The organism is Nonomuraea dietziae, assembly GCF_014195505.1.
GTDB lineage: Bacteria > Actinomycetota > Actinomycetes > Streptosporangiales > Streptosporangiaceae > Nonomuraea > Nonomuraea roseola.
The window spans coordinates 6113061-6340662 of record NZ_JACIBV010000001.1; the positions used below are offsets into that span (position 1 = coordinate 6113061).

The window sequence follows — 227602 nt, forward strand, 5'->3', positions numbered from 1 at the left end:
TCGCCGGGTTCGCGCCCGCCGCCGGGGACGACCGGCCGTGGCAGGAGCAGCTGCACGACCTGACGCTCGGCCTGATCAGGGTGCTGCGCAGGTACCCGTGCGCGAAGAACCTGCTGGAGCAGGTCGACCAGACCGCCGTGCCGAGCTTCCTCGCGGTGTGGGACAGGGCGCTCGGCCTGGCCCACTCGGCGGGGTTCGGCTACGAGGAGTCCTGCCTGATCACCAAGTACCTGCTGCAGAGCGCGATCTCCATCGCCGACGCGCCGGTTCACTTCAGGCCGGGCCGTACGCCTGAGGAGATCGCCGAACTGCAGAGGGTGAAGCGCCTGTCGCTGCAGACCCTGCCGCCGGGCACCTATCCCCACCTCGTGGCGATGGCCGGCCCCATGGTCGAGGGCATGAGCGAGGAGTTCTACGACAGCTTCGGCGTCGAACTCGTGCTCGGAGGGATCACCGCGCTCGCCGCCCGCCGATAAAGTGCCCGGTATGACTTTTCAGCTGGTCTGCGAGATCGAACCGCCCACCAAGCCCGATCTCACGCACGTCCGGCACCAGATCGGCACGCTCGGCAAGCTCGCCCACTCCTTCCTCATCCCCGACAACCACATCGGCAGGGCGACCGTCTCCAGCGTCGCCGTCGCCCACGAGGTCCAGTCGATGGGCGGACGCAGCATCGCCTGCCTCAACTCCCGCGACCGCAACCTGCTGGGCCTGCGCCGCGACCTGCTGACGGCGGCCGCGTACGGCGTTGACCAGTTCCTGTTCGTGTACGGCGACAAGCCCACGGTCGGCAACAGGACCAGCGACCTCACCGTGCGCTCGATGATCGAGGAGGCGCGCGCGTTCTCGCCCTCCTTCCGCGTCGGCGCCGCGGCGGGGCTGCGGCCGCTCCCCGCGTGGAAGCGGGCGGCCGACTTCCTCTTCGTCCAGGTGAGCTTCTCCCTGGACGCGCTGCTGAGGTGGCGTGAGCAGAACCAGGTGGACGTGCCGGTCTACGCAGGGGTGATGGTCCTGGCCAGCCGGCAGCACGCCCAGCGCCTGGCCGCCGCCATCCCTGACATCGACATCCCGTCGGAGCTGGTGGAACGGCTGGGGGAAGATCGGATGGCGGGGGTGGAGGCAGCCTGCGAGCAGGTCCTGCGCCTCAGGGACTCGGGCGCCTTCGACGGGGTGCACCTGATCCCTGTGGCGAGGTACCGCGACGTCGAGTCCCGCCTGCACGACACCCTCTGACGATCAGCCGCCCCTCCGACCCGGCGTGCGTTACTTGTCGGGGCGGACGGACAGGATCGTGGTCACGTTGTCCCAGTCGGTCACCTGGACCCTGTCGGCCATGAGACGCAGGCGCTTGGAGATCTCTTCGTGGCCGTCCAGGTTGGCGTCGACGCCCTTGGCGATCTGGCCAGAGACGGCCTCATAGCCGGTCCCGCCGCCCTCGCCCTTGAAGAAGGTCGTCCCGGGCTGGCCTCCGCCCCAGAAGTTCCCGATGGCGTTCAGCTCGTCCATGGCGTCCTTGACGTACGAGGCAAGGTCGTTGCGTTCGAGGTCGAAGGCGCGAGCGACCGACCGGAGGTGCGCGGGATAGATCTCCATCGGCAGCTGGAGCCGCACCCCCTGGCGCAGCCGGTGCGGGTCGCCGATGACGTCGCGGTTGGCGGCGTAGATCCGCTCCCAGAGGGAGCCGTCCTCGAAGTACTTCTCCGCGATCTCCCAGAGGGACTCCTCCGGGCCGACCGTGATCGTCTCGGGCCGCACGGGCGGCTCGATGGGCTCGTCCGACATCGTCACCCCGCGGGTTTGTGGGCCATCGTGAAGTAGAGGAGCGCCCTGCCCAGGGTCTCCTTCCAGGTCGGGATGAGCTCCGAGCCCGTCTGGCCGTTCATCGCGTCGTAGGAGGGGCCGTAGCCGATCGAGCCGCCCGCCATCCGGTTGAGGAAGGCCTGCACGTCGGCGTTCTTGGTCACCGTCCTGGTCAGGGGCGCGGCGGCGTCGTACACGCCGTAGAAGACGACCGACGCGGCGAACTCCTTCAACGCCTGCTTGGCGTTGTCCTCGAAGGAGCCGGCGTCCGCGCCGCGCAGCGCCTTCACGCCCGCCACCACGGCCACGTCGCCGGCCGCGAAGAACACGCTGCCGATCGTGTACTCGGTCAGCTTGCTCATCAGGATGCGGGCGATGTTGTGCTCCAGCAGCTTCGCCAGGAGCCTGGCCTGCGCGCGCCGCATGAGGAACTGGGTGAGGTGGTAGGCGCCGGTCGCCTGCCAGGGGAAGGTGGTGAGGAAGACGAAGCTGGCGAAGTTGGCGATGGCCAGCGTCCGGTAGGCGTCCTGGGCCGTCTCGACGACCTCGGCGAACTCCTCGCAGGCCGCGCTGTTCTGCCTGCACCGCGCGGCGAGCTGGGCGGCGTGACCCAGGGCGGGAGGCAGCGGGTACAGCCCCTCGGTCACCGTCGACTTGTACGCCTCGACGCCCTCGCCCGCGTTGCGCCTCCACACGGCCGAGGCCGCGGGGTAGGTGCGGTTCGGGCTCTGCTCGATCCGCTCGGCGAGCCTCGCCCAGACGTCGCGGGCCTCGCGGGCCTTGACGGGGTCGCCGTCGGGATAGTCGACATTGAGCATCTGGAAGACGAACCCCGCGAGACCGAGGGTGCCGAAGGCGTAGATGCTGCCGCGGCTCGGGCTGATCCTCAACGGTCCACGTCCAGCCCGGTTCCTGCGATGAACGGATCGACGAGCTCGCCGATCCCTGCCTCCGCGTTCCTGGCCGCCTCGGCCGCCGCCTCGAGGACGGCCGCGGCGAGCTCGTCGGAGCCGAGCCGCATGGCGCGCGCGTCGATCGTGAGGCCGATCAGGGCTCCGGTCGGCGACGCCTCGGCGACCACCCGTCCCTGCGCCGCCTCGCCCCTGCCCCTCACCTCGGTGATCCGGTCACGAAGGTGTTCGAGCTGTGTGACGTCCTTCTGAAACTCCTCCAGGAGCCTGCCGATCTCCTGGTCCCCGGTTCCGTGTCGCATCTGGACCAGCATAGATCACATGTCGAGGAATCTGCATATTATCGATGGGAAAAGAGGGTTTAGCTGGTCTGGACGTCGTACCTCAGTCGCGAGGTCGCCACGTACTCGCGGTGCTCCTCCGCCCACCGGATGAGCGAGCTGACCTCCACCGACAGGGTCTCGCCCACCGGGGTCAGCGCGTAGTCCACGCGGGGCGGCGACGTGGGGGTGACCGTACGCTCCACCAGCCCGTCGCGCTCCAGGCTGCGCAGGGTCAGGGTGAGCATCCGCTGCGAGATCCCCTCGATGGAGCGCTGCAGCTCCGAGTAGCGCCTGGAGCCGCCGCCGAGCAGCGCCATGACCAGCACGCTCCACTTGTCGCCGACCCTGTCGAGGACGTCGCGCAGCTGGCAGGTCGCGTCGGCGGCGCCGATGGGGCGCACATCGGTGTTCGTTACGAGGGACAAAGTGCCTTCTTCCGTCACCAGGCCATGGTGGCCCAGACTCGACACGCGCACAAGAAGTAACCAACGCACAAACAGTAAGGAGAATCCCATGCGTGCTGTCGCCTTCACCGCGTTCGGTGCCGCCCCCGAGGTCACCGAGTTGCCGGTGCCGGAGCCTGCGCCAGGGGAGGTGCTCGTCCAGGTGCGAGCCTCGTCGGTCAACGGCTTCGACCTCGGCGTCCTGGGCGGCTTCCTGAAGGGTGTCTACGAGTACGAGTTCCCCGTGGTGATCGGCAAGGACTTCGCCGGAGTGGTCGCCGCGGTGGGAGAGGGCGTGAACGAGATGGCCGTCGGCGACGAGGTGTTCGGCGTCGTCATGCGTCCCACGCTGGGACAGGGCGGCTTCGCCGAGTACGTCGCCGTCCCGCAGGGCTACGGCATCGCCCGCCTGCCCGACGGGCTCGACCACGCCCGCGCCGGCGTGCTGGGCCTGGCCGGCACCGCCGCGCTGAACGCTCTCGACGCGGTCGCGCCAGAGGCGGGGGAGAGCGTCCTGATCTCGGGTGCGACCGGAGGCGTCGGCGCGCTGGCGATCCAGCTCGCCGCCTCCAGAGGCGCCACGGTGATCGCCACCGCGCGACCTGGCGCCGAGACCGAGTTCGTCACCGGCCTCGGGGCCGCGCACGCCGTGGACCACGCCGACCTGGCGGCGGGGGTGCGCGCCGTCGCCCCCGGCGGCGTGCACGCGGCCCTCCACCTCGCGGGCGACGGCGCGGCCGTCGCGGACCTGCTCGCGAACGGCGGGCGCTTCGCCTCGACCGTGCACTTCACCCCCGAGAACGCAGGGGAGCGCGACCTCAAGGCCACGACCGTGATGGCCGACCCGAACCCCGCCACGCTGGCGCTGCTCGCCGCCGAGGTGGTCCAGGGCCGGCTGCGGGTGCCCGTGGCCAGGGTCTACCCGCTGGAGGAGGCGCAGCGGGCCATCGCCGACTTCACCGGTGGAACCCTCGGCAAGCTAGCCGTCTCGATCTGAGGGCTGCCTGGCGAGCGCCGCCAGCAGGGCACCCGCGAGCGCCACCCCGAACAGCACGCCGTACGTGCGCTGGAAGCCCGACATCAGCTGCTCCACCGCCACCGGCGACAGCTTCGACAGCGTCCCGCCGTACACCTGGGCGCGCAGCGCGGGGGAGACCGCGCTGGTCAGGACGGTCAGTGACAGGCCCACGCTGATCACGACGCCCACGTTCATGACCATCAGCCTGAAGCCGTTGACCACCCCGAGGCTCCCCGCGGGCAGGGCGCTCATGACCTGGGTGGTGTTGCCGGTGAGGAAGGTGCCACTGCCGCATCCGGCCAGGAAGAGCCCCACCCCGATGATCCAGTACGGCGTGCCGGGCCGCGCGGTGAGCATGAGGGTCAGCAACCCCGCCGCGCTGAAGAGCGAGCCGCCGATCGACAGCGCGTACGGCGAGACGCGCCGTCCGAGCGCTCCCGCGATGGGAGAGGCCAGCGCCATCCCGACCGGCACGGGCAGCACGCTGAGCCCCGCGGTGAAGGCGTCGACGCCGCGGGCGGCCTGGAAGTAGAGCGCGACCACCAGGATCAGCGCCGCCCTGGCCAGCGCGTTGCAGAACGACGCCAGGTTGGCGCAGGCCAGCATGCGCCCGCCGAACAGCCGCAGATCGAGCACCGGATGCGAGGCCCGCCGCTCGACCACCAGGATCAGCGGCACCAGCACGGCGGTGACCGCGCCCCCGACGATCACCACCAGGCCGCCGTTGCCGATCTCCGACAATGCCAGCAGGAAGGCGGTCAGCGCGGCGAAGATGAGCAGGTTGCCGAGGGCGTCGACGGGCTCACGCGGCCCTCTCGGCACCTTGCGCAGCGTGAACGCGCCCCACACCAGCGCGATCACCCCCGCCGGCACGTTCACCCAGAAGATCCACTGCCAGCCGGCAGCCTCGGCGATCAGCCCGCCGACGGTCGGGCCCGCCAGCTGGGCGACGGAGAGGGTGCCGATGTAGACGCCCATGCCCTGACTGAGGCGGTCGGGAGGAAAGGCCGCGGTGATGATGACGGTTCCGTTGGCCAGGATCATCGCCGAGCCGATCGCCTGGACGACGCGCATCGCGACCAGGAACCAGACATCGGGCGAGAGGCCGGCGAGCAGCGAGGCGAGGGTGAACAGCGCGAAGCCCGCCAGGTAGACCTCCCGTCTGCCGAGCAGGTCGGCCACGCGGCCGAAGAAGACGAGACTGGCGGTGTTGACGAGGAGGAAGGCGAGCAGGATCCAGCTCGCCTCGAAGGGCGTGGCGTGGAAGTGGCGGACGACGGCAGGGAGCGCGACGTTGAGCGTGCTGCCCGCGATGCCGATCAGCACCAGGCCGAGGCTGGTCACCGAGCAGACACGCCACGCGTAGCGGAGTCGGAGGGTGTAGTCGGGGGAGGCGGCGACCATGCCCCCTACTATGACGTACGACGTACGTCCGTTTTATCCCTGGGTTAGCGGGCCCTTCTGCGTAACCCGTCGAGGTCGTGGACGACCACGCGCCGCCGCCCCGTCTCGATGAGCCCCCTGTCGCGCAGCGTCCGGAGCGCCTTGCTCACAGCCTCCCTGGAGGCTCCCGTCCACCCCGCCAGCTCATCCTGCGAGAGCGGGAGCGCCACCCGCAGCCCCGTGCTGGTCTGCTCGCCGTACCGTTCGGCCAGCTCCACCAGGCGCGTGGCCACCCTGCCCGTGGTGTCGAAGGCGCCGTACTCCACCCGCTTCCTGTCGGAGTCGCGCAGCCGGCCCGTGACCATCCGCAGCAGCACGACGGCGACGCGGCCGTGCGTGGCCAGGAAGCCGGGGAAGTCGTGGATCACCACCCCCGAGACCGGCTCCAGCGCCGTGACGGTCGCCGATCGGGCCGAGCCGTCGATCGCCGACATGTCGCCCAGCAGCCCGCCGGGACCCCGGACGGCCAACACCACCTCCGTGCCGCCGCTGGTGTGCGAGGACACCTTGACCCTCCCGTCGAGCAGCAGCAGCACCCAGTCGGACGTGTCGCCCTCCGACATCACCACCGCCCCGCGCTCCCAGCTCTTCGGGCGGCCCGCCGCCTTCAGCGCCGTGATCTCCTCGGGGGTCAGCTTGGTCAGGAACTCTCCGGCCTCTGCGGTCATGCCCTGATTATGCGGGTCAGGACGAAAGCTTCCACCTCCTGCTCCTTGCCCTTCAGGCGCAGCGGACCGAGCGGGCGCGCCTCCGCGGTGCTGGCCTGGGCCAGCGTGGTCGAGCCGATGACCACGGTTCCAGGTTCGGCCAGGCCCTGCAGCCTGGCGGCTACGTTCACCGCGTCGCCCATGGCGTTGAAGCCGCGCAGCTCGGGGCTGCCGATGTTGCCCACCAGGGCCATCCCCGTGTTGACGCCCACCCTGAAGGTCGGCCAGCCGTCGGCGGCGACCTTAGTGGCCGCCTCCTGCATGGCCAGCGCCGCCGTGCAGGCGGCCAGGGCGTGGTCGTCCTGGGCGGCCGGCGCGTTGAACAGCGCCAGCAGCGCGTCGCCGACGAACTGCACGATCGTCCCGCCGTTGTCCAGGATGCAGGGGACCGCGGCCGTGTGATAGCGGTTCAGCATCTCGACGATCTCTCCGGGCGCGACCCGCTCGGAGAACGTCGTGAACCCCTTCAGGTCGGCGAACAGCGCGGTCAGCTCCCGCAGCTCGCCGCCGAGCGCGGCCTGGCCGGGGTCGGCGAGCAGGCGGCTGGCGACGTCTGGCGACATGTACTGCCGGAAGAGAGTGTCCAGCTCGGCGTACAGGCGGGCGTTCTCCAGGGCGATCGACAGCTGGCTGGCCAGGGTGGCCGACAGCGCCTCGTCCTGGGTGGTACGGCCGACCGGCACCTCGAGCGCACCCGCGAGGTGACCCTTCACGGTGAGCGGATAGGTGATGAGGCCGTCGCGCCTGACGGGGGTGGTGCCGCTGAAGGTGTACTCGCGTGAGCCGATGCTCACCCTGCCTTCGGAGACCAGGCCGATGCGGACGTCGCCGTACACCTGCCGTACGCGCTCGAGCGCGCCGGTCAGCAGATCCGACTCGGCCAGCCGTACCTTGGTCTGGGTCCCGACGTCCACGAGCGCCGACAGGCGCTCGGACAGCTCCCGCTCGCTGGCCAGCGCCTCGCCGGCCCTGTCGAGCACCGCCGCCTGTCCCTCGGTGAGCTGGAAACGCCCCGCCAGCCGTACGGCAGGCAGCTTCGTGCCCCTGCGCACATGGTCGACCAGCTCCTCCAGCGCCTGCTCGTACTGCACCTGGATCTTCTCCACGGTCGCCGACAGCGCCACCGAGTCGAACAGCCCCGCGCTCGACCCCTCGCGCCTGAACTGCAGGTAGGCGCTGTAGGCGACGAAGACGAAGGCGAGGGTCAGCAGGATGTGCCACTCCCACCACGACAGGTGCCAGTTCAGCTGGGACATGCCCGCGACCATGGCCTCGGCCAGCAGCGCGTAGGCGGTGACCAGGCTGACCAGGATCGCCGAGCGCCTCATCCTGTGCAGGCGGAACATCATCAGGCCCGCCGCCACGAACAGCACCAGACCTGGCACCGAGAACCAGCCGAACCAGGGAATCGGCAGGACGGCCGGGGGCCTGCTGAGCGGGGTCAGCCCGGGGATCAGCGACGCGATGCCCCAGAGCACCATCAGCCCGACGACGGTCAGCCTGATCAGGTGCTGCGCCCTCATCACCGAGCGAGCCTGCGCCGCACCGAGAGGGAAGGCCGAGGCCAGCGCGAAGACCGCCGCCATCGTCAGCCCCACCTGCTGGCCGATGTCGAAGCCCAGGGTGGGACCGTCGAGCAGCACCTGCGGGGTGGACAGTCCGTGCAGGAAGAAGAAGCCCGCGCTGCTCAGGAACACCATGGAGACCAGGAACAGCCTGGCGTCGGCCCTCCTGCGCGCCGCCTCGCTGATCATCAGCCCGAGGATCACGTTGATGCCGGCCACGACGGCGATCATCCAGAAGTGGCTCGGATTGTGGTGCCACATGATGTTGACGCGGGGCTGGGCGAGCAGCAACCACAGCCCGAGCAGCGGCAGGACGAGGTGAATCGCCCACACCACCACTCGGACAGGCTGGGTGGCGGGCGGGAGGTAGGTGTCCACGCCCGATTATCACCACGGGCCCGCCGAAACGACTGTGTCCTTCTGCACACAGATTCGCGTCAGAAATGACCGCTCGTCAGTAGGGATGTCACCCTCCGTTTCGTGACTTGTACGTTATGTGGCCTCGTCATTCTTTGGAACGGTTGAAACGTGAACCTCATGAGCATCATGAGCAACCCCTGTTCTGGAAGGACATCCGTGGCGATCAAGATTCGTGGTGGGCGCACGCTCACCCTGGCCACCGTCGGAGCGCTTGCTCTCTCGCTCTTCACCATCGGTGGCGTCGCCACCGCCTCGTCGGCCGCCGGACAGGAGGTGCACGCGTGCGTCCACAAGAAGACGCGCTACGCCCGCATCGTCAACCCGTCGACGCAGTGCAGGAAGACGGAGGAGAGGGTGCTGATCGGCGGCTCGACGACCAGCGGCCTGTCCGGCACCCGCGAGAAGGGCGACACCGGGTCGCAGGGCCCGAAGGGCGACACGGGACCGCAGGGCCCCGCCGGGCCCGCGGGCAAGAACGGCGTCGACGGCAAGCCCGGCATCCAGGGCCCCAAGGGCGAGACGGGCCCCAAGGGCGAGACAGGCCCGAAGGGCGAGACAGGCCCGAAGGGCGAAACCGGTCCCCAGGGCCCGAAGGGCGCGGACGGCGAGGACGGCCTCGACGGCAAGAACGGTCTCAACGGCAAGGACGGCAAGGACGGCACCGACGGCAAGCCCGGCATCCAGGGGCCCAAGGGTGACACCGGCTCGCAGGGGCCCAAGGGTGACACCGGTCCGCAGGGGCCCAAGGGGGAGCCGGGTGGTTCGGTGAGCCTGGCGACCTACACCGTGCAGGACTCCTTCTCGGGGCTCGGTTCGGCGTCCGTCTCCTGCAAGAGCACCGACGTGGCGACCGGCGGCGGCTTCTCCTTCACCTCGTTCAAGAACGCCGTGCTGCTGGCCAGCGCCCCCACCGGCAACGGCAGGAGCTGGACCGTCCAGGTGGCCAAGGACGACAACGGCGGCGGCAACGACGGCCACGGCGCCGCGATCGCCGCGACCACGCCGCCCGCCAGCCCCGCCCCCAGCGCCGAGGCCAAGACCTACGGCGGCAACCACGGGACCAGCGTGAGCGGCACCGTCTACGTCGTGTGCCTGAAGAAGTCCTGACGAACGCGACGAAGGGGGGCCGGACGAACCGGCCCCCCTTCGCAGGCGGCGTCTCAGCCGAACAGCGCGGGCAGCGTCTTCGTGTGGGTGTCGCGCAGCTCCGCGACGGAGATCGCCAGGACCCCCTCCACCACCAGCGCGTCGCCGCCCGTCTCGCCGAGGCCGTAGCACGGCACCTCGTGCGAGGCGCACAGCGCCGCGAACTCCTCGAACGCCTCAGGCCTGACCGCGACCAGCGCCCGAGCCGACGACTCGCTGAACAGGTCCACGAACGGGTCGCCGACCAGCGAGACCGTGGCGCCAACGCCCCTGGCCAGGCACGCCTCCGCCAGCGCGATCGCCAGCCCGCCGTCCGACAGGTCGTGCGAGCCCGCGACCAGCCCTCGGGCGGCCGCCTCGACCATGACCGACGCGAGCCCCTGCTCGGCCACCAGGTCCACCTCGGGGGGCAGCCCGCCGAGGTGCGAGTGGACGACGTGCGCCCACTCCGACCCGCCGAACTCCTCGCGCGTCTCGCCGAGCAGCGCGATGCGCAGCCCCGGCTCGAGGAATCCGGACCTCACGCGCTTGGCGACGTCGTCGATGACGCCGAGCACGCCGACCACGGGCGTCGGGTGGATGGCCGCGGTGCCCGTCTGGTTGTAGAAGGAGACGTTGCCGCCGGTCACGGGGACGCCGAGCGTCTTGCAGGCGTCGGCGAGCCCGCGTACGGCCTCGGCGAACTGCCACATGACCTCGGGGTCCTCGGGCGAGCCGAAGTTGAGGCAGTTGGTGACGGCCAGCGGCTTGGCGCCGGTGACCGCGACGTTGCGGTAGGCCTCGGCCAGCGCCAGCTGCGCGCCGGCGTAGGGGTCGAGCTTGGCGTAGCGGCCGTTGCCGTCGGTGGCCAGCGCGATGCCGCGGTTGGTCGGCGTGGCGCCGTCCATGACCTCGGAGATGCGCAGCATGCCCGCGTCGGCGGGCTGGGCCAGGACGGTGTTGGAGCGGACGTACCTGTCGTACTGGGAGGTCACCCACTCCTTGGAGGCCAGGTTCGGCGACCCGAGCAGCTGGAGCAGCGTGGCCCGCAGGTCCTCGGAGCGCGGCAGGTCGACGGCCTGGTTCAGGGCGGCCTGACCGGCGGGCTCGTGGAAGGGCCGCTCGTAGACGGGGCCCTCGTCGGCTGCGGTGCCCGGCGGGATGTCGACGATGACCGAACCGTCCCAGGTCATCACGAGCCTGCCGGTGTCGGTCACCTCGCCGATGACGACGGCGGGCACGTCCCACTTCTCGCAGATCGCCATGAAGGCGGGGATGTCGGAGGGGGAGACCACCGCCATCATCCGCTCCTGGGACTCGCTCATCAGGATCTCCTCGGGACGCAGCGAGGAGTCGCGGAGCGGTACCAGGTTGAGGTCGACGTGCATGCCGCCGGTGCCCTTGGCCGCCAGCTCGGTGGTGGCGCAGGAGACGCCCGCCGCGCCGAGGTCCTGGATGCCGACGACCACGTCGGCGGCGTAGAGCTCCAGGCAGCACTCGATGAGCAGCTTCTCCATGAACGGGTCGCCCACCTGGACGGCGGGCCGCTTGGCCTCGGACTCGTCCTCGAAGGTGGCGGAGGCGAGCACCGAGGCGCCGCCGATGCCGTCGGGGCCGGTGGAGGCGCCGAAGAGCACGACCTTGTTGCCGGGTCCCGGCGCGGTGGCCAGCTTGATCTGGTCCTTGCGCAGCAGGCCGACGCAGAGCGCGTTGACCAGCGGGTTGCCGATGTAACAGGGGTCGAAGACGACCTCGCCGCCGATGTTGGGCAGGCCCAGGCAGTTGCCGTAGGAGGAGATGCCCTCGACGACCCCGGGCAGCACGCGCCTGGTGTCGGCCTGGTCGGCGCCGCCGAAGCGCAGCGCGTCCATGACGGCGATCGGGCGGGCGCCCATCGACATGATGTCGCGGACGATGCCGCCGACGCCGGTGGCCGCGCCCTGGTGCGGCTCGACGTAGGAGGGGTGGTTGTGCGACTCGATCTTGAAGGTGGCCGCCCAGCCGTCGCCGATGTCGACGACGCCCGCGTTCTCACCCATGCCGACCAGCAGTGCCTCGGACTCGGGCGCCTTGGTGGCGAACTGCTTCAGATGCACCTTGGACGACTTGTACGAGCAGTGCTCGGACCACATGACCGAGTAGATGGCCAGCTCGGAGGAGGTGGGACGGCGGCCGAGGATCTCCTTGACCCTGTCGTACTCGTCCTGCTTCATCCCCAGTTCGGCGAACGGCATCGCCTCGTCGGGCGTCTCCGCAGCGCGCTTCACGGAGTCCGTGTTCATGGGTCGCTCACCACTCCTCATTCGCTCCGCGGCGTGCCTCGTTCCTCGGCCCGCCTCTCCGCTCACTGCGTCGGGTTCGCTCCCGCTCATACATTCACCAGCTTCTTGAGGATGGAGGTGAAGAAGCCGAGCCCGTCGGTGCTGGGCGCGCCGACGAGGTCCTCGACCGCGTGCTCGGGGTGCGGCATGAGGCCGACGATGGTGCCGGTCTCGTTGGAGATGCCCGCGATGTCGTTCAGCGAGCCGTTGGGGTTGCCGCCGACGTAGCGGAAGACCACCTGGCCGTTGGCCTCAAGCGCCTCGAGGGTGTCGGCGGAGGCGACGTAGCGGCCCTCGCCGTGCTTGATCGGCAGCACCAGCTCCTGGCCGGGCTCGAAGGCCGAGGTCCAGGTCGTGGTGGCGGACTCGACCTTGATCCGCTGGTCGCGGCAGACGTAGTGCAGGGAGGCGTTGCGGGTCAGCGCGCCTGGCAGCAGGTGCGCCTCGCACAGGATCTGGAACCCGTTGCACGTGCCCAGGACGGGGAGCCCGCTCTTCGCGGCCGGGATGAGCTCCTCCATCAACGGCGCGAAGCGGGAGATCGCCCCGCAGCGCAGGTAGTCGCCGTAGGAGAAACCACCGGGCAGGAAGACCGCGTCGACCCCCTTGAGGTCGTGATCGCCGTGCCAGAGCGACACCGCCTCCGCGCCCGCCAGCCGTACGGCACGGGCGGCGTCCTGGTCGTCGAGAGTTCCTGGAAACGTGACAACGCCCACACGGGCAGCGCTCATGACTTCGTCCCCTCCGGAGGAATGCGCACGCCACGCCACCGTCTCGTCAGGGTGGACGGTGGTCTGCGGCGGTTCCTCAAGGGTATCCGCTGTCGTCAGGTGACGTTTCGCGGGGCTCAGACCGCGGCTGGGGCTCAGACCGCGGCGAGCTCGCGCGGGCGCGCGCCTTCCTCGTCGTCCCAGGCCAGGCGCTTACGCAGGTGGACGGTGGTGCCCCGGCCCGGCGTGATGCCGAACGAGATCTCGTCGACCACCGAGCGCATGATGAGCAGGCCGCGCCCGTTCTCGGTCTCGGGCGGCGGGTAGTGCAGCGGCATCGATGGAAGCCCGGCTCCCGAGTCGGCCACCTTGACGTCGCAGCGGCCGTAGCCGATCGCCGCGCTCACTTCGTACCTGTTGGCGGGACCGCCGTGGCGAACCGCGTTGGAGCAGGCCTCTGAGACCGCGAGCAGCATGTCGGAGATGCAGGTCTCGCTCACGCTGAGTGATCGCATCGCGTCACCCAGCACTCGCCTGACCATCGGGATGCCGATCGCATCCCTGGGCAGCGCCAACGAGAACTCAATATCCACCGGACCCCTCCGGGTGCCAGAATCTCACCTGGAGTAGGTTTCCCCGTGAAATCAGGGCTAACCGCAAAATCACGTTGTTGTTATTTAGTGTTGGTAAGCCCGTGGGATTGTGGCACGACGAAACCTAGCTTTAAGCCGCTATGGCCAATTCCAGGTGTCAAATGTGCTGTTCTACCCCTCGACCCTCACCGTGTACTCCTCGATCACGGTGTTGGCCAGCAGGGTCTCGGCCATCTTTCGGACGTCCGCAAGGGCGGCCTCGTCAGCGGCGCCCTCGAGCTCGATCTCGAAACGCTTTCCCTGACGCACCTCGGAAACGCCGGAGAAGCCCAGGCGCGGCAGCGCGCGGGCGATCGCCTGACCCTGCGGGTCGAGGATTTCCGGCTTGAGCATGACGTCGACGACTACGCGCGCCACGGCGCTCCTCCTGAAAGGTGGGTACGGCTTGCGGCGTTCAGCCTAGTGCCCCCTCGGAGCTCACCCACCGTCACCCCCACACCGGTCGCCGTGGGGACACGGTGGAAGATCCCTCGCGAGAGGTTCACCGGCGACGCATCGGGAACGGGGAGGACATGGGGCTTGCGCGTAGGGATGTGACCTCTGCCACGATGTCCCCAAACGCGTACGAACCACCACCAGATGGGCCGTACGCCGGAAAGGCCGGACAAAGCATGGCAACCCCAGCGAACCGGCCCCGACCGCACAGGAGTGGCACGTGACCGTCGACGCCTCTCGTGGTGCTGACGCACCTCCGGAGCTCGTCCAGTTGCTCACCCCCGAAGGGGAGAGGGTCGAGCACCCCGACTACGACATCGACCTGACGCCCGAAGAAGTGAGGTCGCTCTACCGCGACCTCGTGCTCGTCCGCCGTGTCGACCTGGAGGCCGTCGCCCTTCAGCGCCAGGGCGAGCTGGGCATCTGGGCCTCGCTGCTCGGCCAGGAGGCCGCGCAGATCGGCTCGGGCCGCGCGCTCACCGACGCCGACATGGCCTTCCCCACCTACCGCGAGCACGGCGTCGCCTGGTGCCGCGACGTGGACCCGGTGAACCTGCTCGGGCTGTTCCGCGGCGTGAACCACGGCGGATGGGACCCGGCCGAGCACAACTTCCACCTCTACACGATCGTCATCGGCAGCCAGACCCTCCACGCGGTCGGCTACGCCATGGGCATCCAGCGTGACGGCGCCAACGCCGCCACCATCGCCTACTTCGGCGACGGCGCCACCTCCCAGGGCGACGTCAACGAGTCGTTCATCTGGGCCAGCGTGTTCAACGCCCCGATCGTCTTCTTCTGCCAGAACAACCAGTGGGCGATCTCCGAGCCGCTGGAGAAGCAGACCCGCATCCCGCTCTACCGCCGCGCCTCGGGCTTCGGCTTCCCCGGCATCCGCGTCGACGGCAACGACGTCTTCGCCTGCCTGGCCGTCACCCGCCAGGCGCTGAGGAACGCGCGAGAGGGGCAGGGCCCCACGCTGATCGAGGCCTTCACCTACCGCATGGGCGCGCACACCACGACCGACGACCCGACCCGCTACCGCGTGGCCAGCGAGCTCGAGGCGTGGAAGCTCAAGGACCCGATCGAGCGGCTCAAGGCGTACCTGTTCAAGAACGAGCTGGCCGACCAGGCCTTCCTCGACTCGGTGGAGGCCGAGGCCGAGGATCTCGGCGCCGACCTGCGCAGGCGCTGCCTGGAGATGCCCGACCCCGGGCCGCTCGACATCTTCGACCACGTCTACACGGGCTCTCACGCGCTCATCGCGGAGGAGCGCGCCCAGTACGCCGCCTACCTGGAGGGTTTCGAGTCATGAGCATTCTGACCCTCTCCAAGGCGATCAACGAGGGCCTGCGCAAGGCGATGGAGGACGACCCGAAGGTCCTCATCATGGGCGAGGACGTCGGCAAGCTCGGCGGCGTCTTCCGCGTCACCGACGGTCTGCAGAAGGACTTCGGCGAGGACCGCGTCATCGACACCCCGCTCGCCGAGTCGGGCATCGTCGGCACCGCGATCGGCCTGGCACTGCGGGGCTACCGGCCCATCTGCGAGATCCAGTTCGACGGGTTCGTCTTCCCCGCCGCCGACCAGATCATCACGCAGCTGGCCAAGATGCCGCTGCGCTCGCTCGGCGCGATCAAGCTGCCCGTCGTGGTCCGCATCCCCTGCGGAGGCGGCATCGGAGCCGTCGAGCACCACAGCGAGTCGCCCGAGGCGTACTTCACCCACACGGGCGGCCTGCGCGTCGTCGCCTGCAGCAACCCCGCCGACGCCTACTCGATGATCCAGCAGGCCGTCCGCAGCGACGACCCGGTGATCTTCTTCGAGCCCAAGCGCCGCTACTGGGAGAAGGCCGAGGTCGACACCGCCTCCACCGACTGGTGGACGCCCTTCGACGAGGCCTCCGTCGTCCGGCAGGGCACCGACGTCACGCTGCTCGCCTACGGCCCCATGGTCAAGACCTGCCTGGAGGCGGCCACCGCGGCCCAGGACGAGGGGCGTTCGCTCGAGGTGATCGACCTGCGCTCGCTCAACCCCCTCGACTTCCCCAAGGTCATGGAGTCGGCCCGCAAGACGGGCAGGGTCGTCGTGGTGCACGAGGCGCCCGTCTACAACGGCTTCGGCGCCGAGCTCGCGGCGCGGATCACCGAGTCGTGCTTCTACCACCTCGAGTCACCCGTGCTGAGGGTCGGCGGCTTCTCCACCCCCTACCCGCCCTCGAAGCTGGAGGACCACTACCTGCCAGACCTCGACAGGATCCTCGAGGCCGTCGACCGTACCTTCACCTACTGAGAGGGGGACCTCGAATGCGTCGCGAATTCAAGCTCCCCGACGTCGGAGAGGGCCTGACCGAGGCGGAGATCGTCCGTTGGCACGTCAAGCCGGGCGACTCCGTCAAGGTCAACCAGATCGTCGTGGAGATCGAGACCGCCAAGTCGATCGTCGAGCTGCCCTCCCCGTGGGCGGGCGTCGTCGCCGACCTACTGGCGGAGGAGGGTCAGACGGTCGACGTCGGGCTGCCCATCATCGCCGTCGACACCGGCGAAGCCGCCCCCTCGGGTCCGGCGGGCGCGCCGTCCGCCGCCTCGACCGAGGGCCCGGCGGACCGGCTCGAGGCGCTGGCCGACGACCTGGTGCCGCGCCCGCCCGCCGAGGGCGCCGTCGAGCCCGGCGCGCACGGCGGTCCCGCGCCCAAGGAGGAGCGCACGCCCGTCCTGGTGGGCTACGGCGTCAAGACAGGGGCCGTCAAGCGCCGCACGCGCAAGACCCCCGGCCAGGACACCGGCCAGCCCGGCCAGGCACAGCCGGGCCAGGCTCAGCCGGCTCAGGCACAGGCGGCTCAGGCACAGGCGGCTCAGAGCCAGGCGGGTCAGGTGGCCAACCCCGAGCGCGTCGCGCTCCCCGGCCACGTCGCTCCAGCCGAGGCGGGGCAGATTCCGGCGCCGCGCACGGGTCAGGAAAGAGTCCAGGTGCTCGCCAAGCCGCCGGTCCGCAAGCTGGCCAAGGACCTCGGTGTCGACCTGGCCACCCTGCGGGGCACGGGACCGCAGGGCTCCATCACCCGCGACGACATCCACGCCGCCGCCCAGGAGCCCGCTCAGGTCGCCCCCGCGGCTCAGGCGGCACGTCAGGGGGCGCCGGAGGTGGCCGAGGAGCGCGTGCCCATCAAGGGCGTGCGCAAGATGACCGCCCAGGCGATGGTGGCAAGCGCCTTCACCGCGCCGCACGTCACCGAGTTCCTGCAGGTGGACGTCACCGAGACGATGGCGGCCGTCCAGCGGCTCAAGGGGCTGCCCGACTTCGCCGAGGTCAGGATGTCGCCGCTGCTGCTGGTCGCCAAGGCCGTCCTGGTCGCCGCCCGCCGCTACCCGATGATCAACTCCGCGTGGGACGAGGCGGCGCAGGAGATCGTGGTCAAGCACTACGTCAACCTGGGCATCGCCGCCGCCACCCCCCGCGGCCTGGTCGTTCCCAACATCAAGTCGGCCCACGCCCTCGACCTGCCGTCGCTCGCGGCGGCGCTGGGCGAGCTGACCGAGACGGCGCGGGCGGGCCGTACCCAACCGGCCGACATGGCGGGCGGCACGATCACGATCACCAACGTGGGCGTGTTCGGCGTCGACACCGGCACCCCGATCCTCAACCCGGGAGAGGCGGCGATCCTGGCCTTCGGCATGGTCAGGGACGCGCCATGGGTGGTGGACGGGCAGCTGGCCGTCAGGAAGGTGACCACGCTCGCGCTGTCGTTCGATCACCGGATCATCGACGGCGAGCTCGGCTCGCTCTTCCTGCGCGACGTCGGCGCGATGCTGGAGGACCCGCTGCGCATGCTCGCCTGGAGCTGAAGGACGCGGGCGGGCGGCTCCGGCCTGCCCGCCCGCGCCTCAGGACACTAGGCTGGTCGCATGATCCGCCACATCGTGCTGCTGACCTGGACCGACGACGCGACCGACGAGCAGAAGGCCGCAGTCGCCAAGCACCTGGGCGAGCTGCCCGCCGTCATCCCGCAGCTGCGCCGCTACGACCTCGGCAGCGACCTCGGCCTGGCCGCCGCCGGCAACTCCGACTTCGCCATCGTCGCCGAGTTCGACTCGGTCGCCGACTACGAGGTCTACCGCGACCACCCGCAGCACCACGCCGTGATCAACGAGCACATCGTCCCGATCAAGGCGGGCCGCGCCGCGATCCAGTACGAGTTCTAGAGCCGCGCCGTACAGCGGACGCACTTGGCAGGCGGCACCGGCCGCACATCGCTCCAGCCCACCTTCCTGACGATCCCGGCGCGCCAGGCGGCGCCCTCGGGAGTCAGCCCTTGCCTCCCGAGGAACTGGCCGGTCCTACGGTCGATCACGAGCTGTCCTCCCTTGAATCGAAGGGCCAGCCCGTCGAGCCCGAACGTCCCTGGAACGCCGTCGACCACCTCGATCCCCGGCGCACGCGCCAGGAGAAGGTAGGCGGCCGCCCTGGTGCCAGGCGTCGCCGGTGAGTCGACGAGCCGCGAGGCGGCCTCCGCCAGCCACTCCTCACGCTCGCTGCCCACCTGAGCGTCGTGGCTTTCCAGCAACCGCGCCCTGAGCGCCGCCGGCTCCTCGGGGAGGCTCCGCAGCTCCGTCAGCGTCGGCTTCAGCCCATCGGCGAGCTCCAGCACCGAATCCAGGTCCGCGGAGGAGTATGCGGGCATGTTCTTGTCGCATCCCCGCGCGGGGCACAGCCTGGGGGAGCCGTCCCGTCGCCACGCTCTCAGGCCCTCGGCCGTGTACGGCTTCGACGATATCGGCTCGCGCCAGCCGTAGACCTCGCGGTCGGGCCCGAGGGCGAGAACCTCCATGGCCCGTTCCTCGACCCTGTAGGGGGAGCCGTTCTTCGTCCGCATGACGTCCTCGATGTCTCGTCGCCAGTAGCGGCCCTTCGCCTCCGGTGTCGCCGCCAGCCTGGCCGCCGCAGCTTCGAGTTTCTGCATGGGTGTGACCGCGACCGGCTCCACCGCAGGTCGAGGGAGAAGGGCCACCACCGCGCCGACCATGATCACGACGGCCGCCGCCGCGAGAGCCATCCCGGTCCACGCCCTCCGGCCTCTCCTGCTGCGGACAGCCGTCGTGGCGGTCGCGCTCCCCCCGAGCACGCGCTCCCTGGCCGCCAGAAAGCTCTCGGGAGAGGAGGGCGGCACGTCCGGCATCACCGAGTCGATGACATGGAACTCGTTCATCCCAACACCTCACGCAGCTTGGTCCTGGCCCTGCTCAACCGGGAGGCGACCGTCCCCATGGCGATCCCGAGCGCCTCGGCGACCTCGTCGTAGCCCAGCCCGCCGTAGGCGACGAGCAGCACCACGTCGCGTTCACCCTGTGACAGCCGTGCCAGCGCCCCCGCCAGCCGGTCGACCGTCACGTCAGCGGAGAGCCTGTCCACGATCCGCTGGTCGGGCGCCTCCTCGTCGGGTGGTGGGCCCGTCCTGGCCAGCGCCCGGTACCTGCGTACCTCGGCGCGTCTGTGCCTGCCGATGAGGTTGGTGGCGATGCCGTACAGCCATGGTCTGACCCCGCCCACGACCGCGTCGAAGCGGTCGCGCTGCCTGAAGGCGATGAGGAACGTCTCCGCAGCGAGATCCTCGGCCACCCCGAGGTCGAGCCTGCGCGCGATGTAGCGCCGGATCTCCTCGTAGTGGGCTTCGAAGACGGCCTCGAAGACGTCAGGAGCAGTGATCACACCCTTGATTGCCCGCAAGGGCGCGATTCTTCCAAGAAATCTCAGACTTCAGGCGGATTGTTCTCCCTGTGCATCAGCCGGCCTTCGGAGGTGCTCCCGCGCCGGGGCGCCAGCACGATGCTCAGCACCACGCCGACCCCGCCGACGATCATGAAGATCACGCCGATCCTGTCCATGTGGACCGCGTTGCCGAAAACGTCAGGCTCGATCGCGAAACGGAGGATGGCGCCGAGCGTGAGAAAGAAGATGCTGACGCCTACGCCCATGACGACCTCCGGGGGAAAAGACCGCGTACGCACACCGTCATACCCGCTCACCGGTGATCACACCATGAGTTCAGGCGTGACAGGTCAGCGGCCGCCCGCCGTTGAGCGTGATCATGTCGAGCACGGCCGCAGTCAGGTCCACCTCGCCGCCCGAGGCGTCGGCGTAGGCCCTGTGCAGGTTGCCGACGATGCGCTCGGGGTCGACCAGCCCGCCGTACTCGCCGAGATCGAGCTGCCTGGCCAGCTCCAGCGGGGAGAGGCCGGCCGCCATGCCCGCCTCCGCGCTCTCCTGGACGAAACGCAGGTAGCCGCGCACGGCGGCGATCGCCGATGGCCCGCAGACGTCGCCGTGGCCGGGGACGATCGTCTCAGCCCCGAGCGCCTCGAGCTGGTCGAGCGCGGACAGCGCGCCCTCCACCGAGCCCATCAGCACGAACGGCGTGCCGCCGTTGAACACCAGGTCGCCGGCGAACAGCACCCCGCGCGAGGGAATCCACACGAACGAGTCGTTGGTGGTGTGCGCGGCGAACCCCACGTGCCTGACCTCGCAGCGCAGGTCGTCGGAGTAGAGCGTCACCCCTTCGGTGTAGGTGAGGAAGGGCGGGGTGGGATCGAGCGTGCCCCACTCGACGTCGGACGACCACGCGCCCAGATAGGACGGCACGCCGTCGGCGATGATCTGCTCGCGGGTCCGCTCGTGCGCCACGATCGTCGCCTCGGGGAACAGGTGGTTGCCGAAGGTGTGGTCGCCGTGGTGGTGGGTGTTGACCAGCGTGGTGATCGGCCGGTCGGAGACCTTGGCGATCGCCTCGCGGTAGGCGCACGTGCGGCCCTCGGTCGAGCAGGCGTCGATGGAGATGACGCCCCTGCGCCCGGCCAGGAAGCCGGTGTTGTTGATCCACCAGCCGCCGTCGGGCTGGACGTAGGCGTAGACGCCTGCGGAGATCTCTTCCACGCGTGGGGTCATGACGCGAACCTAACCCGCCCGGCCGGGACCTGACGAAAGTAAGGGTCGGGACCAGGCTGACGGCAGAGGTGGGCGGATGGCCCCGAAAGCCACAGTGAAGGCATGCGAAAGACATCGACCGCCCTGCTCGCCATCGCCGCCCTCCTGACCGCCCCGGCCGTGGCCCATGCCGACCCCGCCCCCAAGGCGACCTTCGAGCTCCCCGCGCCCACGGGGCCGCACAGCCTGGGGGTGCGCGAGGTGCACCTGACCGACCAGGAGCGCGACAGGGAGCTGATGATCAGCGTGTGGTACCCGGCGATGCAGGGGAGCGAGCCGCGCGCGCCGTACATGCGCCCGAAGACGGCGGACTACTTCGACGGCGCCGCCGCCGCCATGGGGCTGAAGCCAGGGCAGGTCGACTGGGCGGCCGTCAGCACCCACGCCCGCACGGGGGCGCGGCCGAAGGGGCGGTGGCCGGTGGTGCTCTACTCCCCGGGCTGGGGATCGCTGCGCACGCTGGGCACCTCGACGGTGGAGGACCTGGCCAGCAAGGGGTACGTGGTGGTGACGGTGGACCACACCCACGAGGCGCCCATGGTGGAGTTCCCCGGCGGCAGGCTGGAGACGGCCAAGCCCGCCCAGGGCGACGACTACCTGAAGGCCGGGATGGAGACCAGACGACAGGACATGCGGTTCGTGCTGGACCGGCTGTCCTCGCTGGACGGGCTCGGCCGGGCCATGGACCTGTCGCGGGTGGGCATGTTCGGCCACTCCTTCGGCGGGGACACCGCTGCCGAGGTGATGGCCACCGACCGGCGGGTCGACGCGGGAGCCGACCTGGACGGCTGGCTGGCCTACGACGTCGACGGCCGCCGGCCCACGCGGGCCGCCACCGAGGGCACCGCCAGGCCGTTCCTGCTGATGGGCTCGTCCGGCAGCACCCGCGACGGGCGGCCGAGGAGCCACCTGACCTCACCCGCGTGGAAGTCGTTCTGGGAGCACAGCTCCGGCTTCAAGCGCGACCTGCTGATGCCCGAGGCGATGCACTACAGCTTCACCGACCTCCAGGCCTTCCTGCCGCAGCTCGACGAGCAGCTCGAGGTCGAGCCCGAGGTCAGGGCGAAGCGCATCGGGACCGTCGATCCTGGGCGCAGCGTCGCCTCCCAGCGCGCGTACCTGTCCGCCTTCTTCGACCAGACGCTCAAGCACCGGCCCCAGCGGCTGCTGCGCGGGGAGTCGGCGGAGCACCCGGACGTGACGTTCGTTCGCTGAAAGGCCGGGAAAACGCTCGCAGGGCCACCGGACGGTGACCCTGCGAGCGGGAGAGAGCCCTAGAAGGCCGCTTCAGGCAGGTCCATCAGGTCGAGGCCGGTGCTCTCCAGCACCCTGCGCTCGGCGGTGAGCCTGGGCAGCACGGTCGAGGCGAAGAACGAGGCGCCCGCGACCTTGCCCTGGTAGAAGGGGTCCTCGCCATCGGCAAGACGGCCCAGCGCGATCTCCGCCTGGCGCAGCAGCAGCCAGCCGATGATCAGGTCGCCCAGCGCCAGCAGGAAGCGGGTGGTGTTGAGCCCGACCTTGTAGACCTCGCGCGGAGCCTCCAGCGACCCGAGCGCCCATCCGGCCATCGTGTCGCCCATGGCCTTGACCTCGGCCGCGGCCTCGGCAAGCAGCTTGCGCTCCTGCTTCAGCCTGCCGTTGCCCGCCTCCGAGGAGGCGAAGGCGTTGATCTCGGCCATCAGCGAGCCGATCGCCGCGCCCTGGTTGCGCAGGATCTTGCGGAAGAACAGGTCGAGACCCTGGATCGCGGTCGTGCCCTCGTAGAGGGAGTCGATCTTGGCGTCGCGGATGTACTGCTCGATCGGGTACTCCTGCAGGTAACCCGAGCCGCCCAGGGTCTGCAGCGAGCGCGACAACATCTCATAGGAGCGCTCGGAGCCGACACCCTTGACGACGGGCAGCAGCAGGTCGTTCATGGCCTCGGCGTGCTTGTCGCCGGGGTTGACCAGAAGCGTGTCCTGGAAGGTCGCCGTGTAGAGGACCAGCGCCCGCATGCCCTCGGCGTACGTCTTCTGCAGCATCAGCTCGCGGCGCACGTCGGGGTGGTGGGTGATGGTCACGCGCGGCGCGCTCTTGTCGGCCATCTGGGTCAGGTCGGCGCCCTGAGCGCGCGACTTGGCGTACTCCAGGGCGTTCAGGTAGCCGGTGGACAGCGTGGCGATGGCCTTGGTGCCCACCATCATGCGGGCGTGCTCGATCACCATGAACATCTGCTTGATGCCCTCGTGCACGTCGCCGACCAGGGTGCCGATCGCCGGGTGCTTGTCGCCGAAGGTGAGCTCGCAGGTCGTGGAGACCTTGAGTCCCATCTTCTTCTCGACGTTGGTGACGTAGGCGCCGTTGCGCTCGCCCAGGCTGCCGTCCTCCAGGTTCACGTGGTACTTGGGTACCAGGAACATCGACAGGCCCTTGGTGCCGGGACCGTGTCCCTCGGGCCTGGCCAGCACGAGGTGGAAGATGTTGTCGGACATGTCGTGCTCGGCGCTGGTGATGAAGCGCTTGACGCCCTCGATGTGCCAGGTGCCGTCGGGCTGCTGGATCGCGCGGGCGCGGCCCGCGCCGACGTCCGAGCCCGCGTCGGGCTCGGTCAGCACCATGGTGGCGCCCCAGTTGTTCTCGATCGCCAGCTCGGCGAAGCGCTTCTGCTCGGGGGTGCCGAGCTTCCACAGGGTGTAGGCGAAGTTGGGGCCCGCGGCGTACATGTAGAGCGCGGGGTTGGCGCCGAGCACCATCTCCGCGGCCGACCAGGCCAGCGTGCGGGGGATGCCGGGGCCGCCGAGGTCCTGGGGCAGGTCCAGGTGCGCCCAGCCGCCCTCCATGAGCGCCTTGAAGGACTTCTTCACCCCGTCGGAGACCGTGACCGTCGACGTGGCGGGGTCGAAGACCGGAGGCGTGCGGTCGCCCTCCTCGAAGGAATCGGCGAGCACGCCGGTCGCCAGTCGGTTGACCTCGTCCAGGATGCTGCGGGCGACGTCTTCGTCCACTTCGGAGAAGGGGCCCGTACCGAGGATGTCGCCGCGTCCGAAGACCTCGAAGAGGTTGAACTCCAGGTCGCGCACGTTGCTCTTGTAGTGGCCCATGGCTGCTCTCTCTCCTTGAACCGAGGGGTGTTTGTACTGGCGAGTAACCTTACTCTCAATGCTACCCATGGGTAACCTCTCCTATGCACATACTCTCGACCCATGGATGCCGAAGCGCTGAACGAACGGTGGCGACAGCACCTGGCGTCGTGGGCCATCCCGCCGGAGATCCTCGCGGTGGCGCCCTCCGACCCCTGGGGGCACTCTCCCGCCCGATTCGCCGCGAGAACCGACCGCGCGGTGGCGGAGGCGGAGGGGCCGACGCTGGCAAGAGTGGAGGAGGCGCTGCCTGACGGCGGCACGCTGCTCGACGTCGGCGCGGGCGCGGGTGCGGCCTCCCTGCCGCTGGCCGGGCGGATCGGCAGGCTGATCGCCGTCGACACCTCCCCGGCGATGCTCGCCGAGCTCGGGCTCAGGGCGGAGAAGGCGGGCCTCGAGGCCACGATCGTCGAGGGCAGCTGGCCGGAGGTCGCCGATCGCGCGGGCACCGCCGACGTGGCGGTCGCCGCGCACGTCGTCTACAACGTGCCCGACCTGGCCGCCTTCTTCGTGGCCCTCGACGACCACGTCACCGGCAGGGTGGTCGTCGAGCTGCCCGACCGCCACCCGATGAGCTGGATGAACCTGCTCTGGGAGCACCTTCACGGAGTGCGGCGCCCGGTCAGGCCCATCGCGGAGGACGCGGTCGCGCTGGCCGCGGCGCTCGGCTTCGACGTGCGGGTGGAGGAGCGGGAGTCGCCGATCGAACGGTTCGACACGATCGAGGAGCTGGCCACGAGCGTGTGCCGCCGCGCCTGTCTCGACCCCTCACGCGAGGAGGAGGTGGCGCGCACCGCCATGGAGCTCGGTATGTGGCCGGTGCCGCGCGACCGGTGGGTGACGCTCTGGTGGAATCACCGCGGGCGTTGAGCCGTTGTCAGGAGTGAGCGACCAGCTCCCGGACGAGACGCGCCGTACCCGGAACGCCAAGACGACGCACCCCTTCGACAACAAGGAGTGCACATGGCCTGGGTCATTCTCATCGCCGCTGGCCTGCTCGAGGGCGTCATGGCCTACTCGCTGAAGATGAGCGAGGGCTTCTCCCACCTGTGGTGGGCGGTCAGCTTCCTGGTCTTCGCCGTCCTCAGCTTCGGCGCGCTGTCCTTCGCGCTCAGGAGCCTGGAGGTCGGCACCGCCTACGCCGTGTGGACGGGCATCGGAGCCGTCGGCACCGCCGCGCTCGGCATGCTGCTGATGGGCGACGACGTCTCGGCCGTCAAGCTGGGCTCGATCGCCTTCATCATCATCGGCGTCGTCGGCCTCAACCTCTCCGGCGCGGCCCACTGACGTCGTGTGGAGAAGGACGCCTGCGGGCGTCCTTCTCCCTGGTCCCGCGCTCTCTCGAGGACGGACTAGCGCGCCCTCCCCTTCATGGTGAGGGTGAGGATGCCCGCGATGAGGTAGACCAGCGCGCCGCGCCAGACGGAGTCCCACGCGGCACCGAAGATGCCCTCGCCGTCGATGACGAGCTGGACGGGGTAGGTCAGGACCGCGGTGATGCCCGCGGGCAGGAGCGCGAACTTCCACGGGTGCTGGAGCGACCAGGTGCGCGCCTGCCTGGTGACCCTGTCGCCCTCCTGAGGCTTGGCCACCGCGCCGATGGCGGCGATGAGGGCGAACAGGCTGATGCCGAGGCCGAGGGCCCACGGCAGGTCGGCGGATCCCGGCAGGATCACGCCCATGCCGTAGCTGGCCGCGGCGACCACGCCGCCGCCCACGGCGGCGGCCTTCCAAGGGGCGCCACGCAACGCGGCGCCGGACAACGACAGTTCTTCGCGTCGAGAGAGCTCGTTCATAACCCCAGGGTGCCTTTTCGCGCCCCTTGTCCGCATCGGGGATCGACCCTGATAGTTCCCCGAGGATGCGTCATGATTCGGACATGCAGGAATTCACCATCGAACGGCTCGGACCGGGTGACGAGGACCGGTTGCGCGAGATCAGGCTCCACGCGCTGGCCGACGCGCCGACCGCCTTCGCCTCCACCCACGACAAGGAAGTCGCCTACCCCCGCGACAAGTGGGCCGAGCGCCTGGCCGACCCCGACTCGGCCTGGTTCGTGGCCGCCGACGCCGGCCTGGTCTGCGCCAGGCAGGAGCACGAGGGGGAGGTCCACCTGCTGTCGATGTGGGTGGCGCCTCGGGCCAGGGGGACCGGCCTGGCCGGTCGCCTGGTGGACGAGGTCGTCGCCTGGTCCAAGGCGCGAGAGGCCCACGAGATCGGCCTGTGGGCCGTCGACGACAACCTCGACGCCCGCGCGCTCTACGCGCGCAAGGGCTTCCTGCCCAGCGGCGAGGTCATGGCGCTGCCGTCCCATCCGGAGCTGATGGAGTCGCGCTACGTGCTCTCCCTGGTCTTCCGTACGGCCCGCGCCGACGACCTGCCCGCCATCGTCGCGCTCATCACCGACGACGCGATCGCCGCGGGCCCGCACCGGCGCGTACGGCGAGGAGCACCTGGCCGCCTTCGAGGACATCGAGGCCGACCCCAACAACGAGCTCATCGTCGCCGAGCTGAAGGGCGAGGTCGTCGGCACGATGCAGCTCACCTACATCCCCGGCATCTCCAGGCTCGGCGCCACACGCCTGCAGGTGGAGGCGGTCAGGATCGCCGGGCACCTGCGAGGGCAGGGCTGGGGCCGCAGGATGATGGAGTGGGCGCACGCCAAGGGCAGGGCGCGCGGCTGCGCGATGGTCCAGCTCACCTCCGACAAGCGGCGTGAGGACGCGCACCGCTTCTACCGCTCGCTCGGCTACGCCCAGTCACACGAGGGGTTCAAGCTCCAGCTCGACTAGGTTGTCGTGGTAGACGGCGCCCTTGCCCATGTCGGCGTCGCGCTCGTCGACCACGGCGTTCGGGTTGGCCCCACCGGTCGTGAGCTTCGGCCACCTGCCCTTCGGGCTGGCCACCACGCCCTTGGCCACCCTGTCGCTGACCTCCACGTCGGCCAGGAAGTAGCCGTTGTGGTTGACCACGCGCACCCGCCGGCCCGTCGACAGGCCGCGCGCCGCCGCGTCGGCGGGGTTGACCAGGACGACGGGCTCCTTGGCGCGGCGCAGCAGCTCGGGGTTGTTGGCGAAGGTCGAGTTGAGGAAGGTGTGGGCCGCGGGGGTGATGAGCGTGAGCCTGTCGCCCACCGTGCGGGAGGAGAGAGAGGGGACGAAGGCCTTCCCTCTCCTGGGGAAGCGGAGCCTGCCTGAGGGGGTGGGGAAGCCGTCGGCGAAGGGGGCGAAAGGCTGCGGGTAGCTCATCCGCATCCAGCCCTCCTTGCGCAGGCGGTCGAGGGTGATGCCCTCGAGGGAAGGGTGGCCGCTCGACAGCAGGTCGGCGGCGAGCTCCAGGTCCGAGTCGTACAGCGAGGGCTCGGTGAGCCCCATGTGGGCGGCCAGGCGGCGGAAGGTCTCGGTGGTCGACAGCGCCTCGCCGGCGGGGGCGACGGCGGGCTCGTTCCACAGCAGGTACATGTGGCCGTACCCGGCGTGCAGGTCCATGTGCTCGGTCTGCATGGTCGCGGGCAGCACGATGTCGGCGTAGTCGACGGTGTCGGTGGGGAACTGCTCCATGACGACCGTGAAGAGGTCTTCGCGGGCCAGCCCCTTCCTGATCCTGTTGCTGTCGGAGGTGGAGGCCAGCGGGTTGGCGGCGTAGACCCAGAGGCACTTGACGTCGTCGAGCTCGGAGGCCAGCCGCGTCATGTACCTGGTGCGCACCGGCGCGGCCAGGAGGTCGTTGCGCTTGTCGATCTTCAGGTGGACGTGGCCGCTGGTGGAGTAGGCCACGCCGCCGCCCGGATGGCGCCAGTCGCCCGTCACGCCCGGGATCGAGGCGATCGTCCGCATGGCCGCGCCGCCGCCCTCGTGCCGCTGGATGCCCATCGTGGCGCGGATGGCGGTGGGACGGGTGTGGGCGAGCTTCGTCCCCAGCCTGTGGATGGCCTCGGCGGGGATGCCCGTGACCTCGGCGGCCCGCTCGACGGGCCAGTCCATGATCTCCTCGCGGAAGTCCTCCCAGCCCTCGGTGTGCTGGGCCAGGTACTCCTCGTCCTGCGCGTTCTCGGCCAGCACCACGTGGAGCAGCCCGAGCGCGAGCGCCGCGTCGGTGCCGGGCCTGATGGCCAGGTGCTCGTCGGCCTGGTCGGCCGTCCTGGTGCGGATCGGGTCGATCGCCACGACGTGGGCGCCGGCGGCGCGGCCGTCCTGGATGAACTTCCACAGGTGGTGGCCGCTGGTGAGCGTGTTGGTGCCCCACAGGAGGATGAGCTTGGCCTGGGCGAAGTTCTCGGGGTCCATGCCGCCCGCGGTGCCCTGGGCGCGCGCCAGACCGAGGCTGCCGGCCACCGAGCAGATGTTCAGCGAGTGCTTGGAGGCGCCGAGCATGTTCCAGAACCTGCGCCCCGCCACACCCTCGCAGCCCTGCAGGTAGCCGAGGGAGCCGGTGCCGAGATAGGGCCAGATCGCCTCGCCGCCGTGCTCGTCCACGATGCCGCGCAGCCTGGTGGCGATCTCGTCGAGCGCCTCCTCCCAGCTGATGCGCTCGAACTGCCCCGAACCCTTGGGCCCCGTACGGCGCAGCGGATGCAGGATCCTGTCCTGCGCCTGCGTGTGCTCGAGATAGCGGTTGACCTTCACGCACAACGCGCCCCGCGTGTACGGCTGGTCGGGGTTGCCGCGCATCTTCACGGCCTTGCCGTCCTCGACGGTCACGACCCAGGAGCACGTGTCGGGGCAGTCAAGCGGACATGCCCCCAGAACTCGCAGTTCACCCGACATGGCATCGAGTGTAGGCGCAGCGCCCCAGAGGGACGCTGCGCCGGTCCGTCGTCAGCTCTGCGAGGAAGGCGCCTCGTCGACGAGCTTGGCCCTGACCCCCACGCCGGGGGAGTGCGGGCCGTTGATCTTCGAGGGGTCGAAGGCGTAGGTGCCCACGAGCGTGGCGATCGCGTCGGCGTTGACGTCGAGCGCGGTGTCGTTGATGTTCCTGATGTCGTCGCACGCCTGGTGGTAGCAGCGGTCGTAGCGCTCGCCCGCCGTGCCGCCCCACTTGGCGACCTCCTCGGGCGTCTTGCGCTTCTCCGCCCCCGTGAACAGGCCGCCGGCGGGGATGCCGACCGCGATGAAGGGGCCGTAGTCGGAACGGCCGTCGAAGTCGGTGCCCTTGGAGGCCAGACCGCGCGAGGCGTAGAACTCCTCGAAGTACTTCTCGATCTGCGCCGAGCCCTCAGGGCCAGGACCCGCGCCGACGCCGTCGGAGTCGTCGCCGTCGTAGACGTGGTAGACGTAGTTCGGCGAGGCGACCATGTCGAAGTTCAGGTAGAGGGCGATGTTCGCCCGCTCCTGCTCGGTCAGGTTCGCCACGTAGTGCTCGGCGCCGAGCAGACCGAACTCCTCGCCGCCCCAGAAGGCGAAGCGGACCTTGTTCTCCGGCCTCGACTTGGCCATCTGCAGCGCCACCTCGAGGATCGCGCCGACACCTGAGCCGTTGTCGTTGATGCCGGGGCCGTCCTCGACCGAGTCGAGGTGACCGCCGACCATCACCACGTTGTCGTCACGCCCGTGCCGCGTCTCGGCGAGCACGTTGTAGGTGGTGTAGGACTTCGTCACCGTCTCCCACGAGAAGGTGAACCCGACCTCCGCGCCCGGCGTGGCCGCCAGGTCCCTGCCCGTCCAGTAGCTGGCGAACAGCACGGGCAGGTCGGAGGGGCCACCGAGGTCGGGGTTGACGTCCGCCTCCGTACGTCCCTCCTGGCCCTCGTTGAACAGCACGACCCCGGAGGCGCCCGCGGCCTTGGCGTTGGCGACCTTGACGGAGAAACCGCAGGTGCCGCGCTGGATCAGCGCGAAGTTACCCGGCGTGAACCCGGCGAAGTCGGCCGCCTCGCACCCCGAGGTCGAGGAGTTGGGCGCGGGCCCCGGCGGGATCATCACGTCGACGGCCTGGACCTTGCCGGAGAACGTGCCCTCGGCGGTGTGCCCCGACGGCGTCCAGTCCAGCCCCAGCGCGAAGACCTGAGGGCTGGGCGACCTGCGCTCGAAGACCGGCTTGGTCTTGAACTCGAGGTTCTCGAAGGTGAACTTCTGCGTCGAGACCTTGTATCCGGCCAGGCGCAGCAGCCCGGCGACGTAGTCGCGCGACAACTCGTAACCGCGGGTGCCGTCCACGCGGGTGTTGCCGTTGGCCTTGGCGATCAGGTCGAGGACCTTGAGGTGCCGTTTGACGTTCTTGCCGTTGACGGCCTTGACGAGCTTGCGGACCGAGTTGTTGTTCGGGTCGGCGTGCGCGGCCGTGCCCGTGATGGCGAGAGGTGCGATGAGAACGGCCGTGACCAGCGCGGCTCTGAGCTTCATGAGACTCCTCGATGACGAACGGTCCCCCGAGAGCGCGAGCCCTGCGGCCCGCGCGGGTGCGCGGGCCGCAGGTCGGATCTAGCTGAGCTCGACCTTGTCGTGGTCGTGGACGACCGCGGCGCGGGTGGCGGCGGCCTTGTGCGCCTTGCCCGGCGCGTGGATGCCGTTGACGGCCTCGGTGTCGAAGGCGTAGGTGCCCATCAGCATCGCGATCGCGTCGGAGTTGACGTCGAGCGCGGTGTCGTCGATGTTCTTGATCGTGTCGCACGGCGCGTGGTAGCAGGGGTCGTACTCGATCCCGGCCGTGCCGCCCCAGATCGCGGCCTCCTCGGCGGTCTTGACCTTCTCCGCGCCCGTGAACAGGCCGCCGCCGGGGATGCCGGCGTCGATGAAGGCCTTGTAGTCGGAGCGGCCGTCGAACTCGCTGGCCTTGGACTGCAGGCCGCGCGAGGCGTAGAAGGACTGGAAGTCCTTCTCGATCTGCGCCGAGCCCTCGGGGCCCGGAACGCCGAACACGTCGCCGTCGCCGTCGTACACCTGGTAGACGAAGTTCGGCGAGGCGATCATGTCGAAGTTCAGGTAGAGGGCGATGTTGGCCTTGTCCTGCTCGCTCAGGTGGTCGACGTAGTACTGCGAGCCGAGCAGGCCGAACTCCTCGCCGCCCCAGAAGCCGAAGCGGACCTTGTTGCCGGTCTTGTGCTTGGCCATCTGCAGCGCCACTTCCAGCACGCCGCCGACGCCCGAGCCGTTGTCGTTGATGCCGGGGCCCTCCTGCACCGAGTCGAGGTGCGCGCCCGCCACCACGACGTTGTCCCCGCGGCCCCAGCGGGACTCGGCGATGACGTTGGAGGTGGTCCTGGTCTCGACCAGCTTGTCGAAGGACAGGCTGACCGTGGTGCCCGGCTTGGAGGCCAGCTCGTCGCCGACGGCGAAGCTGGTGAAGAACACCGGAACGGAAACGTTCTCCCCGATGCCGGGATTGACCCGTGCGGTGGTGCGGCCTGGCTGGCCCTCGTTGAAGAGGATCACCGCGGAGGCGCCTGCCGCCACGGCGTTGGCCACCTTCAGCGCGAAGTCGCAGGTGCCGCGCTGGACGAGCGCGATGTTGCCCGCGGTGAAGCCGGCGAAGTCGCTCGCCTCGCAGCCGGAGGTCGAGCCGGGCGTGGCCGGCGGCGGCAGCACGACGTCGACCGCCTGCACCGGCGCGGTGACGGTGCCCGCGGAGCTCGCGCCCACTTCGTGGAACTCCGTCACATGGGCGAAGGCCTTGGGCTCAGGTGCGGTGCGCTTGAGTACTGGCGGGGTCTTGTAGCCCTCGAACTCGAACTCGAAGGGCTGGATGGTCACCTTGTACCCCGCCAGGCGCAGCACCGAGGCCACGTAGTCGCGGGAGAGCGCGTAGCCGCGTGTCCCGTCGACGCGAGTATTGCCGTTCGCCTTACCGATCAGGTCAAGCACTTTCAGATGACGCTTGACGTTTTCACCCTTGACCGCGCTCACCAGCTTGCGGGCCGAATTGCTCGGCGAGTCGGCATGGGCCGTGCCCGCCATAGTCAGCGGCGCGATGAGAACGGCGGCCAGCAGGCCCTTACCCAGGCGAGAACGTCCTAAAGATCCACTAAAAGCTAAGCGCATGCACGGAAAGGTATATTGGCGAACCTTTACGGAGAAGATGCCGACTGCATTTCGTTACCAATCCCGGCGAATGTGGTTATCACGGTCGCCACGGCGTCGGCCGAAACATCCAGGGCATAGGCGTTGACGTTCCTCAGGTTGTCGCACTCCCTGTGGTAGCAGCTGTCGAACGGGACGCCTGCCGTCCCACCGAAGGCGTTGGCCTGGTCCTGCGTCTTGAGGCCCTCCGCGCCGGTGAACAGTCCGCCCGCGGGGATGCCCGCCTCGATGAAGGGGCCGTAGTCGGAGCGCCCGGAGAAGTCGGTTCCCGTGTACGGCAGGTGCCGCGAGACGAAGAAGTCCTCGAAGGCCCGCTCGATCCGCGCCGACCCCGCGGGGCCAGGACCCTCCCCCACCCGGTCGGAGTCGTCGCCGTCATAGATGCCGAAGATGTGGTTGGGCGAGGCGGCCATGTCCAGGTTGAGATACATGTCGATCTTGGCGCGCTCGGCGGCGGGGAGGGTGTTCACGTAGTACGAGGACCCGATCAACCCCAGCTCCTCCGCGCCCCACCAGGCGAAACGCACCGCCCGGTCGGGGTACCGTGCCGCCATCCTGATCGCGATCTCGAGGATGGCCGCGCTTCCCGAGCCGTTGTCGTTGAGGCCGGGGCCCGCCTCGACCGAGTCGAGGTGCGCGCCCACCATCACCACGTCGTGGGTCGCCCCCGTCCTGGTCTGGGCGATCACGTTGTGCGAGGTCATCCTGCGGATCTCGGTCCTGGTGGCCACGGTCACCAGCCGCGCGTTCGCCACCGCCGCGCCCTGCGTGGCGTCGACGCCGACGATCGGGATCTTCTGGGGAGCGCCCGTGTTGCCGTCGAAGGCGCCGCCCTGGTTGACCACGACCAGCGCCTTGGCCCCCGCGGCTGAGGCCCTCGCCGCCTTGGTCCCGAACGTGCACAGCCCCCTGTCGACCACCGCCACCGCGCCGGGCTCGAATCCCGCGAAGTCCGTGTCGTCGCAGCCCATGCCCACTCTGTCAGGCTTCGCCGTCACCTCCCCCGCGCCCGAATGGGCCAGGGTGGAGACGTTGCCGAGGTCCTTGCCGTCCGCCGCGAGAGCCCCTGGGGTCAGCTGCCTGTAGACGTCGAAATGGAAGGGCTGGAGCTCGACCTTGTAGCCTGCCTCCAGCAGCCGTGCCGCGACGTAGTCGGTGGAGGCGTCATATCCGGACGTGCCCGCCGCCCTGCTGCCTCCATGGGCGTCGGCGATGGCCTGGAAGGCCTGCAGATGCGCGAGCACATTGCCGATCTTCACATCGTCGGCGAGTGTCGCGTCCGGCGCGGCGACGGCCAGCGCGACGAGCAAATGGGTGATCATGCGGGCCAGCGTGGCAAGCTTTCTCACCGGGGTATGGCAAGGCACGTCGAGCTGGCAGAGACGTTACCCGGTGGAGTGACCACAGTGGCGATTGTGGACACTTGAGGCCAATGATCGCACGGTCCAGTCGGAAAGAGGCAGAATCGCTGTCGGTGGCAGACATTACGGAAAGCGAGAAAACGACCGACCCCTCGGAGGGGGGTCCGGCCGTGTCTGAGGCGCGCGACGAAACAGTCGTCTTCGTCGTCGAACCGCTCCTCCCGCAGCGGCTGCGGCGGCCGTCCGACGCCCTGCGCTTCCTCGCCACGCTCCTGGTGCTGAGCGCGGTCATCCTGCTCATGCTGGTGGCCCAGCAGACCCTCATCGGGCTCGAACAGGACGTCACCGAGGGCACCGACCGCGCCCCCGCCCTGCTGGCGGGCATCGCGACCTTCCTCAGTGGCGCCGCCGTGCTCGTCGTGCCCACCGCCTTCGCGGTCGAGCGGGTCTTCCACCGCGACGGGCTGCGCGTGGCCGAGGGGTTGATAGCCGCCATCCTCGGCATGGCGGGCTCCTACCTGATCGGCCAGTGGCTGGTCACGGCGGGCCCCGACGACCTGGCCACGCTGCTCACCGGCGCCCGCGACCTCGAACCGCTCAACGCGCTGCTCAGCTCGGTCATCGCCTACGCCACCGCCGTCCGCATCTCGCGCAGGCCCACCTGGCGCGCGCTGATGTGGACGGTCACCGCCCTGTCGATCTTCTCGCTGTTCACCGGCAAGCAGATCACGCTGCCGAGCGCCATCGTCACCCTCCTGTTCGGCATGGCCGTCGGCTACGGCACCCTGTACGGCGTCGGCAGCCCGAACACGCGCCCACCCGGCAACGCCGTCATCGCGGCGCTGCGCAAGCTGTCCTTCTCGCCGATCTCCGCCAGGCGCATCGACGACGACCACCAGGGCAGCCGCCGCTACGCCATCGGCCTGTCCGACGGCTCCAGCCTCGACGTCACCGTGCTCGACCGCGACAGGCAGGTGGCGGGACTGCCGTACCGGCTGTGGCGCAGGATCAGACTCCACTCCGAGACCAGACGGCGGGCCATCCGCTCGCTGCGCGCGGAGCTGGAGCGTGAGGCGCTCATGGCCTACGCCACCCAGGCGGCGGGCGCCAACACCCCGCGCCTGCTCGGCACCAGCGAGATCGGCACCGAGGCCGCGCTCCTGGCCTACGAGCACCTCGAGACGCGCGCCCTCGACCAGCTCGACGACAGCGAGATCACCGACGACCTGCTCGCCCAGATCTGGGAGCAGGTGCTGCTGCTGCAGATGCAGCGCCTGGCCCACAGGCGGCTGACCGGCGACAGCATCCACCTCGACCGCGAAGGGCGCGTCGTCCTCACCGACCCGCGCAGCGGCGAGGTGGCGGCCGGCGACCTGCTGCTGCGCATCGACATCGCCCAGCTGCTCACCTACCTCGCGCTGCGGGTCGGCGCCGAGCGCTCGGTCAGGGCGGCGGCGGGCGTGCTCGGCCCCGACGCCCTCGGCGGCGCGCTGCCCCTGCTCCAGCGCATCGCGCTGACCAGGGAGACCAGGGCGGCGCTGTCGAAGAACAAGGAGCTGCTCCCGGGCGTCCGCGAGCAGATCGAGGCGCTGACCCCGCAGGCCGAGGTCGAGGAGGTACGGCTCGAGCGGTTCAAGCCGCGCACCCTCGTCACCATCATCGCCAGCACGCTGGCCGCCTACTTCCTGCTCTCCCAGCTCAGCAGGGTCAACCTGCTCCAGGTCATCACCACGGCCGAATGGGGCTGGGGCGTGCTCGCGCTGGCCGCGTCGGGCGTGAGCTTCGTCGCCGCCGCGCTCATGATCAGAGGGTTCGTGCCGGAGCCGCTGCCGCTCGGCCGTACGGTGCTCGTGCAGTTCGCCTCGTCGTTCGTGAAGCTGGTGACCCCTCCCGCGGTGGGCGGCGTCGCCATCAACACCCGCTACCTGCAAAAGCGCGGCGTGCCACCCGCGCTGGCCGTCGCCAGCATCGGCGCCTCCCAGGTCATCGGACTGGCCAGCCACATCCTGCTGCTGCTGCTGTTCGCCTACATCACGGGCTCGAACACGACCACGTCGTTCGCCCCCTCCCGAGGGCTGCTCGTCGCGGTGCTCGCCGTGGCGGTGCTCATCGTGATCCTGCTCGGCGTGCCGCCGGTGCGCCGCATGGTCACCAGACGGCTGAAGTCGCTCTTCTCCAACGTCGTGCCGCGCCTGCTCGACGTCCTCCAGTCGCCGCGCAAGATCGCCGAAGGCTTCGGCGGGATTCTCTGCCTCTCGCTGACCTTCGTGGTCTGCCTCTACGCGTGCGTGCGCGCCTTCGGCGGCGACACGAGCTTCACCACGGTGGCGGTCGTCTACCTGACGGCCAACGCGATCGGCTCGGCCGCGCCCACACCTGGCGGTCTGGGCGCGGTCGAGGCGTCACTGGCCCTCGGCCTCACGGTGGCGGGGGTGCCCGCGGAGTTCGCGACCTCCTCGGTGCTCCTCTACCGGCTGCTCACCTTCTGGCTGCCGGTGCTGCCTGGCTGGGCCTCCTTCACCTACCTCCAGCGGCACGAAGCCCTGTGAGGAAGGCGCAGCGCTCACGCGGGCGACGAAGCCGGCCTCGTGAGCTTGTCGATCCGCTCGAGTTCGTCCTCGGTGAAGGCGGGTCCTTCCACCGCGGCCAGGTTGACCTCCAGCTGCTCGACGCTGCTCGCGCCGATCAGCACGCTGGTCACCCTCGGATCCTTCAGCACCCACGACAGCGCCATCTGAGCCAGCTTCTGCCCGCGTGACGACGCGATCTCGTCGAGGTCGCGGGCCAGCTCCGTGTCGATCCTCTCGGCCGGCAGGAACCTGCTCGTCGCCGCCCGCGAGTCGGCGGGCACGCCGCCGAGGTAGCGATCGGTCAGCAGCCCCTGGGCGAGGGGGGAGTAGACGATGCAGCCGATGCCCTCCTCCTCCAGCGTGTCCAGCAGCCCGTCCTCGACCCACCTGTTGATCATCGAGTAGGACGGCTGGTGGATGAGGAGCGGCGTGCCGAGCTCGCGCATGATCCTGGCCGCCTGCGTGGTCTGCTCGGCCGAGTAGTTCGAGACGCCCGCGTACAGCGCCTTGCCCGAGCGCACCGCCCGGTCCAGCGCGCCCATCGTCTCCTCCAGCGGCGTCTCAGGATCGGGACGGTGGCTGTAGAAGACGTCGACGTAGTCGAGGCCCATGCGCTGGAGCGACTGGTCGAGGCTGGCCAGCACGTACTTCCTCGAGCCCCACTCCCCGTACGGCCCCGGCCACATGTCGTACCCGGCCTTGGTGGAGATGATCAGCTCGTCGCGGTAGGGCAGGAAGTCCTGCGCGAAGACGGCGCCGAAGTTCCGCTCCGCCGAGCCGTACGGCACGCCGTAGTTGTTGGCCAGGTCGAAGTGCGTGACGCCGCGGTCGAAGGCGGCGCGCAGGATCTTCCTCGAGTTCTCGATCGGCCGGTCGTCGCCGAAGTTGTGCCACAGGCCGAGGGAGACCTGCGGGAGCTTGAGCCCGCTCCTCCCACTGCGCACGTACGGCATCTTCTCGTAGCGGTCCTGCGCCGCGATGTAGCTCACTTCGTCCCCCTTTCGATGATCCAGGACAGCGCGAACGCCTCTTCCTTCCACGCGTCGTAACGGCCGCTGCGCCCGCCGTGCCCCGCGCCCATCTCCGTCTTGAGCAGGAAGGGGCCGCCCTGGGCGGTGGCCCGAAGCCGCGCCACCCACTTGGCAGGCTCGTGGTAGAGCACCCTCGTGTCGTTCAGGCTGGTGATCGCCAGGATCGGCGGGTACGTCTTGGCCTCGACGTTCTCGTAGGGGGAGTACCCCTTCATGTAGGCGTAGACGTCCGCGTTGTGCAGCGGGTCGCCCCACTCGTCCCACTCGATCACGGTCAGCGGGAGCGTCGGATCGAGGATGGTGTTGAGCGCGTCGACGAACGGCACCTCGGCCACCACACCCGCGAACTCCTCGGGTGCGAGGTTGGCGACCGCGCCCATCAGCAGGCCGCCCGCCGATCCGCCCCTCGCGATGATCCTGTCGCTCCAGCCGGTCGCCTTGAGGTGCCTGGCGGCGGCGACGAAGTCGGTGAAGGTGTTCTTCTTCCTGGTGAGCTTGCCCTCCTCGTACCACCTGCGGCCCATCTCGCCGCCGCCCCTCACGTGCGCGACGGCGAAGGCGAAGCCGCGGTCGAGCAGGCTGAGCCTGGCCACGGAGAAGCTCGGGTCGATGGAGGTCTCGTAGCTGCCGTAGCCGTACAGGAGGGTGGGGGCAGGCCTGCCCGCGTCCTTCCTCTTCACGATCGAGATCGGCACCTTGGTGCCGTCCTCGGCCGTCGCCCACTCGCGGAACTGCTCGTACTCGCCGGGGTCGTAGCCACCGAGCACGGGGCGCTGCTTCAGCAGGATCAGCCGCCTGGTCTCGAGGTCGTAGTCGTAGACGCTGGGCGGGGTGACCATGCTGGTGTAGCCCAGCCGCAGGCGCTCGGTCGTGAACTCGGGGTTGCCCGCGGGGCCGACGTCGTAGAGCGGCTCGGGGAACTCGATCTCGTACGCGTCGCGGTCCTGCAGCGGGTAGGGGAGGATGCGGATCCCGGTCAGGCCGTCGCGGCGGAAGTGGACGACCGCGTGGGAGGCGAACGCGTCGACCTCCAGCAGCCGGGTGTCCTCCCGGTGGGCGATGAGCGGTGTCCAGACACCGGGGTCGTCGAGAGGCGCGGTGGCGAGCTCGAAGTTCTCCGCGTTCTCGTTGTGCAGGACGAAGAAGTGGTCGCCCGCGTGCTCGATGCCGTACTCCACACCGGTGACGCGCGGGCGCACGACCTTGAACTCGCCCGTCGGGTCGTCGGCGTCGAGGATGCGGACCTCGCTGGTGATCTTGCTGCCCGCGCCGAGGACGAGGTACTTCTCGCTGCGGGTCAGGCCGATGCCGACCCAGAACCGCTCGTCGCTCTCCTCGTAGACGAGCACGTCGTTGTCGGCGCTGTCGCCGAGGGTGTGCCGGTAGACCTGGTAGGGACGCCAGGCGTCGTCGATCCTGGTGTAGAAGAACGTGGTGCCGTCGGCCGACCAGGTGCCGCCGTAGAAGACGCCGCTGATCTCGTCGGCGAGCTTCTCTCCCGTCTGCAGGTCCTTGAAGGACAGCGTGAAGCGCTCGTCGCCCTTGTAGTCGGTGGAGTAGGCCAGGAGCTTGCCGTCGGGCGTGACGGCGCTGGTGCCGATCGAGAAGAAGTCGCTGTCGCCGGCCAGCTCGTTGCCGTCCAGGAGCACCTGCTCGCCAGGGAGCGTGCCGTCGGTGGTGACCACCGGCGGCGTGTCCCCCTCGGCGGGGACCCGGCAGGAGATGCCGTACTGCTTGCCCTCCTGGGTGCGCGAGAAGTACCACCAGGCGCCCTTGCGGCTGGGGACGGACAGGTCGGTCTCCTGCGTACGGCCCTTGATCTCCTGGAAGACCTGCTCCTGGAGCTCCTCCAGGTGTCCGGTCTCCTGTTTGAGGAAGTCGTTCTCCTGTTGGAGATAGGCGATCGTGTCAGGGTCTTCCTTGTTGGTGAGCCACGCGTATTCGTCGATCACGGTGTCGCCGTGATGGGTGCGCTCGCTCGGTACCTTCTTCGCCAGAGGCGGGATGTGGCTGCTCACCTGGCCGAGTCTACGTTTAGCGTCCCGAGCGCTCGGGAGCGCTGCTAATCTTTAGAAGCCGACGCGGTGCGGCGCAACCATCTGGTGGCGGAACCGCAGGACGTCGGCACTCCCTTCTGGGGCAGCGGTTCTGAAGATCGGTTCGCGGATCGATTGAAGAGCTGGTAAGTTAGAGGGGTTGCCCCGGAAGCGGGGTGGTCGAAATTCTAGCGAGTCTGACCGGTTTGACATCAAATCGGACGAACTGCTAAGATGGAGACATAACGAAGCGAGTGCCACCGGGCAGGTGACGGTGAATGCGTCCGTTTCTTGAGAACTCAACAGTGTGTTAAAAGCCAGTGCATGATGCACAACCCCGTCCATTGGACGGATTCCTTTGGTTGGAACATTCATGTTTCAGCCGGGAGAAATTCTCGAACATTGTTTGGAGAGTTTGATCCTGGCTCAGGACGAACGCTGGCGGCGTGCTTAACACATGCAAGTCGAGCGGAAAGGCCCTTCGGGGTACTCGAGCGGCGAACGGGTGAGTAACACGTGAGCAACCTGCCCCTGACTCTGGGATAAGCCCGGGAAACTGGGTCTAATACCGGATACGACCGCCCCCGGCATCGGGTGGTGGTGGAAAGTTTTTTCGGTTGGGGATGGGCTCGCGGCCTATCAGCTTGTTGGTGGGGTAGTGGCCTACCAAGGCGACGACGGGTAGCCGGCCTGAGAGGGCGACCGGCCACACTGGGACTGAGACACGGCCCAGACTCCTACGGGAGGCAGCAGTGGGGAATATTGCGCAATGGGCGAAAGCCTGACGCAGCGACGCCGCGTGGGGGATGACGGCCTTCGGGTTGTAAACCTCTTTCAGCAGGGACGAAGTTGACGTGTACCTGCAGAAGAAGCGCCGGCTAACTACGTGCCAGCAGCCGCGGTAATACGTAGGGCGCAAGCGTTGTCCGGAATTATTGGGCGTAAAGAGCTCGTAGGTGGCTTGTCGCGTCTGCCGTGAAAGCTCGCAGCTTAACTGCGGGTCTGCGGTGGATACGGGCTGGCTAGAGGTAGGTAGGGGAGAACGGAATTCCTGGTGTAGCGGTGAAATGCGCAGATATCAGGAGGAACACCGGTGGCGAAGGCGGTTCTCTGGGCCTTACCTGACGCTGAGGAGCGAAAGCGTGGGGAGCGAACAGGATTAGATACCCTGGTAGTCCACGCTGTAAACGTTGGGCGCTAGGTGTGGGGATCTTCCACGATCTCCGTGCCGGAGCTAACGCATTAAGCGCCCCGCCTGGGGAGTACGGCCGCAAGGCTAAAACTCAAAGGAATTGACGGGGGCCCGCACAAGCGGCGGAGCATGTTGCTTAATTCGACGCAACGCGAAGAACCTTACCAAGGCTTGACATCGCCCGGAAAGCTGCAGAGATGTGGCCCTCTTCGGACTGGGTGACAGGTGGTGCATGGCTGTCGTCAGCTCGTGTCGTGAGATGTTGGGTTAAGTCCCGCAACGAGCGCAACCCTTGCTCCATGTTGCCAGCAGGCGCTTCGGCGTGCTGGGGACTCATGGGGGACTGCCGGGGTCAACTCGGAGGAAGGTGGGGATGACGTCAAGTCATCATGCCCCTTATGTCTTGGGCTGCAAACATGCTACAATGGCCGGTACAGAGGGTTGCGATACCGTGAGGTGGAGCGAATCCCTAAAAGCCGGTCTCAGTTCGGATTGGGGTCTGCAACTCGACCCCATGAAGTCGGAGTCGCTAGTAATCGCAGATCAGCAACGCTGCGGTGAATACGTTCCCGGGCCTTGTACACACCGCCCGTCACGTCACGAAAGTCGGCAACACCCGAAGCCCGTGGCCCAACCAGCTTGCTGGGGGGAGCGGTCGAAGGTGGGGCTGGCGATTGGGACGAAGTCGTAACAAGGTAGCCGTACCGGAAGGTGCGGCTGGATCACCTCCTTTCTAAGGAGCAGCGACCGGTCTTGATCGGTCTACGTCGAGGTCATCAGCGAACGTCTGATGCTCGGCAGCTCATTAGTGGAGCACTGGCTACTCGGTTCAGCGTGATCGCTGCCCGTCTGGTACCGCCCGGCTTGCCGGGAGTGGGAACGAGGGTGACAGGGGTTACGAGGTGCCGGACACACTGTTGGGTCCTGAGGAAACGGACCGGATCATGGGGCCACCCGCTGCGGGTTTCGCATGGTGGCCTGATCCTTCTGTTCCGCCTCATACAGGGCTAGCGAAGAACCATCTTGGTGTGGTTTGGAGCTGGTTGCTGTTTGTTGTTTGAGATTTGCATAGTGGACGCGAGCATCTTTGTGGCCAAGTTTTTTAGGGCACACGGTGGATGCCTTGGCATCAGGAGCCGATGAAGGACGTGGGAGGCTGCGTTAAGCCTCGGGGAGTCGCCAACCAGACGTTGATCCGGGGATGTCCGAATGGGGAAACCTAGCACCAGTCATGTGGTGTTGCCTCCGCCTGAATGTATAGGGCGGTTGGTGGTAACGCGGGGAAGTGAAACATCTCAGTACCCGTAGGAAGAGAAAACAACAGTGATTCCGTGAGTAGTGGTGAGCGAAAGCGGATGAGGCTAAACCGGGCATGTGTGATAGCCGGCAGGCGTTGCATGTTCGGGGTCGTGGGACCCTCTTGATCGATCTGCCGATCGGTCGAACAGTGAGAAATCGATGGGGTAGTTGAAAGCTCTGGGAAGGGCTGCCGTAGACCGTGAGAGCCGGGTAGGCGAAACCTTGTCGACTGTTTGAGGGGATCCCAAGTAGCACGGGGCCCGAGAAATCCTGTGTGAATCTGCCAGGACCACCTGGTAAGCCTAAATACTCCCTGATGACCGATAGTGCACTAGTACCGTGAGGGAAAGGTGAAAAGTGCCCCGGTGAGGGGTCGTGAAATAGTACCTGAAACCGTGTGCCTACAAGCCGTAGGAGCTTACATCAGCTTGCTGGTGTGTGATGTGACTGCGTGCCTTTTGAAGAATGAGCCTGCGAGTTATGGTGTGTGGCGAGGTTAACCCGTGTGGGGGAGCCGTAGCGAAAGCGAGTCTGAATAGGGCGTTTGAGTCGCATGCTGTAGACCCGAAGCGGAGTGATCTACGCATGGGCAGGTTGAAGCGAGGGTAAGACCTCGTGGAGGACCGAACCCACCAGGGTTGAAAACCTGGGGGATGACCTGTGTGTAGGGGTGAAAGGCCAATCAAACTCCGTGATAGCTGGTTCTCCCCGAAATGCATTTAGGTGCAGCGTCACGTGTTTCTTGCCGGAGGTAGAGCACTGGATGGCCGATGGGCCCGACAAGGTTACTGACGTCAGCCAAACTCCGAATGCCGGTAAGTGAGAGCGTGGCAGTGAGACTGCGGGGGATAAGCTCCGTAGTCGAGAGGGAAACAGCCCAGATCACCGACTAAGGCCCCTAAGCGTGTGCTAAGTGGGAAAGGATGTGGAGTCGCAGAGACAACCAGGAGGTTGGCTTAGAAGCAGCCACCCTTGAAAGAGTGCGTAATAGCTCACTGGTCAAGTGATTCCGCGCCGACAATGTAGCGGGGCTCAAGTACACCGCCGAAGTCGTGGCATTGATGAGAACGTGTTCTTGTTGATGGGTAGGGGAGCGTCGTGCAGCCGGCGAAGCAGCAGAGTGATCTAGTTGTGGAGGCTGTGCGAGTGAGAATGCAGGCATGAGTAGCGAATGCAGGGTGAGAAACCCTGCCGCCGAATGACCAAGGGTTCCTGGGCCAGGCTAATCCGCCCAGGGTAAGTCGGGACCTAAGGCGAGGCCGACAGGCGTAGTCGATGGACAACGGGTTGATATTCCCGTACCCGCTTTAACACGCCCATATCGAACCTCGTGATGCTAAGAGTCCTTAAGCCCCGCAGCGTCCTTCGGGACAAGTGGTGAGGCTGAACGCTCGATCCGATCGGGTAGTAGGTAAGCGATGGGGTGACGCAGGAAGGTAGTCCAACCCAGGCGATGGTTGTTCCTGGGGTAAGCATGTAGGGAGCAGGGTAGGCAAATCCGCCCTGTACGTATCCTGAGATGTGATGCCGAGCCGATTGTGGCGAAGTGGATGATCCTATGCTGCCGAGAAAAGCCTCTAGCGAGTGTTGTGGCGGCCCGTACCCTAAACCGACTCAGGTGGTCAGGTAGAGAATACCAAGGCGATCGGGTGAACTGTGGTTAAGGAACTCGGCAAATTGCCCCCGTAACTTCGGGAGAAGGGGGACCTCTGCTGGTGACGAAACTAGCTTTCTGAGCTGGTGGGGGTCGCAGTGGCCAGGGGGAAGCGACTGTTTACTAAAAACACAGGTCCGTGCGAAGTCGTAAGACGATGTATACGGACTGACGCCTGCCCGGTGCCGGAACGTTAAGGGGACCGCTTAGCTGTGGCAACACAGCGAAGGTGAGAACTTAAGCGCCGGTAAACGGCGGTGGTAACTATAACCATCCTAAGGTAGCGAAATTCCTTGTCGGGTAAGTTCCGACCTGCACGAATGGCGTAACGACTTCCCCGCTGTCTCAACCGCAGACCCGGCGAAATTGCACTACGAGTAAAGATGCTCGTTACGCGCAGCAGGACGGAAAGACCCCGGGACCTTCACTACAGCTTGACATTGGCGTTTGGAACGTCTTGTGTAGGATAGGTGGGAGACTGTGAAGCTCGGACGCTAGTTCGGGTGGAGTCATTGGTGAAATACCACTCTGGTCGTTTTGAACGTCTAACTCTGGTCCGTGATCCGGATCGGGGACAGTGTCTGGTGGGTAGTTTAACTGGGGCGGTTGCCTCCTAAAGAGTAACGGAGGCGCCCAAAGGTTCCCTCAGCCTGGTTGGCAATCAGGTGTCGAGTGTAAGTGCACAAGGGAGCTTGACTGTGAGACTGACGGGTCGAGCAGGAGCGAAAGCTGGGACTAGTGATCCGGCGGTGGCATGTGGAAGCGCCGTCGCTCAACGGCTAAAAGGTACCCCGGGGATAACAGGCTGATCTTCCCCAAGAGTCCATATCGACGGGATGGTTTGGCACCTCGATGTCGGCTCGTCGCATCCTGGGGCTGGAGTAGGTCCCAAGGGTTGGGCTGTTCGCCCATTAAAGCGGTACGCGAGCTGGGTTTAGAACGTCGCGAGACAGTTCGGTCCCTATCCGCTGCGCGCGCAGGAGACTTGAAAGGGGCTGTCCCTAGTACGAGAGGACCGGGACGGACGAACCTCTGGTGTGCCAGTTGTACCGCCAGGTGCACGGCTGGTTGGCTACGTTCGGAAGGGATAACCGCTGAAAGCATCTAAGCGGGAAGCTCGCCTTGAGATGAGGTCTCCCACCACGTGAGTGGGTAAGGCTCCCGGTAGACGACCGGGTTGATAGGCCGGAGGTGGAAGCACGGTAACGTGTGGAGCTGACCGGTACTAATAGGCCGAGGACTTGACCACAAAGCACGCTTTTCATTAAGCACTGTTGCTCGCGTCCACTAGGCAATTCTGAAACAACAAGCACGTCTGTGTTTGACAGTTTCATAGGGTTGCGGCGGTTATAGCGCAGAGGAAACACCCGGTTACATTCCGAACCCGGAAGTTAAGCTCTGCAGCGCCGATGGTACTGCACTCGGGAGGGTGTGGGAGAGTAGGTCGCCGCCGCGCAATCTTTGTATGAAAGGGTCTCGCCTTATGGCGGGACCCTTTCTGCATTTCCGGGGTCATCTATCACCGGACAGCCTCCCCTGACTGGCCCCGGGATCGGCTTCGTCCCCTGCTGCATCCCGTCCAACCCCTCGCCTGACGTTCACCGGATGCCCTGAATACGTCTCGGCCGACCTCGGCACCGCCTCTCCAGGACGACCTGGCGGCCGTTGTCGCTGAGTCAGTTCCGAAGGGCAAGGTGTCGGTGCCCCTCATAGCCATGACAGCGCCCGGCCCGTCCTCGGGCCGTGGCGCCCCACACCCGACGCCCCACACCCGACGCCCCACACCCGACGCCCCACACCCGACGCCCCACACCCGACGCCCCACACCCGACGCCCCACACCCGACGCCCCACACCCGACGCCCCACACAGGGTGATCGGCGGCCGGGGATCGACGCGGTAACGGAAGACAGGCCGGATTATGGGGACTCGCGTCCGCAGCCACGCCCTCTATGAGGCGCTGCTCGACGCAGGGGGCGCACTCCGTCGACTTCACGCCCTGATACCACGGGACCATTACGCCAACGCTTTTCACCGCTCGGCTACACCACATGCTCGATGGCGGGGATGGACGGCAAGCGAGCGGCGAACTGGGCGACGCGCTCTGTCGCATCGTCGCGCCGAGGGCAGGTGACGTCGATGTCGAGGTCGTGGGTGACCTAAAGGCCGAGCGCCACGCTGGCGATCGGTTCGGATGGGGCTCCGACGGTTGAGAGTCGCCTGGCTGACTAGTTCGGAGGAGAGGGCAGGTGACGTCGGTCGCGGGTGACGTCAGGCCGCCGCGCTGGCGATCGGTTTGGGCGGGCATCCGATGATTGAGCGTCTGGTGACCGATTAGTTCGGGGAACCGATGGTGACGAGCAGTTGCTCCAGTTGGAGAGCGCCGCTGACTGTGTGGTCTTCGATCTGTCACTAGTCCTGCTGGTGGAGAAGGGACATGATCTCAAGATTGTCAGAGGGCTCGGTTAGGTTGCCTGGCATGGATTCTCAAGATCTTCTCTCCCACCTGCATCGTGAGCTGATGGCGTTTCGAGCGTGTCTGGACGTCGATCTCGAGGCGCCGATCGAGCACTGCGGTGACTGGACGCTCCGCGATCTCGCCGAGCATCTGGGTGGGTCCAATCTGTGGGCGGCTGTGGCGGTCAGGGAGGGGCGGGGTGATTATGTGGCTCCGGCTGCTCCGAGAGATCGCGACGGGTTGCTTCGGTGGTTCGACCATGCGTCGGTGACCTTGCTTGAGGCACTGGACGGTGATCCGTCGGCTGAGGCGTGGACGTTCCATCCGCCCGGCACGGTGGGGTTCTGGCGGCGGCGCCGGTGTCTCGAGGCGCTTGTGCACCGGTGGGATGCCGAACACGCTCTGGGTACGGCCGGCATCCTCGATCCGGAATTGGCGAGCGAGGGGGTGGCTGAGGTGTTCGACACGATCGCACCACGACAGGTCGTCCGGGGACGGACGCGTCCGCCTGAGAACGCGGTGCGGCTCGACGCGACCGACACAGGGCCGTCGTGGACGTACGGGCCGGGGGCTCCCGTTGCCAAGGTGTCCGGTAAGGCGGCCCACCTCTTGCTGATGTTGTGGGGCCGGCTGCCGATGACCGATGAGCTGTTGGTGTGGGAAGGCGACAGGGACGCGGGTCTCGAGGTGCTGACCGGTCCGCTGACGGGCTAGTGATCGACGCTGGCATCGAGGGGCGACCGGCGAGGTGGGCCTGGGCCCTGGGGGTACGGCTGGTGCGCTGATGGGCGAGAGATCGCCCCCGCGTGGGAGGGCGATCGGGAGAGGTCTTGGGTGCCGGCCGGTCCGCTGACGGGGTTGGTGATTGCTTCCCGTGTGAGAGAGGCGACCGGCGCGCTGGGTCTGGGTCCCACGGTACGGCGGCCGGTGCGCTGATGGGCTGGAGGCCGCCGCCGAGTGGGAGGTCTTGGGTGCCAGCCGGTCCGCTGACGGGTTGGTAATTGCTGCCCGAGTGAGAGAGGCGACCGGTCAGGTGGGCCCGGTTCCCTCGGTACGGCGGCCGGTGCGCTGATGGGCTGGAGATCGCCCCCAAGTGGGCGGTGCGCCGGTGAGGCGGGTCTCGGGGTAGGGCAGGTGCGCTGATGGGCTGGAGGTCGTCGCCGAGTGGGAGGGCGATCGGGAGGAGGGCTTGGGTGTTGGCTGGTTTGCTGGCGAGATCTGAACAAAGCCGCGGGAGAGAGCGTCTCATAAAGAGTGATCGCACTGGATGGAGGTTTTCTACGCGAATCGTCGTTCGCGAGGAATGTGAGGTGTCTTTGCGGGCAGTGACCGACGGCGCGGGACGGAGATCCTTCCGCGTGAGCGGTCACCACCGCGCGGAGGGCGAGCGCTCTCGGGGCGGGTCGCTGAAGGTGTGGGTCGGAGGAGGCTCTCGTGAGGGAGCGTCGGAGGTGCGAGTGAAGTGGTCTTGTGGGAGCGATCGCCGAGACGCGGAGGGGCACTTTCCGCGCCTCCGCCCACGGCCCGAGGAACAGCGTGCCTGTGAGCTCACGCTCAAGGGACAACGGTCCCGTGGTGCTTTGTCTGAGGAACAGCGTGCTGGTGAGCTCACGCCCGGGGGACAGCGTGCCCGTGGCTCAGGGCTTGAGGAACAGCGTGCCGGCGAGGGCACATCCAGGGGGCTGCGTGCCGGTGGTGCTTGGTTTGAGGAACAGCGTGCTGGTGAGCTCACACCCAGGGGACAGCGTGCTGGCGAGTTCACGCCCGGGGGACAGCGTGCTGGCGAGTTCACGCCCGGGGGACAGCGTGCCTGTGGCTCAGGGCTTGAGGAACAGCGTGCCGGCGAGCTCATGTTCGTGGGGGAGCGTTCCCGTGGTTCTTGGCTTGGGGAACTGGGTGGCTGCGACCTCCTGCCTGAGAGACGGGGTGGCTGTTGTTCAGGGGTTGAGGAGCAGGGTGCCCTCCATCACCGTTACCGCGTGGCCGGCCAGGTCGACGCGGTCGCCTCGGAGGGTGGTGCGGACCAGGCCGCCTCTTGCCGACAGCTGGGCGCCGAGGAGGGAGTCGCGGCCGAGCCTGGCGGACCAGTACGGAGCGAGGGCGCAGTGGGCCGAGCCGGTGACCGGGTCCTCGGCCACGCCGACGCGTGGCGCGAAGAAGCGGGAGACGTAGTCCGCGGCGGTGGAGGAAGCGGCCTGGGCGGTGACGATCACGCCTCTGGCGTCCACGGATTCGAGAGCCGGAATGTCGGGCCTGAGGGAGCGCACGCTCTCCTCGGATTCGAGCTCCACCAGCAGGTCGAGCTGGCTGCGGCTCACGCTCACCACCGCAGCTCCAAGTGCCTTTTCGAGGCCGTCAGGAACTGTGGCAAGCGTCACTTCTTTGGTCGGGAAATCCATCGTGATCAGTCCGTCGTCGGATGGATTCACGGTGAGGATTCCACTCTTCGTCTCGAAATGGAGCGCTCCGGTGGCCGCGCCTGTGGAATAGAGCACATGAGCCGTGGCCAGCGTCGCGTGACCGCACAGCGATACTTCGACCGCCGGAGTGAACCAGCGCAGCGAATTACCGAGCAGGAACGCCGTCTCCGACAGGCCCATCTCGGTCGCCAGAGACTGCATCCAGGTGTCGGAAGCGCCTTCGTTGAGGAGGCAGACAGCGGCAGGATTACCGTGGAATGCTGTGTCGGTGAAGGCATCGACCGTGAACAGGCGCATGTGGTCGATGATATAGGCGGCGATATCCAGTCGAAACCGGGACGCTTGCCGTACAAAATGGAATATGTGTTGGGCGTGTCGCATGGCGAACGCCGAAGCGTCGGTTACCGTCCAATGTGTAGGGACGTGCCGATTACGGTGAGTTCCTGAGGAAAGGACAAGCCGATGGGGGCAGTGCGCAAGGTGGTGAGCTACCTTGGCCTGGGCGGGATCGATCAATACGACGACGGCTACGAAGACGAGCAGTACGAAGATGAGTACGTGCCGGCTTCGGAGCGTGCCGCGAAGCGGTGGCGTGCCACCGTCGAGTCGTCGCGGATCGTGATGGTCCAGCCGCTGAAATACAACGACGCACCAATGATCGGGCAGCACTTCCGTGAGGGGCAGACCGTCATCATGGACGTCACCGGCATGCCCATGCCGGAGGCGACCAGGATGGTCGACTTCGCGGCCGGGCTGGCCTACGGGTGCGAGGGTCGGATCGAGCGCATCGCGGACCGGGTGTTCCTGCTCGCGCCCGCGCACGTGGAGATCGAGAACACCTGAGTCAAGCGGCGGCCCGTGAGGGTCGCTCTGTGAGCGTACGCTGGGCCGGCTGGGGGGCTGGTCTGGTGTGTCCGCAGGCGCTGCCGCTTGCTCGGGTGGGCGCTTGCCGGGTCCTGTGGAGCGGCGGGCGACTCCACCGCGGGTGCGGTCCTGCTACGCAGAGGCCGGGCCGCATGACGAGGCCGGGCCGCATGACGAGGCCGGGCGCGCGAGGCGCGGGCTCTGTCCATGGGGCGACGAACCGGCCGCACCCCCCAGAGAACCGGCCGCACACCTCCAGATAGAACCGGCCGCACACCTCAGATAGCGGGAAGCGACACCGCGGGAAGAGCGGCTAGGCGGCGCGGGGGCCGCGGCGCAGGAGGCGGATGAGGCCGGCGGAGTCCTCGGCGGCCTGCTTGGCCCGATCGTCCGCCTCGCGGGCGTACGCGTGCAGTGCCCAGATCGCCCCGTCCGCGAGGTCCTTGAGCTCGGCGAGCCGTGTCTCCACGTAGGCCTCGTCGGAGCGGCGCGCCTGCTGGAGCTCCCACAGTCGCCAGGCGCCCAGGCCCGCGCTGGCCACCCCCAGGACGGCCAGCGGCCACCACGCCACGATCGCGCCCGCCACCAGGGCCACGCACAGCGCCATGAGCAGGTAGGCCAGCCACGGCGGCCGGCGCTCGGGGATCCCGTCGATGATGATCGCCCGTTCGGCGGCGGCCATCGACTCGGGGTCGGGCCCCTCCGGCAACAGCACCAGGCGGTGGCCGAGGACGGGGACGGTGATGGAGTCGGGCGGCGTGAGCTGGGTGTCGGCCTCCAGCTCCGCGGCGACCTCGCGCAGGATCGGCGCGGCGACATGGAGCGCGATCGCGGCCAGGTAGGGGTCGGAGCCGGGCCGGAGGTCGTCGAGCAGGTGCCCGATGAGCGAGCCCATCGGGCCCGAGGGGCCGGCGAGACCCGCCAGCGAGCGGAGCACGGCCAGGGGCTCCTCCTCCGCCCAAGCGGTGGCCGGAGTGGCGGCGGAGTTGGTGAGCGGCGTGCGGGAGTCGTGCTCGGCCTGCCTGGTCATGGTGATCTCGGCGCAGCGGGCGCGCAGCCTGGACAGGCGGGCGGCGGCCCTGGGCGGGCCTGGCCAGCTCGGGGATCTCGGCCAGCTCGGGGAAGTCGACGAGGGCGGCGGGCACCACGACCGAGGGCTCGCCGGGAGCGAGGGCCTGCAGCCACTGCGCGGTGTCGGCCTGCGTGGGGATGGCCAGGGCGTCGAGCTTGCGGAGGACGAAGATCTTGCCGGCCGGGCCGTACGCGCCTCTGGCGGCGGCCAGCCACAGCGCACGCTGGCCGTGGTTGACGGGGTGGTCCATCGACAGCTCGCCGAAGGCGGTGCCGAGCCAGGAGGCGTGGATGCGGTCGCCGTGCCCGGCGACGGCCAGGGCGAGGCAGAGGAACAGGGCGGTGTTGCGCTGGTCGCGGTTGGCGGCCGTGGTCAGCGGTTCGAGGGGGTCGTCGCCGGTGAGGATCGCGACGAGCGCCTGGACGGCAGGCGGCAGCCAGAAGCCGGGGATGTCCTGGAAGGCCGGGGTCATCGAGGGCGCGGTGCCGTTGGCCGCGAGGTTGGCGAGCAGAGCCTCTGTGTAGCGGTGGAGTTCAGTCGTGGCTGGCGGACTTGCGCTCAGTTCCGTTGCCAAGGTCGAGAACTCCCCCAATGTCGGCCTCACTTCATGACCGCGTAAAGCCTAGCCGGGGGGCGCGCCAACCATGGGGAGGCGCGCCCATCCCTTACATACGGTCCGGAACGGGGACTCCCAGGAGTTCCAGGCCGGTTTCCAGTACACGCAGGGTCAGCGCGCAGAGGGCGAGCCTGGAGGCCCGCGTCTCGGCGTCGACGCCCTCCTTGAGGACCGGGCACTCCTCGTAGAACGTGCTGAAGAGGCTGGCGGTCTCGAACAGGAAGGCGCTGAGCCTGTGCGGCTCGACCAGCGCCGCGACCTGGTCGACGACCGCGCCGAACCCGAGCAGGTGCAGCGCGAGCGCGCGCTCGGCCGGCACGCCGAGCACGATGGGGCCACGAGCCGACGCCGGCTCCACCCCGGCCTTGCGGAAGATGGAGCGGATCCGCGCCGTGGCGTACTGCATGTAGGGGCCGGTGTTGCCGGCGAAGTTGAGCATGCGGTCGAAGTCGAAGACGTACTCGCTGTCGTGGCTGATCGACAGGTCGGCGTACTTGACCGCGCCCATGCCCACCGCGTGGGCGATCTCGCCCTTGGTCTCCTCGTCGTAGCCTCGGTCGGCGATGATCACAGCGGCGCGGTCGACCGCCTCCTGGAGCAGCTCCATGAGCTTGACCGACTCGCCGGAGCGGGTCTTGAAGCGGCGGCCGTCCTTGCCCAGCATCATGCCGATCTGGACGTGCTCGGCGGAGACCGAGTCGGGCAGCCATCCGGCCTGCTCGGCGGCGGCGAAGACCATGCGGAAGTGGAGCGCCTGGTCGGCGCCGACGACGTAGAGGATGCGGTCGGCCTTGAGGTCGTCGACCCTGTAGTGGATCGCCGCCATGTCGGTGGAGGCGTAGCCGTAGCCGCCGTCGCTCTTGCGGATGATCAGCGGGAGCGGCTTGTCGTCCGAGCCGGTGAAGCCCGGAGGGAACAGGCACAGCGCGCCTTCGCTCATCACCGCGACGCCCATGGCCTCGAGGTCGTCGCAGGTCTTCTCGAGCATCGAGTTGTACATGCTCTCGCCCGCGATGTCGGCGTCGGTGAGCGTGACGCCGAGCATCTCGTAGACCTTGTTGAAGTAGCGGATGGTGGCTTCCATGAAGACGTGCCACAGCCGCATGGTCTCGGGGTCGCCCGACTGGAGCGTGGTGACCCGCTGGCGGGAGCGCGTCTTGAACGACTCGTCGCTGTCGAACTTGGCGCGGGCGGCCTGGTAGTACTCGGTGCCCTGGCCGGCCTCGAGCTGCGCGACCGCGGCCTCCTCGCCGATGTCGAGCAGGTGCTCGATGAGCATGCCGAACGGCGTGCCCCAGTCGCCGAGGTGGTTCTGGCGCACGACGGTGCTGCCGAGGTGCTCGTAGATGCGAGCCATGGCGTCGCCCACGATCGTGGTGCGCAGGTGGCCGACGTGCATCTCCTTGGCCGCGTTGGGCGCGGAGTAGTCGATCACGACGCGTTGCGGCGGGGTGGCCGTGCCGATGCCCGTGCGGGGGTCGGCGAGCATCTCGGTGGCCTCGGCCGTGATCCAGGCCGGGTCAAGGGTGATGTTGAGGAAGCCGGGGCCGCTGACCTCGACCGTGCCGGGGAAGTCGGCGAGCTGGTCGGCGATGGCCTGGGCGACCTCCCGCGGTGCTCGTCGCAGGCGCTTGCCCAGGCTCATCGCGACGTTCGCCTGGAAGTCGGCGAACTGGGAGGGCCTGATCAGCGGGTCTGCGTCGGCGTACTCGGAACCGAACGCGTTGGCCAGCGCCTGCTGGACGCGCTCGGTGAGCACTATCTGCGGGTCGGTCATGTTCTAAGGGTACCGGTGAGCTTGACTGCGGCGCTGATCGCAGCGGCGGCGACCGCGCCGATGGCGACGGCCGCCCAGCCGCCGGCTCCGAGGGCGAAGAACTGCCTGGTGAACGGGACGGCGAGGGCCAGCGCGAACAGCACGGCCATGACGCCGATCAGCAGGACCTTCCACGGCCTGAGCGGCCTGGCCACGAGCGCCAGGATCCACCAGGTGACGATGAAGAGCGTGACGACGGCCGAGGTGCGGTCGCCGCCGCCGGCCCAGAACGACAGCATGACCGCGGCGGCGGTGATCAACCCGGCCGGTACGGCGAAGCGCAGCACCCGCGGCACGAACCCTGATTCGGCCCGCTCGAGCGTCGGCGCGAGGGCGAGGAAGAGGGCGGGAGCGCCGATGGTCAGCGCGTTGACCAGGGTCGAGTGCCTGGGCGCGAAGGGGAACATGACGCCGAGCACGCCCACCACGAGTGACAGCGCGATCGCGTAGAAGGTCTTGGTGAGGAACAGGTTGGAGACCCGCTCGATGTTGGCGAGCACCCTGCGTCCCTCGGCCACGACCTCGGGCAGGCTGTCGAACCTGTCGTCGAGCAGCACCACCTGGGCCACCGCCTTGGTGGCGGGGCTGCCCGCGCCCATCGCGATGCCGAGGTCGGCGTCCTTCAGCGCGAGAACGTCGTTGACGCCGTCACCGGTCATCGCCACCGTGTGACCGCGCGACTGCAGGGCCGCCACGAACTGCCGCTTCTGCTGAGGGGTGACCCTGCCGAAGACGGTGTTGTCCTCGAGGATCTCGGCGAGCTTCTCCTGGTCGTCCGGAGGAAGGGTCCTGGCGTCCACGGCCCGCTCGCCGCCGGGGATCTCGAGCGCCGTGGCGATCGCGGCGACCGCGTCGGGGCTGTCCCCCGAGATGACCTTGACGGTGACGCCCTGGGCGGCGAAGTACTGGAGGGTCTCGTGGGCGTCGGGCCTGATCCGCTGCTTGAGCGTGATCAGCGCGACAGGCTCGTTCTCCTCCGTACGGCAGAGCGCGATCACGCGGGCGCCGGTCGCGGCCAGGGTGGCGGCGGTGCCGTACGCCTGGTGGTCGGGGGAGAGGAGCACGTCGGGTGCGCCGAGCGACCAGGAGCCGTGGCCGTCGAAGGTGGCGCCGCTCCACTTCCTCGCCGAGGAGAAGGGCACCAGCTCGGTGGCGGTCCAGCCAGGCGGTGAGGCGTAGCCGGCCTGGATGGCCTGGGCGGTGGCGTTGGGGTGGGAGTCGGCGTGGGCGAGGGCGCCGAGCGCGTCGTCGATCGGGGCGTCGTCGCGCAGCCTGATCACCTCGCCGAGCTCCATGCCGCCCGCGGTCAGGGTGCCCGTCTTGTCGAGGCAGAGCACGTCCACTCGGGCCAGGCCCTCGATCGCGGGCAGCTCCTGGACGAGGGCGTTGCGCTGGCCGAGCCGTACGACGCCGACGGCGAAGGCGATGCTCGTCATCAGCACCAGGCCCTCGGGGATCATGGTGACGATGCCGGCGACCGCCCCCGTGATGGCCGAGCCGAAGTCCTCGTCGTTGCGCACCTGGCTGTAGAGCAGTAGCGCGCCGATCGGGATGACCAGCCAGGTGATGTACTTGATGAACTTCGTGACACCGTCGCGCAGCTCGGAGTGGGCGAGGGAGAAGGCGCTGGCCTGCTCGGTCAGCTGGGCGGCGTAGGCGTCCTCGCCGACCCTCGTGGCGGTGAAGGCGCCCGAGCCCGCGACCGCGAAGCTGCCCGACAGCACCTGGTCTCCCGGCTGTTTGCGAACGGGGTCGGCCTCCCCTGTGAGCAGTGACTCGTCGATCTCCAGCCCCTGGGAGGCGACGACCTCGCCGTCGACGAGCAGCCTGTCGCCCGGGCCGAGCAGGATCAGATCGCCGAGCACGATGTGCCTGGAGTGGATCTGCTGGTCCCTGCCGTCCCTGCGGACGGTGACCGGCGCCTCGTTCACCACGGCGAGCCGGTCGAGCGTGCGCTTGGCTCTCAGCTCCTGGACGATGCCGATCATCGCGTTGGCCACGATGACCAGGCCGAACAGGCTGTCCTGCCACTCGCCGAAGATCAGGATGAGCGCCCACAGGACGCCGATGACGAGGTTGAACAGCGTGAGGACGTTGGCCCTGATGATCGCCGAGAGCGATCTGCTCGTCCGGCGCGGAACGTCGTTCGTCTTGGCGGCCGCTACCTGCGCGGACGTGAGGCCCTCCACACGATCCCCCCGAATGCCGTGGTGACGATCACCATAGCCGGTGGGGCCGAGGCGCCGTGGAGAGCCGTTCGCCGATCCTGGCGACGATGCCCTTGCGTGAGAGGGTGGCGGCCAGCTCGCACGCCGCGCTGACGGAGGCGGCCTTCGACGCCCCGTGGGCGACGACGACCGTGCCGTTGAGGCCGAGCAGGGCCGCGCCGCCGTACGCCTCGGAGTCGAGCCTTCTGGACAGGTCCTTGAGCCTGCCACGCTGCATGAGGGCGCCCATCCTGGCCATCGGGCTGGCGGTGATGGTCTCGCTGAGCTCGGTGAAGGCGTAGCGGACCGCGCCCTCCATCGTCTTGAGCGCGATGTTGCCGGTGAAGCCGTCGGTCACGATGACGTCGGCCGTGCCCGAGAGCAGGTCGTGGCCCTCGACGTTGCCGACGAAGTGGATGCCGGGGGTGGCTCTCAGCAACTCGTGGGCGCGCTTCACGAGCTTGTTGCCCTTCTCGGGCTCGGAGCCGATCGTGAGCAGGCCGACGCGGGGCGTCTCCAGGCCGTAGGCGGTCTCGGCGTAGGCGGAGCCCAGATGCGCGAACTGCACCAGCATTTCCGGCTTGACCTCGGCGTTCGCGCCCGCGTCGAGCAGGATGGTGGGCGTGGGCCTGGTGGGCAGGGCGACGGCGAGAGCGGGCCTGATCACCGACTGCTGGGTCTTGAGCCTGAGCTTGCCCGTGGCGACGACACCGCCGGTGGAGCCGGCCGAGACCACGGCGGAGGCGTCGCCGCGCCTCAGCAAATGGCAGGCCACGGCGATGCTGGAGCGGGGGCGGCGCAGGCTGGCCAGGGCGCCCTCGTCCATCGCCAGCGCCTCCTCGGCCCTGATGATCGGGATCTCGGAGGTGGCGTCGTGGTCGGCCAGTGACTCGTAGAGCACGCGGGGGGAGCCGACGAGGACGATCGGCAGGCCGCGCTCCCTGACCGCATGGACGGCGCCCGCCACGATCTCGTGCGGCGCATGGTCACCGCCCATGGCGTCGAGCGCTATCGGCGGTTCGGAGTCTGGCACAGTTCGAATCGTATGGTTGTTATGCGAGATTCCAGTCAGTGACCCCGCGGGCCACGACGACCTTTCCAAAGGTCACCCTTCCGACGACCCTGATCACCGGCCCGCCGCTGCCCGCTCCGCCGGAGACCTGACGCTTGGCGAACAGCGCGGCCACCTCGTCGATGACCTCGGCGTCGTCGGGGACGCGGATGATGAGCTTGGCGGCGTAGGCGTTGACCGTCAGGGTGATCTCCCTGCCGGGTAGGACGGCATCGGACAGGTCGACGATGAGGGCGCCGTAGGTCGCGCTCAGCGTGGTGTGGCGGGAGGCGACCCACCGTCCCTTCCTGATGACCTTGCTGAAGACCGCTCTGACGGTCTGCTGATCGACCAGGGCGGGCCGAGAAGTGGTCGAGATGTCCGGAAGGTCGTGGATGATGGGGGCGAGCTCGCCGACGGTCTTGGCCGAGTAGGCGGCATCCAGCCGGTCGGCGTGCTCGACGCTGGTCAGTCTGCCCGTGGCGAGGGCCTCCCCGAGCACGGCCGCCACGCGGTCGCGGTCGGAGTCGGCGGCTCGCAGAACTGCGTCGTCGGTCACAGTCCGCCAGTCTATGTCCAATCGAGATATGTCGCGAGTGGTTGAATCTCGACAGAAACTTGGGCCACGGCGGAACCAGAAGTGGCCTGTGCCGCGTCCGGGTATAAGGACCCGTAGACGCGCCACAGGGTCCACAGGTTTACATCCGATCGAACAAAAAAGATGGGAAAGGCCTAGTGATCTTGAACCAAGCGGGAACACGGCGCTTCAAGGCGTACACCTCCAAGCACCTCGAAGAGTTGCTGCAGCGTACGGAGCTGGACGAGGCGCAGCGGTTGAAGGTGAGGGCGGTGGCTACCGTGCTGCCCTTTCGGACCAACGCCTACGTCGTGGATGAACTCATCGACTGGTCGGCCGCACCCGACGATCCCATTTACCGCCTGGTCTTCCCGCAGGCGGACATGCTTCCCGCCCCTGACGTGGACAGGCTGGCCGACCTGCTGAAGGCCGAGGCGCCCAACGCGGAGATCCAGGCCGAGGCCAACAAGGTCAGGATGAAACTCAACCCGCATCCGGCGGGGCAACTCTCACTCAACGTGCCGCGCATCGACATGGAGCCTGTGCCCGGCATGCAGCACAAGTATCCCGAGACCGTGCTGTTCTTCCCCAAGCAGGGGCAGACGTGCCACGCCTACTGCACCTACTGCTTCAGGTGGGCGCAGTTCGTGGGCGACGCCGACCTGAAGTTCGCCTCCGACGACGTCGGGCAGCTCCTGTCCTACCTGCGCGCGCATCCCGAGGTCACCAGCGTGCTGCTGACCGGAGGCGACCCCATGATCATGGGTGAGTCCGTGCTCAGGCGCTACGTCGAGCCGCTGCTGGAGGTCGGGCAGCTGGAGTCCATCCGCATCGGCACCAAGTCGCTGGCCTACTGGCCGCAGCGCTTCACCACCGACCCCGACGCCGACGACACCCTGCGGCTGTTCGAGCAGGTGCAGGCGGCGGGCAAGAACCTGGCGTTCATGGCCCACTTCTCCCATCCGCGCGAGCTCGACTCACCGCTGGTGTCGCAGGCGGTCTCGCGCATCATCTCCTCGGGGGCGACCATCCGCACCCAGGCGCCGCTGATCAGGTCCATCAACGACGATCCCGAGGTGTGGTCGTCGATGTGGCGGCGCCAGCTCGGGATGGGGATGATCCCCTACTACATGTTCGTCGAGCGGGACACGGGGCCGCAGGACTACTTCGCGGTGCCGCTCGCCCAGGCGTACGAGGTCTTCAGGGACGCGTACGCGTCGGTGTCCGGGCTCTGCCGTACGGTGCGGGGGCCCTCCATGTCCGCGACGCCGGGCAAGGTCTGCGTGGACGGCGTCACCGAGATCGCCGGGCAGAAGGTCTTCGTGCTCCATCTCATCCAGGCGCGGGATCCCTCACTGGTCGGAAGGCCGTTCTTCGCTCATTACGACCCTCGGGCCGTGTGGCTGACCGACCTGCGACCCGCCTTCGCCGACCGATTCCCGTTCGAGACCGCCGTACAGGACGCTCTTCTGTCGGCCTGAGCGGTCAAGCGCATATCCCGCAACCGGAAAATCTGAACCCCCGGCCCGTGGCATTTGTTTTCCGAGCCGTTGTAACGGGCCGGTGGGGAGCGGTCGATCGTCTGGGAGACGTCGGCGGAATTTCGGAAATCCACCCTCTCTATGTCCGGACTTGTCACCCGCCTTCTTGATCCGATGCTGGGGTCCCAACCCTCGCTACCGCCGAGTTTTCCGATCCTCCGGGCTACTCGCAGTGGTGATACAACTGCGTCAGTAGCTCAGCCGGACGGCGCGCGCTCCCTGTGGCGCCCATAGCGCGCACGCCGGCTTTCGGGGACTTCGATTCGCGATTCGACTAACGAACCTCGTGAATCGAAAACGAGCCGGGAAGGCAATCATGAAGCGCATTATCAAGACGGCGGTAGCCGTCGCCGTTTGCGGGCTCGCCGCGGCTGTGGCCGTGCCCGCGCAGGCCGACAACTCCATCCGCGTCAGCGGGAGCGGCATCGTCGAATCCTTCGGCGTCACGGGCAAGACGGCAGGGGTGCACAACTTCGCGCCGATCACCGAGCGCGTCTCGGTGAGGAGCAAGATGCTGGGCACCGGCGACGCGGCCGGGAGCGGTGTCCTGCTCAACGGGCAGGACGTCCCGACGGCACCGCAGACCGGGGACATCGACATCGAAGGCCCCTCTGAGGAGGGGGTCTACCACTTCATCGAGCGGGCGCTGGGCCTCTCCCCGAAGGATCTGGGCATCTCCCCGTCGGAGCTGTACGAAGCCACGACGCGCAAGAACCCCGTCAAGCAGCCGGTCACCGACGTGGGGAATCTGCTCGACACCGTCAAGGACATCTACTCGGACTCCGACGATCGTGAGGAGATGAAGAGCCGCAAGGTCGCCGAGGACGACCACATGACGGATGCGCTCAGGCTGGCGCCCGTGGTCCGCAAGGCGGCGCCCGCCGAGGTCGCGCCGATCGCCGACTCGCTGCCCGGTGTCGTGAGCGCCGCCACGCTCGACGAGATCGCCCCGCTCGTCGATGCCACCACCGACGTCGTCGACAACAACACCCACAGGAGCGCCAACTCGGCCGGCGAACTGCAGGGCGCGGTGACCGAGTCGATCGCTCAGACGAACGACCTCGTCGCCCAGCACTGACCGCGGCGCGTCGTGGTGCCCTCCGCGCGATGCCTCCTCTGGCGGGGGTCGCACCCAGCACGCCTGACCGCGGACATGTCCTCCCGGTGCCGGTAGGGCAGGAACCGCGGGTCGCAGCCGGTGCCGGCGGGCGTGACACCGTACAGCAAGCCCGGCCGAGCGCCTGATCAGGTGTGTGGCCGGGGAGCGTCGCTCTCCGGAAGCGCCCCTTCCGCGCCGACACGGCGCCCGTGACACCATGAACCGTTCGACGAGATGGGACGGCACGTCGAACGGGCGGGGCGATCAGGGGCTGGAGAGAGAAACGGCGGCAGCCGGCACCGAACGGCTGGCGGGTGAGTGCCACGCGCTCACGGGACGGACCGCCAGCCGGTCGGCTCGCCGCTCTACCCTCCGCGACGCGATCGTCACGGTTGGCTCCACGAAACCGGTGGCCCGGATCGGGCCACCGGTTTCGCCATGTGCGCCGCGACTGGTCCGCGGGCCGCGCTCAGCCTGCGGGACGGTGGAAGGGCGACCGCGGGCCCGGCTCGGTCCGCGATGGACAGGTGAGCGCCTGGCTCACTCGCGGCGTGGACGACCACGTGGGCCGGCTCTGTCCGCGACGGAGAGGTGCGCCTGGCTCCCATCGCGCCGTGGACGACCACGTGGGCCGGCTCGGCCCCCGTGGTGGTGGACAGACGGCTGCGAGCCGGGCGGGGCCGACAGCGGCGGTGGAGGGACGGACGCGTCAGGTGATGCGGACGCCCGTGCGACGGGCGATCTGGGCCTGCAGCCTTGCCATCTGCCAGTGAAGCTCGATGAGTTGCTTGGCCAGCTCGGCCCTGGGAATCTCGGAAGGGTCCTCGATGGCCAAGTGGTCAATCGCGGTCGACAGCTCTCGCATCGCGCGCCCCCACTCCATCACGTTCCAGATCGAATTTACGTTCGAATCATAGCGGAACAGTGAGCGCGGCGTCAGTTGTTCGCCCCTCCAGACACTCAGACCTCGTACACAGGTGCGAGATAGCCTCTGGCGAGCGTGTTCGCGGTGATGTTGAAGCCGACCACCGCCGGCGGGGTGTCGGGGTCGAGCCCCAGCGAGTCGACGCCGAGCGCGTGCACCGCGAACAGATAGCGGTGCGGGAATCCGGGCGGAGGGGGCCGCGCCGCCGTACGCCTTGATGGAGTAGTCGTTGCGCGAGTGCGTGCCGATCTTGGTGTCGGCCGTGCCCGCGCCGGTGGGCAGCTCGGTGACGTCGGCGGGGATGTCGAACAGCAGCCAGTGCCAGAAGCCGCTGCCCGTGGGGGCGTCGGGGTCGTAGCAGGTGACCGCGTAGCTCCTGGTGCCCTCAGGGGCGCCGGACCAGCGCAGGTGCGGGGAGAGGTTCTGGCCCCGCATGCCCCAGTCGTCGAAGACGTGGGCCTCGGAGAGACGCTCTCCGTCGCGGATGTCGTCGCTCTCGACGGTCAGCGCGGGGACGTCGGGCAGGAAGTCGTAGGGGATAGGTGGCCTTGCGGACAAGATGCACCTCCGGTGGATTCGCGGGTTGTCCGCTTCCCATCTTCCACCCGGGAGCGCCGCGGCGGTGATCGCCGCAGGCGCGTGTCAGCCCTTGTTGTAGGCGGCGATGACCTCTTTGGGGTCACCGTCCATCTTGATCTTGCCCTTGTGCAGCCAGATGACCCTGTTGCAGGTCTCCTCGATCACCCTGAGGTCGTGCGCGACGAGGAAGACGGTGCCGGCCGACTCGCGGATCTGCTTGATCCGCTGCTCGCTCTTCTTGCGGAACTCCCTGTCGCCCGTGGCCAGCGCCTCGTCGATGAGAAGCACGTCGTGCGTCTTGGCCGAGGAGATGGCGAAGCGCAGGCGGGCGCCCATGCCGGAGGAGTAGGTGGACATGGGCAGCTGGACGAACTCGCCGATGCCGGAGAAGTCGACGATCTCGTCGTACTTCTCCTTGACCTGGGCGGGCGTCATGCCCATGGCGTAGCAGCCGAGGACGATGTTGCGCTCGCCCGTGAGCTCGCGCATGAGGGCCGCGTTGACGCCCAGCAGCGACGGCTGGCCGTCGGTGTAGACCGAGCCCGAGTGCGGCGGCAGCAGCCCCGCGATGGCCCGCAGGAGCGTGGACTTGCCCGAGCCGTTGCGGCCCACGATGCCGATGGCGTCGCCGTGGTAGGCCACGAAGGTCACGCCCTTGACCGCGTGGACCTCTTTCATCTGCGGGCGCCCCTGGCGCTTCAGCAGCCGCGTGAGGGCGTGTACGGCGTTGCCCTTCTCGTGGTCGCTGGTGGCGCCGTAGACGCGGTAGACGATGTGGAGGTCGTCGACGATGACGGTCGGTGTTCCCGTCGTGGGAGCCGGGGGCTCCGGGTTGGGGTGGACCCTGACGTCCTTGTTCGGGACGTTGGGCTCCTCAGCCTTCACTTGGGACAGCTCCTCGGTCAACTCAGCCACGGCCGTATCTCTCCTCGGCACGCCAGAAGTACCAGAAGCCGAAGGCGAGTGCGAACACCGCCCAGAATACGCAGCTCACCCAAGCCCACGTGGGAACAGGGTGCTCAGGGATCAGGATGTCCCGCATGAACTCGATGTAGGAGGCCGCGGGGTTCGCGTACATGATGTTCGCCACCCACTGCGGCATGTGCAGCGACTCGACCACCTTCTCCTGGATGGAGAAGAAGACACCCGAGGCGTAGAGCCAGGTGCGCATGATGAAGGGCAGCAACTGGTTCATGTCGCGCATCGAGGAGCCCATGCGGGCCATGGCGAGGCTGGCCCCGACGTTGAACATGGTCTGCAGCAGGAGCACGACGGGGATCATCAGCCAGAACCACGTGGGGAGCGCGCCTGTGGATACGACGACGAGCACCATGAGGATGCCCATGGAGATGGCCAGCTGCTGGAGCTCCTGGATCGCGTACGCGAGCGGGAGCGCGGCTCGTGGGAAGTGGAGCGCTCTGATCAGCGAGAGGTTGCCCGAGATCGACTTGGCGCCCGCCGTCACCGATCGCTGCGTGTAGGTGAAGACGAACATCCCCGTCAGCAGGAACGCGGGGTAGTGCTCGATGTTCCCCTGTCCGCCGAGGATGAGGCCGAACATCACGTAGTAGATGGCGGCGTTCAGGAGCGGGGTCAGGACCTGCCACAGCTGGCCGAGGGCCGAGCTGCTGTACTTCGAGACGTTACGCGAGGTGGCGTACGTCATGATGAAGTGCCGCCGCTCCCACAACTGGCGCAGGTAGGCGGGAAACCTCGGTCGCGCGATGGCGCGACGAAGCCCATATCGCTTGGCGAGCTTGCTCAGCGGCTCCTGCCCGCTGCGGCCGCCCGCCTGGGCGTCCGCGACAGCGGATTCCGGCTGGCTCATGGCATGGACTCTATTGGATCCAGATAGGTGAGATGCCTCGCGCGACGGTTTGCCGCAGACACTTGGACGTCGCCTTGGGCGGACGGGTTCCAGGCGTCTGCCAAGACTTGGTCAACGGTAGCCCAGGAGTGGTGGCTGTGTGGGGACGGCGTGAGCACTGTCTGGTGCGGTGTATTTTGACTCGACTGTTTGGCGCCGTACTTGTGCCGATTTGACCGGTTTGACCCCTCTCTATGGGCGCTGGGGCAACGCTGAGTACGGGTGTGACGCCAGGCATACACACGTGTGACCGAACTGCAATGTGCCAGAGACTCGCTGGTGGCAAGTAGTGAGGGATAGTCGCGATCGACTGGCAGGGCGTCAGCTGGTTTGACCATGTCAGCCAAACCCGGGGGTTAGACAAGAACCCTCCGTCAGGCTGCCTAGGACTTCGCAGCTCAGCGCTTACGCCCACCTGTAGAGGGAGGAAGATCTACTGATGCGTGTTACTAAGGGCGCACGGATCGTCGCCGGTACCGCGCTGCTGGCCGTCGCAGTCGCCGCGTGTGGTGGAGGCGGCGGTGGCACGGCCACCAACGATGGGGGCGGCAGCTCTGCCCAGCCGGTCCGGGTCGACATCGCCAAGCCCCAGCACGAGCTGAGCCCCACCAACACCAACGACACCAGCGGTGCTGAGGTCCTCAACGCGCTGTTCGTCGGCCTCGTCGACTACGACAAGGATAAGAATGTCATCCTTCGTGGCGCTGAGTCCATCGAACCTGACGCAGAGTCCAAAATGTGGACGATCAAGCTGAAGGACGGCTACAAGTTCCACAACGGTGAGGCCGTCACGGCCAAGAGCTACGTGGACGCGTGGAACGCCGCGGCTTACGGTCCGAACGTCCAGGAAGGCGGCCACTTCTTCTCCGCCGTCAAGGGCTACGAGGACGTCGCTCCCGTCGACCCCGACGGCGAGGAGGGCCCGCAGAAGGCTCCCGAGCCCAAGGCCAAGACGCTCTCCGGTCTCAAGGTCGTCGACGAGAAGACCTTCACGGTCGAGCTGGCGCACCCCTACTCCGGCTTCAAGACGATGCTCGGCTACACCACCTTCATGCCGATGCCGAGCGCCGCCTTCGACGGCAACGGCGGCATCAAGAGGGAGTTCGGCGAGAACCCGATCGGCAACGGTCCCTTCAAGATGGCCAAGCCGTTCAAGCTCGCGACGGACACGACCATTTCGATGGTCCGCTACGACGAGTTCGTCGAGGGCAAGGCGAAGATCGACGCGGTCGAGTTCAAGATCTCCAGCGACAAGGGCACCTCGTGGAACGAGCTGCGCGCCGGCAACCTGGACATCATGGACCAGCTGCCGCCCGAGGCCATCGCCACGGCCAAGCAGGAGCTGGGTGACCGCTACATCGAGCAGCCGTCCTCGGGTGTGGGCTACTTCGGCTTCAACGCCAGGAACGGCGAGGAGTGGGCGAAGAACCCCGAGCTCCGCAAGGCCGTCTCGATGGCGATCGACAGGAAGACCATCACCGAGCAGGTCTTCTCCGGCACCCGGGTCCCCGCTGACGACTTCGTCAGCCCCATCGTCGCCGGCTACCGCAAGGGCGCCTGCGTCGAGTGCGTCTACGACCCCGCCAAGGCCAAGGCGCTGTGGGACAAGAACGGCGGCGGCAAGGGCCCCGTCAGCCTCTCCTACAACGGTGACGGCGGCCACAAGGAGTGGATCGAGGCCGCGGCCAACAACCTGCGCCAGAACCTCGGCGTCGAGGTGAAGGTCGACGCTTTCGAGTCCTTCGCGGCCATCCTGGACGAGCTGGACAAGGGCAAGGTCACCGGCGGCTTCCGCATGGCGTGGATCATGGACTACCCGTCCATGGAGAACTACCTGCGCCCGATCTTCGGTACCGGAGGCAGCTCCAACCACGGTCGCTACTCCAACAAGGACTTCGACGAGCTGCTCGTCAAGGGCGACTCGGCGAAGAGCGACGAAGAGGGCGTGAAGTTCTACCAGCAGGCCGGCGACATGCTGGTGAAGGACATGCCGTACATCCCGGTGTACTTCTACCAGACCAACGCTGGTTACTCCCAGAGGGTGAAGAACGTGACCATCGACCCGTTCGAGCGGATCGACCTCGCCAAGGTCGAGCGGGTTTCCTGACCATGACCCGCGCTCTCGGGCCGGCTCCCACCAGGCGCCGGTCCGAGGGGCCCTGAACAACAGAGGGGCAGCCCGGAGGTTGCCGGGCTGCCCTTCGCAATGATCGGGAGACTTCATGGGCCGCTATGTGATCAGGCGCCTGCTCCAGGCGATTCCTGTTCTCTTGGGTTCCACCTTCCTCATCTTCTGCACCGTCTACGCTCTACCCGGCGATCCCGTGATGATCCTGGGCGGTGAACGCAGAATCGACCCCGTGCTCGCGGCGCAGCTGCGGGAGCAGTACGGTCTCAACGATCCGCTGATCGTGCAGTACTGGAACTACATCTCGGGCGTCTTCGTCGGCGACTTCGGCGAGACCTTCCAGGGCGTGCAGGTCGCCGACCTGTTCGCGGGCAAGTTCCAGGTCACCATCCAGCTCGCGGTGACCGCCCTGATCATCGAGGCGCTCGTCGGCCTGGGTCTCGGCCTGTACGCCGCGCTGCGTCGCGGCCGCTGGCAGGACCACGCCGTCCTCGCGCTCACGCTGCTTCTTGTCTCGGTGCCCACCCTCGTGAGCGGCTTCGTCCTCCAGCTCGTCCTGGGCGTCAAGCTCAAGACCGAGCTCGGCATCGACTTCTTCCCGATCTCGGGAACCGAGGCGGGGTGGCGCAGCTTCCTCGTGCCCGGCTTCGTGCTGGCGGGGACGTCGATCGCCTACCTGGTCAGGCTCACCAGGACCAGCCTGATGGAGACGCTCAGGGCCGACTACATCCGTACGGCCGTCGCCAAGGGCATGCCGCGCAGCAGGGTCCTCGGCAGGCACGCGTTGCGCAACTCGCTGATCCCGCTGGTCACCTATCTGGGCGCCGACCTCGGCACGCTGATGGGCGGCGCGGTGATCACCGAGGCGATCTTCAACCTGAACGGTATCGGCCAGCAGCTCTTCCAGTCGGTGGCACGGCGGGAGAACGCCGTCGTCGTCGGAGTGGTCACGGTTCTCGTCCTCGTCTACCTGCTCGCGAACCTCATCGTCGACCTGCTGTACGCCGTCCTAGACCCCAGGATCCGTTATGAGTGAGCTGAACACTGCGGTGCAGGAGCCGAAGGCTCACCCGCGCAGGAAGCAGAAGGAGAAGAAGCCGAACAGCCTGTGGTCGGACGCGTGGTACGACCTGCGCAGGAACAAGGTGTTCCTGGTCGGCACGGCCATCGCCATCCTCCTGATCCTCATGGCGATCATGCCGGGAGTGTTCGCGCCGCAGAACCCCTTGGCGTGCAACCTGGTCGACGCCAGGCAGGGCATCAGCTCCGAGCACTGGTTCGGCATCGACAACCAGGGTTGCGACACCTTCTCACGGGTCATCCACGGCGCCAGGATCTCGATCCTCGTCGGCCTGCTGACCTCGGTGGTGACCGGTCTGGTCGGTGGCGTCCTCGGGCTGATCGCCGGGTTCTACGGGCGCTGGGTCGACGTGATCCTCTCCAGGCTGGCCGAGATCTTCTTCGCCATCCCCTCGATCCTCGGCGCGCTGCTCCTGCTGTCGGCCGTCGGCAGGGACGCCGCGGGCGTGTGGACGGTCGTGCTCGCGCTGGCGATCCTGGCCTGGCCGATGGTCCTGCGCATCATGCGCGCGGCCGTCATCACCGCCAAGAGCCAGGACTACGTGACCGCGGCGCGCGCGCTGGGCGCGAGCCCGTTCAGGATCTCGGTGCGGCACATCCTGCCGAACGCCGTCGCCCCCGTCATCGTGGTCTGCACGATGAACCTGGGCGTGTTCATCGCGGGCGAGGCGGCGCTGTCGTTCCTCGGTGTCGGCATCCAGTCGCCCAACATCTCGTGGGGTCTGATGATCGCCGACGCGCGCAACCGGTTCCTCATGGCGCCGGAGCCGCTGATCTTCCCGGCGATCTTCCTGAGCATCACGGTGCTGAGCTTCGTCATGATCGGCGACGCCGTACGAGACGCACTCGACCCGAAGCTGCGATAGAGAGGGGGGAATCGCGATGAAGAAGAGGTCAGCAACGGACGTGCTGCCCGCCGAGGGAGGGCTGGGCAACGAGCCGCTGCTCACTGTCGACAACCTGCACGTGGAGTTCCACACCAGGGCGGGCATCGTCAGGGCGGTCAACGGCGTCAGCTACTCGCTGAGCGCCGGCGAGACGCTCGCCGTCCTCGGCGAGTCGGGCTCGGGCAAGTCCGTGACCGCTCAGGCGATCATGGGCATCCTCGACATGCCGCCCGCGGTGATCCCCAAGGGGGAGATCCGCTTCCACGGCACCAACCTGCTCACGCTCTCGGAGGAGGGCAGGACCCAGGTCCGCGGCGAGCGGATCGCGATGATCTTCCAGGACGCGCTCTCCGCGCTCAACCCGGTCTTCACCGTGGGCTGGCAGATCAGCGAGATGTTCAGGGTGCACAGGGGGATGAGCAAGCGCGACGGCATGAAGAAGGCCGTCGAGCTGATGGACAAGGTCCGCATCCCCGCGGCCCGGCAGCGCGTCAACGACTACCCGCACCAGTTCTCCGGCGGCATGCGCCAGCGCATCATGATCGCGATGTCGATCGCGCTGGACCCCGAGGTGCTGATCGCCGACGAGCCGACCACCGCGCTCGACGTGACCGTGCAGGCCCAGATCATGGAGCTCCTGGCGGAGCTCCAGCGCGAGAGCAACATGGGCCTGATCCTGATCACTCACGATCTCGGCGTGGTCGCCGACGTCGCCGACAAGATCTCGGTCATGTACGCGGGGCGCATCGTCGAGAACGCCCCGGTGCACGACATCTACAAGGCCCCCGCGCACCCGTACTCCAAGGGCCTGCTGGACTCGATCCCCAGGGTCGACCACAAGGGCCAGGAGCTCTACGCGATCAAGGGCCTGCCGCCCAACCTGCTCGACATGCCGACCGGCTGCGCCTTCCATCCCCGGTGTCCCTACCGGCAGGACAACTGCGTGACCGACGTCCCCCCGCTCTACGAGATCAGCGGCGTGCGCAGCAGCGCCTGCCACTACTGGAGGGAGGTCCTCGATGGCAGCCGCGGCTGACCGCATCCTCGAGGTCCGCGACCTGGTCAAGCACTTCCCCCTGACGAGTGGCGTCGTGCTCAAGCGGCAGATCGGCGCGATCAAGGCCGTCGACGGCGTCTCGTTCGACCTGAACAGGGGCGAGACCCTGGGCATCGTCGGCGAGTCCGGGTGCGGCAAGTCGACGCTGGCCAAGCTGCTGATGGCGCTGGAGCGGCCGACCTCGGGCTCGGTCAAGGTCAACGGGCGCGAGATCGCCAACGCCAGGGGCGGCGAGCTCAAGCGGATGCGCCGCAACATCCAGATGGTGATGCAGGATCCCTACACCTCGCTGAACCCCAGGATGACCGTCGGCGACATCGTCGGCGAGCCGTACGACATCCACACGGAGGTCGCGCCGAAGGGTGACCGTCGCAAGAAGGTGCAGGAGCTGCTGGAGGTGGTCGGCCTCAACCCCGACCACATCAACCGCTACCCGCACCAGTTCTCCGGCGGTCAGCGTCAGCGCATCGGCATCGCCAGGGGCCTGGCGCTCCAGCCCGAGGTCATCGTCTGCGACGAGCCCGTCTCGGCGCTGGACGTGTCGATCCAGGCGCAGGTCATCAACCTGCTGGAGCGGCTGCAGCGCGAGTTCAGCCTGGCCTACATCTTCATCGCCCACGACCTGTCGGTGGTGCGCCACATCTCCGACCGGGTGGGCGTGATGTACCTGGGCAAGTTCGTCGAGCTCGGCAAGGACGCCGAGATCTACGACAGGCCCGCCCATCCCTACACCCAGGCGCTGCTGTCGGCCGTGCCCGTGCCCGACCCCGAGGGGCGCGAGCAGCGTGAGCGGATCATCCTGCAGGGTGACCCGCCCTCGCCCGCCAACCCGCCGTCGGGCTGCCGCTTCCGCACCAGGTGCTGGAAGGCGCAGGAGATCTGCGCCGAGCAGGAGCCGCTGCTGCAGATCAGGCCGGGCACGGCGCACGCGAGCGCGTGCCACTTCGCCGAGACGCACGACGTGGTGCACGTCAACTGAGTGAGAAGGGTGAGCCCTCGGCGGCGAGGGCTCACCCCTTCAGCGGACGGCGACGATCCCTTTCAGCGCACGGCGACGATCCCTTTCAGCGCACGGCGACGATCGCCGAGCCGTGGCCGAACAGGCCCTGGTTGACCGCGATGGCGGCCAGGGCGCCCTCGACCTGGCGGGCGCCGGCCTCTCCGCGCAGCTGCCAGGTCAGCTCGCACACCTGGGCGATGGCCTGGGCGGGGATCGCCTCGCCGAAGGAGGCCAGACCGCCGGAGGGGTTCACCGGGATCCTGCCGCCGAGCGCGGTGTCGCCGGCCCTGAGCAGCTTGTCGGCCTCGCCCGTGGCGCACAGGCCGAGATCCTCCATCCAGTCCAGCTCCAGCGCCGTGGAAAGGTCGTACACCTCGGCGAAGGACAGCTCCTCGGGCCCCAGGCCCGCCTCCTCGTACGCCGCCAGCGCCAGGGCCGTGCGGAAGGGCACGCTCTCCCGCACGGGCGGGTCGGTGGCGAAGTCGGGCAGGTCGAGAACGGTCTTGGGATAGGTCGGGGTGACCGTGGAGATCGCGGCGAGCGTGACGGGGGAGCGGACGCCCAGCCTGCGCGCGTAGGCGGCGGAGGCCAGGACCACCGCCGCGCCGCCGTCGGAGGTGGCGCAGATGTCCATGAGCCTCAGCGGATCGGCGACCATCGGTGAGGCGAGCACCTGCTCGGCGGTGACGGGCGTGCGGTAGCGGGCGTTGGGGTTCAGCGCTCCCGCCAGCGCGTTCTTGACCTTGACGGCGGCGAAGTCGGCGGGTGTCGAGCCGTACAGGGCCATGCGCCTGCGGGCGTAGAGCGCGAAGTAGGCCGGGTTCGTGGCGCCGAGGAGGCGGAAGCGCAGCCAGTCGGGATCGTCCGGCCTGTCTCCTCCGACGGGGGTGAAGAAGCCCTTGGGGGTGGAGTCGGCGCCGACCACCAGGGCGACGTCGCACAGGCCTGCGAGGATCCTGGCGCGGGCCAGGTCCACGGCCTGGGCGCCGGAGGCGCACGCCGCGTAGCAGGAGGCGACGCGGGCGCCCGACCAGCCGAGCGCGCGGGCGTAGGTCGCGCCCGCGACGAAGCCGGGGTAGCCGTTCCTGATGGTGTCGGCGCCCACCACGAACTGCACGTCGGACCAGGCGACGCCGGCGTCGGCGAGCGCGGCCCTGGCGGCGGCCACGCCGTACTCCTGGAAGGGCCTGCCCTGCTTGCCCCACGGGTGCATGCCCGCGCCGATCACGACCACGCTCATCGCGGCGGCCCCCACATCCACACGCTCGGCCCGTCGGCGAGCGTGCCCTCTGTCAGTTCCAGCTCCATGCCGACCCGCAGGTCCTCGACGGCCAGGCCCTTGACCTGGCCGAGCACCACGATGCGCTCGCGTTCCAGCTCCACGGCCGCCAGCGTCACCGGCACGTACGGCTCGGCGGACACGAACGGCGCGGGCGGCGGATAGCAGGCGTTGGTGTAGGACCACACGGTGCCGCGTCTGGACAGCCGCTCCTCCACGAGCTCCTCGCCCTCGCAGCGCGGATCGCGGCAGAAGCCGTGGTGCGGAGGGAAAAAGACGGCCTGGCATGAGGTGCAGCGGGTGCCGAGCAGGTGGGTGCCGTCGAACCAGCCGGGGATCATAGAAGGCAGTATCACACAAGCGCTTGCTAGGTTCCTAGCGTCGTCCGCGCCCGCCGAGGACCACGACCCTGGCGGCCATCGCCGTCGCGAGCGCGAGCAGGGCGGTGATCACGACGGCCCTGGAGTCGGGGGCGGCCGCCGCAGGGCCGCCGCCGAAGTAGGGGGCCAGGCGCCGATTCTCGGCTGGTGAGCGGGTGGCCAGGCGTTCGGCGGCGTCGAGAGCCAGGGCCGCGTTCACCACCCCGTGCCCGTATGACCTGCTGTGCCCCTTCCTGCCCGCGCTGGCCTCGATCGCCCGCCGTACCTGTAAGGGGGTCAGGCCGGGCTGGGCGGACCTGATGAGCGCGGCGATGCCCGCCACCATCGCGGCGGCCGAGCTGGTGCCGTCGCCGATCACGTACGAGTCGGAGCCGTCGGCGCTGACGATCTGGCTGCCCGGCGCGACCACCGACAGGTACTCCCTGCGGTTGGAGAAGCCGGCCACCTTCAGCTTCCTGTCCACCGCGCCGACCGCGATCACGCCTGGGTAGGCGGCGGGGAAGTTCTTCTTGTTGGGTCCGTCGCCGTCGTTGCCCGCCGAGGCGACCAGGACCGCGCCGGCCGCCAGGGCGTACTGCACCGCCTCCTCCTCGTCCGCCGAGCCCTCCCACGTGCCGCTCCCGCCGCCGAGCGACATGCTGATCACCTTGGCGCCGTGGTCGACGGCGTAGCGGATCCCCCTGGCCAGGGAGTCGCGCCCGCGGGCCCTCGTGCGCTGCTGCTCGCGCCGCGGGTCGTCGTTCTCCAGCGTGACGCGCACCGACAGCACGGTGGACTCGGGGGCGATGCCGATGACCCCCTCCGCCCTGTCCTCGCCGTGCCCGCGACCGGCGATCAGGCTGGCCATCGCCGTGCCGTGGTGCCCCCAGCGGTCCCTGCCCGTCTGCCCCGTGAGGTCGGGGCCCTTGACGACGGCGCCGGCGAGGTCGGGGTGGCGGGCGTCGACGCCGGTGTCGAGCACCGCCACCGTCACGCCCCTGCCCTTGCTGACCCGCCACGCCTTGGCCATGTCGAGCGGCGCGAGCTGCCACTGCCGTTCGCGGGCGGTGGCGGCCACGTCGTCGGCCGCGGTGGGCGCGCTCGTGACGAGCAGCAGGACCGTCAGCAGCCCCGTGAACACCGCCCTCATCCGGTGAGCCGCCGATGGAGCGCCCTGGCGAGCTGCTCGGCCACGCCGCGTAGGCGTGGCGTGGCGGCCAGGCCCCTGGTGTACGGCCTGCCGTCGCTGTAGCCGGCGGCGGTGAGCACGACGTAGCGCTCTCGCCCGCTCTCCCTCGCGCCGGTGGTGTACTGGCGCTGCCCGAACAGCTCGGCGGGGCCGCCCTGGACGGGGTAGGGCCGCACGGTGGCGGGCCTCGCGTTCGGGCTCCGCCCGGCGGGCGGCGCGCTCGGCCCCGCGGGTGGCGGGCCGGTGAGGACGGCGATGCCCGCCGTGGCGACGAAGGTCTGGGTGCTCTCGGTGTAGGTGGCGCGCAGGGCGGTCACGCAGCCGGGCAGGCGGGCGCCGTCCTGGAAGGCGGCGGCGCACGGGGACTCGGGGGCGATGCCGACCAGAACGTAGGTGGTGCGGGCGCCTGAGGGGGTGGTGCCCGGCAGCTGGGCGGGGAAGATCTCGGTGGCGGGCCACAGGCGCCAGCGGTCGGATACGGCCGGCTCGGCCGGTGGCCAGAGCATGGTCATGATGGGGATCAGAGCGATGGACAGTCGGATCACGTCGACCTCGAAGGGAGGGGGAGAGGGACGCATTCGCGGTGCATTCTGGCACGCGACCGATGATTCAATCCGACGGTTCGGTAAACAGTCCGATACGCGGAGTAGTTGCCACTTTCACCCCTTCAACCACATGCACCCCGTTTGTCCCCTGGGTCACCGGAGGTCAGGGGAGGCGGACGTTGCTGGCAGCAGGCTTCGTCCCGCGCCCGCGCCCGAGGATCAGGGGAGGGCGGAGAGGCGGACCCGGGCGGCAGGCTTCGCCACGTCCGTGCAGGGTCAGGGGAGGGCGGAGAGGCGGACGTGGGCGCCGGGCGGCAGGCCGAGTCGCTGGGCGGCGTCGCCCGAGTTCACGGCCAGCGCGATGAGGCCGGCCGAGTCGGTGAAGGCCACCAGGTCGCCGGGAGGCACCGCGGAGAACGACTCGCGGAAGGGCAGGGCGAGCTGCCTGCGCCCGAGCCGCACTCCCACCGTGTCGCCCACGCGGACCCCGAGCGCGGCGAGGTCGCCGGCGGGGATGGACAGCTGGGTGTTGCCGTAGCGGTCCACCGAGACGACCTCGCCCTCCACCGCCCCCTCGCGCAGGTGCGAGGTGGGCGAGGGCAGGGAGACCAGGCGCTCCAGTGACATCTCGGGCCCGACCTCGGCCAGCTTGCGCCCCATGCACAGGTGCGCGGCCACGGGCGAGAACACGTCGCGGCCGTGGAAGGTCGGCGAGACGGGGCTGAGGAACAGCTCGGTGTTGGTGATCTCGTAGGCGGCCAAGGCGCCCCCGCTGGCCCCGATCGCCCAGGAGAGCAGGCCGTTGTCGGGCCCGATGAAGATCCGGTCGCCGGCCTCGACCGCCACCGCGCGGCGGGCGCCTCCCGTGCCAGGGTCCACGATCCCGACATGGACGCCCGCGGGCAGGTAGGGAATGGTCTGCGCGAGAATCGCCGCACCCCTGCGCACATCGCCCGACGGCACCAGATGGCACACGTCGATCACGCGGGCCTGTGGCGCGATCCTGGCCATCACTCCGTGACAGGCCGCCACGTATCCGTCTTCGAGGCCGTAATCGGTGAGAAGGGAGATGACAGGGCTCACACTTGGCGACTGTACGTCTCCGCAACCGTCGTGAACACCCGCACTTGGGAGATTACGATGGGCCACGGGCCGCGCTGACCGAGGAGGAGACCATGGACACTGCACCGGTAAGCGGTGACAGTGCTGCCCAGGAACCGCCGCGCAAGCCCCTGTCCGAGCGCGACCTCCAGCTCCTCGCCTTCGAGCGCCAGTGGTGGCGTCACGCGGGCGCCAAGGAGCACGCCATCCGCGAGACCTTCGGGTTCTCCGCCACCCGCTACTACCAGTTGCTGGGTGATCTCATCGACAGGCCGGAGGCGATGGAGCACGACCCGATGCTGGTCAAACGCCTGCGCAGGCTGCGGGCGAGCAGGCAGAAGGAACGCGCGGCCCGCAGACTGGGCATGCGCCCCTGACTGCCTGGGTACGGCAGGCGCGTGATGAACAATCCAGCAATTCACGCCATGGTGCGCGATCCTGGCGGCGCGGTGATCGGGCTCGACTTCGACGGCACGCTCGCGCCGATCGTGCCCGATCCCGACGACGCCAGGATCCACCCCGCCGCCCCCGGTGTGCTCGCCGAGCTGGGCAGCCTGGTGAAGGCCGTGGTCATCGTGACGGGCAGGCCCGCGGCCACGGCGATCAAGTACGGCCCAGGCCTGGAGAAGGTCCCTGGCCTGGTGGTGCTCGGCCATTACGGCTTCGAGCGGTGGGAGGGCGGGAGAGCGAGCGCGCCCCCGCCGCCCCCCGGCGTCCTGCACGCGGAGGCCGCGCTGCCGCTCCTGCTGCAGCGGCTCGGCGTGGAGGGCGTGACGATCGAGGACAAGCAGCGGGCCGTGGCGGTGCACACCAGGCGCGCCCCCGACCCCCAGGGAACCCTTGAACGGCTGCGCGAGCCACTGGCGAAGCTGGCGGCCGCGCACTCCCTGGTCGTGGAGCCGGGCAGGATGGTGCTCGAGCTGAGGCCGCCCGGCATGGACAAGGGCCACGCGCTCGACCTGTTCCTGGCCGAGCGCGCGGCTCGCTCGGTGATGTTCGTGGGTGACGACCTGGGCGACCTGCCGGCCTTCGCGGCGGTGCGGGCCTCGGGGCTGCCCGGTGTGGCCGTGTGCAGCGGCTCTGCGGAGGTGACCGAGCTGGCCGCGCGCGCCGACCTGGTCGTCGACGGGCCCGACGGGGTCGTCGCGCTGCTGGCCGAGCTGGCCGCGGCCATCAGCGATTCGTCTGCAAGCCGGGCGCGCTAGCCTCGCGCGCATGTTGATGACGCTGGCCGTCACGGCCTCGCTCGTGCTGTCAGGCACCCCCTCCGCCGCCGAGCCGGTCTCCTTCCGCGGCGCCACGATCCAGGTCCCCTCCTCGTGGAAGGTCAAGAAGACCGACTGGGGAGCCCTCCACGTGCTCACCGGGGGCTGCGGCCGCCGCGCCATGGAGTGCAGGGGGTTCTGGCTGCTCGGCCCCTCGGGCATCAAGCACGCCTCGGAGAACAACCCGTTCAGGGTCGACCAGCCGTACCACCCGAGCAGCGGTGTGATGCCGTGCACGCACGACAAGCGCTACTACTCCTCTCCCATGCCGGCCAAGCCGAGCGTCTCGGGGCTGCGGCAGGTCGGCAGCGGGCACAAGGCCTACTACCGGCAGTGGAAGGTCACCTGTCACACCGAGAGGGGCAGGCCGACGAAGATCTCCTATCCGCAGCGGATCTGGTACCTGCCGTCGTCGAAGATCCTCGTCGTCGACGAGTGGGACACCCCGGGCCTCGGGGCGATGCTCAGGCGCGCGTCCTGGCGCTGAGCACGCCGCCGACCGCCACCGCGACCAGCGCGGGGACGATGAGGAAGGCGGTGTGCGTGCCGAAGCCGTCGGCCAGCGCGCCGAGCGCGAACGGCCCCGCGCCCATCGCCATGCCCGCCCAGACGGGAGAGGCGGCCGCGGCGAGGTCGGGGCGGTCGCCCGACGCGGCGATCACCCCGGCCATCGCCAGGGGGAAGTGCATGGAGGCGCCGAGCCCGCAGATCACCAGCCCCGCGTAGGCCACGAGTGGCTGCGTGCTCAGCCAGAACAGCAGCCAGCCCGCCGCCGTCACCCCCAGCGCGCCCGCCAGCACTCTGGCGGGCGACACGCGCAGCGCCAGCCGCGCGCCCGCGAACCTGCCGATCGCGAGCCCGCCGATGAAGGCGGTCAGCCCGGTGGCCGCGGTCGCGGCGCTGAGCCCCGTACGGCCCGCCAGCAGTTCGGCGCCGAACAGGTTGAAGCAGAACTCGATCGCCACGCAGCACGACAGCACCACGCAGGCCACGTGGAAGCGCCAGTCCGGCCTGCCCGTGACCCTGGCGGGGACCGCGGGCCCTTCGCCCAGCCTGGTCCTGCCCACCGTGACGATCAGCAGTGCGGTGAGGGCGGGGGTGAACAGCAGGGCGGCCCGCCAGCCGAGCGCCGACTGGGCGGCGAGGCTGAGCAGGAAGGTGGAGGCCACGCCCACGACGACGGCGATCGCGTTGGCCTCGCTGATCGCGGCGGGGCCCGCGGGTCCGTGGTGGTCGCTGAGCGCGGCCATCGCGGTGTAGAGCATGACCGAGCCGAACCCTCCGGCCAGCGCGAAGCCCAGGAGCGTGAAGGGCAGCGAGGCGGACACCATGACGAGCGTGACGCCGGCGTTCATCCCCGCCAGGCCGATCCAGATGACCGGGCGCCTGCCGTACGCGCGGGTGAGGAAGGGGAGGGCCAGGCCCGCGACGATGGTGGCGGCGGCCATGGCGGTGCCGTGCAGGGCGCCGACGGCGGCCGAGACCCCCAGGTCGACGCGGAGCAGAGGGAGCGCGGCGCTGAGACCGTAGACGAAGGTCGCGAACACGCTCATCTGGAGGTAGACGAACCAGGTGACGGTGTCCCTGGATAACGTCCTAGATGCTGGCAAGCTGCTCGCCGAGCCATCGCTGCGGAGGCAGCGCGGTGGCGGCGGCCTTGAGCCTCGCGCCGCGCCTCATCCGCTCCTCTTCCGGCATCTCCAGGCCCGTGTGCAGGGCGCGCGCCGTCTCGCAGACGTCGTAGGGGTTGACCACGAGCGCGTCGGCGCCGAGTTCGGCGGCCGCGCCCGCCTCGCGTGAGAGGACCAGCGCGCAGCGCGGCGACAGGATCGGGCCCTCCTTGGCGACCAGGTTCATGCCGTCGCGGATGGGGTTGACCAGCAGCACGTCGGCCAGGCGGTAGGCGGCGAGCGAGCGCGGATAGTCGTCGTTGACGTTGAGGATCAGCGGGTCCCAGTCCTCGGTGGCGTACTCGTCCTCGATCTCCTTGGCGCAGCGCTGCACGGCCGCGGTGTACTCCCGGTACTCGGGCAGGTCGTGCCGCGAGGGGTAGGCGAAGGCCAGGTGCACCACGCGCCCGTGCCACTCGGGGTGCGCGGCGAGGAACTCCCTGTAGGCCAGCAGGCCGCGGACGATGTTCTTCGACAGCTCGGTGCGGTCGATGCGGACGATCAGCTTGCGGTCGCCCACCTGCTCCCTGAGCGCGGCCATGTGCGACTCGACGTCGGGTTCGCAGGCCCTCTTCCACAGCTTCTCGCCGTCGACCCCGAGCCCGTGGACGCCGATGCGCGTGATGCGCCCCTCGTGGGAGACCGTCCTGCCGGAGACCTTGGCGTTCAGCAGGCTCTCGCAGCAGTCCATGAACGCGCGGGCCCATCGCTCGGTCAGGAACCCGGCGTGGTCGGCGCCCAGGATGCCCTCGAGCACCTCTCTCGCGACCTCGTCGGGCAGCAGGGAGAAGTACTCGGGAGGCGCCCACGGGGTGTGGCTGAAGTGCGCGATGCGCAGGTCGGGACGCTCGGCACGGAGCATCGCGGGGGTGAGCGTCAGATGGTAGTCCTGCACCATCACCCTGGCGCCGTGGCCGGCCTCCTCCGCCAGCGCCAGGGCGAAAGCGCCGTTGTAGTCGCGGTAGGACTCCCACTCCTTCTCGAACCTGGAGCCGAAGTGGGGCGCGTTCGGGATGTCGTAGAGGAGGTGGTTGACGAACCAGAGCGTGGAGTTGGCCACCGCGTTGTAGGCGCGGTGGAAGGTGGCGGGCGGGATGTCCAGCATGCGCAACTTGCCGGTGTCGTAGCCGGCGTGGTCGAGGCGGCCACCGGGAGCCAGCCGTACGGCACTGCGGTCGCCGTCGGACAGCGCGGCGCAGACCCAGAGCACGCCTTCCTCTCTGGCCACCCCTGAGAGCCCTGAGACCAGGCCCTCCCCCGCCGCGTTTCATGGTCAGCTCGCCGCCGTCGGAGACAGTGAAGGAGACCGGACCCCTGTTGGAGGCCACCAGGACGCTGTTCATGTGAACAACCATGACGCCCGACCATAGGATCTCGCTATGGCCCTAGATGAGCTAACCGAGGAACTGGCCCGCTCCGCGGCGGGCGGCGACCATCGCGCGCTTGGCGAGCTCCTGAAGCGCATCGAGCCCGACGTGCTGCGCCACTGCGCGCGCATCCTCCCCTACCACCAGGACGCCGAGGAGGCGTGCCAGGACACCCTGCTCGCGGTGGCCCGCAACATCGGCCGCTTCGAGGGCAGGGCCAGGTTCAGCACCTGGCTGCACATCGTCACCGCCAACTGCGCGCGCACCACCTACCGGTCGCTGAAGCGCAGGGCCGCCGAGCAGACCTCGGAGGAGCTGCCCGTCCAGAAGCCCGACGTACGGCGGGTCAGCGTCATCGCCGGTTCGCGGCTCGACCTGCTCGACGCCATGGAGGCGCTGGAGGCCGACAAGCCCGACCTGGCCCAGGCGCTGGTGCTGCGCGACATCGTCCAGCTCGACTACAACGAGGTCGCCGAGCAGCTCGGCATCCCGCTCGGCACCGCCAAGTCGCGCATCCACCAGGCGCGCAAGTATGTCCAGGCCGCGCTCGGTGATACTTATCGTCTCAGCTAGCGAGACGGTAGCCCGTGTCGCGAGCCTGGCCGGGTATGGTGATTGCCATAACTGAATATTGCTCATCCAGAGGGGTGGAGGGACCGGCCCTGCGAAGCCCCGGCAACCCTCCCGGACTGAACTCGTGAAGTGACGAGGCCGGCCGGGACAGGTGCCAATTCCGGTCTGTGGCCAAGGTGGTCGCAGACGAAGATGAGGGAAGGCCTCGCTTCATGTCGCTTGATTTCGGTCCTGCCGTCGCTCTGTCCTGCCGCGAGTGCGGCACCCGCTACGACCTGGGCCCGAGCTTCGCCTGCCTGGAGTGTTTCGGGCCACTCGAAGTGGCCTACTCCTTCGGATCCGTCACCCGTGAGGACATCGCGGCGGGTCCCGCGAACATCTGGCGTTACCGCTCGCTGCTGCCCGTCCCCACGGACGTGACCTCCAAGCAGAACATGAACCCCGGCTGGACGAAGCTCGTCAAGGCCGACAACCTGGGCAAGGTCCTCGGCCTGCGCGACCTGCACGTCAAGGACGACTCGGGCAACCCCACCCACTCCTTCAAGGACAGGGTGGTGGCCATTGCCGTCGAGGCGGCGCGCAACTTCGGCTTCCACACCCTTTCATGCTCCTCCACCGGCAACCTGGCCGGAGCGGTGACCGCAGCGGCGGCCCGCGCGGGGCTCGACGCGTGCGTGTTCATCCCCGCCGACCTCGAGCAGGCGAAGATCGCCATGGCCAGGGTCTTCGGCGGCAAGCTGATCGGCATCGACGGCACCTACGACGAGGTCAACCGCTTCTGCTCCGAGCTCATCGGCGACCCGCTCGGCGACAAGTGGGGGTTCGTCAACGTCAACCTGCGGCCTTACTACGCCGAAGGGTCGAAGACGCTGGCCTACGAGATCGCCGAGCAGCTCGGCTGGGAGCTGCCCGACCAGATCATCATCCCGGTGGCCTCCGGCTCGCAGCTCACGAAGATCGACAAGGGCTTCAAGGAGCTGATCTCTCTTGGGCTCGTCGAGGACAAGCCCTACAAGATCTTCGCGGCGCAGGCGGCGGGGTGCTCGCCGGTCTCCACGGCCTTCAAGGCGGGGCACGACGTGGTCCAGCCGGTCAAGCCGAACACCATCGCCAAGTCGCTGGCCATCGGCAACCCCGCCGACGGGCCCTACGTGCTCGACATCGCCCGCCGTACGGGCGGGGCGGTGGAGGACGTCACCGACACAGAGGTGGTGTCGGCGATCAAGCTGCTCGCCTCGACCGAGGGCATCTTCGCGGAGACCGCGGGCGGGGTGACGGTCGGCGTGCTGAAGAAGCTCGTCGAGAGCGGGCTGCTCGACCCGTCGCTCACGACCGTGGTCCTCAACACCGGCGACGGGCTCAAGACGCTCGACGCCATCGCGGACGACGCCGCTCCCACGGCTGTGATCCGGCCGTCTCTCGACGCGTTCCGCGCGGCTGTCTGAAAGGAAAGGTACAAGTCATGAGCGTTTCGGTGCGGATTCCCACCATTCTGCGCACGTACACCGGCGGCAACGCGGAGGTGAGTGGCGAGGGCGACACTCTTCGTGAGGTGCTGCAGAAGCTCGATGCCGACTATCCCGGTATCGGTGCGCGAATTTTGGATGAATCGGGCAAGATTCGCCGTTTTGTCAACGTTTATGTGGGAGAAGAGGACGTCCGTTTTGTAGGCGGGCTCGACAGCGCCACTCCGGCGGGAGCGCAGATCTCCATCATCCCCGCCGTGGCCGGCGGCTGACGCTTTCCTTACCGACGACGCCCGTGGGGGGTTATGCCCCTCGCGGGCGTTTTTGGTGTTCAGGCCGTCACGAAAGTGGAATGTTTAACTACCCTTTTCGTGACGGGAAGAATGCCCGCTCGATTGACTCTGTTGTCCTACGGGTTTGCACAGGTATGGTCGAGGGCGATCGTCCGGCTGATTTCCCCATAAGTCATGCCGGTCGCGGATCTCGCGAGTGGAATGGGCGAGGTCCGGAGCCCAGTAAGAGGAGTCGGAAGTGGCGCAGGGCACCGTCAAGTGGTTCAACGCGGACAAGGGCTACGGCTTCATCGCGGTAGACGGTGGTAAAGATGTGTTCGTCCATTACTCAGCGATCATGATGGATGGCTACCGGTCGCTCGAACAGGGCCAGCGCGTCGAGTTCGAGATCACCCAGGGCCAGAAGGGTCCCCAGGCGGAGGCGGTCAGGGCGGTCTGACGCCCCACGTCGCCGGTATGCGCGGGCAGCTCACACGGCAACGCAGTCCGTGCGGATCTGCCACGTCCTGTACGTCGACTCAGCAGGGCCCGATCCGCGTCAGCCGGTCGGGCCTGTGGCCATAGTCTGGGTCATGACCTGGGCATGTGTGTCGCTGGCTTGCACTCGACAGGGTAGAGTGCTAAACAGTTCGTTGGCACTCTCGTTGTGAGAGTGCCAGACACGGGATCGAGACGATGGGGTCCGCCGAATGGAGTCGGACCCATGCCGTCGCGGGCGTCGGCTCGGTCCGCTGAAAGCCACCCTGCATCTGGGAGGTCTAGCCTTATGGCAGCCAAGATGATCGCGTTTGACGAGGACGCCCGGCGCGGTCTCGAGCGCGGTATGAACCAGCTCGCCGACGCCGTCAAGGTGACCCTCGGCCCCAAGGGCCGTAACGTCGTGCTGGAGAAGAAGTGGGGCGCTCCCACGATCACCAACGATGGTGTATCCATCGCCAAGGAGATCGAGCTCGAGGACCCGTGGGAGAAGATCGGCGCTGAGCTGGTCAAGGAAGTCGCCAAGAAGACGGACGACGTCGCGGGTGACGGCACCACCACCGCCACCGTGCTCGCCCAGGCGCTGGTCCGTGAGGGCCTCCGCAACGTCGCCGCCGGCGCCAACCCGATGTCCCTGAAGAAGGGCATCGAGGCGGCCGTCGAGCGCGTCAGCGAGGAGCTCTCCAAGCTGGCTAAGGACGTGGAGACCAAGGAGCAGATCGCTTCGACGGCCTCCATCTCCGCCGGTGACGTCGAGATCGGCAACCTCATCGCCGAGGCGATGGACAAGGTTGGCAAGGAAGGCGTCATCACCGTCGAGGAGAGCAACGCTTTCGGCCTCGAGCTCGAGCTCACCGAGGGCATGCGCTTCGACAAGGGTTACAACTCCGGTTACTTCGTGACCGACCCCGAGCGTATGGAAGCTGTCCTTGAGGACCCCTACATCCTCATCGTCAACTCCAAGGTCTCGGCCAACAAGGACCTGCTGCCCCTGCTCGACAAGGTCGTGCAGGCCGGCAAGCCGCTGCTGATCATCGCTGAGGACGTCGAGGGCGAGGCTCTGGCCACCCTGGTCGTCAACAAGATCCGCGGCCTGTTCCGCTCCGTGGCCGTCAAGGCTCCGGGCTTCGGCGACCGTCGCAAGGCCATGCTGGGTGACATCGCGACCCTGACCGGTGGTCAGGTCATCGCCGAGGAGGTCGGTCTCAAGCTCGAGTCCGCCACCCTCGACCTGCTGGGCCGCGCGCGCAAGGTCGTCGTCACCAAGGACGAGACCACCATCGTCGACGGCGCCGGTGACGCCGAGCAGATCGCGGGCCGGGTCAACGAGATCCGTGCCGAGATCGAGCGCACCGACTCCGACTACGACCGCGAGAAGCTCCAGGAGCGCCTGGCCAAGCTCGCCGGTGGCGTCGCCGTCATCAAGGCGGGTGCCGCGACCGAGGTCGAGCTCAAGGAGCGCAAGCACCGCATCGAGGACGCCGTTCGCAACGCGAAGGCGGCCGTCGAGGAGGGCATCGTCCCCGGCGGTGGCGTGGCGCTGCTGCAGGCCGGCACCAAGGCGTTCGACAAGCTCGAGCTGTCGGGCGACGAGGCCACCGGTGCGGCGATCGTGCGCAAGGCTCTTGAGGAGCCGCTGAAGCAGATCGCGATCAACGCCGGCCTCGAGGGCGGCGTCGTGGTGGAGAAGGTCCGCAACCTGACTCCGGGTGAGGGCCTCAACGCCGCGACCGGCGAGTACGTCAACATGTTCGAGTCGGGCATTCTCGACCCGGCCAAGGTGACGCGCTCCGCGCTGCAGAACGCCGCCTCCATCGCGGCGCTGTTCCTCACCACCGAGGCTGTCATCGCCGAGAAGCCGGAGAAGAACGCGGCTGCTCCCGCGGGCATGCCCGGCGGCGGAGACATGGACTTCTAAGTCCGCAACAAAGAGGGCGACCCTTCGGGGTCGCCCTTTTTCGTGCATACCGCAGTATGCTTCGTTCATGGCTGACACGACCCGCATCACGGTCACTCTCCCTGCCGAACAGGTGGCAGAGCTGAAGAAGCTCACCGACAACGTCTCCAGCTACGTGGCTGAGGCGGTCGCTCGTCAGCTCAGGCATCAGTTGCGCGGCGCCGAGTTGCAGCGGTACCAGGAGCAGCATGGCGAGTTCACCGACGAGGAGATGGCGGAGGCCACGGCGCGCATCTTCGGCGCCACGGCCTCCCGTGGTCCGGCGGATGCGTTGTGATCGGCCACATCGAAACGATCGTTCTCGACGCTGAGGGTTTGTCCGCATGGATGGCGCAGGATCGCAAGGTCATCGCCATGATGCGGGTGTTCCAGGAGATCGGCAGCGAGTTCGTCATCAGTGCGAACACCATCGTCGAGGTCAGCCATGCGCGAGTGAACCTGCAGCGACTGCAGTGGGCGCTGTCGCTGGTGAAGGTGGAGCCCGTCACGGAGGCCTCTGCGAAGGCGGCGGCGAAGCTTCTCAAGGCGGCCGGACTGCACGGCCACAAGTACGCCATCGACGCATCCGTCGCGGAGGCTGCTCTGCGTCAGCCGGGGCCTGTCGCCATGCTCACATCTGACCTGGATGACATGGCGCGGCTGTGCGACGGCAGAGTTCGACTCATCGGCTGCTAGGGGAGGGGCTTGACCCAGCGGCCCCACTGCGACTGCCTGGAGTAGCCCGCGGCGCTCCACGCGTGATGGGCAGGCACGTTGTCGTCCAGCACCATCGCGTCGGCTCTGAAGGCCCCGAAGGCCGCGAAGCGCTCCTCGGCGGCGGCGAGCAGGGTGGTCGCGATGCCCCTGCGCCGGTGCCCTGGATGCACGGCCAGGCGGTACAGATGCGCCCGCCAGCCGTCCCAGCCCGCGATCAGCGTGCCGACCAGGTGGCCGTCGTCCTCGGCGAGCAGCAGGGCCTCGGGGTCACGCTCCACCAGCGCCACGACCTTGTCCGCGGAGTCGTGGCGGTCGGTGCCCTCGGCGGCCTCCAGCCAGAACGCCAGGACGGCGGGGATGTCGTCCGCTCCACCGAACCGTACTTTCACCTCAGACCTGCTCATGTCCCGCGAAGCTACCAGAACAGGGTGGTGAGGGCCCCGGGGTGGGTCCCCGGGGCCGCGGACGTCCTATGCCAGCTGGGCGGGGAGCGGCTTGGCGTGCAGGACGGTCAGGGAGGAGACCGCGCGGGTCAGCACCACGTACAGGCGGGCCAGGCCGCGCGGCTCGGCCGCGACGATGTCGGAGGGCTCGACCACGATGACGTGGTCGTACTCGAGACCCTTGGCCAGGGTGGCGGGGATGACCAGCAGGCGGTGCTCCTCGGTGGAGTCGGGGCCGAGGACGGCGTGCGCAAGGCCGGCGAGCTCCTGGGACACCGTCTCGACGAGGGAGTCGGGAACGATGACGCCGATCGAGCCCTCCCTGGCGAGCGCCTCACGGACCGCTTCGAGGACCTGGCCGTCCTGCCGTACGTACAGGGAGCCGAGGCCGGGACGAAGGGAGCGAGGGGCGGCGAGGTCGGGGGCGATCGAGGGGAGCAACTGGGCGGCGTAGTCGAGCACCTCGCGGGGGACGCGGAAGCCCAGCGTGAGCTCGGTGACCTCGCCCGCCTCCTGGCCGAGGTGCCGGAGCACGCTCTTCCACGAGCGGGTGGACCACGGGGTGGTGCCCTGGGCGAGGTCGCCGAGGACGGTGGCCGAGCCGTTGCGGCAGCGCCGCCCTAGCGCCCGCAGCTGCATCTCCGACAGGTCCTGCGCCTCGTCCACGACCAGGTGGCCGAGGGAGGGGGTGCGCTCGATCAGGTCGGCCAGCTCGTCGAGCAGGGCGGCGTCGGCCGCCGACCACTTGGCGGACTTCCACGAGCGGTGGGGCTTGCTCCAGACCAGCAGCTCCTGCTCCTCCTGGGACAGGTCCGACCTGGCCGCCGCGGCCAGGAAGTCGGGGTCCGACAGCAGGCGGTGGAGCACCTGGGCGGGGGTCAGCTTGGGCCACACCGACTCGACCAGCTGCTTGACCGGCTTCGACCTGGCCACCGCGTCCTGCACCCTGTCGTCGGGGGAGTCGCCGCGCTGTTCCATCCGCACCAGCACCTGGTGGGCCAGGCGCTGGGCCAGGGCGGCGCGGCCGGGGCCGTACCTGGTGGTGCCGCGCAGCGAGGCGACCATCTCGCGCACCTCGTAGTCGGCCACCCTGAAGCGGTGGACGCCCTTGGTGTAGACGAGGCCCTCGGTGGGCTTCACGATGTGCAGCCAGAGCGCCCGCTCCAGCACCTTGGCCATACGGGCGTCGCCCTTGGCGGCCGCCACCTCGGGCCGCTCGGGCGCGTCGTAGGAGCCGAGCAGCTCGGCGACGGTGGTCTGGTCGACCTTGACCTCGCCGAGGGCGGGCAGGACGGAGGAGATGTAGGACAAAAACGCCTTGTTCGGCCCGACGATCATGACGCCGGCGCGGGCCAGCTTCTCGCGGTGGGTGAACAGCAGGTAGGCGGCTCGGTGCAGGCCCACGGCGGTCTTGCCGGTGCCGGGGGCGCCCTGGACGCAGACGGTCTGCGTCAGCGCCGAGCGGACGATCTCGTCCTGGTCGGGCTGGATGGTGGCGACGATGTCGCGCATCGGACCGGTACGGGGGCGCTCGATCTCCTGGGTGAGGATCTTCGAGGGGCCGAGCTCGCCCCCTTCGGCCAGGGGCTCGTCTTCGAACGCGGTGAGGTCGCCGCCCTGGTAGCCGAAGCGGCGCCGCCGTACGACGCCCATGGGGTCGGAGGGGCTGGCCTGGTAGAAGGCGCGGGAGACGGGGGCGCGCCAGTCGATGACCAGCGCGCGGCTGCCGCCGTCGTGGACGTGGCGGCGGCCGACGTAGATCGTGGCGGGCAGCTCGTCGCCGGCCTCGAGCCCTCCCTCGAGGTTGTCCTCGAGCTCTTCTTCGGTGGCGCGGTCGAGGCGGCCGAAGAACAGCGGGGTGTCGGGGTGGTCGGCGAGCGCGGCCACGCGCTGGTCGAGCAGCGACTGGAGGATCTGCTGCGAGACCCAGTCGCCCGCGGCGTCCGACGACAGCGACTGGGCGTGTTTGCGCATCGCTCTGAGCGCCGCGCGGGACTCGGAAAGATGGGCTCGCTCGGCGGCGAGCACATCGGTGGGTATGTCGGGGGCCAACTGGTGTCCGGGCATGCGAAAGCGCCTCCCTATTCGTCGACGGAGGTGGTAAACAAGGCAGCGAATCGACTAGCTTACCGGCGAGGTCGGAGGCTTCCCATTCATTAATGCAGGAGGCAGTGTGAGGATCTCCCCGGTCATCCCGACCGTCGCCAGCCTCCTGCTGGCCGCCCTGTGGGGGCTGTCGGTCTTCGCCGGCTGGGGGCTCGAGGCGTTCTGCACCGACCAGGAGAGCTCGGCCGCGTGCGCGAGGCGTCTCGACACCGTCTCCACCGTCTCGGGGCTGTTCGCGGTCCTGGCGGCCTGCCTCACCGTGGGAGCGTGGCTGTTTCCGCTCCGATTCTGGGCGCTGATGGGGGGCGCGGTGCTGTCATGGCTGGCCGCGGCGGGTGTCCTGTTCTTCGGCGGGATGCTCGCCCAGTGATCGGCCGGGCGGTGGGTACGATGATCGGCGGCGCATCGTCCCAGTAATCGCAGGCCAAAAAGCGAAAAATCGGGGCATGTCCCGTTGATTCGGCGGATCATGGGGGTATGTGGCATCGCGACAGGTGTCGCCGGTAGGGGGTGGTCCAATTGTCGAAGGCCCGCGGAGTTTCGTGGACTTAGTGGTACGGCTCGCGCGAGACCTTCGCGCGAGCCCTTTCATCGGTGGACGTCATCGGCGGTTCACCGGTGGACGTCGACGGCGCCTCACTGGTGGACGTCGTCGGCGTCGATGATCTGGTAGGCGTAGCCCTGCTCGGCGAGGAAGCGCTGGCGATGGGCGGCGAACTCCTGGTCGACCGTGTCGCGGCTGACCACCGTGTAGAAGCGCGCGCCTCCGCCGTCGGCCTTGGGCCGCAGCACGCGCCCCAGCCGCTGCGCCTCCTCCTGGCGGGAGCCGAACGTGCCCGACACCTGGATGGCGACGGCCGCCTCGGGCAGGTCGATGGAGAAGTTGGCGACCTTGGAGACCACCAGGACCTGCAGCTCCTTGTCGCGGAAGGCCTGGAAGAGCCGCTCCCGCTCCTTGATGCGGGTCTCGCCCTTGATCACGGGCGCGTTGAGGTGCTCGGCAAGCTCGTCGAGCTGGTCGATGTACTGGCCGATGACCAGCACCTGCTCGCCGAGGTGCCGCCTGACCAGCGCCTCTGTCACGCGCGTCTTGGACGGCGTGGTCGCGGCGAACCTGTAGCGCTCCTCGGACTCGGCCATCGCGTAGGCCAGGCGCTCCTCGTCGGAGAGAGTGACGCGCACCTCGACGCAGTCGGCGGGGGCGATCCAGCCCTGGTTCTCCATCTCCTTCCACGGCGCGTCGTAGCGCTTCGGGCCGATGAGGGAGAACACGTCGCCCTCCCTGCCGTCCTCGCGCACGAGCGTCGCGGTCAGCCCCACCCTGCGACGGGCCTGCAGGTCGGCGGTCATCCTGAAGATGGGCGCGGGCAGCAGGTGCACCTCGTCGTAGACGATCAGACCCCAGTCGCGCGCGTCGAACAGCTCCAGGTGGGCGTAGACGCCCTTCCGCTTGGTCGTCATCACCTGGTAGGTGGCGATGGTGACGGGACGGATCTCCTTCTTGGTGCCGGAGTACTCGCCGATCTCGTCCTCGGTCAGCGAGGTGCGCTTGAGCAGCTCCTGCTTCCACTGGTGGGCGCTCACCGTGTTGGTGACCAGGATCAGCGTGGTGGCCTCGGCCCTGGCCATCGCGGCCGCGCCGACGATGGTCTTGCCCGCGCCGCAGGGCAGCACGACCACGCCGGAGCCGCCGTGCCAGAAGGCGTCGGCGGCCTCCTGCTGGTAGGGGCGCAGGGCCCAGCCGTCCTGCTTGAGCTTGATGGCGTGGGCCTCGCCGTCGACGTAGCCCGCGAGGTCTTCGGCGGGCCAGCCCAGCTTGAGCAGCGCCTGCTTGATGTTGCCCCGCTCGCTCGGGTGGACCGCGACGGCGTCGGCGCCGATGCGCTCGCCCAGCATCGGCTGGATCTTCCTCGAGCGCAGGACCTCCTCGAGGACGGCGCGGTCGGTCGAGGCCAGGACCAGGCCGTGCGCGGGGTCCTTCTCCAGGCGCAGCCTGCCGTAGCGCGCCATCGTCTCGGCCACGTCGACCAGCAGCGCGTGCGGCACCGGATAGCGGCTGAACCCGATGAGCGCGTCGACGACCTGCTCGGCGTCATGGCCCGCGGCGCGCGCGTTCCACAGCGCGAGCGGCGTGACGCGATAGGTGTGGACGTGCTCGGGCGCGCGCTCCAGCTCGGCGAAGGGCGCGATCGCCTTGCGACACTCGTCGGCCCGCTCGTGGTCGACCTCGAGCAGCAAGGTCTTGTCGGATTGGACGATCAGCGGGCCGTCGTTCACAGGCTTCCCCCGGGGTTGGTACTGCTACCGCATATCCAACACCCGGCGACCGACAGTTAGTCCAGGTTCCCCGAGACTCCCAGCGCGATGATGACGCCGAAGCCCAGAACGACCAGCGCGACGTTGATGCCGATGCTGATCCAGGTCCACTTCAGCAGGTTGCGCGCCTTGTCCGGGTGCGTGTCGACCTGGCCGAGCGCGATGCCCGACATGATCGCTCCCGCGATGCCGCCAGGGGTGATGTAGCAGCTCAGCGCGAGCACGATGCTGATGACCAGCGCGACGATGGCATGCGTGCGCGGGCCCTGCTGGGGCGGCGGGTAGCCGTAGCCGTAGCCGGGCGGGGGCTGCTGGCCGTACGGGGGGCCGTAGGGCTGCTGCTCACCCGAACCGTGAGGGCCCTGGTTGTACGGCGAGCCGTACGGCATCTGCTGGCCGTAGGGGCTCTGGTCGCCGGAGTTCTCTGGGGTGTAACCGCTGCTCACTGAGTCACCTTTTCGTTTTCTGGCCCGTCAACAGATATCACGAAATGAGGTGACAGTTCGGCACTCCCTAGAGAAGGCGGGCGCGCAGCGCCTTCCTGTCCAGCTTGAGCACGCTGGTCACGGGGATGTGGTCGGTGAAGTGGATCTCCCTCGGATATTTCACTCTGCCGACCCGCTCCCGCGCCCAGGCGATCAGCTCCTCCTCGGTGGCCTGGCCGCCGGGACGCAGTTGGACGAAGGCGACGACCTCCTCGCCGTGCAGAGGGTCGGGGCGGCCGACCACTCCTGACATCACGACGTCGGGGTGGGCGTTCAGCGCGTCCTCCACATCGCGCGGGAAGACGTTGAAGCCGCCCCTGATGATCAGGTCCTTCTTCCTGTCCACGACGTAGAGGTAGCCGTCGTCGTCCATGCAGCCGATGTCGCCCGTGCGCAGCTCGCCGTCCACGATGGGGGAGTCGAGCCCGCCCCAGTACCCGAGCATCAGCGATCGGCCCGCCACGCAGATCTCGCCGATGTCGCCTGCCTCCACCTCCTCGCCCTCGTCGTCCCTGATCGTGATCGTGTAGCCGGGAAGGGGCAGGCCGACGCTGCCGGGCCTGCGCCTGCCAGGAGGGTTGAAGGTGGTGACGGCGCTGGTCTCGGTCAGGCCGTAGCCCTCGAGGATCTGCACGCCAGGCATCCGCCGTTCGAACTCCCTGAGCACGTCGCGGCCCAGCGGGGCCGCGCCGCAGGTGAGGTGGCGCAGGTCGGGCAGCGGGGTGTCCTCGAGCGGCTCGGCGAGCAGCATCTGGAGCATGGAGGGGACCACCGTGCCGTACTGCACGCGCTGCTCGGCGGCCAGCGACAGGAAGGCCTTCGGGTCGAACCAGCGCATCAGGACGGCCTGCTGCGGCTCGGGGGCGTGCATGCCCGCGATGGTGACGATCAGGCCATAGGCGTGGGAGAGCGGGACGGGGACGATCGCCCTGGTGACCCCTGGCTGGTAGGCCAGGTCGAAGGCGTCCTTGGCGACCTGCCAGAGACCGCCGTGGCTGAGCATGACGCCCTTCGCCCTGCCGGTGGTTCCGCCGGTGTACATCACCGCGGCCAGGTCGGAGGGGTCCCTGGGCAGCGGGCCGTGCTCGGCCTGCTCCAGCTCGTCGGTGTCCACGAAGACCCTGATCCCCTGGCCCGCGGCCTGGACGGTCTCCAGCAGCTCAGGCGAGGTGACGACCGCGGTGGCGCCGCTGTCGGACAGGATGTGGCGCAGCTCGTCGGCGCCGACCAGGAAGACTACGGGGACCACCACGGCGCCCGAGGCCCAGACGGCCTGGTAGACGACGCCGACGTCGGGGCTCGTGGCCATCATCACGACGACCCTGTCGCCGGGGCCGACGCCCGCCTCGATCAGGCCGCCTGTGACGCGTCTGGCGCGCTGGGCGAGGGTGTGGCTGCGGTGCCACTCCCCTTCGTAGAAGACCGACTCGTGGTCGTCGAACCGGCTCCACGACTCCTCGGCCAGACGGCCGAGCGTTTGTTCCTTCACGCCTCTCACGGTGATCCGCACGGGCCTCCGAGTCAACCGCCCAGAGTGATCATCCGTCCGTCACTCGGGGGATCGCGGCCTCCGGGAGACGCCGGTGGTCACCCCTCGGTCGTGTCTCCGAGAGCTCCTGGATCGTCGGGACGTGACAGAGGGATCAGGAGAGGTTCGAGACGCCGGTGATGCGGTGGAGGGCGAAGCGGTGGACGGCCGCGCGGGTCTCGTCGTAGGCCGTGAGGTAGCCGCCCTCCATCCGGGCCGGCTCTAGGATGCGGCTGGTGGCGTTGCCCTGGGAGTCGAGGTAGCCGATCCACACCCGCACCCCCTGCCTGATCGCCTCCTGCAGGGTGGAGATGGTGGCCGTGGCGGGACCGCGGGGCACCGCGCCGTCGGGCGCGTCCACAGGCCCGCGCCTGGCCTCGCCCGCCCGCATGGCCCGTACGGCCGCCGCCACCACGTCGGGGTCGAGCCCGTTGAACGACGACACCGTCCTGGCCACCGGCACGCCCTCGGTACGCCTTGTGTCGAGCTGGGTGATGATGACGTCCCCGTCGAGTGATTCGGCGACGGGCGCGAACCCCATCGCCCTCAGCGAGTCGACGAGCGAGGCCCTGGAGGCGCGCGAGGCGATGACCGTGGGAGCCAGGCGCCTGAGCCTCAGCGGGACCGCGCGGCGGTCGGCCATGAGCTGGTCGAGCATGGAGGGGTCGTCACTGCGGATGTAGGCGCTGGCCGTACCGACGCGCATCCTGCCGTGCCTGCGCGCCACGTCCGCCACCAGGTACGACAGCGGCTGCGGCACAGGGGTGGCCGAGTGGCGGGCGAGCATGGACAGCAGCTCGTCGGCCCCCTGCCCGGCGTCGAGCGCCCGCCTGATGGAGCCCTCGCCGAACCGGTAGACGGTCGCGCCTCCCGTGGACTCCACGTCGGCGGCGAGCGTCAGCCAGCGCGCCAGGTCGCTGGTGAGCGGTCCTGGCGCGACGGCGGTGAGGTCGGCCTGGAGCAGCACGTGGTCGACGGGCTCGGGAAGCAGGGGAGCGAGGACGGCGGCGGCCTCCTTCGAGCCCGACAGCAGCGCGCGGCCGTGCGCCGACAGCACGCCGAGCCCGGTGAAGCCCAGCTGCTCGGCCTCGCGCAGGGTGAAGTCGGTCAGCTGCTCGCGCAGCGCGCCACGCCGCCTGGGCTGCTCCCACGCCAGCCGCCGCAGCACGGACTCGCGGGACGGCGCGAGGCCGGGGGCGGTGGCGAGCACGCGCAGCGTCGCCTGCCGGACCTCGGGAGCGGAGGAGCGGCGCAGGTCGGGGTGGAGGGCGTTGAGCAGGCGGTCGCGCTCGTCGCGTTCGCCCACGATGCCGGGCACCCTGTCGGTGTGCAGCCAGGTGACGGCCAGCGTGACCCAGCGCTCCTCCGTGGCCCTGACCCGCCAGCTGTCGTAGCCCGCGGTGGGCAGCCACTCGCCGTCGACGTTGCCGCCCGCGGCGATCAGGCCCGCCGCGTGTGCCATCTCGATGACCAGGGCGGCGGCCCATTCGGGCAGGTCGAGCTGGGTGGCGGTGCGCTTGAGGTCGCGCACCCCGAGGCCGCCCGTGCGCAGCACGCCGGGAGCGTCGAGGCTCCACCTCTCGCACAGCTCCTCGACCGCCCGCGTGAACGTGAACGCCTGGCCCGCCGCCGTCCTGTCGGCGAGGGAGCCGGGACGCTCCGCGCCCTCGAGGGGCGGCGGCACGGGCGACAGGTCGCGGTGCACGCGGCCTTCGCGCAGGTAGAGGCCGACCTCGCGAGGCAGCGCCACGCTGTCTTCTCCGGTGGCCGCGAGCAGCCCCCTGGCGAGCAGCTCCTCGATCGGCGAGCGGGCGGTGGCCAGGCGGACGGCTCTGCGGGCGTTGGGCACGCGGCCGCTCGGCGGCCCCCACGCCAGCTCCTCCAGCGCCTTCCTGGCCGGAGGCGAGACCTCCTCGACCAGCTTGGCGGGCTCGGCGAGCGCGGCGCGCAATCGCTCCTTGCCGCCGCCCTCGGTGCCGGGGGCGATGTCGTCGGCGATCTCCTCCAGCTGCTCGGGCGGGTGATGCCTGAACACCTCGGTGACGGGAGGGCCGAGCCCCGCGGGGTCGTCGAGTACCTTGCGCACGCCCGGCGCGAGGGCCAGGGCGTCGTCGGGGCCGTAGACCAGGGCGAGGGCGCGCAGGCGCTCCAGCGTGTCGTCGAGGGGGAGGTCGTCCTCTTCTGTCGCCCTGGCGAGCAGGTCGCGGAGGGAGTCTCTGGTGAGCTCATCGGGGTGGACGGCGAGCGTCTCGACCACGGCCAGCGCGAACCTGTCGAGCCGGTCGAGGGCGCGGCCGATCGCCGAGGGGCTGCCTGCCCGCGCGGCCAGCCCTTCGAGGTGGGCGGGGACCGGCGTGATCAGCTCGGGGCGCGCGGACACGAGCGCGCCGAGCTGATCGTCGGTGCGCTCCCTGATCCACTGAGTGAACTCCATCATTGCAATGGTATGTTCCTGCGGATTCGGGCAGCATGGCATGCGTGATCGAACGGGCCGACCAGCTCGTCCTGGACTACGTCAGCAAGGCGGCCGACGCTGCTCACGGCGTGCTGCGCCAGGACCACAGGCTCGACTTCGTCCAGCGGCTGCGGGCCCGCATCGAATCGGAGCGGAGCGGCAGCGAGGACCCGAAGGTGGTGGCCAGGGTGCTGGCCAGGTTCGGCGATCCTGCGGCGCTCGTCGAGCGCGAGGCCCGCAGGCTCTCCTCCGGCGGCGAGGTGCCGAGGATCCAGGCCGAGCCCGAGGTGCGGCCCGCCGAGAGCGACACCGCCGTCTTCCCCCGCGTGGTCGACGACGTCCCGCCCGGTGTGGCGCGCGGCATGCGAGAGGCGCGGGAGAGGCTGACCGGCAGGACCGAGCGCGGCCTGCCGTTCGCGGGCCTGCGCAGGGCGGTGATGGCGGGCGCCAACCCCATGGCCACGGGCGGCAGGGACGCCAGGACCGTCGTGAAGGGGCATCCGCGCGAGGTGCTGGCGATCGGGCTGCTCCTGCTGGCCGCGCTGCTGGTGCCGATGAGCCTCCCGTCCGTGGCGATCTTCCAGGTGCCGGTGATCGTCTGGGCGGCGGGGGCGGCGACGGTCCTGACGAGCGACAGCTGGTCCTTCAGGGACAGGATGATCGGGATCGGCGCTCCCATGTTCGGCTACGGCGTGGGCGGGGTGGTGATCGGCGCGCTGCGGGTGGGGGGTGAGAGCGGCTTGTCCGCCTTCCTCGCCCAGTTCTACGCGGTCAGCGGGATCATGTTCATGATCTTCACCGGCCTGGGCGTGGTCTGGCTCGCCTATCGCCTGTGGGATCTCAGCTGACCGGCGCGTGCGCGGGAGCGGGCAGCAGGCCGACGGCCAGCCGTACCCACGCGGAGACGAACTGGTCCTTCTCGGCGTGACCCGGTGTCTCGCCGACCGTCTCCTGGAACAGCCGGTAGTGCACGACCGCGCCGCCGAGCACCGCGCCGATGCCCGTCCAGTCGAGGTCGGCCTCCGCGTACTCGGGCTGGGCGCGGAACCAGCCGGTGATCGCGTCGAACATCGGCTGCAGCAGGCCCTCGCGCACGACCGCGACCAGCTCGGGGAACTGGCTGAGATCGCGGAAGAACACCCTGGTCAGCTCGCTCTCCTCGCGCACCTTCGCCAGCCCGGCCCTGCACACCAGGGACAGGCGCTCCTCGAGGTCGGCGGAGCCCTCCATGCTGCTGAGCTCGGCCAGGCTGTCGGCCACCTGGATGCGGGTGCGCGCGGCGTGCTCGTGCATCGCCGCGGCGAGCACCTCGTACTTCGACTTGAAGTGCCGGTAGAGGCCTCCGGCCCCAGGGGAGAGCCCGGCGGCGGCCTCGATCTCGGCCACCGAGGTGGCGGAGTAGCCCCGCTCCGCGAACAGCCTCAGAGCCTCGTCGACGATCCGCTCGCGCGTGGATCTGGTCATGTCGTTCCTAGTACCTCCATCTCATGAGAGACGTGCTCATCAGACCGCCACCCCTACGTGCCAGTCAGGGCCCCGGCGGTGGTCCGATTGGCGCGTTTCTCATCAGTAAGGACCATAGTCGTTACGGTGACACGCGCCGGATCAGGCTCGCCACCGCCGAGCCGAGGACGAGCCACACCACGGCGGCCAGACCGTAGTTGACCAGGACCTGCCAGCGCGCGTCTGCCAGCCTGAACAGGTCGGACATGCCGAGTGACAGCGTGGTCGCCACGGACTCGACGAACTGGACGAGAGAGTTGGCCGGGTTGGTGGGGAAGATCCTGAAGGCGATGTAGAGGGCCAGGACGAGCGCGGCGGCCCTCGAGACGACCTTGACGGCCCACACGGCGATGTCGGCCGCGCGCTGACGGGCGGTCGGGGCCGGCCTGACGGCGGGCCGGTGCGGTCGGGTTTCAGCCATGGCCGCTCCCTCCGATAAGTAATTCCTTTCTGCCCACTTCAACGCTTCCATACCAGCGACCGTTACTCTTCACGGGTGGGGAAATCAGTGGGGTTTGACCTTGATATGACGCTGGCCGACACCAGGTCGGGTATCGCGGCCGTCTTTGACGAGCTCGCCGTACGGCTGGGCGTGGTCATCGACAGCGCGGTGGTGATCTCCAGGCTCGGCCCTCCGCTCGAACTGGAGCTGGCCAACTGGCTGCCCGAGGAGGACATCCCCGGCGCGGCGGCGCTGTTCAGGGAGCTCTATCCCGACGTCGCCCTTCCCGTGCACACCGCCATGAGCGGCGCCCACGAGGCGATCAAGGCGGTGCGGGAGGCCGGAGGCGGGGTGATCGTGGTGACGGGCAAGAACATCCACGACGCGAGAAGGACCGTCGACCTGCTCGGGTTCGACGTGGACGAGGTGGTCGGATCGGTGTTCGGCGCGGGCAAGGGCGGGGCGCTCGCGCGGTTCGGCGCGGACGCCTATGTCGGGGACCACGTCGCGGACATCGAGGCGGCGCGAGCGGGAGGCGCCGTCAGCGTGGCGGTCGCGACGGGTCCCTACACCGTGGGAGAGCTGCGTGATCACGGGGCTGATGTGGCGCTGTCGGATCTGACCGAGTTCGCCGCCTGGTTCGGCGACTGGAATTAGCGCGCATTTACCCGGTCGCTCTCCGGGCTCGGTGGGCATAACCTACTTCCATTCATCTTTCCCGACAGTACGAACGAGGTCCCCCCTGTGCCGAGTGGCAAGGTCAAGTGGTACGACGCCGACAAGGGTTTCGGCTTCCTCACCCGCGACGACGGCGGTGAGGTCTTCGTCCATTCCTCCGCGCTTCCCACTGGCGCGGAACCGTTGAAGCCCGGACAAAAGGTCGAGTTCGGTGTGGCCGAGGGCCGCAGGGGACAGCAGGCGCTGTCGGTGCGGATTCTCGAGCAGCCGCCGACCCTGGCCAAGACGGTCAAGCCGAAGGGCAAGCGGAAGAAGCCCGACGAGATGGTCGTGATCGTCGAGGACCTCATCAAGCTGCTCGACGTCATCTCCGAGTCCTACCAGCGGGGCAAGCAGCCCGACCCCGTGCACTCCAAGAAGATCGCCCAGGTGCTGCGAGCCGTGGCGGACGACCTCGACTGATCAACCGCTGTGCGGGTTGGTCAACGGCTTGGTGGTCGCCGTCGGATCCTTGGTGGCGGGCGCCTGCCTGGCCGCGGGCGGCGTCGACGCGCTCACCTTGGCCTCACGCGCCCTGACCCGCACTCTCCTGCGCACCACGAGCCAGCCGAGGGCCAGTGCCAGCACGACGGTGAGCCCGGTGAGCCCGCCGGGGCCCGTCGACCAGTCCGACACCAGCAGGCCGATCAGCCCGCCGAACACCCAGGCCAGCTGAAGGAGCGCCTCGACCACGCCGAACGTCGACGAGCGCACCTCCTCGCCGATCTCGCGCTGCACGATCGCGTCGAGCGCCAGCTTGCCGAGCTCCTGGGCGAAGGCGGCGACCAGCGCCACCGCGACGGCGGCCCACAGGCCGAACAGGAAGGCCGTCACGCCCGCCGTCACCGTGGTCACGGCCAGCGTGAGCAGCACGATGACCTGGGGCGAGTGGTTGCGCGCCCAGTTGGCCACGGCCGCGCCCGCCAGGCCGCCGAGCCCCGCGGCGCCGGCGAGGAGGGCGATGGTGGTGGTCGCGGGCAGGTCCTTGAGGTGCTCGTCCTGCACGAGGAAGAGCAGGTAGAACAGCAGGAAGCCGGAGAAGAGGCGGATGGCGGCGTTGGCCCTCATGGCCTCGGTGACGGCGGGGCCGACATTGAGCAGCGTCCGCCAGCGCGCCCTCTCGCCGCCCTCCTCCTCCTCGAGGTCGGGGGAGTCGACGTGGCGCGGCAGCCGTACCGCGAAGACGCCGAGCACGAGGAAGACCACCATCGCGATGCGCAGCACCCACGCCGCGCCGAGCCACGCCGTGAGGCCCGCCGCCGTGGGCACCGCGACGCCCGCGGCGACCAGGGAGAACAGCGCCACCCTCGCGTTGGCGCTGACCAGCGTGATGTCGGCGGGCAGCACGCTCGGCATGATCGCCGCGCGTGAGACGTTGTAGGCCTTCGACAGCACGAGCACGCCGAGGGCGCCCGCGAAGAGGGTGAGCACGTCGCCGGGGCCCACGGCCGCGGCCATGGCGAAGCACAGCAGTCCTCTGGCGAACAGCGTGCCCGCCATCACGTAGCGGCGGCCCGACCTGAACTTGTCGAGCACGGGCCCGACGAAGGGCGCGACCACCGCGAAAGGGATCATCGTGATCACCAGGTAGAGCGCCACCTGGCCGCGCGCCTCGTTGACCGGCAGGCCGAAGAAGATCGTGCCCGCCAGGGCGAGCGTGACCAGGGAGTCGCCCGCGCTGTTGGCGGCCGTCAGCTCGATCAGCCTGCCCAGACCGGTGCGGTCGGCGCCGTGCGCGTGCGTGAGCCTGCGCGTGGCGTGACCGACCCGCTGGGCGCCGCTCGCGGTGGCGAGCCCCATGCGCCTGGTGCCGCTCGCCGTCCTGCGGCCGGCGCGCATGGACGCCCGGCCCGCTTCGGCCAGCACGTGCCCCACCCGTCTCGCTAGCGTCCACACACGATCCACGCTAACCAGTCTTACCTGACATGGGTGCTCGCACGTCCCGTCATGGGTGAGAATGGAGTGTGAGCGAACAGCACCTTTCGGCGAGGGCGCGCCGATGACCAGGACCAGGACCCGCGTCGCCGCGCCCGACCAGGCCTGTGTCGCCGCCGTCGACCTCGCGAGAGAGACCGCGAGAGAGCTCGCCAAGCCAGGGGAGCCTGGAGAGCACCTCGGGTTCGAGGGCCAGGGCGACCGGATCGTCACCCACTACTTCGCCTGCCTCGACCGCGCCTACCGCGGCTGGCGCTGGGCCGTCACCGTGACCCGCGCCTCCCGCGCGAAGAACGTCACGGTCAGCGAGGCCGTGCTGCTGCCCGGCGCCGGGGCCCTGCTGGCCCCCGAGTGGCTGCCGTGGAGCGAGCGGCTGCTGCCTGGCGACCTGGGCGTCGGCGACCTCCTGCCGACCGCGGAAGACGACGACAGGCTCGTCCCCGGCTTCACGAGCGCCGACGACGAGATCGACCACCAGATGATTTTCGAGTACGGCCTGGGCAGGGCCAGGGTGCTGTCGGCCATCGGCAGGGACCGCGCCGCCAAGCGCTGGCACTCGGGCACGTCCGGGCCGCACACACCGATCGCGCACGCCGCTCCCGCGCAGTGCTCCACCTGCGGCTTCTTCTGGCCGCTCGCGGGTGGTCTGCGGGGCGAGTTCGGCGTGTGCGCCAATGAGTACGCCCCCGACGACGGCAAGGTGGTGGCCGCCGACCACGGCTGCGGCGCCCATTCCGAGGCCGCCGTCATGCCGCCGCCCGTCGAGCAGGCCACGCCGATCCTCGACGACCTGGGTTACGACCTGATGGAGGACGAGGCGGGCTCGGTCGACGAGTCGGCCTCGGAGGAGCTCGGCCACTCCTGATCGGCTCCTGATCCGGATTGTCGGCGAGGAGCGCTAGCCTTCGGGGGCCCGTCTCTCGATTAGGAGTTTGCCCCGTGGACACCTTTGGCACTGACCGGATGCGCGCCGCCGTACTCACGGCTTGGAAGGCCTCGCCAGCGCGCTTCCGTGAAGACGCCAACGCCGAGGAGGACTTCGCCCTCGGCGGCTACCGTGACCGTCTGATCGTCGAGCTGGCGCAGAACGCGGCCGACGCCGCCCTTCGGGCGGGCGTGCCCGGTGTGCTGCGCCTGGAGCTGCGCGACGGCGTGCTGACGGCGGCCAACACCGGCGCGCCGCTCGACGCGGCGGGGGTCGAGGGCCTGTCCACGTTGCGGGTGTCCGCCAAGCGCGACCACGTGGGCGCCGCCGGACGCTTCGGCGTGGGCTTCGCCGCCGTGGTCTCGGTCTGCGACGCCCCCTCCGTCGGCTCACGCTCCACCGGTGCGGTGCGCTGGTCGCGCGAGGAGACGACGGCGGTGGTGGCCGCCGAGCCGGTGCTCGCGGGCGAGCTGGCCAACCGCGAGGGGCACGTGCCGCTGCTGCGGCTGCCCTTCCCCGACTCCTTCGAGGTCCCCGAGGGGTTCGAGACGCTCGTACGGCTGCCGCTGCGCCCCTCCGCCGTCGAGACTGTGCGCCACATGCTGCAGGAGGCCTCGCCCGCGCTGCTGCTCGGCATGCCCGCGCTGACCGCCATCGAGATCGTGGTCGACGGCGTCACCCGCACGGTCGAGCCCTCGGGGTGGCACGTCGTCTCGGTCTCGGGGGAGTTCTCTCCCGACGAGGTCGCCGCCTACTTCGCCGACAGGCCGACGGAGGAGCGGGCCAGGCCCTACTGGTCGGTCCGTTGGGCGGTGCCCGAGCAGGAGGGGCCGCTGCCCGTCCCGCAGGTGGTGCACGCGCCCACGCCCTCCGACGAGCCGCTCGACCTGCCCGCGCTGCTCATCGCCTCGTTCCCGATGGCCACCGACAGGCGCCACGTCGCCAAGGGGCCGCTGACCGACTTCCTGATCGCGCGCGTCGCCGAGGCCTACGTGCTCCTGCTGGAGGAGCTGCCGCGCACGCCGAGGCTGCTCGAGCTGGTGCCCGCGCTGATGGGCAAGGGCGAGCTCGACGCCCGCATCCGCCGCGCGATCCTGCGCCTGCTGCCCGACGTCCCCCTGCTGCCCGCGCTGTCGGCGCCGCCGCCCGTGGTGCAGTCGCCCTCGTTCGAGGACGCGGCGCTCTACGACCCCGACGCCGCGTGGCAGGTCGAGCACCCCGTGCGCGAGCCCTCCGACGACGGCTGGGTGGTCTCGGGCAGGGAGGCCTCGGTCGTCAACGGCTCGGGAGAGCTGCTGGCGGTGCTGGCCTCGATCGTTCCTGGCCTGCTGCCCGCAGGGTGGCCTGCCAGGCACCCGGCGATGGCCTCGCTCGGGGTGCGCAGGGTGGAGCTGGCCGAGGTGGTCGACCAGCTGTCGGGCGAGGCCATCGAGGGGCGCGACCCCGCGTGGTGGCGATCGCTCTACGACGTGCTGCCCGCCGACGACCCCGAGGCGCTGGGGGCGCTGCCCGTGCCGCTGGCCGACGGCCGCCTGGTGCGCGGCCCGCGTGGCACGCTGATCCTGACCACGCCGCTCGACCTGGCCCCGCTCGGGCTGCGCATCGTCCATCCCGACGCTGCGCACCCGCTGCTGCTGCGCCTGGGCGCCTTCGAGGCCACGCCGCGCGCCGTCCTCGACGACCCGCACACCAAGAACGCGGTGGCGCAGTCGATGGACAGCGACGACCCCGACGCGGTGGCGAGGGCCGTGCTCTCCCTCGTCGACGCCGCGGGGCTGACAGCGGGCGAGGAGCCGTGGCTGTCCGAGCTGGCGCTGCGCGGCTCCGACGGCTCGCTCTACCCCGCGGGCGAGCTGCTGCTGCCCGAGGGCGCGCTGGCAGGGCTGCTCGCCGACGACGCGGGTTTCGGCACAGTCGACTCCTCCTACGACTCGCGCGTGCTGACGGCGGTCGGCGTGCTCGACGGGTTCGCCGTGGTCAACGACGCCGACGTGCTGCTCGACCTCGACTCCTGCGACCACGACCTCGACGAGGAGGACCTGTGGCTCGAGTCGCTGCCCCCCTTCGACCTGCCTCCCGTCGTGCCGGAGTTCACCGCGATCCGCGACCTCGAGCTGGTCGCCGACTGGCCGGCTGCCCTCGCCCTGATCACCAGGCCACCGTTGAGGGGCGCGCTGCTGCCGCTGCGCATCGACGGCCTCGAGGTTCCCTCCTACACCGCGTGGTGGCTGTCCACCCACCCGGTTCTCGGTGGGCGGCGCCCGCTGGAGCTGCGCCTGCCAGGCGCCGACCCGCTGCTGACCGGCCTGTACGACGAGGCGCCCGAGGGGCTCGACCACGGCGCGCTGGCCATGCTGGGCGTCCGCACCACGCTGACCGACCTGCTGGCCTCGCACGGTGGCCCTGAGGAGCTGCTGGAGCTACTGGCCGACCCGTCGGTCACCGTCGATCGCGCGCAGCTGCGGGCGCTGTGGATGGCGCTGGCCGCCGTCGATCCTTCGCGGGTGGCGCCGCCCTCCTCGGTGCGGGCGGTGCTCGGTGGCGACATCGTGGTCGCCTCCGCCGACGACGCCGTCGTGGTCGAGGCGCCCGACCTGCTGCAGTTGGTGACCGACAGGCCGCTGGTCCTGGCCCCGTTCGACCTGGCCGAGGCGCTCTCGGAGCTGCTCGATCTGCCGCTGGCGGGTGAGCTGGTGTCGGGCACGGTGACCTCCACGGGCACCGAGCGTCCCGTGCCGAAGGAGGTCAGGGAGCTGCTGCCCACGGCTCCCACCCGTTACGTGGAGCACGAGAAGCTGCTGGTGGACGGCGTGCCGTGCGCGTGGCGCTATTTCGACGGCATGGTCCACTGCGACGGGGCCGACGGGCTGGCGCGCGGTCTGGCCTGGGCGACGGGGCAGTGGAACGACCGCCTCGCGGTCGCGGCGCTCCTTCGCAATCCGGGCGATGTCCCCCTGCTGCTGGCCGAGGCCGACCTGTCCTAGCGGGTCAGGTCAGCAGGGAGCCGACCACGACGATCAGCAGGAGCAAGCCGAGCACGGCGGGGAGAAGCCAGAAGCGAGGACGGTCCACGCCGTGCAGCCTAGCCCCGCTCGGCGGGTGCGAGAGCCCAATGGCCGAGTGACTCATACCTCACCGTGGGGCCCGGGTGGCTGCGCATGAGGTGGATCGAGTCGGCCGACCACGGCGACCCCGCGAAGGACGACAGCGCCTCCACCAGGGGGCGCAGGTCGGTGGGCTGCCTGGCGCGGGCGAGCGTGAGGTGGGCGTGGAAGCGCTTCTCGTCGGTCTGTACGGCTCCCGCGCGACGCCCGGCGGCGGCGGCCGAGCCTGCCAGCCGTACGAGGGGGTCGCCGCTGACGCCGAGCCAGAAGACCCGCTTGGAGAAGGCGCCCGCCCCCTCGAAGGCCAGGCGCTTGGCGGGGTGGCGCGAGGCGGCGCGGGCCAGCCGTACCTCGAGGTCGGGGAGGGCGCGCTCGGGCACCTCGCCGTAGAAGGCGAGCGTGAGGTGCCAGGTGGCGCGATCGACCCAGCGCAGGCCCTCCACCACGTGGGTGCGGCCGGCCAGCGCGGCGGCCACCTCGTCGAGGATCTCGGGTGGCGGCAGGATCGCCGCGAACAGTCTCACGGGTCGATTGTGCCCCGCGCGAGGGGTGTGGCTCCGGCCCGCGGGGTGTGGAGGCGCGGGCCGGAGAGTCGTCAGGCGGTGGCGAGGGCCACGCGGGTGCGGCGGGCGCCGATCATGCGGGTGAGCAGGATGGCCAGGCCCGTGCCCACGAGCGTGAGCAGTCCGCCGATCATGACACCCACGCGGGGGCCGCCCAGGTCGGAGATCCAGCCGATCAGCGGCGCGCCGATCGGGGCGCCACCGGTGAAGACCAGCACGTAGATGCCCATGACCCTGCCGCGCATCTCTGGCGAGGTGGACATCTGGACCAGCGAGTTGGCGGCCGTGTTGACCGTGATCAACGCGATGCCGGTGGGGGCGAGCAGCAGGAGGTAGACCGGGTAGAAGGGGGCGAGGCCCACCACGACCTGGAACAGCCCGAAACCGATGGCGCCCGCGATGAGCAGCCTGCGCGTCGGCCTGACGCGACGGGCGGCCAGCAGGGCGCCGCCGAGCGCGCCGACGGCGAAGGCGCTGGAGGCCACGCCGAACGACGAGGCACCCTGGCCGAAGACCTCGCGGGCCATGAGCGCGATCGACATCGAGAACGACTGCGTGAACATCGCCATGAACGCGATCACCAGTATCGGGAGCAGGAGCTCCGAGCGCTCGATGACGTAGCGCAGGCCCTCGCGCAGCTGGCCCTTCGCCTTGGGGACGAGCTCGGCAGGGGTCAGCTCCGACGTGCGCATGAGGAGCAGGCTGGAGATGACGCCGCCGAAGGTCAGCGCGTTGAGCAGGAAGATCGGTCCGGTGCCGATGGCGTACATGAGCACGCCGGCGAGGGCCGGGCCCACCACGCGGGCCAGGTTGAAGATCGAGGCGTTCAGCGCGATGGCGTTGGGCAGGTCTTCACGGCCGACCATCTCGACCACGAACGCCTGCCTGGTCGGCACCTCCACGCAGGAGATGACGCCGAGCGCGAAGGCCATGGCGTAGACGTGCCACACCTCGGCCGAGCCGGTCACGGTCAGGACGCCCATGGTCACGGCCAGCATCGCCATGAGCGACTGCGCGATGATCAGGACGGGGCGCTTGGGGTAGCGGTCGGCGAGCACGCCGCCGAACAGGCCGAACATGAGCTGCGGGAGGAACTGCAGCGCGGTCGTGGTGCCGAGAGCCGCCGCGCTGCCGTGTGTGAGGTCGAGCACCAGCCAGTCCTGGGCGGTGCGCTGCATCCACGTGCCGAGGTTGGAGACGATGCCTCCAGCCGCGAACAGCCGGTAGTTGTGAACCCTGAGAGACCGGAACATCCCGGTCCTGGGTTCGTCAGGCTCTATATCTTGCTGAGCTTCTCCAGAATCGGCGCCGCCTGCCGGAGCACTGCCCGCTCCTCGGGTGTCAACTCCTTCAGCCGATGCGTCAACCAGGCTTCCTTCAGCCGGCGCTCCTCCTTCAGCAGCGCCTTGGCGGAGTCGGTCACCACCACGGTCACCTGTCGCCTGTCGGTCTGGTGCGGTGAGCGAGCGACCAACCCGCGCTCCTCGAGCGCGGCGATCACCCGCGTCATCGAGGGCGGTTGTACCTTCTCGAGCTCGGCCAATTCGCCGGGGGTTATCCCTGAATGCCGTTCCACGGCGGCGAGCGTCGCGAACTGGGTGGGCGTCAGGGTGTGCGCCGCCGCCTGTCGTCGTAGTCGTCTGGTCAGCCGCGCCAGCGACACGCGCAGGGCTGATGCCAGGCCTGCGTCGCTGCGCAGGTCCATCTTGGGAGGGGGATTCGTTAGCACGTCTCATTACCTTTGCTAACTATATGCCATGCCACGCTATTCCCTCCAACGGTTTGGATAGAGTCCACCATGCACTCCTTATTCTGGGCCGCCGCGGTGATCGTTTCGGCCTGGGAAGCCGCCACTGTTGGCTTGCCACTGGCCTTCATCGCGGCGAGCCTGCTTCCCACCGTCTTCCTCCTCGGCCTGGCCATTCTCGCCCGCGTCGCCGAGGGGCCCGCACACCGCCGGCTGGCGCTCGTCGGCATCGCGGGCATGCTGTCGCTTCCCGCGATCTCCGTTCTGGCTCACGAGTACGGCGGGGTCGTCGGCTCGCTCCTGTTCGACCACGTGGCCGGTCCCGTCGCCACGGTGGTGTGCGTCGTGCTCATCGCCGCCGCCGACCTGGTCGTCCAGCGTAGGTCGGCGCTGCCGTACCTTCTGCCAACGCTCGCGGTGGCGCTACCCTTCCTCGTCGCCGTCGCGGACCTGTGGACGGGCCATTTGGCGTGGTTCTCACTGCCCGACTGGCTCGCGATCGAGGTGCTGCTCGGATCGGGCGCGCTCGCGGTGCTGGTGCTGAGCGCCGTCGTCACGCGGCGGCTGTGGTTGCGCGTGGTCACGGTCTACACGCTGGTGCTGGCCGCGCTCGTGGGCGTCGCCGCCGCCCTGGTCCCCCTCTCGTACGGCTACGCGGCCCGCGACGAGGCCCTGCAGGCCGCCTGGGAGGCCGAGCCGGAGCGCATCGAGCCGATCGACGGCCCGCTGACCGACGATCCGCAGCACTTCAGAGTCGGCCTGGACACCTGGATGTCGTCGCCGCCTTCGCTGAAGGACGCCCGGCCTCCGACTGTGTCGCTGCCTCCTCTGGAGATGATCGAGGAGGAGCGCCGTCTGTCGACTCTCTGGTACACCGGCGCCTACCTGGCCGCCGCGCTGATCGTGTTCACCCGAAGGGCCGCCCCCCGGGAGGAGGACGGCCCCGAGGACGACCTCGCTATAGAAGCGCCTTGATCGGTCCGAGTGCGAAGTAGACGACGAACAGCCCCGCCACCGCCCACATCAGCGGATGGACGTCCCTGCTCCTGCCCTTGACCGCCTGGATCAGCACGTAGCTGACGAAGCCCGCGCCGATGCCGTTGGAGATGGAGTAGGTGAACGGCATGATCACAATCGTCAGGAACGCGGGGATGGCGATGTCGAAGTCGCTCCAGTCGATCTCGCGGACCGTCGTCATCATCATGAAGCCGACCACGACGAGGGCGGGCGCCGCCGCCTCGTACGGCACGACGGCGACGAGCGGCGCCACGAAGATCGCCAGCAGGAACATCAGGCCGGTGACCACGCTGGCCAGGCCGGTTCGGGCGCCCTCGGCCACACCCGCGGCCGACTCGATGTAGGTGGTGTTGGACGAGACGGAGCCCGCGCCGCCCGCCGCGGCGCCGATGGAGTCGACGAGCAGGATCTCCTTGGTGCGGGGGAGCTGACCCTCCTCGTCGAGCAGGTCGGCCTGGCGGCCGACGCCCACGATCGTGCCCATCGTGTCGAAGAAGTCGGTGACCAGCAGGGTGAAGATCAGCAGCACCGCGAGGATCACCGACACCTGGCTGAAGGCGCCGAACGGGTCGAACTCGGTGAACAGCGTCAGCGGGTTGTGGAAGCCGAAGATGCGCTCGGGCCAGGACGGCGTGACCAGCTGCCAGCCTGCGGGGTTCTTCGGCGTGGCCGCACCTGTCTTCGTCAGCGCCTCGACGATCATCGCGAGGACGGTGGTGCCGACGATGCCGATGAGGATCGCGCCCTTGACCTTGCGGGCCACCAGCACGGCGGTGACCAGCAGGCCGATGATGAAGACGAGCAGCGGCCACGAGGTCAGCGCGCCGGAGATGCCCATCTCCAGCGGCGGCCCCGCGGCGACGCGGCGCACGAAGCCCGCGTCCACGAAGCCGATCAGGGCGATGAACAGGCCGATGCCGACGCTGATCGCGGTCTTCAACTGGACGGGGATGGCGTTGAAGACGGCCACCCTGAACCCGGTCAGCACGAGGATGCCGATGATGACGCCCTCGAGGAAGACCAGGCCCATCGCCGCCTCCCACGACATCTGGGAGGCGATGCCGAACGTGACGAAGGCGTTCAGGCCGAGGCCCGCCGCCATCGCGAACGGCACCCTGCCGACGACGCCCATGAGGATGGAGAGCATGCCCGCGACGAACGCGGTGCCGGAGGCGACCAGCGGCACGTTGGCGACCAGGCCGTCCCCGATGAACTGGCCGTCGGCGTCCGTGGCCCTCGCGATGATGAGGGGGTTGAGGACGACGATGTAGGCCATCGTGAAGAAGGTGGCCAGGCCGCCGCGCACCTCGCGGGAGACGGTCGAGCCCCGCGCGGTGATCGAGAAGAATCGGTCAAGTCCGGATGGAGTAGTGGTGTGCGTGTCTTTCACGCGCGAAGAGTGGCAGGGGTTGCGACCTGCGAAAAGACCTCGCGACCTGATCGAGACGGATTTGCCGCCATATCGCGCGAAACAGCACGTCGACTAGGCTGGATCACGTGAAGCAGCCATGGCGTCCGGATCCGGAGCCGCTCGAGACCAACGACAGGGCCGCAGTGCTCGGCGGCACCGCCCTGTGGGCGCTCGCCCTGGTCGTGCTGCTCATCGTACGGCCAGCCCCCGAGAACGCATGGTGGATCTGGACCTGCGTGGCGGGCATCGTCTTCGGCGGTTTCGGATACTGGTTCGTCGGCCGGAAGCGCCGCAAGGACCTCCCGGCCGACGAGGCGCCCGTCGAGCCCGTCCTGGGGATGGGCCCCCCGGATCACCAGGCGTAGTCCTCCGGCGCGGTCCTGTGGCCGGGGAAGATCTCGTCGAGCCTGGCGAGGGCCTTGTCGTCGAGCTCGATCTCCAGCGTGCGCATGGTGCCGTCGAGCTGGTCGAGCGTGCGCGGGCCGATGATCGGGGCGGTCACGGCGGGGCGGGTCAGCAGCCAGGCCAGGCCGACGTGCGCGGGGTCCTCGCCGAGCTCGTCGCAGAACGCCTCGTACTGCTCGATCTTCTCGCGGTGCTTGTCGAGCTCCTTGACCATGTTCTCGGAGGCCGAGCGGCCCTTGTCGATCTTGCGTAGCACGCCGCCGAGCAGGCCGCCCGCCAGCGGGCTCCACGGGATCACGCCGAGCCCGTAGTCCTCGCACGCCGGCAGCACCTCGAGCTCGACCTTGCGGGTGAGCAGGTTGTAGTGGGACTGCTCGCTGACCAGGCCGAGCATGCCCTTCCTGGCGGCGCTCTCCTGGGCCTTGGCGATGTGCCAGCCCGCGTAGTTCGAGGAGCCGACGTAGATGATCTTCCCCTGCTGGCGCAGGATGTCCATCGCCTCCCAGAACTCCTCGAAGGGGGTCTCCCTGCCGATGTGGTGTGCCTGGAAGATGTCGATGTAGTCGGTCTGCAGCCGCTTGAGGGAGGCGTCGCAGGCCCTGCGGATGTGCAGCGCGGACTGCATGCCCTCGTTGGGCCACTCGCCCATCTTGCCGTGGAACTTGGTGGCGATGACGGTGCGCTCCCTGCGGCCCCCGCCCTGGGCGAACCACCGGCCGACGATGTTCTCCGTGACGCCCTCGCCCAGCTTCCAGCCGTACACGTTGGCCGTGTCGAAGAAGTTGATGCCGAGTTCCAGGGCCCTGTCCATGATGGCGAAGGAGTCTTCCTCCGTCGTCTGGGGACCGAAGTTCATCGTGCCGAGGCAGAGCGGGCTGACCTTGAGCCCGGTGCGTCCGAGGTTCACGTATTCCATGACACCTACACTAAGAACCTGGAGTGCACTCCAGGCCACCCCCCTCTCGATATGATGATCGCGAGTCCCGGGGTCGATCAGCCTCGGGACTGTGCGTTTCATGCATCGCACCATCGCGAGGGCCGCGCTTCCCCTGCTGCTGTCCTCCCTCACGTCGCTGGCCGGATCCCTGGTCGTCACCTCCGTGCTCGGCCGTCACGACACGGGGGCGCTGGCCGCCTTCGCCCTGACCATGGCGGTCCACAGCCCCGCCTCGATGGCCGTCATGGGCGGTCTGCGAGGGCTCGCGCCGTTCGTCGCCCCCTTCCGTGACGACCCCCTCGCCGCGATCCCGGTGCTGCGTGACGCCAGGTGGCTGGCGCTGCTCATCGGTACGGCCGGCGCGGTCGTGGTGGCCTGTGTCCCGCTCATCGCCTCTCTCGGCGGGTCGGGGGTCGAGGGGTTCGGCGTCCTGCCGTACGCGCTGGGGGCTTCGCTGCTGGTCAGCGCCTCCAACGGAGGCGCGAACACCGTGCCTCCTGACCCTCCAGACCACCGCCTTCCTGTCGGCCACGGCTGACGAGCGCCCGGCGGGGCGCAGGCGGTGATGGGGTGTGGGCTGGCGGGGCTCAGGCGGTCGACGTGGAGCTTGGGGGCCTTCTCGATCGGGTACGGCTTGCTCGCGGTCGTCGCGGCTCCCGTGGCGGCTTCGGGTGGATTGGGTACGTTGTGGGTGGCGGTGCTCGTGACCAACCTCGCGCTCGTCGTTCTGCAGGGCGGCGGGTTCTTCATGCAGAACGCACGCATGGGACGGTCGCCGCCGAGGCATGATCGCTGGATGGGGGATGTCCTGATTCGCACGCTTGCAGGGCTCGTGATGGCCCTTGCGCTCCCTGCCACGCCAGCCTTCGCGTGCTCCGGCCCCTCCGTGCCGGGTGGCCACGCCTTCACGGAGCCCGTCGTCCAGACGTCGGCCTTCCCGGAGATCACTCTTCCGGAGATCCCTCGCGCGGTTGGCGGGGGTGCCGGGCTCTCGGCATCGGACGTGCCCGTGGTCGCGGGTCCCGGTACCGCGGCGCCCGTGCCCCAGGGTTCCGAGACCGCGAAGGCTCGGGGGAGCGGCGAGGCCGATGACGAGGTCGCGTTCACGATCCCGGACCCGCGCATCACCGAGTCGAGTGGCCTCGCGCTGTCCCCCACGCACGACGGGGTCGTCTACACCCACAACGACAGCGACGCGGGCCCCACCTTCTTCGCGCTCGGTCCGAAGGGCGCGACCAGGGCGACCTTCACGCTGCGCGGCGCCCAGGCCCCGCGACTGGGAGGCCATGGCCGCCTCCAAGGACCCTGAGACCGGGAGGGGCGTGCTGTGGTTCGCCGACATCGGCGACAACTTCGACGGCGCGTGGCCCGACATCTCGATCTACAAGGTGATGGAGCCCGCGACGGTCAGGGACGCCGTCCTGCCCGCCGTCCGGTATCGCTTCAGGTACGAGGACGGCGGGCACAACGCCGAGGGCATCATGGTCAACCCGAAGACCGGACGCCTGTACGTGGTGACCAAGCAGTTCGCGGGGGCGATCTACGCGGCGCCGAGGCGGCTGAGCGCGAGCAGGACGAATGTCCTGCGCAAGGTCGGGTCCGCTCCGATCATGGCGACGGACGCCGCGTACGCGCCGGACGGGTCGAGCTTCGTGGTGCGCACCTACTTCTCGGCGACGGTGTACAAGGCGCTGGACAAGCCGCTGACGCGCGTGCCGATGCCCGCGCTCGACCAGGCCGAGTCGATCGCCTACACCGGCGACGGCAAGGCGCTGCTGGTCGGGAGCGAGGGCGCCAACAGCCCCGTCTACCGGGTGCCGCTGCCGGAGAGCGCGCTGCCCACGCCCACGCCCACCCCCACGCCGACGCCGTCAACGTCCGAGCCCCTGCTCGAGGCCGCGGACGGCGAGACGGTGGCCGCCGATTCGCCCGGAGGCATCACAGGGACGGACGTGCTGCTCTGGCTGGCGGTGGCGACGGGTGCGACCGGAGTGATCACGATCATCGCCAGGAAGTCCCGATGAGTCGTGGTGCCTAGTCGCTTCTGAGTACGACACCGCAAGCGATCATCAAGCCGGGTGCGGCATTGTTCTCGCCATGCGCGTGAACTGTCCCGATTGCGGCCTTTCTCTGGCCGGGCCCGCCGGCGTCTGCCCTCGATGCGGGCTGCCGCTGACCGGGCCCGTGGCGGTGGAGCTCTGGCAGGTCGACGGGGCGCTGGCGGGGCTCAGGGTGCAGGAGGCCGAGCTCAGAGGACGGCGGGAGCGCCTCCTCTCGCTCCTGCGCGCCGACCGCGCGAGGCTCGCCGGACGGGCGGCTTCCCAGGAAGCCCCGGAGACAGGTGGCGCGACTCCGCGAACCGGCGCCGGTGAACCGGCCTCGGCCCCGGGGACGCCGCAGGGCGCCGGGCTCCCGAGTGGCCCGCGGCACCTGGAAGCGCCGCGTGACCCGGGTGGGCCGCAGAACGTGGAAATGCCGCGTGACCCGGGTTCCCTGGGTGGCCCGCAACAGCCGGGGAGGCCGCATGGCCCAGATTTCCCCGGTGGGCCGCAGCAGCCGGGGATGCGGCGTGACCCGGGCTCCCCGGGCGGCCCGCACCCGGGGAGCCCGCGTGACCCGCGTTTCCCCGGAGGGCCGCCGTATCAGGGGATGCCGTATGGCGCCGGCTCTCCAGGAGGCCCGCAGGGCGAGGTGTCCAGGAAGACCGCGCAGAACCTGCTGCTGGTTCTCGGCGGGCTCCTGCTCGCCGTGGCGGCGATCGTGTTCACGGTCGTCAGCTGGGGTCGGTTGGGCATCGGCGGCAGGGCGGCGATCCTCACGGGCCTGACGGTCGTGACGCTGGCCGTCCCCGCGGTGCTGCTCAGACGGAAGCTGAACGCGACGGCGGAGACCGTCGGCGTCCTGGGGCTGGCGTTGATGCTGCTGGACGGCTACGCGGCCGCCGCGGCGGGGTTGGTCGGCTCCGTGGACATGTGGGACCACACCGCCGCGACGATCGCGGTGGTGGCTCTTGCGGCGGCGCTCTACGCCAGGCTGCTGCCGTTGAAGGTGCCGCTGCCGCTGGCGGTCGTGCTGGCGCAGGCTCCGCTGCCCATGCTGGCGACGGGGCAGGGACGCGGCTGGCCGACCGCCGCGCTCGCGGCCACGGTCGTGCTGAACGCCGCCGTCTGGTCCGTCGCGCGGACGCGGGGGCTTCGCGTGACGGCGGTGATCTGCCTGGCGTTCACGGGGTCGGTCGCGCTGCTGGGGACGTCGGTGGCGACGATGATGCCCGACCGGTTGCTGCACGCGCCCTCGCTGGTGGTGCTGGCCGCCACGGGGTTCTTCGTGGCCTTCCGCACCAAGGACGACGCCGGGCGCGTGTTCGCGGCCATCGGCTCGGCGACGGCGCTGGTCGCGGCGGCGGGGGCGCCGGGTATCGGGCTGCTGTCGGAGCACTGGCAGGTGGTGCCGTACGTCGTGGCGGCGCTGGTGGTGGCGGCCATGGCGCGGGCGCTTCCCGTAAGGCTGCGCACGCCCTACGCCCTCTCGGCGGCGGGGCTCGCGCTGCTCGGCGGCCTCGTGGTGACGCCCCAGACGCTGCTGGCGGTGCTCGACGCCCCTGTGACGACCTGGCGCGACCCGTTCATGGTCGTCGGGTTGCCCGCGGCGCCGGTCGTCTTCGCCCTGCTGGCGAGCCTTCCGCTGATCCTGGGGAGGGCGCGGTGGGCGGCGGTGGCGCCCGCGGTGGCGGCCGTGGTGGTCGCACCCGTGGTGTACGGCCTGCCGTACCTGGTGGTGGTCGGGGTGCAGCTGGCGGTGGCGCTGGGGTTCACCTTCGCCGCCGTGCGGTTCAGGGTCCCGGCGGCTCCGTGGGTGGCGGGGATCGTGGGGGCGATCGCGGTGCTGTGGTCGCTGGACCAGCGGCCGGTGGCGTACGCGGTGCTGGGGTCGCTCCTGGTGGTGTGGGGGCTGCTGTACCGCAGGCCGGCCGCGCTGGTGGGGGCGGCGCTCGCGGGGTCGGGGCTGGTGTGGGTGGCGCTCGAGGGGCTGGGCCTGCCCGTGCGGGACTCGGCGGCGGCGGGGCTGGCGGTGGGCGCGGGCCTGGCCCTGCTCGGCTGGTACGGCACCCGCACCCGCGCCCCCGGCGCCGGAGCTGGGCCGGGTAGGAGCGGCGGCGGGGCCACCGATGGCGGCGGGGGCGTCGGCGGCGGTGTGGCCGGTGGTGGGATCACCGGTGGTGTGGCCGGCGGTGTGATGGCCGGTGGCGGGGCGGCCGGTCGTGGGATGGGCGGCGGCGGTGTGGCCGGTAGCGGTGTGGCGGGCGGCGGTGTCGTCGGCAGGGTGACGGCGGTCGTGCTGGCGTCCCTGGCGCTGGTGGTCGTCGCGGATGTGCCGGCGGGGGCGTTCGGCGGCTACCTGCCTGTGCTCGATCCCTGGCGCGGTGGGCCGGACTTCACGGGGGGCCGCCCGCTGGGGCTGGCGGCGGTCGGGCTGGCGGGGGTGGTGCTCGCGCTGGCGGTACGGCCCGCTCTGGTGGTGCTGGCGGGGGTCGTCGTCGTGGCGGCTGCCCCGGTGGCGGTGCGCATGCCGTACGTCGTGGTGCTGGTCGGGATGGTCGTGGCGACGGCGGGGGCGGCGTGGACGGCGGCCGGCGGGCGGAGCGGCACGGGAACCGGCACGGCGGGCGGCATGGGAACCGGCACGGCGGGCGGCATGGCGGGCGGCATGGCGGGCGGCACGGTGCGCAGGTCGGCGGGCGGGACGGCAGGCAGGGTGGCGGGCACGGGAGGTGCGCTCTGGCTCGGGTCGCTGGCGCTGGGATGGGCGCTGGCGGACGAGACCGCGACGCTCGCCGTGCTTCCCGCCCTGGCCGCCATCGCCGCGGCCATCGGCCTCCTCTGGCGGCCCCTCCCCGAGACGGGAGCGCCTGAGACGGCGGCGAGACAATCCCAGACGGCGGCGACGACAACATCTGCGACGGCAGCTCCTGCGCCGGCGGTGAGTGTGGCGCGCCTGGAGCGGGGGGCCGGGTTCTGGTGGGTGGTGCTGGCGGGGGCGCTCGTGGCAGGCGAGGCGGTCGCCGTGGCGGCCTCCCTGGAGGTGCGGGCCGTCGAGGCGTACACCGTGCCGTTCGCCCTGCTCATGCTGCTCGTCGGCGCGTGGCGGGGCAGAGCGGCCTCGTCGTGGCTCGCCTACGGTCCCGGCCTCGCGCTGGCGTTCGGGCCGAGCCTGTTGCAGGAGGCCACCCCGCTGAGGGCGTTCGCGCTGGGCGCGGCGGCGCTGGCCGTGACGCTGGCGGGGGCGTGGCGGCGGTTGCAGGCGCCCGCGCTGATCGGAGGGGCGACCGTGGCGATCGTGACGGTGCGGGAGCTGACCCCGTGGATCGCCGACCTGATGGGCGCGGTGCCCCGCTGGGTGCCGATGGCGCTCGGCGGGCTGCTGCTCCTGGTGGTCGGCGCGACCTACGAGGCGCGCAAGCGCGACGTTCGCAGGCTCAGGGACGCCGTCGCAAGGTTGCGGTGAACCCCTCGCCCCTGAGCGCCCGCTCGACGGCCTCGATCGAGCGGGCAAGCTGGACCAGCCTCGGCCCCTCGCGGCGGTAGACCTCGAGCACCGCCTCGACCGCGTGGGGCGGCAGGTGTCCCTTCAGCTCGACCGCCGCGCCGCGGTACCCGGCGCGGGCGGCCTCGATCGACGCGCGGACATGGTGGCCCGCCATCCTGGCCAGGGCATAGGGGTGGCGGCGCAGCACCTCGTAGGCGCGGTAGTCGGGTGGGACGGCGTCGAGCAACCACGCGACCGCGGACGTCTCCCAGTCGGGGATGTCGGGCGTGCGGACCTCGGACGGCCATTCCGGAGGCACGTACACCCCTTCATCGTACGCGTGTTCGATTGAGGTGGGAAACGTCCAAGCGCTAGCTTCCAGGCCATGCGCGTGTTGGTGACCGGTGCGTCGGGCTTCGTTGGTTCGCATGCGGTCACCGCTTTGCGTCAGACGGGTCATGAATGCCTTCTCCTGGTGAGGAACCCGGAGAAGGCGCGGAAGATCTTCAAGGTGCCCGGTGTCCTCTACGAGGCCGACATCAGGGACGCCGACGCCGTACGCAAGGCGTTGGAGCAGTGTGACGCGGTCCTGCACACCGCCGCCGACATGGGCGTCACGGGACGTGACGTGGACCTGGGCGGCGCCAACGTGCGCGGGCTGAAGAACGTGCTGGCGCAGGCCGTGGATCTGGGCCTCGACCCGGTCGTGCACGTCTCCAGCGTCGCGGTGTTCGTGCCGCCGAGCGAGCCGGTGCTCACGGTGGACAGCCCGCTGGCCAGACCGCGCGGCGCCTACGGCCAGACCAAGCTGTACGGCGAGCGCTACGCCAGAGACCTCGACGGCGTGACGATCGTCTATCCCGGCGGCGTCATCGGCCCTGACCAGCCCACGCTCGACACCCTCAACGAGGGTTTCAGGGCGGGGCTGCGGCAGGGCTGGCCGATCGTGCCCGGCGGGGTGAGCGTGCTCGACGTGCGCGACCTGGCCATGGCGCTGGCCAGGTGCTTCAGGCCCGGCCAGGGCGCCCGCAGGTACATGCTCGGGGGGCATTACCTGACCTGGGAGCGGGTGGCGGCGGTCTGCGAGGAGGTCACGGGGCGCCGGGTCAGGCGGCTGAGGATGCCCGGTGGGCTGCTGAGGGCGGCGGGCTCGAGCCTCGACCTGCTGAAGCGCGTGGCCCCCATCGACCACCCGTTGACTCGCGACGCCGCCGACCTCATGCTCACCCTGGTGCCGACCGACGACACCCGCACGCTCCAGGAGCTGGGGCTGACACTCAGACCCGTGGAGGAGAGCGTGGCGGACACCGTGCGCTGGCTCGTCGCTGAAGGACACTTGACCTCATGACAGAGCGGATCGGCGTCATCGGAGCGGGCATCATCGGCCTGGCCGTCGCCAGGGAGCTCGCGCGCGGCAGGGGCGCCGAGGTGACCGTGTTCGAGGGCGAGAACAGGGTCGGGGCGCACCAGACGGGCCACAACAGCGGCGTCGTCCACGCCGGCATCTATTACCAGCCAGGCTCGCTCAAGGCGACGCTGTGCAGGGAGGGCGCGGCGCTGCTGAGGGCCTACTGCGCCGAGCACCGCCTGCCGTACGAGGAGGTGGGCAAGCTGGTGGTGGCCTCCACCGGCGCCGAGCGGCCCGCCCTTCGCGCGCTGGCCGAGCGGGCCAGGGCCAACGGCGTGCCGGACATCGCCGAGCTCGACGCGCTCGGCCTGCGCGAGATCGAGCCGCACGCGGTCGGCGTCGCCGCCGTCCACTCGCCGCACACCGCGATCACCGACTTCCCCGCCGTCGCCCGCAGGCTGGCGCAGGACGTCGCGGAGCTGGGCGGGTCGGTACGGCTCGGCCAGCGGGTCAGGGCGCTGCGCGAGAGCGCCACCCAGGTGGAGGTGCTGGCGGGGCGCAGGAAGTTCGCCTTCGACGCCGTCGTGGCCTGCGCGGGGCTCGGCACCGACGCGGTCGCGAAGATGGCGGGCCACCCGGGCCAGGTGCGGATCGTCCCCTTCAAGGGCGAGTACTACGCCCTCGCGGGGTCGGCCAAGGACCTGGTGCGCGGCCTGATCTACCCGGTGCCCGACCCCCGCTACCCGTTCCTCGGCATCCACCTCACCCGCAGGATCGACGGCGAGGTGTTGGTCGGACCCAACGCGGTGCTCGGTGACGTGCGCGCGTTACTCACCTGGCCCGGCACCCGCCGCCTGGCCGTCAAGCACTGGCGCACCGGGCTCGCCGAGCTGTACGGCTCGGCCGTCAAGGGCGCGTTCGTCCGCGCGGCCAGGCGCTACGTCCCCGCCATCGCAGGAAGCGACCTGGAGCGAACCGAAGGAGGGGTTCGCGCCCAGGCGGTCTCGCGCGACGGCGGCATGGTCGACGACTTCGTGGTCGACGTCCACGGGCGCGTCGCGCTCGTGCGCAACGCCCCCTCGCCCGCCGCCACCTCCAGCCTCGCGATCGCAAGGCATATCGCGGGGATTGTCCCAGCACTCGCCCGTTAAGGGCATTCTTAGATGTGATGGCCACTATGGACGCCGTGGAAGCACGCCTGCTGATCGTCGAGGACGAGCCGAACATCCTCGAGCTACTCGCCGCGAGCCTGAGGTTCGCGGGTTTCGACGTGTCGACCGCCAAGAACGGTCTCGATGCGGTCAGTGCCGTCCAGCGGCACAGGCCCGACCTCGTCGTGCTCGACGTGATGCTGCCCGACCTCGACGGGTTCGAGGTCGTGCGCAGGCTGCGCAGCAGCGGGCAGGGCACCCCCGTGGTGTTCCTCACCGCCCGTGACGAGACCGAGGACAAGATCAGAGGGCTGACGATCGGCGGCGACGACTACGTCACCAAGCCGTTCAGCCTGGAGGAGGTCGTGGCGCGGATCCGCGCGGTGCTCCGCCGTACCTCGGGCGATCCGCAGGCGCCGCCGCCGCGGCTCACCTTCGCCGACATCGAGCTCGACGAGGAGAGCCACGAGGTCTGGAGGGGCGGCAGGCCGGTCTCGCTGTCGCCGACCGAGTTCAAGCTGCTGCGCTACCTCATGGCCAACTCCGGCAGGGTGCTGTCCAAGCCGCAGATCCTCGACCACGTCTGGGACTACGACTTCAGGGGCGAGGTGGGCATCGTCGAGTCGTACGTGTCGGTGCTCCGCCGCAAGATCGACAACAGGGAACCGCGTCTCATCCACACCCTGCGCGGTGTGGGATACGTGCTGCGCAGCCCTCCCGAGTCATGACGCTCAGGATCAAGCTCATCGCCGCGACGCTGGCGCTGCTGGCGTTCGGTTTCACCTTCATCGGCGTGCTGAGCGTCTCGGTGCTGCACAACTACCTCATCGACAGGGTGGACACCCAGATCTCGGTGGTGGCCACCAGGGCGCTGATCCGCATCCAGCACAAGGGCTCGCCAGGCCTGAAGAATCTCGTCCTGGAGCCCGACGCGATCATCAGAGCCGGCGGGCCATGGCTCAGCGGGCTCGACGCCGACAACAGGCCCAGGCCTGTCGTGCCCGATCCGCCTCCCGCTGTCGCCACGACCGTCCCGGCCGTCTCCGGTGACGGCGAGTGGCGGGTCCAGCTGGTGCGCGGCCCGCAGAGCGGCAGCGTGCTGGTCGCCGTGGACCTCGACGAGGTCACCCAGATCACCCGCAGGCTGGCGCTCATCGAGCTGCTCGGCGGCGGCGGCATCCTGCTGATCCTCGCCGTCGTGGGCGTCTCCGCGGTGCGCGGCAGCATGCGCCCGCTCGCCGAGATCGAGCGTACGGCCGAGGCCATCGCGGGCGGCGAGCTGGGCAGAAGGGTGCCGGACGGCGACCCGCACACCGAGGTGGGACGCCTGGCCCGCGCGCTCAACGGCATGCTGGCCCAGATCGAGTCGGCCTTCGCCGCGAGGACCGCCTCGGAGAACGCCGCGAGCAGGTCGGAGGAGCGGATGCGGCGCTTCGTCGCCGACGCCGCCCACGAGCTGCGCACCCCGCTGACGACCATCAAGGGTTTCGCGGAGTACGCCAGGCAGAACCCCGACGCCGACCCCGCCGAGATGCTGCACCGCGTCGAGCGCGCCGCGGGCCGGATGAGCCTGCTGGTCGACGACCTGCTGCTGCTCGCGAGGGTCGACCAGCAGCGCCCGCTGCAGATGCGGCCCGTGGACATGCTGGCGCTGGCCGCCGACGCCGTCCACGACGCCCGCATCCTGGCCCCCGACAGGGGCATCTCGCTGGAGGTCGTCGGCGGCGCCGCCCTGATCGTCTCGGGCGACGAGGTACGGCTGCGCCAGGTCATCGGCAACCTCATGTCCAACGCGCTCACCCACACCCCGGGCGACACCCCCGTCACGATCAGGGTCGGAGCCTCGGGCGAGACCGCCTTCCTCGAAGTGGTCGACAAGGGGCCGGGGCTGACGCCCGAGCAGGCCGAGCGGGTCTTCGAGCGCTTCTACCGCGCCGACTCCGCCCGCGCCCGCCGCTCGGAGGACGACAGGGGCAGCGGCCTGGGCCTGGCCATCGTCGAGGCGCTGGTGCGGGCGCACGGCGGCAGCGTGGTCGTCGACAGCGTGCCCGGCGAGGGCAGCGTCTTCCGCGTCGAACTCCCACTCGCCCCTGAGTAAGCCTTCAGCTTTCTCTCAGCCTCCTCGGGCACCCTGGCAGGTGTGAACACACCTGAGGCGCTGATCCTGGTGGTGGACGACGAGCCGAGCATCCGCGACCTGCTCTCCGCCAGCCTGCGCTTCTCCGGCTTCGAGGTGCTGACCGCGGCCGACGGCCTGGAGGCCGTGGAGATCGCCGAGCGGGTCAAGCCCGATCTCGTGGTGCTCGACGTGATGCTGCCCGACCTGGACGGGTTCGAGGTGGCCAGGCGGCTGGACGCGCCCGTGCTGTTCCTGACCGCGCGCGACGCCGCCGACGACAAGCTGACGGGGCTCGGGCTCGGCTACGACTACGTGACCAAGCCGTTCAGCCTGGAGGAGGTGCTGGCCAGGGTGCAGGCGGTGCTTCGCCGTACGCGGGGGGAGTCGGGCGGCGGCGCCCGGCTGCAGGTGGCCGATCTCGTGCTGGACGAGGCCGAGCGCGAGGTGTGGCGCGGCGAGCGGCAGGTGCACCTGTCGCCGACGGAGTACAAGCTGCTGCACTACTTCATGGCCAACGCGGGACGGGTGCTGTCCAAGGCGCAGATCCTCGACCACGTCTGGAACTACGACTTCGGCGGCGACGCGGGCGTGGTCGAGTCGTACGTGTCGTACCTGCGTCGCAAGGTGGACGACGTGGAGCCGCGACTCATCCACACGCTCCGCAGCGTCGGCTACGTGCTCAGGGAGCCACCACCCGACTAGCGTGGAGGTTATGGACCTCCTCGAGGCATTGCGGTCACTGCGGCGCCTGCTCTCGGCCGATCTGTTCCCGTTGGCCATCGGTGATGTGGAGGCCGACAGGCGCGCGCTGACCGAGTTGACGGGGCAGCTGGACGACTACCTGCTACCACGGTTGCTGACGCTCGACGCCCCGCTGCTCGCGGTGGTGGGAGGATCGACGGGCGCGGGCAAGTCGACGCTGGTCAACTCCCTGGTCGGGGCCGACGTCTCCGAGCCGGGTGTGCTGCGGCCCACCACGCTGGCGCCGACGCTGGCGGTCAGCCCTGACGACACCGCGTGGTTCATGTCGCTCGAGGTGCTGCCCGGGCTGCCCCGCGTGACGGGGTCGTCGGGCGATCCCGGGACGCTGCGCGTGGTGCCCGTGCCCACGCTGGCTCCCGGGCTGGCGCTGCTGGACGCGCCCGACATCGACTCGGTCGTGACCGCCAACAGGACTCTCGCGACGCAGCTGCTGGCCGCCGCCGACCTGTGGCTGTTCGTCACCACCGCCGCCCGTTACGCCGACGAGGTGCCGTGGAGCTTCCTGCGCTCGGCCAGAGAGAGGAGCGCGGCGCTCGCGATCATCCTGGACAGGGTGCCGCCCGACGCCGTCGATCCGGTCTCCGCCGACCTCAGGCGGCTGCTCGAGGAGAACGGGCTGGCGGGCACGCCGCTGTTCACCGTGCCCGAGGCGGTGCTCCTGAGCGAGAACGGCAGGCTTCCCGAAGGCTCGGTGGAGCCGATCGTCTCCTGGCTGGCCGGTCTCGCCGCCTCCTCGCAGGCCCGCGCCGACGTCGTCAGGCAGACGCTCGCCGGGGCGCTCGACAGCCTGGCGACCAGGGTGCCCGCCCTGGCCACGGCCGTCGAACGGCAGCGGGAGGGCGCCGACAGGCTGGCCGAGATCGTCTCCTCCGCCTACTCGGGCGGGATGGCCACCTTCGACGAGGGCATGCGCGACGGGTCGCTGCTGCGCGGCGAGGTGATGGCCAGGTGGCAGGACTTCATCGGCACGGGCGACCTCATGCGGTCGCTGGAGTCGCGCGTCGGCTGGCTGCGCGACCGGGTCTCCGCGCTGTTCACCGGACGGCAGGCGCCCCAGGCCAGGCTGCGGGTCGCGCTTGAGAGCGGCGTCGCCTCGCTGATCAGAGGGGCGGCCGACGGAGCGGCGGAGCGGGCGCTCGAGGGCTGGAGCGCCGCGCCCGGCGGCCGCGACCTGCTGGAGCGGGCGGGGGCGGTGCGGGCCGCCAAGCTCGGCAGGGCCTCGTCGGGGCTCGACTACGACGACGTGGTGAGGGGCTGGCAGGCCTACGTCCTCGACCTGGTCAGGCAGGAGGGCGCGTCGCGGCGCACCACGGCTCGCGTGGCCTCCTTCGGGGTCAACGGGGCGGGGCTGCTGCTCATGCTGGCGGTCTTCGCCTCCACCGGAGGGCTGACGGGCATCGAGGTGGGCATCGCGGGCGGCACGTCGGTGCTGTCGCAGAAGGTGCTGGAGGCGATCTTCGGTGACCAGGCGGTGCGCACGCTGACCGCCATGGCCAGGGACGATCTGCGGGCCAGGGTGAAGGGGCTGCTCGACGAGGAGGCGGCCAGGTTCACCGAACTGCTGGAAGGGGTCTCGGTGTCGGCCGACACGGCTGCCGCGCTGCTGGCGGCGGAGCGGGCGGTGCGCGACCACCAGAGCGAGCTGCCGGGCGGCGAACGACCGGAGGCCGGCTCGCCCGAGCCACCCCGGAGAACCGAGGCCGGCTCGCCCGAGCCACCTCCGAGAACCGCTCCGGCGGAGTCGCCCCCTGGAACGGCTCCGGCGGAGCCGCCCCCGAGGGTCGCTCCTGCCGATGACGTCTCCGGCGTGAGGGAGGGCGAGTGAAGCTGCTGCGGCGCAAGGAAGGCCCCTCGCTGGACGACCGGCTGACGGCCCTGCTGGAAGCGGCCAGGCTGGCCGAGGGCAGGCTCCCTCAGGAGCTCGTGGCACAGGCGAGGGAGGTGTCCGAGCGGGCTGGCGAACGGCGCAGCCTCTCGGTCGACCACACGGTGGCCGCGCTCGCGGGCGCCACGGGCAGCGGCAAGTCGTCGCTGTTCAACGCCCTGGCAGGGCGCGACCTGGCCGCCGTGGGCGTCACCAGGCCGACCACCTCGACGGCCCAGGCCGCGCTGTGGGATGGCGAGGGCGCAGGGGCGCTGCTGACCTGGCTCGACGTGCCGCACCGCCACGAGGTGGAGGCGGAAGGCGACCTGCCGGGCCTCGTGCTGCTCGATCTGCCCGACCACGACTCGATCGAGCTGACCCACCGCCTGGAGGTGGACCGGCTGGTGGAGCTGGTCGACCTCCTGGTGTGGGTGGTGGACCCGCAGAAGTACGCCGATGCCGCGCTGCACGAGCGTTACCTGCGCCCGCTGTCGCGCCACAGCGAGGTGATGGTGGTGGTGCTGAACCAGATCGACCGCCTCTCCGCGACCCAGGCCGAACGCTGCCTGGCCGACCTGCGCCGCCTTCTTGAGGAGGACGGCCTTGCCGGAGTTCCCGTGCTGGGCGCCTCGGCGCGCACGGGCAAGGGCCTGCCAGAGCTGCGCGGCCTGCTGGAGGAGCGCGTCTCCCGGCGCAGGTCGTGGGCCGAACGCCTGTCGGCCGACGTCTCCACCGCCGCCGCTCGCCTCTCGACAGCCGGCGACGAGGCCGTCTCCGTCGGCACACCCGACGGCGGACGGCTCACGCGGGCGCTGTCCGAGGCCGCGGGCGTGCCGCTGGTGGTGGAAGCGGTCGCGAAGGCGCACACGCACAGGGCGGTGGCCGCGACCGGCTGGCCGATGACGAGGTGGATGCGCAAGTTCAGGCCCGATCCGCTGCGCAGGCTCGGCATCGGCTCGGGTGCGCGCGGCGAGATCGTGGGCAGGACCTCCGTGCCCCAGCCCTCCGCCGTGCAGAAGGCGCGGATGGAGACGGCGATCAGGGACGTCGGCGAGGCGGCCGCGCGCGACCTGCCGGAGCCGTGGGCGGCGGCCGTACGGCATGCGGCCCGCTCCCACGACGACGACCTGGCAGGGGCGCTCGACAGGGTGGTGGCCACGAAGTCGGCCGGCGCCGCGCGAAGGCCACGATGGTGGGCCGTGATCGGCGGGCTGCAGTGGATGGTGTTCGCGGCGACGGTGCTCGGCGCGGTCTGGCTCAGCGTGCTGTTCGTCCTGACCTACCTGCGGCTGCCCGATCCGCCGCTGCCCACGGTGGTGGAGGTGCCGTGGCCGACCGTGCTGCTGATCGGCGGGGCGGTCGCAGGGGTGCTGATCGCGCTGCTCTCGAGGATCGCCGCGTGGGCGGGCGGGCGCCGCAGGGCGAGGAAGGTGGCCAAGGCGTTGAGGGAGGGGGTCGGCGAGGTCGGCGGCCGGCTGGTGCTCGGGCCCGTGTCCGAGGAGCTCGACAGGTACCGGAGCTTCACCGAGGCGCTGGGTGTCGCCCGCTCATGAGGGGACCCACGGTGTCGCGCGCCTCGGTGATGACCTGGTCGAGACGTCACGCGAGCGCACCGGATCCCTGATCACGCGGTCGATGCGCTCACGCTCGACGAGCAGGTCTACAGCGACCATCCGGCCTTCCGCCTGACCGCCGAGCATCTCGGCCACGCCGCGGAGTGCGAGAGGTGACGCCCTGGGCGGCTCAGTCCAGGGGATGGCTCGCCGTCAGCGTGGTGAGCAGCGGGCGGAGCAGGGGATGCAGGTCGGCGCCCTTGCGGACGGCGGCGAAGACACGGCGCTCGGGCCCGGGGATCCGCTGGACGATCACGCCCGACAGGTCGAGGTCGCGCAGCGCGAGCCTGGGCACGAGCGCCACGCCCGCCCCCGCTCCGACCAGGGCGACGACCGCGCGGAAGTCGTCGGAGGAGTGGGCGAAGCCGGGCGTGAAGCCCTCTCTCTCGCAGGCGAAGGTGATCACGTCGTGGACCGGATTGCCGGGGTAGGGGCCGATCCAGTCGTCGCCCGCCAGCTCCGCCAGCGTCGAGGCAGGGGCGTGCTCGTGGGGCAGCAGCAGGTCGAACGGCTCGGCGTAGAGCGGGATGCGGGTGAGACGCTGGTCGTCGGGCGCACCCCTGTACTCCACCGCGATCGCCAGATCGGCCTGGTCGTCGAGCAGCATGGTGAGACCGCGGTCGCCCTCCGCGTCGAGCACCCTGATCTTCAGCGCGGGGGCGCTGAGCCGCAGCGCGCGCACGGCGGGCGCGAGCACCGCGCTGATCGCGGTGGCGAACGAGGCCACCGACACCTCACCCGCCGAGCCGGTGGTGTAGGCGGCCACCTCGGCCTCGGCGCGTTCGAGCTGGGCTAGGACCTCGTCGGCGTGCCCGAGCATGATGCGCCCTACCGCGGTGAGCCTGATGCCCCTGCCGTCGCGGGCGAACAGCCGGTGTCCGACCTCGTGCTCCAGCGCGCCGAGCTGCTGGGAGACGGCGGAAGGTGTCAGGTGCAGCGCGGCGGCCGCCGCGGTCACCGTGCCATGGTCGGCCACCGCGCGCAGGGTCCGCAGCCGGCGAGTGTCAATCACCCGCCCATTGTCACCTGCCTGGCGGCCGGTTCCTGTCGGTCGGCTCTGGCAGGATGCGGCCCATGGAGCCATCGAAGGTCGTTCAGGAGTTCTGGGACCGCATGCAGGCCCGCGACTGGGAAGGGCTCGGCGCCCTGCTCGCCGACGAGCTGGTGGTCGAGTGGCCGGTCAGCGGCGAGCGCATCGTGGGCCGCGACCACTTCGTCCGCGTCAACGCGGAGTATCCCGAAGGGTGGTCGATCAGGGTGCTGCGCGTCGTGGCCGACGGCGACTCGGTCGTCTCGGAGGTGGAGGTCCCGCACGAGACGATGGGCGTCCACCGCGTGGCGTCGTTCTGGACGATCGAGAAGGGCAGGATCGTCACCGGCCGTGAATACTGGACGGAGCTGGGATCCGACCCCTCGCCGGAGTGGCGGGCGGCCTACGTGCAGCGGATGTGAGCGAGCCCACCGGCCCGTGACCGGTGGGCTCTTCGGGTGCCGCGCCCTGTCAGGCGGACCTGGCGGCGATGAAGGCCTCGACGGCACGGTCGACGTCCTCGGCCGAGTGCGCGGCCGACAGCTGCACGCGGATGCGCGCCTGGCCGTGCGGCACCACAGGGTAGGAGAACCCGATCACGTAGATGCCCTGCTCGAGAAGGCGCTCGGCCATGGCGCCCGCCTCGGCGGCGTCGCCGATCATGACGGGTGCGATCGGGTGGTCGCCGGGCAGGACGTCGAAGCCCGCCTCGGTCATCTTCGTGCGGAAGCGCGTGGTGTTGGCGCGCAGCTGTTCGCGAGCCTCGCTGGAGGTCTCCAGCAGGTCGAGGATGCGCAGTGACGCCGAGGCGATCACCGGGGCGAGCGAATTGGAGAACAGGTAGGGGCGCGAGCGCTGGCGCAGCAGGTCGCAGATCTCCTTGCGGGCCGACACGTAGCCGCCGCTGGCCCCGCCGAGGGCCTTGCCCAGGGTGCCGGTGATGATGTCGACCCTGTCGGTCACCCCGTGCAGTTCGGGGGTGCCGCGACCGGTCGGGCCGACGAAGCCGACCGCGTGGGAGTCGTCCACCATGACCATCGCGCCGTACTGGTCGGCCAGGTCGCAGATCTCCCGCAGCGGCGCCACGTAGCCGTCCATGGAGAACACGCCGTCGGTCACGATCAGCGTGCGCCGAGCGTCGGACGCCTCCTTGAGCCTGGCCTCGAGCTCGGCCATGTCGCGGTTGGCGTAGCGCAGGCGGCGGGCCTTGGAGAGCCTGATGCCGTCGATGATGCTGGCGTGGTTGAGCGCGTCGGAGATCACCGCGTCCTGCGCGTCGAGCAGCGTCTCGAAGACGCCGCCGTTGGCGTCGAAGCACGAGCTGTAGAGGACGGTGTCCTCCATGCCGAGGAAGTCGGAAAGGCGTGACTCCAGCTCCTTGTGCACCTCCTGGGTGCCGCAGATGAACCGCACCGAGGCCATGCCGAAGCCCCAGCGGTCGAGCGCCTGCTTGGCGGCCTCGACGACCTCGGGATTGTCGGCGAGCCCGAGGTAGTTGTTGGCGCAGAAGTTCAGCACCTCGCGGCCCGCGACGCCGACCGTGGCGCTCTGCGGGGTGGTGATGACCCTTTCGGGCTTGAGCAGCCCGGCCGAGGTGATCTCGTCCAGCGTCGCCCGCAGGTCATCCCGCGTCTTTCCGAACATCACACGCTCCTATCTCTTCTGAGGGGGAGGTCGCACCCCGCGGTCCGCGCGGCACTTTCCCTGGTCGCAGGTGGGGCCTTCGGGATCGGCCCGATGGGGTCGTACCCCGCGGTCCGCGCGACCCTCTCCCCGGTCGCAGGTCGGGGCCTTCGGGGCCCCGTCCGAGGTCGCCACCGGTGGCCGCCGGGGCCCTTCGGTGGGTACGGCAAGCGGTCACGCGCGGGGCGCGGCGTCGCTCCAGTCGAGGATGACCTTGCCGGTACGGCCACTGGCCGCCGTGTCGAAGGCGGCGTCGAAGTCGCGGTAGGAGAACCTGTCGGTGATCACCGGAGAGAGGTCGAGCCCCTTCTCCAGCAGGACCGACATGTTGTACCAGGTCTCGTACATCTCGCGGCCGTAGATGCCCTTGATGGTGATCATCGAGGTGACGACCGTGGACCAGTCGATGGCGAACTCTTCGGAGGGCAGGCCCAGCATGGCGATCCTGCCGCCGTGGGTCATGTTCGCGATCATGTCGCGCATGGCCTGCGGGTGCCCTGACATCTCCAGGCCGACGTCGAAGCCCTCGCGCATGCCCAGCTGCTTCACGCCGTCGGCGATGGAGCTCTGGGCGACGTTGAGCGCGAGGCTGACGCCCAGCTTGCCCGCCAGGTCGAGGCGCTCGGGGCTCACGTCGGTGATCATGACGTTGCGCGCGCCCACGTGCGTGGCGACGGCGGCGGCCATCAGCCCGATGGGGCCCGCCCCGGTGACCAGGACGTCCTCGCCGACCATCGGGAAGGACAGCGCGGTGTGCACGGCGTTGCCGAAGGGGTCGAAGATCGCCGCGATGTCGGGATCGACGGGGATGCGGTGCACCCAGACGTTGGAGGCGGGAAGAGTTACGTACTCGGCGAACGCGCCGTCGCGGTTGACTCCCAGCCCGACCGTGTTGATGCACAGGTGCCTGCGGCCCGCCATGCAGTTGCGGCACTTCCCGCAGACGATGTGGCCCTCGCCGCTGACCAGGTCGCCGACCTGGATGTCCTCGACGCCCTCGGCGACCTCGACCACCTGGCCGGAGAACTCGTGCCCGACGATGAGCGGCAGCGTCAGCGTGCTCTTCGCCCAGTCGTCGTACTTCCTGATGTGGAGATCGGTGCCGCAGATGCCGGTGCGCAGCACGCGGATCTTCACCTCGCCAGGGCCGACGACGGGCTCGGGCACGTCGACGAGCCACAGGCCGGGCTCGGCCTTCTGCTTGACCAGCGCTTTCATGACGGTCGTTTCCCCCTCCTGACAACCTTACGCACTGTGCCGGTGATCACCTTCCGTGTCCATCGAGGTTTTCTTAACGTGCCCGTCAGGGAATCTTCACGGTTTTTCGAAGGAAACTTTTGAAATAGAATGGCCCATCATGAGACAGGTGAGCGGTGACGCGTCCCTCCTGAGGAGGCTCAACTCTGCCGCCATCCTGCGGATCATGCGGGCGTCCGAGGACGCCACCCTGACCGAGCTGGCCAGGGCCGCCCGGGTCTCCAGACCGACCGCGGAGGGCGTCGTCGACGACCTGCTGGCCGAGGGTTGGGCCGAGGAGTGCGTCGAGGAGCAGGGCGACCGCCAGCGCGGCAGGCCCGCCCGCCGCTTCAGGTTCCGCGCCTCCGCCGCGCACGTCGTGGGCGTCAGCATCGGCCATTCCGGCGTGCGGGCCACGGTCTCCGACCTCAACGGCGGGCTCGTGTCGGTGCGCAGGCGCAGGCTGGCGCCCGACACCGCCGCTCCCGACCGTCTCGCGGCCACCGTCGAGCAGGTGTGGCTGGCCGCCGCCGACGCCGAGATCGCCGTCGGCGACCTGGTCGCGGTCGGCGTGGGCACCACCGGCGTCGTCGACGGCGAGGGCAGGGTGGTCAAGAGCATCGCCCTTCCCGGCTGGACGGGTCTGCATCTGCAGGCCGAGCTCGGGGCCAGGCTCCCCGTCCCTGTGGTCGTCGAGAACGACATGCGGCTCGCGGTGCTCGCCGAGCACTGGCGCGGAGCGGCGCAGGGACGCAGCAACGTCGTCTACCTGTTCACCGGCAACAGGATCGGCATGGGCCTGCTCATCGGCGGCGTGCCGTACAGGGGGTCGCACGCGGCCTCAGGCGAGATCGGCAGGCAGCCCAACGACAACTGGGTGGCCTTCAGGCACGTGATGGACTACGCGATGTCGGCCGAGCCCGGCGAGCTGCGCTCCAGCAGGCAGAGTGCCGAGTTCGCGATCTCGCGGGCCAGGGACGGCGACGAGCGCGCCGGCCAGGCGGTCAGGGACTTCGCGCGAGGACTGGCCTCCGGGCTGATCCCCGTGGTGAACCCGCTCGACCCCGAGATGGTGGTGATCGGCGGCAGCCTCTCCTCCGCCGGCGACCTGCTCGTCGACCCCATCCAGGAGCTGCTCGACGAGTACTGCCTCTACCCGCCCAAGGTCACGGCGTCGGGTCTCGGGAGCGAGTGCATCATGCTCGGCGCCGTACGGCTGGCGCTCAACCACGCCGACCGCCTGCTCTTTACGCCGCCTGCTTGAAAAATCTTCCTCGAGCCCTCCAACTCGGGCTTCGAGGCATCTTCGCAGGTCAGCGAGATAACTCTTCCATCACGGGCCGATTGCCGGAGGGCATCGATTCGTCCAGGATGTCCGTACGAGCAAGATTTACTCTAGTTACTTGCATAAATGGGCGCTAGCCTCCAGGCGAACTCGTTCTGACTTGGAGGTGAGACGTGGTCGCATCCACGGCAGCCGCCCGGGCGGAGGTCCTGGTGGACACTCGCCCGCAGCGACGGACCATCAGAGACCGGTTGAAGCGCGACTGGACCCTGCTGGCGCTGTGCGTGCCCGGAGTCCTGTACTTCGTGGTCTTCTTCTACGTCCCGCTCCTCGGGAACGTGATCGCGTTCAAGGACTACGCGCCGTTCCTGGGCATCAACGGCAGCCCGTGGGTGGGCCTGGAGAACTTCGCCACCCTCCTGGAGGAGCCGGAGTTCTGGTCCGCGGTCAGCAACACGCTGCAGATCACCGCGCTGCAGCTGCTGCTGTACTTCCCCGCGCCGATCGCGCTCGCGCTGCTGCTGAACTCCCTGGTCGGCCACCGCGTCAAGCGGTTCATCCAGTCGGTGGTCTACCTGCCGCACTTCCTGTCATGGGTCGTGGTCGTCGCGATGTTCCAGCAGGTCATCGGTGGCGCCGGCACCGTGAGCGGCTTCCTGAACACGCACGGCATCACCATCGGCAACCTGATGTCCAACCCGGACACCTTCAAGCTGCTGGTCACGGCCCAGGTGATCTGGAAGGACTGCGGCTGGGGAACGATCATCTTCCTGGCCGCGATCACCGCCATCGACATGAGCCACTACGAGGCCGCCGCGATCGACGGCGCCGACTGGAAGCGCCGCCTGTGGCACGTGACGCTGCCCGGCATCCGCTCGGTGGTCCTCATGATGCTGATCCTGCGCCTCGGCGACATCCTCTCCGTCGGCTTCGAACAGATGGTCCTGCAGAGGGACGCGGTCGGCGCAGGAGCGGCCGAGGTGATCGACACCTACGTCTACTACCACGGCATCCGTGACGGCGACTGGGGCATGAGCACCGCGGCCGGCCTCATGAAGGGCCTCATCGGCGCGGCGCTGATCTACGCGGCGAACAAGCTCGCACACCGCTTCGGAGAGCAGGGGATCTACCGATGAGGCCACCGTGGATGGAGCGCCCGACCATCGCGGGCCGCACCCTGAAGTTCCTGGTCCTGACCGCGATCACCGTGGCCGTGCTGTACCCGTTCGGCCTGGCGCTCGGCACCAGCCTGATGGGCCGCGCGGAGAGCATCGCCAACGGCGGCGCCTACGTGCTCTTCCCCTCGAAGCCGACCTTCGAGGCCTACGCCGTGATCCTCTCAGGCGGCGCGGTCACCCGCTCGGTGCTGATCAGCATCGGCATCACGCTCGCCGGCACCGCCCTGAGCCTGGTCTGCACGGTCTTCCTCGGCTACGCGCTCTCGCGCAGGGGCATGCTCGGCGGCAAGCCGATCCTGCTGATGGTGCTGGCCACCTTCCTCTTCACCCCCGGGATGATCCCGAGCTACCTGATGGTCAAGGAGCTCGGCATGATCGACACCTACCAGGCGCTGATCGTGCCGGTGCTGGTCAACGCCTTCAACGTGGTCGTGGTCAGGGCGTTCTTCCAGAACCTGCCGGACGAGCTGTTCGAGGCGGCCAAGATGGACGGCTGCAGCGAGTGGCGGATGCTGTGGCGCATCGCGATCCCGCTGTCCAAGGCCGTCATCGCCGTGGTCGGCCTGTTCTACGCGGTCTCGTACTGGAACACCTTCTTCAACGCGATCCTCTACCTCAACGACCAGTCGATGCACCCCATCCAGGTCGTGCTGCGGCAGTTCATCTTCAGGGGTAACGCCGCCGCGGGCTCCGACGTCGCGATCGTGCGCGACCTGCCCGCCTCCTCGGTCCAGATGGCGGTGCTGGTCATCGCCCTCGTCCCGATCCTGCTCGTCTACCCCTTCCTCCAGAAGTACTTCACCAAGGGCGTCCTGACCGGCGCCATCAAGGGCTGAACACACCCCCAGGAGACATCCATGTCCTCAACCATGTCCCGTCGCGGTTTCCTCGGACTCGCCATCGCCGGCGTCACGGTCGCCGGTCTGTCCGCCTGCGGGGGCGAGGGCGGCGGCGCGGCCGGCGCCAAGAAGGGCGGCGCGGAGCTGTCGAAGAAGCTCGCGCTCCCCACCTTCACCGCCGCCAAGATCCCGACCCCCGACCTGCCCATCGACGCCGGTCAGGACCCCGCCTACCTGAAGTACCCGACCGAGCTGGTGAAGTCGGTGGCGACCCCGCCCGGCGACGGCAAGAAGGTCACCTCGCTCACCCAGACCTGGGACGTGGCCCCTCCCGCCCCCGGCCAGAGCGCCTACCTGCAGGAGCTCAACAAGGCCCTGGGCGCCGAGTGGGACATGAACATCGTGGTCGGCGACGGCTACCCCGACAAGTTCAACGCGATCATCGCCAGTGACGACCTGCCCGACCTGGTGTGGTTCCCGCCGAACCAGGGACTGCAGCGCGTGCCCGAGCTCCTGGCCGCCAAGTTCCACGACCTCACGTCCTACCTGAGCGGCGACGCGATCAAGAAGTACCCGAACCTGGCCAACCTCGGCGACGTGGCGTGGAAGTCGGCCGTCACCGACGGCAAGCTCTACGGCGTGGCCGTGGCCTACAGCAAGTTCGGCCAGGTCTTCCTCGTCAACCAGGACTACTGGCAGCCGGTCGGCGGCACGAACTTCACCAGCGCCGACGACTTCTTCGAGAAGACGAAGCAGCTGCTCGACGTCAAGAAGAACAAGTACCCGCTCGAGCCGTCGTACGTGAACCACGTGCACATGTTCAGCCACTGGTACGGCGCGCCGAACACGTGGAAGCTCGAAGGCGGCAAGCTGACCCACCAGTACGAGACCCAGGAGTACTTCGCCGCCCTCGAACTCGCGGTCAAGTGCTTCCAGGCCAACCTGTTCTGGCCCGACCCCGCCCTCGCCACCATCAAGGACAAGGTCGCCAACGGTCAGATCGGCGCCTACGTCGAGTCCTTCCCCGGCTTCCTCAACGACGCCAAGACCCAGAAGTACAACCTCGGCGCCATCGTGCCCTTCGCCGCCACCCCCTCCTCCAAGCCCGTCTACAACGCGGGTCTCGGCTCGGTCGGCTTCACCGCGATCAGCAACAAGGTCGACAAGGCGCGCATCGAGACGCTGCTCGGCGTGCTGAACTTCATGGCCGCGCCGTTCGGCACCGAGGAGTACCAGCTCGTCAACTTCGGCGTCGAGGGCACGCACTTCACCAAGAAGGACGGCGACCTCACCTTCACCGACAAGGGCAGGACCGAGGTTCCCACCACCCAGCAGCCGATCTCGTTCGTCATCGGCTCGCCCTCGGCGCTGTTCCTGCCGGGTCAGCCCGAGCGCACCAAGCTCATCCACGAGTTCGAGACCAAGGTCGCGCCGATGCTCCAGCAGCGCGTCACCACGGGTCACTTCTCCGACACCTTCACGCAGAAGAGCGGCGAGCTCAGCACGCTGGCGTCGGACTCGATCGTGGACTTCGTCACCGGCCGCAAGCCGCTGTCGGAGTGGAAGAGCTTCGTCAAGAAGTACATGGACAAGGGCGGCGCCGCGATGAAGGCCGAGTACGAGGCCTCCATCGCCAAGGGCTGACCCGGCCGTACGTCGAGGAAAGGACAGAAGTGGAAGACCTGCGCATCGGAGTCATCGGCCTCGGGCTGCGAACCAACCTGGCGCTGTCGGCGCACCGGCCGGGCAAGGGCTCGGTCGTGGCCGCGCTGTGCGACTCCGACCCGGCAGTGCTCAAGCGTCAGGCCGAGAAGTTCGAGGCGGACATCCTGACAGAGGACTACCGCGAACTGCTCGACAGGAAGGACATCGACGCCGTCATCGTGATGACGCCCGACGACACCCACGAGCGCATCGCGGTCGAGGCGCTCGAGGCGGGCAAGGCGGTCTACCTGGAGAAGCCGCTGCACATCACGGTCGAGGGCTGCGACAACATCCTGCGCACCGCCAAGCGCACAGGGACCCGTCTGTACGTGGGGCACAACATGCGCCACATGGGCGTGGTCCGCCTGATGCGCGACATCATCCAGAAGGGCGTCATCGGCGAGCCGAAGACCGTCTGGGTGCGCCACTTCGTCTCCTACGGCGGCGACTACTACTTCAAGGACTGGCACGCGGACCGCACCCGCACCACGGGCCTGCTCCTGCAGAAGGCCGCGCACGACCTCGACGTCATCCACTGGCTGGCGGGCGGCTACACCACGCGCGTCAACGCGCTCGGTGACCTGATGCTCTACGGCGACCTGCCGCGACGCGAGCCCGGCACGCCGCGGCCCGACGGGTGGCTGAGGGAGTTCGAGTGGCCCCCCACCGAGCGCAGGAACCTCAACCACGTCGTCGACGTCGAGGACGTGTCGGTGATGAACATGCGCCTCGACAACGGGGTCATCGCCGCCTACCAGCAGTGCCACTTCAGCCCCGACTACGTGCGCAACTACACGGTCATCGGGACGGAGGGCCGCCTGGAGAACTTCGGCGACGGCCCCGGCGACACGGTGAAGGTCTGGAACACCGGCCCCACCTCCTACCGCGACGACTGCGACATCGCCTACAAGGTGCCGGACGCGCAGGGCTCGCACGGCGGGGCGGACACCGGCATCATCGCTGAGTTCAACAGGTTCGTGCGCGAGGGAGGCGTCACCGACACCTCTCCCGTGGCGGCCAGGATGAGCGTCGCGGCGGGGTACATGGCCACGATGTCGCTGCGTGACGGCGGCATGCCGTACGACGTGCCGCCGCTGGACCTCGAGCTCATCGCCTACTTCGAGCGAGGCCAGGTGTGAGACCGGCGGTACGCCGGTGGAAGCCGGGCGCGGGCGTCCTGCGCCCGCGCCCCGGCTCGCTCACCCCGGAGGGTGCGCGGCTGGGCCTGCCCGCCCTGCCAGGCGACATCACGCTGCTCCTCGACCCCGAGCTGGTCGACGCGGAGGGCGGCGAGCGCTTCGCGCAGGAGGGCTTCCTGCTCTCGGTAGGCGAGGACGGCGCGACCGTCTCCGCGCCCACCCCGCGCGGCCTGCGCCACGGCGCCCGCACCCTGCTCCAGCACCTCGACAGGCACGGCGAGCTCCCCGCGGGCGAGGGCGCGGACTGGCCTGGCTACGAGGTGCGCGGCTTCATGCTCGACGTGGGCCGCCGCTTCTTCACGCCGGGCTTCGTCCGCGACCTCATCGTGCGGATGGGCGAGCTGAAGCTCAACGAGCTGCAGCTCCACCTCAACGACAACGGCTTCCGCAAGGACAGGACCGGCCCATGGGACGGCGTGCAGGCCGGCTTCCGGCTGGTCAGTGAGCGCTTCCCCGGCCTGGCCTCCGCCGACGGCGCCTACACCAGGGCCGAGTGGGACTCCTTCGAGGACCTGGCGGCCGAGCACGGCGTCACGCTCATCCCCGAGATCGACGGGCCCGCGCACTCCCTGGCCTTCACGCGCTACCGGCCGCAGTTGGGGACGGGCGACCATCTCGACCTGTCCAGGCCCGAGACGACGGCCTTCATGAAGGAGGTCTTCGACGAGTTCGTCCCGTGGTTCCGCGGACCCGAGCTGCACTTCGGGGCCGACGAGTACCTCTCCTCGCCCGAGCTCTTCCGCGACTACTTCAACGCCATGGCGGCGCACGTCAGGTCGCTCGGCAAGCACCCGAGGGCGTGGGGCAGCTTCACCAGGATGACCGGCGACGCCGAGGGCTACGACCGCGACGTCACCATCAACACCTGGAGCACCGCCTGGTACGACCCGCTCTCGGCGGTGCGCGACGGCTACCGCTTCGTCAACACCGACGACTGCCTGCTGTACATCGTGCCCTTCGCCGACTACTACCACCCCACGGGGCTGGACGCGGACTTCCTCGAACGGGAGTGGGAGCCGCACGTCTTCGCCGAGGGGATGACGGTCGAGCCGAAGCACCCGCTGCTGCGCGGCGCCATGTCGGCGGTGTGGAACGACCGGACAGAGGCCGACTACACCGAGCAGGAAGTGTGGCGGCTGGTGGAGCCGACCTTCGACATCCTCGCGGGGAAGATGTGGAACGCCTGACCCGACACCACCCTCGCTATCAGCTCAGCGGCTGACATCGAGCCCGGCCCCGGCAACCGTGGCCGGGATTCCTCATGCGGCGGGAACCCGCCTCCGTCCGCGGACAGTCCTAGGTGTGGACATGCCATTTCGTGCTCGGATACGTGACGGAGATCCCGAAGCCTTCGCGCAGCTCTTCGACGACTACGCGCGCTCCGTCTACAACCATGCCTTCCGCCTGCTCGGCGACTGGGCCGCCGCCGAGGACGCGCTGTCGCTGACCTTCCTCGAAGCCTGGCGGCTGCGCCGGAGGATCGACCCTGACGGCGGGTCGCTGCGCCCATGGCTGCTGGGTGTGGCCACCAACGTGGTGCGCAACATGCGGCGGGCCGTACGCAGACACCGGGACGCGATGGCGCACATGCCGAGGCCCGATCCGGTCCCCGACTTCGCCGACGAGGTGGCCGGACGGCTCGACGACACCGAGCGCCTGGCCGCGGTCCGGACGGCCTACGACGGCCTGCGCCGCCAGGAGCGGGAGGTCTTCGCGCTGTGCGTGTGGTCGGGGCTCGGCTACGCCGAGGCGGCCGAGGCGCTGGGCATCCCCGTCGGCACCGTGAAGTCCCGGTTGTCCAGGGCCAGAAGCAGGTTGGAACCGCCACCCCGGTCGCGACAGATAGATGGTGACCTGAGCCCGCTGAAGGAGATCCGATGAACGAGTTCACCCCGGTGGAGCGCGATCTTCCTGAGGGCCGTCACCGGCAACTCAAGGAGTTCGTCATGACCGAGATCCAGACCACACCCCGTCGGCGCCCCGTCCGCCTGCTCGCACCCGCGCTGGGACTGGCCGCCGCCGTGGCGGTCGCCGTACCCCTGGTGTTCGGTGGAGGCGCGCCCGCCTACGCGATCACCAGGAACGCCGACGGGACCATCCAGATCAGCATCAACGAAGCGAAGAACCCCAAGGCCCTGCAGGCGGACCTGGAGAAGATGGGGCTCAGGGTCGTCGTCGACTTCATCCCGAACGGCAAGCGCTGCAGCCCGCAGCCGCGCAGCGCGAGCTGGGTGCCGAGGGAGGAGGCGAAGCTGACCGTGTTCCCGCCGACGGAGGAGTCGGCCTTCACGATCGACCCGGCCGCGGTGAAGGAGGGGCAGACGGCGGTACTGGAGTTCGGGTTCAACCAGAACGACGGGTGGGCGGTCGCGGGCGTGTGGTCGGGCATCTCCAACGGCCCCGTCGCCGAGTGCACCCTGGTCGACAACCCCGGCGCCCCCCTGGGCCCGGACCCCGCCTAGGATTACTCTCATTGATGAAACTATCATTCATGTTAGTAACATCGATGAGAGTATGTGATGGTGGACTTCATCGGCCGACGGCACGAGCTCGCGCTCCTGCGCCAGCACTTTGAACGCGTGCGGGCGGGCGGTGCCCGTCCGGGCCAATGTCTGATCATGCGCGGACGCCGACGGATCGGGAAGTCCCGACTGGTGGAGGAGTTCACACAGAGCGCCGACGCGCCAGTCCTCTTCTACACGGCGACCGGTGCCCGCGTCGATCAGGAGCTGGAGCAGTTCCGCAGGGATGTGGCGGCTTCAGGGCTGCCCGGACGCGACCTCGTCGCCAAGACGCCGCTCGACAGCTGGGACTCCGCCTTCCACCTGCTCAGCCAGATCCTGCCCGATGACAGAACCGCCATCGTGGTGATCGACGAGGTGCCCTATCTCTCTCAGGGCGATCCCGGGTTCGAGGGAGTCCTCCAGCGAGCCTGGGATCGCTATCTCGAACGCAAGCCGGTGCTGCTGATTCTCATCGGCTCCGACCTGTCGGTGATGGAGACGCTCACCACCTACAACCGCCCCTTCTACCAGCGCGGCAGGGAGATGAAGGTCGGCCCCCTCACCCCGGGGGAGGTCGGGCAGATGACCGGGCTCCCTGCGGCGGAGGCCTTCGACGCCTGGCTGGTGACCGGCGGCCTGCCGTTGATCTGCGCCGCGTGGGAGCCGGGGGAGCAGCTGTGGACGTTCATGGAACGCCAGCTGGCCGACCCCACCTCCTCGCTGCTCGTCTCGGCCGAAAGATCGCTGACCGCCGAGTTTCCCAAGCAGGCCATCGCCAAGGACGTGCTCGGAATCATCGGAACCGGAGAACGGACCTTCACCAACATCGCCCGCGCCGCAGGAGGACTGTCGGCCGCGACCACCACCCGCTCGCTCGAACTGCTCACGAACAAGCGAGTGGTGGTGGCCGAGCTTCCGCTAGGCACGAGCCCGTCCAAGGAGAAGCGCTACCGACTGGCCGACCCCTACCTGCGGTTCTGGACGCGCTTCCTGGAGCCCGCCTTCCCTCTGCTCGAACGCGGCAGATCGGACGTGGTGCTGCGGCGGGTACGCGAGGGCTGGACCGCCTGGCGGGGGCGCGCGGTGGAGCCGGTGATCCGCGAGTCCCTGGCCAGGCTGCTGCCCGACGACCGCTTCCCCGACGTCATGGAGGTCGGCTCCTACTGGACGCGCTCCAACGATGTGGAGATCGACCTGGTCGGGGCGGACAGGGCGCCGGTCGCGAAGCGTTTGTCCTTCATCGGGTCCATCAAGTGGCTGGAGTCCCGGCCCTTCGACAACCACGATCTGGCCGCGCTGGCACGGGTCCAGGGAGCTGAGGTCCTGCCGATGGTGGCGGTCTCGCGGTCGGGGGTGACGACGGCAGGGGGACTGGCTACCCACTACGGCCCCGACGACCTGATCGGGGCGTGGGAGTAGCCTCGTCGCTCCGCGTGGAGGGGGCTACTCCCCACCGGTGAGGCCCATGCCGTCAGGCGGATGGTCGGGTCAGGCCTCCTGGCGGTTCTTCTCCAGGTCGGGGTACGGCGAGGGCTCGGGGACGGCCGAGGTGAGCTGGCGAGGGCCTGGGGTGGTTTCGGCCTCCCTGGCGTCGGCCACCGCCTCCGCCGCGGCCTCCGAAGCCCTGGCGATCTCCTCCTCCGCCTCCGAGACGTCCGAAGCGGACGAGTCCGACGAAGCCGGAAGCGTCGCGGCGGAGGGCGGGAGGGCCTCGGTGAAGGCCTTGGAGACGCCCTGCAGCGCGGACGTGACCTCGCTCGGGATCACCCAGAACGTGTTCCCCTGACCCTGGGCGAGCTGGGGAAGCACCTGGAGGTACTGGTAGGCCAGCAGCTTCGGGTCGGGGTCGTTGCGGTGGACGGCCTGGAAGACCTGGTCGATCGCGCGGGACTGGCCCTCGGCCTCGAGGATCTTGGCGGTTCGCTGGCCCTCGGCGCGCAGGATGGCGCCCTGCTTGTCGCCCTCGGCGGTCAGGATCTGCGACTGGCGCTGTCCTTCGGCGCTCAGGATGGCGGCGCGCTTGTCCCGCTCCGCGCGCATCTGCTTCTCCATGGCGTCCTTGATCGTCTTGGGCGGGTCGATCGCCTTGATCTCGACGCGGTTGACGCGCAGCCCCCACTTGCCTGTCGCCTCGTCGAGGACGCCACGCAGCTGGCTGTTGATGGTGTCGCGGGAGGTGAGGGTCTTCTCGAGGTCCATGGAGCCGACGACGTTGCGCAGCGTGGTGACGGTGAGCTGCTCGACCGCCTGGATGTAGTTGGCGATCTCGTACGCCGCCGCGCGCGGGTCGGTCACCTGGAAGTACAGGACGGTGTCGATCTCGACGACCAGGTTGTCCTCGGTGATGACGGGCTGCGGGCGGAAGGAGACGACCTGCTCGCGCAGGTCGATCATGGGATAGACGCGGTCGATGTAGGGGATCACGAAGTTCAGGCCGGGTTTGAGCGTGCGGTGGTAGCGGCCCAGTCGCTCGACGTTGCGCGCGCGGGCCTGCGGCACGATGCGTACGGCACGCAACACGGTGAACACGGCGAACAGTGCGACTACGAGTCCCGCTATGAGTAGCGCCATTTGATCACTCCCGGGGGTAGACGAGGGCGGTGGCGCCCTCGATCTCGATGACGTCGACGGTCGCCCCTTCCGGGATCACCACGGTCTCGTCGTAGGCCCGTGCCGACCACTCCTCGCCGCCGATGCGGACGAGGCCCTGGCGGCCGGTGACCTCCTTGACGACGTACGCGGACTTGCCCACCAGCGCGTCGACGCCGAAGCGCTGGAGTTGGGGCTGCCGGATGTTGCGCATCGCGAGCGGCCGGATGACGACCAGTCCCGCGACCGAGGTGAGGGTGAACACCAGGAGCTGTATGGGTATCGGCAACCCGATGGCCGCCACCATCGCGGTGAGCAGCGCCGAGACTCCCAGCAGACCCAGTGCGGCGGTGAGGGAGAAGATTTCGGCCACGCCGAGGACGACGGCGAGGATTATCCAGATGACCCAATCATCCATACTCCGGCCCTCCTGTAAGGGAAACGGGCCCATGTCCTCAAGTGGTTCCGTCTCTACGGTAATCCTCTGATTACCCACTTTGCAGTGCCAGCGGCCACCGGGATTGGAATCGATTCACGGCAGGGCGTGTGGAGGGGGCTTGGTGGCGACCCAGGCGTCCGACGGCCTGGGGTCGTACAGGGCGCTGCCCTGGACCCACTTGTCCCATGGCAGCTGCCAGTAGCCCCAGCCGTTGTTCCACTCGAGCACGCGGTCGGTGCCGACGATCGTGACAGGGTCGCCGCGCAGCGAGTTGTCGTAGAACCAGGCGGCCTGGTCGGGCCTGGCGTTGACGCAGCCGTGGCTGACGTTGACCCTGCCCTGCGCCCAGACGTTGTTCTTGGCGTGGACGTACTCGCCGCTGTTGGAGATGCGGACCGCGTGGTCGATCAGCAGGTCGTAGAAGCCGGGGTCGCCCTTGCGCCTGCCTGGCGAGATCATCCTGACCGGGTCGCCCTTCTCCATGGTCAGGTGGATGCCGCTGGTGGTGGTGTACTCGCGGGTGGTGGCCATGCCCGCGCTGATCGCCATGGTCTGCACGATCGCGCCGTCGCGGCGCACGACCATCTGGTGGGTGACGGTGTCGACGGAGCTGGTCTGCCTGCGGCCGATCGTGAAGGTGAGCGCGTGGTCGGCGGTGCCGTACACGCCTGGGGCGGCTCTGACGCCTGACAGGTGGGCGGTGAAGGAGACGTTCTGCCGCGCCGGCCAGTAGTGCCTGGTGCGGTAGACGGCCTCGGTGTCGCTGGTCCAGCGCCACGCGCCCTCGACCGGCTTGGTGGAGCGCACCTCCATGGCGCGTTCGACGGCCGCCTTGTGGCGGATGGGGTTGTCGAAGGTGACGATGATCGGGGTGCCGACGCCGACGGTCTCGCCCGGCAGCGGCGAGACCGTCGCCACCTTGAAGGTGCGCTGGGCGGCGCGGGTGCGGAAGCGGCCCATCGCCAGGGTGGTGGGGCCGCCCTGCGGGCCCGCGGCCGTGGCCGTCACGGTGTGCTCGACGCCGGGCGGCAGCGTCCAGCTCGAACGCCAGACCGTGCCGGTGGAGTCGTATCTGCCGGGGATGGCGACGGCGCCGGCGTAGGCGTCGACCTTGCCGAGCTTGCCGCCGCTGGCCTTGACGACCAGGCCGCGGTCGGGCCTGGCCTGGTCGGTGTCGAAGGCGGGGGAGACGGCGATCGTCGGAGGAGCGGGCGGCACGGGCCCCTCGGCCCTCACCAGACTGCAGCCACCGATCAGTGGCAGACCGCCGAGCAGCACAAGGGCGCGCCGCATCTCACTCCTTCACTCCGGGGGAAGGCCCCAGAGTTTAGCGGGGAGTGAGTGATCAAGCACCCCGAGTGATGGTTCCGGACACTTCCCCCAAAGCGATGGCCCCGGCGGTGGCGCGGATCGTGACGACGTCGCCGTCCTCCAGGAACGTGCGGATCTCCCCGTTGCCGAGCTTGAGCGGTTCCGTGCCGTTCCATGTCAGCTCGATCAGCGAGCCCCGGGTGTCGGCGGCGTCACCGGAGATCGTGCCGCTGGCGAACAGGTCTCCTGTCCTGAGGGTCGCGCCGTTCACGGTCATGTGCGCGAGCATCTGGTCGGGGGTCCAGTACATGGTCGCGTACGGCGGCCGCGAGACGATCTCGCCGTTCAGCTCGACCTCCAGCGCGATGTCCAGCCCCCAGTCGGCCTCCCGCGACAGGTACGGCAGCGGCGCGGGATCCTGGGCGCGTCCCTTGATCCTCGGCAGCGCCTCCAGCGGCGTGATCCACGGCGAGATCGAGGTCGCGAAGGACTTGCCGAGGAAGGGCCCGAGCGGCACGTACTCCCACGCCTGGATGTCGCGCGCGCTCCAGTCGTTGACCAGCGTCACGCCGAAGACGCGGTCCTCGAAGGCGGCGCCGTCCGGCGAGCCGACCACGAAGCCCAGCTCCGCCTCGATGTCCAGCTTGGCGGTCGGGCCGAACCTGCCGGGGCCGAGCTGGCCGCTGGGCCTGGCGACGTCGGTGCCCGACACCACGACGGTGCCCGCGCGGCCGTGGTAGCCGACGGGCAGGTGACGCCAGTTCGGCTTCAGCGGCTCCTCGTCGGGACGGAACATCCTGCCCAGGTTCGAGGCGTGCTCGATCGAGCAGTAGAAGTCGACGTAGTCGGCCACCTCGAACGGCAGGTGCAGGGTGACCTGGTCGAGCGGCACCAGGTGGGCCTCGGTGACGGACTGGTCGGTGGAGAGCTTGTTCTGGATCAGCGTGCGCGTGTCGTGCCAGGCGGTGCGCCCTCTGGCCATGAAGGCGTTCAGCGAGCCGGTGGCGAACACCTCGTCGTGCAGCGCGGCGGCCAGGTCGAGGACGGCGTCGCCGTAGCGCACGCCCACCCGAGGCGCCTGTCCGCGCCTGGAGAAGACGCCGTAGGGCAGGTTGTCGAGTCCCCAGCTCATCAGGTGTCCAATCCAAGGGTTCGCAGGTCGTCGATGGGCGCGCTGGTGCTGCACGAGCCGTAGCTGACCAGGAGCTGCCTGGCCCGCTTGGCGGTCTGCTCGGGGACGGCGCGCGCCAGCCGTACGAGCTCGCCCACGTCGGTGGTGCCCAGCACGTGCGCGGGGTCGCGCTCCTCGACGGCCTCGCAGACGGCGAGCACGAGGTTGAGGAAGCCGTGGCGGTCGACGGCGAGTGAGGGGTCGAAGTGGCGCACGGCGTGGTGCAGCCCGGCGGTGGCCTTGAACCTGATGTCGTGGGCGACGCAGAAGCCGATGAACGCGGCCAGCTGCGTGACGCTCGGGAAGGCGTCGGGGGTGGCGCCGCCGCAGCGCACCTTCAGCCCGACCCCCTGCGGCATGTTCGGCACGAGCTTGGTGGGAGGCACCTCGATGAAGAGGGCGGCGTTGGGCGGCAGGTGGCCCTGCAGCCGCTCGGCCATCGCGTTCACCGACTGCTCGGGCGGCAGCCGTACCTCGACGAGGTCGACGGGCAGGTCGTCGAAGGGTGGGATCTCGGAGGTGTCGACGATGAGGCCGATCCTCCTGGGCTGCTGGGGCTCCCTGCGCAGGGCGTCGATCCTGCTGGACGGGCACAGGAAGCGGTGGGTCAGCACGGGGCTGCCCGCGTCGAGGTCGCGCTGGTGGCGCGCGAGCGCCTCCGACATGTGCAGGGAGGTCGGAGGGAACAGCCCCGCGTCGTCGACCAGGGAGGAGAACAAGGTCGTCCGCGGCCCCTGGGTGCCGCACTCGAAGGAGGTCATCGTGCCCAGGTCCATGCGTAGCCGGGGTCCTCGCAGGCCAGTGCGCCCTCGCCGAGGTCGAGCGGTCTGAAGGTGTCGACCATGACGGCCATCTCGCTGGTGTGCGTGGCGCCCGCGGCGATCACCGCCTCGACCGCTCCGGGCTGCGGGCCGTGGGTGAAGCCGGCGGGGTGCAGCGAGATCGAGCCGACGTCGATGCCGGAGCCCGCCCGTGCGGAGTAGTCGCCGCCCACGTAGAACATGAACTCGTCGGAGTCGACGTTGTGGTGGTTGTAGGGGATCGGCACGGCCTCGGGGTGGAAGTCGAGCGGGCGCGGCATGAACGAGCACACCACGAAGCCCGGACCTTCGAAGGTCTGGTGGACGGGCGGCGGCGCGTGCGTCTTCTTCACCACGGGCTCGAAGTCCTCGATGTTGAAGGCGTAGGGGTAGAGGTAGCCGTCCCAGCCGACCACGTCGAAGGGGTGGTTGCGGTAGGTCAGCCTGGTGAGCCCGCCGCGCGTGCGCACCAGGACGGGGACCTCCTCGCCCTCGGTGATCAGCGGCTCCTGCGGCGTCCTGAGGTCGCGCTCGCAGTACGGCGCGTGCTCGAGGAACTGCCCGTACTGCGACAGGTAGCGCCTGGGCGGCCTGATGTGCCCCGAAGCCTCGATGACCAGGGCGTTCACGGTGCCCGAGGGGACCCAGCGGTGGATCGTGCCGGTCGGGATCACGACGTAGTCGCCCTCACCTGCCTCGATGACCCCGTAGGTCGACTCGAAGCGGACGCTGCCGCGCTGGATGTAGACGCACTCGTCGCCCTTGGAGTTGCGGTAGAGCTCGCTGGGCCTGTCGGTGGTGGCGTACGACAATCGGACGTCGCCGTTGGCCGACAACAGGATGCGCCCGGCGACCAGGTCGCCTGCGCTGGTGAGGTCCTGTGTGCGGAAGTGGCGCGGTGACAGCGGCAGGTTGGGCGCGGTGTTCACCGAGACGACGGGGTCGACGGCCTCGGCCTTGACGATCGCGGTCGGCAGATAGCGGTGGTACAGCAGCGAGGAGTCGGAGGAGAAGCCCTCCTCTCCCATCAGCTCCTCGGCGTACAGGCCGCCGTCCGGGCGCTTGAACTGCACGTGGCGCTTGCGGGGGATCTCTCCCACCTGGCGGTAGTACGGCATCACTGCTCCGTCCGTTTATCGGACATAGGTGTCCTCTATGCGTAAATACGCTCCTTCATTCGGCGGAGGATGTCAACCGGCGGCTCACCCGAGAGCCTCGGTCAGCTCGCGGGCGGCCTCCACCACGCGCGGTCCGACCTCCTGGCCCAGTGGGCCGAAGGTCACCACGCCCACCGACGCCTCCAGCCAGGGCAGCCCGGCGACCGGCGCGGCCACACCGCGTGCGCCCTCCTGCAGCTGTCCCTCCGTCACGAGATACCCCGTGTCGCCCGACCGCAACGCGAGGATGGCCTGACCTGCCGCTCCCTTGGTGAGCGGGTGCCGAGCGCCCTCCCGATAGGCGACGTGCATGGTGGTCCACGACGGTTCGACCACGGCGACGGCGAGCCCGTCGTCGCCCTCGGCCACCGTGAGGTGCGCGGTCGCGCCCACCTGCTCGGCCAGCCGCCGCAGCGTGGGCAGCGCCGCCGCGCGCAGCAGCGGCTGTACCGCCTGGGCCAGCACCAGCACGCCGTACCCCAGATGGACCCGTCCTTCGCGGTCCCGTCTGACGAACCCCTCGTTCTGCAGTGAGGTGAGCAGGCGGTAGACCACGGGGCGGCTCAGCGACAGCTGGGCCGCGAGCTCGGTGGGCGTGCGTCCGCCGTGACCGTCGGCGAGCAGCCTGAGCAGGTGGAGCCCGCGTTCGAGCGTCTGGGCGGATTCAGCCATGTCCTGATTATGTCCGTGTGCGTCTGGTGTGACGCTGAGCTGCGAAAGGGGTAGGTACCCCTGCATGCAGTGGAAGTGGCTGGCGCTCGTCGCTCTGTCCGCGCTGTGCGCGGTCATGCCACTGGTGCCCTCGATGGGGGTGAGGCCCGCGTCCATGATCCGCGACACCCCCGTGATGCACGAGGCGCAGAGCCCGAAGCTGCTGGTCGAGAACACCTTCCACGTCACGCAGGGGATCGGGGTCGACGAACGGCTGCTGCCCGTCGACGACAACGTCCACTTCGCACGCGCGGTGCTGGCGCCGGGGGTGAGCGTCGACGAGGCCGGCATCATGTACGGCACGCCGAAGCGGCCGGGCACCTACTCCACCACCATCACGGTCTGCAAGGACAAGATCTGCGCCGACGAGCGCATCACACTGGTCGTGCACAGGAAGGTGATCTGGTCTCCCGTTCAGCTGACCTTCCCCGCCAGGCTCGGCGTGCTTCTCGACAGCTCGATCGGGATCGAGGGCGCTCCCGAGGGCGTGCTGGCGACCTACACCGTCACCGACGCGGGCAAGCTGCCGCCCGGCGTCGCGATCGGTCCCGACGGGCACGTGGGCGGCGTCCCGACGAGGGCGGGCCGCTACGACGCCCCCGTGCGGATCTGCGTGGCGGGCGACTGCTCGGGCGTCGTGGTCCGCTTCATCGTCGCCTAGCGCTACTTGTCACGCCGGTAACAAGACTGAAAGCGGAATGTGCAGGCGTTTGGCAAGAATCGCACGCCTATCTGCCGTAATTTGCTAGGTCCCTGTTGGCGGACCGGGGAGTTTCGGCATGGACGTTCTGATCGGCCGGATCGCGCGGTGGGCGCGCGAGATCCCGGACGCGCCCGCCTACACCTTCGCCGACTACCTGGGTGACGGGCGCAAGCACACCCTGACCTGGAAGCAGATCGACCGCAGGGCGCGGGCGCTGGCCGTACGGCTGCGCGAGGTGTGCGAGCCGGGCGACAGGGCCGCGATCCTCGCCCCGCAGAGCCTGGAGTACGTGGTCGCGATGCTCGGCGCGATGTACGCGCGGGTCGTGGCGGTGCCGCTGTTCTCCCCAGGCCTGCCTGGCCACGCCGAGCGTCTGGCCCTCGCCTACGCCGACGCCGACCCCGTGGCCGTGCTGACGAGCGGCCCCGCCACGGGCGACCTGCCGCCCGCCAAGGCCGTCATCCCCGTCGACACCGTCTCCGACCTGCTCGCCGAGGAGTGGGAGGACGAGCCGATCGCGCCTGGCGACCTCGCCTACCTGCAGTACACCTCGGGCTCGACCAGGACGCCCGCGGGCGTGGAGATCTCGCACGGCAACTTCGGGGCCAACGCCGCCCAGCTCTGGGAGGCTTTCGACGCCAGGCCGCGCACCTCGGTGGCCGCGCTCTGGCTGCCGCTCTTCCACGACATGGGCCTGATCGCGACCATCGCCTGCCCGATCGTCGGCGGCAACCAGGCGGTGTTCATGGACCCCGTGGCCTTCGTCATGCAGCCGATGCGGTGGATGCGCCTGCTGTCGGAGTACGACGACGTCTACACCGGAGGACCCAACTTCGCCTTCGACTACACCGCCGCGCGGGCGGGCCGGCCGGAAGGGCTCGACCTGTCGGGAGTGCGGGCCATGCTCAACGGGGCCGAGCCGGTGCGCCCCTCGACCGTCTCGCGCTTCACCTCCGTCTTCCAGCCGTACGGCCTGCGCCCCGAAGCGCACACCCCCGGGTACGGGCTGGCCGAGGCCACGGTCTTCGTCGCCGCCGGCGCCATCGACGAGCCGCCCCGCGTGACGGACTTCGACAGGGACGCGCTGGCCGAGGGGCGGGTCGTGCCGTACAGGGGGGAGGGGGTCGCCAGCGCGCAGGTCTCCTGCGGGCGGCCGACCGGTCAGCGGGTGCGGATCGACGCCGAGGACGGCCACGTCGGCGAGATCCTCGTGCAGGGCCCGAACGTGGCGCGAGCCTACTGGCGCGACCCCGAGAAGAGCGCCGAGGTCTTCGAGGACGGCTGGCTGCGCACGGGGGACCTCGGGATGATCCACGAGGGCGAGCTGTACATCACGGGGCGGATCAAGGACCTGGTCATCGTGGACGGCCGCAACCACTACCCGCAGGACATCGAGGCGACCGCCCACGAGGCCTCGGAAGGGGTGCGCAGGGGCCACGTCGCGGCGTTCGCGGTGGCGGGCGAGGAGACCGAGCGGCTGGTCGTGGTGGCCGAGCGCTCGCGCGCGGCCATGGACGCCCAGACGGTGATCGGCGCGGTCCGCTCGGCGATCTCGAGGAACCACGATCTGGCCGCCGAGGTGGTGCTGGTCCAGGCGGGGGCCGTGCCGCGCACCTCCAGCGGCAAGATCGCCAGACGGGCCTGCAGGCAGGCCTATCTGGAGGGCGCGTTTGTTTGAGTCGCTCGGCAGGTTCGTCTACCGGGGCCGCTGGACGCTCCTCGTGCTGAGCGTGGCCGCCGCGGTGCTCGTCGCGCCCTACGGCCTCGAGCTGTTCGGGCGGATGACGGACGGCGGGTTCGAGGACCCGTCCGCGGAGTCGACGACGTCGGCCACCTGGAACGAGGAGTGGTACAGCGGGGCCTCGCCCGACGTGGTCGTGCTCTACACCCACCCGACGGTGAGCGTGCGCGACAAGCGCTACAAGAAGGCCGTCCACGACTCGCTGCGCCGGCTGCCCGCCTCCCACGTGCGGCAGCTGACGACGTACTGGACCGCGCGCTCGGCGAAGATGATCTCGCACGACTCGAGGTCCACCTACGCGCTGATCACGCTGAAGGGCGACAAGCAGGCCGCCTACGCCGCCGTCGAGCAGCGGCTGAGGACCGTCGAAGGGCTCACCGTCCAGATCGGCGGCGCCGTCCCGCTCCTTCGGGACCTGAACACGCAGACGGGTGCGGACCTGGCGAGGGCCGAGGCGATCTCGATGCCCGTCCTGCTGGTGCTGCTCGTCCTGGTCTTCGGCAGCCTGGTCGCGGCCGGCCTGCCGCTGCTGGTCGGGCTGCTCGCGGTGCTCGGGGCGCTGGTGCTGCTGCGGCTGCTGACCGAGGTCACGGATGTGTCGGTGTTCTCGCTGAACGTCGTGACCATGCTGGGGCTCGGCCTGGCGATCGACTACTCGCTGTTCGTGCTGAGCGCCTTCCGCGAAGAGATCAGACGGGGCACGTCGCGCGAGCGGGCGGTGGTGGCGACCATGGCCACCGCGGGCCGGACCGTGGCGTTCTCGGGGCTGACCGTGGCCACGGCGCTGCTGGGGCTGCTGCTGTTCCCGCAGATGTTCCTGCGCTCCATCGGGCTCGGCGCCGCGGCCGTCGTCCTGGTCGCGATGTTCTCGGCGCTGATCGTGCTGCCCGCCGTCCTCGGGATCCTGGGGCCGAGGGTGGACGCGCTCAGGATCACGCCCTCCTTCGGCGGCCCGCGAGGGGGCGGGGCCTGGCATGCCGTCGCCTCCAGCGTGATGCGCACGCCCGTGCTGTATCTCGTGGGGGTCACCGCGGTGCTGGTCTCGCTGGCGCTGCCGTTCGTCGACGTGAAGTTCGGCAACGTCGACCACAGGGTGCTGCCCTCCAGGATCGAGAGCCGTCAGGTCGCCGAGACCATCGACACCGACTTCGCCAGGAACTCGATGGCGCCGATCGACGTCCACGTGCTGGTCGAGCGCGACTTCGTGGACGCCGACCCGCTGCTGCCCGGCCCGCTCGGCCAGGGCCACACCGTGGTCAGCCCCGTGACGCCCGTGCTGCCCGCCGACGTCAAGCCCTTCGCCGACCGCCTGCGCCGCCTGGAGGGGGTCACCGGCGTGGACGTCACCGGCTTCTCCCAGGCCAACGGCTCGGTACGGCTGGCCGTGCGGTACGAGGGCGACCCGATGTCGTCCTCGGCCCGCTCCGTGGTGACCCTCATCAGGTCGATGACGCCTGAGCCGAACATCCGCGCCGTGGTGGTCGGCGGCTCCACCGCCGCGCAGATGGACCTGATGGACAGCTTGGCCGCGACGTTGCCGTGGATGGCGCTGGTGGTGTGCGGGGCCACCTTCGTGCTGCTCTTCGCCGCGTTCGGCTCGCTGCTGCTGCCGTTGAAGGCGCTGCTGATGAACGTGCTGTCGATCGGGGCCTCGTTCGGCGTGATCGTGTGGGCCTTCCAGTACGGCAACCTCGCCTCCTTCCTGGGGTTCACGCCCACGGGGACCATCGAGGCGACGGTCACGGTGCTGATCCTCGCGGTGGTCTTCGGGCTCTCCATGGACTACGAGCTGTTCCTGCTGTCGCGGGTGCGGGCCGAGTGGCTGAGAACGGGGGACAACAACGCGGCGGTGGCGGTCGGGCTGCAGAAGACCGGCGGGATCATCACCAGCGCCGCCCTGCTGCTGCTCGTCGTCATCGGGGCCTTCTCGACGGCGGGCATCACCATCGTGAAGCTGCTCGGGGTGGGGATGTTCGTCGCCATCGTGGTGGACGCCACGCTGGTGCGCGCGTTGCTGGTGCCGGCGACGATGCGGCTGATGGGGGAGGCCAACTGGTGGTTACCCGGGCCGCTGCGCGGCCTGCACCGGCGCATCGAGCTCCGCGAGCCCGAGGGTGAGCCGCCCGCACAGGCCGTGGCGTCGCCCGCCGTACCCAGGGTGGAGCCGCCCTCGCCCGCCGTGGCGTTGCCCGCCGTACCTCGGGTGGAGGCGCCTTCGCCCGCCGTGGCGTCGCCCGCCGTGCCTCGGGTGGAGGCGCCGCCGGGCGCGGCCGGCGGGCCCCGGGTGGACCCGCCGCGGCGGGTCGTCAGGCCCAACCTCGAAGGGCCTGGCTGGCAGTGGGCCGAGGACGACGCCCGGCCCTCACCTTCGCTGTCCGCCCCCGAGCCGGTCGCGACTCCGCTGTTCGGCATGGACACCGACCCCATCCCCTCGCCGATGCCGCTGCCCCCGATGCCGCCTCCCGTCGTCCCCGTCGTCCCCGTCGTCAGCGGGCCGGTCGGCACGGCCGCCGTGGTGCGCAAGCGGGGCATCAACCCCTACCCGGCCGCCGTCCAGGAGCCCGCGCCGCGGGAGGCGGCGTCCGGCGGGGAGGTCACGCACGAGGAGGAGAGCCCGAGCACGCCGGAGTGCGACGGCGAGCCGTTCGGGTGGGTGAAGGTGCGGCCCAGGACCCGGGTGGTCAGGGCGAGCACCGACGGCGCCGGCTGGACCTGGGCGGAGGTGGACTGATGGCCCAGAGCGTGCTCCAGCCCGCGAGCGGCGCCAGAGTGTGGCCGCTCTTCCTGGTCGTCGGCCTGGCGGGGTTCGTGACCACGCTCGACAACACGGTCGTGACCGTCGCGCTGCCGACCATCAGGGATGATCTGGGCGCGAGCCTGGCGGCGCTGGAATGGGTGGCGACGGGCTACATCATGACCTTCGCCGGTCTCATGCTCGCGGGCGGCAGGCTGGCCGACGTGTACGGGCGCAGGAAGGCGCTCGTCACAGGGTTGGCGACGTTCACGGCGGCGTCGCTGGCGGCGGGGCTGGCCACGACGATCCAGCTGCTCGTGGCGGCCAGGCTGGTCCAGGGGGTGGGCGCGGCGCTGATCCTTCCCGCGACGCTGGCCGTCCTCGCGGGAAAGGACGGCAGGCAGCGTTCGGCGGGGGTGGCGGTGTGGATGGCGTCGGGCGCCGCCGCGCTGGCCCTGGGCCCCGTCGTGGGCGGCTACCTGAGCCAGCACGCGCACTGGAGCTGGGTGTTCCTGATCAACGTGCCCGCCGGGCTGGCGGTGATCGCGCTGGCCCTGGCGGTGGTGCGGGAGAGCTGGGAGCCTTCGGCCGCGCGGGTGGACCTGCCCGGCGTGGTGACCTCCGCGGTGGTCCTGGCGGCGGGGACGTTCACGCTGATCCACGGCGCGGAGTACGGCTGGACCTCCCCGCTGATCGTCGCGACGGCGGCGGCCTGCGCGCTGGGCGCGGTGGCCTTCGTCATGGTGGAGCGGCGGGCGGCCGAACCGATGGTGGATCTGGCGCTGTTCGGCGCCAGGGCGTTCACGGGCGGGGTCGTGGCCCAGGTGCTCTGGGGGCTGGGGGTGAACGGGGTCTTCTTCTACACCGCGATCTTCCTGCAGGGCGTGCTCGGCTTCTCGCCTACGGCGTCCGGACTGGCGTTCGTGCCGCTGGCGCTGCTGGTCGTGGCCGTGACGCCGCTCGTCCCCTTCGTGGAGCGGCGGCTCGGGGCGGCGAGGACGGTGGCGGCGGGCCTGGTCATGGTGGCGGCGGGGATGGCCGCCGTCGCCTTCCTCGGGCCCGGCGACGGGTGGGGCGAGCTGCTTCCCGCGGTGTGCGCGATCGGCGTGGGCTCGGCGTTGACGATGCCGTTGGGCTCGGCCGTGCTGGGCGCCGTACCCGAGGGCAGGGCGGGCGTGGCGGGCGGCGTGTTCACGGTCGGCAGGGAGATCTCGGGCCTGTTCGGCATCGCCGCGATCGGCGTGATCGTGCAGGCGGCCGAGACGTTCGCGGGGGGCTACTCGGCAGGGCTGCTGGTGGCGGCGGTGCTGGTCCTGGCCGGAGCGCTGGTGAGCGTGGTGTCGCTGTCGTGAAGGTGGCCATCCTGGCGTTCGGGTCGAGGGGCGACACCCAGCCGTGCGTCGCGCTGGGCGAGGGGCTGAGGGAGCGAGGTCACGAGGTCACGGTCGTGGCCGCCGAGCGGTACGCCCCGCTCATGGGCGGGCTCACGATGGCGGCGCTGAGCGTGGACCCTGTGCGGATCATGGAGTCGGAGGAGGGGCAGGCGTGGCTGCGCAGCGGCCCTGTCGGCTTCGTCAGGGGCTTCGTGCGGATCGTCGAGCCGCTCGCGGAGAGGCTGGTCGCCGAGGTGGACGCGGCGGCCCGCGACGCCGACCTGGTCCTCGCGCCCGCGCTGGGCGGCATGGGCGGCCACCTGTCCGACCGGTACGGCATGCCGCACCGGATACTCCACTTCCAGCCCAGCCACCCCACCCGCGAGTTCCCCAACCCCCTCGTCCGGCTGAGAACGCTCGGGAGCTGGGGCAACAGGGCCAGCTACGCGCTGATCGAGAGGCTGAGCTGGCTGGTCCTCGGGCGGATGGTCAACCGCCTGAGGGCGACCGTGCTGGGCCTGGGCCCGCGGCGGGCCCGCCGTGACGACACACCCGTGCTGTGCGGCGTGAGCCCGCTGGTCGTGCCGCGTCCTCGCGACTGGCCCGGCCACGTCCACCTGACCGGCTACTGGCGGCGGCCGCCGCGCCCGCTGCCGGGCGAGCTCCTGGCCTTCGTCGAGGAGGGGCCGCCGCCCGTCTACGTCGGCTTCGGCAGCATGAGCGCGCCCGCGTGGCTGGGCGAGCGCGTGGTCGAGGCGCTGGAGCTGGCCGGCGTGCGGGCGGTGGTCCAGGGGCTGCCCGTGGAGCCGTCCTCGACGCTCTTCCTCCTCGGGGAGGCCGACCACGCGGCGCTCTTCCCGCTCACCGCCGCCGTCGTCCACCACGGCGGGGCGGGCACCACCGCGACGGGGCTGACGGCCGGCGTGCCCAACCTCGTCTGCCCGTTCTTCTCCGACCAGCACTTCTGGGGCGCTCGCGTGGCGGCGCTGGGAGCAGGACCTGACCCGCTGCCCGTCAGGCGGCTGACGTCGGCAGAGCTGGCGGCTAGGCTCGCGAGGGCCGTGCCGAACCGGCGGCTGTCGGCCCTGCTGCGGCAGGAAGACGGCGTACGGCAAGCGGTGGATCTCTTAGAAGTGTCCGGATAGTGTGCTACTTGCCCACCTTTGATCCCCCCGCGAAGTAGGCGACATGCGTTTCCGTAAGATCTTCGTCATCGGTCTGGCGCTCTCCCTGCTGGGAATCGGGGTGCCTGCCTGGTCGGACAACGATCCCAGGAGCTGCAACGACCTGATGTCCAGCGACACGCCCGCCTACGTCGTCTGCCGCTGGATGGCGACGCCTGACGAGGCCGCGGACATCGCCAGGTTCTGGCTCGACAACGACGGCGAGAACATGAGGAACGCGGGGCCGCCGGACAGCCCGTGGATCGACTGCACCGAGGAGGGCAACACCTGCCCCGAGGTGCCCGGCGACGGCGGGTCGAGCGACGGGGGCGACCCCAGCCCGGCTCCCGAGGAGAGCGGCCCGCCCGAGTGCGAGGGCGGCGGCAAGGACTGCTACGTCGATCCCTCGGAGGTCTCGGCGGCCGAGGTGAAGAGCGCGGCTGAGACCGCCGAGGGGCAGGCGGTCAAGACGGCGACGGCGGCGGGGCTGCGGGTCTGGATCGACACCGACCTGGCCGACGACTGGAAGGCGGGCAAGCTCGCCGAGGCCGTCAAGCGGGTGGGCGCGCTGGCGATGCAGGACGGCGTGGTGGGCCTCAGGTTCACCTCGCAGCTCGGCTACAACCAGACCCTCTCCTCGGCCGAGGAGATCGACACGTTCATGGCCGAGACCACCAAGGCGCTGCGTGCCGCGCTCCCCGGCAGGAAGCTGGCCGTGCACACGGTCGTGCCGGTGCTCGGCTGCGGGGCCGACGAGGCGTGCAAGACCGAGCTGGCCAAGAAGTACCCGCTGCTCGACCCCGAGCGCGTGGGCGCCTGGCTGTCCAAGGGCCTGGTGGACCAGCTCTCGCTCGACGACGGCCACCTGGCCACCGAGTACGCCACCTGGAAGATCGACGCCGTCACCGCCCAGCGCAACCAGTGGATCCAGGTGCGGGCCCGCGCGTGGGACGCCTACGGCACCATCGGCGCGGAGGACGCGGTCTTCACCGCCCCCGGCTCCTCGCAGCTGACCGCCGAGCAGGCGCTCAAGACGATCACGGAGCGGGTGGCGGCGCCGCTGCAGTCCGACGCGGCCGAGACGGTCACGCTGTGGACGCGCTGGCAGGACCCGAAGGGCACGGTCAACAGGGTCCTCGGCGAGAAGCTCGCGGGCAACGCCACCTGGGAGCAGCTGACCAGGCTGAGCGAGGTCAAGCCCCGCCTGGCCACGATCTACAACCCGGCCACGCCCGAGGTGGACGTGGCGACGGACCTGAAGAAGTACGCGGAGGCCTTCGGCCAGGTGTACCTGACCGTAGTGTGACACCAAACTTGGAGTAGACTCCATGAAGTGAGTCTGCGCGAACGCAAGAAGGCCGAGACCAAGCGCCACATCTCCGAGGTGGCGCTTGGTCTTTTCGTCGAGAGGGGCTTCGACCAGGTCACCATCGCCGAGGTGGCCCAGGCGGCCGACGTGGCGGCCAACACCGTCTACAACTACTTCAAGGTCAAGGAGGACCTCGTCCTCCCGCCCGTCTCGCGTGACAGGCTCGCCGCCATCGTGCGCGGGCGCGGGCCAGGGCAGTCGGCCGCCGACGCCGTCCTGGCCACGCTGCGCGACGAACTGCGCAGGCGCGACAGGAACCTCGGCCTCGCCGAAGGGTTCGGCCGCTTCCTCGAGATGATGCGCGCGGCCCCGACCCTGAGCGCGAGGCTGGTCACCCTGGCCGAGCAGATGGTCGACGACCTCGCCGCCGTCCTGGCGGAGGAGGCGGGGGCCGGGCCCGGCGATCCGATGCCCGCGCTCGTCGCCGAGCAACTCGGCTGGGTTCACGCGCACGTCCTTCGCGAGATCGGCAGACGCACGGCCGAGGGGCAGGACCCCTCCGCCATCGCCATCGCGACGCTGGAACGGCTCGACGTCATCGAGAGCCTGCTCGGCGAGCGCGTACGCACCTATGGGAGCAGAGCGTGAACACCTACCGAGTGATCATCCGCGGCCAGTTCGACGGCCTGAGCGACGAGCAGCGCGAGAGGCTGCTGGCCGGGGTCGACAACTGCAGGATCGCCTTCAGCGAGGAGGGCTCGCTGGCCTACGACCGGGCGCTGACGTGGTTCACCTTCCGCTTCCAGACCGTCGCCGAGGACGACACCGCCGCCCAGATCGCGGCGCTCGACGCCCTGGGCTACCCGTTCACCAAGCAGACCATCGGCGTCACCGACCTGACCGAGGTCAGTAGCCGCGCCCTGCGGCGCCGTGGCTGAGCAGGTCGAAGGCGATGTCGGCGGCCTCGACCGCCTCGGGGTAGACCTCGTCGGCGCTGCGTCCCGCCGAGATGGCGGCGACGTTGTCCCTGGCCAGCACCTGGCGCACGGCGATCACCTGCGCGGCGACCAGACCGGGGGCGGGGCCGCCCAGCGCCCGCGCGAGCGCTTCGGCGTCGGCGGTGCCGTACTCGACCAGGCGGGCGGCCAGGCTGGGTGTGTCGAACACCAGCCGCTGGAAGGCCAGCACCTCGGGCACGTCGCACAGGCCGGTGACAGGGTCGCGCTCGTCCAGGCCCCGTAGGAAGTGCCTGCGCAGGGCGCGCAGCGGGCTCTCGTCCTCGGCCCTGCCCTCGACGACGCGCGCGGGCTCGCCCTGGTGGTCGGCGAAGCGGTGCAGGACCAGATCCTCCTTGGCGGGGAAGTAGCGGAACAGCGTGGGCTTCGACACCTCCGCCGCCGCCGCGATGTCGGCGACCGCCACCCGGTCGAACCCCTCGGCGAGGAACATCTCTATCGCCGTGTCGGACAGGAGCCGCCGGGTTCGTTCCTTCTTGCGGTCGCGCAGGTTCATGGCTCCAGTGTCCAGCCTTTCACCCCCAGCGGGAGCGGGGCGGGCTGGACGGCGTCGGGCGGGGTGATCGGCGGCAGCGGCGTGTCGTACTCCCACTCGCGCTGGTCCCTCATCGTGGCCACGTCGGGCTCGCCGCCGCCCTTCAGCCCGAGGGCGCGCAGGGCCATGGGGAAGGAGTTCTTGAACTCCCTGTTCCAGTACGGCCAGGTGTGGGTGCCGTTGCCGTACATGTTCATGGTGTGCTTGATGCCGAGCGCGTCGAGCCGCCTGCTCAGGGCCTTGGCGGTGTAGGCGGAGATCGGCTCGCCCAGGTGCGCGGGGTGCCAGGGCGAGCCGGGCGGGTCGAGAGGGCCCGCGAAGCTGTTGGTGCCGCTCGACAGGAAGATGGCGGTGCCCTTGAGGTTCGGGGCCAGCACCAGGGGGTCGTTCGCGGCCCAGATCTTCTTGTCCCTGGACGGGTCGCCCCACAGCGCGTTGGGGTCGTGGCCCTCGCTGAGCTGCGCGTTCTGGATGATCTGCGGAATACCAGGCAGCTCGGTGGCCATGATGCCGCTGAACGCGCCGACGAAGGAGAACATGCCGGGGTTCTGGGCGGCGTACTTCACCGCTCCGTAGGCGCCCATCGACAGTCCCGCGATCGCCCTGCGGGTGCCCGCCCTGTAGCCGATCTCCAGCAGCTGCCGTACCTCCTGGGTGTGGAACGTGGCCCAGGCCGGCGTGCCGCCCCTGCCGCCGTTGTACCAGTCGGAGTAGTTGCCCGCCCTGCCCGCCTCCGGCATCACGATGATCGCGTCGACGTTCTCGGTGAAGCTCACGACGTCGGTCATCCGGGTCCACGCGGTGTAGTTGTCGGCGCCGCCGTGCAGCAGGTAGAGCACGGGCCAGGTGCGCTTGGCCGACTTGGACCAGCCTCTGGGCAGCAGCAGGCGCACCGGCATCATCTGGCCGACCGAGGGCGAGGAGATCAGGATGTCGAGCATGCGGGGGCCGAGCCTGCGCTCCCTGACCACCCTCGCCGAGCCCTTCAGCGCCCGCTGCCAGGGGGCGTAGCGTCCGTCGCCGCTGTCCTGCGGCCTGGGCTGCCCGTCCTGCCGCGGGGGCTGTGGCTGCTGTCGCGGCGGGCGCGGCTGCTCCTCCGCGGGCTGCCGCGGCTTCGGCCGCGTGTCGTCCTGCGCCTCCTGCGGAGGCACGTCACCGGGGTCGGCAGGCGGTTGCTCCTGAGGGGCGGGGGCCACCTGCGAAGGCTCCGCCGTGCTCTCGCCCTCGGGAACCAGCGACCAGCCAGGATCGGCGAGGACGGGCGGGGCACTCGCGCCTACGAGCAGCACCGTCGCCAGCACCGTCGCCAGCGCCGCGGCCGGCAAGCTCCGGGATCGCATGATGCCCTCCACCGTCTTCAGCGTGCAGGCGAGGCTAGGCCCTGGTGGAGGGCGGGGGCTATCACTCCGGGCAACGAAAAGAGGCCGGCGGTTGCGCTCCGCGGACAATTATCACCCCCGTGACAAAACGCTCCGGAGGAATGTTCGGCTACGGGCTGCTCCTGAAAGGTGCGTCTCGGTAAGTTGACCGATCACCCGGCTGTATGGGAGCGCGTGTGGACGTACTCGGCGAAGGCGACATCCGACGCTTTCTCACGGAGCGGATCGCCTCCCTTCTCCCTTCGCAGGAGGTCGACCCCGACCGCCCGTTGGAGGAGTTCGGGCTGTCGTCGAGGGACGCGGTCGGGATCGCGGGGGAACTCGCCGAACTGCTGGGCAGGGAGCTGCCGCCCACGCTGGTCTGGGAGCACCCCACGGTCAACCGCCTCGCCGCCGCCCTCGCGCCGGGCGCCGTCACCGCCTCTTCCTCGGTCTCTCCCCCGGTGGCCAGGGCCGGGGGGAGCGAGCCGATCGCCGTGGTCGGGATCGGCTGCCGCCTGCCGGGCGCCGAGGGGCCTGAGGCGCTCTGGGAGCTGCTGATGGACGGGCGCGACGCCGTACGGCAGGTGCCCGACGGCAGGTGGGAGGCGTTCGACGACGGCAGCGCCCGCACCGCCGACGCCATCGCCCGCACGACGAGGCACGGCGGCTTCCTCGACGACATCGCGGGATTCGACGCCGCCTTCTTCGGCATCCCTCCAGGCGAGGCCGCCACGATGGACCCCCAGCAGCGCCTGCTGCTCGAGACGGCGTGGGAGGCGCTGGAGCACGGCGGCATCGCGCCGAGGTCGTTGCGCGGCAGCCGTACGGGGGCCTTCGTCGGCATCTCGGGCAACGAGTACGCCCACCTCACCACCGCCGACCCCGCCTCGGTGGAGGCGTGGACGGCCACGGGCGCGGCCTTCAGCATCGCGGCCAACAGGCTCTCCTACCTCCTCGACCTGCGCGGACCCTCCATGGCCGTCGACACCGCGTGCTCGTCCTCGCTCGTCGCCGTGCACCTGGCCGTGGCGAGCCTGCGGGCGGGGGAGAGCGACCTGGCGCTGGCGGCGGGGGTGAACCTGCTGCTCTCGCCCGTCGTCACGATGGCCTTCGACCAGGCGGGCGGCACCTCGCCCAGCGGCAGGTGCAGGGCCTTCGACGCCTCCGCCGACGGCATGGTCCGCGCGGAGGGCTGCGGGGTGGTCGTCATGAAGCGGCTCTCCGACGCCCTGCGCGACGGCGACCGCGTGCTCGCCGTGGTCCGCGCCACGGCGGTCAACCAGGACGGCCGCTCCAACGGCCTGGTCGCGCCGAACCCCGAGGCGCAGGAGGAACTGCTCCGCACCGCCTACGCGGGCCTCGACACAGGGCCCGACTACGTCGAGGCGCACGGCACGGGCACCTTCCTCGGCGACCCGATCGAGGGCCGAGCCCTCGCCGCCGCCCTGCGGGGCAGGATCCTGGTCGGCTCGGTCAAGACCAACCTCGGCCATCTGGAGGCGGCGGCGGGGGTGACGGGCCTCATCAAGACCGTCCTGGCGCTGCACCACGGCGTGATCCCGCCGAGCCTCCACTTCCGCGAGCCGAACCCGCACCTCCCGTGGGACCGCCTGACCGTGGTCACCGAGCCGACCCCATGGCCACGCCCAGCCGCGAGGGCGGGTGTGTCGTCGTTCGGTTTCGGCGGCACCAACGCCCACGTCGTCCTCGACGCCTTCCCCGCAGCCGCCCGGCAGGACGAGCCCGCCGCGCGGGTCTTCGTGCTCAGCGACCTCACCGCCGACAGGGTGCGCGCCCACGCCACCGACCTGGCGGCGTGGGCCGAGACCGAGGCAGGAAGGGGCGCCGCCATGGCAGACGTGGCGGCCACCCTCGCCAGGCGAGCGGGCCGAGGCAGAGTCGGCGCGGCGGTCGTGGCGCGGGACACCGGGGAGCTGGCCCGCGCGCTCGCCTCCGTCGAACCGGTCCCGGCCGGAGGCAGGGGCCCGGTGTGGGTCTTCAGCGGGTACGGCGCGCAGTGGCAGGGCATGGGCCGCGACCTCTACGCCGCCGAGCCCGCCTTCCGCGAGGCCGTCGACGAGCTGGCGCCCCTGCTGGCGGCCGAGGCGGGCATCGACGTCCACGCGTGGAAGGGCGAAGGCGTCGCGACCCTCCAGCCGCTGATCTTCGCCGTGCAGCTCGGCCTGGCCAGGCTGTGGAAGGCTCACGGCTTCACGCCCTCCGCCGTCATCGGGCACTCCATGGGAGAGGTGGCCGCCGCCGTCGTCGCCGGCGGCCTCAGCGTGAGCGACGGGGTGCGCGTCATCTGCAGAAGGGCGAGGCTGCTCGGCTCACTCGGCGGCGGCGGGGCGATGGCCGTGCTGGAGGTGGCGGCCGAGGAGGTGCCCGAGGACCTGCACGTCGCCGTCCACTCCTCGCCCGTCCAGACCGTGGTCACGGGCGATGCCGGCAGGGTGGCGGCCTTCGCGGCCGAGGCGGCGGCGCGCGGGCGCATGGCCAAGGTGCTGACGGCCGAGGGCGCGGGACACTCGCCGCAGGTCAGGCCGTTACAGCCGGCGCTTCGCGCGGAGCTGGCGGCGATCGCGCCCGGCGAACCCTCGCTGCCGTTCTACTCGACCGTGCTGGAGGACCCTCGCGAGACTCCGACGTTCGAGCCCGCCTACTGGGCGGCGGGCATCAGGCGTCCCGTACGGCTGATGCAGGCCGTCATGGCCGCCGCCGAGGACGGGTTCACGGTGTTCACCGAGCTCGGCCCGCATCCCGTGCTGGCCGCGCCGCTGCGCGACACCCTTCCACCCGGCGCCCTGGTGACCCACTCGCTGGTCAGGAACGCCGGGCCACAGGCGTTCGAGGAGCAGGTCGCCAGGGTGGCGGCCGCCGTACCGCCGAGGGTGGAGGGGCGCGTCACCGACGTGCCGCGGCCGCGATGGCGGCGCGAGCGGCACTGGGCGGCGGCCTTGCCGCGGCCCGTGGGCGGGCATCCGCTCCTGGGCGCGCACGTGGAGACGCCCGCCGGTCACTGCTGGTCCACCACGCTCGACGACCTGTCGCAGCCGCCGTGGCGGCTGCCTGCGGAGGTGTGGCACCGCCACGGGCACCCGGTTCTGCCCGTCGAGGCCGTCGCCCAGCTGGCCAGGGCCGCGCTCGGCGGGCCTGCCGTCTCCGACGTCGCGCTGTACGCCCTGCTGCCGCTGCCCGCCCAGATCACCACCACGCTGGCGGGCGGCCGCGTGGAGGTGCACGCCAAGGACGCGGCGGGCGTCTGGAGGATGTACGGCTCGGCGGGTGAGGGCCCGTCGGAGCACGCCCTCGAAAAGATGGCGACCGCCGGTGTAGACGGGGCCTGTGTGGGAATCGTGAGGCAGGAGATCCGGGCGGACGAGGTCCCCGTGAGGCTGGCGGACAAGCTCGTCGAACGGATCTGGGTGCCGGCGCCACAGGCGCAGGGCGGGGCGGTCCCGGCCCGTGAATGGCTCATCCTGGCCGATGAGGGGGATTCACGGGCGGACCGCCTCGCCTCGCTCGTCGCGACCTCACCCGACGGCGACCCGCTGCTCCTCGTGCCGCCGCGCCCCGATCCCCAGCGGGTCATGCTGCGGGTGGCAGGGCTCGCGCCTCGCGGCGGACGGTTGAGGATCGTCACCGAACGGGCCCAGGTGGTGCTGCCCGGCGAGCGGGCGGAGCCATCAGGCGCGTCGCTGCGCGGGCTGGTGCGGGTGCTCGCGCTGGAGCACCCCGAGCTCAGGGCGGCCCTGATCGACGTCGACGACCTGTCCGCACTGGCGAGCGAGCTCGCGCGGGACACAGAGGACGACGAGGTGGCCTGGCGCGACGGCGTCCGCTACGCCGCCCGCCTGCGCCGCGCCCACCTGCCCGACCCGCCCGCTCCGCCCGATCCCGGCGCGCTGGTGGTGCGGGAAGGCGGCGGCTACCTGATCACCGGCGGGTACGGCACGCTCGGCCTGCTCGCCGCGCGCTGGCTGGCAGGCAGGGGCGCGGCCCGCGTCGTGCTGAACGGCCGGTCGGGCCCCTCGCCCGAGGCCGCCGCCGAACTGGCGCGCATCGGCGTGGCCGAGGTGGTCACGGGTGACCTCGCCGCCTCGGGAACGGCCGAGCGGCTGGTGGAGGCGGCGACCCGCGGAGGGATACGGCTGCGTGGCGTCGTCCACGCGGCGGGCGTGCTGGACGACCGCCTGATCGCCGACCTGACCGCCGAGTCCGTGGAACGGGTGTGGCGGGCCAAGGCGCTGGGCGGCCTGCGGCTGCACGAAGCCACGCGTGGAGCCGGCCTCGACTGGTGGGTGGCCTACTCGTCGGCGGCGGCGCTGCTGGGCTCGCCGGGCCAGGCGGCCTACGCGACGGCGAACGCCTACCTGGACGCGCTGTGCGAGCTGCGCAGGGCCGAGGGTCTTCCCGGGGTGTCGATCGGCTGGGGGACGTGGGCGGGGGCGGCCCCCCTGCCGGCCGTCGCGCCGCTGACCCCTTCCGAGGGGATGGAGGCGCTGGAGGCGCTGTTGCGCGGGGAGCTGTCGGCGGGAGTGGTGCGGCTGGACCCCGCGACGGCGGTGGCGGTGTTCCCCCGGGTGGGACGCATGCCGTACTTCTCCATGGTGGTGGAGGGGACGGCGGCGCGCGAGGACCTCTCGGCGCTGGGACACGACGAGGCGCTGGAGGTGATCGCGGGGCGGGTCAGGGAGCGGGCGGCAGGGGTGCTGGGGCTGGACGCCCCGGGTCTGGGGGAGGGCGTCGCGCTGACGGAGCTGGGCCTGGACTCGCTGGCGGCGACGCGGCTGAGGGGGACGATCGAGCACGACTTCGGGGTGGCGCTGCCCGCTGGACCCCTGCTGAGAGGCGCGACCCTCGGGGAGATCGCCCGGATGGTCGCCTCGGAGCTCGGCAGGGGGCCGCAGAAGGAGGCGGGGCCGAGGGACGCGGCGGAGCGGCTGGTGGTCAGGGTGGCGGAGGAGGTGCTCGGCCGGGCCCTCGCGGTCGGCGAGAGCCTCCCCGCCGAGGCGCTGCCCCTGGTCGCGGAGGGCCTGGCGGAGGAGCTCGGCCAGCGGGCCCTGATCGACGGGGCGGCGACGGTGGCCGAGGCGGCGGACGCGGTGCGGGAGTGGGACGAGCGCGAGGCAGGCAGAGGGGTCGTCAGAGCGCTCACCCCGCGGACGGCTCCGCCGTCGACCGCGAGGCCGCTGTTCCTCGCCCACCCCGCGGGAGGCACGACAGGGGTGTACACCAGGCTCGCGGCGCTCCTCGACGTCCCCGTGCTCGGGTTGGAGCGGCTGGAGGACATCGTGGACGTCTCCGACCGGGCCGCCGTCTACGCCGACGCCATCAGGCGCACCGCGCCCGCCCCCTACCGGCTCGGCGGCTGGTCGTTCGGCGGGATCCTGGCCTTCGAGATCGCCAGGCAGCTCGGCGACGACGTCGAGCTGGTCGCGATGATCGACTCGGGGCTGCCCGACGAGCTGGCCGAGGACGAGCTGCGGGCGGCCCACGCGCGCAGGTATGTGGATTTCTCGCGGTACCTGAGCGAGACCTACGGCGCGGCCGTCACCCTCTCCTACGAGGAGCTCGCCCACCTCGGCGAGCAGGCCCCAGCTCGACCTGACCGAGCGGCGGATCAAGGAGTCGGGCGTGCTCGAAGGGCTCAGCCCCGCCATCCTGCGCCACCAGCGGACCTCCCACGAGGACACCAGGGCGATCGAGCGCTACCGCTGCCTGCCGTACGGCGGGAAGGTCGTCCTCTACCGCTCCACCGAGCCGACCCCGTGGGCCGTGCGGGACGCCCGTTACGCCCACGAGAACGATCCGGCCAGGGGGTTCGCCCCCTACGCCAAGGATCTCGAGATCGTCCCCGTCGAAGGGGCGCACCATCTCAACCTGCTCGACCCCCCGTACGTAGAGATCGTCGCCGCACACCTGAGAGGTCTCCTATGACTCTGGCACAGGCAGTCATCGAGGGCGCGGACCCGGAGGAGCTCCTGCGAGCAGAGGTTCCGCCCGTCTACAGAGCCGCCCACATCCGCAGGGAGGAGGTCGGCATGTTCGGCCGCGCGCCCCACGGCACGATGGGCGTGGACAAGGACGTGCGCAGGTCGCTGCACGTGGGCGAGGTGCCGATGCCGGAGCTCGCGCCGGACGAGGTGCTCGTCGCGGTCATGGCCAGCGCGATCAACTTCAACACCGTGTGGTCGGCGATGTTCGAGCCGATCCCGACCTTCGCCTTCCTCGAACGCCTGGGCAGGAGCGATCCGCGCCACGACCTGGACACGCACGTGCTCGGGTCGGACGCCTCCGGGGTGGTCGTGCGGAAGGGCGCCGCCGTACGGCAGTGGCACGTCGGCAACAGGGTGGTGACCAGCCCCGCGTACGTGGACAGCGAGGACCCCGTCGCCCACCACGACTCCATGCTGGCAGCCGACCTGCGCGCGTGGGGGTTCGAGACGAACTTCGGCGGGCTGGCGGAGTTCGCGGTGGTGAAGGCGACGCAGCTGCTGCCCAAGCCGCGCCACCTGAGCTGGGAGGAGGCCGCGTGCAACATGCTGTGCGCCTCGACCGCCTACCGCATGCTGGTCGGCGAGCACGGCTCGCGGATGAAACAGGGCGACGTGGTGCTGCTGTGGGGCGCGACGGGCGGCCTCGGCGCGTACGGCGTGCAGCTCGTCAGGAACGGCGGCGGCATCCCCGTCGGCGTGGTCAGCTCCAGGGAGAAGGCCGAGCTGTTACGCGGCATGGGCTGCGAGTACGTCGTGGACCGCACCGACTTCGAGCACCTGGACGACGAGAAGGCCTGGCGGCGCTTCGGCGCCGAGGTGCGCAGGCAGGTGGGGGAGGACCCCGCGATCGTCTTCGAGCACACCGGCAGGGAGACGTTCGGCGCGTCGGTCTACGTCGCGAAGAAGGGCGGGTCGGTGGTCACCTGCGGGTCCTCCAGCGGCTTCGACCACGCCTACGACAACCGGCACCTGTGGATGAAGCTCAAGCGGGTCATCGGCTCCCACGGGGCCAACTACCAGGAGTGCGCCGAGGTCAACAGGCTCATCACGCTCGGCGCGATCCACCCGACGCTGTCGCGGGTCTACCCACTGGAGCGGGCGGGGGACGCGGCGCGGGCCGTCCAGACCAACGAGCACGTCGGCAAGGTGGGCGTGCTGTGCCTGGCTCCGGGGGAGGACCTCGGGATCGAGGACCACGCGCTGCGCGAGCGCATCGGCGAGGACAGGCTCAGGCTCTTCCGCTCATGAGGGGCGCGCTCCCTCACGCGCGGCCTGCCTGGCCCGCAGGACGATCTCCAGCTCGAAGCGGATGTCGGGGTCGCCGAGCTGCTCGCCGTACAGCTCCTCGAGCTGGCGCAGCCGGTAGCGGACGGTCTGGGGGTGGACGTGCAGTCTGGCGGCCACCTCGCCCGCGCCCCTGCCGTACCTCAGCCAGGCGAGCAGGGTCTCGGCCAGCCTGTCCTGCTGGGAGGGGCGCAGGTGCGCCAGGGGTGCGAGCCTGCTGGCGGCCAGCGCGCCGACCAGCTCCTCGTCCTTGAAGACGATCAGCGTGGCCATGTGGTCGGAGCAGCGCAGCGGCCCCCGCCCGCCGGGCAGCACACCGCGGCGGGCCAGCTCCAGCGCCTCGGTGGCCCAGCGCAGCGAGGTGGCCGCCCGCTCCAGCGGCACGGCGGGCCCGATCGCCGCACGCCATCCGCGCAGGCCCTTGTCCAGCATCTGCGGCTGGCCTGGACCGTTGGGGTCGGGGACGAGGAGGCAGGGCTGCGGCCGCTCGAGGCCGACCAGGATGTCGGGAGGCAGGGACGGAGTGCCGTTCTGGTCGTCGAGGGCGACGCCCGCGACGGTGCGCGGCAGCCGCCAGCCCGCCGCCTTGGCCAGGTCGGAGATCGCCTCGGCGGCGGCGGGGGGCTGCGACAGCAGCAGGTCGAGCAGGCGGTGGCGGCGTCGCTCCATCTCGCCCGCCGCGTGGGCCCTCGCCTCGTCGAAGCCTTCAGCGGCCGCGTCGGCCAGCTGGTCGAGGTAGACGAAGATCGCCTCTCCGAGGTCGTAGAGCGACTGGGGCGACAGGCCGAGCGGCCCGGCGATCTCCGTCAGACGCCGCCATCCGACCCTGGCGCCCAGCCGCATGGCGGTCTGGAGCGGCTCGAGGTTGCGGCCCTCGGCGGCCTCGCCCCTGCCGATCATGCGGAACGGTTCGGGGTCCCACGGGGCGTCGGGGTCCTCGATACGGTCGAGGAAGCGGCCGATGGCCTCCTCGACCGCCAGTCGCACGACCTTGATGTAGATCTCGTCGGAGGGCCTGGCGTACTCGGGAATACGGGTCTGGATCTCCTCGATGACCTCGTCGGAGACCTTGGCTATGCCGGGGCGCAGCGCGTGCGCGATGCCGGAGGGCACGGAGTCCCACAACCTGCGCGCGTCACCCAAGTCACCCTTCATGCCCTTTTCCCCTCCCGCCGCTTAGTGTTGCTTATCTGACAGGAGGACTGGAAGCAAGTGCTTGGTCAAATGTCAGTGGAGGAAGCGGCCGAACTCCTCCAGTGAGATGAGGCCGTCGCCGTTGCTGTCGAGCTTCGCCACGCCGGCCTGGGCGGCCTCCAGCGTGATGGGCTGGCCGAGCACCTCCATCAGGCGGACCAGCTCCTCCGCGGAGATGAGACCGTCCTTGTTGGCGTCGACGAGGCCGAACGTGATCGCATAGTCGCTCATGGCGTGAGGTTAGCCGGATTTGTCGCCCATCGCCGCTCACTCACCCAAGCTCGGCGCCCCAGCGCCCTCATGGCGTGGATACGGCCAGGCGGGCGGCTATCGTCGGATTTCATGGAGTTCATCGCATCCGCCCCCAACCTGCGTGACATCGGCGGCCACGTCACGGCCGACGGCCGTAAGGTCCGCACCGGGCTCGCCTTCAGGTCGGGCGCGCTCGACCGGCTCACCCCCGCCGACCACGAGGCGCTGCTGGCGGGCGGGGTGCGGCTGGTGTGCGACCTCCGTACGGCCGGCGAGCGCGCCGCCCAGCCCGACCGCCTGCCGGACGGCGTCGACTACCTGGTGCTCGACGTGCAGCGGCAGGGAGGCCACGGCGCCGACATCGCGGCCCTGTTCGACGACCCGACGCTCATCGAGTCGCTGACCTCCCCCGAGATCTCCGAAGGCTTCCTCGTCGAGGTCTACAGGGGCATGGTCACCACGCCCGACGCGCACGAGGCGTACGGCGACCTGCTGCGCGCGCTGGCCCGTCCCGGAACGCTGATGCACTGCACCGCGGGCAAGGACCGCACGGGCTGGGGCGCCGCGCTCCTGCTCACCCTGCTCGGCGTGGACGGGCGCACGGTCATGGACGACTACCTGGCCAGCAACGAGCACCTGGCGGAGTCCGCCGCCAAGATCTACGCGCTGCTCGACGGCACCGGCGTCCGCCAGGAGATCGTCAGGCCCCTGCTGGAAGTGCGCGAGTCGTACCTGAACGCCGCCTTCGACACCGTCACCGCCACCTACGGCGATCTCGACACCTACGTCCGGCAGGCGCTCGGCCTCACCGACGCCGATGTGGCCGCCCTGCGCGGGCTCTACCTCCACTGACCGGCGAGGAACAGCAGGTGGGACACCGTCTCACCTCCGTTCCCACGAGTGGCGAGCCCGTCGAAGGTTTGGCCCTCCGCTACCTGGTCATGAGCCTGGCGATGGAGAAGAGAACAGCCGTGACCACACGGCGCAGGCTCCGCCGGATGCGGCGGAAACTCGACTCCTTCGCCGATGGTGCGGCCCTGCCCCTGCTCGACGGGTCGGGTGGCAGTGTCCTGCTTCCCTGGGAGGGGCCATGGGACGGGGTTCGCGAGCCGGTGACGCGTGTGGGGCGCGCGGGCCGTACGGAGCCTCGATCCCGCGGGCGACCACCACGTGCAGCGCGTCGGCGCCGCCCTGGCAGCCGGGCGGGTCCGGGTCTGAAGGAGAATGAGCCCCATGCCGACGCCGATCAGGGTACTTCTCGTCGAGGATCACGACATGGTGGCCGAGGCTCTCGGCATGGCGCTCGACATGGCCCAGGGCATCGAGGTGGTGGCCAGATCAGCGTCGATCGAGGGCGCGATGGCCGATCTGGGCCGCTGGCAACCCGACGTCGTGGTGCTCGACCGCCGCCTGCCCGACGGTGACGGCGTCGAGGCCATCGGCAGGTTCACCTCGGCGACCGAGGGCGTACGAGTTCTCGTGCTGACGGCGGAGGCGAACGCCTCGGTGGCCGCGAGGGTGGTCGAGGCCGGTGGCGCAGGGTTGGTGGTGAAGTCGTCGGGGCTGCGGGCGCTGGAGTCGGCGGTTCGCGAGGTGGCCTCGGGCGCCGTGTCGTTCGCGCCCGAGATGCTGCCCGAGGTCCTCGACAGGCTGGCGGGCAGGGCAGGGCCGCACGGCGCCGAGTTGACGGCCAGGGAGAGGGAGACACTTGAACTGCTTGGCCAGGGGGCGAGCACGGTCGAGATCAGCCAGCGGCTCGGGGTCGCCCGAAACACCGCGCGCAACCACGTCCAGCGGGTGCTGGAGAAGCTCGGAGCACGATCGAAGCTGGAGGCCGTGGTCGTCGCTCGCAGGACCGGGCTGCTCGACTGATGCATGTGCACTAGGCCGTAATGGGCAAGTCGCATCTCGTGGTGGCTCCCAGCCTGCCGGACATTAAAGGGATGGCACACCGGACCGAGCAGCGGCTGGCAGAGGAACTCGACAGCATCACCGCTGCGAGGGAGATCGCCGGGCGTTTTCTGAAGGATGCCGGGTACGGCGGCGCGCACGACGACGTGCTGCTGGTGGTGTCCGAGCTGGTGACAAACGCGTTGCTGCACGGATCGGGAGAGCCGCTGTTCCGCATGAGCGCGAGCGCCACCACGGTGCGTGTGGAGGTGGGCGACTCGGCGGCGAAGCTGCCCGTCCCCCGTGAGCCAGGACCCCGCGACGGCTGGGGCCTGCAGGTGATCCAGCGAGTCTGCTCCTCTTGGGGCGCCTCCCCGCACGAGGGCGGGAAGGTGGTGTGGTGTGAGCTCGTCTCCTCTCCTGCTCCGGCCACGACCAAGGCGGGTGTGGAGCTGGCCTGAACGTCAAGCCGTACCGCGAGTGGGGTCCGGCGTGCGAAGCTGCGGTATGGCCGATGCGGACCGAGACCTTCATCTGCTGGTGCAGAGCGTCGTCGACTACTCCATCTTCATGCTGGATCCCGACGGGTACATCGTCAGCTGGAACGAGGGCGCGCAGCGGATCAACGGGTACACCGCCAAGGAGATCATCGGCTCGCACTTCTCGGTGTTCTTTCCGCCTGAGGACGTCGCCTCGGGCAAGCCGGAGTGGGAGCTGATGACGGCGACCAGCGAGGGGCGGGTGGAGGACGAGGGCTGGCGGGTGCGCAAGGACGGCACCAGGTTCTGGGCCAATGTGATCATCACCCCCCTCTTCGGCGAGACCGGAGAGCTGCGCGGCTTCGGCAAGGTCACCCGCGACAGGACCCAGCACCGCATGGCCGAGCACGCTCTTCGAGAGAGTGAGGAGCGCTTCCGGCTGCTGGTGCAGAGCGTCGTCGACTATGCGATCTTCATGCTCGACACCGAGGGCCACATCGTCAGCTGGAACGCGGGCGCGCAGCGGATCAAGGGCTACCGCGCCGACGAGATCGTCGGCTCGCACTTCTCGGTGTTCTATCCGCCCGAGGACGTCGCCTCGGGCAAGCCGGATCGGGAGCTGGAGATCGCCGTCGTCGAAGGACGCCTGGAGGACGAGGGCTGGCGGGTCCGTAAGGACGGCACGAGGTTCTGGGCCAATGTGATCATCACCGCCCTCTTCGACGAGACCGGACGGCTGCGCGGCTTCGGCAAGGTCACCCGCGACCTGACCGAGCGGCGCATGGCCGAGCGCACGCTCGACGAGCGCGGCCGGCTGCTCGCCCACCTGGTGCAGGCCCAGGAGATGGAGCGGCGCCGCATCGCGTGGGACGTCCACGACGACACGATCCAGTCCATGGTCGCCGTCGGCATGCGCCTGCAACTGCTGGCGTCGCGGCTGCCCCCCGAACACGCCGCCACCGTGGAGAGGCTGGACGAGGCGGTCAGCAGCGCCGTCCAACGCCTGCGCGGTCTCACCTTCCGCCTGCGCCCGCCGGGTCTCGACGGCGACGGCCTGGCCCAGGCGGTCGACGGCTACCTCGCCCAGGCCATCTCGGGCACCGGGCTGACCTACACGTTCACGCACGACCTGCTGCGCGAGCCGCCGCCGGAGAGCGCGATCACGATCTTCCGCATCCTCCAGGAGGCCCTGACCAACGTGCGCAAGCACGCCATGGCCACGTCGGTGTCGGTGTCGATGAACGCGGTCGACCACGGCGTGCTGGTGCGGGTCGTCGACGACGGCGTCGGCCTCGCGCAGCCCGTGGAACGGCTCGCGGGCCGCGACCACTTCGGCCTGCTGGAGATGCGGGAACGCGCCGAGACCGCCGGCGGCTGGTGGAGCGTCAGCGGCAGGCAGGGCGAGGGCACCACGGTGATGTTCTGGGTGCCCGCACTGATGTACGGGGAGAGCGGGGTGTCGTGACCAGGCTGACCGTCCTCATCGGTGACGACGAGCCGATGATCAGAGAGGCGCTCTCCGAGGTGCTGGCCGCCGAGCCCGACCTGGACGTCGTCGCTATCGCCTGCGACGCGGAGGAGTCCATCGCGCTGGCCGTACGGCACGAGCCCGCCGTCGCGATCCTCGACATGCGGATGCCGGGCGGTGGCGCGCACGCCGCCCGCGAGATCCGCAACCGCTCGCCGCGCACCAGGATCATGGCCTTCTCCGCCTACGGCGACGCCAGGTCCGTCGAGGAGATGGGCAGGGCGGGCGTGACGGAGTACGTGCTCAAAGGGGTGCCGAACAGGGACATCGTGGCAGCGGTGCGCAGGGTGGCGGCAGGAGCCGCCTAGGGCGCGGCCTGTGCCGCGACCGGCAGGCCCGGCTCCTCCACGGTGACCAGCGTGGCGACCCTGTCCACGCCGAGCATGCGCAGGTGCGTGCCCTGCCCTGGGGAGGCGACGATCGACAGCGGCTCGCACCTGGCCGCCGCCACCAGGCCGAGCTGGGCCATCGACCGCACGTCCAGGAACGACATGCCGCTGATGTCGATGACCGCCTCCCCGCCCGGCAGCGCGCGGGTCAGCGCCTGCCAGGCGAGCAGGTTGGTGTGGTCCGCCTCGCCGGTGAAGGTCACGCCCCTGCCCGTGGGCCGGTATCGCAGGCAGGCGCCCTGCTGGCCGACGGGGTGGGCCTGGTGGAAGCGGGCGAGCTGGGCGGAGGGGAAGAGCCTGCTGTCGTAGTGGCAGATCGCGGTGAGCCGCCCGTCCGAGAACAGCGTGTTCAGCCCGCACTCCGCGGCCACCAGTTCCTCGGGGTCGATCCCGCGCGCCCAGCTCATCTCGACGCTGGTCCACAGGCCCGACAGGCCCTCGGCCACCGCCTGCCGTACCGCCTGGGCGTAGAAGTCCCTGAGGCCGTCCAGCGTGCCCCTGGGTTCGGTGAGCTGGACCCCTGGGAGCGCCCGCGCCAGGCGCGGGGCGGCGAGAACGAGCACGCGCGCGCCCGCCCGCCGACCACGCTCGGCGAAGTCGAGCGTGGTGGCGGCGAGCGAGTCGTCGTCGTCGAAGGTGACGCCGACGTGGTCGCCCGGCTGGATGGGCTGCGGATTCGTCACCTTTCGGATACTACGCTCTTACTCATAGTGACGGCCTGACTACCCTGCCGCGAGCGTCACACGACGGCTCCCGAGCCCTCGCGTGTGCGGGGATCGCGCCGCTTGGCCGGCTCGGGCGGCGGCTGCTTGCTGTGCCTCTCGAGCTCGATCGCCAGCGGACCCGCCACGAACGACGAGGTCAGCGTGCCCACGACGATGCCGATGAGCAGCGCGATCGCGAAGTCGCGCAGCGAGTCGCCGCCGAAGACCGCCAGCGCGGCCAGGATGAACAGCGCGCCGAGACCGGTGTTGACGGTGCGCGGCACGGTCTGCAGGATCGCCTGGTTGACGATCTGGGGGAAGGGCGTCTTCCTGTGCGCCGTCCACAGCTCGCGCACCCTGTCGAAGACCACGACCTTGTCGTTCACCGAGTAGCCGATGATCGTCAGCATCGCCGCGAGGAAGACGCCGTCGATCGGCTTACCGAGCCACGCGAAGGCGCCGACGACCGCCGCCGTGTCGACGAACAGGGCCAGCACCGCGGCGGCGCCGAAGGTCCACCTGAACCTGACGGCCAGGTAGAGCAGCTGGGCCGCGAGCGCCACGCCCAGCGCGATCAGCGCGTTGCGGCGCAGCTCCTCGCCGAGCGAAGGGCCGATGAGCTCGTCGCGCACCTTGTCGACCCCGCCGCCGAGCGACTGCTGAATGCGGACCACGTCGTCAGCGCTGATCTGTCCCGTGCGGACCGAGATGCCCTCGTCCGAACTCTGCACCACGGCCGAGGGGAAACCGGCGGTCGCGACCGCCTGCCTGGCGGTGTCGGCGCTCATCGGCGTCGCCGTGGTGAACTCCACGAGGCGTCCTCCGGTGAACTCCACACCGAAGTTCAGCCCGCGCGAGAGCAGGCCGCCGACCGCGACCACGACGATCACCGCCCCGACCGCCAGCCAGCGCCGCGCGTGGCGCATCACGAAGGGGTTCTTCGCCGTCAGCCAGGTGCGCACCCTGCCGATGGAGCCGAGACCCGAGAGGCGAGGCGGCACCCTGCCGATGACCCACTGGGTGAGCGCCCTGGTGATGAGCATGGCCGAGACGAGCGAGGCGAGCACGCCGATGGACAGCGTCACGCCGAAACCCTTCACGGGGCCGGAGGCCAGCCAGAACAGCAGTCCCGCGGCCAGCAGCGTGGTGATGTTGGAGTCGGCGATGGCGCTCCAGGCGTTCTTGAAGCCCCTGTCGAGCGCCGCCTTCAGGCCCTTCTGCGGCGAAGCGCCGTACTCCTCCCTCGCCCTTTCGAAGACCAGCACGTTGGCGTCCACGGCCATGCCGATGGCCAGCACGAATCCGGCCAGGCCCGGCAGGGTGAGGGTGGCGCCGAGGGCGACCAGCGCGGCGTAGGAGATGAGGCCGTAGGAGGCCAGAGCGATGGCGGCGAGCAGGCCCACCACCCGGTAGACCAGGATGATGAAGACGCCCGTCAGCAGGACGCCGACCACGCCGGCCTTGGCGCTGGCCGCGATGGCGTCGGCGCCGAGCGTCGGGCCGACCGTCCGCTGCTCGACGATCTCCAGCGGCACGGGGAGCGAGCCGCCCTTGATCAGGACCGCGAGGTTCTGCGCCTCCTCGGGGGTGAACGAGCCGGTGATCTCCGTGGAACCGCCGGGCATGCCGGTACGGCACGGCGTCCCCTCGTTCACCTGCGGCGAAGAGATGATTTTGTTGTCGAGCACGATCGCGACCCTGCGCTTGGGGTCGCCCACGGGCTCGCAGGCCGCCGCGCCCGTCAGCTTCTGCCAGGCGGCGGACTCTCGAAAGTCCACGGTGACGAACCACGAGACGCCGCGCTGCGGGTCGGTGCGGGCGGCCGCGTCGGTGACGCCGTCGCCGCTGATCACCGCAGGGCCGAGACGGAGCGGCTGACCGCTCTCGTCGGGCAGCCCCTTGGGGTCGTCGGCGCCGAGGACGGCGTGGAAGGAGAGCTGGGCGGTCCTGCCGATCACGTCGGCGGCCTTGCGCGGGTCGAGCACGCCAGGCAGTTCGACGATGATCCGCTTCTCGCCGGAGCGGACCAGGGTCGGGTCGACGACGCCCAGCGCGTCCGTCCTGCGCTGGAGCACCTCCAGCGTTCTGTCGGTGGCCGCGGCGTCGGCCTTCACGGTGGGCGAGTCCTTCGTCTCGAAGACGAGCTGTGTGCCGCCGCGCAGGTCGAGGCCGAGGCGCGGCGACATGGTCAGGGCTAGGTACAGCGAAGTCGCGATGACGGCAAGCGCCGCCACCGCACGCCACACGGGCGCACGGGACATGTGTCCTCCACAGGGCTCTTACAGGGATGTGGTGAGAGCGGTGGAGGTGGGAGGCGCGCGGGCGGGGGCCCTTCTGTGGTGCTCACGGCCCTGCGCGCGGCGCGGGGCGTCGGGGGCGGCTGACAGGCGGGCGCGCGTGCCGTACGAGAGCCTGGCGGTGAGGACGGCGACGCCGCCCGTGGCCGCGTGCACGCCCTTGCCCGCGTGGGCCTGGGGCCTGGAGGGGTCGGGCAGGATCTGGTGGTGATCGGCGGCCCTGAACGTCTTGGTGTGGACGGCGGGCGCACCGGAGGCGGGCGGAGTCGTCCCGCCGGCCAGGAAGAGCGTGGACAGCAGGAGCAGCAGCGCAGCAGGCAACCTGGTCCGCACGCGTTCACCATACGCCTGATCGGGTAGCGGGGGCGTCATGCGGCTCACGTACACAAGCGACCTTTGGTACAAGAACGCGGTCATCTACTGTCTTGACGTCGAGACCTACAAGGACGGCAACGGCGACGGGGTGGGCGACTTCCGCGGCCTCACCCAGCAGATCGACTATCTGCGCAGCCTGGGCATCACCTGCCTGTGGCTCATGCCCTTCTTTCCGACGCCCAACAAGGACGACGGCTACGACATCACCGACTTCTACAGCATCGACCCGCGCCTCGGCACGCTCGGTGACTTCGTGGAGTTCATGCGCACCGCGAAGGACCGGGGCATCAGGGTGATCGCCGACCTGGTGGTCAACCACACCTCCGACCAGCACCCCTGGTTCAAGGAGTCGCGGTCGAGCAAGGATTCGCCGCTCCGCGACTGGTACGTGTGGAGCGACAAGCCCGAACCCGACGACCCCAGCCAGATCGTCTTCCCCGACAAGGAGAACTCGATCTGGCAGCTCGACAAGAAGACGGGCCAGTACTACCTCCACAGCTTCTACCGGCACCAGCCCGACCTCAACGTCGCCAACCCCGAGGTCCGCGACGAGATCGCCAGGGTGCTGGGCTTCTGGATGGAGCTGGGCCTGTCGGGGTTCAGGGTGGACGCGGTGCCGTTCCTCATCGAGAACGTCGGCGACAAGCTGCCGGACCCGCACGCCTTCCTGGCCGATCTGCGCGCCTTCATGAGCAGGCGCGAGGGAGGGGCGGTCCTGCTGGGCGAGGTCAACATGCCCTACAAGGACCTCGTCGGCTACTTCGGCGACGGCAACGGCGACCAGCTCACGATGTGCTTCGACTTCATCGGCATGCAGCACGCCTGGCTGGCCTTCGCCAGGAGCGAGGCGGGGCCGATCAACCAGACGCTGGGCGACAGACCGAAGCCGCCCAAGGACTGCCAGTGGGCGACCTTCCTGCGCAACCATGACGAGCTGACCCTCGACAAGCTCACCGACGAGGAGCGGCAGGAGGTGTTCGACGCCTTCGGCCCCGACAAGGACATGCAGATCTACGGCAGGGGCCTGCGCCGCAGGCTGCCCTCGATGTTCGGCGGCGACCTGCGCAGGATCAAGATGGCCTACAGCCTGCTGTTCTCCATGCCGGGCACCCCGGTGATCTTCTACGGCGAGGAGATCGGGATGGGGGACAACCTCGACGAGGAAGGCAGGATGGCCGTCAGGACCCCGATGCAGTGGTCGCAGAGCGGCGGTTTCAGCGACGCCCCACCGGTGCGCGGGATCCCCGGCGGCTCGTTCGCACCCGAGCGGGTGAACGTGGCCGACCAGAAGCGCGACCCCGACTCGCTGCTGCGCTGGTTCCAGCTGCTGATCGAGCGCTACAGGGAGTGTCCCGAGCTGGCGTGGGGCGACAACACGGTGCTGGAGACCGGCCACCCCTCGGTCTTCGCGCACCGCTGCGACGCCGACGGCGCGACCGTGGTGGCCGTCCACAACCTGTGCGACACCGCGACGGAGATCGACCTGGCGCTGGAGGGGCTGGACGGCTCCGTGCTCACCGACCTGCTCGCCGACGAGACGATGGAGGTCGCCGACGGCACCGTGCGGCTGCCGATGTCGCCCCACGGCTGCCGCTGGCTGCGTGCGGCCCCGCGCGGTGACATGCCTCCCGAGGACGCCTCGATCATCGCTCACTAGCGGGGTAGGCCAGCATGGCCAGCTCCGCCACCCTCTCCAGCTCCTCGCGGGTGGCGCCGTCGCGGGCCTGGGTGGACATGCCCTGGATCACCGAGGCGTAGAAGGTGGCCAGGGCGGGCGCGTCGGGGCCGTCGATCCTGGCCTCCAACGCGGCCTTGGCCGCCTCCCTGAACCCGCGTAGCCACTCCTGCACCTCGGCGGACTCCGGCCCGCAGTTCACGGCCCCCGAGATGATCAGGCAGCCGGGCGGGTGCGCGGGGTCGGTGTACTCCGCCGCCGTCTCCATCAACAGCCGCCGGATCGCCTCGCGCCCGGTGGTCTCTTCGGCCAGCGCCCGTGTGCTGAACGCGCCGTGCGTCTCCCTGTAACGCAGGACGGCCTCCTGGAAGAGCGCCCGCTTGTCGCCGAAGGCTGCGTACAGGCTGGGCGGGCGGATGCCCATCGCCTGCGTGAGGCTCGCCACCGAGGTCGCCTCGTAGCCGTGCCGCCAGAACTCCTGCACCGCGCTCTCCAGCGCCTGGTTCCTGTCGAAGGACCGCTGTCTCGCCATGGGTTCATTCTATAGCGATCGCTATGCTATGTTTCTGTATCGATCGCTAAAGAAAGGTGCGCGAGATGAGAACTGCCCTGGTGACAGGTGCGAGCAGGGGGATCGGAAGAGCCGCCGCCGTACGGCTGGCGCGTGACGGATTCCACGTGGTCGTGAACTACGCCGAGGACGAGGTGGCGGCCTCGGAGGTGGTGTCGTCGATCGAGCGGGAGGGCGGCAGCGCGGTCGCCGTACGGGCGGCCCTCGGCACGCCCGGAGCCGTCACCGCGCTCGCCTCCGAACTGACCTCCCTGGACGTGCTGGTCAACAACGCGGGGGTGGGGCTGCCGAAGCCGCTGTCGGAGGTGACGCCCGAGGAGTACGACCGGGTGTTCGCGGTGAACGTGCGCGAGTTGTTCTTCCTCACCCAGCGGTTGCTTCCCCTGATCCCCTCAGGAGGCCGGATCATCAACGTGACCTCGGGGGTGACCAGGATCTCCTACCCCGAGGGCATCGCCTACGCGATGACGAAGGGCGCCGTCCAGACCTTCACGCTCGCCCTGGCCAAGGAGCTCGGGCCGCGCGGCATCACGGTCAACAACGTCGCTCCCGGCATCATCGACACCGACGCCAACGCCTCATGGCTCGACGAGGGCGGCAGGGCCTACGCCGCCTCCCGCCACGCGGTGAACAGGGTGGGAGAGCCGCACGAGATCGCCGACGCGATCGGCTTCCTCGCCTCACCGCAGGCCTCGTTCATCACCGGCACCACCATCGACGCGACCGGCGGAGGCAACCTGTGAACCTCGTCCTCGTCCACGGCACCGGCGGCGACCCCGCCACCAACTACGGGCACCTGGTGGACGGCTTCGCCGACGTCCGCCACGTGATCACCCCCGACTACTCGCGGCTCACCGGCGAGCTCAGCGTGGACCAGCTCGCCTCCCACGTGACCGCCGACCTGCCCGACGAGCCGTACGACCTCGTCGGCTTCTCGCTGGGCGCGGTCGTGGCGGCGGCGATCGCGGCAGGCGACCCCGCCAGGGTGCGCAGGCTCGTGCTCATCGCGGGATGGGCCGACAACTCCGACTTCCGCCTGCACCTGGGCTTCTCCACCTGGGCCAGGCTCGCGGCCACCGACCCCACGTCCTTCGCGGCCTTCGGGCCTCTGGTGGCCTTCAGCCCGGCGTTCGTCAGCGCGAGGGGGGAGGCCGCGACCAAGGGCACCCCGCCTCCCGGGACGGTGTCGCAGATCGAACTGGACGCGCGGGTGGACATCCGCGACCGCCTCCCGCTGATCACCGCGCCGACGCTGGTCGTGGGGTGCTCGCGGGACCATCTGGTGCCCGTGTCGAACGCCAGGGCGCTGCACGAGGGGATCGCCGGCAGCTCCTACGCCGAGCTGGACAGCGGACACGTCGTCCTCCTCGAACGCCCCGCCGAGATCACCACCCTGATCCGCGACTTCATCCTCACCTGACCCACCTTCAAGCAAGCCCCACCTCCAAGGAAGCCCACCGGGACCTCACACCCCTGACCGCCCGCTCGGGTGCGGGTGGGCGTGGGGTGAGGTTCCTCGGGGGTGAGGAGCGGGGGCTCAGAGGTAGGACGGGCCCGTGACGCGGGCTCGGAAGGTCCACCAGACCCACGCCTGCGCCGCCACCAGGAACGGGATCAGCGCCAGCGTCACCGGCACCAGGAGCGACAGCGTGGTGGCGTCGGCGGCCGAGGCGGCGAGGTCCAGGTCGGCGCCCGCCAGCACCCCGAGCGCCGTCAGGGCCGCCGCCGTCAGCGCGTACGTGCGGCCCTCGCCGGACCCGCCGGTCAGCCGTACGGCCCGCTCCCGCAGCTCGCCCGTCAGCCGCAGCCCGGCGAACGCCAGCCCGTGCATGGCGAACAGCAGCGCCACCATCACCGCCGCCACGATGGGCACCGGCAGGATCTGGGTGAAGATCACACCCCAGGCCAGCGCCAGCGTCCACGAACCGCCGACGACGGCTCCGTCCCAGAAGGTCTGCCAGCGCGCCCCCGGCATCCTGCCGCGCAGCCACAGCCCCATGTCACGGATGACCCAGCCGACCAGCAGCGCCACCACCGCCAGGTAGTTGCCGCTCAGCAGCTCGCCCTCCAGCAGGGGGAACAGCCCCGCCAGCACCCCTGCCGCCGCGACCAGCCACACCTCGTTGCCGAGGAAGAAGGGGGCGATGGCGGCGATGACCGTCCTGCGCTCGGCGGCGGTCCTCCCGAGGTACGGCAGCAGCATGCCCACCCCGATGTCGGCCCCCGCGAGGATCAGGTATCCGAGCGCGAAGAAGCCCAGGATGAAGATCTCCACGATGTCTCCTCAGAAGGTCAGGGCGGGGGCGGGGGTCTCGGCGGGGCGGCTGCCCAGGGCCACGGCGTCGGGCCCGCGCCTGGCGTGCCTGGCCAGCAGCCAGTAGTTGACGACGATGAGCAGGCCGAAGACGGCGCAGAAGGCGATCAGCGAGACGCGCATCTCCAGCGGGGTGACGTGCGACATCGCGTCCTGGGTGGTCAGCAGGCCGTACACGACCCAGGGCTGGCGGCCGACCTCGCGGAAGACCCAGCCCGCCAGCATGGTGACGAACGGGACGGGGATCATCGCGGTCAGCAGCCAGTGCCAGATCCGCAGCCCGCGCACGGCGGGCCTGAACAGCATGAGCAGGAAGCTGACAGCCGAGAAGACGAGCATGACCACGAACAGCAGCATCATCACGACGCCCGCGGTCCGCACCAGCTCGACGGGTGGCAGGTAGTCGCCGGGGCCGAAGCGCGCGACCATGTCGGCCTGCGCCTGGGCGAGCTCCTGCGCGCTGCCCGACCAGGCCGCCGCCTTGGTCGGCTGCATCGTGGCGAAGCCGAGGCCGCCGAAGGCCCCGGCGACCAGCGTGGCGGGCAGGGCGAGGGCGAGGCCGATCCGCAGCGACTTGCGGAAGAACTCCTGCTCTCGGGTGCGCCTGCGCAGGTGGTAGGCGCTCACCCCCGCCATGAAGAAGCCTCCGACGACCATGGCGCCGCTCAGGACGTGGCCGAAGGCGACCAGCGAGGCGGGGTTGGCCGTCAGCGCGCCGAAGTCGTTCAGCTGGAGCACGCCGTTCACGACCTCGTGGCCGACGGGGTTCTGCAGGAAGCCGTTGGCGATCAGGATCCAGAAGGCGCTGGCGTAGGCGGTCAGCGTGACGACCCAGATCAGCGCGAGGTGCGCCCAGCGGTTCAGCCGGTCCCAGCCGAAGATCCACAGGCCGAGGAAGGTCGACTCGATGAAGAAGGCCACCAGCGTCTCGATCGCCAGGGCGGCGCCGAAGACGTTGCCCGCGAAGTGGGTCAGGCCGCTCCACGACATCCCGAACTGGAACTCCATCACCAGCCCCGTCACGATGCCCATGGCGTAGTTGATGATGTAGAGCTGGCCCCAGAACCTCGTCATCCGCAGGTGGATCGGGCTGCGGGTCAGTGTCGCCCTGGTCTGCAGGACCGCGACCAGGGTGGCGAGGCCGAGCGTCAGCGCGACGAAGAGGAAGTGCGCCCCCGCGGTCAGCGCGAACTGCAGGCGGGCCAGGTCTACCGTTTCCATACCTCAGACGATCCGGGTACGGCATGCCCCGCCGCGTCAGCCCACGGTTGTGCGGGCCGTACACCCTAGGGTGTAAGCCATCCGGGGGTGATGACACCCGCCTCGTAGGCGAGCACGACCAGCTGCGCCCTGTCGCGCACGTCGAGCTTGGTCATGATGCGGCTGACGTGCGTCTTCGCGGTCGCGGGGCTGAGCACGAGTCTGGCCGCGATCTCGTCGTTCGACAGGCCCTGCGCGACCAGCTCCATGACCTCCCTCTCGCGCTCGGTCAGGGCGTTCATCTGCGGCCCTGGCGCGGGCCGCTTCACCCTGCCGGCGAACTCGGCGATCAGCCGGCGGGTGATGGAGGGCGCGATGAGCGCGTCGCCGCGCGCCACGACTCTGACGGCGTGGATGAGCTCGGCGGGCTCGGTGTCCTTGACCAGGAAGCCGCTCGCTCCGGCCTTGAGCGCGCCGTAGACGTAGTCGTCGAGGTCGAAGGTGGTCAGGATGACGACCCTCGTGCCGCTCAGCCGGGGGTCGGCGGCGATCTGGCGGCTGGCCTCCAGCCCGTCGAGCTCGGGCATCCTGATGTCCATCAGCACCACGTCGGGGCGCAGCTCGCGGGCCTTGGAGACGGCCTCGCGGCCGTTGGCGGCCTCGCCGACCACGTCGAGGTCGTCCTCGTCGGACAGGATGGACCGGAACCCCGCCCGCACCAGTGTCTGGTCATCGGCCAGCAGGACGCGGATCACAGCGGCAGCTCGGCGACGACCCGGTAGCCGCCCTCGGGACGGGGGCCCGCCACGAGGGTGCCGCCCAGCGCGGCGGCCCGTTCCTTCATTCCCTGCACGCCGTACCCGCTTCCTCCCGCGAAGACGACGGAGGGGCCGTCGTCTTCAACCGTGATGACCATCTTTCCGGATGTCTCGGCGACTGACAGCCGCGCCCTGCCCGCCGAGGAGTGGCGGGAGACGTTCGTCAGCGCCTCCTGGATGATCCTGGCGGCGGCCAGGTCGATCTCGACGGGCGGCGGCGCCCCGACGCTGATGTCGCTGTCGACGGCGAGACCGCTCCTGCGCACCACCTCGTCCAGCTGCCCGAGGCTCGCGGTGGGGGCGGTGGGAGCCCCTTCGTCCACCTGGCGCAGCACGCCCAGCGTGGCGCGCAGCTCCCTCAGCGTCTCCTTGCTGGCCTCCTTGATCGCCTGAAGGGCGGCCTCGGCCTCCTCGGGACGCTTCCTGATGCCGTGCAGCGCCGCCCCGGCCTGCACGTTGATCAGGGAGATGTTGTGGCCGAGCACGTCGTGCAGCTCGCGCGCGATGCGCAGCCGTTCCTCCGTCGCCCTGCGCCTGGCCTCCGCCTCCCTGGAGTGCTCGGCGTCGGCGGCCCGCCGTTCGACCTCCTCAAGGTAGGCGCGCCTGTTGCGGGTGACGCCACCCGCCGCGACGGCCGTCGCCAGCCAGCCGGCGATCATGAGGAACAGCCCGTTGTCGACGTGCCTGACGCCGCCGGCTTCGCCCACGCCCATGCCGAGCAGCAGCGCCCCCGCCACCGTTCCCGCCGCCACCAGGTGACCGAGGTCGGCGGCGGTGTAGAGGGCGAGCAGGGCGCCCAGGAGGATGGGGCCGTCGTAACGGGCGAAGGGGTAGTAGGCGGCGCAGGCGATCATCACCACCAGCAGCACCGCGACGGGATGCCTGCGTCGCAGGAACAGCGCCCCGCAGACGACCAGCGGCAGGATGAGGTCGAGGGCGTTGGGGCTCACCCCCGGCCTTGTCAGCACGGCCAGCACGCAGCCCACCGCTATGACCGCCACCACGCCCGCCGTCACCTTCACAGGTCCATTCTGTCGCGACTCCTGTAGACGATGTACGGCCTGAACAGATAGCCGATCGGGGCGGAGAAGGCGTGCACCAGGCGGGTGAAGGGGAACAGCGCGAACAGCAGCATCCCGATCAGCGCGCGGAGCTTGAAAGGCCAGCTCGCCAGCGACATCGCCGCCGCGTCGGGCTGCAGCGCGAAGACGCCGCGAAACCAGGGCGAGACCGTCTGGCGATAGTCGTGGCCGTGCTCGAACTGGCTGGCGACGGTCGTGAACAGCCCGGCGACGATCGCGGCCACCAGCACGACGTACATCGTCTTGTCATTCTTCGTCGTGGACAGGAAGACGGGGCCCGTCCGCCTGCGACGGTAGATCAGCAGGGCGATGCCCGCCAGCGTGCAGAAGCCCGCGATGGCCCCCACCACCAGCGCGTTGAGGTGGTAGAGCCGGTCGGAGATCCCCACCGCCTCGGTCCAGCTCTCGGGGATCAGCAGGCCGACCACGTGACCGAGGATGACGAAGAGCAGCCCGAAGTGGAACAGCGGGCTCCCGACGCGCAGCAGCCTGCTCTCGTAGAGCTGCGAGGAGCGCGTGGTCCAGCCGAACCTGTCGTAGCGGTAGCGCCAGATCAGCCCGCCGACCAGGATCAGCAGCGTCAGGTACGGCCCGACGATCCAGACTGCCGTCTCGCCCCAGCTCATCGGTAGACCCCCACCGACTCGGCGGGCGGCCCAGCGGCGGCGAGCCGTTCGGCGGCCCGCAGGTCACCGGCGCTCGCGGGGGGCAGCGTGGCGCACACCCTCGAGACCACCGACTCGTACGGCGAGCCCTCCTCGGCCAGCGCCGCGCGCAGCAGCTCGAGCCCCGCCCTGTGCTCCTTCAGCACCTGTTCGCCCGAGCAATCGAGCGCGGCGAACTCCAGCACCACCGGCAGGAAGTCGGGCAGCTCGTCGTCGCACAGCTCCCAGCCCGCCGCCCGGTAACGCGCCTTCAGCCGCGCCAGCGACTCGCCGCGCCGCCGGGTGTCGCCGTCGGCGTAGTAGGTCAGGTAGAGGCAGCACCTGCGCTTGAGGTCGAAGACCTCGACGTAGTGCGCGGCCAGCTCACCGTGGCCCATGCGGGCCACCCGGTCGAGGAAGGCGGGGAAGTGCGGCTGGGCGGCCTCGCGGACGAGCGGGAGCCTGGCCCAGAAGCGGTCGTCGGGATAGGCGAGCAGGTGTGCGGCGGCCTGCCGTACGACGGGGTGGTTCATAGCTTCTCCGGAGGTGTGCCCTTGCCGTCCCAGTTGAGGAGCTGAGGGCGGTCGTGGCTGATCTCCTCGCTGGTCTGGCGCTGTTTGAGACCGTGGAAGCTCTCGATCGAGACCGGCACGGGACCGCCCGACGTCTCCCCGAAGGGGCCCTGGGCGCCTGGGCCGCCGTCGTAGTCGAGGCTGCAGCCGATCTCGTCGGCCGAGCCGGGCGTCACGCCCGCCGCGGTGGGGATGACGTAGCGCTCTTCGTACTTGGCCAGCGCGAGCAGCCGGTACATCGCGCGCAGCTCCTCGTCGGGGATGCCGACCTCGGGTGGCCGCGTGCCGAGGTTGACCGCGCGCATGTACGAGCGCATCGCGGCCAGGCGGCGCAGCGAGGCCGTCACCGGGGCGGGGTCGCCCGCCGTGAAGAGCTCGGCGAGGTAGCCGACGGGGATGCGCAGCGACTCGATGGCGGCGAACAGGTTGTCGGCGTCCTCGCCGTCGTGGCCGGAGGTGGCCAGCGCGTCCACGACGGGGGAGAGCGGCGGGACGTACCAGACCATCGGCAGCGTCCGGTACTCGGGATGCAGGGGGAGCGCCAGGCGGTACTTCACGATCAGGTCGCGGACCGGCGACCTGCGGGCCGCCTCGATCCAGTCCGCAGGCAGGCCTGACCCTGCGACGGCCGGGTCGTCGGGGTCGACGAAGAGCGACAGCTGCGCCTCGTAGAGGTCCTTGTCGTCGGGGGTGGCGGCCACCTCCGACACGCGGTCGGCGTCGTAGAGCATCACCCCGAGATAGCGCAGCCGTCCGACGCACGTCTCCGAGCAGACGGTCGGCAGGCCCACCTCCACGCGCGGATAGCAGAACGTGCACTTCTCGGCCTTGCCGGTCTTGTGGTTGAAGTAGACCTTCTTGTACGGGCAGCCGGTCACGCACATCCGCCAGCCCCTGCACCTGTCCTGGTCGACCAGGACGATCCCGTCCTCGCTGCGCTTGTACATCGCGCCGGAGGGGCACGAGGCGACGCAGGACGGGTTGAGGCAGTGCTCGCAGATGCGCGGCAGGTAGAACATGAAGGCGTTCTCGAAGTCGAGCTTGACCTGGTCCTGGATCCTGCCGAGCAGGGGGTCCGGCGAGGGGTCGCCGCCCAGGTTGTCGTCCCAGTTGGCGCTCCAGCGCACGGTGGTCGGCTCACCCGTGATCAACGAGCGGGGCCTGGCCACGGGGACGTCGTCAGACAGCGGGGCCCTGGTCAGGTTCTCGTAGTCGTAGGTCCACGGCTCGTAGTAGTCGTCGATCGAGGGCATGAGCGGGTTGGCGAAGATGCCGAGCAGCTTGCGCAGCCTGCCGCCCGCGCGCAGCTTCAGCCGTCCCTTGGCGTCGACCTGCCAGCCGCCGCGCCAGCGCTCCTGGTCCTCGTAGCGCCGGGGATAGCCCTGTCCCGGGCGGGTCTCGACGTTGTTGAACCAGACGTACTCGACGCCCGGCCTGTTGGTCCAGGTCTGCTTGCAGGTGACCGAGCAGGTGTGGCAGCCGATGCACTTGTCCAGATTCATGACCATGGCGATCTGCGCCATCACCCGCGGGCTCATCAGTACGCGACCTCCTGCGATCGGCGGCGGATCACGGTGATCTCGTCGCGCTGGTTGCCCGTGGGGCCGAGGTAGTTGAATCCGTAGGACAGCTGCGCATAACCGCCGATCATGTGCGTCGGTTTGATCAGCACCCTGGTCAGCGAGTTGTGGATGCCGCCCCTGCGCCCCGTGGCCTCGGACTTCGGCACGTCGATGACCCGCTCCTGCGCGTGGTACATGTACACGGTTCCGTCGGGCATCCGATGGGAGACGACGGCCCTGGCCACCACCACGCCGTTGCGGTTGACGGCCTCGATCCAGTCGTTGTCGGCGACCCCTATCCGCTCCGCGTCTCGCACCGACATCCAGATCGTCGGCCCTCCGCGTGACAGCGTGAGCATGATCAGGTTGTCCTGGTACTCCGAGTGGATCGACCACTTGGAGTGCGGCGTCAGGTAGCGCACGACGAGCTGACCGGCGCCGCCCTCGCCGAACAGCGCCGCCATGTCCAGCGGCGGACGGTAGACGGGCAGGGCCTCGCCGTACTCGTGCATCCAGTCGTGGTCGAGGAAGAAGTGCATCCGCCCGGTCAGCGTGTGCCACGGCTTGTCGTGCTCCACGTTGATGGTGAAGGGGGAGTAGCGCCTGTCGTGCGACTCCTTGCCCGACCATTCGGGGCTGGCCGCGACGTGCTGCGGCCTGGCCTGGGTGTCGGAGAACTCGATCCGGTGACCCTCGTGCGCCAGGGCCGCCGAGGTCGGTTCCCGTCCGCTCGGCCAGCTGCGCGAACCCCTGGACGGCCAGCCGCCCGTTCGAGGTGCCCGACAGGGCCAGGATGGCCTCGCACGCCTTGGCGTCGGTGTCGAGCAGCGGCCTGCCCTTGGCGGGGCCGCTGGCGGCCAGCCCGTTGCGCTGCCCGAGCCAGGCGACCTCGTGGTCGGGACGGAACGTCACGCCCTTCACCGGGAGGCCGAGCCGTTCGGTCAGCGGCCCGAGCGCCGCCAGCTTCGCCGCGACCGCCCCGTAGTCACGCTCGACCACCACCAGCTTCGGCGCCGCCTCCGCGGGCGCGCGCCCGCCGGGCTGGGCGGTCTCTCCAGGTGTGTCGTGCTGGTACGGCACCGCCACCACGTCCCTGCGCGTCCCGAGATGGTCGCGGGCCAGCCCGCTGAAGGCTGTGGCGATCGCGTGGAAGGCCGAGAAGTCGGTCTTCGTCTCCCACGGCGGGCTGATCGCGGGGTTGAAGGCGTGCACGAAGGGGTGCATGTCCGTGGAGGACAGGTCGTGCTTCTCGTACCAGGTCGCCGCGGGCAGCACGATGTCGGAGAACAGCGTCGTGGAGGTCATCCTGAAGTCGAGCGTGACCAGCAGGTCGAGCTTGCCGCGCGGGGCCTGCCCGTCGGGCTCGGGCAGGTTGGAGTCGGCGCCGAGCAGGTGGTGCAGGAAGTACTCGTTTCCCTTGGCCGACGAGCCGAGCAGGTTGGAACGCCAGATCGTCACCACGCGCGGCCAGTTGCGCGGATCGTCGGGCTGCTCGGCCGCGTAGCGCAGCCTGCCCGAGCGCAGCTCCTCCAGCGTGAACGCCACGGGGTCGGCGGCCTCGCCCAGCTCCAGAGGGTTGCGGTCGAAGGTCGGCGCCATCGGCATCCAGCCGTTGCGCACCGCCTGCGCCACGAGGTCGGCCGTGCGCAGCCCCGCGAACCTGCCGGTCCCGAGTGGCGAGCACAACTCGTCCGCGTCGAACCTGTCGTAACGCCACTGGTCGGTGTGCAGGTACCAGAACGGCGTGGCAGGCGTCTGCCTCGCCGGCCTCGACCAGTCGAGCGCCCCCGCCAGCTGCGCCCACCCCGTCTGTGTGCGGCACTTCTCCTGCCCGACGTAGTGCGCCCAGCCGCCGCCGTTGACGCCCTGGCAGCCGGTGAGCAGCAGCAGCGTCAGGAACGAGCGGTAGATCGTGTCGCCGTGGAACCACTGCGTGGTGCCCGCGCCCAGCACGATCATGCACCGCCCGCGCGTCGCCTCGGCGGTTCTCGCCAGCTCTCTGACGATCTTCTCCGCCCTCCGCGCGGGCACCCCCGTGATCGGCTCCTGCCAGGCCGGCGTGTACGGCTCCGCAGCGTCGTCGTAGCCCTGGGGCCAGCTGCCCGGCAGCCCGGGGCGCCCGACGCCGTACTGCGCGAGCATGAGGTCGAAGACGGTCGTGACCAGGTGCCCGCCGACCCGCGTGACCGGCACGCCCCTGCGGAGCACGCCCTCCTGGTCGAAGCGCGGGAGCAGGACCTCGGCCGTCTCCCCGCCGAGAAGGGTGAGCCTGGGCAGGCTGTCCAGCCTGAGGTTCCATCGGCCCTTGCCGGAGTCGGTCCAGCGGAAGCCGACCGAGCCGTTGGGCGCCACGGGCTCGCCCGCCGCGTCGAGGAAGACGGTCTTCCACTCGGCGGCCTCGTCGGTGGAGCCCAGGTCGGCGGCGGTGAGGAACTTGTCGGGCACGTGGGCGCCGTCGCGCTCGGCCAGCCGGACGAGGAAGGGCAGGTCGGTGAAGCGGCTGACGTAGTCGGTGAAGTACGGCACCTGCCGCTCGACGAAGAACTCCCTGAGCAGCACGTGGCCCATCGCCATGGCCAGCGCGCCGTCCGTGCCGGGGTTGACCGCGAGGAACTCGTCGGCGAACGTGGCCGCGTCGTTGTAGTCGGGAGCGACCACGACGACCTTCTGGCCCCTGTAGCGCGCCTCGGCCATCCAGTGGGCGTCGGGGGTGCGGGTGACAGGGACGTTCGCGCCCCACATCATCAGGTAGGCGGCGTCCCACCAGTCGGCGGACTCCGGCACGTCGGTCTGGTCGCCGAACACCTGAGGGGAGGCGACGGGCAGGTCGGCGTACCAGTCGTAGAAGGAGAGCATGGTCCCGCCGATCAGCGAGACGAACCGCGAGCCGATCGCGTGGGAGACCATCGACATGGCCGGGATGGGGGAGAACCCGGCCACGCGGTCGGGGCCGTAGGTCTTGATGGTGTGGACGTGCGCGGCGGCGATCAGCTCCGTGGCGAGGTCCCAGGTGATTCGGACCAGGCCGCCCTTGCCACGAGCCCGCTGGTAGCTGTCGCGCTTGTCCTGGTTCGTGGTGACCTCGGCCCAGGCCGCCACCGGGTCCAGCCCCGCGGCCCTGGCCTGGCCGTACAGCTCGACGAGGACGCCTCTGGCGTAGGGGTAGCGGATTCTGGTCGGGGAGTAGGTGTACCAGGAGAAGGCGGCGCCGCGCGGGCAGCCGCGCGGCTCGTACTCGGGGCGGTCGGGACCCACACTCGGGTAGTCGGTCTGCTGGGTCTCCCAGGTGATGATCCCGTCCTTGACGTAGACCTGCCAGGAGCACGAGCCCGTGCAGTTGACCCCGTGCGTCGAGCGGACGACCTTGTCGTGGCTCCACCTGTCGCGGTAGAAGGCGTCGCCCTTCCTGCCGCCCGACAGGTGGACCGTCCGCAGATCGTCGCTGGTGACCGACCTGCGGAAGAACCTGCCCGTCTTCAGGAGGAGATCCTCCGCCTCACTCATGGACCCACTTCATCACACTGAGTGATGATCTGTTACACAGGGTGCATGTACAAAGGTCAAACGGTCAATCTGGTTCTCGCCACGATCGCCTTCGCCGTCACCTTCTGGGCATGGAATCTGATCGGGCCGTTGTCGGGCACCTACAGCAGGCTGCTGGAGCTCTCACCGACCCAGACCTCGATGCTGGTCGCCATCCCCGTGCTGGTCGGCTCGCTGGGCAGGATCCCCGTGGGCGTGCTGGCCGACAAGCTCGGCGGGCGGCTGATGTTCGCGGCGCTCTGCTTCATCACGATCGTGCCCGTCCTGTTCGTGGGCTGGTCGGACTCCTACGGGGCGCTGCTGTTCTGGGGCTTCGTGCTGGGCGTCGGCGGCACCTCGTTCGCGGTCGGCATCCCCTTCGTCAACGCCTGGTACGAACCCGCGCGGCGCGGCTTCGCCACCGGCGTGTTCGGCGCGGGCATGGGCGGCACCGCGCTGTCGGCGTTCCTGACCCCGCGTCTGGTGGAGTCCATGGGCCGCGCGCAGACCCACGTGCTGATGGCCGCCCTGCTCGCGCTGACGGGCGTCGTCGTGCTGGCCGCCGGCAGGAACGCGCCCGCATGGTCCGCCTCGAAGGAGCCGGCGATGCCGCGCATGCGGGAGGCCATGAAGGTCAGGGCGACCTGGCAGTGCGCCTTCCTCTACGCCGTGGCCTTCGGCGGGTTCGTCGCCTTCTCCACCTACCTGCCGACCCTGCTGCAGAACGTCTACGCCTTCGCCCAGACCGAGGCGGGCCTGCGCACGGCCGGATTCTCCGTCGCGGCGGTGGTCGCCAGGCCGCTGGGCGGCATCCTGTCCGACAGGGTGGGGCCGGTGCGGGTGCTGCTGCTGTCCTTCGCGGGCACGGCGCTGATGGCCGTCGTGCTGGCCTTCAAGCCGCCCGTCGAGATCCCCGCGGGCATCAGCTTCGTCGCCGTCGCCTTCTTCCTGGGGCTCGGAACGGGCGGTGTCTTCGCCCTGGTCGCCAAGCTCGTCGAGCCCTCGAGGGTCGGCACCGTGACCGGTCTGGTCGGCGCGGCGGGCGGGCTGGGCGGCTACTTCCCGCCCCTGGTCATGGGCGCCGTCTACACCGCCACCGACGCCTACACGATCGGCTACCTGCTGCTCGCCCTCACCGCCCTGGCGGCGCTGCTCTACACATTGAAGGCATTTCGCTCGGGTAGAGGAGGGGGATGAGCACACAGGACGAGCTTCGCCAGCTCGAAGAGGACCTGGCGAGGTTGAAAGCATCGACCGCGGACCTGCGCAGCCAGATCAGTGACATGGGCGCCACGGACGCGGTGGAGAGGTCGGCCATGCTGAGCATGGCCGACGAGCAGGACGGTCTGATCGCCGAGCTGGAGTCGAGACGTGACGAGCTACGCTCGCGCCTTGACCTTTCGTAGGGGCTCGCCGACCTCGTGAAGGTGGCGGAGTGCCTGGCCGTAGGAGCTGATCAGCCCCGACTCCAGGTAGTCCACGCCCAGCTCCGCGCAGTGGGCCATGACGATCGGCTTCGCCTTGCGCAGGTTGGGCGTGGGCATGTTCGGGAACAGGTGGTGCTCGATCTGGTAGTTGAGCCCGCCCAGCGCCACGTCCACGATCCAGCCGCCCCGCACGTTGCGTGAGGTGAGCACCTGCTTGCGCAGGAAGTCGAGCTCGTCCTCCTTGGTGAGGATGGGCATGCCCTTGTGGTTCGGCGCGAACGTGCAGCCGAGATAGACGCCGAAGACGGCCTGGTGCACCAGGGTGAACACCACGGCCTTGCCGAACGGCAGCACGGTGAAGATGAGGCCGAAGAACCAGACGAAGTGCACCACCAGCAGCGCGGCCTCCAGGCCCCTGTGCCGCATCGACTCCTTGGCCAGCGCCTTGAAGCTGGCCACGTGCAGGTGCCAGCCCTCCAGCGTCAGCAGCGGGAAGAACAGCCACGCCTGCCTGCGGGCGACGAACCTGGGCAGTCCCTTCACCCGCTCCGCCTGCTCCACCGACCAGACGATCACCGCGGGCGACACGTCGGGATCATGGTCCTCGTGGTTGGGGTTGGCGTGATGCCTGGTGTGCTTGTCGGTCCACCAGCCGTAGCCCATGCCGATGAACAGGTTGCCCGCGATCCTGCCGGCTATCTCGCTCGGCCTGCGGTTGCGGAACACCTGCCGGTGCGCCAGGTCATGGGCGACCAGGGCGAGCTGCGCGAAGGCGACAGCCGACGCGAAGGCGACGAGCAAGGTCCACCACGAATCACCCACCAGGACGAACGCCACCCAGCCGCCGACGAAGGCGACGGCCACGAGGCTCAGGCGGAGTGTGTAGTAGAGGGGCCGTCTGTCCAGCAGTCCGGCCTGGTTGATCTTTCGTGCCAGTCGGGCGAAGTCGCTGCCTCGGGCTTCGACGGTGACGGGTACGTCGGTCACGGGGCTCCTCATGAGCGTTGGGCAATGGCCCCACACTGACGTGCCACACCATATGGGGGCAATAGATCGTCAGTTCGGTGACTGATGTCTCCCCCGAATCATCGCACTTCTTGGCATGTGCTCGGTCCCGCCGACGTGCGCTTGCCGTCCTGCAGACTGTTGGAGTGATCTACGCAAGCATTCCGCTGACCGTCGCGATCCGCCAGGCTGTCGCCGCCACCTGGGGCGTGTCCGACGGCGAGGGCGTGCGCCTGCACGGAGGGGAGGAGTCGGCCGCCTACCTGCTCGGCGAGCACGTGGTGCGCGTGGGCCCCACCTGGCGCACCACCGCGGAGGCCGAGTGGTGCCACGCCATCGGCCGTGCGGCCGCCGAACGGCTCCCCGAGGCGGTGGCTCCCTTTCCCACTCCCTCGGGCGACACCGTCATCCGTGTCGAGGGCCGTCCGATCTCGCTGTGGCCGTACGTCGAAGGTTCCTGGCCCGACTCCGACCTGCCCGAGCAGCGCGTCCAGGGCGCGCGTCTGCTGGCCAGGCTGCACACCGCGCTGGCCGGCGTCCGCCCGCCCCCGCGCCCGAGGCCCGCCTTCCAGGAGGAGGGCCTGGACGGCACGCCGCCCTCCGACGCCGCTGACCTGGCCGACCCCACGCTGGACCGCTGGCTGGCCGCCTTCCACAGGGAGCGCCCGCGCCGCCATCCCCTGCACGGCGACTTCTACACCGGCAACACCCTCGCGAGGAACGGCACGATCGTCGCCGTGCTCGACTGGGACGAGACGTTCGTCGGCGCCCCCGAGCTCGAGCTGGCCGCCGCCGCCCTCGAATGGGGCGACGACGAGCTCGGCCCGAGCAAGGAGTTCGTCGAGGCCTACCTCGAGGAGGGCGGCACCGCGGCACCGCTGACGGAGGAGGAGCTGGCCCAGCTGGTCAGGCACAAGCTGCGCAGGGAGTACGCCTACTTCCACAAGGCCGTCGCCGCCGGCGTCGTCCACGACGAGGACGACCTCGACTACCACGAGCGCCGCGTGGCGCTCTTCCACTCGCTGGCCCGCTAGCCTGCCGTCAGGCGGCGACCTGGAGCCTGCGGAACAGCACCGAGTCCCAGATCGCGACCGCCCAGACCACCAGCATCCCCGCCGTGCTGATCACCAGCGGCGGCGCGACCAGGGCCAGCAGCCCCAGCGCCGCCAGCGCGGCCACGGCCGCCACGCGGTTGACGGGCACGTAGCCGAACACCGCCCGCTTGAACATCGCGTGCCCGACCAGGAACAGGGCGGGACCGCCCAGCACGGTCAGCGCCGTGGCGAGCGAGGTGTGCCCGCCGGGATGGGCGATCACCAGCTCGTCGCCGACCGCCGAGACGATGATGCCCAGCACCATCGGGATGTGGATGTAGGTGTAGGCGGAGCGGCCGAGCCGTCCAGGGTCGTCGGAGTCGGCGATGGCCTCGGCGGCGGCCCTCGGCGGTGCGGTCGAAGTACACCCACCACAGGGCCACGCTGCCGAGGAAGGAGACGACGAAGGCGGCCACCGCGCCGGCGTTGAAGTCGTGTCCCGCCAGCGTCGCCCCGGTGACCAGCACGGACTCGCCGAGCGCGATGATGACGAACAGCTGGCAGCGCTCGGCCATGTGCGAGCCGTCGATCGTCCAGTCGGTCGTGACCGACCTGGGCATGAACGGGGTGGGATAGCCGATCGCCGGCGCGGCGTACTCGACCACCAGGGCGGCCAGCCACAGCAGCACCTGAGCGGTGCCGCCGACCAGAGCTCCTGCGATCCAGAGCACGGCCGACAGCAGGAGCCAGACCAGGACCCTGATGAAGACGGCCTGCAGAGCGGTGCCCCTGGACAGGACCGTGACCGCGATGGTCCGCCCCACCTGGATCATCACGTAACCGCCGGCGAACCACAGGGCGTGCTCGCCGAAGGCGTCCGGCAGCGCCGCCGCCATCACCAGCCCGCCGACCATCACGCCGACGAGCGTGAACCGCATCCCCGGGTGGTCGGGCTGCAGGTAGTTGGTGCTCCACGCGGTGTACATCCACGCCCACCACACGGCCAGCGCCAGGATCAGCGTCAGGCCCACGCCCTGCAGGTCGAGATGCTTGAGCAGCAGGTGGGAGAGCTGGGTGATCGCGAAGACGTAGACGAGGTCGAAGAACAGCTCGATCGGCGCGACCCTGCCGCCCACGTTGCTCCGGGACCTCAGGATCTCGATCGCCACAGTGTCGCTCCTCACCCCGCATGGGAAACCTAGCGGGGTATTTCTACTTCCATGGCGGTATGCCCGTCTACCGAGTTGGACCTCCAGCTCGGCCGAAGCGTTCAGCTCAGGACGAAGTCGGCGATGTCGGCGGCGAAGCGCGGGTGGGTGAAGCTGCCCATGTGACTGGCGCCGGGGTAGACGATGTGGCGGCAGTCCGGGATGCCCTCGGCCGTCTCGCGGAAGATCTCGGGGGTGTAGGCGAGGTCCCTGTCGCCGTTGATGACCAGGGTGGGCGCGGTGATCTCCGACAGGCGGCCGCGGATGGAGAAGGAGTCCTCGGCCCTGGCGAAGGCCAGCGGGTCCGCGGGGTCGCTCGGACGCATCATCGGGTCCATGAGCCAGAGCGCGGGCGTCAGGGCGAGCTGCCCGAGCCTCGACCCGGTCATCAGGGGCGCGAGCAGGTGCAGGCTACGCCGGCCCGTCGCCGCCACCTCGGTGTAGCGGCGCTGCACCCGCCGCGTCAGGTCGGTGAGCCGGTGCCCCGCGCCGGCCACGACCAGCTTGCGGACGGTGTGCGGATGGTCGGCGGCCAGCTGCAGCGCCAGCGAGCCGCCCGAGGACAGGCCCAGGACGTTGACCGGCTCGCCGAACTCCTCCATGAGCGCCTCGGCGTGCTGCGTCGCGATCTCGGCCATCGTGGTGCCCTGGCGCATGCCGGGCGCCCTGGTGACGGCGTGGACCCTGAAGCGCTCGGCCAGCGGCTTGACGATCTTCAACTCCAGCGGCCGCTCCATCCCCTTCGGGTTGGCGTGGTTGGCGGCGAACCCGCGCAGGACGATCAGCGGCTCGCCCGACCCGAGCGAGAAGCGGGGCAGCCCGTGGGGGAGCGTGCTCTGCTCGATGCGAAAGTGGGGCATGACCACGATGCTCGCACGCGGGGGTGGGAGCTTAGAAGGGGACCTCGTCGACTGCTCGCACGCGGGAGCGGGTCTAGAAGGCGACCTCGTCGACCTCGACGACGCGCCCGCCCGCCTCTGACAGCTCCTTCTCGACCGCGAGCGAGACCTCGTGGGCGGGGCGCGGGTCGTCGTAGGTGGCGTGGGCCCCGCGCACCAGCGTGACCTCATGGCCGAGCGCCAGCGCGGTGAGCGAGGTCTCACGCACGCACCACTCGCTCTGCATGCCGGCCACGACCACCTGGCTGGAGGGCGGCAGCAGGTCGCCGAGGTCGGTGTTGGCGAAGGCGTCGGGGACCGACTTGTCGATGACCACCTCGCCCGCCGCGGGTTCGTGGACCAGCTCCCAGCCCCGCGTGCCGCGGACGTCGGGGTCGCCGGGCCCACCGTTGTTGCGGACCCACACCACGGGCTCGCCCGCCGCGCGGGCGCGTTCGAGCAGGGTGGCGATCGCCGCGGACACGTCCTTCCACGCGGGCACGGGCTGGGGAGGCTCGAGCATGTTCCGCTGGACGTCGATGAGGAGAAGCATGCGAACATTCTATCGAATGGAAGGGATCATCGCAGCCTTCTGCCCATCCTGAAGACCGCGGAGGGGCGCTGGAGCACGCTGATGTCGGCCAGCGGGTCGCCGCTCACGGCCACGAGGTCGGCGTCGTACCCCTGCATGATCCGCCCCTTCCTGTCGGCCACCCTGCACGCCCTTGCCGCCCTGGAGGTGACCGAGCGCAGCACGTCGAGCGGCGCGTATCCGAGGTCGACCAGCATCCGCGCCCCGTACGGCAGGACACCGTGCGGCTTGCCCGGCCCGATCCCCGCGTCGCTGCCGATCACGAAGGCCACGCCTGCCGCCTGGAGCGCCCTGACCGCCGCGATGATCCCGGGCATGCGCTTCGCCACGCCGGGCGGCGGCGGCTCGCCCGTGGGCACGATCCCCGCGGTGAGCGAGACGATCACGTCGGAGGCGGCCAGCCTGGCGATGATCGTCTCGTCGTGCTCGGCCGCGTGCTCGGTCATGAACGAGCAGTGCTCGATCGTGTCGAAGCCTGCCGCCAGCGCGTCGGCGATGCCCTCGCCGGCGTGCGCGTGCGCGGCGATCGGCAGGCCGTGCGCGTGGGCCTCCTCCACCGCCGCGCACAGCTCGGCCAGGCCGTACTGCCTCAGGTGGGAGAAGGTGCCAGGGGTCATCTCGCCGCCGGTCACCATCATCTTCACCACGTGGACGCCGCGCTCGGCCCGCTCGCGCACGGCCGCGCGCACCCCCTCCACGCCGTCGGCCTGCCCGCCGAGAAACCAGCAGTGGCCCCCTGTCGTGGTGATCGGAGGCCCCGAGGCGAGGATCTCGGGCCCTTCGGTGACACCGAGCTTCTCGGCGAGCCTGAGCGCCAGGTAGCCACGGTCACCGAGGTCTCTGACGGTCGTGACGCCCGCGGCGACCGTCCTGGCCGCCTCCTCGCGCATCCTGTCGAGCACCTCCTCGTCGCTCGACTCCCTCAGGCGGCCGACGGGGTCGGCGCCGGCGTCGAAGACGAGGTGGACGTGGCAGTCGATGAGCCCGGGAAGGAGGGTGACGTCGCCGAGGTCGAGGTCGGCGGGGCCGTCCACGGTGACGGCGTTGATCTTTCCATCGGTGACGTGAACGACCCGCTCGCCGAGCAGCTCCCTGCCGTCGAACAGGCGTCGTGCGCGTATGGCTGGCATGGCCTGACTGTCGCAGCGGCCCAGGCGGGCGTCATGAGTAGCCCGTACTCACCCCTGGCGCCCGGGTGGGAGAAGGGCGCGGCGACGACCGGCGACGCCTCCCTCGCGGCCTGGCCCATGACCTGACCTAGGCGTGCGGTCCCACGGTGATCTTGTCGATCGTGAGCCGGGGGACGCCCTCCATGATCTCGCCGACCCGCTCGACCTGCTCGCCGAGCTGCGCCATCTGCCACGCGTCCAGCTCGGCGAGCGGCTCGACGGTGATGTCGATCTTCCGGCCCGAGCGGCGCTGGTGCCAGACCCCCGCCACGACGCCGTCGACCAGCAGCACCGGGTAGTTGCCCGCCTGGCCGCGCGCCAGCGCCCGCTCCCACGCCTGGCCGGGGAAGAGCTGCTCGCGCGGGTGCGAGCCGACGACGAAGGCGTCGAAGTACGGCAGCAGCCGTACGCCCCTCACCGGCTCGTCCGGCGCCCTGGTGTCGCCCCGGTTCACCCAGCCGCCCTCGACCTTCTCCGGCGCGACCTCCTCGAACAGCCTGGAGGCCCAGGTGACGGGGGCCGACAGCCAGCGGGCGAAGTGCTGGGGGGTGGAGGGGCCGTAGGAGTGCAGGTAGTGCCTGAGCAGCTCGGCCTTCGCACTGTCGCTGTCCGCGGGCTTGACTCCCGGGTTGATGTAGGTGACCTTGCGCCCCCTGGTGGGGCCGAAAGCGAGCACGCCCCTGTGCGCGGCCAGGTGGACGGCCTGCCGCCAGCGCGGCCACTTCGTCTGGAACGCGTCCATGACCCTGTCGCCCGCCCACGGTCCCGCGATGGCGGTGACGGCCTCGTCCAGCTCGTCGATGACGAGCGCGCCGTCCTTCAGCGCCACGCCGACCGCCTCCACGACCTGCTCGATCTGGTCGGGGGTGAGCAGGTCGATCCTGCCGGCGGGCAGGCTGGACAGGGCGCCGGTCCACATGGCCAGGTCGCGGGTGGGAAGCACGTGCACGGTGCCGCGCGGGCCGTAGGTCTTCACCAGGCTGCGCTCCTCCCACAGCGCCTCGCGGACCTCCACCCTGGTGACGCCCGGCATCCGCAGGCCGATCGACAGCTCGGCCGCCGACATCACCTGCGCGTGCGCGCCGCACATCGCGGCCACCACATCGGCGGCGGTCGCGGGGTTGTCGGGGAAGTGGCGGGCCAGACGGCGGGCGTTCCAGTTCATGGTTGCAGCGTAGAAGCCAATGCGGCACGTTCCGTTCCGCATTGGTCGGCGGAGTGAAATGCTCCGTAGGGTGGGTGGCATGAGAGCGATCGTGATGGACGAGTTCGGCGGCCCCGAGGTGCTGAGGGCGCGCACGGTGGAGGATCCGGTCCCGGGTCAGGGCCAGGTGCTGGTCAGGGTGGAGTTCGCGAGCATCACGTTCGTGGAGACCCAGGTGCGGGCGGGCAAGGGGCCGTTCGCGCCGCCGTCGCTGCCCCGCATCCCTGGCAACGGCGTGGGCGGCACGATCGTGGCGGTCGGCGAAGGGGTCGACGAGGGCCTGGTCGGCACCGTCGTCGTGACCACCACGGGTGGCACGGGCGGCTACGCGTCGCTGGCGAGGGCCTCCGCCGCGGACGTGGTGCCCGTCCCCGAGGGGGTGGCGTTGCGCGACGCGGTGGCGCTGCTGGCCGACGGGCGGACCGCGGTGATGCTCCACGAGCAGGCGAAGATCCAGCCGGGTGAGCGGGTGCTGGTGCTGGCGGCGGGTGGCGGGGTCGGCGGGCTGCTCATGCAGCTGGCCGCCGCCGCGGGCGCCGAGGTGGTCGGCGCCGCGCGCGGCAAGCGCGAGCTGGTGGAGCGCTTCGGCTCCTACGTCGACTACTCCGAGCAGGGGTGGGCGCGCTCGGTCGAGGCCGACGTGGTCTTCGACGGCGTGGGCGGGGCCGTGGGAACCGAGGCGATGACCGCCCTGCGGCCCGGCGGCAGGGCCAGCATGTACGGCATGGCCAGCGGCTCGTGGTCGGAGGTGGACGGCCTGCCGATCACCGTGCTCGAGCGCCCGGGGCCGCCCAGCCCCGCGGAGCTGAGGGGGCTGGTGGCCACGGCGCTCGAGCTGGCCGCGCAGGGTCGGCTGCGCCCGACGATCGGGCAGACCTATCCGCTGGAGGAGGCAGCCTCGGCGCACAGGGCGATCGAGGCCCGCCAGACCACGGGCAAGACGCTCCTGGTCATCTGATCGCGCCGAACGCGACCGCGGTGGTCGAGGCGATCACCGTGGTCAGCACGACCATGACCAGCACCGAGCGCATCGGGTTGCGCCGAGCCGGCTTCGGCCTCTCGGCCCTGACATAGGTGCGCGCCTGCGGGACTGGCGTCTTCGGCGGTGACGGCGTCACCCGCGGAGGCTTGGGCGGCACGACCACGGGGCGCGGCGCCACGGCGGGCTGGGGCACGGGCCTCGGGCTGACGACCCTGGGCGGCTGGCTCGGCGGAACCGAGGGCGTCGGCGGCATCGGTGGAACAGGCGGGACCGGCGGAACAGGGGGCATCGGTGGCGCCGGGGGTACCGGCACAGGGGGAACCGGCGGAACCGGTGGCATCGCGGCGGGGGGCGGCGTGGGGCTGGGCGTGGATGCCGGAGGATGGCACTCACCCACCTCGACGACCACGACCAGCAGGCCGACGCAGACTGAGACCTCGACGGTGACGGGCAGCGTGATCGGGTCGAGGTGCGCCACGGGAGCCGGATGCGGAAGAAGGCTCGCCTTCGGAAGGGGGTCGGCTTCGACCTGGCTCGGCGCGCTCGCCTTCGTCACCGGGTCCTGCGCGATGCTCGCCTTCGTCGCCGGGTTCGGTGCGAGACTCCCCTTCGGGGCGGGGTCCTGCGGGAGGCTCGCCTTCGTTGCCGGATCCTTCGTCGCCGGGTTCGGCCCGAGGCTCGTCTTCGAGAGCAGATCCGGCCTGGCGACGAGGCTCGGTTTCGTGGCCGGACGGGGTTGAGGGGCGGCGTTCGGCTGGGGGGCGGGGCTCGGGTGAGAGACGGGGGCGGGGACGGGTTCCGAGGCGGGGGTGGGTGCGGGGGCGAGGGCGGGTTCGGGGGTGGCGGGCAGTCCGGCCCCGACGCAGAGGAGCGCGCCCGCCAGCAGCGCCGCCGCCGCCCTCACGCGCCCTCCGCGATCCTCTGGAACTCCTGCAGCGCCGCCTGTAGGGCGTCGGGGCCCACCGCCAGCGCTCCCGCGAAGGCGTAGGAGATGTTCCAGGTGAGGTAGACGCCGACGCCGAGCATGCCCGCCATCACCATCAGCGGCGCCAGCGTCAGCCCTCGCGGTCGCGCGCCCGCGAGGAAGGGGAAGATGATCACGACCACGCCGGTGAGGATCGTCAGCGGCAGCAGGCCCGAGGGCGGAACGGTGCCCGCGTCGGCCGCTCTCCTGCTGCGCGCCGCCGACATCTCCTCCACCTTGTCGAGGACGGCCGCCTTGGTGTCGTCGTCGAGCTTCGACTGGTCGACCCTGGACCGCAGGGCGTCGAGCCTGGCGCCGCCCTCGGGCGACATCTTGCCCTCGGCCATCAGCGGCCACTCGTCGCGCACCACGAAGGCGACGTAGTCGCGCAGGCTCTGCCGTACCCACGCCTGGTCCTCGTCGGGCAGGTCGCCGGCGGCCCAGTAGGTCTCCACCGCCGCCTGACCCTCGGCGAAGGTGTTCTGGCGGGCGGCGTCGGCCGTGGTCCACGGCACGATGATGGCGATCGCGAACACCAGCAGGAACAGCGCCGAGAGCATCGCGCCCGCATGACCCGTGGAGGGGCCCCCAGGGTCGCGGTCTTCGGTGCCGAGCTTCCTGAACAGGAAGGCGGTGAGAGCTACCACGCCGACTGCGGCCGCCACGGCGGCAAGGAGGGCAAGCATGGCACAAACACTAGTGACTACTTACCGTCACGTCGTGAACACACAAAGAAATTGTGCGTGTCGTGTCGAGAAGCAGGCGACCACTCCGACCAAAGGGCATGAACTACCTGCTGATGATCTACGCGAACCCGGAGACGTGGCCCACGCTCACCGACGAACAGCGTGAGCGACTCAGCGAGATGATCAGCGACGACCGTCAAGAGGAGCACCAGGCGTGAACACCATCCAGAAGACCATTGACACGCTCGTCGAGTCGGGCGTCGAGAGCGGCGTCCAGGTCGCCGTCTACCGTCACGGCGAGCTGGTCGTGGACGCCACCGCAGGTCCCCTCGCCGCGTCCGCGCCGGTCTACAGCGCCTCCACCGGCAAGGCCGTCACCTCCACCGTCGTCCACGTGCTGGTGGCGCGTGGAGCACTCTCCTACGACACGCCCATCGCCTCCCTGTGGCCCGAGTTCGGCGCGCACGGCAAGTCGGCCGCGACCGTACGGCACGCGCTGACACACACGGTCGGCGTGCCCGCCGTACCGGACGGCACCACGATCGAGGACCTGTGCGACTGGGACGGCATGTGCCGCGCCATCGCCGACTCCACTCCCTGGTGGGAGCCCGGCACCAAGACCGGCTACCACTCCCAGACTTTCGGCTGGATCCTCGGCGAGGTCGTCAGGCGCGCCACCGGCAAGCCCATCTCCCAGGTGCTGCGCGAGGAGATCGCCGAGCCGCTCGGCATCGCCGAAGAGCTCTACCTCGGTGTCCCCGTCCCGGAGCTGGACAGGGTCGCCACGCTCGACGACGCGCCCGGCAACGCCGCCATGCTCGCCGCCATGGGCGACTTCCCCGGCACCCCTCGCGGCCTGCTGCCCGACGCCGCCTACGGCAACAGGCGCGACGTGCTCGCCGCCGACATCCCCGCGGGCGGCACGTTCTCCGCGCGGGCCGTCGCCCGGATGTACGCCGCGCTGCTCGGCGAGGTCGACGGCGTGCGCCTGCTGTCGCAGGAGCAGCTCGACGCGGTGACCGCTCCCGCGTTCACCGGCATCGACCAGCTCATGGGCAACCCCGTCACCTGGGCGCTCGGCTACGCCAAGGGCAGGCCCGACGGCTCCTTCCCCGACAGCTCCTTCGGCATGGTGGGCGTCAACGGCAGCGCCGCCTTCGCCGACACCTCCTCGGGCCTGGCCTTCGCGCTGACCAAGACGAGGTTCTCGATGGGCGACATCAGCACCGTCCAGCAACTCCTGCCCCTCCTCGGCTGAGCCGCTCCCTAGCTCCGGCCCTTATGACGACAGGTGGCGCAGGGTGTAGGCGGGTGAGGCGAAGTCGCCGCCCTGGAGGTCGAGGCCGCCGGTCTGGGGGATGCGCCCCGCGTAACGCTCGGCGTCGTCCTGGGGCTGGTAGCCGTCGCTCAGCCGCCAGAAGCGGCGGGTGTTGGCCGAGACCGCGTAGAGGGCAAGGAAGGTGACGTCCTTCCTGGTCAGGGCGTCGAGGAAGAACCCGCCGCAGTCGCGCGGGCTCAGCCACGTCGACAGATGACGTTCCTCGGTCGGCTCGCTCTCGAGGCTGCCGATGCGCAGGCACAGGACCTCCAGGCCGAACTTGTCGGCGTAGAGCCTGCCCAGCGCCTCCACCGCGACCTTGCTGACGCCGTACAGGCCGTCGGGGCGGGGTGGCAGCTCGGGCGAGACCTCCCGCGCGGCCGGATAGCAGCCGGTGAGGCGGTTGCTGCTGGCCAGCACCACGCGCCGTACGCCCGTGCGCCTGGCCGCCTCCAGGACATGGTGGGTGCCGAGGACGTTGCCCTCCAGCAGGTCGGGCAGCGGGGCCTCGTCGGGGACCCCCGCCAGGTGGACGATCGCGTCGGCGCCCTCGACGAGCGCGGCCACGGCCTCGGGGCTGTCGAGCTCGGCCTGCCGTACCCGCTCGTTGGCGGCCCGCGCGGTCAGCTCCCTCCGATCGACCAGCACCAGCTGCTCGGCCCTTCCGCGAAGCGCCTCGCGCACCACACCGCCGACCTGCCCGGCCGCACCTGTCACCACAACCGTTCCTATGCTCACTCACCCATGTTATTGACAAGCAGATTTTTTACGTACAACATTGTTTTTGCGATGAGAGACGTTCTGCACATAGAAGAGATCGAGCAGGCAGAGGCTCTGCTCAAGCCGCAGCGCATCGAGGTGCTGCGGCAGCTGGCCGAGCCGCGCACCTGCACCGAGGTGGGCGGGCGGCTCGGTCAGACCGCGCAACGCGTCTACTACCACGTCAAGAAGCTGGTGGAGGCGGGCCTGGTCGAGCAGGTGTCCGAGCGCAGGGTGCGGGGCATCAGCGAGGGCATCTACCAGGCTCGTGCCCGCTCCTACTGGCTCTCTCCGCGGCTGGTCGGGCGCCTCGGGCTGCGCAGGACGCAGGACGAGCTGTCGCTCGGCTACCTCCTCGACCTGATGGAGGAGGTGCAGTCGGACATCGCGGCGCTTGACCGCACCGCGCCCGAGCTGCCCTCGATCGGCGTCTCGGGGGAGATCAGAGTGCCGCCCGAGCGGCGCCAGGAGTTCGTGAACGACCTACGTGAGGTCCTGCAGGACCTGTTCACCCGCTACGGCGGAGCCGAGGGCGATGCCTTCAAGCTGGCCGTCGCCTGCTACCCCAAGGGAGAGACCCATGTCTGAGCCGATGATCCTTCGCGCCCGCGTCGCCGCCCCCGTCAAGGAGGTCTGGCACGCCCTCACCGACCCCGCCGCGCTGCGCACCTGGCTGGCCGAGCACGCCGAGGTCGACCTCCCTGGCCGCTTCGAGTTCTGGGGCCGTTTCACGCCCGACGGCGACGCGCCGCGCCAGCGGGTCCTGAACGTCGGCGACCACACCCTGCGCCTGGAGTGGACGCTCGGCGGCGTGGCGACGACCACGGAGATCTCCCTGGAGGAGGAGGGCCCCGAGTCGACGATCGTCACGCTGAACCAGAGCCACTTCGACTTCCAGGACGTCATCACCGGCGCGAGCGTCAGGGGCAACCTGCAGACGTTCTGGGGCCTGTCCCTGGCCAACCTGACCGACTACGTCGAGGGCCGCCCGCTGACCCCGAAGGTCGACTACACCTCCGCCATCATGAGGGAGGAGGTGCTCATCGACGCGCCGATGGCCGAGGTCTACGACTCGCTGGTGGACTCGGAGAAGGCCACCCGCTGGTTCGGATACAAGATCGAGATCGAGCCCCACGTCGGCGGCCGGTGGGCGATGGGTGGTTTCGACAACCCCGACCCCGCGAAGGTCATCGACCTCGACGAGGGCCGCGCGATGGCCGTCGACTGGGGGCCCATAGGCATCACCAGCTGGGAGCTGGCCGAGTCCGGGGGCAGGACCAAGCTCACCTTCGTCCAGTCCGGCTTCGACGAGGCCCGTCCTCCGCACGCGGGGTGGGCAGGCTGGCTGTCGGGTCTGGCGGAGCTGCGTCGCTTCCACGAGCTGCCCGACTGGAAGCCGATCTGGATCGAGGCCTCGTGAGCTGATCGTGCAGCCGGCGTAGCGGCCGGGGCGCCCACCAGTTGGCGTCCCCGGCCAGACGCATGAACGCCGGCACGAGCACGGCCCTGATGACCGTGGCGTCCACGAGGATCGCCACCGCCATTCCCACCCCGATCATCTGCACGAACAGCACCCCCGCCGTGGCGTAGACGGCGAAGGACAGGGCGAGGATCGCGCCGGCCGCCGTGATGAGCGGGGCGCCCCTCTGCAGCCCGCCCGCCACGGCCGCGGTCGTGTCGCCCGTCCTGACGTACTCCTCCCTGATCCGCTCGATCAGGAAGACCTCGTAGTCCATCGACAGCCCGTAGGCGATGCAGAACATCAGGATCGGGATGCTCGGGTCGATGCTTCCCGTCGAGGTGAACCCGAGCAGGCCCGACAGGTTGCCCTCCTGGTAGACCCACACCAGCGCGCCGAACATCACCGCCATGCTCAGCAGGTTCAGCACCGTGGCCTTGAGCGGGATCAGCACGCTGCCGGTCATCAGGAAGAGAATCACGAACGTGACCGCGAACATCAGCCCGATCAGGAGCGGCAGCCTGTCCACCACCGACGAGCGGTAGTCGGCCAGCTCCGCCATGTACCCGCCGACCAGCACCTCGAACGGCGCGGGTGCCGCGCGCACCCGGGAGACGAGCTCGATCGGATCACCCTCCATCTGCGCGGCCGTGGGCACGACCGACAGCCAGGTGCCCTCCCCGCTCCGGAACCTGGCGGTGTCGCCCCCGCTCACCCGGGTCCCCGCCACGTAGGAGCCCTCGGACGAGTCCACCTGCGCGACGCCTTCGAGCCGCGAGAGCGTGGCGGCGTACCCGGCGACGCCGGAGGTGGGGGAGACGGACACCACCTGCAGCGCGTCCGTCTCCTCGGCGGGGAACTCGGCCCTGATGATCTCCTGGGTCTGCCTGGCGGGCGCCGAGGCGGGCAGGACGCGGTCGTCGGCCACGCCGAAGTTCAGCCCGAGGAACGGCGAGCCGAGCAGGAGCAGCAGGGCGGTCGCCGCGCCGCCGTACAGCACCGGCCTGCGCATCACGCGGACGGCCACCGCGTGCCAGAACCCACCGGCGCGCCTGCCCCGATCCGCCTTGGGGATCACCCTGCCGCCCACCGAGGCCAGGACGGCCGGCAGCACCACGACCGCTCCCGCCACCCCTCCGGCCACGACCGCGATCCCGGCGTAGGCGAAGGAGCGAAGAAAGTCGAAGGGCAGAGCCAGCAGGACGGCCAGCGACGCCGCCACCGTCATCCCGCTGAAGACGACGGTGCGGCCCGCCGTGGCCACAGCCGCCACGACCGCCTGCTCGTGGGTGGCGCCGCGCCTGACCTCCTCCAGGAAACGGGCGATCACGAACAACGAGTAGTCGATGCCCAGCGCCAGTCCCATGGCCAGGGTGATGTTCAGCGCGAAGGTCGAGACGTCGACGAAGAGCAGCACGCCGCGCAGCATCGCCAGCGTCGCGATCATCGCGAACACCCCGACGAGGATCGGCAGCACCGCCCCCAGCACCCTGCGCGAGTAGACCCACAGCAGGGCGAACACCAGCGGGAAGATGATCATCTCGGCCCGCAGGAAGTCCTGCCTCGCCTGGGGGACGGTCTGCCTGAACACCTCCTCGCCGCCGCCCGACCGCACGGAGATCGTCTCGCCGCCCTTGGTGACCTGCGGCACCAGCGCCGGCAGGATCCGCGAGCGCACCACGGTCGCGTCACCGGGGATGCGCGCCACGACCAGGGCCCGCCTGCCGTCCTCGCTGCGCAGGGTGGCGGGCCTTCCCCTCGTCCAGTACGACGCCGCCTCCGCCACGCCCTCGAACGCGGCCACCCGGCGGGTCAGCTCCCTGCCCTCGGCCTCGACGTCGGCGTCGTCGACCGTGCCGTCGCGCGCGGTGACCAGCAGGATCAGGTCGACGCTGCCCGTGCCGAACCGCTCGGCCAGCTCGGCCCCCGCCCTGTCGGACTCCGAGCCGGGCGCCTCGAACCTGGCCAGCGAGAGGGCGTTCACTGTTCCCGCGCCGAGCACCCCCATGACCAGCGTGGCCAGCAGGGCCAGCAGCATGACGAGACGGCGGTGCCGTACCAGAAAGGACCCCACGACTCGCTCCCCAAAACTCGGTAATGTACTCGCGTTTCTGAGGTCATGAATACAAGTGATTGCTCGTATTTGTCAACGCTCGGCGGGCGCAGGCGCGGCCGTCGGTCTCCGCTGACCGTGGGCCGTGGCCGCCCGGTGAATTCTCGGCGGGCTGCACGTGAAGACATTCGATCGCACCGAATGATCGGGTTTGCGTCGCCCTACTGTGCCGTACATGTATAGACAGTTGGTGCATATCGTGCGCACCGCGATGCTGCTCGCGGCGGTGATGGCAGGGGTCGTGGTGTGCGCAGGACCAGCGTCCGCGCACCTGACGAGGGAGCACGGCGAGCTCGTCGTCACCACCTCCGGCGGTGTGACCGGTGGCCGGTTGATCGTCCACCGCGACGTGGTGACCGCGGAGCGGGCGGGGGCCTGGGCGAGCGACCTGCTGGCCGGTCCCTGCCCGGTGAGCGCCCACGGAGTGGCAGGTGACGACGGCGGCGTCCCCGACGGCATGGTCGTGGAGCTGGCCTGGGCGTGCGCGGTCGACAGCCTTGATCTGAGCGCCCTGCTCCGCGAGGCCGGCCTGACGGAGGTGATCGCCGAGTTCGACGGCACCGCTGCCGACGTCACCGCCGTGCTGCCGGTCCTCGACGTGACCGGTGCGCATGCGCCCGGCGCGTCGAGGCCGACGGCCCCGTGGGCGCCGTTCGCACTCGGAGGCCTTGGACTGCTGGCGGTGCTGGTGCTGGTGACGCGGCGCCGTACGAGGGTGGCGGTGGTGAGCGTGCTCACGGTCGCCGTCCTGGCGCCGCAGGCGGCGCTGGCCGATGTGACACCGGAGCCCGGCGCCCGTACGGCCGCCGCCACCGGGACCCTCACGCTCACCACGCCCAACCCCAGGGCAGGGCAGCCGGTCTCCTTCAGCTATCAGACCGACCGTCCTGGAACGCTGAACTGGGTCGGCCTCTACGGTCCGGGCGAGAAGCCGGGAGTGGCCCAGTCCAGGGTCTGGGTCCGCGCCCCCCAGGCGTCCGGCACTGTGTCGCTGAACACGACCGCGCTCGGCGAGGGCACCTGGATCGCCTACTTCATGCTGAACGACGGCTACGAGATGCTGAGCGCTCCCCTCACCTTCACCCTGTCGGGGACGGGCGCCGATGTGGTGACCGTCCAGGGCACGGTGTTCGACGACACCGACGGCGACGGCGTCAGGGAGCAGGGGGAGAAGGGGCTCGAAGGGGTCTCGGTGACCGACGGCGCGGCGTGGGCGACCACCGGGGCGGACGGCGCCTACACCCTGAGGACGGATCGCGCGCGAAGGGAGACCGACCTGGTCAACGTCGTCTCGCCGAACGGGTACACGCCCGTGCTGCGCGACGACTACATCCCCGCCTTCTTCCGCGAGGTGCCCCAGGGGCAGGGGCCGCTGACCGGCCTCGACTTCGCGCTGGTGCGGAGCGCCGCGGCGGCCGACCCCAAGGAGAAGTGGCTGATGATCTCCGACGTCGAGGTGGGCAACCGCACCGACGCCGAGTACAGGAGCTCGCTGCCTCGGTGGAAGGGGCAGGTGGAAGCGATGGCCGAGGTGGACGGCGCCACCCTGACCATCTCCACGGGAGACCTGACCGTCACCGACTACGCCGACGTCGCGCGCCGGCAGGGCGGCTACGACCTGCTGCGCGAAGGTCTACGGCAGGGCAGGCTCGGGCACCCGTTCTACCCGGTGATCGGCAACCACGACCTCGGCGGCACGCCCACCAGCACCGGCTACGCGGGCACCCTGGAGTACTGGCGGCGCAACGTCGGCCCCGAGTGGTACAGCTTCGACCGGGACGGCAGGCACGTGGTGGTCCTCGAGGACAACGACTCCCGCGGACTGAACGCCCAGCTGGAGTGGTTGCGCGAGGACCTGCGCAGGCACGCCGTGGGCAAACAGGTGCTCGTGTTCGCGCACCGCTCGCTGTTCACCCGCTGGGGGCCTGGCGCCGGCATGCAGCCGACCGTCGACGAACTGGCCAAGTACGACGTGCGGATGTTCGCCGCGGGCCACAACCAGCAGGCCGAGTACCGCAGGGGCGCCTTCGCCCGCTCGGTCGAGGTCAACAACATGGGGATGTACGGCATCGACGCCGCCAGGCCCGACTACAAGATCCTCGACTTCACCGGCATCACCGGCGAGGACAAGGGACACGTGGTCAGCACCCACCGCCAGTTCGGCGTGAACGACGACGTGGCGCTGGTCAGTCCCGCGCCCGGCAGCGTCCACGGGGCCGAGGCTGGTGTCCCGCTGGAGATCTACGCCGAGGACGACGGCCGTACCCCCGCGAGAGCGACGCTCACGGTCAGGTTCAAGAACGGCAGGATCGTCTGGCAGCGTGAGGCGATGCCGTTCGGCGCCCGGCGGAACCCCGAAGGGATCGTCAACTGCTATAAGGGCGAGACCTGTCCCCAGGCGCACGTGTCGTGGACGCGGGCGGGCGGCAGGATCACCGGCCTGCACCCCGGTGCCTACACCGCCGAACTGGTCGTCGCCGACACCAGGGGCAGGGCCTTCCCCACGGTACGGGCCGCCTTCCAGGTGCTGGCCGACGCTCGCGTCTCGAAGCCGCGGCTCGGCCAGGAGTGGACCCGCCAGGGCGGCGACGAGCAGGGCAGGTCGGCCGCGGCGGACGACCCCGGTTCGACGCTCGACCTGCGCTGGGCGGCCAACACCGGCGAGCAGTTCCACCTCAACGGCGCGGCCGTGTCCGACGGCAGAGTGATCGTCGCCTCGCAGGCGTTCGACTCGCCGTACAGCATGATGCTCGCCTACGACGCGCTCACGGGGAAGGAGATCTGGCGCACCTATCTCGACGGCGACGCCGAGTCCCACCCCACCGTTCACGGCGGCAGGGTCTACCTGACCACCGGCGTGGGCAGGGTCTACGCCCTCGACGCCGCCACGGGCAAGGTGGCGTGGGAGAGCATCGACGCCGAGCAGGTCAACCCCACCAACGTGCGCCGCTACGGCCGGGCGGGCGGCCCTGTCAGCGTCTTCGACCTCCCAGGTGGCCGCGCGGTCGCCGTCTACCACGAGTGGGAGGGCGTGCGCTGCAGGGACGCCGCGACCGGTGAACGGCTGCCCGGCGGTTTCTCCGCCCCCGCGGGATGGGGCGAGTTCCACAGCACGGCGATCAGGCGGCCGGGCTCGACCACCGCGTGGCTGCACTCGGGATCGAGCCAGTCGCTGATCTCCATGGATCTCACCACCTGTCGGCAGGTGTCCACCGTGGACACCGGAGGCGATCTCTACTCGCAGTCGTCGCCCGCGTTCACCGACAAGGGCCTGGTCACCTCGACCTGGACGGGGACGCGGGGACACGACGTGAGCGCGGGTGGCAAGGTGCTCTGGCACGCCAAGCTCGGCACCTCCGCCACCTGCGAGTACGGCCCTCCGCCCGTCACCGGCCCCGCCACCTGGGACTCCATGGCCTACGTGGCAGGCCAGGACGGCGTGGTCCGCGCCTTCGACACCGCGGGGCCGGACCCGGCCAAGCCGGTGTGGGAGACGCCGCTGGGCTACCTGCCGGGGGAGAGCCCGATGGAGGACAGGTGGCGCGCGGGCACGATGTGCACGGCCAACGGCCTCGGCTCACCCGCCATGCACGCGCTGGTCACCCGGAGCACGGTCTATGCCGGCACATGGGACGGCAGGGTCGTGGCGATGGAGCGCGCGAGCGGCAGGGTGCTCGCCCAGCACGACCTGGGCGGCGGCGTCGCCTCCTCCCTGTCGATCAGTGGCGACGTGCTGTACGCCCTGACCGACGACGGCTCGATCCACGCGCTGGCGACCCGGTGACCTCGAGATGACCAAGGTCCTCGCACGCGTGCTCGCGGTCGCGGGCACGGTGGCGCTGGTCCTGCTGGGGGCGGCGGGCACGGGGTGGGCACACCCCTTCGGCCCGCCGCCCGTGGCGAAGGTCCGCGCCGAAGGCTCGACGGTGGAGGTCACCTGGTCGGCCGCCGCCGACGACGTGGCCGCCCTCGAGCGAGCCGCCACCGCCGGTGGCGGCTCGCTCGCCGACTACCTGAGCAGAGGCGTCGGCGTCCAGCAGGAAGGAAGGGACTGCGCGCCGGCCGAGGTGAGCGCGCAGGCCCTGGCCACCACGGGCGCGGTGCTGCGCTTCCGCTGCCCGGGCGAGGTCGGCGAGCTGCGGCTGCGCGTGAGCCTGCTCACCGACCTCGACCGCGCCTACCGCACCGTCTCCGTCACGCCCTCGGGCTCGGGCGCCCTCCACACCGCCGTCGCGCCCACCCAGACCATCAGCCTGTACGGCGCCGCGGCGTCCGCGCACGCCGACCTCGACAGGTTCTTCCCGTTGGCGCTGCTCGCCGCCCTGGTCGCGGGCGCGGCCCACGCGTGCGCACCCGGCCACGGCAAGACCCTCACGGCCGGATACCTCCTGGGCGGACAGGCCCGCGCCAGGGACGCGGTCCGGCTGGGCGCGATCGTCGCCCTGATGCACACGGCGTCGGTGGCGGTGCTGGCGGTGGTGTGGTGGGCGGCGATGGAGCACGCGCCCGACCTCGGGGCGATCACACGATGGCTCCAGCTCGCCGCGGCCCTGGCGGTGCTCGCGGTGGGCGCGGGCCTCCTCCACCGCCACCTCCGCCCTTCCGCGAGCCACGGCCACGGCCACGGCCACGGGCATGGGCATGGGCACGGGCATGGGCACGGGCACGGGCATGGGCACGGCCATGATCTCTTGACCCGCAGGGGTGTGGTGACGCTGGGGATCTCGGGCGGGCTGCTCCCCTCGCCCTCGGCGTTCCTGCTGCTGCTGACGGGTCTGCTGACCGGCAGAGCGTTCGCCGCGCTGGTTCTGGTCGCGGCGTTCGGGCTCGGCATGGCGCTCACCCTGGCGGGGGTGGGCCTGGCCGTCCTGCGGGGGCACGACGTGCTGGCAGCGGCGACCCGCACGCCCCGCCTGCGCGCCCTGGCCGGCAGAGTCCCTCTGCTGGCCGCCCTCATGGTGGCGACGGGCGGCCTGATCACCACGGGCCTGGCGGTTGCCGAGCTGCTGCGCGCATGATTGGGCATTGACGAAAACTTCTTACATGCTATTCATAGATCAAGTCAGAAAGTTTCAGTACCGCTGCACCTTCATCGGGGGACCGCCAGAGCCCACCTAGGAGGACGCGCATGGCGCGCAGCCAGCCCACTGACCCGCCGCCCATCGACTTACTCGGCCCCGTTCTGGGAGAAGTGTCCTGGTTCTGCTGCGGAACGGCCTGGGGGCCGTGCAGCAGCACCGGCAAAGGAGCCTGCGGCACCTGCAACTCGGGGAACATGCAGCACGCATGGCCCAACACCTCCGACGCCTGCTGGTCGATCACCCGTCCGGACCGATGCGGAGACTCGCTCTCGAGGCGGACCTGCGGTTTCCGTCACAAGACCACGGCGCTGTGCAGCGGCGCCAGCGTCGTCACCGCCATCGCCGACTGCGGCCCGCAGACCGACCTGTTCTGCGGGGAGCGCAGCTGCTGCGGTTCGACCTGCGCGAGCAACCGCCTCATCGACCTGACGCCCGCGGCGTACAGCAAGATCGCCAGTCTCTCCACCGGCCTGCGACCGTGCGAGATCTCGACCGCCTAGGGGGACGGCGATGACCAGCAGACGGAACATGCTCAAGTCCGCCGTGCTCGCGGGCGGAGCCGGAATCGTGGGCGCCACCGCGCTCGGATCACTCGGCGCCGAGGCGGCCTTCGGCGCCACCTCACCACAGGTCGAGCCAGGAACCCCCGACCCCGACTTCGCCGAGGGCAGGATCCGTTCCATCAAGGGCAACACGCTGCTCGTCCTGGGCTCCAACATGGTCTTCCACAACATCCGAGTCGTCGACGGCACGAGCCTGTGGAAACTCGGCCCCGTCGGCTTCGAGCAGGCCCAGCCCGGTGACGGCCTCTACGCCAGGGGCGTGCGCATGCCGGACGGCGTGCTCGCCGCCGAGTCGGTGTGGCTCAACATCGTCAACATCAAGGGCCACATCAGGAACATCACCAGCGACAAGCTGCACCTCGACCACAACGGCAAGGAGATCCTCTGCCATGTCGTGCCCGGCAGGTCGGTCGCCGTGCACTCCGACGCGCCCGCCTCGGCGGACCTGTCGTCGCTGCGCGTGAGCCAGCACGTGCAGATCCTGGGCGCCTGGCGACCGGGGACCAACGAGGTCGACATCGCCACCGTCTTCTCCCCTCACTAGGAGCGACACATGCAAGGGATCGCCGCGCTGCAGCCGTACGTGATCGCTGCCTTCCTCATCTGGGCGGCCGTACTGAAACTGTTCACCCGACGGATGCGATCGCAAGCCGGGCGGACCGCCCTGGCCCGGCTGGTCGGCACGGCGCGTGCGATCCCCACGCTCCGCCTCATCGGACTGGCCGAGCTGCTGGTGGCGGCGGTGCTCTTCCTGCCGCCGGTCTCACCGTGGGAGGGCACGGCCGCCGCCGCGCTCTCCACCGGTTTCCTCGCCTATCTCGCCTACTCCTCCCTCGCCGCACCCACTTCGTCATGCGGCTGCCTGGGCACCCACTCCCAGCCCGTCAACTGGCGGGCCTTCGCCCGTGCGGGGCTCCTGCTCGCCATGAGCGTCACCGCCATCTCGGCGCGGCCGTTCCACCCGAGCACCCCGCTCCTGCTGCTGGGCCTGGCCGAAGCCCTCGCCCTGCTCGGGCTGTCGCCGGAGCTGGACCGTCACTGGCTGATCCCTCTGCGCCGCCTTTCCGTACGGCTCCGCAAGCCGCTCGCGGTACGGCCGTCGCGGGATGTCCCGCTGGAGGCCTCGTTGCGCGTGCTCTACCTGAGCCCCGCGTACTGCACAGCGTCCGCGCGGCTCACCTCGGACGTCCAGGACGTGTGGGACGAGGACGGCGTGCGGTTCGCGAGCTACGCGGCGGGCCACCGAACGGCGGTCTTCGCGATCCCACTGTCCGGCGACGACCCGAGGACGGTCCGCGTCGCCCTCGTCGAAGAACCCACCCCCGCCTGACCCCCGCCTGGGCCCTGCAGGATGGGTTGGAGGCCGCGGGACCAAAGGCCGGCGCGGCGGAGGTGTCGTTCATGTGAGGCGCTCTCTGTCAGAGCACCCTCAACCCGCCCGCCCGAAGGCCCGCCGACGTCGCGCCCCCGGAGCCGTCGGTGTTCCTCCGTATGGTGGACGCGTTCAAGCTCCCTGCTCGCGCCCCACGCGCCGGAGGATTCCGTGGCCGTCGCCCGTCTTGTCGCCACCGTCGCCGCACCGCTGGACCCTGCGTTCGCCGACGCTCCCCAGGTGCTGCACCGGCCCGGACGCGCGCTGCTCGTCCAGCGCGGTGACACCGAACTGGTCGTCCTCGATCTGGACGTGGCCACCGCAGGCGGGCGGCTCATGGAGACGCGCTTCCCTGCCCCGTGGCCGCGCCGCTTCGGATCGGTGACCGTCTCGCCGGAGGGTGAGGCCGCGGTGTTCGCCGGCGTGCACGCGCTGCGCTGCGTGGAGGCGACCGGGGCGACGCGCTGGGAGGTACGGCACGGCTGCTGGGAGGGCGAGGACCCCCACACGCACACGTCGTTCGCCGAATACGCCGCCGACGAGGACCACTGGTCCGCCGACAACGGATCAGCCGCCTTCTCCGCCGACGGCAAGCTCGTCTGGGCGCACGTCCGCGGCCCGTTGGGTGACACCGGGGAGACGGAGGACGACCAGGAGCTGTGGCTCGTCATCGACGCCACGAACGGCACGGTCCTGGGACACGCGAACACCATGACCGTGGCCTCCAGCTCCGAGCACACCCCGCACCCGGACCCCGCGCAGATGGGACTGAGCGTCGGCGAGGGCGAGGAAGGCTCGCCCGTGCTGTGGGGACGCTGGGACGGGCAGCGGCTGACCACCGAACAGCTCGACATCGAGCGCATTCTGCTGGCCGTGAGCCCATCCGGCCGCCACCTTCTGACCGCCCCCCTCGAGCAGGGGACCCTCTCCCTGCACCAGGTGCAGGACGGCACGGTCCTGCGGGAACTGGACGCCCAGGGCACGGTGACGCCACACCCGGGGAACACCGGCGGCGACAGGATCTACTGGGACCACGAGGCGGCCTTCGTGGACGAGGACACCGTCGTCGCCGGCACCTCCGTGTGCGACGCCCGGTACGGCACAGTCCGCCACTGGCTCGTCGACGTGCGGGAAATGACCCTGCGCGGCGAGATCTCCTACCCCTTCCCCGTCTCAGGGCATCCCCGCTCAGCGGGCGGCGGCACCTGGTACACGATCTCCGAGGACCGGACGTCCGTGCACCTGTGGCGATCCCATTGACATACCAGCCGGTTATATTAACAATCGGTTATATGAGTGTGGATGCCCTTGACGTCACCTTCGCCGCCCTCGCCGACCCGACGCGCCGCGCGATCCTGGCCCGGCTCAAGGTCGGCGAGGCCACGGTGACGGAGCTGGCGGCGCCGTTCGACATGACGCAGCCGGCGATCTCCAAGCATCTCAAGGTCCTGGAGCGCGCCGGGCTCATCTCCCGCGGTCGGGACAGGCAACGACGGCCCTGCAGGCTGGAGACCGCCGCGCTCAAGGAGGCCACCGACTGGCTGGAGGGTTACCGGAGCTTCTGGGCGGACCGCTACGACAACCTCGACACGCTTCTGAGCGAGCTCAAGGAAGAGGACACCCGTCATGAGTGAGACAGCCGACCGCTACCGGCGGCGAGCCGACGCGTTCGAGCGCAAGGTCGTGGCCGTGCGCCCGGACCAGTGGGCGAACCCGTCCCCTTGTGAGAAGTGGACGGCCAGGCAGGTGGTGCGGCACATCCTCGACATGCACGCCGTCATGCTGCGCCCGCTCGGTCGCTCCCTCAGCCCCGCGCCATCGGTGGACGAGGACCCGCTGGCCGCGTTCCGCGCCGCCCGCGCGGACGTGGAGGCGATCCTGGACGACCCCGCGCTCGCGGGCCAGGAGTGCGACACACCCTCCGGCCGGGTGACCGCCGAGCAGCACATCGACCAGGTCGTCAGTGAGGACCTCCCGATGCACGGCTGGGACCTCGCCCGCGCCACGGGCCAGGACGACACGATCGACCCCGAAGACGTCGAGCGAGCCTGGGCGGCCATGAAGGCGCTGCCCGCCGAGCTGGTGGAGAAGTTCCGCACGCCGGGCGCGTTCGGGCCGGACGTCGAGGTGTTCGGCCCCGAGGTGAAGGTCGAGGAGGGCGCCTCCCCGCAGGACAGGCTGCTCGCCTTCATCGGCAGGGATCCGCGGTGGCGTCCATGACAGCGGAGCTGACCGTCGCCACGCCGTCGGACCGCGCCATCGTCATGACCCGGTCGTTCCACGCCTCACGTCACCTGGTCTTCGCCGCCTGGACCAGGCCGGAGCTGATCAGACGGTGGTACGGCGCGCGCGGCTGGGACATCGTCGAAGCGCGGATCGACCTGCGGGTGGGCGGCGCCTGGCGGTTCGTCTGGCATGGGCCCGACGGAGCGGTCATGGCCTCGGGCGGCGTCTACCGCGACATCGTCCCACCCTCCCTGCTGTCCTACACCGAGTCCTTCGACGACCACTGGTTTCCGGGCGAGGCGTTGGTCAGCCACGACTTCACCGAGAAGAACGGCACGACGACCCTCACCACGACGCACCTGTTCGCCTCGAAGCAGGCGCGTGACCTGGTGATCGCATCCCCCATGGAGCGCGGCGTCCGCGAGGGGTACGAACGGCTCGACGAGCTCCTCCTGACCCTTCCCTGAGTCCTAGTCCTCCTCCGTGAACATGACCTCGCGGCGCCTGCGAATCGTCGGGAGGGCGGCGGCGACGAGCGCCGCTACGGCCAGTGCCAGGAGCACCGCGGAGATCGGCCGGGTCAGGAAGACCGAGGGGTCGCCGCGGGAGATGATGAGCGCCCGCCGCATGTTCTCCTCGAGCAGGGGCCCGAGGACGAAGCCGAGCAGCAGGGGCGCCGGTTCGCAGCCGCACTTGATCAGGACGTAGCCCAGGAGCCCGAAGAACACGATCGCGTAGACGTCGTACGCGTTGAACCCCAGGGAGTACGTGCCGATCGCCGCGAACAGAATGATCATCGGGAACAGCACCTGGTACGGGATGCGCAGCATGCGCACCCAGACGCCGATCAGCGGCAGGTTCAGCAGGACGAGCAGCACGTTGCCGATCCACATCGACGCGATCAGGCCCCAGAACAGCGCCGGTTCGTCGGTGATGACGTTCGGGCCTGGGGTGATGCCGTGGACGATGAACGCGCCGACCATCAGCGCCATGACCGGGTGGGCGGGCAGGCCCAGGGTGAGCAGCGGGATGAACGACGTCTGCGCGGCGGCGTTGTTCGCCGACTCGGGGCCCGCGACGCCCTCGATAGCGCCGCGTCCGAACTCCTGCGGCCGCTTCGAGATCCGCTTCTCCACGGCGTACGAGGTGAACGAGGCCAGCACGTGGCCACCGCCGGGCAGGACGCCGAGGGCGGCGCCGAGACCGGTGCCCCGCAGGATCGGGCCGACGATCCGACGCCGGTCCTCGCGGGTCGGCCAGAGGTTCTTGACCTTGCTGACGATCGCCGTGCGGGTCTGCTCGTTCTCCAGGTTGCGCAGGATTTCGGCCACCCCGAACATGCCGACGGCGACCGAGACGAAGTCGATGCCGCCGTACAGCTCGCGCTGGTCGAACACGAACCGGGGCGTGCCGGTGTAGATGTCCTGGCCGACCGTGCCGAGCAGGACGCCGAGCGCGATCATCGCCAGCGCCTTGAGCGCCGAGCCACGCGCCAGCGCGATCGACACGATCAGGCCGAGCAGTACCAGCGAGAAGTATTCGGCAGGGCCGAACTTCAACGCGACGCGGGCCAGCGGTGGGGCCGCGACGGCCAGGACGACGGTGGCCACCGTACCGGCGATGAAGGATCCGACCGCGGCGGTCGCCAGCGCGGCGCCGGCCCGGCCATGCCGGGCCATCTCGTGCCCGTCCAGCGCGGTGACCGCCGCCGACGACTCACCGGGCAGGTTGATCAGGATGGCGGTCGTCGAGCCGCCGTACTGTGCGCCGTAATAGATGCCGGCCAGCATGATCAGCGCCGTCACCGGCTCGAAGCTGAACGTGATCGGCAGCAGCATCGCCACCGTCGCCGTCGGCCCGATGCCGGGCAGCACGCCGACCGCCGTACCGAGCAGCACTCCCACGAAGCAGTAGAGGACGTTCTGGACCAGGAGGGCGGTGGAGAAGCCCAGCGCGAGGTTGTCGAGAAGTTCCATGCCTCAATCCGGATGCCGCGTCAGAACCCCAGCCACGGGCCCCAGAGAGGGATCCGCAGCTGTAGTCCGACGACGAAGATGAGCGTGCTCGCCACGGTCAGCCCCGCGGTCACGGCCACTGCCATGAGAGGCCGTACGCGCGAGCTGGCCAGCGTGGTGAGCAGGGCGGTCACCGCCGACGTCGGCACGAATCCGAGGCCCCGGACGGTGAATCCGAAGAACAGGAGCGCGAGCACGACGAAGACGACCGCGCGCCAGGGGATCGGGCCGAACGCGACCACCTCGCCGGCGATGAGTCCCTTGACGACGATCGCCAGGCCCAGCACGGCCACGATCGCGCCGACCAGCAGCGGGAAGGCGCCGGGGCCCATCCGCAGTGGGGTGCCCAGCTCGTAGCCGAGCGACCCCACCACGAACGCGCCACCGATCAGGACGAAGATCGCCCCGGCGAGGACGTCAGGCAAGGACCGGCGGCGCTCCACCTCAGGAGACCTTGACGCCGGCGTCGGTGATGACCTTCGCCCAGGTGCCGAGCTGCTCTTCGAGCTTGGTCCGGTGCGCCTGCGGGGTCGCGTCCTCGGCCGGGACCGGGGCGGTGCCGAGCTTGGCCATCTGGTCGATGACCTTCTGGTCGGCCAGTGCGACCTTCAGCGCCTCGGACAGCTTCTGGACGACGTCCTGCGGCGTGCCGGTCGGGACGTAGAGACCGTGCCACACGCTGACCTGGAGCTTGGGCAGCCCTGCCTCGGTCGTGGTGGGCACGTCGGGCAGGCTCTTCACCCGCTCCGGCGTGGTGACCGCGTACGCCTTGACCTCACCCGCGGAGATCTGGCCGCTGGTGTTGGTCGTCTGGTCGCACATGAAGTCGACCTGGCCGCCGACGAGGTCGGTCAGCGCGGGGCCGGTGCCCTCGTACGGAACCTCCTGGAGCTTGACACCGGTGGCGGTCTGGAACAGCAGGCCGCACAGGTGGGACGCGGCGCCGATGCCGGCGTTGGCCAGCGTGACCTTGTCGGCGTTCGCCTTCACATGGGTCACCAGGTCCTGGAGCGTCGCGGGCGCGAAGTCCTTGCGGGCGACGACCGTCATCGGCACCTCGGTGACGAGCCCGACCGTCTGGAAACTCTCGAGCGGCTTGTAGCCCAGGTTCTTGTACAGGGCGGGCGCCGTCGACATGCCGATGTGGTGCATGAGCACGGTGTAGCCGTCGGGCTTGGCCCGCGCGACCTCGCCTGCGCCGACCGTGCCGCCGGCTCCCTCGACGTTCTGGACGACGATCTTGCCGCCCAGCTTGGCGGCCATCGGCTCGGCGATCATTCGGGTGACGGTGTCCGTCGGGCCGCCCGCGCTGAACGGCACGACGATCGTGATGTTCTGGTCCGGGTAGCCTCCGGCTTCGCTTCCGCCGGTGGCGCCTGTGCCGGTGGTGCCTCCGTTGCCGGAACAGGCGGCGAGGAGCGAGACGACGCCGATCGCGGCGACCATCCGCGCGGCGGCCCGGTACCTGCTGGTCGTTCTCATATCGCGGCCTCCTCGTCAGCGCATGCGCTGCGTCGGTGAGTGCTCGATCTCAGTCTCGGACGGAAGGGACGCGGATAGTGTCAGAGTAATCCCAAGAACTGAAGGACTGCCGCGAGCGTGGAGCCGGGCCGTACAATCCGCCGGTATGCGGATCACCATCATCGAGGATGACGACCGCGTGGCGCGGGGTCTGGTGACCGTCCTGGCGCAGGCGGGCTTCGAGGTCCACCGCATCGCCACGGCCGCGGAGGCCGTGCGCGCCGCCCCGTCCGACGTGGTCCTCGTCGACCTGGGTCTGCCCGACGGCGACGGGCTCGACGTGATCCGCAAGCTGCGTGACCGCCCGGAGACCGCCGTCATCGCCGTGACGGCACGGTCGGAGGAGCACGAACGGGTCCGCGGCCTGCGCGCCGGCGCCGACGACTACATCGTGAAGCCGTTCGGCATCCCGGAGTTGCTGGCCAGGATCGACGCCGTCCTGCGGCGCACCCGGGTGGCCCGCGCCCTGAGCCACCCGGACGAGCCGCTCGCCGTCGGCCCGATGCGGATCGGCGTCGGCACCCGCGAAGTCGCCGTCGACGGCGCGCCCGTGGCGCTGACCCGCAAGGAGTTCGAGCTGCTCCTGCTGCTGGCCCGGCGGGCGCCGAACGTGGTGAGCCGCGACGTCATCCTCGACCAGATCTGGGGCGCGACCTGGGAGTCCTCTAGCCGCACCCTGGACACCCACATCGCGGCGTTACGGCACAAGCTCGGGCCTGCCGTGCTCATCCGCACGATCCACGGGGTCGGCTATCGGCTCCTGGCCGACCGGCCGGAGCCGATCGGCTGACCCGCCGTGCACCGTCGCCTGCTCGCCGTCCTGGTGCCCCTCGCGGTGCTGCTCGTCGCTGCGCTCGGGGTGCCGCTCAGCGTCACCGTGGCCGAGCGGGAGATGCAGGAGACCTACGTCGACCGGCTCAACGACGTCGGCCGGTTCGCGTCGCTGGCCGAGACCGCGCTGTCCACCGGGCGAACCGAGGCGCTCCACCAGGAGCTGGCGCGCTACCGCGAGCTGTACGGCATCCCGGCCGCGGTGATCGACACATCGGGAACGGTGCTGCTCGGACCAGCCGGCGCGTACCAGGAGGCGGCGCGCGCCGAGCCGGCGCTGCCCCGGATCGTGACCGCGGCGCTGGCCGGGGCGAGGTCCGAACCGTCAGGGGAATGGGCGCCGTGGGACGACTCCGCACTCGTGGTCGCCGAGCCGGTGGGCCGGGACAGCGAGGTCGTCGGCGCCGTCGTGACGATCTCCGACCTGTCGAAGACGCGCTGTCGCATCCTGGTGCGATGGGCCAGGCTCGCCGGGCTCGGACTGCTGCCGCTGATCGCGCTGGTGGCCGTCGCCTGGCCGGTGTCGGCATGGGTGCTGCGGCCGGTGCGGGAGCTGGACGCCGCGAGCTCGCGGATCTCACAGGGCGACCTCACCACCCGGGCGGACGCCGAGGCAGGCCCTGTCGAACTACGGCGACTGGCGGAGTCGTTCAACACCATGATGGATGCGGTCGAGAACGCCGTGCAGCGGCAGCGGGCGTTCGTGTCCGACGCGTCGCACCAATTGCGCAACCCGCTGACCAGCCTCCGGCTGGCGGTGGAGAGTCTGGAACCGCATCTGCGCGCGGCCGGCGACGGGCGGCAGGTATACGACGTCGCCGTCGACGAGCTCAAGGCGATGCAGCGGATGCTGAACTCGCTGCAGGCCAGCGCGCGGATGGAGAGCATAAGGACGACGTCGCCGGTGGATCTCGACGCGGTGCTGGCGACCCGGGTGGACCGGTGGCGGGCGTTGACGGCGACGGCCGGGCTGACACTGAGGGTCGACGTGCCGCCGGGACTGCGGCTGCTGGAGCCGTCGGGCGGATTGGGCAGCATTCTGGACGAACTGATCAGCAACGCGCTACGACTGTCGGACGCGCAGGTGGTGGAGGTGACCGCCCGAGTCGTCCCGGGTGGAGCAGGTGGCGGACACCGCGATGGTGTTCGCGTAGGACACGGAGGTGGCGCGGGTGCGGGACACGGCGATGGTGTTTGCGCAAGACATGGCGGTGGCGCGGGTGTCGGACACGTCGGTGGTGTTTGCGCCGGACACGGCGGTGGTGCGGAGGCCGGGCACGTCGGTGGTGTTTGCGTAGGACATGGCGGTGGCGCGGGTGCCGGACGCGGCGACGCCTCCGCGGCCGGAGGCGTGGTCGCGATCGCTGTCCGTGACGACGGTCAGGGGATGGACGCGTCCGAGCGGGCCCAGGCGATCCAGCGGTTCTGGCGGTCGCCGCGGCACCAGAACGTGTCAGGGACCGGCCTGGGACTGGCGATCTGCGCGGATCTGGTCGGGGCGGCCGGGGGCGAACTGCGCCTGGAGGACGGCCTACCACGTCCGGACGGGTCCGGGCACGGCTTCGCCGCGGTGGTCACGTTACCGGTCGTTCCACGGGCGGCATCGTCGTCGATGTGAGGACCGGCCTCCGGTGCCTGTCTATCGCTCTCTCGGGCCGATGCCTGGATCGATCAGCACCTGGATCGGCGCCTCGGTCAGCGCCTCGGTCAGCGCCTGGCTCAGCGCCCGGCTCCAGGGCGCGGTCGGCGCTTGCGGTCGGGAGGGTCAGGCGGCAGCGCTTGGGTCCAGGGCTCATGTCCAAAGCTCGGATCAGCGCCCGGGTTCAGGGCTTGGGCCAGCGCCTGGCTCAGCGCCCGCGCCCAGGGCGCGGGTAAGCGCTTGTGGTCCTCGGGGTCAGGCGGCGGCGTCCGCGTCAGCGCTCGGGCACAGGGCTCGGGTCAGCGCCTGGCTCAGCGCCCAGGCGAGCGCTCGCGGTCGCGAAATCAGGCGGCGGCGCCCGGGTCAGCGCTTGGATCCAGGGCTTGGTTCAGGGCTTGGGTCAGCGCCCGGCTCCAGGGCGCGGTCAGCGCTTGCGGTCGGGAAAGTCAGGCCGCGGCGCCCGGGTCAGCGCTTGAGTACAGGGCCCGGGCCAGCGCTTGCGGTCGCGGAATCAGGCGGCGGCGCGGATCAGCGCCCGGCTCAGCGCTTGGATCCAGGGCTCATGTTTCAGGGCTCGGATCAGCGCTTGCGGTCGCGGAACCAGGCGGCCGCGCCCGGGTGGAGCGGGATCGACGCGGTGGAGATCCCGGTACGCACGTTGATCTGCCACGCCTCGGGAACGGCTTCGGCGTCGTCACGGCTGGCGGAGGTTATCGTGCCGGCGTGCGTGAAGATCGTGTCGGTGATGGCACGGACCAGCTCATCGGGCAAGTCGTTGCGCACAAGAAGCACATTGGGCACAGCAACGGTACGCGTGGCCGGGACGCCGACGTAGGCGGTCGTGGGAATCATGGCCGGAGCGTAGGGACCAGGAAACGCCGTGAAGAGCGCGCCCGCCTGCTCGTCCAACGGGATCAGACGGATCGGGTGCCGCTGCGCCAACTCCGTGATGGCGGGTGTAGGGACGCCGGTCAGCGAGAACATCGCGTCGATCTTCCCGTCGCGCAGTGCCGCCGCCGATTCGGCCTGGCTGAGGTACCGACTGTCGACGTCCACCAGGCCGAGCCCCAAGACCCGCAGCGACGTGAACTCTGTGCCCGAGTCCCGAGCACCAAGGGATATGCGCTTGCCCTTGAGATCCCGGAACGAGTCGATCGCCGAATCAGCCATGACCACGAGATGCAGATGACTGTCGTAGAGCCGGCATATCGCCGAAAGTCCCTCGGGCGCGCTGCCGTCCGCCGTGATCAGCGCATCCAAACTGGTGAGCCCCATGTGCACCTCACCGGCCCGCAGCATCCGGATGTTGTCGGCGGACGCCCGGCTCGGCACAGTGATCACCGCGGCACCCGGCACCTGCTCGGAGATGTGCGCGGCCAGCGAACCACCGATCCGCCGATACACCGCCCCCTCCGGCCCGGTAGCCAGCCGCAGGCGGACTGGGTCGACCTCGGACTGCCGCGAACAACCGACCAACAGCCCTCCAGCGGCCAGCAGCACCGCCCGCCGACTGAGCCGTAACCCCAGGTTCACCACCATGCCGAGATGATACGGATGACGGCCGTCGCTCGCCGATGCCATCAGCGCCCCGCATCCGCGCCACCCTGCGCGCAGCCCTCGAAAGATCAACGGCGTTGGCTCTTCGGGGAGTGGAGCGAGGCAAGATCCAGGTAATCTCTGACGTATCGGTGATGCGGCCCGACGGGCTTCCGCTGCGCCAGCGGACACGCCCCCACACCGCACGAGTCTTTCGTGCTGCCTGGGGGTACATCCGTGGCCGTTTTCCGGCACTCGGCGGAAAGCCTGGTCCAGTTGGTGTCCGAGTCGGTGCCCGAACGCATCCTCAGTGATGTGATCGCGGAGAACCTGCGCGCCACCCAAGGCATCAATCCGGGCAAGGGCGAGCGTAGATCCTGGGACCGCAGCATCCCGATCTTGGCCCGAGACCTGGTCGAAGCCGGGCTCGGTGGCGTCGAGATGCTCATCGAGTACCAACTGCCGTTAACCAGCAAGCGGGCGGACGTCATCCTCGCCGGACGGGACCGGCGCACGGGAGCCGACTCCTACCTGATCGTCGAGCTCAAGCAGTGGAGCCAGGCCGAGTTGTACGAGGACGACGCTGAGCTCGTCCTGGTGTCCGGCATGGGCCCGCGCCCTAAGCTTCACCCAGTCGTGCAGGTGCGGAGCTACTGCGAATACCTGGCTGACTTCGTCGGAGCCCTGGAGCAGCATCGGAACGCGGTGCGTGGTGTGGCTTACCTGCACAACGCCAGCGACCCGGACATCCACGATCTCTATGACCACGTCGAGGACGAACGCACCCGGCTCTTCAGCAAGACCCGCCGCGGTCAGTTCGTCGACTACCTCAAGGCGCAGTTCGCGCCTGAGCCCGGGGCTGCCGCGGCCGATCGCCTGCTGTCCAGTTCCATCCGGCCGTCCAAGCAACTGCTCAAGGTCGCTGCGGGTGAGATCAAGAACCGCGACCAGTTCGTCCTGCTGGCCGAACAGCGGCTGGCCTACGAGATGGTCCTTCACGCGGTTGAAAAGGCTCGAGCGAGCAATTCGAAGCAGGTAGTGATCATCACCGGCGGTCCTGGCTCCGGGAAGAGCGTCATCGCGCTCTCCCTGCTCGGCGAACTCTCCGACCGTGGATACTCGGCCCTACATGCCACCGGATCACGCTCCTTCACCGAGACGATGAGGCGTGTCGTCGCCAAGGGGTCGACCCGGATGAAGGCGATGTTCAAGTACTTCAACAACTTCATGACCGCCAAGCCCAACGAACTGGATGTCCTGATCTGTGACGAAGCCCACCGCATTCGCGAGACCTCGGCCAACAGGTTCACCAGGTCGGACCAGCGAACGGGCCGGCCGCAGTTGGATGAGCTGATCAACGCAGCGAGAGTGCCGGTCTTCCTGCTGGATGAGCATCAAGTGGTACGACCGGGCGAGATGGGCCGCGTCGCGGACATCACCACCTACGCCGAATCCTTCGGACTCGCCGTACATCAGGTCGATCTGGACGCACAGTTCCGCTGCGGCGGGAGCCGGAAGTACGAGGAGTGGGTGCTGCGTCTGCTGGGCTTGGACGGCGACTCACCAGAGGTTTGGAAGGGGGACGACCACTTCGTTGTATCCCTTACCGAATCTCCATACGAGTTGGAGGCCATGCTGCGAGCCCGGCTTCAGGCGGGGTATTCAGCACGGATGACAGCCGGGTTCTGCTGGCCCTGGAGCAGTCCGAACGAGGATGACAGCCTGGTCGCAGACGTCCGAATCGGTGACTGGGCGCGACCGTGGAACGTCAAGGGCGACAGGGCCGTGGGGAACGCGCCGGCTAGCGCCTTGTGGGCCTCGGCACCCGGTGGCTTCGAGCAGGTGGGATGCGTCTACACCGCGCAGGGCTTCGAGTACGACTGGAACGGCGTGATCTTCGGCCCGGACCTCGTCTATCGCGACGGCAGGCTGGTCACTGTTCGCAGCGCCAGCAAGGACCCGGCGCTGATGCGGAGGGGAGTTAGTGACGAACAGGCGGACCGGTTGATCCGCAACACCTACAAGGTGCTGCTGACCCGCGGCATGATGGGCACCGCCGTGTACTCGGTCGATCCGGCGACGCAAGAGTTCCTCTCGGGACTGCTGGAAGCGCAAATATGAGCGACCGGGCAGAGTACGAACCTGCCCAGTACCCGCTGCAGCACCTTCATCCGCTTTGTCGGTGACGGGCTCTAGCCCTCCTGCACAGAGAAGACTGGAGGGCAAGGATGGACACTGCTGGCCTGCTGAATCCGGTCAAGTTGTGGGCAGCAGCGGAAGTCCTCACCCGCCCAAGCCCGGTGCCGAGCACTGCAGGCATCTATGGGTGGTACTTCACCCAGCCTCCACATCCGAACCTGCCCGCTGATCGTCTCCTCTACGTGGGGATCGCTCCCCGCCGCATGGCGACCCGCGCCAGCAGGCAGAATCTCCGGACCAGGGTGCGGTATCACTTCCGCGGCAACGCTGAAGGCTCAACTCTGCGGCTCAGCCGCGGTTGCCTGCTCGGGCTTGAGCTCCGACGGGTAGGCAGCGGGAAGCGGGTGACTTTCGGCCAGGCCGGCGACGAAGGGCCTCACGGAGTGGATGCTGAACCTGCGGCACCCGCTTTAGGAGAGCGGTGATCCCTAGGAGGTTTGGACACTGTGAGCTGCGAGAACGCCTGGCAGCGCTGCAGGAGTGGGAAAATCATCCCGTGGATGTCCCGCAGCGAGGTGAGGACGCTATCCGGTGGCAAACACCGGACCCGGTTAGGCGCGCAAGGGGTGGCGGGAATGGCGTTGGCTCGTCGCAAGGGTGGTCAGGGGTGGAACAGACAGCGAGGTAAGGGCCTGGGCTATCTCCGGCGCCCCAGCTACATCCCGCCGCCCTTGCGGGTGGGAGCCAGCCACGCGCTGTACTCGGCATACTGGCGCAGTTCGTAGTGGAATTTGTCCGAGGGAGCCGACTTTAGTAGGTTTCCGAGCTGGTTGAGAAGCTCACGTCCTCTGTTCCGGTTACGGACGCTGCGTGCTTGCCCAAGCGCCGTGATCACTTTTGCGGCGGATTCGCGGATGCGCATCTCCTCTCGGCGGTCGAGTTGAGCGGTCGGCTGATCATCGGAGGCAAAGGTCGTAAGCGCCTGTCGCATCTCCGGTGGAGCGGTCTCTTCTTGATCATCTTTGATCGCAGGTTGCTTCGCGGACACCCGTGGATAGGTGTCAACTTGGGGAGTGAGCAGCGGGCTTTGTATCGCTGGAGCGAGTGCCAGCCCACCGGAATCAATGATCCATTGAGGTGTTAGCCGCTCGGGATCTACATCAGCTCGTACCGAGGCCGGCCCCAGAATTTGATACTGCTGGTCGACAGCCAGCTCCGCGTAGGCGCCCGGAAGTACGACAACGGCATCACTGATGACGGTTCCAGCAGACGTCCGCACCTCGGCCATGAGCGACTGACCGTCCCTCTCGCCATCACCTAGCCAGGGACGCGTCTTTGTTTCCTTCGGAGTGATCAGAAGTCCGGACACATCGAGAGGGAAACCGACAGCTGTGCGCTCGTCTCCATCACTCAATTGACGGGCGCCAACTGAGCATGTGTGAGAACGGCGAACACGATCAATGTCAGCGGTGGAGATTCCGGATCGCGTCAGCCGCCAACCGGAGATGGCCTCCCATTCGACCGGCTGCCCCGGGAATTGGGCTGCGACGAAGATCCTTCGAGTGCCTGCTTGGGTCTCGCAGCGAATGCGTAAGGCATACCCGTCTCGATCGAGCGCGGCATACGACGCACGGGACTTCATGCCGAAGATCCACTGCACGGCTCGCCCTTCGACGCGGAGCTGCCTGTCCCGGTCCGACCAGCTGTACTCGTCACCGACGAGTTGGACGGCGACCAGAGGAAGCTGTCTGGGCGGGGCGACGATTAGTGCCGTGCAGCCTCCGCCTGAGGCGAAGTCGCTCTCGATGACAGGGGTTTCGGCGGGATTCATGCCGCGGCTCTTGAGCCACTTCGACAGCTCCTGATGGATATAAAGGTGATCGGCAGAGTCAACGCCAAGGTTGGCCCGTCGGCACGCGTGAGTGGCTCGGTCAGCGTGATGCGCGAAATGCGGGACCTTGACCTGGCCGATCCGGTCCATCAATTGCTTGCCGCAGCCGCCCAGGTGCGTTCCGCACCAAAACGTATTGCCCATGCGATCATGGTGTACGCGGAACTGGAGAGCTTCAGTTCGGTCGAGGGGCATAAGGATCGGGTCGTAGGAGACCGGTCCGCCAAGAACGGCAGTCTGGACTCTTCGGGTATCTTCCTGCACGCGAACATCACCTCGCACTTGCGCTGAAAATATCGCATGGGAACCCTGAATGGAACGCATCCTCCGTCGGTCCGATTGGGTTCACCGCGGCGGGGACGGGTGAAGCCAGTCACCGTGTCCACTGCGACCAGCTGCACATCATCATGACCTCGGTCTGCGGGTGTCGGGACGACCCCCTGAAGCAGGACGTTCTACACCAGCCAATCGGACGTAGAGATCGACGTCATCGGACTGAGCAGTCAAGTTTGCTGGGGTAACGAAGAAGTACTTGGCCGACGTCCCTCCTAGCCGCCGTTACACGATCACCATGCCGACCGCACTCCACCGCCGCGTTGACATGGGAAGAACCGGCGATGAGGGGTCCACGACATCACCTGGAAGAACCGGTTGATCCCAGACACTCCGCCGCCTGGTTGCTCCAAGCTCTTCCAGTCCTTGCATGACGTAGGGAAGCACCGTGGGTCGTGCCTACTGCGCATGTGGTGACGGCTTGATTGGTATGGATGGCTTCAGATGGTGGAGCCATTTTTCGACCAGTCCGGCTTGAGTAGGGGAGAGACCTGCGGGAGGCTCGGTCCGGAGTTTGGCGCGCAGCTGTGCTCGTGTTAGGGATAGAGCAAAGTCCTGGATCTCCTGAGCTCCTGCGATGCGGCTGGTGAAGACGTCATAGAGAAAACCCGCGTTTGGATTTTCCAACAGATGCCTGCCGGTGAGGGTCAGGCTCATATGCCCGTTTTCGATGTCGACGAGGCCGAGGGAGACTAGAACGCGCGACCGCCGACGTGCCTCGTCGGAGCGCGTGATGGTTGGGAAGTGCTGCTTGAAGCTGGCGATGTAGTCGTCCCAGGTCGGCTGGCCGTCGGCGAGTGAGGTCATGGTGACGATGGAATCCAGGAGGCAGCTGTCGCGGTCTGAAGGCATCTTTCCGATGTAGTAGCGGCGTTGAGTGCTATTAGATAGCTGCGAGGGGATGATCTGAGTGGTGCTCTCGGCCCTACCCGTGATGCTTGCCAGGGCGTTCAGGTCGAGGGAAAGGAGCGAGAGGCGCGAGGCCTGGACTCCAATTCCGTGTTCTGTGAGCAGGTCGGCTAGCAGGCGACCGTCGATGAGGTGGATGGGAGTGAGACGGTCGCTCAATGCCTCACGAGGAGCGTCTTTCGTATACTTCCCGGTCGTGACGATGATGCCTTGGGTTCCGGGTGGAAGTGTGCCTCGGAGTTCCCTCACCTCCTTGACTGTTACCGGCTTTGTCCAGCGCTTAACCTGGATGGAGGCTGGGACCGTCATCACGCCGCCTCCGACGAGTGTGGCGTGCACATCGACGCCACCATCCCTGGAGTGCCTAGTGACCACCGCCTCCTCGTACTTCATCGCGGTGAACAGTGCTGCAACGATGTGCTCGAAAACCTCTGGAGGTACTTCTCTCAGCTGATCTAGCAGCTGCTTTTTTACCTGTTCGTTCTCTTGCTCGATGACCTGTTCAGCCTTGTTTCCTGGTGGGCGGAGGCGCACGGAACGGCCTGACATGGAGAAGCGCTGTCGATAGCCGCGGGCGGAGCGCAATCTGTCATCCCGCAATAGCGCCTCCAGCAACTGCTCCTCCTCGAGAGTGCTGTTGGCCGTCTGTGCATCACCTAGCTCCTTCAAGATGCGCTCTAGCTCAAGCGGGGCCGCCGTTGTGCTTTCGGAGGATGTTGTGAACGCGGTGCGCGGTGAGTTGTCCAGGTGTGTCGAGGAGCGCTGCGGCGGGATCCAACGAAGAATGGGGGGTTTTCTGCGGCATTGTTCGTATGCTTCCTGTTGCGTGTGACAATTCCAGACAAGATGCATGCTCGCTAGACGGCAGGAGTGGCGACGATAGATTTTGTCTATGACTAGGGGTCGCGCGTAACCTTTATGGAATACGCGCCTCTTTGGAGATCTTTCAGGTTTGCCGGTGCTCATCACCCCATGTGATTTCTGGGGCGACGAGATGAAGCGAAATACGGTGCAGAGCTCTGGCCTGACTGCTTGATGGTCCGGTCAGGCCAGAGCTGAGCGAGTCCTACAGGACGTCCTTGACCTTGCCCAGTAGGGAGTCGAGGAACATGCCCCAGTAGTCGCGAAGCTGCTCGTACTGCTCGTGGGGGTCCTCGTGCATGGCCTCTGCCCTGCCGTACGCGATGAGGAGGAGGGTGAGCGCTTCGATGGCGCGGCGTGAGGTCTTGATGGCCTGTTCAGGGCTGACAGATGCGGCATTGGCGTGGGCTATGCCCGAGAGCGGCTCCCACATCTCCCGATAGAACCGGTGACGTGTGTTGAGCCGGATGATCACTTTGCCCCCGACATGCTGGACATCCATGAACTGCTTGCCAGGAAAATTGACCGATTCGATGACGAACGGCAGTTCCTGCACCTGCGCGGTGTAGTTGGCCTTGGCCTGGTCATCGGCGTCCGCACCGAGAACGTCCAGTGCCAGGACCTCGAATGCCTGCTGTGGTTCGATATCGGTTTTCGCCTGAGGAGTGGGAAGCGTGCGAGCGGCTTCGGCTGCGGCCTGGGTGATCTCGCGGTGCTCACCTGCGTGGTCTTTGCGTTCCCGAGCCACCTCACCCCAGCGCTCCTCGAGCCGGTCTCGAGCCGTCTTGACGTGGCGCTTGAGAGCGATGCGAAGCTTGTCCCGTAGCTCGTCGTGCGGTTCGAAGCCGCGCTTGACGTTTCGGACGCCAAAATAGGAGTCGAGTTCAGGGGTAAAAGACACCTCGATGCCGATGAAGCGGTCCGGGTCGTCCACACGACGACCGAAGATCATGGGGACGTTCGTGTAACTGATCTCCCGATCCATCCGCATGAAGCTAATACAGCCCTCGTTCTCCGGGATGCGCAGCTTCTTGGCGAGGTCGTCACCGCCGAGGCCCCGCTTGCGGGTAGCGGCCCTGGGGTAGAGCGTAACGGTCAGGTACGCGGTGTGGTTGCCGATCTTGATGGGCTCCCTAGCAATTAGTTCTGCCTCGAAGTCGGATTCGGAGATCTTGAGGCCGAGCTGTGGCCCTTCCCCCGTGTGGTAATAGTCGCGGAGCTGCTGTTCTGCCCAGGTGTCGCGCATCATGAAGAGGGGGTCGTGCGCGAGCAAGTTCTTGCCGTTGATCTCGATGTTGCGGCCGTCGTTGAGGAAGACGCGGAATATTCGTGAGATCTCTTTTTCTGCTTCCAAGCGGAGGCTGTTGAAGTCCTTGGCGCGGCGGCCTTCTTCGAGTCGGTCGACCTTCGACCAGATGACCAGTGTTCCGGTTCCCTTTGGCAGAACGTCACCGAAGTCGTTGGGGACTGGCTTCACATCAGGGTCGTCGACGCCGATGGTCGATCCGTTCCCGTTCTGTTCGTCTGTGATCGCCTCGTCGAGGTCAAAGTACACGTGCTGCCACGGCTCGTTGGCGTCTGTTCGTGACCAGACCTCGATGCGCTTGCCGAAGTTCAAGGCGGCGAGCTTAGCCCCGACACCGTACTTCCCGATCGTGTCGGTGCGCATGTATCGGGTGGAGTATCCGATTTGCAAGTAGTGATGGAGAGTGTGTGTGTCCATGCCGGTACCGTCATCAGAGAACACGATGCGGTGGACGTGGCTCTTCTTGGAGCGACCTGCCGGCGGTGCCTCATCCATGCGGACAAGGATGTTGTTCGCTCCTGCTTCGAGCGAGTTGTCGATCACTTCACCGATGGCGGCGGCGAGGCTGTAGCCCGAGTCGCGTAGCGATTGAAGCGCTTGTCCGGTGAGGACTACAGGGATTTTGGCCACTTTCTTCTCCTTTGAGAGATTAGGCGGATGCTCCGCTGCTGTTGCTATTGTCGCGGTTGATCGCCCTGGCTAATGCCTTATCTGTATTAGGTGCGCAGAACGGGCAGTTGATTGCGGAATTAGTCGGCAGGGCCGGGTGGATCTTGTTGATGAGTTGGTTGTGATGCCGGTGGAATAAGTGCGCTTCAAGGACGTATGCGTGCTGGACGGTCGGCGTGAACTCCCACGTCACGTGTGTGGCAGCTCGAAGGTGGTTGTGCCTGGACAGCCGTTGGCGCAGGCAATGATCGGATCGGCCGACGTATACCGGTGTGTCGCCTTGGAGCAGCATGTATACACCTATGCTTCGCTCTGGTAACAAGGCGTTGATGACTGTCGGAATGAAGCGGAATGCAAGGCGTCTGACGGAGGCGCTAGTCAGATGTACGCTTCCGTCGGCGATGGATGTGAGCATAGGGATTAGGCGGCTTCGCCGAGCCAGGCGCCCAGCTGCTTGCGAAGGGCGGCGACACACCGGTAGGCGGTAGCACGGGAGATCCCTGACGTGACGGCGGCCTCGGCGGGCCGCTCGGTTTCGGCAAGACTCTCGAGAAAGGACGGGCCGAAGCTCCCAAGCTCAGCTGCGCCTGCCTTCAGATGTCGCCAGAGCGCGTTGCCCTCTGCCTCGTCTTCGACTTTGTCGCAGGGCTCCCTGACATCGATCCCTTCGTCAGCGAGGACGATGTCGAGCTGGCCGGTGTAGCGGGTCCAGGCGATGTGCCCGCGCCGCTTCGAGCGGTAGAAGACGTACTGTGCATTGCGAAGCACGTCCCAGTACAGGCGCTCAGGATCTTGTTGGCCGCGGCCTTCGCTGAGGGCCAGATCCATCGCGCGCTCGATAATGTGTTCCCGGTCCGACCCGGGGGTGACGTGCGTTAGATCGCCCTGAAGCCTGGCGATAACAGTCCAACGCATGTCCATGGACGTACTACTGACCATGGGGGTCCTCTCTGGTGCCCGGCAGCTCCTTTGGCTCACCCGGCCCAACATGAAGTTGTGTTCGCTGTTCCTTTGGCTTCCGTGGCCCAACGGGTCCGCGGAAACATCAGCTAGAGGTCACGGTACAGCACCGCACTGACATTCGCGTGGTGCTTTCGCGCCCTCAACCATTACGGCACCGCATGTTCCGCAAGCGTCTCACCAGCCGGCGCGGGACTGTAGGAAGAACGGCTCCAGCACCAATGCGGTGGTGACAGAGTGCGCGGGCTGGCAGGTGACCTTGATGTGCTTAGAAGATCTTAAAGATGCTGCTTACGCACTTGGCTGACGTGGTTCTCGAGCGTGTGATCGCGCAATATCCAGTCGTGCGTGTGCGGGCCCGGACACGGTCGGGGGCGGTGTCCTGCCCAGGGTGTGGGGCACTGCCGCGGCGTGTGCATGCCTACCATAAGCGGCGTGGCGGATGTGCGGTCAGCAGCTACACCGTGGTCGTCGACTTGCGAATACGCCGATTGATGTGCGAAATCCAGGGATGTATGCGGCGAACGTTCTGTGAGCAGGTTCTGCAGGTGGCGGCCCGTTACGCCCGCCGTACCATGGGGCTGGCCGCGCTGATCGTGGACCTGGCGGTGGTGCTGGACAGCCGCGCCGGCGCGGCTGTGCTGTCTCGCCTGGCGGTGAAGGTCTTGCGGACTACGGTGATGCGATTGCTGATGGCCGTTCCCGTCACGGCCGGGTTGGTGCCGGCGCTGCTGAGCGCGGGCGACTTCGCGCTGCGGCGCAGGAACCGCAATGCGACCCTTCATCGATGCGGTCACCCACC

196 protein-coding genes, 3 rRNA genes, 6 pseudogenes and 2 riboswitches (2 of these 207 only partly in view) are annotated in these 227602 nt (G+C 69.6%); of the genes and pseudogenes, 105 read left to right on the plus strand and 100 right to left on the minus strand.

The genetic code is table 11. From position 1 onward, the window contains the following. On the plus strand, positions 1-476 hold the 3' portion of the coding sequence (locus FHR33_RS29380; protein ID WP_246453179.1) for a TetR/AcrR family transcriptional regulator. The gene continues 178 nt to the left of window position 1, outside the view; 476 of the gene's 654 nt are visible here — the last part of the coding sequence; its start codon lies beyond the left edge, outside the window; it ends in the stop codon at positions 474-476. A 10-nt stretch (positions 477-486) separates the two neighbouring features. After that, a complete protein-coding gene (locus FHR33_RS29385; protein ID WP_183654390.1) occupies positions 487-1233 on the plus strand; it encodes a methylenetetrahydrofolate reductase in 747 nt (248 codons plus the stop codon). Positions 1234-1263: 30 nt separating this feature from the next. Here the strand turns inward: FHR33_RS29385 and FHR33_RS29390 are convergent, their stop codons facing one another. From FHR33_RS29390 to FHR33_RS29405, 4 genes are read right to left on the minus strand one after another with little or no spacing between them, the layout of a single operon-like run. Further along, positions 1264-1782 (minus strand): LysM peptidoglycan-binding domain-containing protein, encoded by a 519-nt coding sequence (locus FHR33_RS29390; RefSeq protein WP_183654393.1) that lies wholly within the window; start codon positions 1780-1782, stop codon positions 1264-1266. 2 nt (positions 1783-1784) lie between these two features. Beyond that, positions 1785-2690: a WXG100-like domain-containing protein gene (locus FHR33_RS29395; protein ID WP_183654396.1), complete on the minus strand. Its 906-nt coding sequence runs from the start codon at positions 2688-2690 to the stop codon at positions 1785-1787. Continuing rightward, positions 2687-3013 carry a YbaB/EbfC family nucleoid-associated protein gene (locus FHR33_RS29400; protein WP_183654412.1) on the minus strand — a complete coding sequence of 109 codons (327 nt, stop codon included), beginning with the start codon at positions 3011-3013 and terminating at the stop codon, positions 2687-2689. Before FHR33_RS29400 ends, FHR33_RS29395 begins: the two co-directional genes overlap by 4 nt. 59 nt (positions 3014-3072) lie before the next feature. Further along, a complete protein-coding gene (locus FHR33_RS29405; RefSeq protein WP_246452180.1) occupies positions 3073-3459 on the minus strand; it encodes a winged helix-turn-helix transcriptional regulator in 387 nt (128 codons plus the stop codon). An 88-nt stretch (positions 3460-3547) separates the two neighbouring features. Between FHR33_RS29405 and FHR33_RS29410 the strand changes: the two genes are divergently transcribed. Beyond that, positions 3548-4474: an NADP-dependent oxidoreductase gene (locus FHR33_RS29410; protein ID WP_183654420.1), complete on the plus strand. Its 927-nt coding sequence runs from the start codon at positions 3548-3550 to the stop codon at positions 4472-4474. Here the strand turns inward: FHR33_RS29410 and FHR33_RS29415 are convergent. From FHR33_RS29415 to FHR33_RS52840, 3 genes are read right to left on the minus strand one after another with little or no spacing between them, the layout of a single operon-like run. After that, the gene (locus FHR33_RS29415) at positions 4457-5899 is read right to left on the minus strand and encodes an MFS transporter (protein ID WP_183654423.1); all 1443 of its coding nucleotides are present in this window, start codon (positions 5897-5899) and stop codon (positions 4457-4459) included. The two genes, FHR33_RS29410 and FHR33_RS29415, sit on opposite strands and share 18 nt — an antisense overlap. Positions 5900-5943: 44 nt before the next feature. Continuing rightward, complete coding sequence (locus FHR33_RS29420) at positions 5944-6606, minus strand: Crp/Fnr family transcriptional regulator (protein ID WP_183654426.1); 663 nt, start codon at positions 6604-6606, stop codon at positions 5944-5946. Next, positions 6603-8588, minus strand: coding sequence for an adenylate/guanylate cyclase domain-containing protein (locus tag FHR33_RS52840; RefSeq protein WP_312895772.1), 1986 nt, complete (start codon positions 8586-8588; stop codon positions 6603-6605). The genes FHR33_RS29420 and FHR33_RS52840 overlap by 4 nt, the downstream gene beginning before the upstream one ends. Before the next feature lie 198 nt (positions 8589-8786). On the opposite strand from FHR33_RS52840, the gene FHR33_RS29430 reads away from it, so the two are divergent. Then, positions 8787-9737, plus strand: coding sequence for a collagen-like domain-containing protein (locus tag FHR33_RS29430; RefSeq protein ID WP_221241299.1), 951 nt, complete (start codon positions 8787-8789; stop codon positions 9735-9737). A gap of 53 nt (positions 9738-9790) precedes the next feature. Here the strand turns inward: FHR33_RS29430 and purL are convergent, their stop codons facing one another. The 4 genes from purL to purS all read right to left on the minus strand — a co-directional run bounded on the left by purL (position 9791) and on the right by purS (position 13796). Next, positions 9791-12037 (minus strand): phosphoribosylformylglycinamidine synthase subunit PurL, encoded by a 2247-nt coding sequence (gene purL, locus FHR33_RS29435; RefSeq protein ID WP_183654432.1) that lies wholly within the window; start codon positions 12035-12037, stop codon positions 9791-9793. A gap of 86 nt (positions 12038-12123) precedes the next feature. Then, positions 12124-12807, minus strand: a complete 684-nt coding sequence (purQ, locus tag FHR33_RS29440) for a phosphoribosylformylglycinamidine synthase subunit PurQ (RefSeq protein ID WP_183654435.1) — start codon at positions 12805-12807, stop codon at positions 12124-12126. Positions 12808-12941: 134 nt separating this feature from the next. Beyond that, positions 12942-13379 carry an ATP-binding protein gene (locus tag FHR33_RS29445; RefSeq protein WP_312895773.1) on the minus strand — a complete coding sequence of 146 codons (438 nt, stop codon included), beginning with the start codon at positions 13377-13379 and terminating at the stop codon, positions 12942-12944. Between the two features lie 171 nt (positions 13380-13550). Continuing rightward, a complete protein-coding gene (purS, locus tag FHR33_RS29450) occupies positions 13551-13796 on the minus strand; it encodes a phosphoribosylformylglycinamidine synthase subunit PurS (protein WP_183654438.1) in 246 nt (81 codons plus the stop codon). A gap of 298 nt (positions 13797-14094) precedes the next feature. Here purS and pdhA point away from each other — a divergent pair, with 298 nt between their 5' ends. Genes pdhA through FHR33_RS29470 form a run of 4 tightly spaced genes read left to right on the plus strand, consistent with a single transcriptional unit; the run spans position 14095 to position 18073 of the window. Then, positions 14095-15186, plus strand: coding sequence for a pyruvate dehydrogenase (acetyl-transferring) E1 component subunit alpha (pdhA, locus tag FHR33_RS29455; RefSeq protein ID WP_183654441.1), 1092 nt, complete (start codon positions 14095-14097; stop codon positions 15184-15186). After that, positions 15183-16163 (plus strand): alpha-ketoacid dehydrogenase subunit beta, encoded by a 981-nt coding sequence (locus tag FHR33_RS29460; RefSeq protein ID WP_183654443.1) that lies wholly within the window; start codon positions 15183-15185, stop codon positions 16161-16163. The genes pdhA and FHR33_RS29460 overlap by 4 nt, the downstream gene beginning before the upstream one ends. A gap of 14 nt (positions 16164-16177) precedes the next feature. Then, positions 16178-17716, plus strand: a complete 1539-nt coding sequence (locus FHR33_RS29465) for a dihydrolipoamide acetyltransferase family protein (protein ID WP_183654445.1) — start codon at positions 16178-16180, stop codon at positions 17714-17716. A 60-nt stretch (positions 17717-17776) separates the two neighbouring features. Then, positions 17777-18073, plus strand: a complete 297-nt coding sequence (locus tag FHR33_RS29470; protein ID WP_183654447.1) for a Dabb family protein — start codon at positions 17777-17779, stop codon at positions 18071-18073. Here FHR33_RS29470 and FHR33_RS29475 read toward each other — a convergent pair. The 4 genes from FHR33_RS29475 to FHR33_RS29490 form a co-directional block, all read right to left on the minus strand. Continuing rightward, positions 18070-19077, minus strand: a complete 1008-nt coding sequence (locus FHR33_RS29475) for a hypothetical protein (protein WP_183654449.1) — start codon at positions 19075-19077, stop codon at positions 18070-18072. The two genes, FHR33_RS29470 and FHR33_RS29475, sit on opposite strands and share 4 nt — an antisense overlap. Next, a complete protein-coding gene (locus FHR33_RS29480; RefSeq protein WP_183654451.1) occupies positions 19074-19595 on the minus strand; it encodes an RNA polymerase sigma factor in 522 nt (173 codons plus the stop codon). Before FHR33_RS29480 ends, FHR33_RS29475 begins: the two co-directional genes overlap by 4 nt. 23 nt (positions 19596-19618) lie before the next feature. After that, complete coding sequence (locus FHR33_RS29485; protein WP_183654453.1) at positions 19619-19843, minus strand: hypothetical protein; 225 nt, start codon at positions 19841-19843, stop codon at positions 19619-19621. 70 nt (positions 19844-19913) lie between these two features. Further along, positions 19914-20810, minus strand: coding sequence for an MBL fold metallo-hydrolase (locus FHR33_RS29490; RefSeq protein WP_183654455.1), 897 nt, complete (start codon positions 20808-20810; stop codon positions 19914-19916). Between the two features lie 102 nt (positions 20811-20912). On the opposite strand from FHR33_RS29490, the gene FHR33_RS29495 reads away from it, so the two are divergent. Then, positions 20913-22064, plus strand: a complete 1152-nt coding sequence (locus FHR33_RS29495) for an alpha/beta hydrolase family protein (RefSeq protein ID WP_183654457.1) — start codon at positions 20913-20915, stop codon at positions 22062-22064. Between the two features lie 59 nt (positions 22065-22123). Here the strand turns inward: FHR33_RS29495 and FHR33_RS29500 are convergent, their stop codons facing one another. Then, positions 22124-23929 carry an acyl-CoA dehydrogenase gene (locus FHR33_RS29500; RefSeq protein ID WP_183654459.1) on the minus strand — a complete coding sequence of 602 codons (1806 nt, stop codon included), beginning with the start codon at positions 23927-23929 and terminating at the stop codon, positions 22124-22126. 102 nt (positions 23930-24031) lie between these two features. Between FHR33_RS29500 and FHR33_RS29505 the strand changes: the two genes are divergently transcribed. After that, the gene (locus tag FHR33_RS29505; RefSeq protein ID WP_183654462.1) at positions 24032-24838 is read left to right on the plus strand and encodes a class I SAM-dependent methyltransferase; all 807 of its coding nucleotides are present in this window, start codon (positions 24032-24034) and stop codon (positions 24836-24838) included. A 10-nt stretch (positions 24839-24848) separates the two neighbouring features. After that, a riboswitch (guanidine-III (ykkC-III) riboswitch) is annotated at positions 24849-24909 on the plus strand. A gap of 22 nt (positions 24910-24931) precedes the next feature. Beyond that, positions 24932-25255 carry a DMT family transporter gene (locus FHR33_RS29510; protein WP_183654465.1) on the plus strand — a complete coding sequence of 108 codons (324 nt, stop codon included), beginning with the start codon at positions 24932-24934 and terminating at the stop codon, positions 25253-25255. A 65-nt stretch (positions 25256-25320) separates the two neighbouring features. Here FHR33_RS29510 and FHR33_RS29515 read toward each other — a convergent pair whose 3' ends face one another. Continuing rightward, a complete protein-coding gene (locus FHR33_RS29515) occupies positions 25321-25764 on the minus strand; it encodes a hypothetical protein (RefSeq protein WP_221241300.1) in 444 nt (147 codons plus the stop codon). A gap of 83 nt (positions 25765-25847) precedes the next feature. Here FHR33_RS29515 and FHR33_RS29520 point away from each other — a divergent pair. Beyond that, positions 25848-26249, plus strand: a pseudogene (locus FHR33_RS29520) (GNAT family N-acetyltransferase); the annotation flags it as partial. 190 nt (positions 26250-26439) lie between these two features. Then, positions 26440-26760, plus strand: coding sequence for a GNAT family N-acetyltransferase (locus FHR33_RS29525; RefSeq protein ID WP_312896020.1), 321 nt, complete (start codon positions 26440-26442; stop codon positions 26758-26760). Here FHR33_RS29525 and FHR33_RS29530 read toward each other — a convergent pair. From FHR33_RS29530 to FHR33_RS29545, 4 genes are all read right to left on the minus strand, one after another. Continuing rightward, positions 26728-28734, minus strand: a complete 2007-nt coding sequence (locus FHR33_RS29530) for a molybdopterin-containing oxidoreductase family protein (RefSeq protein WP_183654468.1) — start codon at positions 28732-28734, stop codon at positions 26728-26730. The genes FHR33_RS29525 and FHR33_RS29530 overlap by 33 nt on opposite strands. A gap of 51 nt (positions 28735-28785) precedes the next feature. Next, on the minus strand, positions 28786-30309 hold the full coding sequence (locus FHR33_RS29535; protein ID WP_183654471.1) for a M28 family metallopeptidase: 1524 nt from the start codon (positions 30307-30309) through the stop codon (positions 28786-28788). A 78-nt stretch (positions 30310-30387) separates the two neighbouring features. Beyond that, complete coding sequence (locus FHR33_RS29540) at positions 30388-31767, minus strand: M28 family metallopeptidase (RefSeq protein WP_221241301.1); 1380 nt, start codon at positions 31765-31767, stop codon at positions 30388-30390. 203 nt (positions 31768-31970) lie between these two features. Next, complete coding sequence (locus FHR33_RS29545; protein WP_183654477.1) at positions 31971-33332, minus strand: M28 family metallopeptidase; 1362 nt, start codon at positions 33330-33332, stop codon at positions 31971-31973. A 182-nt stretch (positions 33333-33514) separates the two neighbouring features. Here FHR33_RS29545 and FHR33_RS29550 point away from each other — a divergent pair, with 182 nt between their 5' ends. Beyond that, entirely contained in the window at positions 33515-35893 is a 2379-nt protein-coding gene (locus tag FHR33_RS29550) for a lysylphosphatidylglycerol synthase transmembrane domain-containing protein (protein WP_312895774.1), read from the plus strand. A gap of 14 nt (positions 35894-35907) precedes the next feature. Here FHR33_RS29550 and mgrA read toward each other — a convergent pair whose 3' ends face one another. Then, complete coding sequence (gene mgrA, locus FHR33_RS29555; RefSeq protein WP_183654482.1) at positions 35908-36903, minus strand: L-glyceraldehyde 3-phosphate reductase; 996 nt, start codon at positions 36901-36903, stop codon at positions 35908-35910. Further along, positions 36900-38963, minus strand: a complete 2064-nt coding sequence (locus tag FHR33_RS29560; RefSeq protein ID WP_183654485.1) for a S9 family peptidase — start codon at positions 38961-38963, stop codon at positions 36900-36902. The genes mgrA and FHR33_RS29560 overlap by 4 nt, the downstream gene beginning before the upstream one ends. Positions 38964-39384: 421 nt before the next feature. On the opposite strand from FHR33_RS29560, the gene FHR33_RS29565 reads away from it, so the two are divergent. The 4 genes from FHR33_RS29565 (at position 39385) to FHR33_RS29580 (ending at position 46297) form a co-directional block, all read left to right on the plus strand. Further along, a 16S ribosomal RNA gene (locus FHR33_RS29565) occupies positions 39385-40906 on the plus strand. Positions 40907-41264: 358 nt separating this feature from the next. Continuing rightward, positions 41265-44375, plus strand: a 23S ribosomal RNA gene (locus FHR33_RS29570). A 90-nt stretch (positions 44376-44465) separates the two neighbouring features. Then, positions 44466-44582 (plus strand): 5S ribosomal RNA (rrf, locus tag FHR33_RS29575). Together the 16S, 23S and 5S rRNA genes form the textbook arrangement of a ribosomal RNA operon. Positions 44583-45604: 1022 nt before the next feature. Continuing rightward, on the plus strand, positions 45605-46297 hold the full coding sequence (locus tag FHR33_RS29580; RefSeq protein WP_183654488.1) for a maleylpyruvate isomerase family mycothiol-dependent enzyme: 693 nt from the start codon (positions 45605-45607) through the stop codon (positions 46295-46297). 1223 nt (positions 46298-47520) lie between these two features. Here FHR33_RS29580 and FHR33_RS29585 read toward each other — a convergent pair. Further along, positions 47521-48300, minus strand: coding sequence for a PhzF family protein (locus tag FHR33_RS29585; RefSeq protein WP_183654491.1), 780 nt, complete (start codon positions 48298-48300; stop codon positions 47521-47523). Between the two features lie 165 nt (positions 48301-48465). On the opposite strand from FHR33_RS29585, the gene FHR33_RS29590 reads away from it, so the two are divergent. Continuing rightward, on the plus strand, positions 48466-48846 hold the full coding sequence (locus FHR33_RS29590) for a cell division protein SepF (RefSeq protein ID WP_183654494.1): 381 nt from the start codon (positions 48466-48468) through the stop codon (positions 48844-48846). A gap of 334 nt (positions 48847-49180) precedes the next feature. Here the strand turns inward: FHR33_RS29590 and FHR33_RS50685 are convergent, their stop codons facing one another. Next, positions 49181-49897: a hypothetical protein gene (locus FHR33_RS50685; protein WP_246452182.1), complete on the minus strand. Its 717-nt coding sequence runs from the start codon at positions 49895-49897 to the stop codon at positions 49181-49183. Between FHR33_RS50685 and FHR33_RS50690 the strand changes: the two genes are divergently transcribed. Next, a complete protein-coding gene (locus FHR33_RS50690) occupies positions 49896-50558 on the plus strand; it encodes a hypothetical protein (protein ID WP_246452183.1) in 663 nt (220 codons plus the stop codon). The genes FHR33_RS50685 and FHR33_RS50690 overlap by 2 nt on opposite strands. A gap of 46 nt (positions 50559-50604) precedes the next feature. On the opposite strand, the gene argS is transcribed toward FHR33_RS50690, so the two are convergent. The 4 genes from argS to FHR33_RS29615 are packed head-to-tail and all read right to left on the minus strand — an operon-like array spanning position 50605 to position 56188. Then, positions 50605-52332: an arginine--tRNA ligase gene (gene argS, locus FHR33_RS29600; RefSeq protein ID WP_183654497.1), complete on the minus strand. Its 1728-nt coding sequence runs from the start codon at positions 52330-52332 to the stop codon at positions 50605-50607. Beyond that, positions 52329-54560: an HAD-IC family P-type ATPase gene (locus FHR33_RS29605; RefSeq protein WP_312895775.1), complete on the minus strand. Its 2232-nt coding sequence runs from the start codon at positions 54558-54560 to the stop codon at positions 52329-52331. Before FHR33_RS29605 ends, argS begins: the two co-directional genes overlap by 4 nt. Before the next feature lie 28 nt (positions 54561-54588). Further along, complete coding sequence (gene plsX / locus FHR33_RS29610) at positions 54589-55641, minus strand: phosphate acyltransferase PlsX (protein ID WP_376773299.1); 1053 nt, start codon at positions 55639-55641, stop codon at positions 54589-54591. Further along, positions 55631-56188 carry a DUF1707 SHOCT-like domain-containing protein gene (locus FHR33_RS29615; RefSeq protein WP_312895776.1) on the minus strand — a complete coding sequence of 186 codons (558 nt, stop codon included), beginning with the start codon at positions 56186-56188 and terminating at the stop codon, positions 55631-55633. Before FHR33_RS29615 ends, plsX begins: the two co-directional genes overlap by 11 nt. A gap of 176 nt (positions 56189-56364) precedes the next feature. Between FHR33_RS29615 and FHR33_RS29620 the strand changes: the two genes are divergently transcribed. Further along, entirely contained in the window at positions 56365-57687 is a 1323-nt protein-coding gene (locus FHR33_RS29620) for a KamA family radical SAM protein (RefSeq protein ID WP_183654501.1), read from the plus strand. A 376-nt stretch (positions 57688-58063) separates the two neighbouring features. Further along, on the plus strand, positions 58064-58825 hold the full coding sequence (locus tag FHR33_RS29625; protein WP_183654504.1) for a hypothetical protein: 762 nt from the start codon (positions 58064-58066) through the stop codon (positions 58823-58825). Between the two features lie 730 nt (positions 58826-59555). Here the strand turns inward: FHR33_RS29625 and FHR33_RS50695 are convergent. The 4 genes and pseudogenes from FHR33_RS50695 to FHR33_RS29645 all read right to left on the minus strand — a co-directional run bounded on the left by FHR33_RS50695 (position 59556) and on the right by FHR33_RS29645 (position 62178). After that, positions 59556-59711: a hypothetical protein gene (locus tag FHR33_RS50695; RefSeq protein WP_183654507.1), complete on the minus strand. Its 156-nt coding sequence runs from the start codon at positions 59709-59711 to the stop codon at positions 59556-59558. Between the two features lie 95 nt (positions 59712-59806). Further along, positions 59807-60329: pseudogene (locus tag FHR33_RS29635) on the minus strand (YbhB/YbcL family Raf kinase inhibitor-like protein). An 84-nt stretch (positions 60330-60413) separates the two neighbouring features. After that, positions 60414-61265: an ABC transporter ATP-binding protein gene (locus FHR33_RS29640; protein ID WP_183654510.1), complete on the minus strand. Its 852-nt coding sequence runs from the start codon at positions 61263-61265 to the stop codon at positions 60414-60416. Beyond that, positions 61258-62178, minus strand: a complete 921-nt coding sequence (locus FHR33_RS29645; RefSeq protein WP_183654513.1) for an ABC transporter permease — start codon at positions 62176-62178, stop codon at positions 61258-61260. Before FHR33_RS29645 ends, FHR33_RS29640 begins: the two co-directional genes overlap by 8 nt. Before the next feature lie 478 nt (positions 62179-62656). Here FHR33_RS29645 and FHR33_RS29650 point away from each other — a divergent pair, with 478 nt between their 5' ends. The 5 genes from FHR33_RS29650 to FHR33_RS29670 all read left to right on the plus strand — a co-directional run bounded on the left by FHR33_RS29650 (position 62657) and on the right by FHR33_RS29670 (position 68348). Next, positions 62657-64324 carry a peptide ABC transporter substrate-binding protein gene (locus tag FHR33_RS29650; RefSeq protein ID WP_183654516.1) on the plus strand — a complete coding sequence of 556 codons (1668 nt, stop codon included), beginning with the start codon at positions 62657-62659 and terminating at the stop codon, positions 64322-64324. Between the two features lie 115 nt (positions 64325-64439). Continuing rightward, a complete protein-coding gene (locus tag FHR33_RS29655; RefSeq protein WP_183654519.1) occupies positions 64440-65381 on the plus strand; it encodes an ABC transporter permease in 942 nt (313 codons plus the stop codon). Further along, a complete protein-coding gene (locus FHR33_RS29660; RefSeq protein WP_183654521.1) occupies positions 65374-66291 on the plus strand; it encodes an ABC transporter permease in 918 nt (305 codons plus the stop codon). Before FHR33_RS29655 ends, FHR33_RS29660 begins: the two co-directional genes overlap by 8 nt. Before the next feature lie 16 nt (positions 66292-66307). Beyond that, complete coding sequence (locus FHR33_RS29665) at positions 66308-67348, plus strand: ABC transporter ATP-binding protein (RefSeq protein ID WP_183654523.1); 1041 nt, start codon at positions 66308-66310, stop codon at positions 67346-67348. Further along, entirely contained in the window at positions 67332-68348 is a 1017-nt protein-coding gene (locus FHR33_RS29670) for an ABC transporter ATP-binding protein (RefSeq protein WP_183654525.1), read from the plus strand. The genes FHR33_RS29665 and FHR33_RS29670 overlap by 17 nt, the downstream gene beginning before the upstream one ends. Positions 68349-68433: 85 nt before the next feature. On the opposite strand, the gene FHR33_RS29675 is transcribed toward FHR33_RS29670, so the two are convergent. The 5 genes from FHR33_RS29675 to FHR33_RS29695 form a co-directional block, all read right to left on the minus strand. Beyond that, on the minus strand, positions 68434-69609 hold the full coding sequence (locus FHR33_RS29675) for a lipid-transfer protein (RefSeq protein WP_183654527.1): 1176 nt from the start codon (positions 69607-69609) through the stop codon (positions 68434-68436). After that, positions 69606-69989: a Zn-ribbon domain-containing OB-fold protein gene (locus tag FHR33_RS29680; RefSeq protein ID WP_183654534.1), complete on the minus strand. Its 384-nt coding sequence runs from the start codon at positions 69987-69989 to the stop codon at positions 69606-69608. Before FHR33_RS29680 ends, FHR33_RS29675 begins: the two co-directional genes overlap by 4 nt. 34 nt (positions 69990-70023) lie before the next feature. After that, a complete protein-coding gene (locus FHR33_RS29685) occupies positions 70024-71157 on the minus strand; it encodes a S8 family serine peptidase (RefSeq protein WP_183654536.1) in 1134 nt (377 codons plus the stop codon). Beyond that, on the minus strand, positions 71154-71708 hold the full coding sequence (locus tag FHR33_RS29690) for a hypothetical protein (RefSeq protein WP_183654538.1): 555 nt from the start codon (positions 71706-71708) through the stop codon (positions 71154-71156). The genes FHR33_RS29685 and FHR33_RS29690 overlap by 4 nt, the downstream gene beginning before the upstream one ends. Before the next feature lie 309 nt (positions 71709-72017). Continuing rightward, on the minus strand, positions 72018-72824 hold the full coding sequence (locus FHR33_RS29695; RefSeq protein ID WP_183654541.1) for an SAM-dependent chlorinase/fluorinase: 807 nt from the start codon (positions 72822-72824) through the stop codon (positions 72018-72020). A gap of 92 nt (positions 72825-72916) precedes the next feature. On the opposite strand from FHR33_RS29695, the gene FHR33_RS29700 reads away from it, so the two are divergent. The 3 genes from FHR33_RS29700 to FHR33_RS29710 are packed head-to-tail and all read left to right on the plus strand — an operon-like array spanning position 72917 to position 74594. Then, on the plus strand, positions 72917-73219 hold the full coding sequence (locus tag FHR33_RS29700; protein ID WP_183654544.1) for a DUF3263 domain-containing protein: 303 nt from the start codon (positions 72917-72919) through the stop codon (positions 73217-73219). Between the two features lie 24 nt (positions 73220-73243). Beyond that, the gene (gene otsB, locus FHR33_RS29705) at positions 73244-74047 is read left to right on the plus strand and encodes a trehalose-phosphatase (RefSeq protein WP_183654561.1); all 804 of its coding nucleotides are present in this window, start codon (positions 73244-73246) and stop codon (positions 74045-74047) included. Positions 74048-74057: 10 nt separating this feature from the next. Then, positions 74058-74594, plus strand: a complete 537-nt coding sequence (locus FHR33_RS29710) for a hypothetical protein (RefSeq protein ID WP_183654564.1) — start codon at positions 74058-74060, stop codon at positions 74592-74594. Here the strand turns inward: FHR33_RS29710 and FHR33_RS29715 are convergent. After that, positions 74572-75660, minus strand: coding sequence for an MFS transporter (locus tag FHR33_RS29715; RefSeq protein WP_183654567.1), 1089 nt, complete (start codon positions 75658-75660; stop codon positions 74572-74574). The two genes, FHR33_RS29710 and FHR33_RS29715, sit on opposite strands and share 23 nt — an antisense overlap. Positions 75661-75703: 43 nt before the next feature. Then, positions 75704-77120: pseudogene (locus FHR33_RS29720) on the minus strand (alpha,alpha-trehalose-phosphate synthase (UDP-forming)). 36 nt (positions 77121-77156) lie between these two features. Between FHR33_RS29720 and FHR33_RS29725 the strand changes: the two are divergent. The 7 genes from FHR33_RS29725 (at position 77157) to FHR33_RS29755 (ending at position 82585) form a co-directional block, all read left to right on the plus strand. Further along, positions 77157-77717 (plus strand): RNA polymerase sigma factor, encoded by a 561-nt coding sequence (locus FHR33_RS29725; protein WP_183654570.1) that lies wholly within the window; start codon positions 77157-77159, stop codon positions 77715-77717. A 59-nt stretch (positions 77718-77776) separates the two neighbouring features. After that, a riboswitch (SAM riboswitch) is annotated at positions 77777-77916 on the plus strand. 13 nt (positions 77917-77929) lie between these two features. After that, positions 77930-79162 carry a threonine synthase gene (thrC, locus tag FHR33_RS29730; RefSeq protein WP_183654573.1) on the plus strand — a complete coding sequence of 411 codons (1233 nt, stop codon included), beginning with the start codon at positions 77930-77932 and terminating at the stop codon, positions 79160-79162. Between the two features lie 17 nt (positions 79163-79179). Then, the gene (locus FHR33_RS29735) at positions 79180-79455 is read left to right on the plus strand and encodes a MoaD/ThiS family protein (protein ID WP_183654576.1); all 276 of its coding nucleotides are present in this window, start codon (positions 79180-79182) and stop codon (positions 79453-79455) included. 259 nt (positions 79456-79714) lie between these two features. Beyond that, the gene (locus FHR33_RS29740; protein WP_173525743.1) at positions 79715-79915 is read left to right on the plus strand and encodes a cold-shock protein; all 201 of its coding nucleotides are present in this window, start codon (positions 79715-79717) and stop codon (positions 79913-79915) included. 327 nt (positions 79916-80242) lie between these two features. Continuing rightward, a complete protein-coding gene (gene groL / locus FHR33_RS29745; RefSeq protein WP_183654579.1) occupies positions 80243-81871 on the plus strand; it encodes a chaperonin GroEL in 1629 nt (542 codons plus the stop codon). 67 nt (positions 81872-81938) lie between these two features. Next, positions 81939-82187 (plus strand): type II toxin-antitoxin system CcdA family antitoxin, encoded by a 249-nt coding sequence (locus FHR33_RS29750; RefSeq protein WP_183654582.1) that lies wholly within the window; start codon positions 81939-81941, stop codon positions 82185-82187. After that, the gene (locus FHR33_RS29755) at positions 82184-82585 is read left to right on the plus strand and encodes a PIN domain-containing protein (RefSeq protein WP_183654584.1); all 402 of its coding nucleotides are present in this window, start codon (positions 82184-82186) and stop codon (positions 82583-82585) included. Before FHR33_RS29750 ends, FHR33_RS29755 begins: the two co-directional genes overlap by 4 nt. On the opposite strand, the gene FHR33_RS29760 is transcribed toward FHR33_RS29755, so the two are convergent. Both FHR33_RS29760 and FHR33_RS29765 read right to left on the minus strand, forming a co-directional pair. Beyond that, entirely contained in the window at positions 82582-83010 is a 429-nt protein-coding gene (locus FHR33_RS29760) for a GNAT family N-acetyltransferase (RefSeq protein ID WP_183654586.1), read from the minus strand. The two genes, FHR33_RS29755 and FHR33_RS29760, sit on opposite strands and share 4 nt — an antisense overlap. A gap of 66 nt (positions 83011-83076) precedes the next feature. Then, on the minus strand, positions 83077-85116 hold the full coding sequence (locus tag FHR33_RS29765) for a HelD family protein (protein WP_183654588.1): 2040 nt from the start codon (positions 85114-85116) through the stop codon (positions 83077-83079). Between the two features lie 106 nt (positions 85117-85222). Between FHR33_RS29765 and FHR33_RS29770 the strand changes: the two genes are divergently transcribed. Further along, entirely contained in the window at positions 85223-85525 is a 303-nt protein-coding gene (locus FHR33_RS29770; protein WP_183654590.1) for a hypothetical protein, read from the plus strand. A 266-nt stretch (positions 85526-85791) separates the two neighbouring features. Here FHR33_RS29770 and FHR33_RS29775 read toward each other — a convergent pair whose 3' ends face one another. The 4 genes from FHR33_RS29775 to FHR33_RS29790 form a co-directional block, all read right to left on the minus strand. Beyond that, entirely contained in the window at positions 85792-87432 is a 1641-nt protein-coding gene (locus FHR33_RS29775) for a DNA repair helicase XPB (RefSeq protein WP_183654592.1), read from the minus strand. A gap of 56 nt (positions 87433-87488) precedes the next feature. After that, positions 87489-87917, minus strand: coding sequence for a hypothetical protein (locus FHR33_RS29780; protein WP_183654594.1), 429 nt, complete (start codon positions 87915-87917; stop codon positions 87489-87491). 67 nt (positions 87918-87984) lie between these two features. Further along, positions 87985-89445, minus strand: coding sequence for a class I adenylate-forming enzyme family protein (locus FHR33_RS29785; protein WP_183654597.1), 1461 nt, complete (start codon positions 89443-89445; stop codon positions 87985-87987). Positions 89446-89599: 154 nt separating this feature from the next. Continuing rightward, positions 89600-91918, minus strand: a complete 2319-nt coding sequence (locus FHR33_RS29790) for a helicase-associated domain-containing protein (protein WP_183654600.1) — start codon at positions 91916-91918, stop codon at positions 89600-89602. A gap of 44 nt (positions 91919-91962) precedes the next feature. On the opposite strand from FHR33_RS29790, the gene FHR33_RS29795 reads away from it, so the two are divergent. After that, the gene (locus FHR33_RS29795; protein WP_183654603.1) at positions 91963-92787 is read left to right on the plus strand and encodes a hypothetical protein; all 825 of its coding nucleotides are present in this window, start codon (positions 91963-91965) and stop codon (positions 92785-92787) included. On the opposite strand, the gene FHR33_RS29800 is transcribed toward FHR33_RS29795, so the two are convergent. Both FHR33_RS29800 and FHR33_RS29805 read right to left on the minus strand, forming a co-directional pair. Beyond that, positions 92780-93403 carry a TetR/AcrR family transcriptional regulator gene (locus FHR33_RS29800; protein ID WP_183654608.1) on the minus strand — a complete coding sequence of 208 codons (624 nt, stop codon included), beginning with the start codon at positions 93401-93403 and terminating at the stop codon, positions 92780-92782. The two genes, FHR33_RS29795 and FHR33_RS29800, sit on opposite strands and share 8 nt — an antisense overlap. A gap of 121 nt (positions 93404-93524) precedes the next feature. Further along, entirely contained in the window at positions 93525-93863 is a 339-nt protein-coding gene (locus FHR33_RS29805; RefSeq protein ID WP_183654610.1) for a hypothetical protein, read from the minus strand. An 87-nt stretch (positions 93864-93950) separates the two neighbouring features. Here FHR33_RS29805 and FHR33_RS29810 point away from each other — a divergent pair, with 87 nt between their 5' ends. Together FHR33_RS29810 and FHR33_RS29815 are read left to right on the plus strand one after the other, a co-directional pair. Next, positions 93951-94541 (plus strand): HAD family hydrolase, encoded by a 591-nt coding sequence (locus FHR33_RS29810; protein ID WP_312896021.1) that lies wholly within the window; start codon positions 93951-93953, stop codon positions 94539-94541. An 87-nt stretch (positions 94542-94628) separates the two neighbouring features. Then, positions 94629-95024, plus strand: coding sequence for a cold-shock protein (locus tag FHR33_RS29815; protein ID WP_183654616.1), 396 nt, complete (start codon positions 94629-94631; stop codon positions 95022-95024). Here FHR33_RS29815 and FHR33_RS29820 read toward each other — a convergent pair whose 3' ends face one another. Next, positions 95025-96497 (minus strand): MFS transporter, encoded by a 1473-nt coding sequence (locus FHR33_RS29820; RefSeq protein ID WP_312895777.1) that lies wholly within the window; start codon positions 96495-96497, stop codon positions 95025-95027. A 103-nt stretch (positions 96498-96600) separates the two neighbouring features. Between FHR33_RS29820 and FHR33_RS29825 the strand changes: the two genes are divergently transcribed. Next, on the plus strand, positions 96601-97401 hold the full coding sequence (locus tag FHR33_RS29825; protein ID WP_183654619.1) for a DUF3027 domain-containing protein: 801 nt from the start codon (positions 96601-96603) through the stop codon (positions 97399-97401). 98 nt (positions 97402-97499) lie between these two features. After that, entirely contained in the window at positions 97500-100445 is a 2946-nt protein-coding gene (locus FHR33_RS29830; RefSeq protein WP_183660371.1) for a sacsin N-terminal ATP-binding-like domain-containing protein, read from the plus strand. A 98-nt stretch (positions 100446-100543) separates the two neighbouring features. On the opposite strand, the gene thpR is transcribed toward FHR33_RS29830, so the two are convergent. The 3 genes from thpR to FHR33_RS29845 form a co-directional block, all read right to left on the minus strand. Continuing rightward, entirely contained in the window at positions 100544-101089 is a 546-nt protein-coding gene (thpR, locus tag FHR33_RS29835; RefSeq protein WP_183654621.1) for an RNA 2',3'-cyclic phosphodiesterase, read from the minus strand. Between the two features lie 71 nt (positions 101090-101160). After that, positions 101161-102381, minus strand: coding sequence for an MFS transporter (locus FHR33_RS29840; protein WP_183654624.1), 1221 nt, complete (start codon positions 102379-102381; stop codon positions 101161-101163). Positions 102382-102404: 23 nt separating this feature from the next. After that, entirely contained in the window at positions 102405-102833 is a 429-nt protein-coding gene (locus FHR33_RS29845; protein WP_183654627.1) for a MarR family winged helix-turn-helix transcriptional regulator, read from the minus strand. Positions 102834-102989: 156 nt separating this feature from the next. Here FHR33_RS29845 and FHR33_RS29850 point away from each other — a divergent pair, with 156 nt between their 5' ends. Further along, positions 102990-103850, plus strand: coding sequence for a hypothetical protein (locus FHR33_RS29850; protein WP_183654630.1), 861 nt, complete (start codon positions 102990-102992; stop codon positions 103848-103850). Here FHR33_RS29850 and FHR33_RS29855 read toward each other — a convergent pair. Next, positions 103834-105282, minus strand: a complete 1449-nt coding sequence (locus tag FHR33_RS29855) for an NCS2 family permease (RefSeq protein WP_183654633.1) — start codon at positions 105280-105282, stop codon at positions 103834-103836. The genes FHR33_RS29850 and FHR33_RS29855 overlap by 17 nt on opposite strands. A gap of 107 nt (positions 105283-105389) precedes the next feature. On the opposite strand from FHR33_RS29855, the gene FHR33_RS51970 reads away from it, so the two are divergent. Then, positions 105390-105668 carry a DUF2530 domain-containing protein gene (locus tag FHR33_RS51970; RefSeq protein ID WP_312895778.1) on the plus strand — a complete coding sequence of 93 codons (279 nt, stop codon included), beginning with the start codon at positions 105390-105392 and terminating at the stop codon, positions 105666-105668. On the opposite strand, the gene FHR33_RS29865 is transcribed toward FHR33_RS51970, so the two are convergent. Further along, a complete protein-coding gene (locus FHR33_RS29865; RefSeq protein ID WP_183654636.1) occupies positions 105656-106624 on the minus strand; it encodes an aldo/keto reductase in 969 nt (322 codons plus the stop codon). The two genes, FHR33_RS51970 and FHR33_RS29865, sit on opposite strands and share 13 nt — an antisense overlap. Positions 106625-106724: 100 nt before the next feature. Between FHR33_RS29865 and FHR33_RS29870 the strand changes: the two genes are divergently transcribed. The 4 genes from FHR33_RS29870 (at position 106725) to FHR33_RS29885 (ending at position 112150) form a co-directional block, all read left to right on the plus strand. Next, positions 106725-107183: a hypothetical protein gene (locus tag FHR33_RS29870; protein ID WP_183654639.1), complete on the plus strand. Its 459-nt coding sequence runs from the start codon at positions 106725-106727 to the stop codon at positions 107181-107183. Between the two features lie 153 nt (positions 107184-107336). Further along, positions 107337-107954 carry a hypothetical protein gene (locus tag FHR33_RS29875; protein ID WP_183654642.1) on the plus strand — a complete coding sequence of 206 codons (618 nt, stop codon included), beginning with the start codon at positions 107337-107339 and terminating at the stop codon, positions 107952-107954. Beyond that, positions 107932-108669: a hypothetical protein gene (locus FHR33_RS29880; protein WP_183654645.1), complete on the plus strand. Its 738-nt coding sequence runs from the start codon at positions 107932-107934 to the stop codon at positions 108667-108669. Before FHR33_RS29875 ends, FHR33_RS29880 begins: the two co-directional genes overlap by 23 nt. A gap of 667 nt (positions 108670-109336) precedes the next feature. Beyond that, positions 109337-112150 carry an SCO7613 C-terminal domain-containing membrane protein gene (locus FHR33_RS29885; RefSeq protein ID WP_183654647.1) on the plus strand — a complete coding sequence of 938 codons (2814 nt, stop codon included), beginning with the start codon at positions 109337-109339 and terminating at the stop codon, positions 112148-112150. On the opposite strand, the gene FHR33_RS29890 is transcribed toward FHR33_RS29885, so the two are convergent. Continuing rightward, positions 112122-112496 carry a hypothetical protein gene (locus FHR33_RS29890; RefSeq protein WP_183654649.1) on the minus strand — a complete coding sequence of 125 codons (375 nt, stop codon included), beginning with the start codon at positions 112494-112496 and terminating at the stop codon, positions 112122-112124. The two genes, FHR33_RS29885 and FHR33_RS29890, sit on opposite strands and share 29 nt — an antisense overlap. Before the next feature lie 60 nt (positions 112497-112556). On the opposite strand from FHR33_RS29890, the gene FHR33_RS29895 reads away from it, so the two are divergent. Genes FHR33_RS29895 through FHR33_RS29925 form a run of 7 tightly spaced genes read left to right on the plus strand, consistent with a single transcriptional unit; the run spans position 112557 to position 120968 of the window. Further along, positions 112557-113519 (plus strand): NAD-dependent epimerase/dehydratase family protein, encoded by a 963-nt coding sequence (locus FHR33_RS29895; RefSeq protein ID WP_183654651.1) that lies wholly within the window; start codon positions 112557-112559, stop codon positions 113517-113519. After that, complete coding sequence (gene lhgD / locus FHR33_RS29900; RefSeq protein ID WP_183654653.1) at positions 113516-114670, plus strand: L-2-hydroxyglutarate dehydrogenase; 1155 nt, start codon at positions 113516-113518, stop codon at positions 114668-114670. The genes FHR33_RS29895 and lhgD overlap by 4 nt, the downstream gene beginning before the upstream one ends. A 26-nt stretch (positions 114671-114696) precedes the next feature. Continuing rightward, positions 114697-115398: a response regulator transcription factor gene (locus tag FHR33_RS29905; RefSeq protein ID WP_246452186.1), complete on the plus strand. Its 702-nt coding sequence runs from the start codon at positions 114697-114699 to the stop codon at positions 115396-115398. Then, positions 115395-116768 (plus strand): HAMP domain-containing sensor histidine kinase, encoded by a 1374-nt coding sequence (locus FHR33_RS29910; RefSeq protein WP_183654657.1) that lies wholly within the window; start codon positions 115395-115397, stop codon positions 116766-116768. Before FHR33_RS29905 ends, FHR33_RS29910 begins: the two co-directional genes overlap by 4 nt. 42 nt (positions 116769-116810) lie before the next feature. Next, positions 116811-117491, plus strand: coding sequence for a response regulator transcription factor (locus FHR33_RS29915; protein ID WP_183654661.1), 681 nt, complete (start codon positions 116811-116813; stop codon positions 117489-117491). Positions 117492-117501: 10 nt separating this feature from the next. Beyond that, positions 117502-119376 carry an ABC transporter gene (locus tag FHR33_RS29920; RefSeq protein WP_246452188.1) on the plus strand — a complete coding sequence of 625 codons (1875 nt, stop codon included), beginning with the start codon at positions 117502-117504 and terminating at the stop codon, positions 119374-119376. Continuing rightward, positions 119373-120968 (plus strand): GTPase, encoded by a 1596-nt coding sequence (locus tag FHR33_RS29925; RefSeq protein WP_183654678.1) that lies wholly within the window; start codon positions 119373-119375, stop codon positions 120966-120968. Before FHR33_RS29920 ends, FHR33_RS29925 begins: the two co-directional genes overlap by 4 nt. A gap of 190 nt (positions 120969-121158) precedes the next feature. Here the strand turns inward: FHR33_RS29925 and FHR33_RS29930 are convergent, their stop codons facing one another. Further along, on the minus strand, positions 121159-122040 hold the full coding sequence (locus FHR33_RS29930; protein ID WP_183654681.1) for a LysR family transcriptional regulator: 882 nt from the start codon (positions 122038-122040) through the stop codon (positions 121159-121161). Between the two features lie 62 nt (positions 122041-122102). On the opposite strand from FHR33_RS29930, the gene FHR33_RS29935 reads away from it, so the two are divergent. Continuing rightward, entirely contained in the window at positions 122103-122480 is a 378-nt protein-coding gene (locus tag FHR33_RS29935; RefSeq protein ID WP_183654684.1) for a nuclear transport factor 2 family protein, read from the plus strand. Between the two features lie 49 nt (positions 122481-122529). Here the strand turns inward: FHR33_RS29935 and FHR33_RS29940 are convergent, their stop codons facing one another. Further along, positions 122530-123702: a glycine C-acetyltransferase gene (locus FHR33_RS29940; protein ID WP_183654687.1), complete on the minus strand. Its 1173-nt coding sequence runs from the start codon at positions 123700-123702 to the stop codon at positions 122530-122532. Positions 123703-123915: 213 nt separating this feature from the next. Continuing rightward, positions 123916-124959 (minus strand): L-threonine 3-dehydrogenase, encoded by a 1044-nt coding sequence (tdh, locus tag FHR33_RS29945; protein ID WP_183654690.1) that lies wholly within the window; start codon positions 124957-124959, stop codon positions 123916-123918. A 139-nt stretch (positions 124960-125098) separates the two neighbouring features. On the opposite strand from tdh, the gene FHR33_RS29950 reads away from it, so the two are divergent. The 9 genes from FHR33_RS29950 (at position 125099) to FHR33_RS29990 (ending at position 135105) form a co-directional block, all read left to right on the plus strand. After that, the gene (locus FHR33_RS29950) at positions 125099-126241 is read left to right on the plus strand and encodes an ROK family transcriptional regulator (RefSeq protein WP_183654692.1); all 1143 of its coding nucleotides are present in this window, start codon (positions 125099-125101) and stop codon (positions 126239-126241) included. A 233-nt stretch (positions 126242-126474) separates the two neighbouring features. Then, positions 126475-127398 (plus strand): ABC transporter permease, encoded by a 924-nt coding sequence (locus FHR33_RS29955; protein ID WP_221241304.1) that lies wholly within the window; start codon positions 126475-126477, stop codon positions 127396-127398. Continuing rightward, positions 127395-128276 carry a carbohydrate ABC transporter permease gene (locus FHR33_RS29960; RefSeq protein WP_221241305.1) on the plus strand — a complete coding sequence of 294 codons (882 nt, stop codon included), beginning with the start codon at positions 127395-127397 and terminating at the stop codon, positions 128274-128276. Before FHR33_RS29955 ends, FHR33_RS29960 begins: the two co-directional genes overlap by 4 nt. A 21-nt stretch (positions 128277-128297) precedes the next feature. Further along, positions 128298-129923, plus strand: a complete 1626-nt coding sequence (locus tag FHR33_RS29965) for a type 2 periplasmic-binding domain-containing protein (protein ID WP_183654696.1) — start codon at positions 128298-128300, stop codon at positions 129921-129923. Between the two features lie 29 nt (positions 129924-129952). Beyond that, the gene (locus tag FHR33_RS29970; RefSeq protein WP_183654698.1) at positions 129953-131122 is read left to right on the plus strand and encodes a Gfo/Idh/MocA family protein; all 1170 of its coding nucleotides are present in this window, start codon (positions 129953-129955) and stop codon (positions 131120-131122) included. Then, entirely contained in the window at positions 131119-132369 is a 1251-nt protein-coding gene (locus FHR33_RS29975; protein ID WP_183654700.1) for a beta-N-acetylhexosaminidase, read from the plus strand. The genes FHR33_RS29970 and FHR33_RS29975 overlap by 4 nt, the downstream gene beginning before the upstream one ends. A gap of 121 nt (positions 132370-132490) precedes the next feature. Next, positions 132491-133063: an RNA polymerase sigma factor gene (locus FHR33_RS29980; RefSeq protein WP_183654702.1), complete on the plus strand. Its 573-nt coding sequence runs from the start codon at positions 132491-132493 to the stop codon at positions 133061-133063. Next, complete coding sequence (locus tag FHR33_RS29985) at positions 133060-133644, plus strand: hypothetical protein (RefSeq protein WP_183654704.1); 585 nt, start codon at positions 133060-133062, stop codon at positions 133642-133644. The genes FHR33_RS29980 and FHR33_RS29985 overlap by 4 nt, the downstream gene beginning before the upstream one ends. 57 nt (positions 133645-133701) lie before the next feature. Further along, the gene (locus FHR33_RS29990) at positions 133702-135105 is read left to right on the plus strand and encodes an ATP-binding protein (RefSeq protein ID WP_183660374.1); all 1404 of its coding nucleotides are present in this window, start codon (positions 133702-133704) and stop codon (positions 135103-135105) included. A gap of 69 nt (positions 135106-135174) precedes the next feature. On the opposite strand, the gene FHR33_RS29995 is transcribed toward FHR33_RS29990, so the two are convergent. From FHR33_RS29995 to FHR33_RS30025, 7 genes are all read right to left on the minus strand, one after another. Next, positions 135175-136257: an SPFH domain-containing protein gene (locus FHR33_RS29995; protein WP_183654707.1), complete on the minus strand. Its 1083-nt coding sequence runs from the start codon at positions 136255-136257 to the stop codon at positions 135175-135177. Between the two features lie 4 nt (positions 136258-136261). Then, entirely contained in the window at positions 136262-136693 is a 432-nt protein-coding gene (locus FHR33_RS30000; RefSeq protein ID WP_183654710.1) for an NfeD family protein, read from the minus strand. A gap of 114 nt (positions 136694-136807) precedes the next feature. Continuing rightward, complete coding sequence (locus FHR33_RS30005) at positions 136808-138007, minus strand: L,D-transpeptidase (RefSeq protein ID WP_183654713.1); 1200 nt, start codon at positions 138005-138007, stop codon at positions 136808-136810. Between the two features lie 52 nt (positions 138008-138059). Further along, on the minus strand, positions 138060-139157 hold the full coding sequence (gene fahA, locus FHR33_RS30010; RefSeq protein WP_183654715.1) for a fumarylacetoacetase: 1098 nt from the start codon (positions 139155-139157) through the stop codon (positions 138060-138062). Continuing rightward, positions 139157-139972 (minus strand): hypothetical protein, encoded by an 816-nt coding sequence (locus tag FHR33_RS30015; RefSeq protein WP_246452190.1) that lies wholly within the window; start codon positions 139970-139972, stop codon positions 139157-139159. The genes fahA and FHR33_RS30015 overlap by 1 nt, the downstream gene beginning before the upstream one ends. Further along, entirely contained in the window at positions 139954-141114 is a 1161-nt protein-coding gene (locus FHR33_RS30020; RefSeq protein WP_183654718.1) for a homogentisate 1,2-dioxygenase, read from the minus strand. The genes FHR33_RS30015 and FHR33_RS30020 overlap by 19 nt, the downstream gene beginning before the upstream one ends. Positions 141115-141198: 84 nt before the next feature. Continuing rightward, a complete protein-coding gene (locus tag FHR33_RS30025; RefSeq protein ID WP_183654719.1) occupies positions 141199-141825 on the minus strand; it encodes an IclR family transcriptional regulator in 627 nt (208 codons plus the stop codon). 64 nt (positions 141826-141889) lie between these two features. On the opposite strand from FHR33_RS30025, the gene FHR33_RS30030 reads away from it, so the two are divergent. From FHR33_RS30030 to FHR33_RS30065, 8 genes are all read left to right on the plus strand, one after another. Further along, positions 141890-142525 carry a hypothetical protein gene (locus FHR33_RS30030; RefSeq protein ID WP_183654721.1) on the plus strand — a complete coding sequence of 212 codons (636 nt, stop codon included), beginning with the start codon at positions 141890-141892 and terminating at the stop codon, positions 142523-142525. Between the two features lie 118 nt (positions 142526-142643). Further along, positions 142644-144245, plus strand: coding sequence for a fatty acyl-AMP ligase (locus FHR33_RS30035; RefSeq protein WP_183654723.1), 1602 nt, complete (start codon positions 142644-142646; stop codon positions 144243-144245). Next, positions 144238-147039 carry an MMPL family transporter gene (locus FHR33_RS30040; protein WP_183654725.1) on the plus strand — a complete coding sequence of 934 codons (2802 nt, stop codon included), beginning with the start codon at positions 144238-144240 and terminating at the stop codon, positions 147037-147039. The genes FHR33_RS30035 and FHR33_RS30040 overlap by 8 nt, the downstream gene beginning before the upstream one ends. Beyond that, positions 147039-148394, plus strand: coding sequence for a DHA2 family efflux MFS transporter permease subunit (locus tag FHR33_RS30045; protein WP_183654727.1), 1356 nt, complete (start codon positions 147039-147041; stop codon positions 148392-148394). Before FHR33_RS30040 ends, FHR33_RS30045 begins: the two co-directional genes overlap by 1 nt. Continuing rightward, positions 148391-149560 carry a glycosyltransferase gene (locus FHR33_RS30050; RefSeq protein ID WP_183654728.1) on the plus strand — a complete coding sequence of 390 codons (1170 nt, stop codon included), beginning with the start codon at positions 148391-148393 and terminating at the stop codon, positions 149558-149560. Before FHR33_RS30045 ends, FHR33_RS30050 begins: the two co-directional genes overlap by 4 nt. Before the next feature lie 43 nt (positions 149561-149603). Beyond that, positions 149604-150884, plus strand: coding sequence for a hypothetical protein (locus FHR33_RS30055; protein ID WP_183654730.1), 1281 nt, complete (start codon positions 149604-149606; stop codon positions 150882-150884). Between the two features lie 27 nt (positions 150885-150911). Beyond that, positions 150912-151535 carry a TetR/AcrR family transcriptional regulator gene (locus tag FHR33_RS30060; RefSeq protein WP_183654732.1) on the plus strand — a complete coding sequence of 208 codons (624 nt, stop codon included), beginning with the start codon at positions 150912-150914 and terminating at the stop codon, positions 151533-151535. After that, a complete protein-coding gene (locus FHR33_RS30065; RefSeq protein WP_183654735.1) occupies positions 151532-151825 on the plus strand; it encodes a DUF6204 family protein in 294 nt (97 codons plus the stop codon). The genes FHR33_RS30060 and FHR33_RS30065 overlap by 4 nt, the downstream gene beginning before the upstream one ends. Here the strand turns inward: FHR33_RS30065 and FHR33_RS30070 are convergent. Both FHR33_RS30070 and FHR33_RS30075 read right to left on the minus strand, forming a co-directional pair. Then, a complete protein-coding gene (locus FHR33_RS30070) occupies positions 151794-152399 on the minus strand; it encodes a TetR family transcriptional regulator (protein ID WP_183654737.1) in 606 nt (201 codons plus the stop codon). The two genes, FHR33_RS30065 and FHR33_RS30070, sit on opposite strands and share 32 nt — an antisense overlap. Further along, positions 152396-153778: an alpha/beta hydrolase gene (locus tag FHR33_RS30075; RefSeq protein WP_246452197.1), complete on the minus strand. Its 1383-nt coding sequence runs from the start codon at positions 153776-153778 to the stop codon at positions 152396-152398. The genes FHR33_RS30070 and FHR33_RS30075 overlap by 4 nt, the downstream gene beginning before the upstream one ends. A 215-nt stretch (positions 153779-153993) precedes the next feature. Here FHR33_RS30075 and ccrA point away from each other — a divergent pair, with 215 nt between their 5' ends. Then, the gene (gene ccrA / locus FHR33_RS30080) at positions 153994-161046 is read left to right on the plus strand and encodes a crotonyl-CoA carboxylase/reductase (protein ID WP_312895779.1); all 7053 of its coding nucleotides are present in this window, start codon (positions 153994-153996) and stop codon (positions 161044-161046) included. Here the strand turns inward: ccrA and FHR33_RS30090 are convergent. Together FHR33_RS30090 and FHR33_RS30095 are read right to left on the minus strand one after the other, a co-directional pair. Further along, positions 161041-162237 carry a helix-turn-helix domain-containing protein gene (locus tag FHR33_RS30090; protein ID WP_183654758.1) on the minus strand — a complete coding sequence of 399 codons (1197 nt, stop codon included), beginning with the start codon at positions 162235-162237 and terminating at the stop codon, positions 161041-161043. The genes ccrA and FHR33_RS30090 overlap by 6 nt on opposite strands. 72 nt (positions 162238-162309) lie before the next feature. Then, positions 162310-162507, minus strand: a complete 198-nt coding sequence (locus tag FHR33_RS30095) for an EF-hand domain-containing protein (RefSeq protein ID WP_183654760.1) — start codon at positions 162505-162507, stop codon at positions 162310-162312. A 111-nt stretch (positions 162508-162618) separates the two neighbouring features. Here FHR33_RS30095 and FHR33_RS30100 point away from each other — a divergent pair, with 111 nt between their 5' ends. The 5 genes from FHR33_RS30100 (at position 162619) to FHR33_RS30120 (ending at position 166733) form a co-directional block, all read left to right on the plus strand. After that, positions 162619-163380 (plus strand): tyrosine-protein phosphatase, encoded by a 762-nt coding sequence (locus tag FHR33_RS30100; protein WP_183654762.1) that lies wholly within the window; start codon positions 162619-162621, stop codon positions 163378-163380. Between the two features lie 381 nt (positions 163381-163761). Beyond that, on the plus strand, positions 163762-164400 hold the full coding sequence (locus FHR33_RS30105; RefSeq protein WP_183654763.1) for a response regulator transcription factor: 639 nt from the start codon (positions 163762-163764) through the stop codon (positions 164398-164400). Positions 164401-164471: 71 nt separating this feature from the next. Then, positions 164472-164879 carry an ATP-binding protein gene (locus tag FHR33_RS30110; RefSeq protein WP_183654765.1) on the plus strand — a complete coding sequence of 136 codons (408 nt, stop codon included), beginning with the start codon at positions 164472-164474 and terminating at the stop codon, positions 164877-164879. 46 nt (positions 164880-164925) lie between these two features. Next, positions 164926-166362, plus strand: a complete 1437-nt coding sequence (locus FHR33_RS30115) for a PAS domain-containing sensor histidine kinase (protein ID WP_183654767.1) — start codon at positions 164926-164928, stop codon at positions 166360-166362. Continuing rightward, a complete protein-coding gene (locus FHR33_RS30120) occupies positions 166359-166733 on the plus strand; it encodes a response regulator (RefSeq protein ID WP_183654769.1) in 375 nt (124 codons plus the stop codon). The genes FHR33_RS30115 and FHR33_RS30120 overlap by 4 nt, the downstream gene beginning before the upstream one ends. Here the strand turns inward: FHR33_RS30120 and FHR33_RS30125 are convergent. From FHR33_RS30125 to FHR33_RS30135, 3 genes are read right to left on the minus strand one after another with little or no spacing between them, the layout of a single operon-like run. Then, a complete protein-coding gene (locus FHR33_RS30125) occupies positions 166730-167497 on the minus strand; it encodes an MEDS domain-containing protein (protein WP_183654771.1) in 768 nt (255 codons plus the stop codon). The genes FHR33_RS30120 and FHR33_RS30125 overlap by 4 nt on opposite strands. A gap of 56 nt (positions 167498-167553) precedes the next feature. Continuing rightward, positions 167554-169779, minus strand: coding sequence for a protein translocase subunit SecD (gene secD, locus FHR33_RS30130; protein ID WP_183654774.1), 2226 nt, complete (start codon positions 169777-169779; stop codon positions 167554-167556). A gap of 18 nt (positions 169780-169797) precedes the next feature. After that, a complete protein-coding gene (locus FHR33_RS30135) occupies positions 169798-170148 on the minus strand; it encodes a hypothetical protein (protein ID WP_183654776.1) in 351 nt (116 codons plus the stop codon). Positions 170149-170185: 37 nt separating this feature from the next. Here FHR33_RS30135 and FHR33_RS30140 point away from each other — a divergent pair, with 37 nt between their 5' ends. Continuing rightward, positions 170186-171847, plus strand: coding sequence for an alpha-amylase family protein (locus FHR33_RS30140; protein ID WP_183654779.1), 1662 nt, complete (start codon positions 170186-170188; stop codon positions 171845-171847). Here FHR33_RS30140 and FHR33_RS30145 read toward each other — a convergent pair. Beyond that, positions 171834-172397, minus strand: a complete 564-nt coding sequence (locus FHR33_RS30145) for a TetR/AcrR family transcriptional regulator (RefSeq protein ID WP_183654782.1) — start codon at positions 172395-172397, stop codon at positions 171834-171836. The genes FHR33_RS30140 and FHR33_RS30145 overlap by 14 nt on opposite strands. Positions 172398-172462: 65 nt before the next feature. Here FHR33_RS30145 and FHR33_RS30150 point away from each other — a divergent pair, with 65 nt between their 5' ends. Together FHR33_RS30150 and FHR33_RS30155 are read left to right on the plus strand one after the other, a co-directional pair. Then, positions 172463-173179, plus strand: a complete 717-nt coding sequence (locus tag FHR33_RS30150) for an SDR family NAD(P)-dependent oxidoreductase (RefSeq protein ID WP_183654785.1) — start codon at positions 172463-172465, stop codon at positions 173177-173179. Continuing rightward, positions 173176-173856, plus strand: coding sequence for an alpha/beta fold hydrolase (locus FHR33_RS30155; RefSeq protein WP_183654788.1), 681 nt, complete (start codon positions 173176-173178; stop codon positions 173854-173856). The genes FHR33_RS30150 and FHR33_RS30155 overlap by 4 nt, the downstream gene beginning before the upstream one ends. A gap of 117 nt (positions 173857-173973) precedes the next feature. Here FHR33_RS30155 and FHR33_RS30160 read toward each other — a convergent pair whose 3' ends face one another. From FHR33_RS30160 to FHR33_RS30195, 8 genes and pseudogenes are all read right to left on the minus strand, one after another. After that, positions 173974-174711: a cytochrome d ubiquinol oxidase subunit II gene (locus FHR33_RS30160; RefSeq protein ID WP_183654791.1), complete on the minus strand. Its 738-nt coding sequence runs from the start codon at positions 174709-174711 to the stop codon at positions 173974-173976. 9 nt (positions 174712-174720) lie between these two features. Next, positions 174721-175971: a cytochrome ubiquinol oxidase subunit I gene (locus FHR33_RS30165; protein ID WP_183654794.1), complete on the minus strand. Its 1251-nt coding sequence runs from the start codon at positions 175969-175971 to the stop codon at positions 174721-174723. Between the two features lie 65 nt (positions 175972-176036). Further along, the gene (locus FHR33_RS30170) at positions 176037-176705 is read right to left on the minus strand and encodes a response regulator (protein WP_183654797.1); all 669 of its coding nucleotides are present in this window, start codon (positions 176703-176705) and stop codon (positions 176037-176039) included. Continuing rightward, positions 176702-177790 carry a sensor histidine kinase gene (locus tag FHR33_RS30175; protein ID WP_312895780.1) on the minus strand — a complete coding sequence of 363 codons (1089 nt, stop codon included), beginning with the start codon at positions 177788-177790 and terminating at the stop codon, positions 176702-176704. Before FHR33_RS30175 ends, FHR33_RS30170 begins: the two co-directional genes overlap by 4 nt. After that, a complete protein-coding gene (gene narI / locus FHR33_RS30180; RefSeq protein ID WP_183654802.1) occupies positions 177787-178476 on the minus strand; it encodes a respiratory nitrate reductase subunit gamma in 690 nt (229 codons plus the stop codon). The genes FHR33_RS30175 and narI overlap by 4 nt, the downstream gene beginning before the upstream one ends. Next, complete coding sequence (narJ, locus tag FHR33_RS30185) at positions 178473-179027, minus strand: nitrate reductase molybdenum cofactor assembly chaperone (RefSeq protein ID WP_183654805.1); 555 nt, start codon at positions 179025-179027, stop codon at positions 178473-178475. The genes narI and narJ overlap by 4 nt, the downstream gene beginning before the upstream one ends. After that, entirely contained in the window at positions 179024-180604 is a 1581-nt protein-coding gene (narH, locus tag FHR33_RS30190; RefSeq protein ID WP_183654808.1) for a nitrate reductase subunit beta, read from the minus strand. Before narH ends, narJ begins: the two co-directional genes overlap by 4 nt. Further along, a pseudogene (locus FHR33_RS30195) lies at positions 180604-184132 on the minus strand (nitrate reductase subunit alpha). Before FHR33_RS30195 ends, narH begins: the two are co-directional and overlap by 1 nt. A gap of 45 nt (positions 184133-184177) precedes the next feature. Here FHR33_RS30195 and FHR33_RS30200 point away from each other — a divergent pair. Next, the gene (locus FHR33_RS30200) at positions 184178-185347 is read left to right on the plus strand and encodes an MFS transporter (protein WP_183654811.1); all 1170 of its coding nucleotides are present in this window, start codon (positions 184178-184180) and stop codon (positions 185345-185347) included. Continuing rightward, positions 185344-185556, plus strand: coding sequence for a hypothetical protein (locus tag FHR33_RS30205; RefSeq protein ID WP_183654814.1), 213 nt, complete (start codon positions 185344-185346; stop codon positions 185554-185556). Before FHR33_RS30200 ends, FHR33_RS30205 begins: the two co-directional genes overlap by 4 nt. On the opposite strand, the gene FHR33_RS30210 is transcribed toward FHR33_RS30205, so the two are convergent. Continuing rightward, a complete protein-coding gene (locus tag FHR33_RS30210; protein ID WP_183654818.1) occupies positions 185530-186576 on the minus strand; it encodes a fatty acid desaturase family protein in 1047 nt (348 codons plus the stop codon). The two genes, FHR33_RS30205 and FHR33_RS30210, sit on opposite strands and share 27 nt — an antisense overlap. A 152-nt stretch (positions 186577-186728) precedes the next feature. Between FHR33_RS30210 and FHR33_RS30215 the strand changes: the two genes are divergently transcribed. Further along, complete coding sequence (locus tag FHR33_RS30215; RefSeq protein ID WP_183654821.1) at positions 186729-187616, plus strand: phosphotransferase enzyme family protein; 888 nt, start codon at positions 186729-186731, stop codon at positions 187614-187616. A gap of 7 nt (positions 187617-187623) precedes the next feature. Here the strand turns inward: FHR33_RS30215 and FHR33_RS53415 are convergent, their stop codons facing one another. From FHR33_RS53415 to FHR33_RS30240, 6 genes and pseudogenes are all read right to left on the minus strand, one after another. Further along, positions 187624-187941 (minus strand): low temperature requirement protein A, encoded by a 318-nt coding sequence (locus tag FHR33_RS53415; protein ID WP_376773301.1) that lies wholly within the window; start codon positions 187939-187941, stop codon positions 187624-187626. 106 nt (positions 187942-188047) lie between these two features. Next, a pseudogene (locus FHR33_RS53420) lies at positions 188048-188800 on the minus strand (low temperature requirement protein A); the annotation flags it as partial. Positions 188801-188886: 86 nt separating this feature from the next. Beyond that, positions 188887-189684 carry an alpha/beta fold hydrolase gene (locus FHR33_RS30225; RefSeq protein WP_183654824.1) on the minus strand — a complete coding sequence of 266 codons (798 nt, stop codon included), beginning with the start codon at positions 189682-189684 and terminating at the stop codon, positions 188887-188889. Between the two features lie 73 nt (positions 189685-189757). After that, positions 189758-190255 (minus strand): isochorismatase family protein, encoded by a 498-nt coding sequence (locus FHR33_RS30230; protein WP_183654827.1) that lies wholly within the window; start codon positions 190253-190255, stop codon positions 189758-189760. 26 nt (positions 190256-190281) lie between these two features. Beyond that, entirely contained in the window at positions 190282-191424 is a 1143-nt protein-coding gene (locus tag FHR33_RS30235; RefSeq protein ID WP_183654830.1) for a metal-dependent hydrolase family protein, read from the minus strand. A 127-nt stretch (positions 191425-191551) separates the two neighbouring features. After that, positions 191552-192628, minus strand: a complete 1077-nt coding sequence (locus tag FHR33_RS30240; RefSeq protein WP_183654832.1) for a winged helix DNA-binding domain-containing protein — start codon at positions 192626-192628, stop codon at positions 191552-191554. A gap of 79 nt (positions 192629-192707) precedes the next feature. Here FHR33_RS30240 and FHR33_RS30245 point away from each other — a divergent pair, with 79 nt between their 5' ends. Beyond that, complete coding sequence (locus FHR33_RS30245) at positions 192708-193625, plus strand: zinc-binding dehydrogenase (protein ID WP_183654834.1); 918 nt, start codon at positions 192708-192710, stop codon at positions 193623-193625. Here the strand turns inward: FHR33_RS30245 and FHR33_RS30250 are convergent. Both FHR33_RS30250 and FHR33_RS30255 read right to left on the minus strand, forming a co-directional pair. Beyond that, complete coding sequence (locus tag FHR33_RS30250; RefSeq protein ID WP_183654836.1) at positions 193618-194553, minus strand: hypothetical protein; 936 nt, start codon at positions 194551-194553, stop codon at positions 193618-193620. The two genes, FHR33_RS30245 and FHR33_RS30250, sit on opposite strands and share 8 nt — an antisense overlap. Next, positions 194550-195299, minus strand: a complete 750-nt coding sequence (locus tag FHR33_RS30255; RefSeq protein WP_183654838.1) for a bestrophin-like domain — start codon at positions 195297-195299, stop codon at positions 194550-194552. The genes FHR33_RS30250 and FHR33_RS30255 overlap by 4 nt, the downstream gene beginning before the upstream one ends. Before the next feature lie 214 nt (positions 195300-195513). Between FHR33_RS30255 and FHR33_RS30260 the strand changes: the two genes are divergently transcribed. Next, on the plus strand, positions 195514-196557 hold the full coding sequence (locus FHR33_RS30260; protein WP_183654840.1) for a serine hydrolase domain-containing protein: 1044 nt from the start codon (positions 195514-195516) through the stop codon (positions 196555-196557). Positions 196558-196578: 21 nt separating this feature from the next. On the opposite strand, the gene FHR33_RS30265 is transcribed toward FHR33_RS30260, so the two are convergent. Continuing rightward, complete coding sequence (locus FHR33_RS30265; protein ID WP_183654842.1) at positions 196579-197355, minus strand: NAD-dependent epimerase/dehydratase family protein; 777 nt, start codon at positions 197353-197355, stop codon at positions 196579-196581. A gap of 51 nt (positions 197356-197406) precedes the next feature. Here FHR33_RS30265 and FHR33_RS30270 point away from each other — a divergent pair, with 51 nt between their 5' ends. Beyond that, the gene (locus FHR33_RS30270; RefSeq protein WP_183654844.1) at positions 197407-197964 is read left to right on the plus strand and encodes a helix-turn-helix domain-containing protein; all 558 of its coding nucleotides are present in this window, start codon (positions 197407-197409) and stop codon (positions 197962-197964) included. Between the two features lie 4 nt (positions 197965-197968). Continuing rightward, positions 197969-198682: pseudogene (locus tag FHR33_RS30275) on the plus strand (SRPBCC family protein); the annotation flags it as partial. Here the strand turns inward: FHR33_RS30275 and FHR33_RS30280 are convergent. Further along, the gene (locus FHR33_RS30280) at positions 198660-200909 is read right to left on the minus strand and encodes an MMPL family transporter (protein WP_376773260.1); all 2250 of its coding nucleotides are present in this window, start codon (positions 200907-200909) and stop codon (positions 198660-198662) included. The pseudogene FHR33_RS30275 and the gene FHR33_RS30280 sit on opposite strands and share 23 nt — an antisense overlap. 214 nt (positions 200910-201123) lie before the next feature. Here FHR33_RS30280 and FHR33_RS30285 point away from each other — a divergent pair, with 214 nt between their 5' ends. The 9 genes from FHR33_RS30285 (at position 201124) to FHR33_RS30325 (ending at position 210657) form a co-directional block, all read left to right on the plus strand. Then, positions 201124-204732 carry an outer membrane protein assembly factor BamB family protein gene (locus FHR33_RS30285; protein ID WP_221241306.1) on the plus strand — a complete coding sequence of 1203 codons (3609 nt, stop codon included), beginning with the start codon at positions 201124-201126 and terminating at the stop codon, positions 204730-204732. Positions 204733-204739: 7 nt separating this feature from the next. After that, the gene (locus tag FHR33_RS30290; protein ID WP_183654850.1) at positions 204740-205966 is read left to right on the plus strand and encodes a hypothetical protein; all 1227 of its coding nucleotides are present in this window, start codon (positions 204740-204742) and stop codon (positions 205964-205966) included. 110 nt (positions 205967-206076) lie between these two features. Further along, on the plus strand, positions 206077-206529 hold the full coding sequence (locus FHR33_RS30295) for an RlpA-like double-psi beta-barrel domain-containing protein (protein ID WP_183654853.1): 453 nt from the start codon (positions 206077-206079) through the stop codon (positions 206527-206529). A gap of 10 nt (positions 206530-206539) precedes the next feature. Next, on the plus strand, positions 206540-207136 hold the full coding sequence (locus tag FHR33_RS30300; protein WP_183654856.1) for a cell wall protein: 597 nt from the start codon (positions 206540-206542) through the stop codon (positions 207134-207136). A 9-nt stretch (positions 207137-207145) separates the two neighbouring features. Beyond that, complete coding sequence (locus FHR33_RS30305; RefSeq protein WP_183654858.1) at positions 207146-207922, plus strand: MauE/DoxX family redox-associated membrane protein; 777 nt, start codon at positions 207146-207148, stop codon at positions 207920-207922. Positions 207923-208135: 213 nt separating this feature from the next. Next, positions 208136-209224 (plus strand): hypothetical protein, encoded by a 1089-nt coding sequence (locus FHR33_RS30310; RefSeq protein ID WP_183654861.1) that lies wholly within the window; start codon positions 208136-208138, stop codon positions 209222-209224. A gap of 32 nt (positions 209225-209256) precedes the next feature. Then, positions 209257-209598, plus strand: coding sequence for an ArsR/SmtB family transcription factor (locus FHR33_RS30315; RefSeq protein WP_183654864.1), 342 nt, complete (start codon positions 209257-209259; stop codon positions 209596-209598). Continuing rightward, complete coding sequence (locus FHR33_RS30320; RefSeq protein WP_183654867.1) at positions 209591-210184, plus strand: TIGR03086 family metal-binding protein; 594 nt, start codon at positions 209591-209593, stop codon at positions 210182-210184. Before FHR33_RS30315 ends, FHR33_RS30320 begins: the two co-directional genes overlap by 8 nt. After that, positions 210181-210657 carry an SRPBCC family protein gene (locus tag FHR33_RS30325; protein ID WP_183654870.1) on the plus strand — a complete coding sequence of 159 codons (477 nt, stop codon included), beginning with the start codon at positions 210181-210183 and terminating at the stop codon, positions 210655-210657. Before FHR33_RS30320 ends, FHR33_RS30325 begins: the two co-directional genes overlap by 4 nt. Before the next feature lie 3 nt (positions 210658-210660). Here the strand turns inward: FHR33_RS30325 and FHR33_RS30330 are convergent, their stop codons facing one another. Genes FHR33_RS30330 through FHR33_RS30340 form a run of 3 tightly spaced genes read right to left on the minus strand, consistent with a single transcriptional unit; the run spans position 210661 to position 213687 of the window. Continuing rightward, positions 210661-212166: a tripartite tricarboxylate transporter permease gene (locus FHR33_RS30330; protein WP_183654872.1), complete on the minus strand. Its 1506-nt coding sequence runs from the start codon at positions 212164-212166 to the stop codon at positions 210661-210663. Between the two features lie 20 nt (positions 212167-212186). Then, complete coding sequence (locus tag FHR33_RS30335; RefSeq protein WP_221241307.1) at positions 212187-212630, minus strand: tripartite tricarboxylate transporter TctB family protein; 444 nt, start codon at positions 212628-212630, stop codon at positions 212187-212189. Between the two features lie 19 nt (positions 212631-212649). Beyond that, positions 212650-213687 (minus strand): tripartite tricarboxylate transporter substrate-binding protein, encoded by a 1038-nt coding sequence (locus FHR33_RS30340; RefSeq protein ID WP_183654877.1) that lies wholly within the window; start codon positions 213685-213687, stop codon positions 212650-212652. A 145-nt stretch (positions 213688-213832) separates the two neighbouring features. Between FHR33_RS30340 and FHR33_RS30345 the strand changes: the two genes are divergently transcribed. After that, a complete protein-coding gene (locus tag FHR33_RS30345; protein WP_183654881.1) occupies positions 213833-214516 on the plus strand; it encodes a response regulator transcription factor in 684 nt (227 codons plus the stop codon). Positions 214517-214603: 87 nt separating this feature from the next. Continuing rightward, positions 214604-216175: a sensor histidine kinase gene (locus tag FHR33_RS30350; RefSeq protein WP_183654883.1), complete on the plus strand. Its 1572-nt coding sequence runs from the start codon at positions 214604-214606 to the stop codon at positions 216173-216175. A gap of 600 nt (positions 216176-216775) precedes the next feature. Here the strand turns inward: FHR33_RS30350 and FHR33_RS30355 are convergent. Beyond that, entirely contained in the window at positions 216776-217735 is a 960-nt protein-coding gene (locus FHR33_RS30355) for a TAXI family TRAP transporter solute-binding subunit (protein ID WP_183654886.1), read from the minus strand. 234 nt (positions 217736-217969) lie between these two features. Here FHR33_RS30355 and FHR33_RS30360 point away from each other — a divergent pair, with 234 nt between their 5' ends. Both FHR33_RS30360 and FHR33_RS53425 read left to right on the plus strand, forming a co-directional pair. Next, a complete protein-coding gene (locus FHR33_RS30360) occupies positions 217970-219853 on the plus strand; it encodes a DNA/RNA helicase domain-containing protein (RefSeq protein ID WP_312895783.1) in 1884 nt (627 codons plus the stop codon). Between the two features lie 107 nt (positions 219854-219960). After that, a complete protein-coding gene (locus tag FHR33_RS53425) occupies positions 219961-220356 on the plus strand; it encodes a GIY-YIG nuclease family protein (protein WP_350655238.1) in 396 nt (131 codons plus the stop codon). Positions 220357-220586: 230 nt separating this feature from the next. Here the strand turns inward: FHR33_RS53425 and FHR33_RS30365 are convergent, their stop codons facing one another. After that, entirely contained in the window at positions 220587-221702 is a 1116-nt protein-coding gene (locus FHR33_RS30365) for a hypothetical protein (RefSeq protein ID WP_246452200.1), read from the minus strand. A gap of 45 nt (positions 221703-221747) precedes the next feature. Between FHR33_RS30365 and FHR33_RS50705 the strand changes: the two genes are divergently transcribed. Further along, positions 221748-222053 carry a hypothetical protein gene (locus FHR33_RS50705; protein WP_246452212.1) on the plus strand — a complete coding sequence of 102 codons (306 nt, stop codon included), beginning with the start codon at positions 221748-221750 and terminating at the stop codon, positions 222051-222053. A 441-nt stretch (positions 222054-222494) separates the two neighbouring features. Here the strand turns inward: FHR33_RS50705 and FHR33_RS30370 are convergent, their stop codons facing one another. The 3 genes from FHR33_RS30370 to FHR33_RS30380 all read right to left on the minus strand — a co-directional run bounded on the left by FHR33_RS30370 (position 222495) and on the right by FHR33_RS30380 (position 226668). Beyond that, complete coding sequence (locus tag FHR33_RS30370) at positions 222495-223673, minus strand: restriction endonuclease (RefSeq protein ID WP_183654895.1); 1179 nt, start codon at positions 223671-223673, stop codon at positions 222495-222497. Between the two features lie 397 nt (positions 223674-224070). After that, positions 224071-225801, minus strand: coding sequence for an ATP-binding protein (locus FHR33_RS30375; protein ID WP_183654898.1), 1731 nt, complete (start codon positions 225799-225801; stop codon positions 224071-224073). A 459-nt stretch (positions 225802-226260) separates the two neighbouring features. After that, positions 226261-226668, minus strand: coding sequence for a hypothetical protein (locus FHR33_RS30380; RefSeq protein WP_183654901.1), 408 nt, complete (start codon positions 226666-226668; stop codon positions 226261-226263). Between the two features lie 596 nt (positions 226669-227264). Between FHR33_RS30380 and FHR33_RS30385 the strand changes: the two genes are divergently transcribed. Beyond that, on the plus strand, positions 227265-227602 hold the 5' portion of the coding sequence (locus tag FHR33_RS30385; protein WP_183654904.1) for a hypothetical protein. The gene runs 88 nt beyond the window's last position; only the first 338 of its 426 coding nucleotides appear in the window; it begins with the start codon at positions 227265-227267; its stop codon lies off the right edge, out of view.

What these genes read in the sequence shown, in the direction of transcription:
- FHR33_RS29385 (WP_183654390.1), top strand. Translation starts at nt 487, where the DNA reads ATGACTTTTCAGCTGGTCTGCGAGATCGAACCGCCCACCAAGCCCGAT.
- FHR33_RS29390 (WP_183654393.1), bottom strand. Translation starts at nt 1,782, where the DNA reads ATGTCGGACGAGCCCATCGAGCCGCCCGTGCGGCCCGAGACGATCACG.
- FHR33_RS29400 (WP_183654412.1), bottom strand. Translation starts at nt 3,013, where the DNA reads ATGCGACACGGAACCGGGGACCAGGAGATCGGCAGGCTCCTGGAGGAG.
- FHR33_RS29410 (WP_183654420.1), top strand. Translation starts at nt 3,548, where the DNA reads ATGCGTGCTGTCGCCTTCACCGCGTTCGGTGCCGCCCCCGAGGTCACC.
- FHR33_RS29415 (WP_183654423.1), bottom strand. Translation starts at nt 5,899, where the DNA reads ATGGTCGCCGCCTCCCCCGACTACACCCTCCGACTCCGCTACGCGTGG.
- FHR33_RS29420 (WP_183654426.1), bottom strand. Translation starts at nt 6,606, where the DNA reads ATGACCGCAGAGGCCGGAGAGTTCCTGACCAAGCTGACCCCCGAGGAG.
- purL (WP_183654432.1), bottom strand. Translation starts at nt 12,037, where the DNA reads ATGAACACGGACTCCGTGAAGCGCGCTGCGGAGACGCCCGACGAGGCG.
- purQ (WP_183654435.1), bottom strand. Translation starts at nt 12,807, where the DNA reads ATGAGCGCTGCCCGTGTGGGCGTTGTCACGTTTCCAGGAACTCTCGAC.
- FHR33_RS29460 (WP_183654443.1), top strand. Translation starts at nt 15,183, where the DNA reads ATGAGCATTCTGACCCTCTCCAAGGCGATCAACGAGGGCCTGCGCAAG.
- FHR33_RS29465 (WP_183654445.1), top strand. Translation starts at nt 16,178, where the DNA reads ATGCGTCGCGAATTCAAGCTCCCCGACGTCGGAGAGGGCCTGACCGAG.
- FHR33_RS29470 (WP_183654447.1), top strand. Translation starts at nt 17,777, where the DNA reads ATGATCCGCCACATCGTGCTGCTGACCTGGACCGACGACGCGACCGAC.
- FHR33_RS29475 (WP_183654449.1), bottom strand. Translation starts at nt 19,077, where the DNA reads ATGAACGAGTTCCATGTCATCGACTCGGTGATGCCGGACGTGCCGCCC.
- FHR33_RS29485 (WP_183654453.1), bottom strand. Translation starts at nt 19,843, where the DNA reads ATGGGCGTAGGCGTCAGCATCTTCTTTCTCACGCTCGGCGCCATCCTC.
- FHR33_RS29490 (WP_183654455.1), bottom strand. Translation starts at nt 20,810, where the DNA reads ATGACCCCACGCGTGGAAGAGATCTCCGCAGGCGTCTACGCCTACGTC.
- FHR33_RS29495 (WP_183654457.1), top strand. Translation starts at nt 20,913, where the DNA reads ATGCGAAAGACATCGACCGCCCTGCTCGCCATCGCCGCCCTCCTGACC.
- FHR33_RS29500 (WP_183654459.1), bottom strand. Translation starts at nt 23,929, where the DNA reads ATGGGCCACTACAAGAGCAACGTGCGCGACCTGGAGTTCAACCTCTTC.
- FHR33_RS29505 (WP_183654462.1), top strand. Translation starts at nt 24,032, where the DNA reads ATGGATGCCGAAGCGCTGAACGAACGGTGGCGACAGCACCTGGCGTCG.
- FHR33_RS29510 (WP_183654465.1), top strand. Translation starts at nt 24,932, where the DNA reads ATGGCCTGGGTCATTCTCATCGCCGCTGGCCTGCTCGAGGGCGTCATG.
- FHR33_RS29515 (WP_221241300.1), bottom strand. Translation starts at nt 25,764, where the DNA reads ATGAACGAGCTCTCTCGACGCGAAGAACTGTCGTTGTCCGGCGCCGCG.
- FHR33_RS29530 (WP_183654468.1), bottom strand. Translation starts at nt 28,734, where the DNA reads ATGTCGGGTGAACTGCGAGTTCTGGGGGCATGTCCGCTTGACTGCCCC.
- FHR33_RS29535 (WP_183654471.1), bottom strand. Translation starts at nt 30,309, where the DNA reads ATGAAGCTCAGAGCCGCGCTGGTCACGGCCGTTCTCATCGCACCTCTC.
- FHR33_RS29580 (WP_183654488.1), top strand. Translation starts at nt 45,605, where the DNA reads ATGGATTCTCAAGATCTTCTCTCCCACCTGCATCGTGAGCTGATGGCG.
- FHR33_RS29585 (WP_183654491.1), bottom strand. Translation starts at nt 48,300, where the DNA reads ATGCGCCTGTTCACGGTCGATGCCTTCACCGACACAGCATTCCACGGT.
- FHR33_RS29590 (WP_183654494.1), top strand. Translation starts at nt 48,466, where the DNA reads ATGGGGGCAGTGCGCAAGGTGGTGAGCTACCTTGGCCTGGGCGGGATC.
- FHR33_RS50690 (WP_246452183.1), top strand. Translation starts at nt 49,896, where the DNA reads ATGGTGATCTCGGCGCAGCGGGCGCGCAGCCTGGACAGGCGGGCGGCG.
- FHR33_RS50685 (WP_246452182.1), bottom strand. Translation starts at nt 49,897, where the DNA reads ATGACCAGGCAGGCCGAGCACGACTCCCGCACGCCGCTCACCAACTCC.
- argS (WP_183654497.1), bottom strand. Translation starts at nt 52,332, where the DNA reads ATGACCGACCCGCAGATAGTGCTCACCGAGCGCGTCCAGCAGGCGCTG.
- FHR33_RS29625 (WP_183654504.1), top strand. Translation starts at nt 58,064, where the DNA reads ATGAAGCGCATTATCAAGACGGCGGTAGCCGTCGCCGTTTGCGGGCTC.
- FHR33_RS50695 (WP_183654507.1), bottom strand. Translation starts at nt 59,711, where the DNA reads ATGCGAGAGCTGTCGACCGCGATTGACCACTTGGCCATCGAGGACCCT.
- FHR33_RS29645 (WP_183654513.1), bottom strand. Translation starts at nt 62,178, where the DNA reads ATGAGCCAGCCGGAATCCGCTGTCGCGGACGCCCAGGCGGGCGGCCGC.
- FHR33_RS29650 (WP_183654516.1), top strand. Translation starts at nt 62,657, where the DNA reads ATGCGTGTTACTAAGGGCGCACGGATCGTCGCCGGTACCGCGCTGCTG.
- FHR33_RS29655 (WP_183654519.1), top strand. Translation starts at nt 64,440, where the DNA reads ATGGGCCGCTATGTGATCAGGCGCCTGCTCCAGGCGATTCCTGTTCTC.
- FHR33_RS29660 (WP_183654521.1), top strand. Translation starts at nt 65,374, where the DNA reads ATGAGTGAGCTGAACACTGCGGTGCAGGAGCCGAAGGCTCACCCGCGC.
- FHR33_RS29665 (WP_183654523.1), top strand. Translation starts at nt 66,308, where the DNA reads ATGAAGAAGAGGTCAGCAACGGACGTGCTGCCCGCCGAGGGAGGGCTG.
- FHR33_RS29670 (WP_183654525.1), top strand. Translation starts at nt 67,332, where the DNA reads ATGGCAGCCGCGGCTGACCGCATCCTCGAGGTCCGCGACCTGGTCAAG.
- FHR33_RS29675 (WP_183654527.1), bottom strand. Translation starts at nt 69,609, where the DNA reads ATGAGCGTGGTCGTGATCGGCGCGGGCATGCACCCGTGGGGCAAGCAG.
- FHR33_RS29680 (WP_183654534.1), bottom strand. Translation starts at nt 69,989, where the DNA reads ATGATCCCCGGCTGGTTCGACGGCACCCACCTGCTCGGCACCCGCTGC.
- FHR33_RS29685 (WP_183654536.1), bottom strand. Translation starts at nt 71,157, where the DNA reads ATGAGGGCGGTGTTCACGGGGCTGCTGACGGTCCTGCTGCTCGTCACG.
- FHR33_RS29690 (WP_183654538.1), bottom strand. Translation starts at nt 71,708, where the DNA reads ATGACCATGCTCTGGCCACCGGCCGAGCCGGCCGTATCCGACCGCTGG.
- FHR33_RS29700 (WP_183654544.1), top strand. Translation starts at nt 72,917, where the DNA reads ATGGACACTGCACCGGTAAGCGGTGACAGTGCTGCCCAGGAACCGCCG.
- otsB (WP_183654561.1), top strand. Translation starts at nt 73,244, where the DNA reads ATGAACAATCCAGCAATTCACGCCATGGTGCGCGATCCTGGCGGCGCG.
- FHR33_RS29710 (WP_183654564.1), top strand. Translation starts at nt 74,058, where the DNA reads ATGTTGATGACGCTGGCCGTCACGGCCTCGCTCGTGCTGTCAGGCACC.
- FHR33_RS29715 (WP_183654567.1), bottom strand. Translation starts at nt 75,660, where the DNA reads ATGAGCGTGTTCGCGACCTTCGTCTACGGTCTCAGCGCCGCGCTCCCT.
- FHR33_RS29725 (WP_183654570.1), top strand. Translation starts at nt 77,157, where the DNA reads ATGGCCCTAGATGAGCTAACCGAGGAACTGGCCCGCTCCGCGGCGGGC.
- thrC (WP_183654573.1), top strand. Translation starts at nt 77,930, where the DNA reads ATGTCGCTTGATTTCGGTCCTGCCGTCGCTCTGTCCTGCCGCGAGTGC.
- FHR33_RS29735 (WP_183654576.1), top strand. Translation starts at nt 79,180, where the DNA reads ATGAGCGTTTCGGTGCGGATTCCCACCATTCTGCGCACGTACACCGGC.
- groL (WP_183654579.1), top strand. Translation starts at nt 80,243, where the DNA reads ATGGCAGCCAAGATGATCGCGTTTGACGAGGACGCCCGGCGCGGTCTC.
- FHR33_RS29750 (WP_183654582.1), top strand. Translation starts at nt 81,939, where the DNA reads ATGGCTGACACGACCCGCATCACGGTCACTCTCCCTGCCGAACAGGTG.
- FHR33_RS29760 (WP_183654586.1), bottom strand. Translation starts at nt 83,010, where the DNA reads ATGAGCAGGTCTGAGGTGAAAGTACGGTTCGGTGGAGCGGACGACATC.
- FHR33_RS29765 (WP_183654588.1), bottom strand. Translation starts at nt 85,116, where the DNA reads ATGCCCGGACACCAGTTGGCCCCCGACATACCCACCGATGTGCTCGCC.
- FHR33_RS29790 (WP_183654600.1), bottom strand. Translation starts at nt 91,918, where the DNA reads ATGGAGTTCACTCAGTGGATCAGGGAGCGCACCGACGATCAGCTCGGC.
- FHR33_RS29800 (WP_183654608.1), bottom strand. Translation starts at nt 93,403, where the DNA reads ATGACCAGATCCACGCGCGAGCGGATCGTCGACGAGGCTCTGAGGCTG.
- FHR33_RS29805 (WP_183654610.1), bottom strand. Translation starts at nt 93,863, where the DNA reads ATGGCTGAAACCCGACCGCACCGGCCCGCCGTCAGGCCGGCCCCGACC.
- FHR33_RS29825 (WP_183654619.1), top strand. Translation starts at nt 96,601, where the DNA reads ATGACCAGGACCAGGACCCGCGTCGCCGCGCCCGACCAGGCCTGTGTC.
- FHR33_RS29830 (WP_183660371.1), top strand. Translation starts at nt 97,500, where the DNA reads ATGCGCGCCGCCGTACTCACGGCTTGGAAGGCCTCGCCAGCGCGCTTC.
- FHR33_RS29840 (WP_183654624.1), bottom strand. Translation starts at nt 102,381, where the DNA reads ATGTTCCGGTCTCTCAGGGTTCACAACTACCGGCTGTTCGCGGCTGGA.
- FHR33_RS29845 (WP_183654627.1), bottom strand. Translation starts at nt 102,833, where the DNA reads ATGGACCTGCGCAGCGACGCAGGCCTGGCATCAGCCCTGCGCGTGTCG.
- FHR33_RS29865 (WP_183654636.1), bottom strand. Translation starts at nt 106,624, where the DNA reads ATGGAATACGTGAACCTCGGACGCACCGGGCTCAAGGTCAGCCCGCTC.
- FHR33_RS29870 (WP_183654639.1), top strand. Translation starts at nt 106,725, where the DNA reads ATGCATCGCACCATCGCGAGGGCCGCGCTTCCCCTGCTGCTGTCCTCC.
- FHR33_RS29880 (WP_183654645.1), top strand. Translation starts at nt 107,932, where the DNA reads ATGGCCGCCTCCAAGGACCCTGAGACCGGGAGGGGCGTGCTGTGGTTC.
- FHR33_RS29895 (WP_183654651.1), top strand. Translation starts at nt 112,557, where the DNA reads ATGCGCGTGTTGGTGACCGGTGCGTCGGGCTTCGTTGGTTCGCATGCG.
- lhgD (WP_183654653.1), top strand. Translation starts at nt 113,516, where the DNA reads ATGACAGAGCGGATCGGCGTCATCGGAGCGGGCATCATCGGCCTGGCC.
- FHR33_RS29905 (WP_246452186.1), top strand. Translation starts at nt 114,697, where the DNA reads ATGGACGCCGTGGAAGCACGCCTGCTGATCGTCGAGGACGAGCCGAAC.
- FHR33_RS29910 (WP_183654657.1), top strand. Translation starts at nt 115,395, where the DNA reads ATGACGCTCAGGATCAAGCTCATCGCCGCGACGCTGGCGCTGCTGGCG.
- FHR33_RS29920 (WP_246452188.1), top strand. Translation starts at nt 117,502, where the DNA reads ATGGACCTCCTCGAGGCATTGCGGTCACTGCGGCGCCTGCTCTCGGCC.
- FHR33_RS29935 (WP_183654684.1), top strand. Translation starts at nt 122,103, where the DNA reads ATGGAGCCATCGAAGGTCGTTCAGGAGTTCTGGGACCGCATGCAGGCC.
- FHR33_RS29940 (WP_183654687.1), bottom strand. Translation starts at nt 123,702, where the DNA reads ATGTTCGGAAAGACGCGGGATGACCTGCGGGCGACGCTGGACGAGATC.
- tdh (WP_183654690.1), bottom strand. Translation starts at nt 124,959, where the DNA reads ATGAAAGCGCTGGTCAAGCAGAAGGCCGAGCCCGGCCTGTGGCTCGTC.
- FHR33_RS29950 (WP_183654692.1), top strand. Translation starts at nt 125,099, where the DNA reads ATGAGACAGGTGAGCGGTGACGCGTCCCTCCTGAGGAGGCTCAACTCT.
- FHR33_RS29960 (WP_221241305.1), top strand. Translation starts at nt 127,395, where the DNA reads ATGAGGCCACCGTGGATGGAGCGCCCGACCATCGCGGGCCGCACCCTG.
- FHR33_RS29965 (WP_183654696.1), top strand. Translation starts at nt 128,298, where the DNA reads ATGTCCTCAACCATGTCCCGTCGCGGTTTCCTCGGACTCGCCATCGCC.
- FHR33_RS29980 (WP_183654702.1), top strand. Translation starts at nt 132,491, where the DNA reads ATGCCATTTCGTGCTCGGATACGTGACGGAGATCCCGAAGCCTTCGCG.
- FHR33_RS29985 (WP_183654704.1), top strand. Translation starts at nt 133,060, where the DNA reads ATGAACGAGTTCACCCCGGTGGAGCGCGATCTTCCTGAGGGCCGTCAC.
- FHR33_RS29990 (WP_183660374.1), top strand. Translation starts at nt 133,702, where the DNA reads ATGGTGGACTTCATCGGCCGACGGCACGAGCTCGCGCTCCTGCGCCAG.
- FHR33_RS29995 (WP_183654707.1), bottom strand. Translation starts at nt 136,257, where the DNA reads ATGGCGCTACTCATAGCGGGACTCGTAGTCGCACTGTTCGCCGTGTTC.
- FHR33_RS30000 (WP_183654710.1), bottom strand. Translation starts at nt 136,693, where the DNA reads ATGGATGATTGGGTCATCTGGATAATCCTCGCCGTCGTCCTCGGCGTG.
- FHR33_RS30005 (WP_183654713.1), bottom strand. Translation starts at nt 138,007, where the DNA reads ATGCGGCGCGCCCTTGTGCTGCTCGGCGGTCTGCCACTGATCGGTGGC.
- fahA (WP_183654715.1), bottom strand. Translation starts at nt 139,157, where the DNA reads ATGAGCTGGGGACTCGACAACCTGCCCTACGGCGTCTTCTCCAGGCGC.
- FHR33_RS30015 (WP_246452190.1), bottom strand. Translation starts at nt 139,972, where the DNA reads ATGGACCTGGGCACGATGACCTCCTTCGAGTGCGGCACCCAGGGGCCG.
- FHR33_RS30020 (WP_183654718.1), bottom strand. Translation starts at nt 141,114, where the DNA reads ATGCCGTACTACCGCCAGGTGGGAGAGATCCCCCGCAAGCGCCACGTG.
- FHR33_RS30025 (WP_183654719.1), bottom strand. Translation starts at nt 141,825, where the DNA reads ATGGCTGAATCCGCCCAGACGCTCGAACGCGGGCTCCACCTGCTCAGG.
- FHR33_RS30030 (WP_183654721.1), top strand. Translation starts at nt 141,890, where the DNA reads ATGCAGTGGAAGTGGCTGGCGCTCGTCGCTCTGTCCGCGCTGTGCGCG.
- FHR33_RS30035 (WP_183654723.1), top strand. Translation starts at nt 142,644, where the DNA reads ATGGACGTTCTGATCGGCCGGATCGCGCGGTGGGCGCGCGAGATCCCG.
- FHR33_RS30045 (WP_183654727.1), top strand. Translation starts at nt 147,039, where the DNA reads ATGGCCCAGAGCGTGCTCCAGCCCGCGAGCGGCGCCAGAGTGTGGCCG.
- FHR33_RS30055 (WP_183654730.1), top strand. Translation starts at nt 149,604, where the DNA reads ATGCGTTTCCGTAAGATCTTCGTCATCGGTCTGGCGCTCTCCCTGCTG.
- FHR33_RS30070 (WP_183654737.1), bottom strand. Translation starts at nt 152,399, where the DNA reads ATGAACCTGCGCGACCGCAAGAAGGAACGAACCCGGCGGCTCCTGTCC.
- FHR33_RS30075 (WP_246452197.1), bottom strand. Translation starts at nt 153,778, where the DNA reads ATGCGATCCCGGAGCTTGCCGGCCGCGGCGCTGGCGACGGTGCTGGCG.
- FHR33_RS30090 (WP_183654758.1), bottom strand. Translation starts at nt 162,237, where the DNA reads ATGAAGGGTGACTTGGGTGACGCGCGCAGGTTGTGGGACTCCGTGCCC.
- FHR33_RS30095 (WP_183654760.1), bottom strand. Translation starts at nt 162,507, where the DNA reads ATGAGCGACTATGCGATCACGTTCGGCCTCGTCGACGCCAACAAGGAC.
- FHR33_RS30100 (WP_183654762.1), top strand. Translation starts at nt 162,619, where the DNA reads ATGGAGTTCATCGCATCCGCCCCCAACCTGCGTGACATCGGCGGCCAC.
- FHR33_RS30105 (WP_183654763.1), top strand. Translation starts at nt 163,762, where the DNA reads ATGCCGACGCCGATCAGGGTACTTCTCGTCGAGGATCACGACATGGTG.
- FHR33_RS30110 (WP_183654765.1), top strand. Translation starts at nt 164,472, where the DNA reads ATGGCACACCGGACCGAGCAGCGGCTGGCAGAGGAACTCGACAGCATC.
- FHR33_RS30115 (WP_183654767.1), top strand. Translation starts at nt 164,926, where the DNA reads ATGGCCGATGCGGACCGAGACCTTCATCTGCTGGTGCAGAGCGTCGTC.
- secD (WP_183654774.1), bottom strand. Translation starts at nt 169,779, where the DNA reads ATGTCCCGTGCGCCCGTGTGGCGTGCGGTGGCGGCGCTTGCCGTCATC.
- FHR33_RS30140 (WP_183654779.1), top strand. Translation starts at nt 170,186, where the DNA reads ATGCGGCTCACGTACACAAGCGACCTTTGGTACAAGAACGCGGTCATC.
- FHR33_RS30145 (WP_183654782.1), bottom strand. Translation starts at nt 172,397, where the DNA reads ATGGCGAGACAGCGGTCCTTCGACAGGAACCAGGCGCTGGAGAGCGCG.
- FHR33_RS30150 (WP_183654785.1), top strand. Translation starts at nt 172,463, where the DNA reads ATGAGAACTGCCCTGGTGACAGGTGCGAGCAGGGGGATCGGAAGAGCC.
- FHR33_RS30165 (WP_183654794.1), bottom strand. Translation starts at nt 175,971, where the DNA reads ATGGAAACGGTAGACCTGGCCCGCCTGCAGTTCGCGCTGACCGCGGGG.
- narI (WP_183654802.1), bottom strand. Translation starts at nt 178,476, where the DNA reads ATGAGCTGGGGCGAGACGGCAGTCTGGATCGTCGGGCCGTACCTGACG.
- narJ (WP_183654805.1), bottom strand. Translation starts at nt 179,027, where the DNA reads ATGAACCACCCCGTCGTACGGCAGGCCGCCGCACACCTGCTCGCCTAT.
- narH (WP_183654808.1), bottom strand. Translation starts at nt 180,604, where the DNA reads ATGAGCCCGCGGGTGATGGCGCAGATCGCCATGGTCATGAATCTGGAC.
- FHR33_RS30200 (WP_183654811.1), top strand. Translation starts at nt 184,178, where the DNA reads ATGTACAAAGGTCAAACGGTCAATCTGGTTCTCGCCACGATCGCCTTC.
- FHR33_RS30205 (WP_183654814.1), top strand. Translation starts at nt 185,344, where the DNA reads ATGAGCACACAGGACGAGCTTCGCCAGCTCGAAGAGGACCTGGCGAGG.
- FHR33_RS30210 (WP_183654818.1), bottom strand. Translation starts at nt 186,576, where the DNA reads ATGAGGAGCCCCGTGACCGACGTACCCGTCACCGTCGAAGCCCGAGGC.
- FHR33_RS53415 (WP_376773301.1), bottom strand. Translation starts at nt 187,941, where the DNA reads ATGGTGCTGGGCATCATCGTCTCGGCGGTCGGCGACGAGCTGGTGATC.
- FHR33_RS30225 (WP_183654824.1), bottom strand. Translation starts at nt 189,684, where the DNA reads ATGCCCCACTTTCGCATCGAGCAGAGCACGCTCCCCCACGGGCTGCCC.
- FHR33_RS30230 (WP_183654827.1), bottom strand. Translation starts at nt 190,255, where the DNA reads ATGCTTCTCCTCATCGACGTCCAGCGGAACATGCTCGAGCCTCCCCAG.
- FHR33_RS30235 (WP_183654830.1), bottom strand. Translation starts at nt 191,424, where the DNA reads ATGCCAGCCATACGCGCACGACGCCTGTTCGACGGCAGGGAGCTGCTC.
- FHR33_RS30240 (WP_183654832.1), bottom strand. Translation starts at nt 192,628, where the DNA reads ATGAACTGGAACGCCCGCCGTCTGGCCCGCCACTTCCCCGACAACCCC.
- FHR33_RS30245 (WP_183654834.1), top strand. Translation starts at nt 192,708, where the DNA reads ATGAGAGCGATCGTGATGGACGAGTTCGGCGGCCCCGAGGTGCTGAGG.
- FHR33_RS30255 (WP_183654838.1), bottom strand. Translation starts at nt 195,299, where the DNA reads ATGCTTGCCCTCCTTGCCGCCGTGGCGGCCGCAGTCGGCGTGGTAGCT.
- FHR33_RS30270 (WP_183654844.1), top strand. Translation starts at nt 197,407, where the DNA reads ATGAGAGACGTTCTGCACATAGAAGAGATCGAGCAGGCAGAGGCTCTG.
- FHR33_RS30285 (WP_221241306.1), top strand. Translation starts at nt 201,124, where the DNA reads ATGTATAGACAGTTGGTGCATATCGTGCGCACCGCGATGCTGCTCGCG.
- FHR33_RS30290 (WP_183654850.1), top strand. Translation starts at nt 204,740, where the DNA reads ATGACCAAGGTCCTCGCACGCGTGCTCGCGGTCGCGGGCACGGTGGCG.
- FHR33_RS30295 (WP_183654853.1), top strand. Translation starts at nt 206,077, where the DNA reads ATGGCGCGCAGCCAGCCCACTGACCCGCCGCCCATCGACTTACTCGGC.
- FHR33_RS30300 (WP_183654856.1), top strand. Translation starts at nt 206,540, where the DNA reads ATGACCAGCAGACGGAACATGCTCAAGTCCGCCGTGCTCGCGGGCGGA.
- FHR33_RS30305 (WP_183654858.1), top strand. Translation starts at nt 207,146, where the DNA reads ATGCAAGGGATCGCCGCGCTGCAGCCGTACGTGATCGCTGCCTTCCTC.
- FHR33_RS30315 (WP_183654864.1), top strand. Translation starts at nt 209,257, where the DNA reads ATGAGTGTGGATGCCCTTGACGTCACCTTCGCCGCCCTCGCCGACCCG.
- FHR33_RS30320 (WP_183654867.1), top strand. Translation starts at nt 209,591, where the DNA reads ATGAGTGAGACAGCCGACCGCTACCGGCGGCGAGCCGACGCGTTCGAG.
- FHR33_RS30325 (WP_183654870.1), top strand. Translation starts at nt 210,181, where the DNA reads ATGACAGCGGAGCTGACCGTCGCCACGCCGTCGGACCGCGCCATCGTC.
- FHR33_RS30330 (WP_183654872.1), bottom strand. Translation starts at nt 212,166, where the DNA reads ATGGAACTTCTCGACAACCTCGCGCTGGGCTTCTCCACCGCCCTCCTG.
- FHR33_RS30340 (WP_183654877.1), bottom strand. Translation starts at nt 213,687, where the DNA reads ATGAGAACGACCAGCAGGTACCGGGCCGCCGCGCGGATGGTCGCCGCG.
- FHR33_RS30345 (WP_183654881.1), top strand. Translation starts at nt 213,833, where the DNA reads ATGCGGATCACCATCATCGAGGATGACGACCGCGTGGCGCGGGGTCTG.
- FHR33_RS30355 (WP_183654886.1), bottom strand. Translation starts at nt 217,735, where the DNA reads ATGGTGGTGAACCTGGGGTTACGGCTCAGTCGGCGGGCGGTGCTGCTG.
- FHR33_RS53425 (WP_350655238.1), top strand. Translation starts at nt 219,961, where the DNA reads ATGGACACTGCTGGCCTGCTGAATCCGGTCAAGTTGTGGGCAGCAGCG.
- FHR33_RS30365 (WP_246452200.1), bottom strand. Translation starts at nt 221,702, where the DNA reads ATGAATCCCGCCGAAACCCCTGTCATCGAGAGCGACTTCGCCTCAGGC.
- FHR33_RS30380 (WP_183654901.1), bottom strand. Translation starts at nt 226,668, where the DNA reads ATGGATCTGGCCCTCAGCGAAGGCCGCGGCCAACAAGATCCTGAGCGC.